This is a genomic window from Rhizobium sp. CF080, from assembly GCF_000282095.2.
Lineage (GTDB): Bacteria > Pseudomonadota > Alphaproteobacteria > Rhizobiales > Rhizobiaceae > Neorhizobium.
The window spans coordinates 1-224,203 of the sequence record NZ_AKKC02000010.1 but is presented as its reverse complement, the minus strand read 5'-3'; the positions used below and the strand labels follow the sequence as shown (position 1 = coordinate 224,203).

The following is a 224,203-nucleotide window of genomic DNA, read 5'->3' as shown; positions in this document are numbered from 1 at the left end:
CCGCTCCCCGTTCTTTCCATAGGACCCAAACATGCCCGTTTGGTTATGATTAGCGAGGGAAAGGCAATGTGTGAATAGCGGGAGGAGCGGAGGCCACAACTTCTCCCGGACAAAGAAAAGGGCGGCGCGATTTCTCGCACCGCCCTTCCCCCAGGCGCCCCCGCCGATGTGGACGATTAGAACCGCTGGGTGAGCGAGACTTTGAAGGTTCGGCCGGGTTCGGAGTAGAATTCGCGCGATTGCGTGGCCGAATTCTGACGAACTGTAGAGTAGTCATAGTAGGTGCGGTCGAAAACGTTGTAAATTCCGGCATTGATCTTTAGGCCCTTGACCTGTTCTGGCTCCCACCATGCCGTAAGATCGAAAATACCATAGCCTGGTGTTTTGAAGTACGTTCCGCCCAGACCATCATTATTCAAAGAAGACCGCACACCCATCCAGTCAACGCCGACACCCCAGGTTTCTGTATCATAACCGGCGCTGGCGACGACTTTCAAAGGCGGCACGGAGCGCAGGAAGGTGTGCGTACTAAGATCATTTCCGCGTGCGTAGGCAAGGCCGCCGCTAACCCGGAAGCCGTTGTCGAACAGCTTATGAACGCTTGCTTCGACGCCAAAGATTTCGACATCGGCTATGTTCTGGTAGCGGCTGATACCACCCTGAGGATAGTCAGCAATGTTGTAGCCGAGGGCCGCGGCCTCGGCAGCGGTAAGGCTGCGCGGATCGATGAAGTTCTTATAGCGATTGTAAAAGAGGTTAATCCGCCCGCCAAACTTTTCGTCGCCGAGATTGGTCCCAAGTTCAAAACCATTACTTGTCTCGGTTTCCAGATCAGGATTACCGAGGCGGAGGTAGGTTCCAGTGGCGCCGAAGGAGCTGAACATTTCACCCGCTGTCGGAGCGCGGAAGCCGGCCGCGTACTGGGCAAAAATCTCTACGTCGTCGTTCACGTCGTAGCCGAGCCGCAGTTTCGGGGAAATACCGAAATCTTCGAAACCGCTCGGAAGAGATGGGTTGCTGGCGTTGCGATCGTATTCCGGCGTCATTTTGGGGTCATGCTTTACCCAATCCAATCGGATTCCGGGCGTCACCGTGAACGCCGAATTTTCGAAGCTAATCTGGTCGTCGAGATAGAGCCCAATCCGGCTTGTTGCGACCTTTGGGGTGTCTGCTTGGTTTGTATGCAAGTTGTTGCAGGCATTGAACGGAGGGAATGGTCCTGGTCCGCAATTATCGAAGCCGGACGAATACTGTTCGATGCCGATACGCGCCAAGTCGAATCCAAACGTGAATTTATGAGCCGTTGTCCCGAATTCGACGGTCTTGTCCATCGCACCGATCAATCCGAAGCTTTTCTGTTCATAGTCGTTGTCGCGACCAATAGGACCTAACACGGAGACTGAGCGGATACCTCTGTAACCATCCAGGGTATACTGTTTCATGTAGTAAAACGACGCCCATGCATTGTCGATCGGGCTGTCAGCGCTCTGAGACTGGAATTTGTAGTCGAGCGAGACACGGTCACGATCAGTATCTTTGATGGCATCATAATCGCCAGGACGGTACTGAACAGGCGCGGCAGTGAACTGTAACGTACGCGAGTCGGTATCGCGGTCTCTCCTAAAACGCTCCGCGGTGATGCCGAAGGTATGCCCCCCATCGAACTCATGACGCAGTTTGAAAAGAAGATTGTACTGGTCGTACAGGGATGGGTTGGCTTCGGTCCGCGTGGTATAAAGGCCATCGTTACTGCCGTTGGTCTGTCGCGCCTGTCCTTTTTTGTAGCCGCCCTGAAAAAGTATCGAGGTATTTTCGATCTTTTTCGCAACTCCAACGGAGCCGAATCCGCTAAGATCGGCACCGTCGAACCCGGTCCTTGCAATCCCTCCCCAATCTCGCCCCTGGCCGATCAGGTCCTCAGCTTCGAGCGTTCGGAGACCTAGAACACCACCGAGAGCGCCAGGCCCCGCGCGACTGGAGTCCGCACCGCGAATAACGTCGGCTCCAGACAACGAGCCAAAATCGAAAGCATCTACCCCGCCGCTAGCGTTACGGGTGACGTCATCGATAAACGGTGCCGGGATACCGTCAATCGTCGTCAACACGCGATTACCCTCCAGACCGCGTATGCTCACTGCACCGGTCGTACGATTGAAGTTGACACCGGGTTCGGCCACGCGACCGAGATCCTCCAGATTGGTGATTTGCTTGTTCTCGAAATCCTGTTGGGTGGTCGTAGTCGCCAAAGGCGTATCCGCGACGCCACCTGGCTGCGCTGTCCTCTTCCCCTTCAGCACGATCGGCCTCAGCGTCGTGTCCGCCTGCGGCTGCGTCGTCTGCTGGGCCGAGGCGCCGTAAGCCAGGGAAAACACCGCGAGTGCGGTGCAGGTGGTGAGGGTGGATCGCAGACGTCGCGTGACCATGACTATCCTTTCAAACAGGGCACACGAAACCGTCGGCACGCGCGAACGCACCGGAAAGGCGGCGGCCCTTTCAATTCTGGCAAGAATGTGGCGGGAGGCAGAAAATGCCTTATTCACGCCATTAGAAAACATGAGTATTATTGTCAATTATTAAAACATGACTCTAATGATCATATTTATGCGAGCATGGTTCGATGGCAAAAATGCAACAGGACCCAATTGCAAAAAGGCCCGGATCGCTCCGAGCCTTTTGATTACACTGCTACGTTTTGACGGCAAAGCCGTCGCGCCCCCGACGCCTCGCTTGCGCTCAGCGCGTTCGTCACTGCAATCGATCCATTGGATCGATTGCTCCGGCTACGCCGGACCGTTCCTCACCCCTCCCCGATCGCGATCAGGCTGGCATTGCCGCCGGCAGCCGCCGTGTTGACGGAAATCACCTGTTCTTCGGCAAACCGCATCAGGTAGGCCGGGCCGCCCGCCTTGAAGCCGGTGCCGGAAAGGCCGGAGCCACCGAAAGGCTGGGTGCCGACCACCGCGCCGATCATGTTGCGGTTGACATAGACATTGCCGGTGTCGAGCGCTTCCGTCACCTTGCGGATCGTCGCCTCGATACGGCTGTGGATGCCGAGCGTCAGGCCGTAGCCGGTGGCGTCGATCGCCGAAATCACCTTGTCGAATTCCTTGGCCTTCCAGCGCACCACGTGCAGAACCGGGCCGAACACTTCCTTGGTCAGTGCCGCGGCACTGTCGAGCTCGATGATGTGGGGGGCGAAGAAATTGCCGGTCGCGGGAGTGGCTCCGGCATAACGCACCTTCTGTTTTTTCGCCCGCATGTCAGAGACGTGGTCCGCCAGCATCTTGGTCTGGTTCTCGTCGATGATCGGCCCGACATCGGTGTTCTGCCTGGCAGGGTCGGCGAGATTGAGCTCGGCCGCCGCCCCTTCGATCATCTTCAGCATGCCGTCGGCGACATCCTCCTGCAGGAAGAGCAGGCGCAGCGCCGAGCAGCGCTGGCCGGCGGAGCGGAAGGCCGAGACGACCACGTCGTCCGCCACCTGTTCGGACAGCGCCGTCGCATCGACGATCATCGCGTTGATGCCGCCGGTCTCGGCGATCAGAGGCACGATCGGCCCGTCCTTGGCGGCCAGCGCCCGGTTGATCGCATGCGCTGTCTTCGTGGAGCCCGTAAAGGCGATGCCGGCGAGCCTGGGATGCGCGGTGATCGCCGAGCCGACATCGGGGCCACCCGGCACCAGCGCCAGCACTTCGGCGGGAACGCCGGCCTGGTGGAACAGCCGGATTGCCTCAAACGCGATCAGCGGCGTCTGCGGCGCCGGTTTTGCGACCACCGTATTGCCTGCCACCAGCGCGGCGGAAATCTGGCCGAGGAAGATTGCCAACGGGAAATTCCACGGCGAAATGCACCCAAACACCCCACGTCCGCGCCAAAGATGGCGGTTGTCCTCGCCGGTCGGTCCCGGCATCGGTGTCGGCATGGCGAAGAGCTCGCGGCCCTTGTCGGCGTAATAGCGGCAGAAATCCACCGCCTCGCGGATTTCGGCGATCCCGTCATCCAGCGTCTTGCCGGCCTCGGCGGCCAAAAGCGCCAGCAGCCGGTCGCGGTTTTCCTCCATCAGCCCCGCGGCCCGTTCCAGGCAGGCGGCACGGATTTCCACCGGCTGGCGCGACCAGGCCCGGAACGCCTTGGCCGCAGCGGCAAAGGCGGCATCGACATCGGCTGGCGTCGCGTCACGCACGGTGCCGACAACCTTCGACCGGTCGGAGGGAGACCGCACCGGCTTTTCCTCTCCCTTGGAAGTGACGCCCGCCACCAGCGGCCCCGCCTTTACCTCGCCCCACGATTTGGAAACGCTCGCCATCAGCCGCTCGAGTTCGACCCGGTGGCCGAACTCGAAACCGGCGCTGTTCTTGCGGCGGCCGTAGATGTCGGAGGGCAGCGGGATCTGCTTGTGCCGCGCGCTGATGCCGTCATCGAGGCCGAGCCGCGCCGACGGCCGCTCCAGCAGCTTTTCGACCGGAACCTGTTTGTCGCCGGCAACCGCCACGAAGGAGGAGTTGGCACCGTTTTCCAGAAGCCGGCGCACGAGATAGGCGAGCAGGTCGCGATAGCCGCCGACCGGCGCATAGATGCGGCAGGCAATCCGGTCGTTGCTGTCGAGCAGATCGTCGTAAAGCGCCTCGCCCATGCCGTGCAGGCGCTGGAACTCGAAGCCGGTGCGATCAGGCGCGGCAAGCTCCAAGATGGTCGAAACGGTCAGCGCGTTGTGGGTCGCAAATTGCGGGAAGATGCGCGCCCGCTTGGCGAGAAGCTGCTGGGCGCAGGCGAGATAGGCAAGGTCCGTCGCCGGCTTGCGGGTCCAGACCGGATAGTCCTCGATGCCCCGCTCCTGCGCCCGCTTCACCTCAGTGTCCCAATAGGCGCCCTTGACGAGCCGCACCATCATCCGGCGGCCATGGGTGGTGCAAAGCTGGTCGATATAGTCGATCACCGCAGGCGCCCGTTTCTGATAGGCCTGGATCGCCAAGCCAAAGCCGTCCCAACTGGCAAGCGACGGGTCGGAGAACACGGCGGCGATCACGTCGAGCGACAGTTCCAGCCGGTCGGCCTCCTCCGCATCGACGGTGAAGTTGAGCTGGTGTTCCTTCGCCATCTGCGCGAGGTCGAGAAGGTCGGGAACCAGTTCGGCCATCACCCGGTCGTGGTGGGTGGCGAGATAGCGCGGATGCAGCGCCGAGAGCTTGACCGAAATGCCCATCCGGTCGGGAAGCTGGCGGCCCTTGCCGTGTTTTTTCATATGCGTACCGATCGACTGGATCGCGTCGGCATAGGAGCGGAAATAGCGCTTGGCGTCTTCGGCGGTGCGGGCGCCCTCGCCCAGCATGTCGAAGGAATGGCGGTACCCCTTCTCCTCGCTCTTGGCGGCGCGCACCAGCGCGTCCTTCATCGTCTCGCCGAGCACAAAATGGTGGCCGAGGAAACGCATCGCCTGCTTGGTGGCGCTGCGCACCGTCGGCAGGCCGACGCGCTTGACGAGACCGCGCAGGATGCCCTCCGGCGTCTCGCCGGGGCCGATGACGCGCGCCGAAACCGCCAGCGCCCAGGCCGATGCCGACACGAACCAGCTGTCGCCGGAAGCCTCATGGGTGCTCCAGCCGCCCTCGCGCAGCTTGTCCTCGATCAGCCGGTCCTGGGTCAGCGCATCGGGCACGCGCAAAAGCGCTTCGGCGAGCACCATCAGTGCCAACCCTTCGCGCGTCGAAAGCCCGTATTCGCGCAAAAAGTCCTCGACGCCGCCGACCTTGCCGGAGCCGTCGCGGATGGCGTTGATCATGCGGCGTGCCCGCTGATCGATGGCCGCGTCCTGCGCCGGCGTCAGGCTGGTGCGGGCTGCGAACTGCCGGATCAGCCGGTCGTCGTCGCCGGCGTAAGGCGCATTGAAGGGAATGAAGGGCTCGGTCAGAATCTGGCTCATAGGCGTCTCCGTTTCATTCTCCCCATAGCGGGAATTCCGTGGTGATTTCGGCGGATTATTGTGGCATTAACGGGATAGATCACTGCAACTTGAGCAAAATGTAGCGAAACATGAAGGATCTCGACCGTCTCGACCGAAAAATCCTCCGCGCGCTCCAGAAAGAGGGGCGCCTGAGCAATCTCGAACTCGCCGATCGCGTCTCGCTTTCACCGACCGCGACCGCCGAACGCGTCAAGCGTCTGACCCGCGAAGGTTACATCACCGGTTATAGCGCTTTGCTCTCGCCGGAAAAGCTCGGGCGCAATCTCCTCGTCTTCGTGCAGGTCAAGCTCGACCGGACCACGCCCGATGTTTTCGACGCATTCGCCGCCGCGGTGAAGCGCAGCGACGACGTCATGGAATGTCATATGGTGGCCGGCGGCTTCGATTATCTGGTGAAGGCCCGGGTCGCCGGAATGGAGGCTTACCGGCAGTTCCTGTCGGAGGTGATTCTCCCGCTTCCGGGGGTCAGGGAAACCCACACCTATGCCGTCATGGAGGAAATCAAGGCGACGGGATATATCCCCGTATAAATCTTGATCCGTTAACTCCATGAATTCATGGAAATAAAGTGAGTGAGTATCGGAAATTCGCCGGCTTTCTGCTGCAGTGCACGAAATTTCGCTGGCTATTCAAATGGATTTGTATATTTGTTAACGATAACATAAACGATCCGTCAGCTTCGCCCGCATGATCACTTTGGAACGGCAATCGATTCTGAACAGCGAGATTTCCGCCGCGGATTCGCGGGTTGAAATCTTTGCCGCGATGAAGCGTATTGCCCACGAGTTCGGGTTTCGCCATATCACGCTTTTCGCCGCCACCAGGGCGGACGAGGTGCTTTTGTCGCGGATGATCGTCGAGACGACGCTGCCCGCGACCTATGTCCAGGAATTCGACCGCCGCCGCCTTTTGAAGCTGTGTCCGGTGGCGCCGATCATCTCGAAATCCGCCCTTCCCTTCTGTTGGTCGATCGATGACCCGGAAAGCGTGCGCGGTTTCGCCATTCCGGCCGAAATGGACGAGCTGCAGCGCCGCTACGATATCATCACCAGCGTCGCGATGGCCGTGCATTCGATCGATGGCGGCCGCTTCATGCTGCGCTTCGACGGCACCCGGCATCGGCTGAGCCAGGTGGAGCTCAACGAGATCGGCATGATCGTGCTGCATGCCTTCGATGTCTTCGACAAGATCCGCCGCAGCGCCAAGACCGGCACCGCCGGCCCCTTGACCACCCGTGAGCTGGAGGTCGTCCGCTGGACCGCCCAGGGCAAGACATCCTCCGAGATCGGGCGGATTCTCTCCCTCTCGGATCACACCGTTAACGCATATATGACTAATGCCATAAAGAAACTGGATTGCGTCAACCGCACCCAGTTGGTAGCTAAGGCATTGAGATTGAGACTCATAGTGTAAGGTTGGGGCGTTTTCTCCCGGCCTATGGGGAGAAAAAGATTGACGTTTTGGGTCGAACACACCGAAAAACGCGTCAATACTCAATACCTGGAAGTGGGACTCTCGACAGACGAGGTGGTTGAACTTGCCTCGGCCTTCCGTTTCTACGGTTATTGGCGAATCGATCTGGACAGCGGCCACTTCTTCGTGACCGAAGATGTCTGCCGCATCTTCGGACTGGAGCCGAAGAATGGCCCGATGAACATGGTCGCCCTCACCGCGCGCATCCATCCCGACGACATGCCGCAACTGATGGAAACCTTCGAGCGCGCCAGCGGCGAGCGGCTGACCTATCACAATATCTATCGCATCAAGGCCGATGCGCAGGACTACAAATACGTCCGCAGCGTCGGCAAGTTCCGCGACAAACCGGGCACGAGCGGCGAGGTCGTCGGCATTACCTACGAGTTCTTTGCCGAACGCCCCGGCGTGACGTTCTTTCTCGACGACCAAAATCTCCCGAAGACCTGATCGGCGCCCACCGGCCTATCGATCGAGAACCGAGCGCACTTCCACGAGGTTTGAGCGGACCCTGAGGATATAGAAGCCCATCACCGCCAGATGGCTTGGCATGATCCAGCCGTCCTCGCGGCCGTTGGAGATGATCGCCGGCTGGATGCGCAGCGCCGACTTGAACTGCGACAGCGTGTCGGCCCAGAGCGGCCCGATATTGCGCTCGCGGATCACCTGGGAGAAATCAGCCCCGGCCCCCGTCAGCACGGCGTAATAACCATAGAGCTGGCCATAGGCGAACCAGAAGCGGTCGTCGGCGCGGGTGTCGAACCAGCCGGCATTGTAGTTTTCCGAGCGCTCGCGCAGGATCGCCGAAGTGCCGCCGATATCGTTGGCGATCCGGTCGATGAACTGGATCAGGTTGTCGGCGCGGCCGTCGAAGGTCGCGTTGCAGGAGGTCAGATCGGTATTGAAGGCCCTCAGCTTGCTGATCGCGGCGCGATAATAGCTGGGCGTCGGGGTCTTCGGTCCGAACGGGCTCAGACCGAAATACCAGGAATATTCGTCGAACTGCAGGTTCCCGCGCGCATCCTGGAGATTGTTGTTGATGCTCGACGTGCCGCGCACCCGTCCGAGCGTATCGACGAGCTCGGTCGAGGTGCGCCGAACCGCCTGGTTGACGCCGCGCTGGAACGAGGCCTTGTTGTCGAGGAAAGGCGTGTGGTCCCAGTCGATGCCGAAGAACCCGAGCCGGTAGAGCAGCATCGAGGAGATCCAGGCATTCTGGTTGACGTTCATGTCGGTGAGGTCGGCCGCCGCATCGACGATCGCCGACGATTGGCACTGTCTTGCCGCAGTCGCAGGAGCCCCAGTCGCCGGCGCCGCATTGGCGGTCGCCGGCAGTTCCTGGCCGGCCGGCACGGTACGCTCGGACCAGCGGTAGCTGTCGACGAAATTCGGGTTGAACCCGCTCCAGGCCTGCGTCTGCCAGAAGAAATAGCCGTAGAGCCCGATCATCAGAACCAGGAAGGCGAGGATCGGTCCCTTCACCAGCCAGTGGCGATTGCCGTACCAGCCATGCGCGGCCATGAACGGCCAGACGATCCAGGCAACCAGGAGGCCTATGCCTCGCCCCACGGCCTGGCCGATCCCTTGAAAGAAGGCGGTAATCCGGTCGAGCATCGCTGTCTCCTCGTGAGGCGGTGTGCATCCGATTGGGCTTGCCCACACATATGTGCTCGGCATCACAAGCACAACGGGGCGCAGCGTTTCGCCGCAACCGCCAGGAAACGATCGCGCCGCCGCTCTCGATCGCACCCTATTGGGGGCGGATCAGCTTGAAGCCGGAAATCGTCGGCAGCCGGAAGCCGCCTTGTTTTCCATCCGCGTCTGCCGCCTCCCCCGCGGCCTCGGCGGGAAACCTCTCGGCAAAGGACTGGTCGGCGCGATCCCGCCGCCGGTCGAGGCCGTGCAATGTCAGCATGCCGTTTGCGAAACGCTCGACCTCGGGCACCAGATGGGGAAAGAATTCCGGCTTCAGCCCCGCATCGCCTCGGCCCCCGGCATCAGCAACCACCCGGTAGAGGATGAGCAGGTTTTCCGTATCGGTCATCAGCTTGTGCAGGAGGATGTTGCAGGTGCCGACCCGCGCGTTGAGCCCGGCGACGAAATCCTGGAACACCTTGATCGCCGGTTCCGTGCGGCCGACCACGTCCATGCCGGTCATCGCACTACCGTCCTCGCCGCGCAGCGTTTCCGTGATCTCCGGCCGATGGTCGATGAACGTCACCAGATCGCCCTCGCTCTCCTTGCGCTGCCCGATCAGGAAGTCCCTCTCCTGCCGCACCAGGCCGACCAGCAGATCGGCACGCCGCAGGAGCTCGGCCAGCCGGTAAAGCGGCGCCGGGCTGCGCCAGCGGGCCTGCTGGCGGCGATGTTTGGCGGCTCCGGAAACGTAGCCGACAAGCGTTTCGAACCGTGTCGGCACCTCGCGATCGTCGAATTCCCGCGCGCAGATGCCGATCTCGGCTGCGAGACTGGCGACCAGCCGGGCGATCGCCGCCTCGACCGCCTGCCGCTCCGGCATCTCGGCCGTCAGCCGCGCGGCCCCCGCGGTCAACCTCTCCTCATCCGGCAGGGCGAGATCCCTTGCGGTTTCGGCAAGCAGGGCCGAGATCGGGCCGAGCGCATCGCGCATCGCGGTCAGGGCGCCGCCGATCCGTTCGATCTCGCTGTCGAAATTCTGAAGTGCCGCCACACGCATTCTCCCGCCGTCGGAGGAGAAGATAACGCCATCACGAAATTATGCCACGCCGCCCCGGCTCAATTGCCGGGAAAAATCCAGGAAAGCCCTGGAAAGATCAAAGGCCGAGCTTGGCGATTTCCGCGTCGAGGCGGTCCTTCGCCTTTTTCGGCATCCTTGCGCTCTTGACCGCGTCGAGATTGGCCGGCGCGTCGCCGACGAGGATTACCGCAACCATGCCCATGCCGAAATGCGGCGTGCATTTGAAGACATAGGCGCCCGGCTTGTCGGCGGTGAAGGAGAGCTCCTGGCTGATCCTGCCCTTGATTTCCGCAACCCCTTCCGGCACCAGGCCCGGCATCGAAACCGCGTCATGCCCCTTGTCAACCGGCACGAACCTGATCGTGTCGCCCGGTTGCGCCTTCACCACCGCCGGCTCGAATACCATGGCCTCGCCGTCGCTGCCCTTGTTGAGCATCTTCACCTCGATCTCGACGCTGAAGGCCGGCAGCGCGAACAGGGCGAGGCTGGTAGCAAGCGTAAAGGTTTTCGTGGCGGCCTTGCGCATGCGAGGGAACTCCTGCTGGGAACCACCGCCCCATCGGACCGGGACGTGTCGGATGTGACACTTAGATAGGTTTCCGGCCGCAAACTTTGACCAGCATCAAGTTTCGCCCCCTCGCCGCGGCTTTCCCTCCCATACGGTGAACAGAGGCTTAAATTCGGCGCATCACTCGCAGCGCATCTGGTCTTCCCAGTGCCGTCGGCAGAGCGAGACATATTTCTCGTTGCCGCCGACATCGACCTGGGCGCCTTCACGCACCAGTTTGCCACCCTCGTCCAGCCTCACCACCATGGTCGCCTTGCGCCCGCAATGGCAGATGGTGCGCACCTCGCGCAGCTCGTCGGCGATCGCCAGCAGTTCCAGCGAGCCGGGAAACAGCTTGCCCTGGAAGTCGGTCCTGAGGCCGTAGGCCATTACCGGGATGCCGACCCGATCGGAAACCCGCGCGAGCTGCCAGACCTGTTCGGGCGACAGGAACTGCGCCTCGTCGACGAACACGCACGCGATCGGCTCCTCGCTGTGCATCGCCTCGATATCCCTGAAGAGATCGTCGGACGGCCCGAAGGGAATGGCCTCGGAGGAGAGCCCGATCCGCGAGGCGACGCGGCCCTGGCCGGCGCGGTCGTCCAGCGATGCGGTGAAGATCGCCGTGCGCATACCGCGCTCGCGATAGTTATAGGAAGCCTGCAGAAGCATGGTCGACTTGCCGGCGTTCATCGTCGCGTAGTGGAAATAGAGCTTGGCCATATCTGCCTTCTGATCGCGATCGGGATTCGAGAAAAGCGGGCTTTGCCGAAAACCACAGGAAACTGTAGACTGGGTAACGCTGGGCGAGAAAGTCACAAATGTCGCAAATGCACCCCATTCTCCGCCGCGAATGCGCGCGCTTGCCTCGTCTCAGCATATATTGATAATGGCGGGAACCAAAAAAACGGGAGCAGCCCATGCGCATGACTACCTCACTCAAGACCACGCTCGTCGCTGCCGCGTCGATCCTCGCCATCGTCGGCACCGCCTCCGCCGCCGAACCGGAAGCCTGCAAAACCGTTCGGATTTCGGATGTGGGCTGGACCGACCTGGCCTCCACCAACGCCTCCTTCATCCTGGTCCTCGAGGCGCTCGGCTACAAGGCCGACGTCAAGACCCTCGGCGTGCCCGTCACCTATTCTTCCATGAAGAACAAGGACATCGACCTCTTCCTCGGCAACTGGATGCCGGCGCAGAAAGATGCGTTGCAGCCCTATATCGACGACAAGTCGATCGAGAGCATCGCCGTCAACCTCGAAGGCGCCAAGTACACGCTCGGCACCAATGCCGCCGGCGCCAAGCTCGGCATCAAGGACTTCAAGGACATCGCCACCCATAAGAAGGAACTCGACGGCAAGATCTACGGCATCGAGCCGGGCAACGAAGGCAACGGCATGATCGTTTCGCTGATCGACGCCAACACCTTCGGCCTCAAGGGCTTCCAGGTCGTCGAATCCTCCGAGCAGGGCATGCTGACCCAGGTCACCCGCGCCGACAAGGACAGCAAGCCGATCGTCTTCCTCGCCTGGGCGCCGCACCCGATGAACGTCGCCCATGAGATCACCTATCTCGCCGGCGGCGACGATACCGTCTTCGGTCCGAACTACGGCGGCGCGACGGTCTACACCGTGGCACGCGGCGGTTATGTCGCCCAGTGCCCGAATGTCGGCAAGCTCCTCAAGAACGTGAAGTTCACGCTCGACATGGAAAACACCATCATGGGCAAGATCCTCAACGACAGCGAGGATGCCGACGACGCGGCCAAGGCCTGGCTGAAAGCCAATCCGAAGGTCATCGAGCCCTGGGTTGCCGGCGTCACCACCTATGACGGCAAGGACGGCCTTGCTGCCGTCAAGAAGGCGCTCGGCCTCTAACAGTCCCGAAAATGTTTCCGGGGCGGCGGACGCCTGCCCCGGAGCCCGCCCTTTCTCTCCCTATGGACGGCAGTTTTCTCGTGGATTGGATCGCAGATCATCGAATACCTATCGGTTCCTGGGCGAAGGCGGTCGTTGACTGGTTGACGGCGAATGCCGACTGGTTCTTCGACTGGCTGTCCTCCGTTCTCCTGGCCGTCATCGATGGCCTTTTGTGGTGTCTGGCCACGCCGCATCCGCTGATCGTCATGGCCGCCATGACCGGGCTTTCCTGGTGGCTGCGCCGTTCCGTCGTGCTCGCGGCCTTCACGTTCTTCGGCCTGCTCCTGATCTTCAACCAGGGCTACTGGAAGGAGACGACGGAAACGCTGGCGCTGGTGCTCGCCTCGACCGCCGTCAGCATGGTGGTCGGCGTGCCGCTCGGCATTGCCGCCGCCCGCCGCCAATGGTTCTACGAAGCCATGCGGCCGGTCCTCGACCTGATGCAGACGCTGCCGAGCTTCGTCTACCTCATCCCGGCGCTGATCCTCTTCGGCCTCGGCATGGTTCCGGGCCTGATCGCCACCGTCATCTTCGCGATCCCTGCGCCGATCCGCCTGACCCGCCTCGGCATCGTCTCGACCCCGAGCTCGCTTCGGGAAGCCGCCGTCGCCTTCGGCGCCACCCCGTCGCAGATCCTGCGCAAGGTGGAACTGCCCTATGCCATGCCGCAGATCATGGCCGGCCTCACCCAGACGATCATGCTGTCGCTCTCCATGGTCGTCATCGCCGCGCTGGTCGGCGCCAACGGTCTCGGCGTGCCGGTGCTGCGCGCGCTGAACACCGTCAACGTCGCCCGCGGCTTCGATTCGGGTCTCTGCATCGTCATCCTGGCGATCATCCTCGACCGCATGTTCCGCACATCGACGGGAGACGGCCAATGACGGCCCAGACAACCGATTGCGTAGTTTTCGACAATGTCGACATCGTCTTCGGCGACAAGCCGGAACGGGCGCTGGCCATGGTCGACCAGGGCAAGACCCGCGACGAGATCAGTGCCGCAACCGGCATCGTCATGGGCGTCGCCAATGCGTCGCTCACCATCCACGAGGGCGAGATCCTGGTACTGATGGGCCTGTCCGGTTCGGGCAAGTCGACGCTGCTGCGCGCCGTCAATGGCCTCGCCCCGGTCGTGCGCGGCAATGTCAGCGTCGCCACCGCCTCGGGTCCGGTCGATCCCTACAAGTCGAACCCCAAAGTGCTGCGCGACCTGCGCATGCACACGGTCTCGATGGTCTTCCAGCAGTTCGGCCTTCTCCCCTGGCGCACGGTCTCGGAAAATGTCGGCTTCGGCCTGGAACTCGCCGGCGTTGCGGATGCCGAGCGGGTCAAGCGGGTCAACGAACAGCTCGAACTGGTCAACCTGACGAAATGGGCCGGCCGCAAGGTCGGCGAGCTTTCTGGCGGCATGCAGCAGCGCGTCGGCCTTGCCCGCGCCTTTGCCACCGGCGCGCCGATCCTTCTGATGGACGAACCCTTCTCTGCGCTCGATCCGCTGATCCGCACCCGCCTGCAGGACGAGCTTCTCGAATTCCAGCGGCGCCTGAAGAAGACCATCCTCTTCGTCAGCCACGATCTCGACGAAGCCTTCCGGATCGGCAACCGCATCGCCATCATGGAGGGCGGGCACATCATCCAGTGCGGCACGCCGCAGGAAATCGTCCGAGACCCGGCCGACCAGTATGTCGCCGATTTCGTGCAGCACCTCAACCCGATCAGCATGCTGACCGCCGGCGACGTGATGCGGGCTGGTGTCAGCACCACGGCAGGCGCCACGCCCGTCTCCGCGACCGCGCTGTCGACGACTCCGCTCGTCGATATCCTCGATGCGCTGTCGCGTCAGCCGGGCGCCATCGGGGTGGTCGACAACGGCGCGATCATCGGCACCATTTCGTCCGACGACGTGATTGCCGGCCTCACCCGCCACCGCCGGCGCGACGGCTGATAAGCTGAACCGTCGGATCACCTTTCGCTTCACCGCGCCGGATGATATGCCGACGCAGAGCCTGCATTGCCGGCGGAGGAATGGGAGATAGACGCGGTGGTCGACGAACAGCAGACCGGGAAGAGCGACAAGCCGCAGGTTCTGCGCGATACGGATGACGAGGCCCGCCGGCTTGCCCGCACGCTGCTGCGCGGGGCGCGTTACATGGCGCTTGCGGTCCTCGATCCGGAGACCGGGTTCCCCTCCGCCAGCCGGGCGCTCACCGGCACCGATGTCGACGGCGTACCGGTCATCCTCGTCTCAAGCCTGTCCGGCCATACGAAAGCGCTGGTCGCCGATCCGCGCTGCTCGCTCCTGGCCGGCGAGCCCGGCAAGGGCGATCCGCTCGCCCATCCGCGGATTACCGTCCAGTGCCTCGCCGAGAGCGTTGCCCGCGATACGCCCGAACATGCGCGCATACGCCAGCGTTTCCTCGAGCGCCACCCGAAGGCCGCACTGTATGCAGATTTCGGAGACTTTCGCTTCTTCCGAATCACTCCCGTGGCTGCGTCTCTGAACGGAGGATTCGGCCGCGCCTACATGCTGACCGGATCGGACCTGGTGATTCCCGAGCCTGGAATCACCGAGGGCTGGCTCGACCTCCAAAAAAAATTAAAAGATATGGCGAAAGAAGCACAGGTTTTTGCCGCCCACCTCGGCACGGAAAACGGGAAAAACTGGCGCTTCGGAGGCGTCGACCGGGCAGGAATCGACCTTATCGCGGGAGATCTTCAACTCAGGCACGAATTCGAGACTCTGGCAAAGAACCCGCAAACCGTTCTTGATTATGTTTTTGGGATCGCTAAAATACGATAGTTGGTTACCTGAAATTTAGGGATATACAATCCCTTTTGCTCCTTGTTAATTTTCCCCCATAATACGATGGGCGAATTTTGAAGCGGGGGCCGCTTTGGAATACGAGGGGAATTTAAAACGTATGGATACGATGGCACTATCTGAGCATTCCAACGCAGCCGCAGGCCTGCTTTCTGCCATGGCCAACCCGAAACGGTTGCTGATCCTGTGCTGCCTGGTGAAAGGCGAAGTCGCCGTGGGCGCGCTCGCGTCCCAAGTGGGCCTCAGCCAGTCTGCGCTGTCCCAGCACCTTTCCAAGCTGCGGGCCCAGAAGCTGGTGAAGACCCGCCGCGATGCGCAGACCATCTATTACTCCAGCTCGTCCGAGTCGGTCCTGAAGGTCCTCGAGACACTGGAAGAAATCTACTGTGCTCCGGTGCAGAAGAAATCAGCAGCTGCGTGAGAATGACAGCGCTGACATGACGTCACGCTGCCCCGCCCCAGCGCCTGCCATGATGGCAGGGAGCTGGGGTATTTCCATGCCCAGCCCGCCAACGGATATCAAGCCTGCAAGCCCGTTCTAATGCGCGGCCATGCGGTGCAGCACTGCGGTCACTTTCTGCCAGTCATACGGTTTGGAAAAGAACACGCTGCGGTCGGGCAGATCGATATCGCTGAGGCGGACATGTCCCGAAACGATGATGATCTCGATTGGCGGCCAGCGGTCGCGCACGGCAGCCGCCAGCTTCATCCCGTTCATGCTGCCGGGCATGTCGATATCGGTAAACACGATCCGGATATCGGTGCGCGCTTCGAGGATTCTGACCGCTTCGTCGGCGTCTGATGCTTCGATCGCCTCGAAGCCCGCGTCCTCGACGAGATCAATGGCCATCATCCGCAGAAGTGGCTCGTCTTCGACAACAAGCACGATCTGCTTTTTCGGCGCTGTGGATTGTCCCATACGGTCAATCTGCCTGTTCTAGCTGAAGGAGTATGGCTGTCATCTCAGCGCTGAACCCCGGATGATCATAACTAACCAGAACACCGCCGGTTCCGATCAATCCCATCCGAATGAGCTTAGAGCCGAAACCCTTGCGTTCCGGCTCGCGCGGAGCAGGCCCGCCGGTCTCCCGCCAGGAGAGGCGGAAGATCGCCTCCTCGCCCGTCCCTTCGATGCGCCAGTCGATCGCGACCCGCCCCGCATTGTTGGAAAGCGCCCCGTATTTCATCGCGTTCGTCGCCAACTCATGGATCAGCAACGACAGTGAGAGCGCGCCCTTCGGCCCGAACCGCACATTCGGACCTTGCGCATCGATACGGTCGCGCACTCCGATCCCGTTCATCGTCCGGTCGACGACCGCGTAGACCGAGGCGCTCGTCCAGTTCTGTTCGAACAGGATGTCGTGGGCGGTGCTCAGCGCATGCAAGCGCTTCTCGAAGGCCTCCACATGCTCCCGCTCGGCCACCGGCCGCAGCGTCTGTGTGGCGATTGCCTGCACCATGGACAGCGTGTTCTTCAACCGGTGGCTCATCTCCCTGTTGAGCATCTGCTGTTCCTGTTCGGCCTCGACCCGCGACATCGCGATCTGGATGCGGTTGCCGAAGCTGCGGACGAAGGAGATCTCCTCCTCGACCCAGGGGTAAGGCTGATCATGATGGATGAAGGCGATCAGCCCGAAACGCCCAAGCTCGAAGATCGGCACGTTGACGAGCACGCGGATGCCAAGCGCAAGAAGCGCCTGGGCATGGTCGCGGGTGCGCGGATCGGTGGCAACGTCGGCGACGACCACGGTTTCCCCGCGCTTCAGGTCATCGATGAACGATCCGTAGTCCCGGAAATGGTGCAATCCGGCAAGGCTCTTCACCCCGGGCGCGCACCACTCGGGCGGGACCACCACCGTCTCGTCCGCCGCATTGACGATGCCGAAACCGGCCCGCGTCGCGTCGAGCGCCTTGGCCATCAGATCGCCGGCGGCGATCGCCATCGATTCCATGTCGCCGAGGTCGCGCAGCCGATCGCCGAGATCGAGCAGGGCCTGGACGCGGGCGGCTTCCCGCTTGGCGGCAGTCACGTCCCGCACGGTGCCGATCATCTTGACAGGGCGGCCCGCCTCGTCATGGCGGAAGCTGGCATTGCGGGCGATCCAGCGCACCCCGTATCCCGGCACGCGAATGCGATATTCGACGTCGAGCGCCGCGTTCCCCTGCTGTCGGGACTCGTCGTTGGACTGCAGGCCCCTGTCCTGCGGCAGCACCATGTCCTCGAAGGCACGGGCCGGATAGGTTTCCGCAACGGGTACGTGGAAGATGCGGCAGAACTCGCGCGACACCCGCACCATCGAGGCCTCGACGTCGATTTCGAACGTGCCGACCCGCCCGGCCTCCTGGGCCGCGAGATTCGCGTTGACGCTGGAGCGGATATTGGCGCTGATCGACTTCTGGCGCCGGAACAGGTCGTCCTTGCGCTGCGAGATGCGCCGCATTTCGAGAAGCGCGATCACCTGCCGGGCAAGCGCCTGCAGCGCCGCCTTCTGCCCCTCCTCCAGCCCCCGCGGCCGCGGCTCGACGTCGATGACGCAGAGCGTGCCGAGGATCACCTCGTCAGGCGTGACGAGCGGCGCGCCGGCATAAAAACGGATATGCGGTTCGCCGGCGACGAGCGGGTTCGCACGGGTTCGCGGGTCGAGCCGCAGGTCGGGGATGACGAGCACATCGGAACTGCCGAGCGCGTGGGCGCAGACCGACTGCTCGATCGGCGTATCGCACGCCTCGAAACCGACGCGTGCCTTGAACCATTGCCGCTCCCTCTCGACAAGGCTGACGAGCGCCACCGGCGTGCCGCAGAGCGTGGAAGCGACGAGCACGATGTCGTCGAACTCCGGCTCCGGCTCGGTGTCCATGATATTGTAGGCATCGAGCGCTTCCAGTCGCTCGATATGCATGTCTTCGTTGGGATCGGGATCGGCCAATGATGGTCTCGGAATTGACGTTTAAGGCGATATTGGTCGCTTTCGCCAAAAGACCAGAGACACGCAATCAAATTTCATGGCCGAGGGAAAACCCATTGAAATCTTGAGCCTTTGTTGGAAATCCGGACAGTGGACCGCCCGTCCCGCCGCAATCGCCCCGACCGGCAGGACCAGTCCGGACCGATTGCGCCGGGACACAGGGATCCGAGCCGGCCCTCGATCCGAAGGCGGTTGACGCCCCTGATCCCGCTGATAATTTGACCATGCAGTCAAAACTTGGTGCAATGACGCCGACCGGGAAATGGCCACCCGACGAAACAGAATGGCCATGGAGAATGTCATGTCCAATCGCCTGAATACCACGCCCAACGACCTGCGGGCGTTCTGGATGCCGTTTACGGCAAACCGCCAGTTCAAGCAGGAACCCCGCCTTTTCGTCGCCGCCAAGGATATGCATTACACGACCCATGACGGCCGCCAGGTGCTCGATGCCACCGCAGGCCTCTGGTGCGTCAATGCCGGCCACTGCCGCCCGAAGATCACCGAGGCGATCCGGGAACAGGCCGGCGAACTGGACTATGCGCCCGCCTTCCAGCTGGGTCATCCCAAGGCGTTCGAACTCGCCAACCGCCTGGTCGACATCGCGCCCGAAGGCATGAACCACGTCCTCTACACCAATTCCGGCTCGGAATCGGTAGAGACCGCATTGAAGGTCGCGCTTGCCTATCACCGGGTGAAGGGCAACGGCTCGCGCTTCCGCCTGATCGGCCGCGAGCGCGGTTACCACGGCGTCAATTTCGGCGGCATCTCGGTCGGCGGCATCGTCTCCAACCGGAAAATGTTCGGCACACTGCTGACCGGCGTCGACCACATGCCGCATACCCACCTGCCGGGCAAGAACGCCTTCACCAAGGGTGAGCCGGAACATGGCGGCGACCTTGCGACCGAGCTCGAGCGCATCGTCACCCTGCACGACGCCTCGACCATCGCCGCCGTCATCGTCGAGCCGGTCGCCGGCTCCACCGGCGTGCTGATTCCGCCGAAGGGCTACCTGCAGAAGCTGCGCGAGATCTGCACCAAGCACGGCATCCTCTTGATCTTCGACGAAGTCATCACCGGCTTCGGCCGCCTGGGCGCGCCGTTCGCGGCCCAGTATTTCGACGTCAAGCCGGACATCATCACCACCGCCAAGGGCCTCACCAACGGCGTGATCCCGATGGGTGCGGTCTTCGTCACCTCCGAGATCCACGACGCGTTCATGACCGGCCCGGAGCACATGATCGAGTTCATGCACGGCTATACCTATTCCGGCAACCCGATCGCCTCGGCCGCCGGCCTGGCGACGCTCGAAACCTACAAGGAAGAAGGCCTGTTCGACCGCGCCCGCGACATCGCCCCCTATTGGGAAGCGGGCCTGCATTCGCTCAAAGACCTGCCGAATGTCATCGACATCAGAAACCTCGGCCTGATCGGCGCGATCGAACTCGACCCGATCGCCGGCGAACCCACCAAGCGCGCCTTCACCGCTTTCCTGAAGGCCTACGAAAACGGCCTGCTGATCCGCACCACCGGCGACACCATCGCCATGTCCCCGCCGCTCATCGTCGAAAAGCACCATATCGACGAGATCTTTGGGAAATTGCGCGAGATCCTGACGAGCAATATCTGAGGCGACACGCTTCGACCCTGCACGACGCGAAGGCGGAGATCTCCATTTCCGCCTTTTGCACGTGTTCTGTCCGTCAGAACGCAGGTTCCGGGTCATAGACCTTGACAGGCTGATGATAGGTCGTGTTCTGCCGACGTGGCATGATGACCCGACGGTGAAAATTGTTGATCGCGGCCTGCTTGGCGCGCTCGTCCACTGCCCTGTCGCCCGTCGATTTAGTCACAACGGCGCGGCTCAATCGCCCATTGTTGTCGGTGTGCAGATCAACCATTACATCTCGCGGCGTGCAGCCGGATAGAATGGCGACCGCTGAAAAAATCCCTATCAAAAATCTCATTGCAAATATTCCCCCAGGCTCAAACAACCACCGCGGCTATAGTACATTGATAAGCGGCGCAAAAGGCACGGAGATACAACTTTCGCGTCTTATCCACGCTGGCGAAAATTGCCCGCGCGTGCCTCTTCCTTCACATCAAATAGCCTTGTGCCCTGCGCTTGGCTCGACGATCTCTAGAAGCCCCACAACGCGTGCTGGTCGGCAATCGTCACCTACATCATTGTCGGTGTCGTGAAGGGCGTGATAGATACGGGCCTGCCGACAGTCACGATGAAGGTGCTCTGCGTGCTGACCTCGCTCTCGCCCAGCCGCCCTTCTAAAATCGGCCGAGGCTCGCCACACTGCGGCGAGCCCCGTTTCCATCGCGTCCAAACCTCAGCCCTTGAAGAACGCCAGCAGATCCGCATTGATCACATCTGCATGCGTGGTCGCCATGCCATGCGGCAAACCTTCATAAATCTTCAGCGTGCCCTTCTTCAGCAGCTTGGCCGAGAGCGGCGCCGAGTCGGCGATCGGCACGATCTGGTCGTCGTCGCCGTGCATGACCAGCACCGGCACGTCGATCGCCTTCAGGTCTTCGGTGAAGTCGGTTTCCGAAAACGCCTTGATGCAATCGTAATGGGCCTTGGTGCCGCCCATCATGCCCTGCCGCCACCAATTGGCGATGACGCCTTCCGAAACGGTCGCACCTTCCCGGTTGAAGCCGTAGAACGGGCCGGCCGGCACGTCGCGGAAGAACTGCGCGCGGTTGGCGGCAAGCGCTGCGCGAAAACCGTCGAAGACTTGGATCGGCAGGCCGCCGGGGTTCTTGTCCGACTTGACCATGATCGGCGGCACGGCGCCCATCAGCACGGCCTTGGCCACCCGGCCGCCGCCATATTGGGCAACGTAGCGGGCGACTTCGCCGCCACCGGTCGAATGGCCGACATGGATGGCGTTTTTCAGGTCGAGATGGGCTGCGAGTTCCGCAACGTCGGCAGCATAGGTGTTCATTTCGTTGCCGGTTTCGGTCTGGCTCGAACGGCCGTGGCCGCGGCGGTCATGGGCAATCACGCGAAAACCCTGGTGCAGGAAGAACAGCATCTGGGCGTCCCAGTCGTCGGCCGAAAGCGGCCAGCCGTGATGGAAGACGATTGGCTGGGCATCCTTCGAGCCCCAGTCCTTGTAGAAGATCTGCGTACCGTCCTTGGTGGTGATGAAATTGCTGGTCATGGTGCTCTTGTCCTTTTGAAACTGATTTTCGAATGACTGAGACATGAATGTTCTGGCGCGGCCGCAAATGGGCGGAGGGCCGGGCCAGGCATTTATAATACCGTAGCGTGTCGTTCTGTTGAACCACACCCTTCGAATTATGGCGATTTTCATACCTCGATATTTGTTATCGCGATAAACATCTGGTTAGCGACACTTTCCGGCCCTGTCTATAAAAATATTTATCGCGATAACAAATTTATGCTATCTACATCGCCGCAAACCTGGAACAGCCCCGGAGCCAGCATGTCCGCCTCCCCCCTGCCGCCGCTTGACGATCAGCTCTGCTTTTCGCTCTACACGGCCAATATCGCCATCAACCGCGCCTATAAGCCGATGCTCGACGACATGGGCATCACCTATCCGCAATACCTGGTCTTGAGCGTGCTTGGCGAACAGGACGGCTCGACGATCGGCACGATCGCCGACCGGCTGGCGCTGGAGTCGAGCACGATCACTCCGCCGGTAAAGCGGCTCGAACAGGCGGGCCTCTTGGAGCGGCGCCGCAGCAAGACCGACGAGCGCCAGGTCCATGTCTGGCTGACCGATGCCGGCCGCGCCCTGATCGCCAGGAGCAAGTGCCTCGGCGACACGCTGATCGAACGCTCCGGCATGACGCCCAAGGAATTCCAGGCCTTCAACCACCAGGTCCGGGTCTTCCTCGGCGCTCTGGAACGTAAGGACTGAAGTTTCGCAGAAAATCTGCGAAATCCGGCCAGCCCTTGAATTTCAGGGCAATTTTTCGTGAAAATCACAAAAATCGAACCCGTTTTGTTATCTTCTTGCGGATTCCTGGCGGAATTCATACAGAATTGGGTGCCGGTCGCCGAAAGCCAAACATGGCTCGGCACGGTATCGACCGCATCGCCTTCCCGTCCTTGGCACGACCGCGCCCGGCGCGACATCGAAGACGGAAGGCAGGGGATGCGGCGTTCACCGCGGGGCTGACCCCCCCACCCAAGGAGACCAAGATGAACCTCAAGACGCTTCTGGGGGCAACTGCCCTCGCTTCGCTCGTTTTCGCGCCGCTTGCCCATGCCGATATCGTCATCGGCCTGATCGCGCCGCTCACCGGCCCGGTCGCGGCCTATGGCGACCAGGTGAAGAACGGCGCCGAGACCGCCATCGCCGAAATCAACAAGAAGGGCGGCATTCTCGGCGAAAAGGTGGTGCTCAAGACCGCCGACGACGCCGCGGAACCCAAGCAGGGCGTTTCCGCCGCCAACCAGCTGGTCGGCGAAGGCATCCGTTTCGTGGTCGGCCCCGTGACGTCAGGCGTCGCCATGCCGGCTTCCGATGCGCTTGCCGAAAACGGCGTGCTGATGGTCACCCCGACCGCCACCACCCCGGCTCTCACCACACGCGGCCTCACCAACGTGTTCCGCACCTGCGGCCGCGACGACCAGCAGGCCGTGGTCGCCGCCAACTACGTCCTGAAGGCCTTCAAGGACAAGAAGGTCGCGATCATCAACGACAAGGGCGCCTATGGCAAAGGCCTCGCCGATGCCTTCAAGGCGGCGTTGAATGCCGGCGGCGTCAAGGAAGTGTTCGACGATGCCGTCACCCCCGGCGACAAGGATTTCAGCGCTCTGACGACCCGCCTGAAGTCGCAGAATGTCGACGTGATTTATTTCGGCGGTTACCACCCGGAGGGCGGCCTGCTCGCCCGCCAGCTCGCCGATCTCGGCGTCAAGGCGACGATCGTCGGAGGCGATGGCCTGTCGAACAGCGAGTTCTGGAACATCGGCACCAAGGCGGCGGCCGGCACGGTCTTCACCAATGCCTCCGACGCGACCAAGAGCCCGGATTCCAAGGCCGCCGCCGAAGCGCTCGCCGCCCGCAAAATCCCCGCCGAAGCCTTCACGCTGAACGCCTATGCCGCCGTCGAAGTCATCAAGGCCGGCATCGAAAAGGCAAAGAGCGCCGAGGATACGGAAGCGGTGGCCGCGGCGATCAAGTCCGGCGAACCGATCGCCACCGCCATCGGCAAGCTCACCTATGGCGAGACGGGCGACCTCACCTCGCAGAGCTTCTCGCTCTTCAAGTGGCAGGACGGCAAGATCGTCCCCGCCGAGTGACATCCTTCAAATCGCATGACCGGCGGGCGCCTTCGGGCGCCCGCTTGTTTTGGGCCGCCAGGCGCGAGAGCAGCCGGCTCACTCCACATGCACCGCCAGCGTCCGCTTCAACGTCTTCAGCACGACGCTCGTCGTGAATTTGCGGATATTCGGGTTCATCTCCATCATCCGGTCCGCCAGCACATCGAAATGCTCGACGGACTGGACGAGGATCACCAGCGTGAAATCGCCCCGGCCGGACGTGCCCCAGGCCTCCTGCACCTCCGGCGTATCCGCCAGCCAGCGCAGGAAAGGCGGCATGAGCTCCGGCCGGTCGCGCTCCAGCTCCACTTCGACCAGCATGGAAACGGCCGTGCCGACCTTTTTCGGATCGACGATCGAAACGTCCCGCAGGATCACCTTGTCGTCGCGAAGCTTCTGCAGCCGCCGCTGTGCCGAGGACGGCGACAGGCCCACACGTTCGGCAAGCTCGTTCAGGGTGATGGTCGCATCCTGCTGCATGAGCTTGAGGATTTCACGATCGGCTTTCGTCAATGCCATTGAGAGGATTTCCCGGCTATCAAACAAATTCCGGGAAGTATTCCTGATAAGAAGCATAACTTCAGGAATCCTGCCGGCTTTTCGTTGGCATCTTAACGCCATGACACAGAACCAGCCACACCCTTCCGCCGACGGTATTCTCGCTGCTTCGAAAAGCATCGATCCCGTCTTCACCAACAGCCCGCTGATCGAGCAGCAGACAGCCAATACGGCCCTCGGCCTTCGCCTCCTGGCGAAAGTGGAAACGCTCAATCCGATCCGCTCCTTCAAGGGACGCGGCACCGACTGGTGGATGCAGAACGAACCGGCCGGCGACCCCCCCGTCGTCTCCGCCTCCGCCGGCAATTTCGGCCAGGGGCTCGCCTATGCCGGCCGGGCGCGCGGACGCAAGGTGGTGATCTTTTCCGCCAGCACGGCCAATCCTGGCAAGATCGAAGCCATGCGCTGGCTCGGCGCCGAAGTGCGGCTGGAAGGTACCGATTTCGATGCCGCCAAGGCCGCCGCGCGTGCCTATGCGCAAGCGAATGGCTGCCGCTTTGTTGAAGACGGCGCATTGCGGACCATCGCCGAAGGTGCAGGCACGATCGCGCTGGAAATCACCGAACGCCTCTCCCGCCAGGCCGTCGAACTCGACGCCATCCTCGTGCCGCTCGGCAATGGCGCGCTTCTGACCGGGGTCGGCGCCTGGATCCGCGCCAGGGCACCGAACTGCAAGGTTATCGGCGTGGTTGCCGCCAATGCGCCTGCCATGAAGCAATCCTGGGAGACCGGCCGGCTCATCTCCACGCAAACCGCAGCAACAGCAGCCGATGGCATTGCGGTTCGCGAGTGCGTTCCTTACGCGCTGGAGGGCATGACGACGACGGTCGACGAGGTCTGGGAAGCCAGCGAGGCGGCAATCCGCCAGGCGCGGGATTTCTGCCGCATCCATTACGGCCTCGTCGTCGAGGAAGCCGGTGCCGCCGGCATTGCAGGCCTTCTGGAAAACGGCGCGAACCTCAAAGGCCGAACTGTCGCCACCATCCTCTGCGGCGGCAATGTCCGCTCGGATATCGCATGACATCTCGCCTCCATCGATCGCCTCTCCCCGTTTCCTCATGGAACGGTTAGGTTAGGCGACCGATTCAGCGCGAGGAGCCGCCATGACCACCCGCCTCGAAACCCTCATCGACCAGGGCACCGGCCGCGAGCCCGCCGATATCGTGCTGAAGGGCGGGCGCTTCTTCGATCTCGTCACCGGCGAACTCGTCGCCTCCGACATCGCCATCTGCGGAGACCGCATCGTCGGCACCTGCGGCGCTTACGTCGGCAAGACCGAGATCGACATTTCCGGCAGGATCGTCGTCCCCGGCTTCATCGACACGCATCTCCACATCGAATCGTCGCTCGTCACCCCGCACGAATTCGACCGCTGCGTCCTGCCCTACGGCGTCACCACGGCGATCTGCGACCCGCACGAGATCGCCAACGTGCTCGGCGCGCAAGGCATCCAGTTCTTCCTGGATTCCTCGCTGGAAACGATCATGGACATCCGCGTCCAGCTCTCCTCCTGCGTGCCCGCCACCCACCTGGAGACGTCCGGCGCCGATCTGCCGATCGAAAAGCTGCTGCCCTTCCGCGACCATCCGAAGGTCATCGGCCTTGCGGAATTCATGAACTTCCCAGGCGTCATCTACAAGGACCCGATCTGCCTCGCCAAACTCGACGCCTTCTACGGCGACCATATCGACGGCCACGCACCGCTGCTGCGGGGCAACGATCTCAACGGCTACCTGTCCGCCGGCATCCGTACCGAGCACGAATGCACCACCGCCGAGGAGGCGCTCGAAAAGATCCGCAAGGGCATGCATATCCTGGTGCGCGAAGGCTCGGTCTCGAAGGACCTGCACGCCCTGATGCCGCTCCTCACCGAACGGCTGTCGCCCTATCTGGCGCTCTGCACCGACGACCGCAACCCGCTCGACATCGCCGAACAGGGCCATCTCGACTATATGATCCGTACCGCGATCGCCCATGGCGTCGAGCCGATCGCGGTCTACCGCGCCGCCTCGATCTCCGCCGCCCGCGCCTTCGCCCTGCGCGACCGCGGCCTCGTCGCCCCCGGCTGGCGGGCCGATCTCGTCGTCGTCGACAGCCTCGAAAACTGCAAGGCCGAGATGGTCTTCTCCGCCGGCCGCAAGGTGACCGACGAGCTCTTCGCCACCCGCAAACCCGTCGCCCCGGTCGGCCTCGACAGCGTCAAGGCGCGCCCCGTCCAGGCCATGCATTTCGGCGTGCCTATGAGCGAGGGCGAGACGCCTGTCATCGGCGTGATGCCTGGAAAGATCATCACCGAACACCGCCGCTACCGCCTGCCCGCGATCGGCAACCAGACCGCCCTTGATCTGTCCCGCGACATCATCAAGGTCGCCGTCATCGAGCGCCACGGCAAGAACGGCAACCATGCCAATGGTTTCGTTCAGGGTTTCGGATTGAAGAAGGGCGCGATCGCCTCGACCGTCGGCCATGACAGCCACAATATCTGCGTCGTCGGCGTCAGCGAGGACGACATGGCGCTCGCCGCCAACCGGCTCGGCGAAATCCACGGCGGCTTCGTCGTCGTGGAAGACGGAAAAGTCACCGGCGAAATCGCCCTCCCCGTCGCCGGCCTGATGAGCCTCGAACCGTATGAAACGGTTCGCGATACCCTCCACCACCTCCGCCAGGCCGCCTACGCGCTCGGCACGACGCTCCAGGAACCTTTCCTCCAAGTCGCCTTCCTGCCATTGCCCGTCATCCCCCACCTGAAGATCTCGGACAAGGGCATGGTGGATGTCGACAAGTTCGCGCTGATCGGGTGAGCAAACTTACTTCTGATAGCCTTTGGCTTTCATCCAGCCCTCGGGAAGCTCATCGCCCTCCATGGGCGGATTGTCGGGAACGTTTTCAAGCGACTTGAGAAAATCCTCCCGCGTCGAATTGCCAGCGCGTTTCTTTAGAAACTCCGCAGCCGTCTCAACCGCTCCGATTTTCTGAGCGACTGCTGACGCGATCCACTGGTTCAGGGATACGCCATCCTCTTTGGCCAGCCGTGCAGCAGCCGCCTTGATCGAAGCAGGGAGTTTCAACGGATATGTGTTGGTGCTCATGTCCTTAGTTCCTTCAACAATTCGCCAGGCTTTAATATTCGAAGCCCAAATGGCTTCTTCGCTTGGACGAAATCTCGAACGTTGTGCGTGATCAATGCGTCAGCATGGCCATTGAGTGCCGCTTCGAGCACCATCTCATCTTTTGCGTCCGAAAGCTGCGGTCGCCACTGATAGTGGACGTCGACGGGCTCTGCGAGGGTCAGGAAACCCGCAAGGGCTCTATCGATGTCTGTCAACTCCATCCCATGGGCGTCCATGTGTTCCGTTCTTTTGAGAACCGCTTCGTATTCGAGAAACAACGCCACAGTGACAAGCGGCCTGATCTGGAGAAAACCTATTGCCTGTAAAATGGCGAAAGATGCACCGTTATGGCTTCGGTAGCCTGCAGCCAAGACATTGGCATCGAGCACGACACGCTTCATATCACGACACTAATACATCCCATGGGATGTTTCAAGATCAGACCGCCGCCCGCCCTCACCTCCGCTTCAACACCATCCCCGCATGATAAAGCACGCCATCGCGAAAATCCCCATCCGCTGTAAAGCCGGTGTCGTCCTTGTAGTCGATATGGTCGCCGGTCACCCAGTAGCGGCCCTCATAGGCCTTTTCGCGGGTGCCGCGCGCTTCCACGTAGCGGCCGTTGGGCAGAAGCTCGTGGCGGATGTGGTTGTCCTCGGTCACCCACATTCCCGTATAGGAATGCTCGCCGGTATAGGAATGCTCGGTCATGGTTTTCTCCTGTTCCTTGATGTCGTGTGCAAGCGCCGTAAACGTCGCGACGAAGGTGAAGGCCGCGGCGAATGCGGCAAACGCCAAGGGCACTCGAAAACCCGAGGGGGCGCGAAGATATCGTTCAGCCATTGAGGTAGTTCCTCCTCGCCATCCGCTCGCGGCGGCTGCGTTGCGTGCCGCGGGACCGCTTGAGGAAGCCGCCGGCGAAATCGGCGGCCCAATGGAAGGGGCTTTCAAGTAAGCGCTGGAAGTTGCTCATCACCGTCTCCGTTTCCGTCCGGGCTTGTTCGATCGGACCAGCCGAATATGGTGGAAAGTGGGAAATGTGCGGTAGACCAGTCCTCCGGCATGATTGCACAATCCTCCGAAGCTTCATTGAATCGGCACGGCAGGCCACCATATCTGGCGGACCGGATTGACGAAAAGGCAGCCTCGCAAGGCCGCAGTCTCCGGCAGATGCCAAGTTTCAGGAGTGCAGGACATGGACAGATTGAGCGAACTCGCCCGGCTGATTGCACAAAACACCGATGACGATGGCGCATTCGAAACCGCGATCCCGCGCCTGTCGGTGATCCGCATGTCGAAGCCGACCGAGCCGCTGCATGCCATCCACCAGCCGGCGGTGTGCATCATCGCGCAAGGGGCGAAACAGGTCATGCTGGCCGACGAGATCTTTCGCTACAGCCCCGGCCAGTATCTGGTCGTCTCGGTCGACATGCCGGTGACCGGCCAGGTCATCGAGGCGACGGCGGAAGAGCCTTATCTCTGCCTGCGGCTCGATCTCGACCTGAAGCTGCTCAGCGAAATGATGGTGGAGATGCCGGCGGCGCTCGCCACGCCGACCATGCGCAAGAAATGCATCGGCCTCAGCCATACCACGCCGGAATTCCTGGATGCCGCGCTCCGCCTCACCCAGCTTCTCGACCGACCGGACGAGATCGCCTATCTCGCGCCGCTGATCGAGCGCGAACTGATGTTCCGGCTGCTGCGTGGAGATCAGGCCGAGATGATCCGCCAGATTCTGGCGCCTGAAAACCGGCTGCAGCAGGTCAACCGGGCGATCTCCTGGATCCGCCAGAATTTTTCCTCGCCCTTCTCGATCGAGCAGGTCGCCGTCGAGGCGCGCATGAGCACGTCCTCGCTGCACCAGCATTTTCGCGAGGTGACGGCGATGAGCCCGCTGCAATACCAGAAGCAGCTGCGCCTGCAGGAAGCCCGGCGGCTGATCCTCGGCAAGGCCATGGATGCCGCGACGGCCGCCCACCAGGTCGGCTACGACAGCCCTTCACAGTTCAGCCGCGAATACCGGCGCCTGTTCGGCGCCCCGCCGATCCAGGATATCACCCGGCTCAGAAGCGAACCGTCCCGTTACGCCGAGGCGTGATCCTTGACCGCGCCTATCCTCACACCCTGGCGCAGAACACGTCGAGCGCGTCGAGTTTCACGACGCCCTTTTCGAGCCGCGACTCGAAGCTCGGCAGGTTGACCGGCAGGCTTTCGCCGAACCGTTTCGGCAGTGTGAAGTTCTGCGGCTCTCGGGTCAGGTTGAAGACGAACAGCAGTTTTTCGCCGCCCTTCTCGCGCACGAAGGCGAGCAAGTCCTGGTTGGTGTCGAGGAAGGTCATGTCGCCGTCGATGAGCGGCGGATGCGCCTTGCGGAAGGCGAGCGCCGCCCGGTAGTGGTGCAGCACTGAATCCGGGAGTGCCTCCTGCGCATCGACGGCACGGCTTGCATGTTCGCCCGGAACCGGCAGCCAGGTCTTCGAGCCGGTGGTGAAGCCCGCATGCGGCTCACTTGTCTCCCAGGCCATCGGCGTGCGGCATCCATCGCGGCCCTTGAAGGCCGGCCAGAAGCGGATGCCGTAGGGGTCGCGCAGATCCTCGAAGGTGAGTTCCGCCTCGGTCAGCCCCAGTTCCTCGCCCTGATAGAGGCAGATCGAGCCGCGCAGCACCGAAAGCAGCGTGATCGACAGTTTTGCGACCCGGTCCTGCTCGGCAGGAGACTCAGCGAAGCGGGTCACATGCCGCACCACGTCATGGTTGGAAAAGGCCCAGCACACCCAGCCATTGCTGACGGTATCGGCAACCGTCGTCATCACCTTGCGGATATAGGCCGCATCGAAGGCGGGGCCCAGGAAATCGAAAGTGTAGCACATGTGCAGCTTGTCGTTGCCGGTCGTGTAGAGCGCCAGCGTCGAAAGCGAACGCGGCCCGTCGCCGACTTCGCCGACGGTCGCACGGCCCTCGTAGCTGTCGAGCAGCGCTCTCAGCCGCTTCAGGAAGTCGATATTTTCCGGCTGGGTCTTGTCGTAGAGGTGGTTCTGCATGGAATAGGGATTGGTGTCCGTCTCCATGCCTGCGCCGTCGGTATCGTAGACCATCGGCGGGTTGTTGCGCAGCTGCTTGTCGTGGAAATAGTAGTTGACGGTATCGAGCCGGAACCCGTGCACGCCGCGGTCCAGCCAGAAGCGCACCGTGTCCAGCATGGCGGCCTGGACCTCGGGATTGTGGAAATTGAGGTCCGGCTGGGCGATCAGGAAGTTGTGCATGTAATATTGCTTGCGCACCCCGTCCCATTCCCAGCCCGGCCCGCCGAAAATCGACAGCCAGTTGGTCGGCGCCGTGCCGTCCGGTTTTGGATCGGCCCAGACATACCAGTCGGCCTTGGGATTGGTGCGGCTGGAGCGGCTTTCGACGAACCACGGATGCCGGTCGGACGTGTGGGAAATCACCTGGTCGATGATCACCTTCAGCCCCAGGCGCTCGGCCTCGGCCATCATCTCGTCGAAGTCGGTGAGCGTCCCGAACATCGGGTCGACATTGCAGTAGTCGGAGACGTCGTAGCCCATGTCGGCCATCGGCGAAGTGAAGAAGGGCGAGAGCCAGATCGCATCGACGCCAAGCGAGGCGACATGCGGCAGGCGGGCGGTAATGCCCTTGATGTCGCCGATCCCGTCACCGGTCGAGTCCTGAAAGGAGCGCGGATAGATCTGGTAGATCACCGCGCCGCGCCACCAGTTTGCATCGACTGCCTTCACTGCCTGTGTCGCCATCGTCCGACTCTCCTTCCTCAAATGTTCCAGCCCAACCTAGTGCCCCCCGTTCAAAAGACAACGCATAAGCGGGGCTCTGCGAAGTTCCGAAACCACTCTCTTGCCACGGCTGAAACTTCGGCCTATGCGAGTTTAAAAATACGGGAGGGATGCAATTGGGCGGACGGCTTCTTTCGATCGGCGAGTGCATGGTGGAGCTGTCGCAGGCGGGCGAAGGCCTGCTGCGCAAGGGCTTTGCCGGGGATACGTTCAACACCGCCTGGTATGCGCGCGCCTGCTTGCCCGCCGAATGGTCGGTGGACTATTTCACCGCGGTCGGCGACGATCCCCTGTCGACCGAAATGCTGTCGATGATGAGGGATGCCGGCATCGGCACGGGCTTCATCCGCCGCATCGAGGGCAAGACGCCTGGCCTCTACCTGATCACGCTGAAGAACGGCGAACGCACCTTCAGCTACTGGCGCGATACCGCCGCCGCCAGGAAACTCGCCGACGATGCCGACCATCTGCGCGCGGCAATCGAGGCCGCCGACATCCTCTATTTCTCCGGCATCACACTGGGCATCCTTAGCCCCGAAGCGGTCGAGACGCTGCTGTCGGAACTGCGCCGCGCCAAGGCTTCCGGCAAGACGGTCGCTTTCGACCCGAACATCCGCCCCCGCCTCTGGCCGAACAGGGATTATATGCTGAAGACGATCGAGGCCGGCGCCCGGGCGGCCTCCCTCGTCCTGCCGAGCTTCGACGACGAGACCACCCATTTCGGCGATGCGACCGTCGCAGACACCATCGCCCGCTACCACGCGCTCGGCGTCGAAAACGTCGTGGTCAAGAACGGCGCGGATGGCGCGACACTGAGCTTCGCCGGCGCCGCCCCCGTCCACGTCCCCTCCGTCAGGGCAGACCTGCTCGTCGACACGACAAGCGCCGGCGACAGCTTCAACGGCGCCTTCCTGTCACGCCTCGTCCGCGGCACCCCACCGGCACAGGCCGCCGCCTACGGCGCCTCGGTCGCCTCGGTCGTCATCGGCCACCACGGCGCCCTGATCAGCCCGGCGCTGCTGCCGGGGTAACACGCCTCCGGACGTATCTGGACGCAACGGACAAGGGATCCGAGATCGACGCCCTCGTCCGCCTGTTTTTCTGCGCGCGTCATACATCAATTTTAGTCATTATCTGAAAGAGCTAGGGCGGCTTACGATTGCTCCCAACGAGGAAATGAAATGCGTATCGCTCTTGCCGTCCTGACCGTCCTGGCGCTGTCCCAGGCTGCACACTCCGCCCCGATCGATGTCCTGACCAAGGCCGAAGAGAAGACCTACGAGGCATGGGGAAAGCTCGGCCTGACGGAGCGCCTGGTGACCTTCGTCACCGCGCCCTCCACCGGGTACGGCATCTATCAGGAAAAGCAGTCCAGCATTTTCAAGCAGGGTGAAAAGGTCATCACCTATGTCGAACCGATCGGCTATGGCTGGAAAGAGCTTCCCCACGACATGTACGAACTCAACTTCGTGTCGGACCTGAAGATCAAGGCGGCGAACGGCGACGTCATGCTCGACAAGAAGGCCTTTTCTACCAATGTTCTGCAGAGCCACAACGCCAACATGGAATTCTCCATGGACTTCACCCTGACGCTGACAGGCGCACCGGCCGGCAAATATACCCTGACCTATACGATCCACGACATGAGCGGCGACCAGACCTCGACATTCGATCAGGAATTCACCATCGCCGCGGAATAACGCTCCCGGCGCCGGCTGCCCTCGCTCGAGCGTCAGCCGGCGACCCGGAACGACACCGGAAATCCCTGCATCACCGAATTGGCTACCGTGCAGACGCTTCTGGCCCGTTCGATCAGGGCCCTGGTGTCGGAGCCATCGCCCGAGGTGCAGATGACGTCGAGCTCCGCACCCACGGCAACCAGCGGCGTGCCGTCGAGCTCCAGCGTGACGCTGACCGCGATATCCTCGATGTCGACATTCATTTCGTGAGCGACATATCGGAGATCGTTGCAGAAGCATCCGCCGATCGCCAGCGCCAGCAGCTGCCCGCCATTGAACCCGAGATTGCGCCCGCCAGCCTTCCCCTCCGGCCGGTCGACGACGATCGTATGGCTGCCGGCCCACCCCAGCGCCGCCTCGGTTCCGGCCACGTTGCGAAGCTCGACGGTCGACGAAATCATGGGCAATCCTCCTGATCGGATCGATAATCCCATTGAACGCGCGGCAGTTCAATCGATAAGCGGAAGCCTTGAGAGATCATCAGAAAGGAGACGTAGCCAGAAAAATCAATTCATGATTGCATGAATGCGAAGGTTGTAACTAGGTCCCACCGGAAAGTAGCAACTATGTGTGAAAAGCCGATCATACCGCCTGCTGTTGCTACGGAGCAGACTGACTCGTATCGAATATATGACGCGATCTGGCGAAATATGGACCGCGAAAATAACCTTATTAACCAACGTCTTGGATGGGCAATATTTTTTAGTGCGGGTATCTTCTCGGCCTCGGCCGTGGTCGTCAACATCATGATGAAGCTCGTCGATACGAAACTCGCCTATCTAACGACTTGGATGATCGCCGGTTGCTTTCTGTTGGGATGTTTGGCTGCCCTTGGCGTGTATTTCTCTCTCCGCGTCCTGAGAGGGGTCGATGCTGCGCTTGAGCAAATCGAATATCTACGTGAGAGATATCAACGAGACGAGGTCAAGTTCAAAGCGATCGGCCTGCCGCGCCCTTTTGGCGAAAAGAAGGATATAGACCGAGGCCGTAGCGCCTCCACAATTTTTCCGCAAACACTGGTGCTGATCTGGTCAGCGGCTTGGGGCTTCAGTGTATTGGCGGCGGGAATATTCGGAACTTTGGCGGTACTTGGCATTCCTATTGTTGAACCGCCCAGTTCCTCGGCGTCGCCTCTCCGTGTCTTGGTTGCCCCCTTCATCAGCCTGTAACAAACTTTTCCGATAGAGGGCCGACAACGCTTCGTCACGCGCGAGTCGTGGACGGATCGGCAACCGGGTTCGGCCTTCCATGACAAGAATAACCATCGTGACGGATGCCTGGTACCCTCAGGTGAACGGCGTCGTCCGTTCGATCGAGAATACCAATCGGGAACTTGCCCAGATGGGCGTCGACGTGACGATGGTGACGCCGCAGGATTTCACCAGCGTTCCCTGCCCCACCTATCCGGAAATCCGCCTCTCGGTCGCCACCTACTGGCAGATTGCCAGCGCCATCCAGGCGTCGATGCCGACCGCCGTGCATATCGCCACCGAAGGCCCGCTCGGCCTGCTGGCGCGCCGCTGGTGCCTCAAGAACAACATCCCGTTCTCGACCAGCTACCACACCCGCTTTCCGGAATATGTGTCGGCGCGCTTCCCCATTCCGGTCCGCTGGCTGCATGGCTTCGTGCGCTGGTTCCACAATGCCGGCAACGGCTGCATGGTGGCGACCGCCAGCCTCGAGCGCGAACTGTCGAAACTCGGCCTGAAAAACCTGCTGCGCTGGAGCCGCGGTATCGACCAGACCATGTTCCATCCGATGGATCTCGACGAGCGGCCCTTCGACCTGCCGCGCCCGATCTTCATGACCGTCGGCCGCGTCGCGGTGGAAAAGAACCTGCCGGCCTTCCTCGATCTCGACCTGCCCGGCTCCAAGGTCGTGGTCGGCGATGGTCCTGCCCGCGCCGACCTGCAAAAACGTTATCCGAACGTGCTGTTCACCGGCATGAAGACCGGCGAGGATCTCGCCCGCGCCTATGCGCAGGCCGACGTCTTCGTCTTCCCGTCGAAGACCGACACGTTCGGCAACACCATCCTCGAGGCGCTCGCCAGCGGCGTGCCGGTCGCCGCCTACCCGGTCACCGGCCCGATCGACATCATCGAGGAAGGGTCTGGCGCCGGCGCGCTCAGCGAAGACCTGCACGAAGCCTGCCTTGCGGCACTCGGCTGCTCGCGCGAAAACGCCCAGACGCTTGCCCGCAAATTCACCTGGGAAGCGGCATCGAAACAGTTCCTGAACAATGTGCTGATCGCCCAGGGGCGGCCGAAACTGCCGGCACCGCGGGGTGGAATTCGGCCTTCGACGGTGTAGTAGCGCCCTTGACAGGGTGATCGATAGCTCGTGGCACCCTCTTCTCCCCAGCGGGGAGAAGTGCCGAGCGAATGCGAGGCGATGAGGGGGCTCACGAGTTCGGCCCTTGCGATATGGCTTCGCCCCCCTCATCCGGCCCTACGGGCCACCTTCTCCCCGCTGGGGAGAAGAAGGGGTACGCCCTACCGCTTCTTCTTGCGCCCCTCGAACGGGTTTTCACCCGCCTTGAAATGCATGCGGATCGGCACGCCCGGAATGTCGAAGTCGGCGCGCAACCCGTTGATCAGGTAGCGGATATAGCTTTCCGGCAGCGCGTCAGGCCTGGTGCAGGACACCATGAAGGCCGGCGGGCGGGCTTTCACCTGGGTCATGTACTTGAGCTTCAGGCGGCGTCCGGAGACGGCCGGTGGCGGATGCTGGGTCTGCACGCCGTCGAGCCAGCGGTTGAGCCTGGCGGTCGAGATGCGCTTGTTCCATACCTTGTCCGTGTCGATGATGCTCTGCATCAGCTTGTCGAGCCCATAGCCCGTCTGGCCGGAAATCGGCACCGCGCGCAAGCCCCGCGCCTGCGGCAGAAGCCTCTCGGTCTTTTCGCGCAGATCCGCAAGCACCGCCTGCGTATCCTCGACCAGGTCCCACTTGTTGAAGGCGAGCACGGCGGCCCTGCCTTCGCGCAGCACCAGGTCGACGAGCTGCAGGTCCTGCTTTTCGAACGGAATGGTCGCGTCGAAAACGATGACCACAGTTTCGGCAAACCGGATCGAGCGTAGCGCATCCGCAACCGAGAGCTTTTCGAGCTTCTCCTGGACGCGTGCCTTCTTGCGCATGCCGGCAGTGTCGAACATCTTGATGGTGCGGCCGCGCCACTCCCACTCGACCGAAATCGAGTCGCGGGTAATGCCCGCTTCCGGGCCGGTCAGCAGCCGGTCCTCGCCGAGAAACCGGTTGATCAGCGTCGACTTGCCGGCATTCGGGCGGCCGATGATGGCGACGCGCAGCGGCTTGGTCTCGTCGTATTCCGGCTCGACCTCTTCGTCGCCCTCGTCCGCAAAATCGGAATCCCGGACGTCGATATTGGTCTCCGCCTCGTCGTCGGCCTCCGGAAACGCCCGTTCCTCGCCGAGCGCCTCGACGATCGCGTCGCGCAGGTCGATCATGCCCTGTCCGTGCTCGGCCGAAATCGGCACAGGTTCGCCCAGGCCCAGCGTATAGGCGTCGTAGAAACCGGCATCCGAGCCGCGCGCTTCCGACTTGTTGGCGACCAGCACGACCGGCTTGCCGCTGCGGCGCAAGAGCTCGCCGAACGTCTTGTCGAGCGGCGTCAGGCCAAATTTTGCATCGACCACGAACAGCGTCAGATCGGCGTCGTCGACCGCAGCCTCGGTCTGGGCGCGCATGCGGCCTTCGAGCGTCTCGGGTCCTGCCTCTTCGAGACCGGCGGTATCGATGATCGTGAATTTCAGGTCGATGAGCTTCGCGTCGCCCGGACGGCGGTCGCGGGTGACGCCCGGCGTGTCGTCGACAAGCGCCAGCTTCTTTCCAACCAGGCGATTGAAAAGCGTGGACTTGCCGACGTTCGGGCGTCCGACGATGGCGACGGTGAAGCTCATTCTGTATCCTTAAAGCCCTGAGCGAAACCCGTCAGGGCGCCTTGCCGGAAGAGGTGATGTTGTCGAGCATGATCTGCGCGCGGTTGGCGACGTTGCGCGGCGCAGAGGCGTCATTGGCGATCTGCTGGAACCATTCCTTGGCCTGCGCGATCTTGCCGGCCTTGTAGGCGGCAAGACCAAGCGCCTCGCGGGCGGAATTGGCAAGCGGATTGGCGGGCACCGCCATCGGCTGCACTTCGGCGGCCACCTGTTCATAGGTGCCGTTGTCGATCAGCAGCCAGGCGGCGCGCATCCGGGCGAGGTCGCGCATCGACTGCGGCGCCTTGGCATCCTTGCCGACCGCCGAGAAGGTGGCGATCGCACCCGCGGCATCGCCCTTGGACTGCTGCACCGAACCGGCGCGCAGCTTGGCGAGCACGGGATAAGCGCCGGTGCCGTCCTTTTCGAGCGCTGCGAAGGCGGAGAGCGCCTCGTCGCTCTTGTTTTCAGAGGCAAGCTTCAGGGCCGCCAGGAAACGGTCGCCCGATTGCGAGGAATTATGCGTGTCCCAGTATTCGTAGCCGCGATAGCCGGCCGTACCGACGACGATCAGCACGGCCACACCGATCACGACCTTGCCGTAACGCTGCCATGCACCCCTGAACTGATCGGAGCGAAGTTCCTCGTTCACTTCGCGAATAAAACTGTCGTCGTCCTGCGCCATCAAAGTCTCCGGCCCAACCGGCCCATCATGCGGAAAAGCGCCTTCTAGCCTATTTTCCCGGAGATGTAAGGCCCCCCTTAACGCCTGTCGCGCAAAAGTGGCCGCCGGCTTTGGCAAGATCACGGGCAGAAAGCAAAAATGTAGCCCGGAAAGCTTGTTAGAGGCCGCAGGGTAGGAATCGGCACTTCGATCCATCCGTTCAAAGCTTCGCCTCATTCAGCCGTCACAAAGCCGCTGTCCTTCCGCATGTTTCAGGTACCCGATGCGTCCTCTTGCCCTTCCCCTCGTCCTCTGTCTTCTTGCCGCGCCCTTCGCAGCCAATACCGCCGACAATACCGCTGGCAAGCCGAAACAGCTGGTGATGGTCTCCTTCGACGGCGCCGGCGCCAACAATCTCTGGCAGCGCAGCCGCGATCTCGCCAAGCGCACCAATGCTCATTTCACCTATTTCGTGTCCTGTACGCTGGTGATCGAACGGGCCAACGCGAAAAGCTACCAGGGACCGCACGAGAAGCCGGGCAAGTCGAATATCGGCTTTGCCCAGACCGCTGCTGAGGCCCGCGAAAGGCTCGGCCATGTCTGGCAGGCGCATCTCGAAGGCCATGACATTTCCAGCCATACCTGCGGCCATTTCGACGGCAAGGACTGGACGGCAGCCGATTGGACCGCCGAGTTCAATACCTTCCACGATGTGCTGAGCAATGCCTGGAAGACATCAGGCGCCGGATCGGAAGAGCCGGCCGGCTGGAAGGATTTCGTCGCGACCGGCATCACCGGTTTCCGCGCCCCCTATTTCTCAACCAGCCCCGGCATGGTCGAGGCCGAGAAAATGGCCGGCATCCGTTATGACGCCAGCCTCGTCACCAAGGGACCGGTCATGCCAGAGCAGAAGGGCGGCCTCGTCCGCTTCGGCCTGCCGCTCATCCCGGAAGGCCCGGCGGGTCGGCCGATCATCGCCATGGACTACAACCTCTTCATCCGCCACTCCGGCGGCATCGACAATCCGAGCAGCTCGGCCGAGTTCGAGGACCGCGCCTATTCCGCCTTCAAGGCCGCCTTCGACAAGGAATATGACGGCGACCGCATCCCCTTGCAGATCGGCCTGCACTTCGTCGAAATGAACGGCGGCGCCTATTGGCGGGCGATGGAACGGCTGGTGACCGAGGTCTGCGGGAGAGAAGACGTTGCCTGCGTGAGTTATTCGGAGGCGATCAGGCTGATCCGCGAGCGGGAAAAGCCACGGGTGGCGTCGGGGCTTTGAGACCGATAGCTGCAGGTTTACGCTATGCGGGGTGAAAGAGACCGGAGGTTCATCCTCTCCACCCTCATTCCTGTGCTTGTCACAGGAATCCAGCCGCGCCGCGTCGGCGGCGCGAAAGACTCTTGCAAGCGGTAATGACCACTGCCAATCTTCAACCATGAAGGGTTACGTCTACATTCTCGCCTCAAAGCGTAACGGCACGCTCTACATCGGCGTGACGCGCGATCTTCCTGGCCGCCTTTACGAACATCAGAACGAACTGACACCCGGCTTCACATCGAGATACGGCGTCAAGACCCTCGTCTGGTTCGAGGAATACGACCTTCTCGTTGATGCGATCACCCGCGAAAAGACGATGAAGAAATGGCCGCGAAAATGGAAACTCAACCTTATCGAGGAACGTAATCCGGATTGGGAGGACATCGCCTCACATCTGCATTCCTTGTGAGGATAGAGTCCCTGCCGCGCAGACGCGCGGCTGCTGGATTCCTGTGACAAGCACAGGAATGAGGGTGGTTTAGGCTCGGACCATTTTTCCAGCACACCGTACCGGCGGAGGCTAGTTCCAGATTGTCTTTGCAAGGAGGACCCCAAGTCTGAGGCGTTGCAGGTAGTCGCGGGCAGCTCCCCAACCTCCCTCATTCCTGTGCTTGTCACAGGAATCCAGCAACCGCGCGTCGGCGCGGTGAAAGGCTCTTCCCGCACATCTCCCCTGTCAGAAACCGGGGACGTTTTCCCCACCCCACAAAAAACACACCTAACCCCATCAACCCCTTACGGACATTCGCTTCCCCGTCCATCCCCGCCTCCCGAACCCGCCCCATAATCACTCCGTCATCGGATGGGAAACCGGGTTCGCGAACCGGCATCCTCCTCAAGGGTTTTCGGACCCCGGTTTCGGTGATGGTTGCCAAGGCGGGTGACGAGGGCTCGGAAATCCTCTTCAAGTCGCTAAGAAGCAGCCGGGGCAGGCACAAACCACCTACCTCCCACATACCCGATACCGCCTGCCCCATTCCCAAACCAAAACCGCGCCGGACAAGACGTCCGGCGCGGCCAAAAGTGCTTGCGTTCAAGCGGCAATCAGTAAGGCCGGTCGGCCGCGATCTCGCCGGCTTCGGCTTCCCGCTCCAGGTAATGCTGGTCGATGGTCGGCAGCGGCTGGTCGTCGATCGCCGCTTCGAAGGCCTTCAGGCGTTTGTGGATGGACAGCAGCTCGATGATCGTCGTCCAGGACGTGACGAGATACTGGAACGAGTTGCTAACCTGCCCGAAGGCCGTGGCGATCTGCTGGTAGATACCGTAGGTGATCTTGCCCGCAACGATCGTCGGCACCAGCATCAGTAGCAGGAACACGGCATCGGCCTGGATGTAGAAATAGCGGGCGACGTTGAAATAGAGGTAGTGGAAATACATGCGGAAATAATTCCTCCGCACGTTGGTATAGAGTTCCTTGATGGTCGCCGGCTGGGCGCGGTCGGCATGATCCTCGCCGTAGACCAGTTCCTTGCGGTAGGCTGCTTCCACACGCTGGTTGCGGAAGTTCAACCCTGGCAGCTTGATGCCGACCGTCGCCAGAAGAATGGTGCCGAACGCCGACCAGAAGATGGCGAGCCAGAACAGCGCATGCGGCACTTCGCCGATGAACGGCAGTTCGGAGACGTAACCCGATAGCGCGAACAGGATCGGCAGGAAGACGACCAGCGTCATCACCGCATTGATCAGGTTGATGCCCAGCCCCTCGAGCGTTGCGGAAAACCGCATCGTATCTTCCTGGACACGCTGGGAGGCGCCTTCGATATGGCGCAGCTTTTCCCATTTCGACATGTAGAAGTCGTTCATCGCCGTGCGCCAGCGAAAGATGTAGTGGCTGGTGAAGAAGTCCGTCAGGATCGAGACGGCCATGCTGAGGAACACGATCTGGGCAAAGACGATCTGAAGATCGTAGAAATTCCAGGCGGTAATGCCCGGCTGTTTCGAAAGGGCGTTCTGCAGCAGATCGCCGAACGGCCGGCGCCAGTTGTTGATGACGACCGAGACCTGCACCCCGAAATAGGTCACCGCGATGATCAGCAGCGAGCCCCAGATCGACCAGAGCGTCCAGGGATGATCCTTGGCGATGACGTTCCAGACGCCCCCGAACAGCACCAGGCAGACCGCGAAATAGGCGTAAAACCACAGGTTCGCAGGGACCAGGAAATATGTGAGATCGTAAGGCTCCCGCTCCGGCATCACATATCCGAAGGACGCGCCAAGACCGTCGAAGACGAAATACCAGGCAAGGATGGTAACGATGGCCCAAACGACGCCCGAAAGTGCGAACAGTTTCGGCCGGGGAAAGAAGGAGTGGAACACGGAGCTTTTGCTTTCCTGAGTTCGAGTCGGCGGGATGTCGGAACGACTGTTGAGCCGGAAACTAAGGCAGTTCCAAGGGAGCGGCAATGGCCGCGCCACTTTGTTACACAACTGTAACCGCGGGATTATTAGGAAGCGCTGCGCGCAACCGGGAGTGCGAGGAGAACACACACAATGAGAGCGGCGGCGGCCAGAAGCGTCGGGGCGACGAAACTGCCGCTCCCTTGAGCGATCCAGCCGGCCACCAGCGGCCCGATGATCTGGCCGGTGCCGAAGGCGGCGGTGGCGGATGCCAGCGCCCGGCGCGGGCTTTCCGGCGACAGTTTCCGGCCGATCTGGAGGCCATAGGCGGTGATCACCATGAAGGTGACGCCGAGCAGCAGCCCGCCGACAAGCGCGCCGGCAGTGGGCGGCAGCATCACCGAACCGAGCACGCCCACCATCTGCAGGCCGAGTGCGGCGGCATAGGTCTTGGCCAGCCCGAAGCGGTTGACCACCGGCCGCCAGAGCAGGAGCGAGACGGCAGCCGCCGAGCCGGTCAGGAACCAGGCGAGAAATTCCACGACCGGGCCTGCATTCCCCATCCGCGCGATGGTGACGAGGAAGGTCGCGGTGATCACGTAACCGAAGCCGAACAGACCGTAGGAGGCGGTGAGCAGCGTGAGCGGCCTGCGCCAGACAAGCGGCGGCTCGACCGCCGAGCCGGTGCCGATCGCCTGTCTCGGCAGGATCCAGGCCACAGTGGCAAGCACGACGAGCACGATCGCCGCGCTGGCGAGCCAGTTCATCCGCCAGCCATGCGCGCCGTCGCCGGCCACCGCGTTGACGGCGAAGACCAGCGCCGAAGACAGCGCGATGCCGAGCCCGACACCGCCGAAATGCAGGACGTTCACATTGTCGCGGCCGACCGCATAGGGCAGCACGATCGACGACGTAAAGATCATCGCAAGCGCGCTCGCAACGCCTGCCAGAAACCGGATGACGATGAAGGCGATGATCGAATCCGTCGCCGCCATGGCCGCCAGCAGGATCGCGGTCGCCAGAAGCCCGCCGAGCGCCACCTGCCGCTCGCGCCCCGCCGCCCAGCCGTAAGCCGAAAGGATGGCGCCGGCGAGATAGCCGGCGAAATTGCCTGCCGCGATATACCCGGCATCGGCCGCCGAAAGCGGAATGCCGGTGATCATGCCCGGCAGGATCGGCGTATAGACGAAGCGCCCGAAACCCATTGCGGCGGCCATGGCGATGGCGCCGGCAAAACCGATCAGCAGGGGCCGGCTGGAATAGCTCGTATTGATCTGCAGCATGAGACGGTTATGGCAGCCCCGGCGGGCCGCGGCAAATGAGGAATTATCATTGCAGCGATGAAACCGAATGATGATTCGTATACACGCAATCGTGCATATGCCGCGACGAATTGGTGCAGCGCATGAACGAAATTGTCTTGCTGCTGACATGAATGCGAGACAATCTCTCGATCATCGCCATCGGGGCGCGGAGGCATGCGCATGGAACATGACCTGACCCTTTCGGAAGTGCTCGTCGATCCGTTGATCGCGCAGCTTCGCCAGGCCGACGCTGTCGGTTACGCCGCTTTTGCGCAATTGCTGCAGAGCGCGGCCCGCGTCCATACGCGCCAGATGCTGGGAAACCTTCATGCCGAGCGCACCGACGCCTTCTATCGTCGCGTCGATGCCGTGACGGACGGCAACAAACACAATTGACCGATCTGCCGTAACGACAAAAGGTTTTCGTGACGGCAGGTCTCACTCAATCCGCTAGCGTCAGGATCAGCGGCCCGTTGCGGGTCGCGACGATCGTATGCTCGTATTGCACTGTCGGTGCCTTGGGATCGCTATAGAGCGTCCAGGGATCGCCGTTGCCGCCGTCCTCGGCCCAGTTGGCGCCGAGCGACAAAAATGGCTCGACGGTGAAGACCAGTCCGTCTTCCATCGAGCGCGTCTCATGGCGGTCCGGCCAGGTGGGGATTTCCTTCGGCTCGTCATGCAGCGTCAGCCCGATGCCGTGGCTCGAAAGATTGGTGATCAGCGTATAGCGGTTCTTCTTGGCGAAGGTTCCGATCGCATTGCCGATGCCGGACAGCGGCTTGCCGGCCTTGACCTGCTGCAGCCCGGTCCAGAGTGCCCGGCGCCCGTCGCGGCAGAGTTTTTCGATCTCGCGCTTGACCGGCGGCACGGCGTAGGAAGAGCCCGTATCGCCGAAGAAGCCGTCTTTGACGGCCGACACGTCGATATTGACGAGATCCCCCGCCTGGATCACTCGGTCGCCCGGAATGCCGTGCGCCACTTCCTCGTTGACGCTGATGCACGTGGCGCCCGGAAACTGGTAGCAGGTCTCCGGCGCCGATTGCGCGCCATTCTCCTCCAGGAACTTGCGGCCGATCGCGTCGAGTTCGCGGGTGGTGATGCCCGGCTCCAGCGCCTTCCCCATCATCTCCATCGCCTGCGCGCAAAGCCTGCCGATATCCTTCAGCTTGGCCAGTTCGTCTTCGGTGGAGATAACCATGGTCTGCTTTACGTCCTAACGCGTCCTAACTCGATCAGGCGGCCGGTTTCGCGCCATCGGCCGAGCCCGTCAATTCTTTTCTGGCGACCCCCAGTTCTTTTCTGACGATCGGGGCAACTTTCGCGCCGTAAAGCTCGATGCCGCGCATGACCTGGTCATGCGGCATCGGCCCGATCGCCATCTGCAGCAGGAACCGGTCCATGCCGAATACCTGATGGGCGGCGATGATCTTCTCGGCCACCAGTTCCGGCTCGCCGAGGAAGAGATTGCCAAGCTTCGAACGCGCCTCGTCGAAATGCGCCCGGTTGGTCGGCCCCCAGCCGCGCTCGCGGCCGATGCGGTTCATCACCTCGGCCTGCGGGCCGTAGAACTGGTCGGCGGCGGCTTCAGTCGTATCGGCGATGAAGCCGTGCACGTTGATGCTGGTCTTCAGCCTGGCCGGATCCTGGCCGGCGCGGCGGGCAGCCTCGCGGTAGAGATTGAAGAACGGCGCGAAACGCGGATATTCGCCGCCGATGATCGCAACCGCGAGCGGCAGGCCCATGGCCCCTGCCCGCGCCACCGATTGTGGCGTACCGCCGACGGCGATCCAGATCGGCAGCTCCTTCTGCAGCGGACGCGGATAGACGCCGCGACCGTTGATCGGCGCGCGCTTTTCACCCTGCCATGTGACGATCTCCTCGTCACGGATGGCGAGCAGCAGGACGAGCTTTTCGGTGAACAGCTCGTCGTAGTCGCCGAGATCGTAGCCGAACAGCGGGTAGGATTCGATGAACGAACCGCGGCCCGCCATGATCTCCGCGCGGCCGTTGGAGATCAGGTCGACGGTGGAAAACTGCTGGAAGACCCGCACCGGATCGTCCGACGAGAGTACCGAAACGGCGCTGGTCAACCGGATGTTTTTGGTGATCGCCGCCGCCGCGGCAAGCACGGTAGAGGGCGACGAGATCACATAATCCGGGCGGTGGTGTTCGCCGAGCCCGAACACGTCGAGCCCCACCTGATCGGCAAGCGCGATCTCCTCCAGGAGATCCTTGATCCGCCTTGCACCTTCCGCGCCCTTGTCCAGTGCTGCGGCATCGACATCGCCAAAAGTATGAAGCCCGAGTTCCATCTTGAAAAAATCCGTTCGTTGATGCCTGTCAGATAGTTATCGGGCACGTTTGCCGCAAATGCTATTCTTTCGAAGGCATCGTTCGATGGAATGGATAGGTGCGGGCCGATCTGCATCGCCTGCGCCATTACCTGACAACCCGCACGGGACTACGAGATTTAGGCCACAAATGTAGGTTTAGGATCTAAGAAAATGGTAATCCATCCGGCATAATCTGCTCGGCCAACAGGAACAATAGTTTAGGCAAATCGAATGAATGATGGCACCGGAAATCGGCCGGACTTGGACGCTCCGAACCTGCAATCATCGAATGACATCTTGATTGTGGAGGATTCCGTCGCCCTTTCGGCCCTGCTGCGGCAGCGGCTCGAGCGGGAGACGGCTGGCAGGACCTTCTGCTGTGCGAGCCTGGAACAGGCGCGCATGCTGCTGGCGGGACAGAAGTTCACCCTGGCGCTGACGGGCCTCAACCTGCCTGATGCGCCCAACGGCGAGATCCTTGCCCTGCTTGCCGAATACGCGGTTCCCACGATCGTCTTCACGGCAACCTCCGAGACGGAGACCCGCATCCGCTACACCGAGCGGAAGATCATCGACTATATCGTCAAGAGCGACAACAGGACGGTCGATACGGTCGTCAGGACCGTGAACCGCATCCTGACCAACAGCGCCTTTTCCGTTCTCGTCGTCGACGATGCGAGATGGGCCCGTTCCGGTCTGGTCGAGATCATGCAGAGGCAGAACTTCCGTGTCCTCGAAGCGCTTTCCGGCAAGGAGGCACTGGACATGCTTGACCAGAATCCGTCGATCGAACTGGTCATCACCGACTATAACATGCCCGACATGGATGGACACGAACTGACGAGACGCATTCGCGCAACCCGGCCTTCGGACGAACTGCGCATCATCGGGGTTTCGTCTTCGTCCGACCGAGGCCTTTCCGCGAGCTTCCTGAAGGCCGGCGCGTCGGATTTCATCTACCGTCCCTTCGTTCCGGAAGAGCTGCAATGCCGCATCGACAACAATGTCGAAACGCTGACCCAGCTGAAGCGGCTGCGCTACCTGGCGGAACGAGACCATTTGACGGGGCTGGCAAACCGCCGCTTCTTCTTCGAGAAGAACCCGCCGCTGAGACCCGCGCCGGCAAACGACGCGGTCGCGATCCTCGACATAGACCATTTCAAGTCGGTCAACGACACCTACGGCCACGAGGCCGGCGACCAGGTGCTCAAGCGTCTTGCCGGCACCCTTAGCGAGATGACCATCGACAGGCGATATCTCGCCGCCCGCCTCGGCGGCGAAGAGTTCGCGATCTACATGAAGGATACCAACGCCTTCCAGGCCCATTCCTTCTGCGAAGAGATACGGACCCGCGTCCAGGCCACCAGTATTCCGGTGCAGGACAAGACCATATCGGTGACGATCTCGATCGGCGTCATGGAAATGGAGGAGCGCGAGACCTTCGGCAACCAGCTCAACGCCGCCGACCAGCTTCTCTACATGGCGAAAAAGAACGGCCGCAACCGCGTCTATTCGAGCCTGACGATACCTGAAGCGCTGATTTCTCAACCGCAGGAACCCCATACCCGAGTGACCCGGCGCCCCGGCACCCGGTGACTTGCCAAACCGAATTCGAATCCGCTTTCAAAGACTTCCGCCAGGCTTTTGAATCGATCTCGAAAGCGCCTTGCGGCCAAGGCAAGGCCGTCCGAGCCTGGCTCGGACGGCGGCTCATGCTTCAGAAAGTCTTGGCGACCTGTTGGAGCTGGTCGGCGACGATGCCCCAGCCGACCGTGAACCCCATCTGTTCGTGGGCCTGCTTGTCTTCCTCGGTCCAGTGATAGGCGGTCGCGGTGTATTTCGTGCGGCCGTTGCCGAGGTCTTCGAATTCGACGACCGCCGTCATGAACGGCTTTTCCGACGGCACCCAGGCGCTGGTATAGGCGTCGGTGAACACGAGCTTCCTGTTGGGCACGACTTCCAGATAGATCCCGTAGTTGGGGATCTTCTCGCCGTTCGGCCCTTCCATCAGGATGAAGCTCGATCCGCCGGCCCGCAGGTCCATCCTGGCCTCCGTCACCTTCCAGGGCTGCGGGCAGAACCATTCCCCCATGCGTTCCGGCGTGGTCCAGGCCTTGAAGAGCTTGTCGGCCGGAACGTTCATTTCGCGAACGATCTGCAAGGCGTGCTTTGCGGTATTGGCGGTCATCGTCTATCTCCCTCAGGTTTTACAAAACATCTCATCCGATGTTGAACTTAGGACGTGTGACGAGAACGATATCCGACAAGTGTCATGGAATTTTTTCGGCTCATGGGCCAAATATCCTCGGGAACGGGATGGCAGGCATCGGGAGGGGAACCGTGACCCAGTTAAGATTCGAGGCCGAAGTCATCCACTGGCGAGGACCCTCGCCCTTCTTCTTCGCCCCGCTCCCCCTGCACCATGCCGCGGAGATCAGGCGGCTCTCAAAGCTTCTGACATATGGATGGGGCGTGATCCCGGTCGACGCGAGGATCGGCGGCGTCTCATTCTACACCTCGCTCTTCCCGAAGGACGAGACCTATCTCCTGCCGCTGAAGGACGCCGTGCGGAAAAAGACCGGCATCACGGCGGGCGACGTGATTTTCGTCGAGATGGCACTACGGCCGCCGCGGCGGTAGCGGAGGGCATTGCATATGGAACGTGAGGCGGTGCGTGGAGCCCCTCCCCCTTGTGGGGAGGGGTTGGGGAGGGGTTTTCACTCCGCATCAAAACCCCTCCCGCCTGCCGGCCACCCTCCCCACAAGGGGGAGGGTTAAGAATGCCGCACCGCCTCAAGGTTCATATGCAATGCCCACCTACACCACCGGCGGCGTCACCGCGCCCAGCTTGTCGATCTGCTGGCGGATATGGGCGCATTCGGCCGGCGAGTTGGCAAGCGCGATCGCCCGGTCGAAGGCTTCGCGGGCTTCGGGCCTGCGACCGGCCTGCATCATCAACCCGCCCTTGACCCCGTGGAAATAGAAATAGCCGTCGAGCTTGTCGGCAAGCGGCGTGATCATCTCGAGCGCCGCCTCCGGGCCTTCCAGTTTCGAGACCGCGACGGCCTTGTTGAGCGTCACCACCGGCGACGGCTGGATGCGCTCCAGCAGGCCATAGAGCATGGTGATCTCCTTCCAGTCCGTGTCCTTCGGCGTCGGCGCGCGGGCATGCAGCGCCGAGATCGCCGCCTGCACCTGATAGGGGCCGGGCTTGCGGTGGCGGATCGCCTTGTCGAGCAGCGCTAGAGCCTCGTTGATCAGCTTGCTGTCCCAGCGGTTGCGGTCCTGGTCCTCGAGAAGCACGATCTGGCCATCCGCGTCGATGCGCGTTTTGGCGCGGGAATGCTGCAGCAGCATCAGCGCCAAAAGGCCCATGATCTCCGGCTCGGCCGGGAAGATGCGCAGCAGCAGCCGGGCAAGCCGGATCGCCTCGTCGCAGAAGGCGGCGCTGTCGGGATTGGTGATGCCGGCGGAATAGCCTTCGTTGAAGACGAGATAGATCATCGCCGAGACGATGCCGAGACGCTCCGCCCGTTCCGCCGGCCCCGGCGTCTCGAACGGCACACCGGCTTTCGCGACGCGCGCCTTGGCACGGGTGATGCGCTGCTCCATGGCGCTGTCGCCGACCAGGAAGGCACGGGCGATCTGGGCGACGCTGAGGCCCGAGACGATCCTGAGCGCCAGCGCGATCTGCTGGGTCGCCGGCAGGTCCGGATGGCAGCAGATGAACATCAGCCGCAGGATGTCGTCGCGATAGTGGGAATTGTCGAGCCGGTCGGCCATGTCGCCTTCTGCATCGGACAGATCGGAGAAGGCTTCCTCCTCCGGCAATGGATCGTTCTTGGAGCGCTTGCGGACCACGTCGATGCCGCTGTTGCGGCCGACGAAGATCAGCCAGGCGGCCGGATCGCGCGGCGGCCCCTTGTCCGGCCAGGTCCGGATGGCGCGCAGGCACGCCTCCTGAAAGGCCTCTTCCGCGGTATCGAGATCGCGGAAATAACGAAGGAGCGCACCAAGCGCCTGCGGCCGGGCGGCCGTCAGGGCGAGCTCGATCCAGGCAATATCTGTCATGTCTTGGTCTCGCTATGTTTGATCTCGCCGGGACGGAAGACGAGGAAGGGCCGGATTTCATAGGAACTGGAGCCGGGATTGACCGCCGACAGCGCCTTCGAGAAGGCGACCGCTTCTTCCAGCGTCTCGACATCGAGCGTGTAGAAACCGAGCAGCACTTCCTTGGTTTCCGCAAACGGCCCGTCGAGCACCAGCGGTTCTTGGCTGCCTTTTCGCACCGTGGTGGCCGCCGTCGTCGGCATCAGCCGTCCAACGGGGCCGAGCTTGCCGGCCTCAGCATAAGGCGTCTGCACCTCGATGAGCTTTGCCATGACGGCTTCCTCTTCCTCCCTGGACCAGGCGAAGACGGTTTCCTCATGGGCGTAGCAAAGGATGGCGTAAAGCATGCGTAGCTCCTTCTCCTAATGAAGACGAAGGATTAGCTCGGGTGCCGACAGGGCGCAGCAATTTTTTGATGGATCAGCGCCGTCCGGTCGGGCTGGTGCCGAACGTCTCGCGGAAACGGCGGGAAAAATGCGACCGTGAGGCATAACCGGCGGCCTCCGCCGCAGCGATGCTGGAAGCGCCCGAGGATATCGCGTTCTGCCCCGCCTTCAGCCTTTCCCGGCGCAGGATGGCCCGGAACGAGGCGCCCTCCGAGGATAGCCGACGCCGCAGCGTCGAGGCGCCGATCCCGAGCTGCTCCGCCACATCGGCAACGCTCCAGGGCTCGGACGGGGCGGTGGCGATCAGCCAGGCGATCTCCTCCGAAAGGCTCTGGCGGAACAGCATCCGCGCTTCCGGCAGCGGGCGCAGCAGGGCCAGGACCTCGGTCATGCGCAGCCGCTTGATCGTCTCGCCGATCGTGCCGTCGGCAATCGTGGTTGCCGCATGGCAGAGAGCCTCAACGAGATCCTCGCTGAGCGGCAGGCCGAAACTGCCCGCCTCGCCGCCTTTCAACCGCTCGGCCGTCGAAAGCGGCGGTATCCCTTCCGGCAGGGAAGGCACGTCGAGCCGCAGCGCGACATACAGGCCATTCGCCTCGTCCGGGATGTTGACGGCATCCAACGGCACTCCGCCGGGCAGGACGAACACCGAACCGGCCGGAAAGACCTGCGTCCGGTCGCCGAGCCAGACTTCCTTCTGGCCGTGGAGAACGATGCAGACCATCGGGCAGTCCAGTTCCAGCGCCTTCACCTTTTCCCGGTCGAAACAGCAATAGATGAACAGTTGCTCGGCATAAGCGTTCATGCCGGGTTTGAGCTTGCCTGCCACCATCGGGCGCAGGCGGTCGAGCAGGCGGCGGGAAAAATCGGGAAAGCGCTGGGTGACGATCAGGTTCATGGCCGCAGTATAGCGCAGGATGCGAAACGAAAAACATGCCTGGTGAGCGTTTCGGGCTCAAGCCGGCAAAAATCCGGCACGGACGGATGACGGAAAGCGGGCAGAAGGCGGTGGCTTCAACCGAGGAGACTTTTGATGAAGACCTTCGCCACCCTTTCCACCCTTTCCGCCCTGGGCACGTCCCTAGTCGCCGCCGGCGCCGCCCTGTTCGCACTTTCCGCCCCAGCCCATGCCGCAGCCGATCTCGAACTCTGGCGGCTCGATTGCGGCTCGGTCGTGGTCAAGGACCTGTCGAGCTTTTCCGATACATTCGCCTATAAAGGCGAAAGCCGCACCCTGACCGACAGCTGCTACGTGATCCGCCACGGTGCAGATTACCTGCTCTGGGATACCGGCCTGCCGGCAGCCTTGATCGGCAAGGCGCCGGACCTGACCCAGCCGCTGGCACCGTCGCTCACCGTCGACATCCCGACGCAGCTCGGAAAGATCGGCATCAAGCCGGACCAGATCGACCTCGTCGGCATCAGCCACAACCACTTCGACCATCTCGGCCAGGCGACGACCTTCCCGAAGGCAACGCTGATGATCGGCGCCGGCGACTGGGAAAGCCTGCACGAAAATCCCCTGCCCTTCGGGGTCATGCCGGCGCTCGTCCAGCCCTGGATCGACGGCAAGGCAAAAATCGACCCGGTCTCGGGCGACCGCGACGTGTTCGGCGACGGTTCGGTGATGATGCTGGCCATGCCCGGCCACACCAAGGGCGAGACGGCACTGCTCGTCAAACTGCCGCAGAGCGGACCGGTTCTTCTCTCCGGTGACGTGGTGCATTTCGAGGAGCAGATCGCCAATAACGGCGTGCCGCCCTTCAACATCGACCGGGCCGAAAGCCTCGCCTCGATGGAGCGTTTGAACCGGATCGCCAAACAGCTCAAGGCAAAGCTGATCATCCAGCACGACGCCGGCGACATCAAAAAGTTGCCGACCTTCCCGGCCAGCGCCCGCTGACTCGAAGGCCTGCCGAGCAACCTCTCGTCGATGCCGTTTCGATGAGATCGCCACTGGCGCATCGCGCGCCGGTGGCTATATTCCGCGGGAACAAAATCTCCACCTCCCAAGGAATCCCCCATGGCCGATCTGTCCGCCTTTCCGATCACTTCCAAATGGCCCGCCGAAAACCCGGACGTGCTGCAGCTCTATTCGACGCCGACGCCGAACGGCGTGAAAGTGTCGATCATGCTGGAAGAGATCGGCCTGCCCTACGAGCCGCATTTCATCAATATCGGCGCCAACGAGACCTGGGGTCCGGAATATCTGGCGCTCAATCCGAACGGCAAGATCCCGGCAATCCTCGATCCGCATGGCCCCGGCGACAAGCCGCTGGCGCTGTTCGAGAGCGGCGCCATCCTGATCTATCTCGCCGAAAAGACCGGCGAGCTGATCTCGTCCGATCCGGCCAAGCGCTACGAGACCATCCAGTGGGTGATGTTCCAGATGGGCGGCCTGGGGCCGATGTTCGGCCAGCTCGGCTTCTTCCACAAGTTCGCCGGCAAGGAGATCGAGGACAAGCGCCCGCGCGACCGCTACGCCAAGGAATCGCACCGCATCATCCGGGTGCTCGAAACCCGGCTTGAGGGCCGCGACTGGGTGATGGGCGACGACTATTCGATCGCCGACATCGCCATGCTCGGCTGGGTCCGCAACCTGATCGGCTTCTACGGCGCCGGCGAGCTGGTCGAATATGACCAGCTGAAGCGCGTGCCGGAATGGCTGGAACGCGGCCTCGCAAGGCCCGCCGTGCAGCGGGGCCTCGACATTCCGAAGCGTCCGGCCTGATCAAACGCCGCGAGCGGCCCTAATTCATGGGGAGATGGAGGTAAAGATGCCCAAACTCACTCTCCCCATGCAAGGCGGCTGCCGTTGCGGACAGGTACGTCTGAAGATCAGCGCACCGCCGATCCTGACCATGGCCTGCCATTGCACCGGCTGCCAGAAGATGAGCGCCAGCGCCTTCTCGCTCTCTGCCGCGATCCCGTCTCAAGGGTTCGAGGTGACTGAGGGCGAGCCGGTGATCGGCGGTCTGCATGGCGACGACGCCCACCACTACCACTGCCCGCATTGCAAGAGCTGGATGTTCACCAAGCCGGAAGGCATGGACTGGTTCGTGAACCTCAGGCCCACCATGCTCGACGACCCGCAATGGTTCGTGCCCTTCGTCGAAACCTACACATCCGAAAAGCTGCCTTGGGCGACCACGCCGGCCGTATATTCCTACGAGACGTTCCCACCTATGGAGGCCTATGAGGACCTGGTGAAGGAATTTGCGGGGCGGGACTGAAGTCCGGAAATCTCTTGTCAAAATCCCGGGCCACTCCCATCATGGGTGGGAAGGAGTTGTCGATGGACATCCATGTTTCGCTGACGGACGATCTGGCCGAGTTCGTGAAGTCCAAAATGGCATCGGGGCGCTACCGCTCCTCAAGCGAGGTCGTACAGGAGGCCTTGCGCCTGCTGGAGGAACAGGACCATGCAGCCGACGATCTGACGCGTCTGAAGAAAGCGTGGGACGAAGGTATAGAGAGTGGCGACTACCGCCCGCTGGATTTGAACGCGCTCAAGGCGGCAGGCCGCAGCAGACGCGCGGGTAAGCCCTGATCCATGGCCAAGGCGGTCGTCTATTCCAGCCGGGCGCGTGACGACATGCTGAATATCTGGACCTGGATTGCCGACAAGAGCGGCGTAGCCATGGCCGATGCGGTTGCCGGGCGTATCGAGGCCCGCATATCGCGGTTGGCGGACCACCCAGAGATGGAGCCGGCGCGCTCCGACATCGCTCAATCCGCCCGAATGCTGGTGATCGAGAGATGGCTTGCCCTCTACGCGATCGTCGATGATACGGTTCGCATCGTTCGCGTCGTTCGCGTCGTTGACGGAAGCGCTGATCTTCGGCGGGTCAAATGGGACACATGAACCCACTCGACAAAACTGCGTAAGAAAATCGCCGGTGAATGTCGGTATCCCCGTCTCTCCTTCGTCCTTGTGTCGTCCGGCATTGGACGAACGACCCGAACAGGAGGGAAAATCATGGATACGAATGCCCAGACGAACGACAACCAGGCAGCTTCACCCGTCCGCGGCGGTGTGGTCGCCTATCTTCAGGTCGACGGTGCGATGAAGGCTGCCGAGTATTACAAAAAGGCCCTCGGCGCCGAGATCGAGTCCTTTCATCCGGTGGATGACCAGGGACGCACGATGCACATTCATCTCTATGTCAACGGCAGTTCGGTGATGCTCTGCGACGCCTATCCGGATTACGGCCATCCGCTCGAGAAGCCGCAGGCCTTCACCATGATGCTGCCGGTCGACGACATCGATTTCTGGTGGAAACGCGCCGTCGATGCCGGCATGACGGTGGAGACGGAGCTGCAGGTGATGTTCTGGGGCGACCGCTACGGCCAGGTCCGCGATCCCTTCGGCGTCGCCTGGGCAATGAACGCGCCGGTCAAGGGCTGAACTCGGCTGCGAAAGCACGCCGCCGGCGATCCGGCGGCGGATTTTATCGGCTTATCGCACCACGAAGCAGGTGATCGCCTTGGCCTGCAGGGCCGAGCAGGCGCGCATTGCGGCCTCGCCATCGGCAAAACCGACGAAACGGGCGCGGAAGATTTCCTTGCCGCCTTCGGCATAACTTTCGACGCTCGGCGCCACACGGCCATATCCTTGAGCAAGCAGCGGCATTGCCTTTTCGAGCAGCGCGGATGCCTGATCGCGGCTGGTGGCTGCGGCGATCTGGATGCGCCAGAGCGAACCCACCGGCTGCTGGGGCGTCATCGTCTGAGCTGAAGCAATCCGGGACGGGGCGGTCGGGACGGGCGCAGTCTGGGGAACGGCGTTCGGAGGCGCCGCATAGAGATTGGCGAGCGCCGCCTTGGGGGTGGTGCCGAGCGTGATTTCCTTGCGCGGCGAAGGCGTCGCAAAGGCGAGCGGCATCGTGCCTTCGGCCGGCCGCTTCTGCGTCTCGAATGCGACGAGACCACCGGACGCCGCATTGTTGCCCGGCACGTACCGGTCGAGAAGCGCCGCCATCTGGTCGTCGCGCTGGCGGGCCGTCTTGCCGCCCATCACCACGCCGATCACCCGGCGGCCGTCGATCGTGACGGCGCTGGCGATATTGAAGCCCGAAGCCTTGATATAGCCGGTCTTGACGCCGTCCATGCCGGGATAGCGGTACATGAGGTTGTTGTGGCCGCGCAGGCGCTTGCCGCGGAACTCCATGTTCTTGGCCGAAAACAGCTGGTATTCCCTGGGAAAGTCGCGGATGAGCGCCAGCGCCAGCTGGGCCATGTCCCGCGCCGTCGTTACCTGGGCGTCGTCCGGCAGGCCAGAGGCATTGCGGAACACGGTGCGGCTCATGCCGAGCGCCCGCGCCTTCCTGGTCATCATCTCCCCGAAACGGTCTTCCGAACCGCCGAGATAGTCGCCCATCGTCGCCGCTGCATCATTGGCCGAGCGCACGACCATGCCCATCACGGCCTCGCGCACGGTGATCGTCCGACCCGCGGGCACGCCGAGCTTGGAGGGGATTTTCGACGCCGCATTCGGCGTCATGGGGATGTCCTGGTCCCATTTGAGGCGGCCTTCGCGCAATGCCTCGAAGGTGATGTAGAGCGTCATCATCTTGGTAAGCGATGCCGGGTGATTGATGTCATCGGCATTTTCCGAGGCCAGAACCTTGCCGCTCTTCACATCGTAGATGAAATGGGCGTAGCCGGCCTCGGCCGAACGGCTGATCGCCAAAGAAGCGCCAAGCACCAACAGGAATGCCAAAATCTGCGGAATTCGAAACATGCTTACCCTCTTAAGTCCTCGGCGAGGATAGGGCAACGAACATGGTGCGAAAATGACGCGTTTTGCATTTGATTCTAATTTTCGATAAATGGTTAATCAAAAATAAGTACTTACGCATTTGTTAATGTTCTCCTGACCGCATCCTTCCAGCCACGAATCTTCGCAGAACGGGTCTTTTCATCCATCTGCGGCTCGAATCGCCGCTGCCGCGCCCAGCTTTTCGCGAAGGCCTTCTGGTCCGGCCAGACGCCTGCCTTGGAGCCGGCAAGCCAGGCCGCCCCGAGCGCCGTCGTCTCGAGGATGGTCGGCCGGTCGACGGGCGCATCGAGGAGATCGGAGAGCCGCTGCATCGTCCAGTCGGAGGCGACCATGCCGCCATCGACGCGTAGCACGGTGTTACCGTTGGCGTTGCGCCAGTCCTTCTGCATCGCGTCGTAGAGGTCGCGGGTCTGGTAGCAGACCGCCTCCAGCGCCGCGCGCGCGAATTCCGCAGGACCGGTGGCGCGCGTCAGGCCGAACATGGCGCCGCGCGCTTCCGCATCCCAATAGGGCGCGCCGAGCCCGGTAAAGGCAGGCACCAGGTAAACTTCCTGTTGAGGATCGGCTTCTTCCGCCAACTCCCCGGTCTGACTCGCCTTTTCGATGATGCCGAGCCCGTCGCGCAGCCATTGCACGGCGGCACCGGCGATGAAGATCGAACCTTCCAGCGCATAGGTCGTCTCGCCGTTGAGGCGATAGGCGATGGTGGTGAGCAGCCGGTTCTTCGAGCGGACCATGTCGGCGCCGGTGTTGAGCACCGCGAAACAGCCGGTGCCGTAGGTGGATTTCATCATGCCGGGTTCGAAACAGGCCTGCCCGATCGTCGCCGCCTGCTGGTCGCCGGCAACGCCCAGGATCGGGATCGCCGCGCCGAACAGGCTTGCGTCGGTTATGCCGAACTCGTCGGCGCAATCCTTGACCTCCGGCAGCATGGCGGCGGGGATGCGCAGGATCTCGAGCAGGTCCGCGTCCCAGCGGTTTTCGGCGATATTGTAGATCAGCGTGCGCGAGGCATTGGTGGCATCGGTGACGAAGCTTTTCCCCCCGGTCAGGCGCCAGATCAGGAAGGTGTCGATCGTGCCGAAGCAGAGTTCGCCCTTGGCCGCCCTCGCCCGCGCGCCCTTCACGTTGGCGAGCATCCAGGAGAGTTTGGTGCCGGAAAAATAGGGATCGAGCAAAAGGCCGGTGCGGCGGGTGAACAGCTTTTCGAGGTCCTGGCGCTTCAGCTTCTCGCAATAGCTGGCGGTGCGGCGGTCCTGCCAGACGATGGCATTGTGGATCGGTTTGCCGCTTTCGCGCTCCCAGACCACCACCGTCTCGCGCTGGTTGGTGATGCCGATCGCGGCAATCTCGGAAGCCTTGAGCTTGGCTTCTTTGAGCGCCTGCTCCACCGCCCAGAGCACCGTGGCCCAGATCTCCTCGGGATCATGCTCGACCCAGCCGGATTTCGGAAAGATCTGGGTGAATTCCTTCTGGCCGATCCCGGCAATCCGCATGTCGCCATCAAAGACGATCGCCCGCGTCGAGGTCGTCCCCTGATCGATCGCCAGAATATAACCCGCCATGCCGCTCCTCCCAGTCCATGCAATGCGCCCGGACGGTTTGAGCAGAAGGAGCGGAAAGGGTCAACGAAAATGGCAAACCCTGAAAGGGACACGCAGTCTGCGTGCCCCTGCGGCAGGAATCACCGCGATTTTTTGTAAAGCTTCTGGGCTATCTCGAACATTTCCTCCGGCGCGTAGTCCGGCGTGAAGGCGGAGGGCACTCCGACGAGCTGATGGATCTTGCCGCCCTCCGGCATGCCGTCGACGACTTCAAGTTCACCGGGTGGGTCGAGAGGCAAGGCGACTTCGCCATTACCCCAGATGCCCGCCATTTCCTTGTAGTCGCCCGGGCTGAACGTGTAGAGGCGACGATGCGATCCCTCGTCCAGATACTTCTGGCATTCCGGGATATTGCCGAGCGGGATGTTGGGGGTCGGCAGGAACTTCTTGATGTCGACGCCGGTGATCTTTTCAAGTGCCAGCGCATAGGCGTGCGCGTGGACCGAGCCCCGCACGAGAAGGTAGCCGCAGACTTCACGGCCGGTCGGGTCGGAAAGCGTTTCATAGACACGCAGCTTGTGAAGACGCGCACCGCATTCCAGGTGGAAATTGTGGAGCAAATCGACCACGACATTGCCCGTCGTGGTGATGAAGTCGTTGTTCCAGGAGACACCGTTGCTGTTGACCGGCATCGCGCCGCCGGCCCCGGAGAGGAAGGCGGCCGCAAGGCGAATGTCCTTCATATCCTCGAAAGGCGCTCCGGAAATGTCGCCACCGTCGCCGGCATCGCCGTCGGGAATGTCAGGGCCGTTGTTGAGCATCGCCACGCCGTTGCTGACGAGCTCGACATGGCCGAGTTCCTCGGCCGTGATGCTGGCCACGAGACTGTAGAAAGGACGCAGTTTCTCCTTGGAGCGAAAATTGAAGCTCTGGAACATATAGTTCCCGAGCGTGGACATTTCCCCGTATTTGCCGCCCAGGAGCTCCTGGAGGGCAGCCGCCGCATTGGGATCGGCCCGCTTGGGTGCAGGAAGTTCCGCTTGCAGCTTGTCGACGCGCATGAACATTGGGTGGTCCTTTCATTGGAGATATCGCCCAACCGGCCACTCGCTCGAATGTTCCTCGCCATTTCGACCAGAGGCTGTTTTGCCCGGCAAGGGCTTCGCTGACGATGCCGATTGCAAGAACGCGGAATTTGCGCATAACCTGTTGTGATCATTGCGGCGCACAAGAACGCCGCCCAGGAAGGTTGGATCGCAGGGAGATTGGGCATGAGCAGAACCGTCGTCGTCACCGGCTCCACGAGCGGCATCGGGCTCGGCGTTGCAAAGGCATTCGCGGCCGAAGGCGCCAATGTGATCATCAACGGTTTCGGACCGGCCGACGCGATCGAGGCGGCCCGCCGCGAACTCGACGCGCTTGGGGACGGCACGGTGCTTTATCACGGCGCCGACATGACCAGGCCGGCCGAGATCGAGGACCTGATCGCGACGGCGGTCAAGAATTTCGGCACGGTCGATGTTCTGGTCAACAATGCCGGCATCCAGCATGTGGCGAAGATCGAGGACTTTCCGCCGGAAAAATGGGATCAGCTGATCGCCATCCTGCTGACATCGGCCTTCCACACCATGCGCCATTCCATTCCCCTGATGAAAGCGGCTGGCAAGGGCCGCATCATCAATGTGGCGTCCGCCCATGCGCTGGTCGCCTCACCGTTCAAATCCGCCTATGTGGCTGCCAAACATGGTATTTTGGGACTAACCAAAACGGCGGCCTTGGAACTTGCGGAATTCGGGATTACCGTGAATGCGATATGTCCGGGCTACGTGCTGACGCCGCTGGTCGAAAAGCAGATCCCCGACACCGCCCGCGAGCGCGGCATCACCGAGGATCAGGTAAAGACCGAGGTGATGCTGAAGCTGCAGGCAACCAAGGAATTCGTCTCGATCGACGAGGTCGCGCAGGCCGCGATCTATCTCGCGAGCGATGCGGCGAGAAGCATTACCGGCACGCATATCTCGATAGACGGCGGCTGGACCGCCCAGTAGCCGGCCAGCAACTGCATGGACCGGTAACCGAAGACAAGAGCCGGCAACGGCGGACGAAGGAGAGACATGAGCGAAGCCATCCGCTTCATCGTGAATGGAGATGAGGTTACCCTTGGAGATTTCGGTCCGACGGAAACCCTTCTCGATTATCTTCGCCTGAGGCGGCGGCTGACAGGGACCAAGGAAGGCTGTGCGGAAGGCGACTGCGGCGCCTGCACAGTGCTGATCGGGCGGTTGACGGAACACGGCCTGCGCTACGAAAGCGTCAACGCCTGCATCCGGTTCCTGGGGTCCCTGCATGGCACCCATGTGGTGACCGTCGAGCACCTGGCCGGCCGCGATGGCGCGCTGCATCCGGTGCAGCAGGCGATGGTCGACTTCCACGGCTCGCAATGTGGCTTCTGCACCCCCGGCTTCGTCATGTCCCTCTATGGCCTATGGCTTTCGAACGGCACGCCGACGCGCGCCGACATCGAAAGCGCGCTGCAGGGCAATCTCTGTCGCTGCACCGGCTACGAGCCGATCGTCAAGGCGGCCGAGCATGTGTCGGTCAACCGGCCGAGCTCGCTGTTCGACCCGCTGGAAAGCGAGCGAATCCAGATCATGGCCAAGCTCTGGGGCATCCATTCCGGCAATGACACGATCGTCGTCGAGAAGGACGGCGCCCGCTCGATCGTCCCGGCATCCGTCGCAGTCTTTGCCGATATCCTCGCCGACGAACCCGAGGCGACGATCGTCGCCGGTGCGACCGATGTCGGCCTGTGGGTCACCAAGCAGATGCGGCTCCTGAACCCGGTGATCTTCATCAACCACCTGACCGAACTGCAGTCGATTACTGCGGACGAGACCGGCATCTCCATCGGCGCCGGTGTCAGCTATACCCAGGCTTTCGACGTCCTCTCGGACGAAATCCCGTCGCTCGGCCGGCTGATCGACCGGATCGGCGGCCAACAGGTGCGCAACATGGGCACGATCGGCGGCAATATCGCCAACGGTTCGCCGATCGGCGACACGCCGCCACCGCTGATCGCGCTCGGGGCCGAACTGACGCTGCGCTCCCATTCCGGCCGCCGGACTATCCCACTCGAGGATTATTTCCTGAGCTACGGCAAGCAGGACCGTCTGCCGACCGAGTTCGTCGAAAAGGTCTTCGTGCCGCGCCCGGCGGAAGGCAGCCATTTCGCCGTCTACAAGATCTCCAAACGCCGCGACGAGGACATCTCGGCGCTTTGCGGCGCCTTCCACCTGAGGCTCGACGCCGACGGCAAGGTCGAGACCATCCGCATCGCCTTCGGCGGCATGGCCGCCACCCCGAAACGGGCCAAACACGTCGAGGACGCGCTGCTCGGTCAGGTCTGGAGCTGGGCCACCGTCTCCGGCGTGCGCGACGTGTTCGCGGAGGATTACCAGCCGCTGACCGACTGGCGGGCGACCGCGGAATACCGCAGCCTGACGGCCAAGAACCTGCTCACCCGCTTCTTCCTGGAAACCGCCGGCGCGCCTGCGGAACTCCGCCGTTTCGAGCTGGAGGAGGCGTGATGGTAATTGCGATCAAGAAGACGACCCCGGCCGGCCGGCCGGCCATCTCCCCCACAAGGGGCATGACAGGAACGGAACGCTTCCCCCACAAGCGGCATGCCACACCCGCGCACGTCATCCTCGGGCTTGACCCGAGGATCCACTCTTTGTGGCAAAGCGCCGTCTTGCGTTCGATCTTGCTGGGCCTGGCCTGGATCCTCGGGTCAAGCCCGAGGATGACGGCGGAGAGGAGGCGCCATCGCGCCACCCAAAAACAAAGACCTTGGGTAGAGGGCTCCTATCGCACAGCCGGAGGCCTCCTCTGATGGACAAGACCACCTTCGACAACAAGCCGATCATCAACGGCCGCATGCATGTGTCGCTGAAACATGATTCAGCACATAAGCACGTCACCGGAACCGCCGAATATATCGACGATATTCCCGAACCCGCAGGTACGCTGCACGGCGGCCTCGGGCTTGCCGACCGGGCGCATGCGGAAATCGTCTCGGTCGACCTTTCGGCCGTGAGGACGGCACCCGGCGTCGCCTGGGTAATCACCGCGGACGACATTCCGGGCTTCAACGATGTCGCCTCGACCGGCCAGCACGACGAGCCGCTGCTCGCCACCACCAACGTGCAGTTCCACGGCCAGATCATCTTCGCCGTCATCGCCGAGACCCGCGACCAGGCCCGCCGCGCCGCAAAACTCGCAAAAATCGAATACCGCGATCTGCCGCACTGGACCGATATCGACAGCGCCCGCGAAAACGACGCGCCTTACGTCATAGAGCCGATGACGCTGAAACGCGGCGAGCCGGAAACGGAGCTCGAAAAGGCGCCGTTACGCGTCCAGAACCACATGTATATCGGCGGCCAGGAGCATTTTTACCTGGAAAGCCACATCGCGCTCGCCGTCCCCGGCGAGGACGACGAGGTCATCGTCTGGTCCTCCACCCAGCATCCGAGCGAAGTGCAACACATGGTGGCGCATGTGCTGGGCGTCGCCAACAATGCGGTGACCGTCCAGACCCGCCGCATGGGCGGCGGTTTCGGCGGCAAGGAGACACAGGGCAACCAGTTCGCGGCGCTCGCGGCAATCGCCGCCAAGAAACTGAAGCGGGCGGTGAAATTCAGGCCCGATCGCGACGAGGACATGTCGATCACTGGCAAGCGGCACGATTTCCGCGTCGACTACGACGTCGCCTTCGACGAGGAAGGCCGCATCCATGCGGTCGACGCGATCTATGCGGCGCGCTGCGGCTTTTCTGCTGACCTCTCCGGCCCGGTCACCGACCGCGCCCTCTTTCATGCGGATTCCAGCTATTTCTATCCGCATGTGCGCCTCACCTCGCAGCCGCTGAAAACTCATACCGTCTCGAACACCGCCTTCCGCGGTTTCGGCGGGCCACAGGGCATGCTCGGCGGCGAACGGATCATCGAGGAGATCGCCTATGCAGTCGGCAAGGATCCGCTCGAGATCCGCAAGCTGAATTTCTACGGCCAGCGCGGCTCCAACCGGACGATGACGCCCTATCACCAGGACGTCGAGGACAACATTATCGCCCGCGTCGTCGACGAGCTGGAAACATCCTCGGACTACCAGGCGCGCCGGCAGGCGATCCTGGAGTTCAATTCGCACAGCCCGGTGATCCGCAAGGGCATCGCGCTGACGCCGGTGAAGTTCGGCATCTCGTTTACCATGACCGCCTACAACCAGGCGGGCGCGCTGGTGCATATCTACAATGACGGCTCGATCCATCTGAACCACGGCGGCACCGAAATGGGCCAGGGCCTCTATACCAAGGTGGCGCAGGTGGTGGCCGATACGTTCCAGGTCGATATCGACCGGGTGAAGATCACCGCGACGACGACGGGCAAGGTCCCGAACACGTCCGCCACCGCCGCCTCGTCCGGCACCGACCTCAATGGCATGGCCGCCTATGACGCCGCCCGCCAGATCAAGGAACGGCTGATCGATTTTGCCATGCGCCAATGGAAGGTCGGCCGCGACAAGGTCGAGTTCCTGCCCAACCGGCTGCGGATCGGCGGCGAGATCGTGCCCTTCGACACCTTCATCCGGGCCGCCTATTACGACCGCGTGCAACTCTCCGCCGCTGGTTTCTACAAGACGCCGCGCATCCACTGGGACCGCAAGGCGGGCCGCGGCCGGCCCTTCTATTACTTCGCCTATGGTGCGGCAGTGTCGGAAGTGTCGATCGACACGCTGACCGGCGAATACCTGGTCGACCGCACCGACATCCTCCACGACGTCGGCAAGTCGCTCAACCCGGCGATCGACATCGGCCAGGTGGAAGGCGCCTTCGTGCAGGGCATGGGCTGGCTGACCACCGAGGAACTGTGGTGGGACGACAAGGGGCGCCTGCGCACCCACGCACCCTCCACCTACAAGATCCCGCTCGCCTCCGACCGGCCGAAGATCTTCAACGTGCAACTCGCCGAATGGGCCGAAAACGCCGAACCAACCATCGGCCGCTCCAAGGCCGTCGGCGAACCACCGTTCATGCTGGCGATCTCGGTGCTGGAAGCATTGTCGATGGCGGTGGCAAGTGTGGCGGATTATGCCGTCTGCCCAAGGCTCGACGCGCCGGCGACGCCGGAACGGGTGCTGATGGCGGTCGAGCGGCTGAAGGCGATGTGATGGAGCGCGCATGCCGCATTTCCATGTCCGCGACGCCAATCGGAAAAACGCCCGGAGCATGCGCCGGGCGCTGACCGAAGCGGAACTAAAATTCTGGAACGCGGTCCGCGCTCATCGCCTGATGGGGATTGGTTTCCGAAGGCAGATGCCGATCATCGGTTACATCGTGGACTTTGCTTGCCCGGAGCATAAGCTGATCATCGAAATTGACGGTGCGAGCCATTCATTCGATCAGAACATCCGCCGGGATTCGGCAAGGGATGAGAAACTGGCAGCGCTTGGCTGGCAGGTGATAAGATTTACCAACGATGAGGTGCATAGCCATATCGACGATGTGTGCATGCATCTTCTGCGGATTATCGGGATCGACCGCTTTGAGTAGATGTTGCTACCCCCCTCTGTCCTGCCGGACATCTCCCCCTCAAGGGGGGAGATCGGATGTGGCCCGGCCCCACTCCCTCTCAACGGCTTGGGTTTACGTCGCCGATAACGCTGATGGCTGGGCGAAACAGCGCGTCTTGCCGATCTCCCCCCTTGAGGGGGAGATGTCCGGCAGGACAGAGGGGGGTATCTAGTGCGCGACCTCACTCTTCCTGCGTTCATCACCGCTCATCCAAAATCCATCCTCGTCGAACTCCGCGAGGCGAAAGGCTCCACCCCTCGCGAGGCCGGCACCTTCATGCTGGTCGCAACCACGGCGATCTGGGGGACGATCGGCGGGGGGCAGTTCGAATATATGGCGATCGACAATGCCCGGGCGATGTTGTCGGGCGGTGGCGAGGCGGTGATGGACATTCCGCTCGGGCCGGAGATCGGCCAGTGCTGCGGCGGCCATACCCGGCTTGCGTTCCGGCCGCTGACGCCGGAGCTTGCCGAGATGCTGGAACGGCGCCTGCGCGACGAAGAGGACGACCGGCCGGCGGTGACGCTATTCGGATCGGGCCATGTCGGCCAGGCGCTCGCAAGGGCGCTGGCCCCCCTGCCCTTTGCGGTGACCGTCATCGAGACCCGCGCCGAGGCATTGGAAGACCTGCCGGCCGAAACGGAAAAACATCTCACCCCCATGCCGGAAGCCTTCGTGGATAAAATCCCGGCCGGCGGGGCGGCGATCATCCTCACCCATGACCATGCGCTGGACTTCCTGATCGCCCAGCGTGCCCTGGCACGTACCGATCTGGCCTATGTCGGCATGATCGGCTCGCTGACCAAGCGGGCGACATTCTCGCACTGGCTGAAGCGCCAGGGGGATAACGAGGGCGGTGGCGACGAAAAAATGCTCTCCCGCCTCGTGCTGCCGATCGGCGGCACGGCGGTTAGGGACAAGCGCCCGGCGGTGATCGCGGCGCTCGTCGCCGCCGAACTGCTGGAAACCTACGCGGCCCGGCAGGAGCAGGCCTCAAAGCGGCAGATCCCGACCGCCTGAGCGCCGTTTCCCGTCCCAGAATGCCGCCTCGCGGCTTTGCGGCCCGGCTTCCGGGAGCGCGAGATCACCGCGCAGATCGTCCGGCAGCGCCGGGATGCGTGGGCTCCCGGGTCGCAGAAGCCGGTGGAAGAACCGGCGCAACTGCCGCCACGCCAGGACCGGGCGAGAGGGTTTCAAAGGCAAGGCATCGGCGCTTGCGGACAGCATGGTTGCTCCACATCGATAGGGAAGATGGTTTGGTTGCGATCATGAATGGAACCGATTGCCGGAAAATTCCAATTCAAATACAGTGGGTCGCGATCAAGAGAACTTATCGATGAAATTGTCGCGCCGGTTTCCGCTGAATGCACTTCGGGTCTTCGAGGCGGTCGCACGCCTGGAAAACTTCACTCGCGCGGCCGAAGAACTCGGCATGACCCAGACCGCTGTGACCTACCAGATCAAGCTGCTGGAGGATTTTCTCGGCGATACAGTCTTTTTGCGTCGACCGCGGGCACTGCAACTCACCGAAACCGGCCGCAACCTTTTGCCGAAAGTTGCCGAGGCGTTTTCCCTGCTTTCCGACGCCGTTCAGCAGGCGCGCGGCACGACGGACGAGACCCTGGAAATCCATTCCCCGCCGACATTTGCCTCGCAATGGCTGGCGCGGCGCCTCGGAGAGTTCCAACTCGAAAACCCCGGGATCGCCGTGCGGCTGCTGCGCGGCGGCGCCCCCGAGCTTGAGCCGCCGCCGCCGAACGACGTCGCCATCCGCATCGGCGCCAAGGCCTGGGACGGGCTTGTCTGCCATCCGGTGCTGCGCCTGACCTATGCGCCGATGCTCAACCCGCAGCTGGCCGAGAGCTTCGGCATCAGGGAGCCCGCCGACCTGATGAAGGTCCCGTGGATCTCGAACAGCAAGGATCTATGGCAGGACTGGTTCCGTGCCGCGGGCCTTGAGCCGTCGGGCGTCAGGCAGATGCAGCTGGACACTTCCGGTGCGCTCGATCTGGAGGCAAATGCCGCAATCGCCGGCCACGGCGTTGCGATGCTCAGCCCCTTCCTTTTCCACGCCGACCTGACCGCCGGGCGTCTCGTGCAACCATTCGACCTGGCGCTCGACGATACCAAGACCTATTGGCTCTGCTATTCGCCGGCGCGCAAGACCGCGTCCAAGGTCAAGGCCTTCGCGGCCTGGATCCAATCGGCGCTCGCCCGCGACCTCGCCGCCATGGGCACAGCCGCACCGGACGATCACTGACGTGAGGACTACCTGATCTCGGTTGCTTGCCCTTCACACCAGAGCCAGCGGTCCGCCTGTTTTCGGAAGATGTAGAGCGCCCGGTGGACGCCGTTCGATTGCTCGCCCGCAAACTCGATTTCATCCCGGCAGTCGAGCAGGACGGCGACGGCGTGATCGCGCGCGATAATCCGCACGATGTCCATCTCCTGCTTCAGGAAACGCGGGCCGTTTCCGGAGCAATACCGATCCAGATACTGGCGACGGTCGCAGACCTCGCCTTGCGCGTTGATATAGGTAAACTCTTTGCCGAGGAGAGCTTCCATGTCCGCCCGGGACTGCCGCATGAGGGCGGAGGTCCTCGCCTGCAGGAGCTCGGCTATATGATCGTCGAGGTCCAAAGGCTGAGCTGTCATTCCACATCCCTTAAAGTCGAAGCAGGCCCAATCGGCCTGCACCGGATAGAAGCCGGCGGATGGCGTCCCGTCAAGCAGGCAGGTCAAGCAGACAGGCCTCATCGGCTGCGCGCTCAAAGATTGCGCTGTGACTGAATGAGCCTGGTCGCGTGGAAGGCGCCCTCGTCCCGCGGACCGCGCCTGTCGCGGCCGTCGAGCAGGCCGAGGTCGCGCTGCCATGACTGCGGCATCTCCTCGAGATCGAGACGGTTGCGGCGGACCGCCAGCCGGCGGCGGATGGCATCAATGATGCCGAACCTCGGCATGAACTGCTCGAACGGCCGGGTGAGGATGGAAAACATCTCTTGCCTCCAACGGGGATACCCCGTTTTCATTTGATCGACATGGAGGTAACTTGCGCTGGAAAATCGCGGTAATCCAATCGAATTACCGTCTGTATGGATCAAGAGAATTCATCCATGAAGATGTCGAAACAGTTCCCGCTGAATGCGCTTCGGGTGTTCGAATGCGCCGCCCGGCTGATGAGCTTTACCCGGGCCGGCGAGGAACTCGGGCTCACCCAGACGGCGGTGAGCTACCAGATCAAGCTGCTGGAGGACACGCTCGGTGAGCCGCTCTTCCTGCGCCGGCCGAGGCAGGTTTCGCTGACGGAGGCGGGAGAACGGCTGGCGCCGAGGATTACGGAAGCATTCGCGATCATGAGCGACGCGCTCTCGACGCTGCACGACGCGTCGGAGGGCACGCTGATTATCCATTCGACGGCGACCTTCGCCTCGCTCTGGTTGGCGCGCCATCTCGGCACCTTCCAGCTCGAAAATCCGGGCATCGCCGTCAGGCTTGAGACATCGCAGGAGATGATCGATTTTACACGCGCTCCGGCGGACATCGCGATCCGCAGCGGCAAGGCCGAATGGCCGGGCCTGCGCCGGCATTTTCTGATGCGCAATCACTTCACGCCGATGCTGAGCCCGGACCTGGCCGCCACGATCGGCGGCGTCGAGACACCGGAGGATATCCTGAAGCTGAGGATCATCGATCCCGGCGACCCGTGGTGGCCGTTTTGGTTTGCCGCAGCCGGCGTGCCGGACGTCGATCTTAGGGGCCGACCGGTGAGCAAAATGGGGGCGCAGGTCTTCGAGGCCGCCGCCGCGGTTGCCGGCCAGGGGGTCGCAATCCTGCAGCCGGAATTTTATGCCGACGATATCGCCCTCGGACGACTGGTCCAGCCGTTCGACATTCTCGGTTATGACGAGAGCGACTATTGGCTCGTCTATCCGGAGGCCCGCAGGAATTCCAAGAAAATCCGTGCCTTCCGCGACTTCATGCGGAAAACCATGCCGACGTTCCGGGACTAGCAGTCAGTTTTCTATCCGCCGCTTTGCTGGACGGAAAACTGCCTGGATATTTCGCACCTGGCCGCTCGTTGTCGCGAACGCGCCTAGTAGCTCATGTCCGGCGCATAAAAGCAGCGCAGAGTATCTTCAGTCGGATAAAGGCAGAGATGATATTCCTCGTCCTGGCTCCGCCTTGCCTGGCTCTGCGGCAGTTTGAAATCGTGCGGGCGGGTGATCAATCGATGGTCACCGGGCCCTAGGATGATCTCGTAGCCGCCGTTGATGATCTTGACGTTCTTGGTCGAGATCATCTGGCAGTCGCCTGTGTGGTTGTCACCGTTGCAGCAAAAGCCATCGTATTTCCAATTCACGCCGCTCGGACTGTGGGCCTCGTGAGCCGCAGCGGAACCGGCGTAAACGCAGGACGCATACGCAATCAGCACACCTTTCAGAATACCACGCATGAGCTTAGTCTCCGTTGATGAATGCCCCCACCACCGGCTCAAACCGCACGCATTACCAAGCTTTCGCCGGCTGACTTGCAATTGTCACAATACGTTGAGTCGTCGTCGCGGGCTAACCCCAACTTATTGCGATGCACAATTCAGAACATTCTACTATTTGCAATCCTGGAGAAGATCGCGCGAAGGGAACTCGAAGTCGCGGGTCACGGTTCCGTGTCGGAACAAAAAGTGTTCCGGGCGGCCCCCTCTTCCCTTGACCGGCTTTTTTCCCCAGAGTGACGAGTCGGGGGGCAAAAAGGGGAAGACTGAATGTACGAATACGCCATCGCCTGGGAGTGGCTGAGTTTCGCCGCCCGCTGGTTCCATGCCATCACGGCAATCGCCTGGATCGGCTCGTCGTTCTATTTCATCGCGCTCGATCTCGGGCTGACCAAGCGGCCGCATCTGCCGGCCGGCGCCTATGGCGAGGAATGGCAGGTGCATGGGGGTGGCTTCTACCACATCCAGAAATACCTGGTGGCGCCGGCCCAGATGCCGGAACACCTGACCTGGTTCAAATACGAGAGCTATTTCACCTGGATCTCCGGCTTTCTGATGCTCTGCATCGTCTATTACGGCGGCGCCGACCTGTTCCTGATCGACCGCACGGTGATGGACCTTGCCCCCTGGCAGGCGATCCTGCTGTCGCTGGCATCCCTGTCGATCGGCTGGATCATCTACGACCTGCTCTGCAAGTCGCCGCTGGGCAACAATACCTGGGGCCTGATGGCGCTGCTCTTCCTGGTGCTGATCGCCATGGCCTGGGGTTATACGCAGGTGTTTTCCGGCCGCGCCACCTTCCTGCATCTCGGCGCGTTCACCGCGACGATCATGTCCGCCAACGTCTTCTTCATCATCATCCCCAACCAGAAGATCGTCGTCGCCGACCTAATCGCGGGACGCACGCCCGACCCGAAATACGGCGCGATCGCCAAGCAGCGCTCGCTCCACAACAACTACCTGACGCTGCCCGTCATCTTCTTCATGCTCTCGAACCACTATCCGCTGGCATTCGCGACGGCGTTCAACTGGGTGATCGCCGCACTCGTCTTCCTGATGGGCGTGACGATCCGGCACTGGTTCAACACCACCCATGCCCGCAAGGGCAGGCCGACCTGGACCTGGCTGGTGACGGTGCTGCTGTTCATCGTCATCATGTGGCTCTCGACGGTGCCGAAGGTGCTGACCGGCGAAACCGAGACCTCGATGACCCCGGTTGCCCAGAAATTCGCGGCCAACGCCCATTTCGGCCCAGCCAGGGATGTCGTGCAGGCACGCTGTTCCATGTGCCATGCGGCCGAACCCGTTTACGAGGGCGTCAATTTTACCCCCAAATCCGTCAAACTGGAGACGGATGCCGAAATTGCCGCCCATGCGCGGGAAATCTACATCCAGGCCGGCCGTAGCCACGCCATGCCGCCGGGCAATGTCACGGCCATCTCGCCGCAAGAGCGCAAGCTTCTGGTGGCCTGGTACGAAAGCGCGATATCCCAATGACGAAGACACTGATCCGCGGGCGGCTGCTCTCCTTCAAACGCGCGCCCCTGTCGCTGACCGATACCGACAGCTACCTCTATGAAAGCGACGGTGCGCTGCTGGTGGAAGACGGCAAGATTTCGGTTACCGGCAGCTACGGCACGGTGAAGGCGATCGCGCCCGAGGGCATCGAGGAGATCGACCACCGGCCCTACCTGATCCTGCCGGGCTTCATCGACATGCACCTGCATTTCCCGCAGATGCAGGTGATCGCCTCCTATGCCGCCAATCTGCTGGAATGGCTGAACACCTATACGTTTCCGGAGGAATGCCGGTTTGTCGAAAGCGCACACGCGGCCCGCATCGCCACCCATTTCTACGACGAACTGCTGCGCCACGGCACGACGACCGCGGTCGCCTATTGCTCCGTGCACAAGACCTCGGCCGACGCCTTCTTTGCGGAAGCCCTGAAGCGCGGCATGTGCATGGTCGGCGGCAAGGTGATGATGGACCGCAACGCGCCGCAGGGCCTGCTCGACACGCCGCAGATGGGCTATGACGAGACGCGGGCAGTGATCGCCGACTGGCACGACAAGGGCCGAAACCACGTGGCCATCACGCCGCGCTTCGCGATCACCTCGACGCCCGGCCAGATGCAGGCGACCCAGGCGCTGGCTGAGGAGTTTCCGGAGCTGCACATCCAGACGCATCTGTCCGAAAACCACGAGGAAATCCGCTATACGGCAGCACTTTATCCCGACGCCCGGGACTACACGGATATCTACGCCCATTACGGCCTTCTCGGCCCCAAGACCCTGCTCGGCCACGCGATCCATCTCTCCGACCGCGAAGCCGACGTGTTGTCCGAGGCTGGCGCCGTCGCCGTCCACTGCCCGACCTCCAACCTCTTCCTCGGCTCCGGCCTGTTCCCGATGAAATCGCTGATGCGGCGGGAAAAGCCCGTCAGGGTGGCCGTTGCAACCGATATAGGCGGCGGCTCCAGCTATTCGATGCTGAGGACCATGGACGAGGCCTACAAGATCCAGCAGCTTCTCGGCGAGCGCCTCAACCCGCTCGAAAGTTTTTACCTGATGACGAGGGGCAATGCGGAAGCGCTGTCGATGGCGGACAATATCGGCACGCTGGAGCCCGGCACCGATGCCGACTTCGTGGTGCTGAACGCCGCCCCGACGCCGGCGATGCGGCTGCGGATGGAAACCGTGAAGACGCTCGCCGAGGAACTCTTTCTGCTGCAGACCATGGGTGACGACCGCGCCGTGGTCGAGACCTATGTGGCGGGCAAGGCGATGAAAAGTGCGCTCGAAAGCGTGTAGGTACCTGACGCCGCACGCGAAACGATATGCAGTCGCGACCCGGACTTGCGTTTTGTCAAATATCAGAATTGCAACATTTAAGCGTATGTAAACTATAGAATATTAAGAATAGACGCGACGAACGATCCGGTGGCCATGACGGCGCAGCACTTTCGCCATGCCATTTCCATTCCTCGTTGAACCTTCCGCAACACTCAATTGTCAGCGCACGGCCAAGGCCTGTCTGCGCTGCCGATCCGTCGGTTCGCGACCGCATTTCAAATCGTGAGGGACGATGTCATTTCTGAAGAATGCAAGCATTCGCACTAAAATCCTGTCGGTGATCATCCCGCTCTGCGTGGTCGGTCTGGGCGCCACCGGGTTCGTGGCAAGCCGGTACAAGGCCGCCGACACCAGCTATACCAACTTCATCTCGACCGATAACGCCACCGCCGTCGAGATTGCCCGCGCCAACCGAAGCCTGACGGCCTCGGCCTATGCCGCCTATCAGACGCTGTCCTACAATGTCGCCGATCCGGAGCTTAAGACAGCCGTCGATTCCTACAAGCAGAGCACCGCCAGCCTCCTGAAGCGGCTCGACAGCATCAAAACGAACGTCCCGCGCAAGGCCGCGGAGATCGACGCGTTGATCGGCAAGGTCAAGCAGGTCCTTGCACTCACCGATCAGGCTGTCCAATACGGCTCACAGGACCGCAACGACGAGGCGAGATCGACTCTGATCAAAGCCGACAAGTTGGTCGCTCCCCTGACCACGGACATTGCCGGCTTCCTCGATGCCTTCAACAAGGAGATCGTCAAGACCAGCAGCGCACTGACGGACGAGACCGACTCGACGATCATGACGGCTCTCTCGACCCTCGTCGTCGTCTTCGCGCTCGGCATCATCGCCGCGCTGCTGATTGCCGCCAAAGGCATCACCACACCGGTCGCCCGGCTTCGCGAACGGATGACGTCGCTTGCCGCCGGCAATACCGAGGCGCCGGTCGAAGGCCAGGACCGCCGCGACGAACTCGGCCAGATGGCCGCAGCCGTATCCGTGTTCCGTGACAACGCGATCGAGCGTATCCGCCTGGAACGGGACGCCGACAGCAACCGCAGCCTGTCCGAGCGGGAGCGCATCGAGCGTGAAGCCCAGAAGGCAAAGGAAGCCACCGACACCCAGTTCGCCGTCGACCAGCTTGCGGCGGCCCTCGGCCATCTTGCCGATGGCAATGTCGTCTATCGGATCGACACGCCTTTCGTCGCGCATCTCGATGCGCTTCGCACCAATTTCAACGGCTCGGTCGCCAATCTGCAGGAGGCCCTGCAGGCCGTCGGCCAGAATGCCCGCGGCATCGATGCCGGCGCCAACGAGATTCGCTCCGCGGCCGACGACCTCTCCAAGCGCACCGAGCAGCAGGCAGCTTCGGTGGAAGAAACAGCCGCGGCCCTTGAAGAGATCACCACCACGGTGAAGGATTCCAGCAAGCGCGCCGAGGAAGTCGGAAGCCTTGTCGCCAAGGCGCGCGAGGGGGCCGAAAAGTCAGGCGCCGTGGTGCGCAATGCCGTTACCGCCATGAACGAGATCGAGCGCTCGTCGTCCGAGATCAGCAACATCATCGGCGTCATCGACGAGATCGCCTTCCAGACCAACCTGCTCGCGCTGAATGCCGGCGTCGAGGCAGCCCGTGCCGGCGAGGCCGGCAAGGGTTTTGCCGTCGTCGCCCAGGAAGTGCGCGAACTGGCGCAACGCTCCGCCAAGGCCGCCAAGGAAATCAAGGAACTGATCACCAAGTCCGGCGAACACGTCCGCTCCGGCGTCAATCTCGTCGGCGAGACCGGCAAGGCGCTGGAAGTGATCGTCGTCGAGGTCCAGGAGATCAACCGGCATATCGGCGCGATCGTCGAATCCTCGCGCGAACAGTCGCTCGGCCTGCAGGAGATCAACACCGCGATCAACACGATGGACCAGGGTACCCAGCAGAATGCCGCCATGGTCGAACAGTCGACGGCGGCAAGCCATAGCCTGGCCAAGGAAGCCACCGCCCTCAACCAGCTGCTGACACGCTTCAACGTCGGCCACGGCGCCGGCCGGGCGGCACCGGTCACCGGTCGTGCGCCGGCTCCGGCGGCATCGCCGGTTCGCGCCGCAGCCGGCAGATCGACGCCCGTCGCCTCTCCGGCCAGAGCGCTCGGCCGCAAGGTCGCAAGCGCATTCGGCGGCGGTGCGGCGAGCGCGGCTGCCCAAGATAGCTGGGAAGAGTTCTGAGCCAGCCTGAATGATGTCGAGACAAGCAAGCGGGCGGCAATTGCCGCCCGCTTTTTTTAGTCGGATAGGCCGCTCCCCCGAGACGGGCCTGTCGAGCCGGATGGGGGCATCAGGTTGGGATTGAGCTCAGCCTGCCCGACTGGGGACATTCGCTCTGCCCGGCAGCCCTGCCTGACGAAAGCCTGGACGCGCGACAGAAAACCTGATGATTTTCGGTGACCCGTGCCGAAAATTTGTGCTAATTCCTGGCCCGCCTTGTCTCCCGCCTTCGAAAGCAGCTCGACTGATGTCCAAACCATTGACCATCGCAGACCTGAAAATCCTGGCCCGACGTCGGGTGCCAAAAATGTTCTTCGACTATGCCGATAGCGGCGCCTGGACCGAGGGAACCTACCGGGCGAACGAGGAAGACTATTCCAGGATCAAGCTCCGCCAGCGCGTCCTGGTCGACATGACCAACCGCACGCTCGAAACCACCATGATCGGCGAAAAGGCGGCGATGCCCGTGGCGCTGGCGCCGACCGGCATGACCGGCATGCAGCATGCCGACGGCGAGATGCTGGCCGCCAAGGCGGCGGAAGAATTCGGCGTGCCCTTCACGCTGTCGACCATGAGCATCTGCTCGATCGAGGACGTCGCCTCGGTGACCACGAAACCCTTCTGGTTCCAGCTCTACGTGATGAAGGACCGCGGCTTCGTGGAACGGCTGATCGGCCGCGCCAAGGCCGCGAAATGCTCGGCGCTGGTCGTCACCGCCGACCTGCAGATTCTCGGCCAGCGCCACAAGGACCTGCGCAACGGCCTCGCCGCTCCGCCGAAGCCGACGCTCAACGCGGCGCTGCAACTCGTGACGCGCCCGCGATGGTGCCTGGAAATGCTTGGGACCAAGCGCCACGGTTTCGGCAATATCGTCGGCCATGCGAGCAACGTGTCCGACCTCTCCTCGCTCGGCGCCTGGACGGCGGAACAGTTCGACCCACGGCTTTCCTGGGACGACATCCGCTGGATCAAGGACCTCTGGGGCGGCAAGATGATCATCAAGGGCATACTCGACGAAGAGGATGCGCGCGCCGCCGCCGACACCGGCGCGGACGCGATCATCGTGTCCAACCACGGCGGCCGCCAGCTCGACGGCGCCCCCTCCTCGATCAGCATGCTGCCGAAGATCGTCGAAGCGGTCGGCGACCGGATCGAGGTGCATGTGGACGGCGGCATCCGCTCCGGCCAGGACGTGCTGAAGGCCGTGGCGCTCGGCGCCCGCGGCACCCATATCGGCCGGCCCTTCCTCTATGGCCTCGGCGCCATGGGCAAGGAAGGCGTCACGACGACGCTCGAGATCATCCGCAAGGAACTCGACATCACCATGGCGCTCTGCGGCAAACGGGATATCCAGCATATCGACCGCAGCATCCTCGCCAGCATGCCGTTCTGATGACGGTTGAGAGGGCCGTTCAGAAAAGTCACGAATCCCAGAACGCGTGTCACTATTGACCGCTCTGAAACGTCATGGTTCTAAAAACCTCGCGATTCCGCGCCGCAGACACCGAGAGCTCGTTCACATCGTCTCTGCGACGTCCGGCTTCAAAAATTCGATTGGCGTCACGGTAAAGCGGCTTCCCGGCGCCGGTCTCCACAGACGCTATGCGGCATGGTTGTGTGTATCGCCTCGGCGCCAACAGCACGAAGTGAGCTTGATCTTCTCCGTTGTGAAGCGATGGGCCATCGAATAAGCCAGATCACCGTTTCAGGCATTCTGCCAAAACTAGAGCATAGAACAACATCGCAAGGTACTCTCGCTTGATGAAACCCCATTCGGAGACTTCCGCGAGGATCCAGTGTCGTGCAACCCATGATGGAGCTGGTCCCGCGCCCATGCGGCAGCGGAAATGCCCCTTCACGGGCATTAAGGGCTGCGGCTCTATCAGAACGTTAGTTGGACCTTCATCGACCTTGTCCTGTCGCCCGCCACCTCGAACGCATTTACCGCCTCCTCGATCGGGAAAGAGCCGGTGAGCAGGGGCTTGAGATCGACGCGCCGCTTGCCGATGAGGTCGACGGCGAGGCCGAACTCCTCATGGAAGCGGAACGTGCCTTTCATCTCGATCTCCTTCGAGACGACCAGGTTCTGCGGAATGGAAACGTCTCCGCCGAGCCCGAGCTGGACGAGAACCCCGCGTGGCTTCAAGACCTCAAGGCCCGTGCGCAGGGCGCTCTGATTGCCAGACGCCTCGAACTGGACGTCGAAGTATCCCTTATTGGCAGCGTAGGCGGATAGGAGCTCCGGATCGCGGGCGACGTTGATGACCCGGTCGGCACCAACCTGGAGCGCCGTCTCGAGTACGGGGTTCATCACGTCGGTCGCGATGATCTCGCGGGCACCATGGGCACGGGCCGCGATGATCGCCAGCGCCCCGATCGGACCGCAGCCGGTGACCAGGACGCGCTTGTCGGCGAGGCCGCCTGCGCGGACGATGGCGTGCAGCGTGACGGCGAAGGGTTCCGCCATCGCTGCTTCATGGATCGACACGCCATCCGCGATCCTGTGGCACTGCCATTGTTCGGCGACCAGCCGCTGACGGAATGCGCCCTGGATGTGCGGCATGGGCATGGCGCTGCCGTAGAAGCGCATGTTGAGGCAATGGTTCTGCTGGCCCTTCAAGCAGTAGTCGCAGGCATTGCAGGGACGGCTCGGCGACACGGCCACGCGGTTGCCCACTGCCAGCCCGGAAACACCAGATCCCAGTGCCTTGATCGTTCCTGCAACCTCGTGGCCGAGGATCATTGGCTCGCGAATGCGCACCGTGCCGAAGCCGCCGTGATTGTAATAATGCAGGTCGGAACCGCAGATGCCGCCCGCCTCGATGGCGACCTCGACCTGTCCGGCTTCGAGCTTCTCGACCTCCCGTTCCTCGATGCGCAGATCCTTGGCGGCATGGATGACGACGGCTTTCATGGGCGTATCCTCAGATGACGGGTGTCGGCAGGGCAGCGCCGGCAAAATGGGCGGCGAGATTGTCGCGCACCAGCTTGCCCATGGCCTTGCGGGTTTCGATCGTGCCGGACGCGTGATGCGGCTGGACAAGCACGTTGTCCAGGGCCAGGAAGCGCGGGTTGAGCTGGGGTTCGCCCTCGAACACGTCGAGCGCGGCCGATCCGATCGTCCTTGCTTCGAGCGCGGCCAGCAGCGCATCCTCGTCGATGTTGGAGGCCCGCGAGATGTTGATGAGCATGCCTTCAGGCCCTAGCGCTTCGATCACGTCTTTCGAGACGATATGACGAGTTGCCGCGGACGCGGCCAGCGTCACGAACAGGAAGTCGGAACGCCGGGCCAGTTCCACTGGATCAGAGATGAAGGTCATGTCTTCCGCATACGGCTTGGCCGATACGTCGCTATAGGCGATATCCATATCGAAGCCCTTGAGGCGCTTGGCGACCTCGAATCCGATGCGGCCGAGGCCGAGAACGCCGGCCTTCCGGCCCCAGACGCGGCGCTTCAGCGGATAGAGACCCTTGTCCACCCAGCTGCCGTCCTTCACCCAGGTTTCCGCACCGATCATGCCGCGCGACTGGAGAAGCATCATCGCGACACCGAGATCGGCGACGTCATTGGTCAGCACGTCGGGCGTGTTGGTGACGCGGATGCCGCGAGCGCGGGCAGCATCCAGATTGACCGCGTCGTAACCGACGCCGTAGACAGAAATGACTTCGAGCTTCGGCAATGCGGCGATAAGATCGGCGGAAGCGCCCAGCTCCCCGCGCGTAGCGATGGCGCGGATTTCGGCGGCATGTTCGCTCACGAAGGCATCGCGATCGGACGCCTCGTATAGCTTCAGGACATTGTACTGCGCCTCCAGCTCGACGAGATCCCACTCGGGATAAGGGCCGATCAGAAGAATGTCGGGCTTGCTCATGTTTCCTCCAAGTTTCAGTTCGAGCGCCTCTGGCGGGCCGCCAGCAGCGTCATTGCCATCGAGACGATGGATTCAAACGACTGGTTGATGTCGACAGTCACGAGGTCGGGCTCTGCTGTCGGTAGCTCGAGCGTCGCAAGTTGGCTGTCGAGAAGCGACAGCGGCATGTATTCGTGCTTGCGGGCGGCCATGCGTGCAGCCAGCAGCATCCGGTCTCCCTGCAGGAAGACGAAGGTCATCGGCCGCCCAGACAACGACCGCAATCGATCCCGATACGTGCGCTTCAGTGCCGAGCAGGAGACGACGATATCGCCCGTCCCCGCGAGACGATTGCCGAGCGCATCGAGCCAGGGCCAGCGGTCCTCGTCCTCCAGCGGCGTTCCCATCCGCATCTTGCGGACATTGAAGGGCGGATGCAGGCCGTCACCCTCGATGAAGCCGCGGCCAAGATAGTCCGCCAACCTCTCTCCAACCGACGACTTGCCGCAGCCCGAGACGCCCATCACGACGATCGGCCCGAAGGCTCCTGCCTCAGAGGCTGGTGGTGATGCCGCCATCGACATAGAGCGTGTGTCCGTTGACGAAGGAGGAGGCCTTGCTTGACAGGAAGACGGCCGCACCGACCAGTTCCTCGACATCGCCCCAGCGTCCGGCGGGCGTGCGTTTCTCAAGCCAGGACGAGAATTCCTGGCTGTCGACCAGTGCCTGGTTCAACGGGGTCTTAAAGTAGCCGGGCGCGAGCGCATTGATCTGCAGGCCGTGCTTTGCCCAGTCGGTGCACATGCCGCGGGTCAGGTTCTTCACCGCGCCCTTGGAGGCCGTGTAGGGCGCGATGCCGGGACGGGCGAGTTCGCTCTGCACCGATGCGATGTTGATGATCTTGCCACGTCCGCGGCTGATCATGTGCTTGGCCACCGCCTGGCCAACGTAGAAGACACTGGAGACGTTAGTCTTCAGCAACTGCTCCCAGCGGTCGATGGGGAAATCCTCGAGCGGGCTGCGGAACTGCATCCCGGCATTGTTGACCAGGATGTCGATCGCACCGACTTCGGCCTCGATCGCGTCGACCCCGCGCTTCACCGCTTCGGCTTCCGTAACGTCGAAGTCGGATACCGAAACCGTCGCACCAGTTTCCTTGAGCTGTCCTGCAGCGATCTCGAGCCTGGCCCTGTCACGGCCGTTCAGAACGATGGAGGCTCCGTGTTCCGCGAGGCCTCTGGCAAGCGCAAAGCCGATACCCTGCGACGATCCCGTTACCAGGGCTCTGGATCCTGTCAGATCGAAAAGTGGATAAGCCATTCGAGTCCCCTACCGCGCCAGCGTCTGTCTGATGCCCGCGATTCCGCGGCGCAGGAAAGGATCCGTGTGGATGTAGAAGAACTGGACACCCTTCTCCAGCCAGTGTGGCAGCTCTTCGGCAGTGGCGAGAGTTCCCGGGATCCTACCTGCCGCACGGATCTTGTCGACGGCCACGGCGACCTTCTCCATGACGGCGGCGGGGCGCGGCTCGCCGAACGGCGGCGCAGGCGGGTAGCCCATGTTTTGCGACAGGTCGCCAGGACCGATGAAGAACACGTCGATGCCTTCGACTGTCAGCATCTCGTCGAGATTGTCGATCGCATCCACCGTCTCGATCATGGCAACGACGAGGCGTTTATCGTAGTCGGAGGGGAGCGCGTATCGGACCGCATCCACGACAGCGCGGGCCTGTTCGGCCGTGTCGATCATGGGAACCATGATGCCGTCGGCTCCAGCATTGAGATAGCGGATGATCAGCGGCCGCTCGTGGGAGTGGGGTCGGACGATCTCCGCGCCGCCGACCGAGCGGACGATCTGTCCGGTGCTGCGCACGTCCTCGAAGCTCCAGGTGCCGTGCTCGCAGTCGACGAAGACCGAGTCCGCGCCAAGTTCGATCAGGCGTCCCGCCAGTCCCGAGGACGCATGATGGGTGTTGTACATGGTGATCGCCTCGCCGGCTAAAAGCCGCGAGCGCAACTTCGCTCCGTTCATGGTGTCCTCCCGATTTTATTTCTTTGGCATGTCCGGCGTGTCGGCAGGCGCACCGACCCAGCGCGCAACTTCGATATCCGCCGAGGTATCCCGCATGAACGTCGGGCAGATGTGGAGTTCGGGAATGACCGCGCTCCTGTTCAGGCTGGCGCAAAGGTGGATCGCCCGAGCGACGTCGTGAGGATCCATCATGACGGCCCGCTCGGCGTCCAGAGGCGGTCGCGCGCGATTGTCCATGATCGGCGTGTTCGTCTCGCCCGGTAGGATCGTCGTCGCCCGGATGCCCTGGTTGCGGTAGGTGTTGTGAACGAAGGTCATGAAGTTCTTCACGCCCGCCTTGGCCGCGCCATAGGCCGCGCCACCCAGAAGGTTCGGATTGACGACGGCGAGCGACGACACGGTAATGATCGTGCCCTCGCCCCTGGCGATCATCTCCGGCAGCACGGCCTGGATGAGATTGAACACCGCTGTCAGGTTGACGTTGATCGTGGAGTTCCACTCCTCCTCGCTGAGGAAGCGCGCGTTGAGCACCTTGCTGGCGCTACCTGCATTGTTCACCAGAATATCGACCGCACCGATGCCATCCTTGACCCATTTCACGGTCTCGAAGATCGAGTCGCGGGATCCGATGTCGAGAACCCGGGCGAACGCTTTGCCCTTTGCTTTCTCGATCAGTGATGCGACCTCGCGCAGCGGTTCGAGGCGGCGGCCGGTGAGGACGACGGTTGCGCCGTCCTTCGCCAGCAGGAGAGCGGTCTCACGACCGATCCCCGATCCTGCGCCGGTCACCAGCGCGATCTTTCCATCCAGAAGTCCCATGTCGTCCCCCTATTCCGCGGCCACTGCGACCGGGCCAGAATAGCCGTAAACGTCCTTGGCCGCCTTCGGCGAAATCAGGCTCTCCTGAAGATCCTGCTCGATGAGTTCGCGGGAGCGTTCTGTTGCCCGGCCCCAGCCGCCGCCACCGGGGGTCTCGACCTCGAGGCGCTCGCCAGTCTTCAGCGTGACCTTGCCCTTCGGGAAATGCGGTTTGCCCTCCTTCATGACCTTGCCAGCCGTGCCGTTCTGGCCCTCTACGACGCCGAAGCACGGGTGGCGGACGCGTTCCGATGCAAGGTAGATGCTCATCGGGTTCTTGCCGAGATTGCGCAGGGTGACCCGCTGCCCGAGACCGCCGCGATGTTTTCCAGCACCGCCCGAGTCGGCGATCAGTTCCTTGCGCTCGGTCAGGACAGGAACGGCGACTTCGAACATCTCGATGGCCGTCACCTTGCAGTTCGACGGGAAGCTGAGCGTATCGAGACCGTCGAATTCGGCGCGCGCACCCTGACCGCCATGGAAGTTCTGGACGGAGCCGTACTGCGAGCCGTCATTGCGCTGACCGACGCAGTTGGCAGCCCAGATCGGAGCACCGCCGCTGTCGCCCATGACCTTGTCCGGAACGACTCTTTCCAGCGCCTTGAAGATCAACGACGGAATGACGTGCCCTATGAGATTGCGCGAGTTGCCCGCCGTCCACTGCTGCGGATTGAGGATGGAGCCCAGCGGAGCCTCGTCCGTGATCGGCATGATGCAGCCTTCGTTGTTCGGGGTTTCCGGATCGAGCAGGCACTTCAGCGCGTAGACGGAATGGGCGTAGCGATAGTTCGTCCGGCAGTTGATCGAATGCAGGACCTGATCTGAGGTGCCGGTATAGTCGACATGGATGGAGTCATCCCTGACGACGACCGATGCCTTCAGCGTGACGTCGACATCGTAGCCGTCCAGCAGCACTTCCGCGCTGTAAGTGCCGTTCGGCCATTCCCTGATCGCCTTGCGCGTCTGCGCCTCGGAACGGGAATGGATGGCCGTGGCCAGACCTTCGACATCGTCGAGGCCGTATTCGTCGAGGAACTTCACCAGCTCCCGGCCCATGACGTTGTTGGCTGCAATCATCGACTCGAGGTCGCCCCGTACTTCGGTGGGAAGGCGCACGGAGGCTGCGATGATGTCGAACACATCCTCGTTCGGGACGCCAGCCTTCAGCAGCTTCACGATCGGGAAGCGAATGCCTTCGGCGAAGATGTCGCTTGCTTCAGAGTGAAGCGGCGCGCCGCCGATGTCCGGCAGATGGGCGATGGAGCCCGCATAGGCGACGACCTTGCCGTTCTTGAAGATCGGCGTGATCATCGTCACGTCCGGAAGGTGGCCCGTGCCGATTTCGGGATCGTTGGTGGCGAGGACATCACCCTCCACAAGCTTATCGGCCGGAAACTTCGGCAGGAAGTAGCCCTGTGCCGCAGCCGGAAGGGAAGTGATGAAGACGGGGATTGACCAGGTGCACTGGGCAAGTGCTCTGCCCTTCGCGTCGAGGAGAACAGTGACATAGTCGTGGTTCTCGCGGACGATCGGCGAAAAGGCCGTCTTTCCGAGTACGTTGTCGGCCTGGTCCGCGATGAAGATAAGGCGGTTCCACATGACCTGCAGGTTGATCGGGTCATTGAAATCGGTGGCGGGTTTCGACATCTGGGTACCCCTTAGTGAAGGTTGATCACGAGGTTGCCATGGGCATCCACGTGGAAAACGCCGCTCGGACCGACGACCGCGGTCGACTCGCGCTGCTCGACGATCGCCGGTCCCTTGACCTCATGGCCGACGGGAAGCTTGTAGTGATCGTAGACGGCGGTGTCGGTGAAGGTGCCGAGCTCCTGGAAGTAGACCTGGCGGCTTCCCTTCCTGGCATCTGCGGTGACGGTCTCGTGCGGCCGGGTGACCTGGTCCTTCTCGCCGCTGGCCCGCAGCCGCCACGTGATGACTTCGAGGGGAGCGGCGACCGTCCGGCCAAACAGCTCGCGGTATAGCTTGAAGAATGCGTTCCGCAATTCCGTCAGGAACGCCTCTTCGGGAAGGCTCCGGTCCGGAAGAACGATCGTGATCTCATGACCCTGACCCACATGGCGCATGTCGACGGTGTAGCGGTTGGTGATCGTTTCCTTCGGCACACCGGCGGCCGACACGACCTCCGCGCCCTGTGCTGCCAGGTCGTCGAGCAGGCGGTTCATGGCATCGATATCCCAGGCTTCCAGCGGCATCGGATGGCTTGCCGATAGGTCGACGGCCACCGGAGCGATGAGCAGGCCGATCGCCGAACTCACCCCGGCACCCGTCGGGCATATGATTCGCGAGATCCCGAGCTTCCGGGCAATACCGTAGGCGTGAACAGGACCGGCGCCGCCGAAGGCCACCATGGGCAGAGACCGGGGATCGACGCCAAGGTCGGTCGCATGCATCGCGGCCGCCTTGCTCATGGATTCGTTGACGAGATCGTGGATCCCCCAGGCGCAGCGTTCGACCGAGACATCGAGCGAGTCCGCAAGCTTGGTCATCGCCTCGCGGGCCGCGTCCTTCGACACCTTGAACGAACCGCCGACGAAGGATTCCGTGCCCATGTAGCCGAGCAGGATGTCGGCGTCCGTCACGGTCGGCTGCGTCCCACCGCGCTGGTACGCGGCCGGACCCGGCATCGCTCCTGCCGAATGCGGGCCGACGTCGAGAAGGCCCAGCGGGTTCTTGGCAGCGATCGACCCACCGCCGGCACCGATCTCGATCATCTGGATCGATTGTATCTTGAGCGGAAAGCCGGAACCCTTGCGGAAGCGCTGGTAGTGCGCGACCTCGAGATCGGTGCCGACGTTCGGCTCGCCGTTCGGGATCAGGCAGAGCTTGGCGGTCGTGCCGCCCATGTCGAACGACAGGACGCTGTCTTCGCCCGCTGTGCGTCCGAACTCGGCCGCGGCGACGGCGCCAGCGGCCGGGCCGGATTCGATGAGACGGACAGGAAGCTCCGCGGCGCGGCGGCTCGGCACGAGACCGCCGGACGATGTCATCCAGAGAACCTGGCGGTCGATACCCTTGGCCGCGAATTCGCGCTGAAGATGAGCAACGTGCCCGGCCATTTGCGGGCGGGTATAGGCGTTGACCACAGTCGTCGAAGCACGGTCGAACTCACGCATCTCTGGGCAGACTTCGGAGGAGAGCGAGACGAAGATGTCTGGATCTTCCTCACGGAGGAGTGCGGCGACACGCTGCTCGTGCTGCGGATATTTGTAGGCATGCAGAAGGCAGACGGCGACGGAACGGATGCCCTTTTCCTTCAGGCGCCCGGCAATCTCACGGACGGTCTCCTCCTTGAGTTCCGTCATGACGGAGCCATCGGCGGCGATACGCTCCCGGGCACCGTAGCTGTTCGAACGCGTGACGAGCGGATCCGGATACTTGATGTTCAGATCATAGAGGTCGTAGCGTCCCTCGTTCCGGATCCGGAGCATGTCCTGAAAACCGTCCGTGGTGACGAAGCCGGTCTCGACGCCCTTGCGCTCCAACACGGCGTTGGTGACTACCGTTGTCGCACCGAGTACCTGGAGGTTTTCGATTGAGATCACATCGGCAAACTTCTCGAGAAGTTCGGACACGCCCTGGACAACAGCTTCGGCCGGATTCCTGGGAGTGCTGAGAACCTTGTGGAGATGCAGATCACCTTTGTCGTCGAGAAGCGCGAAGTCGGTGAACGTACCGCCAGTGTCGAAAGCCAGTTTTGTCATATTTCCCTCGATGCGACTTGCACGGCGGCTAAGCGCCATGGCCGAGGCCGACTGGTTCGACCCCTTTATCTGTCATGAGGTTAGGCGACGGTGGTTCGTGTTGGCCAACACAACTACGGTCTGCCGCCATAGAGTTTGCTTATGGCAAAATCAGGTAGGGCGGATGCCCGGCTGGCTGCTGCTGATCAGCTTCCCCACGATGTCCAGCAACACGGAACGTGCCGCGAGTGCAGGCTCGGAGAGAGGCAGATGATCCGAAACACACAGCGAAACGGTGGCGTCGATCACGGGTGTCGTCAGACGGCGGATCTGGGCTCCCGCAAAGGTCGGCGCGTCGGTCACGACCGATCCTGGCAGGATCGTGGATCCTAGTCCGTCGAGCACGGCGGCGCCGAGTGCAGGCACCGACTCGATCTCTGCAACCACGTCAGGTTCGGATCTCGCCCGGCTCATGCCCTCATCGATAAGGCGTCTGAGGAAATGGGTTTTGCTCGGAAGGAGAAGAGGAGCACCATCCAGAGCCGATAGCGGCAGTGGTTCACCGGGTTCGCCCGGCAACACCAGATCTGCCGGTGAAACCAAAAACATCTCCTCACGAAACAACGGCTGGAGCGACACGCCCTTGATGGGATTCGACGTGTAGATCAGCGCCATGTCCATCCTCCCGGTCATGATCAGCTCGCTCAGGATATGGCCGAAGCTGTCGTTGATATGAACGATGATCTGCGGATATCTGGCTCTCATCTCCTTGAGCAGTGGCAGCGAGAGCGAGCTGGAGGAGGAGTAGGTTGCGAGCCCGATAGACACGCGTCCGGCAACGGATTTCGCGGACTGGTCGATCTCGACCGACGCCTGGTCGATCTGCTTCAGCATGATCTGCGCGTGGCGATAGAGGATAAGCCCGGCTTCCGTCGGGGTTATGCCGACGTTGCTGCGAATGAGGAGCTGGTGCTTGAAGTGTTGCTCGAGAGAAGCGATCTGCTGCGAGAGTGCTGGCTGGGCGACGCGAAGAATGCTCGCCGCACGGGAGACGCTTCCCGTGTCGATGATCTTGACGAAACTCTTGAGTTTCTTGAAATCGACGCTCATGCCCGTGGTTCCAGTGCCTTTTGGCCGAAACCTAAGACCAGCGGGAACGGCTTAGCAACCCCTCCCGCCGGAAGCTTCTTTTTAGATCAGCGCCTTCACCGCCTTTTCGATCCTGTCGCAGGCATCCGTGATGGCCTCCATGGACGTTGCGAATGAAAGGCGGAAGTAGGGAGACAATCCATATGCTGCTCCCTGGAGTGCAGCCACGCCGACGCCATCCAGAAGATAGAGGACGAAGTCGAGGTCGTTCTCGATGACCTTCCCGTCCGGCGTCTTCTTGCCGATCACGCCGCCGCAGTTCGGATAGAGGTAGAACGCGCCGTCGGGGACGAGGCACGAGAGGCCCGGTATAGCGTTCAGCCTGGCGCAGGCGTAGTCCCGGCGGTCCTTGTAGACCTTGACGCTGTCGGTGATGAAGGTCTGGTCATTGGCAAGCGCGAAGGCGGCTGCCGCCTGGCTGACCGAGGACGGGCAGGACGACATCTGCGACTGAAGCTTGTTGATCGCGGCGATCAGAGGTGCAGGACCGGCAGCGTAGCCGATGCGCCATCCGGTCATCGCGTAGGACTTCGACACGCCATTGGTCAGAAGTACGCGATCCTTCAGCTCCGGGACGACAGCGGCCAGAGTGGTCATCGGTTCGTCCTTGAACCAGACCTGGTCGTAGATGTCGTCGGAAAGAACGAAGACCTGCGGATGACGCAGCAGCACCTTGCCAAGCGCATCGAGCTCGCTCCTGCTGTATGCCGCTCCCGTTGGATTGGAAGGCGAATTGAGAATAAGCCACAGCGTCTTGGGCGTGATCGCCTTCTCTAGGGCTTCCGGCGTGAGCTTGAAGCCGGTCTCCTGAGGGCACTGCACGATGACAGGCTTGCCTTCATTGGCGATGACCATATCTGGATAAGAGACCCAGTAGGGTGCCGGGATGATGACTTCTGCGTCGTTCTCGACGCTTGCCATCAGTGCAAGGAACAGGATCTGCTTCGCGCCGCCGCCGACGCAGATCTCGTTGTCGGAATAGGTGAGGCCGAGGCGGCGCTGGAAGTCGCCGATAATCGCCTTTCGGAGCGCAGGCGTGCCGTTGACTGCCGTGTACTTCGTTTCGCCCCGGTCGATCGCGGCGTGTGCCGCCGCCTTGACGTTCTCGGGCGTGTCGAAGTCCGGCTCGCCGACCGTAAGATCGACGATGTCGCGGCCTGCCGCTTTCAGTTCCCGTGCACGGGCGGAAGCCGCGGTGCTCGGAGAAACCTTGATTCTGGACACGCGCGATGCGGGCACGAAAGTGCTCATTGGACTTCCTCGTTTATATGGAGTGATATTCGACCGTCAGTGGACCGCTTCGGTCTCGCCGCGCATCTTCCCGGTCAGGAAGAGCTCGCCGAGTTCGTCATGGGTGATGTCCTTCGGCAACCCGTCCCAGATGACCTTGCCTAGCCTCAGGATGACCGCGCGCTGTGCGACCTCCATAGCTTTCTTGGTATTCTGCTCGACCAGCAGGATCGTCATCCCGTCGGCATGGAGCCGGAGCAGTTCGTCGAACACGATGCCGATCGCTGCGGGCGAGAGTCCGACCGACGGCTCGTCAACCAGCAGGACCTTCGGTCGCTGCAGGACGGCCATGGCGACCTCGAGCAGTTGCTGCTCGCCGCCGGACATGTTGCCAGCCAGCGTGGCGCGTCGTTTCTTCAGGATCGGGAAAAGGTCGTAGACGTAGTCGCGGTCGGCTTTGACGTTCGCATCGCGGAGCGTATAGGCCGCCATCTGAAGATTCTCGTCGACGCTCATGACGGGGAAGTTACAGCGGCCCTGCGGTACGAACGAGATCCCCTCGCCCAGGATCGCCCTCGACTTTTGTCCGGCGATGTTCTTGCCGCGCCAATCGATGTTGCCGCCCTTGATGGTGGTCATGCCGTAGAGCGTCTTCAGGAGCGTCGATTTCCCCGCGCCGTTCGGACCCATGAGAGCCACGAATTGGCCCCCGGGCACGTCGAGATCGACGCCGTTGAGGATGTCCAGATTGCCATAGCCTGCCCGCAGATCGCGGATCAAAAGGTTTGTGTTAGCCTCCAAGATAGGCCTCCCTCACGCGCTGGTCCTGAATGATGTCATGCGCCAGGCCCTCGACGAGCTTGCTTCCCTGGTCGAGAACGACGACGCGCTGGCAGATGCTGGTCACCACATCGATATTGTGCTCGATCACCAGGAAGCTGACGCCCAGCGACTTGTTCGCATAAAGGATCGTGTCCACCACCCGCTCAATGATCTTCGGATTGATGCCCGCCATCGGCTCGTCCAGCAGGATGAGCTTCGGCTCGGGCATCAGCATGGAGGCGAACTGGATCAGCTTTTGCTGTCCGCCGGAAAGGTTGCCTGCTGGCTGATGCCGGACATCCCAGAGGCCTGCCATCTTGATCAGTTCGCGCGCCCTCTCGCGCAACCCCTCGATGCGGCTCCTGGAAAGCTTTCCGAGACCGAACGTCGCGGCGATGGAGGGAAATGTGAACATCTGGCCTGCGATGACCAGGTTCTCTTCGGCGTCGAGGGATTTGAACGTCACGGTCTTCTGAAACGACCGCAACATGCGGCCTTCCCGGGCGATCCGGTTCAGGGACCACCCGGTGATGTCCTGTCCGTCGAGAATGACAGTGCCGGTGTCCGGACGTGCAAGCCCCGTGCTGCAGTCGAAGAACGTCGACTTGCCGGACCCGTTCGGCCCGATCAGTCCGGCGATCTCACCTCTGTCGATATGGATACTGACATCGTTCACGGCTTTGACCGCGCCGTAGGACTTGCTGAGGTTCCGGATCTCCAGGAGCGGAAGATGAGCATTCATTTCACACCTCCGATCGCGTTCCAGAAGCGGTTGATGAGTGGGGCGAAGCCTTGTTTGAACCAGAAGACCAGAACGAGAAGGCAGGCGCCGTAGGCGATCATCCGGACCTCTGGAGCGACACGCAACGCCTCTGTTAAGCCGACGAACAACAGGCTGCCGAAGACAGTGCCTGAGATCATTCCAGCGCCGCCACCCAGCACGATGATCAGCATCGTTGTGGAGTAGTACATCTGGAAGGTCAGGGGGCTGACGACCGTGAGATAGTGGGCGTAGAGGCAGCCGCCGACGCCTGCGAACATCGCGCTGATCATGAACACGATCAGCTTATAATGCCAGGTGGGAACACCGAGGGATTCGGCAAGGGTCTCGTTTTCGCGGATCGCCACCATGTTCCGCCCCGCAGGAGATCTGACGATCGCCCACACCGCCAGGGTGGCCAGCACGCCGACCGCCAGGGCGAGATAGTAGAAATTGGTCGTACCGGAAACGGTGAAGGAAAGCGGTCCGAGTTCGAAATACGGTTTAGGAATGCTCGAAAGCCCCATGTCTCCCCGGGTGACCGAGACCCAGTTCTTCGCAATCGCCTGGCCGATGATGACAAACCCCAGCGTGCACATGACGAATGATGTCGAGCGGAGACGCAGGGCCGGAATTCCGAGTGGAAGTGCGGCGGCACCGGATACCAGGGCGGCGGCGATGAGATTGACGTAGAACGGGGTGCCGTAGGTGACGGCGAGCAGGCCCGCCGTATAGGCGCCGATCCCGAAGAATGCGGCCTGTGCGAGCGACAGGAGGCCCGTGTAGCCGACGAGAAGATTGAGTCCATGTGCCGGAAGCATGAATATGAGGGCGATGATCAGGGAGTGGGTTACATAGCGGCTTCCCATGTAGGGAGCACCAAGTGCTACGACGATCAGGACGACGGCGAGCGGGATTCGGAGATCTCGTCTCCGGGCCTGCGGGACGGTTTCAGTGAGAGACATGTCGAGTCCTCAGACGTTCGAGAAGGTTCGGCTGGAGCTGCTTTAGAAGCGCGCCTGCGTCGAAAAGAGGCCATGCGGACGCCACATCAGCACGAGGATGAGGGTCGCGAAGCCGACGGTGTCGCGGAACTGCAGGCCCACATAGGTGGCGACGAGGCTCTCGGCGATCCCCAGGATCATCGCGGCGAAGAACGTCCCGCGCACGTTGCCAAGTCCGCCCATGATGATGATCGGCAGGGTCTTGAACGTGATCAGCTCGCCCATTCCGCCATAGACGCTGACGTTGACGGGCGCGGTCAGGACACCCGAGAGAGCGGCCAGGGCGGCACCGAGAATGAATGTCCGGAGCACGACCTGCGGCACGTCGATGCCAACCACCTCGCAGCATTCCACGTTCTGGGAAACCGCGCGCATGGCCATGCCGAGACGGCTGTAGGTGACCATCAGTTCGAGGCCGACGAAGACGACCAGGCAGACCACGAGGATGAGAATGCGCTGCTGTGCCAGGCTGAAGCCGAAGATCGAGATAGGCTCGATATAGCCTCCGGAGAAGAACTTGTAGCCTCCCCCGAAGACGAAGATCACGGTGTTCTGCAGGATGAGGGCGATGCCAAGGGTGGCGAGCACCCCCGACTCCGCCGGAGCGCCGACCATCCGACGCATGACGAGCTGCCCGACGACGTAGGCGACCACGATCGTCGCCAGAACGCCCACGACGATCGAAGCCTCATAGGAAAGGCCGAGATAGTCGATGGCGAACCAGGCGCCGAACGTCCCGAGCATGTAATATTCGCCGTGAGCGAAGTTGATGGCTCGCAGCACGCCGAAGATCATCGTCATTCCGACGGCGACGATCGCGTAGACGGAACCCGTCACGATCCCATTGACGACTTGTTCGAGAACGGTCGAGAGCATGGACGTACTCCTCCCAGCGAATTACTTGGCAGGGTACTGGATGTCTGCCGAGTATGCACCCTTGATGCTCGGAACACCCTTCTCGATCTGCAGAAGGATCATCGGCAGGCGAGCCTGATTGTGATCGTCGAAGGTGACGTCGCCGACGGGGCTCTTGTACTTGATCTTCGAAAGGGCGTCGCGGACCTTACTCTTGTCGGCGCTGCCAGCCTGCTTGATTGCGGCGGCGAGCAGGTTGACTGTGTCCCAGTGGACATAGGCGTGGTTGTTCGGAGCTTCCTTGTAGGTCGTCGTGAACTTCTCGACGAAGGCCTTGCTGGCCGGGGAGTCGAACTGCGGCAACCATGCAGCGGCCTCAACGGCGCCTTCCAAGGCGGTCGGAGCCGATTTGATGGTCTTCTCGGTATTGAACTCGCCGTTGCCGATGAGGGTGACTTTTCCCGCGATCCCGAGCTCGACCATCTGACGGGCGAGGATCGGCGTTGTGTCGGCAAGACCATAGTAGATGATCGCCTGCGCGCCGTTGTCGCGGATCTTGGCGAGAACGCTGCGGAAATCGACTTCGCCTTCCTTGTAGTAATCCTCGCTGAGGATCTGCCCCTTGAATTCCGGAAGGTACTTCTTCGTGAAAGTAATGGCCGAGCGGCCGTAGTCGCTGTCTACCGAAAGCACTGCGAACTTGGTGAAGCCTCGCTGCTCGGCGGCATATTTGGCGACGACGAGCGCACGGTTTTCGTCCGTCGGGTAGTTGCGGTAGGTCCATTTGAAGCCGCCGACACCTGCCTGGTAGGTGATCTTCGGGTTCGAAGATGCGGCGTTCAGGAGGAGCACCTCAGCGTCTTCCGCGACAGGCTGCATGGCGAGGGTCACCGAGCTCGAAACGTCGCCGATGATGAAGTCGACACCTTCCTGGTCGATCAGGCGGCGGGTCGCCGAGACCCCTTCGACCGGCGTGCCCTGGCTGTCCGCGTTGAAGAGCTGGATCTTCGTGCCGTTGACGCCGCCGGCATCGTTGATGTCTTTCACCGCAAGCTCAGCGCCTCGCAGCGAGAAACCGCCGTAGCGGGCATTCGGTCCGCTCATCGGCGCGACGATCCCGAGCTTGATCGTGTCGGCCGCCTGCGCCGTGGCAGTGAAAGGAACTGATCCGGTGATCGCAAGGATCGCCGTGGAGATGCAAAGCATTCTGCGATTGAATTGATGTGTCATGTTCCCGCTCCGTGTTTCGGATGATCTCGTCGGCTTTATGCCGGCATTTGCCGCTTTGGCGGTTCTTATTGGGCAGCTTCATGCTGAGCCAGATGTCACAGTAGGTTCATGCGGCCGGGTTTGGCCAACACAACTCCTTTCTGCCGCTATAGGGTTTCCTTATGGCGAGTGCACGCTCAAGAGACCTTGGCCCAGATAGCTATGACTGGGCGACATGCCTGCATTGATGGCAAATGCATACATTGTGAGCGGCGACGAGCCTATAGTATAGGCATCAGCAACCATGGAGAGATAGAATGAAGCTCGGCGAAAGACTGAGAAGGTATGTAGAGTTACGACGCGCAGTCCGAGAACTCGAGGGTCTCGATGATCGAACCCTTCACGACATCGGAGTAGCCCGATCTCATATCCGCGGCGCCGTCGAGGGCCGCTGAATGCGTGCTGTGGTTTGGGGTACGAGAGTCATGCCTGACAGCCGCAGACACTCCAGGATACGACGCATCACGTTCTGTATCGTCAACGCTGGACGGCTGGGTTTACGGATTTCCTCACACAGCAGCTCGTATGACGTGCGGATGGGATTGCGGGCGAAGCCCTCGACCTGACTTCCCTCGTTCGTCTTTCGAACGATCCAGAATGTGTCGTGGGCACGCTTGTCGGCTTTCCGGTCAGGGTCGAACGTCACTTCCTTGTGGAAATAGATGTTGTGGGTCAGCACGAAGACCTGCTTGATGGCGACCTTGCCTGAACACGCCTCGGAGAGCACCCGCTTTATGAGCGCGCTCACGATCAACAGGACGTCGCTGTCGAGACTGGACACCGGATCGTCGAAGACCACCACCCTGTTCCCGCTGACCTCTGCGGACGTCGTACTGCCACGGATGAGATGCTAGAAATACGGGAACGAGATGAAGCTCCGCTCTCCTTCACTCAGCGTAATGCGCGCACTACTCCCATCACCTCTGACGATCGCGTAGGACTCATCCCTGTCTCCTGCCGTTTCAAGCCTGAAGCCAGTAAAGCCTGATGCTCAATACGCAGGTCCCTCGCACGCCACCCGAACAGCCTATCCATCCTGATCCTAGGTATAGGTGCGGGCGCTGCCACGCTGCCGTAGTCTCTTCACGTCAGCAGCCGAGAACGAGCGACGGAGCCCAGTGAGGGTTTCGCGTCCTTCATTAGGGCCACCGACGGCACTGAATGACCAACCTCGGATGACGGAGAGATAGGCCACCATGCAGACCGCGAATTCCGATCTGAAGCTCTCACGACGCGACGCGCTACGCACGGGCGCCGCGCTGGCAGCAGCAATCTCGCTGCAAACGTCATCGGCCTTCGCCGCGACGCAACCCTCACAGCAACCAGGAACTGGAAACAGGCAAATGACCGAATCTTTCATCAAGACAAAGGACGGCGTCGATATCTTCTACAAGGATTGGGGTCCGAAGGATGCCCAGCCGATTGTGTTCCATCACGGCTGGCCGCTGTCGTCGGACGACTGGGACAACCAGATGCTGTTTTTCCTTGCCAGCGGCTACCGCGTCGTCGCCCATGACCGCCGTGGCCACGGCCGCTCGCAGCAGGTGAGCGAAGGCCATGACATGGACCACTACGCAGCCGACGCCTCGGCCGTCTACGAGCACCTGAACCTCAAGAATGCCGTCCATATCGGTCATTCGACCGGTGGCGGCGAAGTTGCCCGCTACGTCGCCAAGTTCGGCCAGCCGCAGGGCCGCGTCGCCAAGGCCGTTCTGGTTTCCGCCGTTCCGCCGATCATGGTGAAGACCGCGAGCAATCCCGGCGGCCTGCCGATCGAGGTGTTCGACGGCTTGCGCAAGGCACTCGCCGACAACCGCGCCCAGTTCTACCTCGACCTGCCGACCGGTCCGTTTTACGGCTTCAACCGTCCAGGTGCGAAGGTTTCCCAGGGTGTCATCCAGAATTGGTGGCGTCAGGGCATGATCGGTGGCGCCAAGGCCCATTATGAAGGCATCAAGGCGTTTTCCGAAACAGACCAGACCGAAGACCTGAAGAACATCACCGTTCCGGTTCTCGTCATGCATGGCGACGACGATCAGATCGTGCCGATCGACGATGCCGGCCGGCTGTCGGTCAAGCTCGTCAAGAACGGCACGCTGAAGGTCTATCCGGGCTATCCTCACGGCATGCTCACCACGCATGCGGATGTCATCAATCCGGACCTGCTCGCATTCGTCAAGGAATGAGCGGCAGCCTCGCTCACCCTGACTGGATTTTGTTCTCCGTTACAGGACGGCTGGCTCTTGCCAGCCGTCCTTCGCCGTCGTTGCGTGCCTGAGGTCATCCCGGTGAGGATTTTCGGTATGGGGAGGATGTCTGACCCCTCACCCAGGTTCGCCTGTCTTCACAGGTAAGATCAGGATGTTGCTGGACGAGCCACATTCCGTCGCCGAAGTCGAGGCTCCGGATGCTCACCGCGCGAGTGCTTGCCCCCAGGGGCGCCGTCCGCTCACCGCGGTTTCTCCTGTCCCGGTCCAGTTCCACACCCCGTGCGGCGGGACAAGACTGGAAGTATGGCCTACCGTGCCCGAAGATCGAAGTCAGAGCGTGACAATTGCAGATCTAACCACCTCTGCAGTGATCGGCATATCGGTGAACCGGACGCCGGTCGCGTCGGCAAGAGCATTGGCGAGCGCAGCCGAGGCTGGTCCCTGGCCGCATTCGGCTACCCCCAAGAACGGCTTCCCCGGCTGGGCTTCCACTATAACATCGATATGTTCAGGGACATCGCGGAAGCGGAGAATTGGATAAGTGCTCCAGTCGAAGTTTTTTCTCAGAGTTCCATCGGTTGCCGCGGCTTCGCGAGTACACCAGCTCAAGGATTGTATGATGGCCCCTTCGACCTGGTTTTCGATACCATTGGGCGAAACGACCTCGCCGCAATCCACGGCCGCCTGGACCTTTCGGACGGTGACCCGCCCGGTGTCCCGCTCGACGCGGACCTCCATGAAGATCGCGCAGTAAGCGCCGAGGTTCTTGTAACGCGCGAACCCCATCCCGAATCCCTGCAAGGGTGCCGCCTTCTTGCGCTTCCTCCAGCCGAAGGCGTCGGCCGCGGTCAGCATAACCTGTCGCGCGCGGTCATCCGCCATGTGGTTCAGTCGAAGGTCGAGCGGGTCGATTCCCGCCGTCAGAGCAAGTTCGTCAAACATGCTCTCTATGGAGAAGACATTGAGGTGGGCGCCTAGTGATCGCAGCGCGGAAACCCGGATCGGCATGTCCTTGATGAAATGATAGACGACGTTCATGTTTGGCAGGTCGTACAGAGGATTGGAATTGCGGCTGCCATCGCCTTCAGGCATCGGAATGGGTTTGCCTTCCGGTACCGGAAACGAAGGGACGACCTCGTTCCCTACCAGGACGCCACCCGCCCCCACGGGACGATTGTTGTGTGGATTGCTCCACACATCGTAGTTCCATCTGACGATCCGGTTGTCGCCATCGAGGGCAGCATCCACCTCGGTCGCCATTCCGGGACCCAGCGGTTCCCAGCCGAACTCCTGCTCCCGCATCCATTGCAGTCGCACGGGTCGACCCGGCAGCGATGCGGCGATCAAGGCAGCCTCGGCGGCGACATCGTCGGCACCGTTCTGGCCATAGCAGCCCGCTCCCTCGACATGGATCGCGCGGATGGTCTCGATAGGGCGCTTCAGGAGATCCGCGGCGACGCGCCGGACATCGAATGTGCCCTGGCTGTGGGTCCAGATCGTCAGAATGTCATCCTGCAGCCAGGCCAGAGCGCACGACGGACCAATCGAACCATGACTTATCCAATGCCTGATGAAGCTTTTCCTGACCGAGCGCTTGGGATCCGCAGTCGGCTTGCTGGCATCCAGTATGACGATGTCCCTCGCAGGCAGCGCCTTCAGCGTCTCGGCGACTCCACCCGTCGGGAACGGCGATCTCGCAAGCTCGTAGGGCGAGGCCTGGAGCCTCCGCATGAGCTTTACGGCGTTCCATTCACGTTCGGCCACCACCGCCGCAAAGTTTCCGTTCCGCACGAACTTCACGACACCGTCCATGGACTCGATCTCGCTGTCCGGCGGCAATGCCAGCCTCGTACCTTCGCTCGGTCCCCTGACGACCCTTGCATGCAGCATCCCAGGCAGGCGCATGTCGTGAATGAAAGCGGCTCCGCCCGTGGTTTTCGCCGGGATGTCCAGCCTTGGAAGATTGGTGCCCATTGTCCGGAATTGGTTCTTCTGGCGAAGCGGCGCGTCGGGTACCGCCTCGACATGCATCGACAGGGCGGATGCGGTCTCGCCGTATCCGATGCGGCGGCCATCGCTGGCTCTGATGGTCCCGTCGCCCATTGAAGTCACGTCGCCTTCCCCGACCCTGAGGATCGCTGCCGCCTGTCTGAGCAGGAGCATCCGGACGTTCGCCGCAGCATTCCGGATCGCAGTGCCACTGTCCTGCATCGAGTGGCTACCCGCCGTCAGCCCTTCGTCAGGCGTGCGCAGGGTGTCGACGGTGACGAGATCGACGTCCGCTGGGGGTAGGTCCAGTTCCTCGGCCGCCACCTGCGTCAGGGCCGTCCTGATGCCCTGGCCCAGTTCAGCCTTCCCTGAAAAGACGGTGGCCCTTCCGCTCTGATCGAGCAGGATCCAGGAATCGAGGTAGGGGGATGATTTCAGGCTTCCCGGAAGAGCGGGAGCGAGAGCGATGGGCCCAGCCCCTCCCTCGCCGCCGCCGGCGAGCTGGGCGCGAGCCGGTCTCTTCATGGCGAATGCTACAGCGATGCCGCTGGCAGCGAGGAAGGAACGTCTCGTGATCGGGTTCATCGGACCACTCCGGCCATTACATCGCTGGCACGCCGGACCGCATGAAGGATCCGCGCATGGGTTCCGCAGCGGCAGAGATTGGGCTGCATGTGCTCCCGGATCTGTTCGTCGGTCGGATCCGGGATTTTTTCGAGGAGAGCCTGCGCGCGCATGATCATGCCGGCTATGCAGTATCCGCACTGTGCCGCCTGCTCATCCTGAAAGGCCTTCTGCACGATTCCAGGCGCATCGACCGAGCCGAGACCTTCTAGGGTCCTGATCGATCTGTCACCGATAGCCCCGACCGGGGTGATACAGGAAAAGACCGCCTTCCCGTCTATGTGCACCGTGCAGGCACCGCATTGTCCGAGCCCGCACCCGAATTTTGCACCGTTCAGTTCCAGGTCATCCCGCAGCACGTAGAGCAGCGGCGTATCAGGATCACTTCCGATCTCGTGCTTCGCGCCATTGACTGTGATGGATATGGTCATCTTGCGTTCTCTTTCCGGATATCGCGAACCGTGTTCGCAAGGTGCGGCCAAGGCGATTGGGACGTGAACCGCGACCTTGCGTAGGCCAGGAGGTCCGCGACCTGTTCGTCGGTGAGGTTGTCAGTAAACGGCGGCATGAATGGAGCGTCGCTGGTCGAATCCTTGATGCCCTGCAGCACTGCCTGAATGGCGTTCCGCGGGTCCGGCGCGTTCACGTCCGAGGTATCCGAAAGCAGGGGCCGCCCTCTCGATGCCATAGGTGCGGCTGGCTCGTGACAGCCACCGCATGCGCCCTCGAACAAGGTGGAGGTTGCGGGATGTGACTGAACGGCGTCGCCAGCGACCCGCCGGCCGGCGGGACGAGTTACGGCGCCGGCATGCATAGTGGAATCGATGTAGGTAGCGATCGAACGCACGTCGTCGTCGTTCAGTCTGGAAAGACCTTCCGTAACCGGCCCCATGGGGCCTGCTGCCGAGCTGTGCCCGCGTGCTGTGCCCGTCTTCAGATATTCGTAGAGCGTTTCGACGTTCCACCGCTCGGACGAAACATTGCTTGCGTCCAACGGAGGCGCGTTCCACCCTTCGGCCACGCCTCCAGCGAAGCGCTTGCCCCATTCCTCGCCGCCAAGGATGTTTCGCGGCGTATGGCAGCCGCCGCAATGGGCCAGCCCGTCGACGAGGTATCTGCCCCGGTTCCATTCCGGACTCTCGGATGGATCGGAAGCCGTCGCGGCGGTTCTCAAGAACAGTAGCTTCCATCCTGCAAGCAGCGGTCGGAAGCCCAGTCCCGGCATGAGTTCGTTCGGCGGGGCGGTCTTCTTCACAGGGTCCCGGCTCATCAGGAATGCGTAGACGGCATCGAGATCATCGTCGGTGACGCGCGAGAAATGTTCGTACGGAAACGCCGGATAGAGATGGCTTCCGTCGCGAGCGACCCCCTGCTTCATCGCCCTTCTGAAAGCATCAGCCGACCAACTGCCAATCCCGCTGTCGGGATCCGGAGTAATGTTGTTGGAATAGAGGGTTCCAAATGGCGTGGCCAGGGCCCTCGAACCCGCAAGAGCGGGTTCATTGTCCGCGGTGTGACAGACGATGCAGTCCCCGATGGTGGCCAACTGCTCGCCTCTCCGGATCAGTGCAGGTGAGAGCAAGGCCCGATCCGGCGGCTTGATCCTCGGGATTTCGGCTTCGTAGACGATCCACCCGGCGATGCCGACGCCAACGAGTGTCGCAAGCCCGAGAAGGGTGGCGCCTGCCATCAGTTTTCGATTGGTTGAGCCCATTCGTGAACATGCCCCTGTTTTGCGAATGCCGACGACTCCCTTGTCAGGTTCCGCGAGACATCATCCGGCGGTCGTGACCTGGAGCGTTTCAGACGCATCCATTCCTCAGCTTGAAATCGATTGCCGATTTTTAGCCGATCGGGATCCGTCCGGAATCCGACTATGAGTTTGGTCTTCCTAGACCTTGGTGTAGGATGGGTCTGTCGATGCCGTCATGCGACGGCCGGGCGACGATCCCCGCGAAGGATCAGTTCCCCGAATTGCCCCCGAGGGCATCGGTCTTGCGAAGAAATACCCCTGCCCTTGCGTCCATCCCAGGCGGAGCAGCGCGTCGGTCTGGGCCTAGCTCTCCATACACTCTGCCATGACTTTCAGCTTCCGTTTCCTGGCCAGCGTGGATTGGCGCGGCGGCTTGCAATCGCGAAAGGAAACTCTGCGAAAGACCTAATCAGCCGATATCTTCCAATCGCCAGTCTACCGCCGAAGGCATTCATGAATCTGCGAAACGACAGCGGCGCCTTCGCCGACCGCGGCAGCCACACGCTTGGTCGATCCCGACCTCGCGTCGCCGATGGCGAACACGTTGGGGATGTTGGTCTCGAGCGGCAGCACGGAGCGGCCTCCCGGAACGGGCTCGCCCGTCAATACGAATCCCTTGTCGTCGACATCCACCTGGAAGCGGACCCATGCCGTGTTCGGATCCGCGCCGATGAACAAGAAAAGATGTCGGACTGCAAACCGACGCTCGCTTCCGGACGAGCGACTGCGCACGACGGCCCCGGTAAGACCGGTTGCGCAGTCACCTTCCAACTCGACGATCTCGCTGTCGACGTGGATCTCGACGTTGGGAAGTGCGGCGATACGCTCGATCAGATAGCTCGACATCGTTTCCTCGAGTGCCCTGCGGACGACGACATGGAGCTGCCGGACCCTTGGAGCGAGGAAGACGATCGCTTGCCCGGCCGAATTCCCACCTCCGACGAGGACAACCTCTTCGCCCTCGCAGAGCTTCGCTTCGATCGGGGACGCCCAATATGAAACGCCGGCACCTTCGAAGATGGAGATATTCGCGATGGGCGGGCGGCGATATCGCGCGCCGGAAGCGATCACCACAGTGCGTGCCTCAACGCTTCGTTCTCCATCCAGCCAGAGCTTCAGGACTGCGTTTCCTTGTCCTGACTGTGGAGCGCTCGAGAGATCGAGCACTTGGATCGGGAAAGCGATTTCCGCCCCGAATTTCAAGGCCTGATTGAAAGCGCGCCCTGCAAGGGCCTGCCCCGATATTCCGGCCGGGAAGCCCAGGTAGTTTTCGATCCGGGCCGACGCTCCAGCCTGGCCGCCAGCGGACCGCTCGTCGATCGTCAGGACGCTCAGCCCCTCGGACGCGGCATAGACGGCGGTGGCAAGACCTGCGGGACCCGCGCCGACGATTGCCACGTCATAGATCGTACCGGGCACGAGATCAGGCGTGACCCCCAGGCAGACGGCGGCCTCGCTGTCAGTCGGATCCTTCAAAACTGTTCCGCCGGGGCACACCATCAGGGGTAGCTCGTCGGACAGGATGCCCAGGCGATCGATTAGCTCACGGCCCTCGCCATCCGCAGTGGCATCAAGGACGACATACGGATATCCGCTTCGCGCCAGGAAACCTTGAAGCCGGACTAGGTTCGGGCTGCCCGGCCTCCCAATCAGCACCGAACCAGCGCCGCCCTCGTCGATCAGCGCGACACGGCGAAGGATGAAGGCGCGCATCACGATCTCGCCGATATCCGCCGAACCGATGATCAGAGCTCTGAGATGGGGGGCGTCGAATGAGACGGCCACGCACCCGTTCGTCCCGGCACGCCCGCCCGCAAGGGACGGGCGGCCGGAAAGCTGGCTGACTTCCCCTGAGAACTGCCCGATAGTGTGGCCCGTCACCGGGACCTCGCCCGTCAGGCCGTCATGGCGGAACACGTCGATCGATCCGTCAAGCACCAGCCATGCGGGAGCGTGCTTGTCGCCGATATCGAAGATGGTCTCCCCCGGCTCGAAGTGGCGCGAGGCTCCATCGGCGAAACGCCTCACGGCCGCCACCTGGTGCGGATCGAGGGCCGGGAACATCTGGTAGTCACGCGAGCCAGCGGTGCCCATCGGTTTTCCAATCTTCAATAGTAGCGCGGGATAGGGCCGCGCTGCGGCGTCTGATCCGGTAATTCAACGAAAACCTCGTCTACGTAGCACCACCCCCATCCTTCCGGAGGATCGTAGCCTTCGATGATGGGATGCCCGGTCTGGTGGAAATGCGCCGTCGCGTGTTTGCCGATCGATTGATCGCAGCAGCCGACATGTCCGCATTCACGGCAGATCCTCAGATGGAACCACGCCTGGCCCTCTTCGAGACATTCCTCGCAACCGATCGTCCTGGGAGTGACTGACCGGATTGTGGCTCCGTGGCTGCAACCGCTCATACTGGTTCTCCATCATCAAAAGTATCTTGGATCGACTTTCCGTTTCGACGGGAAGTAGTTCTCAACCCTTGCCGAGCGCCTTCTCGAGAGCGGCAATAAGGCAGTCGAACTCGACGGGCTTGCCTAGAAACGCCAATGCTCCTCCCTCCATCGCGGCGGAGCGGGTCCGCTCGTCGTGATAGGAGGTCATGAAGATGATGGGCGGCTTGGGCGGCTCCGTGTTAAGCTGGGCCTGGAGTTCCAGCCCGGACAGACCGGGCATCTTCACGTCCAGAAGCATGCAATCGATCGAGTCGCGTTGCTCCAGGGACAGAAATTCTTCGGCGGAGGAGAACAGGCGGCTCTCGTAACCGCATGACTTGACCATGTCGTCCAGCGCCTCACGCATGGCTTGGTCATCATCAACGATTGCGATGGTGGGGACTGGGGACACTGGGACAGCCTAATCTGTTTATTTTTGTAGTTCTTGTTATGCGCTCGTCGGTTCGCCCTCGATATCAGACTATGGTGTAGGTTGGGTCCCCGCTTCGTCCAGCAGCTCGGTCTTGCGCACGAGATCCGCTACCGAACGCGCGTCCATCTTGCGCATGACGTTGCCCCGGTGAAGTTTGACGGTGATCTCGCTGATGCCAAGGTTGAACGCGATCTGCTTGTTCATCAGGCCTTGGACGACTGCGGCCATGACCTCTCGCTCCCTCGGCGTAAGCGTGGCTGCAAGCGCGGCAACTGCGTCGGATGCCGCACTCTCGCGGCGACGCTGTGCGTCCTTGTCGAGGGCGACCGTTACAGCATCAAGGATATCCTGATCGCGGAAGGGCTTGGTCAGGAAATCCACCGCCCCCGCCTTCATGGCGCGCACCGACATCGGGATATCACCAAATCCGGTCATGAAGATGATAGGCATATGGTTCCCTAGGCGCTCAAGGTGACCCTGGAAATCCAGACCGCTCACACCGGGCAGGCGTACGTCGAGTAGGATGCAGCCGGGTTGGTCGCGGCGGTATGATTCCAGGAAAGCCTGCGTCGTCGCGAACGCGCGGCTCGAAATCTGCATCGACTGAAGCAGGTCCGTCAGTGCCTCACGCATGGATTCGTCGTCGTCGAGGATGTGGACGACTGGCCCTGCCGGAATCTGTTTCATTCTATTCCTGGTATTCGTCTCAGTCATCGTTCTCGCTCATCGGTATTGTGATTTCAAAGACTGCGCCGCCGTCGGTATGGTTGCGCGCCGACAGGTCACCTCCGCGCGCTTCCATCATGCTCTTGCAGATCGAGAGCCCCATCCCCATCCCGGTAGCCTTGGTCGTGAAGAACGGCTCGAACAGACGGGCCATCGCCTCATCGCTTATTCCGGGCCCAAAATCCCGCACCGATATCACTGTCGACCTGTTATCCCGGCGCTCCGTTTCGATGACGATCCTCCGCCTCGGGACATCCTTCTCTGCCATGACCTGGATCGCGTTCGAGATCAGGTTGATCAGGACCTGTTGCAGCTCGATCCGGACGGCTGCGACCGTTCTTGCCCCGGGTCCGTAAGTGACGTCAACGGTCACGTCCTCCCTGCCAAGATCGTGATCCATCAGAGCCCTCGTCTCCGCGATCAGCTCGGGAAGGCCGACCCGTTCCAGAATCTGAACCTCATGAGAAAGCAGCGAACGGGTATTTCGAATGATTTCACTCGCCCTCTTGCTGTCGCGGATCATCCGCTCGGCGGACCTTCGGATCGCGGCAAGATCGGGTGGGTCTCGATCCATCCACCGCAGCATCGTCTGTGCGTTTACGACGAGGGCGCCCAGCGGCTGGTTGAGTTCGTGCGCAAGCGACGCCGACAGCGCGCCGACAGTAGCGGCGCGGGACGCGCGCGTGAGTTCGGCTTGAGCTTCGAGCAGCGCCTTTTGCGTCATCTCCCCTTCAGTGATGTCGACCATGCCAACGATGATGCGATCAAACTTGGACGAATCGTCAGGCAGGGTCATGCTCATGAGCACCAGCTTCGTCTGGCCATCCGCTGCCATCAGGTTGCCCTTCCCTTCGAACGAATTCTCCTCATTGAAGATCGCGACCATCAGCTCGAGGAATGTCACGTCGTTCGGCGCCAGATACCTCCGCATCGAACCGTCGGGAGCTATCTCTCCGATCGTCCCCAGCAAGTCCCGGGCTGCAGCATTCGCGGCAACCGTCCGGATAAGTGCAACACAGTGGGATATGATCTCGGGCCGGGCCGCCGCGTACTCTCGCAGATCGATTACGCCTGTCGCTTTCAGCCCCATCAGGAAAGATCTCACTTGCGAGTAGTCCCGTTCCCAGAGTGCCACGCGGCTCTGCTCGAAGATCGAGCGGTAACGACGCTCGCTATCCTTCAGGGCGGCATGGGAAGCGATCAGATCGCTTCGCGACCGGTCGTTGCGAAGGATCAGGGAGCAGGTGATCAGGAGCGCGGCAAGCGACACGGCTAGGCGCAGTAATGAGGGAAAATCGGGGCTGAAGCTGTGCGTGCCGAAATAGGAGACTATGGCGAGCGAGCCGCAAACAAAGGACACTGCCCAGATACCCTTTCGACTTAGGGACTCCGCCGCAAGAAGCAGCACAATCACGTACAGAACGGCGATGGCGCTTTCGATCGAGGTGAACGTGTCGACGTAGAAGACCGTCACCGCAAGGATGAACGCAGCAAAGCGAGCAGCGAAATGGTGGCTTGGCGTGGCCGGAACCGCCGCGGGTGTGATCAAGTGATTGATTCTCATTGGTTCCCCTGCGTTTTGTCCGAACGCATTTTGTCAGCGGATTGAGAATAGTCCATCGAAAGGGTCGAAGGACCTATACAATGGTCTGGGCCCTCAGGCAGCGTAGCAGCAACCGCCGATACTGCTCTGAAGCCCACCTGACCATGGCTACGGAGCCGCGGCATGCCACGGGACTTCGGCACCCGGGGTTGTGGCGCCGGTCTCCATAGACGGGATTGTCGATGCTGCCTGCCTCCGTGCGGAAATCATTTCCGAGAGACTTGTTGAGGCTACGCGGTGATCGCCGTTCTCGAGCCATACGAAGGTACCGATCGGGCTGTTCCTGCTGCGAGATGTCGGCCCCCTGGCCCTAAGTATAGGACCCCTTAGACCAGCATTGGATGTCATGCGGTTCCGGGCTGTTTTAGCTTTCGTCAGCCGCCAGAGAGATCCCTGACCGGGTCGTCCGCGAGGATCCGCGGCTGAAGTCAACGTTTTAGCTCAGGAGAGAGACCATGGACCGCATCGCCGTCGAAACACGCCGTAAGGCACCCCTGACAACCCCCTCGGACTTCGAGTCCAACGCAGTCACCGAAATATCGGGTGCCTTGACGACGCTGTTGGCCGACGCGTTCGCGCTCTACCTTAAGACCAAGAACTTTCACTGGCACATTAGCGGTCCACACTTCCGTGACTACCACCTCATGCTTGACGACCAGGGCGACCAGATCTTCGCGATGACCGACGCGATAGCCGAACGCGCCCGGAAGATTGGTGGCACCACGCTCCGCTCGATCTGGCATATCGGCAAGCTGCAGCGCATTCTCGACAACGACGCAGACTTCGTAACCTCTCGCGACATGCTCGCCGAGCTGAAGGACGACAACCAGCGCTTCGTATCCTTCATGCGGCAGACCCACGAGCTCTGCGCCGAATACAACGATGTCGCCACGACCAGCCTGCTGGAAGTCTGGATCGATGAAGCCGAGCGCCGCGCATGGTTCCTGTTCGAGACAACGCGCAACGCGGCATAATTCGCCACCAGAATTCCGGAAGGTACGACCATGACTACCATCAGTGAAGAAATTCCGAGCACGAAGCCGATGAGCCAGATAGGTCTCCTGGCGATGGCTGTCGCTGCCGGCATCGCCGTCGCGAACATCTACTACAACCAGCCGATGCTCGGCATCATCGAGGCCGAGTTTCCCGGCCAGCACGTCGTCGGCATGGTTCCGACGGCAACCCAGCTCGGTTACGCGGTTGGACTGTTCCTGTTGCTCCCCCTCGGGGACCTCGTCAACCGGCGCTGGCTAATCATCGGCCAGTTCTTCATCCTGGCGGGTGCGCTCGCTCTTGTCGCAGTGGCACCGACACCTACGCTGCTCATCGCCGCCTCGCTGATCGTGGGGGCCAGTTCCACGGTCGCGCAGCAGATCGTACCGTTCGCGGCATCCCTCGCTCCACCCGAGAAGCGCGGTGCGACCATCGGCACAGTGATGGCGGGCGTTCTGTCCGGCATCCTATTCAGTCGGACGCTATCGGGCTTCGTCGGCGAGCATGCCGGATGGAGGGAGATGTTCTGGATCGGGGTCCCGCTGGCGCTCTTCGCCATGGCGCTGATGTTCTGGACGCTGCCTCATCACAACCCTACGACACGCCTGCCCTACCATCACGCCATCGCCTCCCTCGCCGGACTCTGGAAGCGTGAGCGGACGCTGAGGGCGGCCACCTTCATCCAGGCGTTCCTGTTCGCGTCCTTCACGGCCTTCTGGACAATCCTGGCGCTTTACCTCCAAGGCCCGCAGTTCAACCTCGGTGCGGACATCGCAGGACTGTTCGGTGTGGTCGGCGCGGTCGGCATCTTCGCCGCACCGCTAGCAGGTCGGATCGCCGACAGCCGGGGACCTCATTTCGTAGTCTGGCTCGGCGGGCTGTTGACCGTGGCCGCCTGGATCCTCTTCGGATTCTGGCCGTCGCTGGTAGCCTTGGTCTTAGGTGTCATCGTGCTCGACTTCGGGATCCAGGGCGCGCTGGTCTCCAACCAGCACATCATCTACGCGCTCGATCCGAATGCGCGCAGCCGCATCAACACGATCTTTATGACCGGGATGTTCTTAGGCGGTGCGGCCGGTTCGGCCCTCGCAACCGCGGCCTGGAGTCAAGCTGGCTGGTTGGGCGTCAGCGTACTTGGGGCCACCCTCGGCATCATCGCAGTTGCGATAAAGGCCGCGCATCATCGGGCAGTCCCCTCCACCACCGTCAGCGGGAGGCCATCATGAAACTCCGCATCAAAGTTGTCGGCGGTTCCCTGGCAGGGGTCTTCGCAGGGATATTGCTTCAGAGGAGCGGCCACGAGGTGAAGATCTATGAGCGTTCCGCGCACGGACTGGGAGGGCGAGGCGCAGGCCTCGTTCCCCAGGAGGACCTCTTCAACCTCCTCCGGATGATCGGTGCCGAGGACGCCGAAGAGGTCGGTGTGGTAGCGAGGGAACGGATCTACTTCGGCCGCGACGGACGCGTCCTTCAGAGGACGCGGGCTCCGCAGAAGCAGATTTCGTGGGATTACCTCTACAATACGGTACTGTCGCACTTCGCTTCGGAAGCATTCATGCTCGACCGAGAGGTGGTCCGGGTCGAGGATGGCGAACAAGGCGCGGAGATCATCTTCGGGGACGGCACCAAGGAAACCGCCGATCTCGTTATCGGAGCCGACGGCGTCGGCTCCGTGATACGCGCCGCCGTCAATCAGACGGATCACGGCAACCAGTTCGCGGGCTATGTAGCCTGGCGTGGACTGATCCCGGAAACGCAGCTACCCGACGGAGCATCCATACTGCTAGACCGCTTCGCCTTCTACGTGACCAGTGGCGTGCACATCCTCGGCTATCTCGTTCCCGGACCCAACGGCGAAATCGATGTGGGCCGCCGCAGATACAACTGGGTCTGGTACAGACCTGCCAAGCAGGACGAGCTCCAGCGAATCTTCACGGACGAGCGCGGACATAGCTCGCAATACTCGCTTCCCCGCGGTGGGCTTTCTGTGGAACGCCGCAACGGCCTGCGCCGGGACGCACATGACATACTGCCGCCGCAGTTCGCACTTGCTGTCGGAGCGGAGCCGACTCCCTCCATCCAGGGCATCTTTGACTACGAGGCACCCCGGATGATCGGAAGATCTGTCGCGTTGGTAGGGGACGCCGCGTTCGTGGCGCGACCGCATACGGCGATGGGAGTATCAAAGGCCGCAGCAGATGTCATGGCGCTGGTGGCTTGCCTTGCCGGAGAACGGCAGGTTCAGGCTGCGTTGGAACGGTACGAGGCCGCCAGGATCGGTGTTGGTAGAGAGATCGTAGACTATGGACGCCGTCTCGGAGCAACGGCTTTATAGATCCGGAATAGACAGGCGGTGCTTATTCGACCGCCTGTCAGAATGGTCGGGCTAAGCGGCCTGCTTGCCTGTCGTGCCGCTGATCACATTGCGCCGTATTACGATCTCGCCGTCACTGGTCGACACTCCCATCGCATGCAGCCCATGCGCGCCGCCATTGAACCGCAGGCCCAGGGAAATCGCCGGGATGCCGAGGTAATCGCTCATCTCCTCTTCGGAGCCGCCGAGTTCCAGCCAACTGATTCCCGTGGCAGTCCGGGTGCCGAACTGCGGAGTGACGCGCGAGGGATGCTTGGTGATGTCGCTCACGAGGAAGAAATTCGGGAGGCCCGCACGCCAGCTTGGGATAGTCTCGGGAGCGCGGATCGCGACGCCCATCATCCCGTCGGGACGGGTACGCAGCGTGCTTTCGATCACATCGGTGCCGAGACGCTTGGCAAGCTGCTCCAGTTCATCCCGGCTGTCGACCCGGGCACACCAGCCGATGAACACGTCGCCGGCCTCGCATTTCTCCTTGAAGAAACGGGCAGAGGCATTGCCCTTCTCGTATTCGAAGACGTCGACGACACTTTCGACCTCGATGTAGGTGTCGTTCCCTGTCGGGAAGATCTTGTTGGCGAGGCCGAGCTTGGGAAACCAGCCTCCCTCATAGCAGCCAAGGCCTGTCTCTTCCCGCAGGCGCTGTGCGCCATCGAAGAAATTGCGGACGCCTAGGCAGACGTGATCGATGTGAATCATTTTCCAGTTCCTGTTTCATTGAACATTGGAGACGGCCTGCGTCGGCCGCCCTTTGAGGATCGTTCTGGGAGGTCCCGCTTAGAAGCCCGAGCATGCCTTGGCCTGCGCGATGACGGCAGCATGATCGAAGTTGTTGATCCTCTGGAAGAAGGCCTGGTCATCCGGCACGAGCTTCTTAGGGGCGATCGTCTGGGGAATGAGCTTGTTCTCAAGCAGGAACGCCTGAAGCTTGTCGAGGCCCTCGACCGAGACGTTGGCACGCAGCTCACCGCCGGCCTTGTCGAACGCCAGGTTCGCCTCCTCGACGTTCGACTTTTCGATTTCGGTATCCTGCTCGAGCGTCGTCGTGCGGTTGGCTCCGTAGTTCTTGCGATAGATCTTCGCGACGCATTCGGGATTTGCCTCCGCGAAAATCTGGGCCTTGGCAATCCCTCTCGCCAGAGCCTCGACCAGTTCAGGCTTCGCCTTGAGGGTGTCGTTAGTTGCGACGAGACCGTAGTCGGGGAACTGCATCCACTGGTCGTCGTAGAAGTATGATGCGTTGTTCCCGAGAGCCTTGAAATTGGCGATCTCGGACATGAATGTCAGGCTGGCGTCAACCGCACCCGACTTCAGTGCTTCGTATGACTGCGCGCCGAGACCGATCACGGCCTGGCGGACCTCACGCTGCGGGTTGATGCCGTGCGAGGCCAGCATGCTGTTGAGATACATCGCTCCGCCGGAGCCGGCGACCGCAAGGCCGACAGTCTTGCCCCTGAGATCTGCGGCCTTCGTGATGCCCTTGTCGGCCATCGTCAGGATGCGCCAGGACGTGTTGCGCATCGTCGCCAGCATCCGGATGTCTGTCAGACCCCTAGCGTCGGCGGCAAGCCACGGGGTCGTGTTCATCATCCCGATCGTGCCGCTGCCGCCGATGATGCTCTGGACCGCTGCGGCCGAGCCTTGGGAATAGACGACCTGCACGTCATAGCCATCGTCTTTCCACCAGCCGAGCGCCAGGGGCACATAGAGTTCGAAGACGGCGGTGATCATGACCGGGTTGCCGTGGATGATCTTCACGGACTCCAGAGCGTTTGCTGTGCCGGACGCGATGGGCATGGCTGTAGCGATCGCGGCAACGACTGTTGCCGCCTTCAAGGCATTCTTCATGACATGTTCCCTTTGGTTTAGATTAGCCCTTCGGATTTTCCATCCAGAAGACGAGTTTGCGGCCAATGGCCTGGATCGCAGCGCTGGCGGTCGCGGCGATGAACGTCAGGACCGCGATGGCCGCGAAGACCCCTGCGGTGTCCAGCGCGAAGCCAGCGCGGATGATCGCCGAACCGATACCTTCCTGCGCGCCGACGAATTCGGCGACGATCGCCCCGATCACGCTCAGCGTCACACCGACATTGAGGCCGCCGAAAATGTAGGGCGCCGAATTGGGAAGCCTGAGATAACGGAAGCGACGCCATGCGGACGCGTTGTAGACGTCGAACAGCTCATCCTGCTCGGCGGGTGTCGCTCGTAGCCCGATGACCGCGTTCACGAAGACCGGGAAGAAGGTGATCAAGGCTACGATCACCACCTTTGAAGTCATGCCGAAGCCAAACCAGATGACGAAGAGCGGAGCGATCGCCACCTTGGGAATGGCTTGAAGGGCGACGATATAGGGATAGAGGATTCGTTCCGCGACTCGGGACCCGGCGACCGGGATAGCCAAGGCGAATCCGATCGCCGATCCCAGTACGTATCCGAGGAAGACCTCTTGCAGCGTGATTAGTATGTCGGCTCCAAGGTCCCCGACAAACAACCCGGACCAAAGTGCGATGGCGATGGCGCTAGGCTTCGGCAGGAGCGCCGGACTTATGTTCAGAAGAGGTATTAACACCCACTCCCACGCGGACAGGAACGCCACCAGGACGACCACCGATGCCAGGGTGACGATGTCCGGAGCCGGGAAACGGAACCGCGATGGGGATTTGACCTTGCGGTGAACGGAAGCGGATATGACCTCACTCATTGGACAAGCCCCTCTGCTTCGAAATGCTTTCGCACGGCGCTGGTATAGTCACCGAATTCCCTGGAATTGATCATCTCGAGCGTCCGGGGCCGAGGGAGTTCGATCGTAATGTCATCCACCACGCGGCCGGGTCTGGGCGCGAGGACAATGACTCGGTCGGCAAGGAAGACCGCTTCCTGGATGCTGTGCGTGACGAAGATCACCGTCTTCCGGCTTGTCATCCAGAGTGACTGCAGTTCGACCTGGAGCTTGTCCTTCGTCATCGCGTCGAGTGCGGCGAAGGGCTCATCCATCAGCAGCACTTCAGGATCGTGAACCAGTGCACGGGTGATGCCGACCCGCTGCTGCATGCCGCCGGAAAGTTCGCTTGGATACTTGTCCTCGAAACCGTTCAGGCCAACCATGTCGAGAAACTTCGTCGCCCGCTCGTCGACTTCCCTGCGGTTCGCCCCTCCGATGTCCGCTGCCACGGTTACGTTCTGGCGGACTGTTCGCCAGGGCAGTAGAACTGGCGACTGGAACACCATACCGATCCCCGAGGTCGGAGCTTCGATCTCCGCGCCACCGATCGAGACGCTTCCACTGGACCGTCGGATCAGCCCCCCGACCATCCTTAGAAGAGTGCTCTTTCCGCAGCCGCTGGGCCCGACAAGAGTAATGAACTTACCCTTATCTATTGATAAATTAACGTCGGCTAGCGCGGTGACGTGATCTCCTGACCTCGTCACGAATTTCTTCGACGCCTTCTTGATTTCGATGAATGACTCTAGTTGTTCCACCTTCAAAGCCTTCTATATTTGTCGTTCATGGGCTTTTCGACAGTTGCCACGGGTCGCCCCTGGTTGACGAAAATTTAGTTATCACTTGATAAATAGAATGACAATACTCGTTTTTGGCGATAATTTAGGCATGACGAAAACCGCAATGCATTCATGCACCTCTGTGCGGTGGACGCTGTGGAAATCGAAGTTTTCCCGATACCGAAAAGATCTTCGGACAACCTGAGATGGAGAAGCCATGAACCGCACCAAACTCTTTACGCCTACTTCGGTGGGTCGACTGACATTACCCAATCGTATTGTGATCGCTCCGATGTGCCAGTACTCCGCGCACGAAGGCATGATGACCGACTGGCATCTGATCCATCTTGGAAACCTGGCCAATTCCGGCGCCGGTTTCCTCACAATCGAAGCCACCGCGGTCTCTCCGGAAGGACGGATTTCCTACGGCGACGTCGGCCTCTATTCGGACGGATGCGAAACCGCGATGGGGCGAACCCTCGAGTCGATCCGGCGCTGGTCCGACATCGCGATCGGTATTCAGCTAGGGCATGCCGGACGGAAGGCCTCGACGGATGTTCCGTGGAATGGAGGCAGCCAGATCGCGCTCGGGAAGGATAACGGATGGCAAACCGTCGCCCCAAGCGCCGTGCCCTTTCAAGCTTCGTACACCCCTCCGCGCGCCCTCGACAGAGAGGATCTGAAGCGGATACGGCAGGCATTCGGCGATGCCGCGAAGCGGGCGGCGCGACTCGGATTGGCCGCGATCCAGATCCACGGCGCGCATGGCTATCTGCTGCATCAGTTCCTTTCGCCTCTGTCGAACCATCGCAGCGACGAGTACGGAGGATCGCTGGAGAACAGGATGCGTTTCCCACTCGAGGTCTTCGAAGTCGTCCAGGAAGAGTTCTCGGCAAGCGGCCCCGTAACCATGCGGGTGTCAGCGTCGGACTGGGTGGACGGCGGCTGGTCGTTGGACGAGACGATCGCCTTCGCGCAGGCCCTCGAGACGAAGGGCTGCGACGGCATCCACGTCTCCTCCGGTGGTCTCGCCGCCGAGCAGAGGATCGCGATTGGGCCGAACTATCAGGTGCCATTCGCCCGGGCCGTGAAGGCCGCGACTTCCATGCCTGTCGTGGCGGTCGGTCTCATCACGGAGTTCGAACAGGCGGAAGCGATCGTCAGCACGGGGGATGCCGACATGATCGCAATCGCCCGCGCCATACTGTACGATCCACGCTGGCCATGGCATGCCGCCGCCCATTTCGGGGAAAGTGTGAAGGCAGCCCCGCAGTACCTGCGTTGCCAGCCGCGCCAGTTCCGCACGCTCTTCGAAAGCGCCTGACGAGGACTGAATGGCCTCGGGTGCTACGCCCGAGGCCATCCGGGAGGATTACGATCTTATCCCGGTATGGGCCGTGACATACTGAGCGTCGAAACCCTCGCGCGCGGCGGCACCGCTTCTGCTCCGGTCGGAGACCGAGGCGAGGAAGGTCACGACGAAGGCCAGCGGCACGGAGAAGAGAGCCGGATTGTCGTACGGAAAGATGGCCGCACCGAAGCCCAGCGTTCCCGACCATACGGCAGGACTGAGCAAAACGAGAAAGAGCGCGCTCAGAAGCCCTGCAAGCGATCCCAGTACCGCGCCGCGTGTGGTGAGGCCCCGCCAGGTCACAGAGAGGAAAATCACCGGGAAGTTCGCGCTTGCCGCGATCGCGAACACGAGCCCCACCATGAAGGCGATGTTCTGGTTCTCGAACAAGATCCCGAGGACGATCGCAAGGCCGCTGATGAGGACGGCGGACAGCTTCGACATCCGGATTTCTTCGGCTTCCGTGGCATTGCCCTTCCGGAAGGCCCGCGCATATAGGTCATGTCCCGCTGCGGAAGCGCCTGCCATCGTCAACCCGGACACGACGGCGAGGATCGTGGCGAAGGCCACCGCCGAGATGAAGCCCATCAGGACAGATCCTCCAAGCTTGTCGGCGAGGTGGATCGCAACCATGTTCGTCCCGCCGATGATCTTGCCTGCGGCATCCAGATAATTGGCATCGCCGGATACCAGCGCGATCGCACCGAAGCCGAGGACGAAGAGCAGCGAATAGAAGACCGTGATGAAACACGTGGCGACGAGAACGGACACCCGAGCCTGCACCGCGTCCGACACGGTGAAGAACCGCATCAGGATGTGAGGCAGCCCGGCGGTCCCGAATATCAGCGCCACGCCCAGTGACAGCGCGGAAATCGGATCCTTGACCAATCCGCCAGGAGCCATGATCGCTATTCCCTTGGGATGGATCGCCACGGCAGATGCGAAAAGGCCATTCAGGCTGAAGCCGAAATGCGCGAGGATGAGCGTCGACATAAGAACCGTCCCGAAGAGCAGGAGCACGGCCTTCGTGATCTGCACCCACGTCGTCGCCAGCATTCCGCCGAACGTGACGTAGAGCATCATCAGCACACCGACGAGCACGACCGCAATCCAGTACGGCAGGCCGAACAGAAGCTCGATGAGCTTTCCCGCACCGACCATCTGGGCGATGAGGTAGAAGAGAACGATAACTAAGGTGTTCACACCCGCGACTGTCCTGATCGGCCGCTCGGACAAGCGATAGGCGGCGAGATCCGCAAAGGTGTATCGCCCAAGATTCCGAAGAGGCTCGGCGATCAGGAACAGGATCATTGGGAACCCGACAAGGAAGCCTATCGCGTAGATCATCCCGTCATAGCCGGATCCGTAGACCAGTGCGGTCACGCCGAGGAACGTCGCAGCCGATGTATAGTCCCCGGCTATCGCAAGACCGTTCTGCACGCCGGAAAGTCCGCCGCCGGCGGCGTAGTAGTCGCGGGCGGTTCGGGTTCCGCGCCGTGCGGCCCAGACCGTCACGCCGAGGCTTGCAATGACGAACACCAGGAACATGGCGATCGCCAGCGGATTGAGTGCTTGTCGAGCCACCTCGCCCGTCAATGCATCCGCTCGTGCACCGGAAGCAAATATTATGAGCGCGAGTCCACTTGATACTGCTGTTTTCCGGGTCATGGGATTTCCTTGCGCAGCGCAGACGCGAGCTTGTCGAGGCGCATGCTTGCGTAGAGAGCGTAGATTGCTGTCAGGACAAGTCCGAAGACCATGAGGGAAACGCCAGCGACCACGCCAGTGCTTATGGAAGAGCCTGGAGATATGGGAGCGGCGAGGATTCCCGGGGAAAAGGCGACGATACTGATGAAGGTGAAATACAAGGCCGCCATCACTATCGCCAGTACCGCCCCGAGGCAGTTCCTTTCGAGGCTGATCCGAGAGAACAATGGCCGCTTTCGGATCTGCTCCAGATCCATCGGTTTGACTTGTGCATCCATGCTGCCTGTCCTCCAATCCAGGGTTGCCGGGATGGCCGTACGAACCGCGACCATCCCCGCATTCCGAGAACTTTAAATAACCAGTGGCGCGTTCGCGCTGTCTTTAAATTCCACGGTAGTGAACGTCAGATCCGTGTCACCAATATTCTCGAGATCATGCGTCATGAACTCTCCAAGTCCATAGTGATGATGCTGCGTGTCACCGGGCTTGTACGAGACTTCCGCGACGCGGCCGTCGCCGTAGTTCGAACGTGCCCTTCCCCCGGTGACAGCGGTCCAGAAATAGTCGAGCACGTGGGTGTGAAAGCCGATGCGCTCCGATGGCTTCAAGGTCAGTGACCAGACGCGAACCCTGTCAGTCTCCGAGACGAGCGCACTCCCTACCCTGCCGTTCCCGGCGTTGCGGGCAAACTCCTCGGCCAGTTCCTCGCTCAATCCTTCCGGGGCCTTCGGCCAGGTGTCGATTACGTGGATTCCCATGATTTCGTCCTTTCTCTTGGTCAGGCCGCGATGCCGGTCGACACGGCGGTCTCGCTCATGATCGCGTCGGGGTGGCGATGTCGCTCCGCCATTGCCCGCTCTTCATCGGTCAGGATCTGTGCCTGCATGTATGCTCCGAGGTGCCGCGCCTTGCGGATGACCGCCTGTCCGTAGGCCAGGCGCTGGCGCTCGAATTCCTCAAGTGCCGATGCGACGTCGGGCTCGGCCTCGACCGCCTCGGCAAGCGCGAACGCGTCCGCAGCCGCCTTCGTGACGCCCATCCCGACATGTGGCCTCGCGACGAAGGCGGCATCCCCGAGCAGGGCGATCCGCCCGCCGATTGACATTCGTGGCGTCTCGAGATCCTGGATTGCCTGGATGAACGGCTGTGCGGTCTTCGCGACGACCTCCGCGAACTGGGGCGACAGGAGGTCCTGGGCGGCACTGCGCATGTCGTCGATCACGGCCGGTCGGATCCTGTTCGGGGGGATGGATAGCGCATGGGTCACGCCGTCGACGTCGGTGAGCAGCTCCTTCAGCCCGCCCTCCTGAGCCGCAGGGCGGTACCAGACGAAATTGAAACGGCGGTGGCCGGGTTCGATGGACTCGTCCGCGCCGGCTACTGGGTATCCGAGCATCTGTTCTCCCGTCGGAAGCGAGAACGCAAAATGGTCGCACAGCGCGCTCCTGGTGTCGACCGACAGATCGGCCTCATCGACCAGACCGCGCCAGGCTACATAGCCGACATAGTTTGGCATCACGTCCGGCATGTACTGTGCACGCACAGCGGAGAAGATGCCGTCCGCCGCCACCAGGAGATCACCCCTAGCCTCGCTGCCATTGTCGAAACGAGCCACGACGCCGTCGGCTTCGACCTCGACGCTTTGCAGGTTGTAGCCGTGATGATAACAGCCCTCGGGCAGGCCTTCTTTCAGGATGGCATAGAGCCGTCCCCAGGAGGTCAGGATCTGCGGATGCGACTTCTCGCCAATGATTTCGCCGTTGCGGTCGAAGACACGGCGGCCCTCAACGCTCACTCCGACCTTGGCGTTCTCGCTGTCGATGCCGCATGCGTCGAGAATGTCGAACAGCTCGGGATGAGTGACGATGCCTGCGCCACGGCCAGCCAGTTCTGAGGATATCCTCTCGTAAACGTCGACCGTCCATCCCTTGCTGAGCAGCAGGCGGGCGGCGAAGAGTCCGCCCATCGAACCGCCGATGATCAATGCGTGGCCAGTCTCTTTCATTTCAGGTCCTCCATTCAGGATGAGGTCGGTGGCCGACGTGTCTCTGCGGCGGCCACGTTCGGTCGGCGAGTCAATGAACGCCAAGATGATTGTTCAGAAGCGAGCTGTCCTGGATGAGGTCCGCCGCCGTGCCGCGGGCGACGATCTCGCCCGTGCTGATGATGACCACGTCGTCGGCAAGCCGGAGGGCGAAATTAGTATGCTGCTCCACGAGTACGATCGACAGACCAAGCTCCCTGAGCTGACCGATGATACGCCCGACCTCGGCGACGATCTGAGGGGCAAGACCTTCGGTTGGTTCGTCCATCAGGAGGATCAGCGGATTGGTCATCAGCGCCCGCCCGATCGCAAGCATCTGCTGCTCGCCTCCGGACAGGCGTCCGGCGGGATGAGATCGGCGCTCCTCCAGCCTTGGAAAGACCTTGAAGATGTCCTCGACGTCCCACACCACGCGCCCGGACGGTGCCGGCCGCCTCGTCGCGACAACCAAGTTCTCCGTCACGCTCAGGCTTTTGAAGATGCGGCGCCCCTGGGGCACCAATGCGATGCCCGAGTGACAGATCGCTTCTGGAGTGGCGCCTTCGATGCTGCGGCCGAATACAGAGACGTGGCCGCTGCGAGGCTTCATCAGTCCCGCGATCGTGTTCATGCAGGTCGTCTTCCCCGCCCCGTTCCGGCCAAGCAGAGCAAGGACTCGTCCTTCCGTAACATTGAAGGAAACGTCCTGCAGGATGTGGCTGTCGCCGTAGAAGCTGTTGACGGCATTGAGGGTCAGCGCGTTGTTATTCGGCAAGATAGGCCTCCTTTGTCCGCGGGTCGGCGATCACCTCGTCCCGACTTCCGTCAACGAGGAGTTTGCCGTTCTGGAGAAGGGCGATGCGGTCGGCAAAGCCGAGCGCGACGTCCATGTCATGTTCGATCATGATGACGGTCAGCGATCGAGGGAGCGCGTTGAGCAGACCTTCGATGCCCTTTCGCTCCTCCTTGGAAAGACCTGCAAGCGGTTCGTCGAGCAGCAGCAGCCGTGGCTGCTGGGCCAGCGCCATCGCGATCTCGAGCCGCCGTCTTTCGCCATAGGAAGTCTCGCTGACGCACTTGTCGGCGATATGGTCGAGCATGACCGTCCGCAGGATCTCCATCGCCGAAGCGCGGAACTCCTCATCTGCATCGAGTGAACCGAAAGGCTTCCAGCGGCGGGAAGTGCGCCCAAGACTGGCAAGCACGACGTTGCGGATGACCGTCTCGCCCGAAAAGAGCGTCAGGATCTGGAAGGTCCTGCCGATCCCGCGCGCCGCGCGCCTGTTGGTCGGCAGGGCCGAAACATCCTCCCCTGCCAACGATATCGTTCCGAAACTCGGAGCCAGATCCCCCGCAATCAGGTTGAACAGCGTCGTCTTTCCTGCGCCGTTCGGCCCGAGGATGAGGCGCCTCTCGCCTTCCATGACCTTGAAGGAGACGTCGTTGATGACATGCAGGCCGCCGAAGCTCTTGCTGAGGTTGTTGAGTTCCAATGCCGACATCAGCGTGCCCTCGAAGTTGGCTGGAGGGAGGCGCTGGGCGCGGCCCCTTTTCGGAAGCTGCCGATCATCCCAGCCAGGATCCGCTTGCTTCCCGGAAGAAGCCCTTCGGGCATGGCGATGATGATGAAGAGGAATATGCATCCGAGCAGGGTCGGCCAGCGGTCAGTGTAGGCACTGGCGACGTTCTTCAGCAGGACGACGACGCCGGCTCCGAGCAGCGGTCCGAACAAGGTACCTATGCCTCCGGCGATGACCATGAGAACCGCTTCCGAGGACACGGTCAGTGACAGCGCGTGCGGGCTTATGAACTGGAAGATCTGGACGTAGAGAATGCCGGAGACCGTCGCCACGAAGCCGGAAACGAGGTACGCCACGTAACGAATGGCCCAGGTGTTGTAGCCGAGCGTGCTCATCCGCCGCGGCTGGTCGCGCACGCCCTTAATCGCAGCGCCGAGCGGTGAGCGGATGAACGCTGCGAGGAGAACCATGACGAGGGCCAGCACCGCCAGACAAACGTAGTACAGCGTGAGGGGATCGGCTGAGATCACGCTGGCGCGTCCCAGGCTGATGCCATTGTCGCCGTTCGTGAGGTCGGTGTAGCGAAAAGCCACGCCCCATACGATCTGCCCGAGTGCCAGCGTGATCATCAGGAAGCTGAGGCCACTGGTTCTGAGCGCGATCAGACCAAACACGGCGGCAGCCGCCGTGCCAATCACAAGGGCCGCGCCAACCGCGATCCATGGCGAGAAGCCGTAGGTGCCGGATGTCACCGCATAGGCGTAGGCGGCGATGCCGAGGAACCCGGCATGGCCGAGAGACACCATGCCGCCGTACCCGGCGAGAGTGTTCACGCTCACGGCGAACAGGCCGTAGACCAGGATCTGGGTCGCGATTCCGAGGTAGAAATTTCCCGGAAGAAGGAACGGCAGAATGCAGGCGATTGCCGTGACGAGGATGATTCCGACGGTCTTCATGCTGCTTGCCTCCCGAGCAGGCCTTCAGGACGGACCGCAAGCACGATGACCATCGGAAGGAAGAGGATGACGTAGGAGAGATCGGGCAGCAGAATTTGTCCGAACGTGTATATGATGCCGATCAGGACGCTGCCGATCAGGGCGCCCGCAAGGCTGCCGATCCCCCCGAGGATGACGACGAGAAGCGCCAGCGGCAGCATTTCCGTGTCAAGGCCGGGGTATACCGAAAGGACCGGAGCCGCGAGCGCTCCTCCGATGCCTGCAAGAGCCGAACCGAGGCAGAAAACGACCGTGAACAGGCGCGACACGGGGATGCCCGTCGCCCGGGCCATCTCCCTGTCGTCGACTGCCGCACGGATCTTGGCCCCAAGGGTCGTGCGCTCGACGACGAGCCATAGAGCAATGGCGACGAGAGCTGCTACCACGATCAGGAAGAGGCGGTAGAGCGGAAAGGCGAACATCCCCAGTCGTGCCGCTCCCTGCAGGAATGCCGGGGCCGCCAGCGGTATAGGATCTCCCGACCAGATCAGAAGGCATTGATCGGCGACGATGAACGAGAGGCCAAGAGTTCCGAGAACCTGCGCCAGCTCGCGGCCAGCAAGCCTCTGCACCAGAAGGTGCTGGACGAGCCCACCGAGGAGCGCGCAACCTGCTCCTGCGGCCACGATGGCGATCCAGAAGCCGGCGCCGATCGCGGAGGTGGCGAGATAGCCGCCCAGCATGAAGAACGCGCCATGCGTCAGGTTGGCGACCCTCATCAGGCCGAATATCAGCGAAAAGCCCGCCGCCAGCAGGAACAGCACCGCGGCGAAGGCGAGGCTGTTGAAAAGCCCGGTGATCCAAAACATTGAAATGCCTCCTCCATCTCGAATGAGTTCGTGGGGGTGGTCCGGCTCAGTTGAGCCGGACGTCTGCGGCGACCATGTCGTACCAGTCGAACGGACGGTCGCCGACGTTGAGCATGACGGCCTTCACATCGAAATACGCTTCGAAAGCCTCTTTGCCGAACTCCCGTCCGATCCCGGAAAGCTTGAACCCACCCCACGGCGAGGCGGCGTCGACGCGGTGGTGATCGTTGATCCAGATGATGCCCGCCTCGATGCTGTCAGCGACGCGATGGGCACGGGCTACGTCACGCGTGCGCACCGCCGCAGCCAAGCCATATGGGCTGTCGTTCGCGATCCTGACCGCGTCCTCTTCGGCGTCGAAAGGAATGACGACCGTGAAGGGACCGAATACCTCCTCCTGGGCGATCCGCATGCCCGCATCGACGTCCGCAAAGACGGTCGGCTCGACGAAGTACCCGCCGTTCGAGAGCTTCTCCGGGATGCGTCCGCCTGCGACCAGTCGTGCGCCTTCGCTCTTGCCGATCGCTACGTAGTCGAGCACGCGCTGGCGCTGCCGCTCGGAAATGACCGGCCCCATCTGGGTCTCGACGTCGAACGGGTCGCCGATCCGGATGGCGGCTGTCTTCTTCGCCAGCTTCTCGACGAATTCGTCGTAGACCGTACGCTGGACAATGTGACGCGCGGCGCAGACGCAGGTCTGCCCGGCACCGACGAAGGCACCGAAGGCAGCATAATTGACCGCCTGATCCACGTCGAAGTCGTCGAAGACAACGACCGGGGTCTTGCCCCCGAGTTCGAGCGTCTGACGAGCGAAGTTGGAGGCTGCGGCCGCGCCTGCCAGCCGTCCTGCTTCGGTGCCACCTGTCAGAACCAGTTTGCGGATGCCCGGATGACTTGAAAGCGCCCTCCCTGTAACGGCGCCGTTTCCGGTCACCACGTTGAAGACTCCGGGTGGCAGTCCAGCTTCGGAGAAGAGCTCCGCCAGCCGCAGTGTCGTCAAGGGCGTGTATTCCGACGGCTTGACCACGGTCGTGCAACCCGAGGCGAACGTCGGTGCGAGATTACGGCAGGCAATAAGAAGAGGGTGATTGAAAGGAGTCACGTTGGCGACGACGCCGACGGGCAGCCGCTTCGTGTAGGTGAGATACTCACCCTCCACCGGAATGACATCGTCACGCTTGGCGAGCGCGAGACCAGCATTGTAGCGGAAGAGGTCGGGAACGCGTGCAAGCTGGGCTCGGGTCTCGCGGATCGGCCGCCCGTTGTTCAAGGTCTCGAGTTCATACAGTTCCTCGAGATGGGCCTCCATGACATCCGCCAGCTTGTTCACAAACCGGGCGCGGGTCCGCACGGAAAGCCCGGCCCAGTCCGGAGAGCGGAAAGCCTGTGCCGCGCTCTGCACGGCGGCGTCCACATCCTCTGCCGAGCAGAGCAGGACAGATTCGACGACATCGCCCGTGCCGGGAGAGCGGATCTCCATGAGGTCACGAGGACCGGCGGCAACGGTTTTGCCGTCGATGAAGAGGCCACGAGGCGTAGCGGAGACGGTCCGACTGCTTGTGGTACGGATGGTGTTGTCAGACATTGAGAAGTCCTTTCACTGCGGCGGTGCCGACCAGGTCGATCGCGTTCCTGCCCGATATGAGTTCGAACTCTGCGGCCCCGATCCCGGCGGCCCTGAGGGTCTCGACGGGAGAGAGGTCCGCCATGTCGAAGGGGATGTCTGTTCCCAAAAGCACGTGATCGGCACCGACGAGCGATATGAGGAAGCGTAGCGCTTCAGGGTCGTGCGTGATGGTGTCGAAGTAGAAGCGCTTGAGGAGATCCTTCGGCGAGATCTTCGTGGTCTGCGCCTCTTTCCGGACATTCTGGCCATGGACCAGCCGACCGATCTGATAGGGGGCGAATCCGCCACCATGGGACAGGCAGATCCTGAGGTGCGGGATCTCCTCCATCACGCCCCCGAAGATGAGATGCGCGGCCATGACGGTCGTATCGAGCGGATTGCCGATTAGGTTCGTGAGGTAGTAGGGCTCAAGCCCTGGCTTCGCCCCGAAATAATAGGGATGCGTCAGGATGAACACGCCGAGATCGGCGGCCTTCTGCAGAACCGGGCGATATTCCGGAGCTGCTAGCTGGACCCCGTCGATGTGCGTCCCGATCATCACCGCCCGGATTCCGAGCGTGGACACGAGATATTCCAGCTCGGCGATCGACGCCTCGGGCGACTGCATCGGCAGCGTGCCCATTCCGATCAGACGGCTTGGGGCAGTGGCGACGAACGCCGCCACTTCGTTGTTCAAGTAGCGGACGAACTCGGCGTTCTTCTCGCCCGGCTCGCGATAGAAGAAGAGGGTCGGCGATGGCGAAATGATCGCTGCATCGAATCCTCGTTCGTCGAGCTTGCTGACCTTGACCTGAGGATCGGCGAATTCCGGAAACAGCGGATAGGCAAATCCCTCCCGGTGGACAAGGCGCGTGATGCCGTCGAATCTTTCTACGCGAACTCCGAATGCCTCGGGATCTGCTTCGAAGATGGACACGATGCCTTCCGGAATGATGTGATTATGCGCGTCGACAATCATGCGACGTTGTTCCTTCTCGATGATGTGGTCGGTAGTCAGATCTTTGTAGGATTGTTCCGCGAGTAAACCGGTTCCGCGAGAAACCGCTCGGGCTGGTAGGTCCAGAACTGGGAGACCTGGTCGTAGGTCTTGATCACCGTATTGACGAGGCGATTGTCCTTGCGCTCTACCTTCCGAATATAGATGTTCTCGATCGGGTTGCCGTACCGGTCGAACTTCCAGGGACCGCGGGGATCGTTGGCGACCTCGGCCTTCTTCAGCGCCGCGATAAGGCCCTGCTTGTTTTCCACCTTGCCGTCGATCGACTTGAGGGCGGCCTCGAGGGCGAGCCCCGCCGAGTAGGCTCCCACGGAATAGAATCCCGGATCGACACCCGTCACCTTTCGAAGCTGCTCGACGAAACTCTTGTTGTGTGGTGTGTCAATGCCAGCGGAGTACCAGCCGGCGGAGATGATCCCGAGCGCTTCGTCGCCCATCGTGTGGAGCACGCCTTCATCGACCGTGGTCATGGCTGAGATGACCGGGATCTGGCCCTTCAGTCCGTACTCGTTGTACTGACGGAGGAAGCGGAGACCATTTGCACCGGAGAACGCCGCGAAGACCGCGTCGACCCCGGAAATCTGCGAGATGTAGGACCCGTAGTCCGCGGCATTGAGAGGCGCCCAGAGCTTGTTCGTGATCGAGCCGCCGCTTGCCTCGAACACGCGCTGGAATCCGGCCGTCTGCTCCTGACCGAAGGCAAAATCGTCGGCGATCGTGATGATCTTCTTGTAGCCGAGTTCCTTGGCTGCATAGTCTGCGAGCGGATGGCAGGGTTGCGCGGATGTCGAAGACGTCCGCACAAACCATGGATTGAGCTTGCGCTGAGTAAGGTCTTCGGCTGCAGCCGACGAGCAGATGAATGGTATTTGCGCTTCGGCGAGGTAGTCGTTTATGGCGAGCGCCTCGAAGGCCGCGACCGGGCCAACGACCATGTGCACGTTCGAGCGCTGCACCAGTTCCTGGGCTCGGGTTTTGGCAAGCGCAGGCTGGCCACCGGTGTCGGCGACGATGAATTCCACGGCGCGGCCGGCAATCGTATTGTTGCGCTGCTTGAGAAAGAGCTGGAAGCCGTCCTCCATTTGCCGCCCACCTGTCGCAAGCGCTCCCGACTTCACGCTGAGCATGCCGATACGGATGGGCGTACTCTGTGCGAGGGCGGGGAATGCGAGCTGAGACCCAGCAAGAGCCGCTGTACCTGCCAAAACCTGACGTCGATTAAGCATTTGATCCTCCCAGATCCTCTATTTATCGATTGATAAACTGATCGATATTTTTCGTGTGGTCAAGTGTGCATCATTTGATTTTTTGCAGTAGATGCCGCAGGTTGAGTTTGCGCTTGGCGTATGCAGTTGATAAATTAATGGAAATGAGTAAGCGGGAGAGCACATGAAACCGCCAGAAGCCAGAAGGCGATTGTCACCGGATCTCCGCGAACAGGAGATCGTCCGAGAAGCCGTCAAGTTCTTTGCAGAGTTCGGTTTTGAAGGGCAGACCCGCGAACTCGCCAAGCGTCTTGGGATCACACAACCGCTGCTCTATCGCTACTTCCCCACAAAAGATGCTCTGGTCGAGCGCGTCTACCAGGAGGTTTTCTTGAGACGATGGAACCCGTTTTGGGAAGAGCTCCTCCAGGACCGCAGCAAGCCGCTTGGGGAGCGGCTTACTGCATTCTATCGGGATTACTCGCAGGTCATCCTCACATACGAATGGGTCCGGCTGTTCATGTTCTCGGGCTTGAAGGGTCTGGACTTCAACACCCGTTATTTGGACCTGCTGCGTCAACGAGTCTTCGATTTGATCATCAATGAGTTGAGGCTCGCGCATTCCCGGAAGCCCCCGGACGAGGCCCCGATCACTACGATGGAGATCGAGGCCGTCTGGGGCCTACACGCAGCGATTTTCTACCTGGGCGTGCGAAAATTCATTTACAACATGCCAGTCGAGAACATAAACTCCATTGTCGACCTGGAGCTGCGGATTTTCCTCGACGGTGTGCCAGGAACCCTTGCTGGGAGATAAGTTTACTTGAACCTGATCGTCGTAGCAGGGCAGCACTCGCCCTTCCCAGGATCGATCCCCGAACGGTTCCCTTTCGCAGAGCGTAGGCGGTCATGATGACACGTGGCACATCATTGGAGTTTGACCTACCTTTTGCTCGGAGCATTTCTGAACAACGGCCAACACGACGGGATAAGTTGATGGGACGATCGGCATGTGAGAACTGGGCTTGGACGCCGAAGGCTAGTCCCGTGCGGCGCAGGCATTCAAGGAAAAAAGGGACACCCTGAGGGGCGCTCCCTCGTACATCACGGTAAGTCTTCTACACCTACACGTCGCTTTCCTCATGACCGCCTCCTCGCCCCGTAAACGCAAAACCTAGGATTTCGATGCCGTCGATGCGAAAGGCCGTGTCCACAGCAATGTCGGATCATTCGCCGGTTCAGTTCATCAGTCCCGGCAGTATCTCCTCGATCATCTCCGAGGTCACGAGCTCACGCTCCCGCACCACAGATGCAAGTTTCTCCACCTTTTCCCGGTGACAGCGCACGATTTCCTTACGACCCGCCTGTGGAGTACCGGATCCGAACCGCGGAGCTTCTCGAGTTGCTTTTGGTCCGAGGCATTGCTGTACGAAAGCCCTTCGCCCATCCCAAGCGCCGCCAACATATATGTCGCCAGATCCGTTGCTCGCTGCAGATCAGAACCGATCACACCTCCCGACCCGTCATGGATGGTTCCCAGGATCACCTCCTCGGCCGCGCGTCCGCCCAAAAGCATCGAGATCTCATTGAGATATGATTCCCGGCTCCTCTGCAGGTGAACATTGCGAATCCATGAGACGAATGCCGTGTTTTCGCTCCTGTGACTGTGGAACCGCTGCACGGTCACGAGATCAGGCCTCCCAATCCCGAGCGACATTCCAACGACAGCATGTCCCGCTTCATGTACACAAGCCATCCACCGGATCTCACCCTCGATAAGCACCGGCCTCGGCAGGATCGCCTTTATGTCGTCAAGCGTGACAGTGCTACGTCGTTTTCTGGCATTCCGTCGGGCATCGCGCGCGAGCTCCCCTCCGCATTGCTGCCCTCGCCGAGGGTATGTGGACCGCCACCCGAAGCGGAGTGGGACGATCAGATATAATAAAACCTTTGCCTCTCATCATCGGATCCTCACCGCTCCCCACGCCGAACCATCATTTCGGGACCAATGAAATCCACATCCAGGTCAACCGAAAGGAAGCGATGGAGGATAAGCGAGGCCAGCCCGGCCATTGGAGGAGCTTCCCGGAACACCGTGAGTGCATCCGCGAGTCTTATCGCTCCGAATTCATCGAGCAGCGCGAGGATGCGGACCCGGTCTCCCAGGGGTGTCCGGTACGCGCCGTATCGTAGGAGATCTGACGCATTTCGCAGACGCGGTCCGGCTTCGATCGATCTCCGGGAGACAAATGAATGCTCCAGCCCGATGTCGGCAGCGGCCAACGAAAAGGATGGCCCCCTCTCTTCTCCATTGACGACATCAAGAAGCGTCATCCGGCCCGTGTCGTAGGTGACGAGAAAATCCGGCGTGTGCTTGGAACCGTTGATATCCAAGGTAAGCGGCATACACTGCCACGAGGCAACGCGAGGATCGACATCAAGAAGGCAGCCGAGATCCCGGGCCGACCGAGAACGGAAGCGAGGCGCGCCTTCGCAGTAGATTGTGGCTTTCGGCGGGAAGAAGGTTTCACTGGATGAGTGGTGAAGACCAGAGGTCGGAGAAAGGCTCTCAGAACGCATGACAAATACCCTGACGCAAGTGATCTCTGCCGCTCTTGCGGCCGTTCAATTCAGCGTCGTTGGTATTGTCGATGATCTAGCTTCACGGCGGAACAGATAGCGAACACACCATGAGACGTCAACCGGTATTATGATACCGGCCTCAAGAGAAATCACATCAGCGATCTGATGATCTTCCCTTCGATAAGAAGTCAGAAGGATTGTCGCCAGCGGGGGGCATGCGGGAGAACGATACCGTGAAGACACCGTCGTCATCGTCGATTAGTTGCGGACCTGCCGCCTTCACCGCCTGAAGCAATTCGCGAGTCCTGCCTTCCGCGTCTTCTCGGGTCCATCTGTTCGAACGCATCATCAGTCCTTCACCGCACCTCGCAGCCACAAAGGCTACTCGATTCCGAGTCCACCAAGCAATCCTTAATCCTTTGCTAACCATCTTCCGGAACGATCGCGTCGAATTGGTTGGGGACACCATCGTGCCGTGCGACTTCATGCTGTTAGACACGAGTGTTTTGAGCGAAGCCCGCCGCGCGGTGCCGGTACAGAAGGTCGTCAGTTTCCTGCGCTCCCTTCCTGACGAAGCGATCGCTGTCCCCCCTTCCGGCGATCTTCGAACTCGAGCGCGGCGCGAGGGAGTTGATGAGGCGTGATCGTACCGAGGGTTCGATCTACCTCTCCTGGCTCGAGAACCTTATCTGGACCCGAGTGTACATTCCTCCTGCCACCGTGGAGATCTGTCGCCTGACGGCACTGATGGCCACCCTTCCAGAGTTCCGCTCCTTTTGGCGGGACGAAGACGAAGAGCGGCTCCAATTCGGGATCGACCCGGCCATCGCCGCGACAAGCATCTACTACGGCATCCCCATCGCGACCCGCGACGTCAGGGACTAAATGCACATCGACGAGCACTTCCCGCTTCCTGGAGTTTATGAACCCTATCATGATCGATGGTTCGTATTACCGTCTCGCGATTGGAAACTGCTGCCCGGCGATCCTCAGGGGACGAACTGCCTCTTCGACCTTTCAATCTAGCATTCGGCCACAACATCGCGCTGCCTTACAAAAAAAATGCTTCTCCGGCATGGTCCACGAAGCTGCCCCGGAGGGGCACCGTGAGCGGTCCCTGAATGGGAAAACGCCGACAGCCAAACCCAAGGCTCCCGTCATTTTCAGGAAGCTCCGACGTGGCATCGCCGGGGCAATTGTTGAGCGCCCCCGTTCCAGCATGTGCTGCAGCGCGCGTGGTAATTCGCTATAATCTATGTTCGGCAACATGTGGCGTCTCCTTTAGACGAGAGTGCTGGCGGCGTCGGCTATGGCGGCGCGGATACGGACATAGGTTCCGCAGCGACAGATGTTGCCTTCCATTGCCGTGTCGATCTCTTCGGCAGTCGGCTGCTTGCCTTTCGGCAGCGATGTAAGGAACGCCGTGGTGCTCATGATCTGACCGCTCTGACAGTAACCGCACTGCGCTACGTCGTGCTTGACCCACGCCGCATGCACAGCGGCGCCAATGCGGTCGCTGCCATCGGTCGTCTTCTCGATCGTGGTGATTTTAGCACCCTCCGCGACCGACACCGGCGTGCTGCAGGAACGGACGGCCTCGCCGTCGAGATGCACCGTACATGCGCCACAGAGCGCCGCGCCGCAACCGAACTTGGTGCCGGTCATACCGAGTGTGTCACGCAGAACCCATAGGATCGGGGTTTCTGGATCGGCATCGATTTCGTGGTCTTTGCCGTTGATATTCAGTGTGATCATCGCTGGTCGGTTCTCCTATAATTCCTACGGATAAGCTTAGGGCGTGACGCACATCGGTTGCCATTGAACTTGTGGTCAGGAAGGACCGGCGGGCGACGTGGTCGCCACGCCGACGTTCGAGACGAGCACGACTCCGCTGACCAGAAGCCTGCTCTTCCCGGCGACCATAGCCGGTCCGGCGGCGCCAGATTGCATTGGGCGACTGCGTTCGGATGCGGGACGAAAACATGGCCAACACATCCCCCAGATCCGGGCCACTCCAAATCACCGGTTGGCTCAGATGCGTCTCAACCAACGCCATGCCTGGATCGGTGGCGCCTCCTATTGGGAGAGAGACTTCAGGTAAGCGATGATATTTTGCCGATCCTCGGGCTTGGGCACGCTCACGGTCATTGTGGTCTTCGGCACAACATCGCGGGGCGCGGCCAGAAACCGGTCCAACGTCGCCTCGTCCCATACCAGTCCAGACTCCTTCATGGCCGCCGAATAGCGGACGCCATCTACAGAACCGGCAGCGCGACCTATAATGCCCCTGAGCCCCGGTCCGGCCTTTTGCTGTTCCGTCGTCGAATGACAGGCGGAACAGCGCTGAAACGCTTTCTGCCCCAGGGCCGCATCTCCCTCGGCAAGGGCAGGAACCGTCATTGGAAGAAGAACTAGGAAAAAGGCCGCAACAGAAACCGTGATTTTTGTCATGGACGTTCTTTCCGAAATAAGCAGGCTTCCAAAGCCCTGAAAGACGATTGGGTTGCGCATCGGCACCGCTTCCGTCCCGGTAATTCATCGAAAATGCCTGCAGTCCCGCGACCAGCCTGATGTCGCTAACATTGACATTCATGCAAGGACGATACCTCGCCTGCTCACCTTGGATTAGGCGGCATTATTTGCATGGGCCTAGAAACAGGATTTCTGAATGCGCCGGCAAACGGCATCCGGGCTTCGAAAGAATGCTCCAAGGATGGAGTGAGGGCAGCAGTGCATGCCCGAGCAGCAGTCTCCAGCGATGCCGCGGCCGTGATGGTCTCCGCCTGCTTTGAGTGTTCGCCGACGGCCGAGGCCACGGTCCGCGGGCAAACGCCCGTGAACAGGAATGTCCACATTCAAGAAGGCTATTGACCTTCCCATGTGGGAAGCCTCACTCATTCCTTCGCCGAAACCCGCCACACAAAGGACTCGAACTTCGGCAATTGATTTCTCGTGGTTAAAGTGCGGCTAGACCGCATGTAGCCTTAGGTTCATGGAAGCGATGTATCGAATCATATGCAGCAAGCTGCTGGTTTTGATCAGGCTGGCGATCATCGCGTCGCTGGTCGGCTACACCATGCCGAACGTCTATGCGGCCATGCATGGAACAGCCTTCGCCGATATTGTCACGGCAACTTCGAACGGCCACGATTCCGACGGTCATGACCACGGAGCGACCGTGGAAAGGGCCGATGCTGGGCATCACACTTCCGATGCTGATGGCGGAACGGATCCGGGCAAGCAGATGAAGAAGAACTGCTGCCAGGACTTCTGTTTCAGCGTTGCGCTTCCGTCATCCTGCCAGGCCATCGGTCCCGTCGCGGTATCTTCGGCTTTGCGCGTCTTTGATGACGGCCGGGTTCACGGCACGCGTCCCAGCCTCCACAGGCCACCCAACATCTGAGTTGAGCACCCGCTCGGGCGGGTTTTGACGCGCATTCACGTCCGCAAGGGCGTGAGCGCGAATGCGATCTCATACTCGGAATTTCATCATGAGAAGAATGCTCCTGGTGGCCGCACTGCCGCTCCTCGCGAGCGGCTGCGCCTCAGCCCTGCCGGAAGTCGTAGACTCCGCCGACAATCCAGATTCCGCCTACGCAGCTCCGGTGCGCTACCAGAGCCCCATCGGAAGCTACACCCATCGCATCCCCGTGGACCCCAAACCGTGGCGCGGTCTCAACGACGCCCAAACTCCGAAGAGGGGGTGAGCGCGATGATCTTACGTTCTCTCAAGCTGCTCTCCTCCCTCATCCTTCCTCTTGTTGCGGCAGGATGCGTCACGACTGACTATTCCGCCACCGACGCAGGGTTCGCGAACGCTTCCCTGAAAGGCAACGAGGCTACCGGGAAACAGACGGTCTGGGTTCAGAACCAGAAGCAGGCCCAGACAACCAGGGAGCGGGTCAAGGCGCTGATGGCCAGGAAGACCATCGACGTGGAGACCGCCGTCCAGGTTGCGCTCCTGAACAACAAGGGCCTCCAGGCATCGTATGCGGATCTGGGCGACAGCGCCGCCGATGCATGGCAGACGCAGCTCTCGGTCTTCCCGACATTCTCGGTCGGCCTGACCGGCATCGGAACCCCCGGACTTGAAGCCTATCGCGTCCTTGAAGGCGCTATCGCCTCCAACATCCTGGCGCTGGCGACCTACGACAGGAATATCAAGCTCGCGGACAACCGTTTCCGGCAGGCCCAGCTCAAAGCGGCGATCGCCACCGTCTCTCTTGCGGCTGAAACCCGCCGGGCTTGGATCAGCGCCGTCGCGGCATGGGAGAACGTGGCCTATCTCAACCAGGCCAAGGTAGCTGCCGACGCGGCTTCCGAGCTCGCGAAGAAAATCGGCGAAGCTGGTTCAATGCCCAAGGCGGAACAGGCTCGGGAGCATGTCTTTTATGCCGAGCTGACGGGCGAGGCGGCGAAGGCCCGCCTGGAAGCAAAGCTTGCCAAGGAAGAGCTCATCCGACTGATGGGGCTTTCCGGCTCGGACATCGAGTTCCAGATACCGAACCGTCTCCCGAACCTGCCGAAGGCGTTGATCAAGCGTGACGACATCGAGGCGGAGGCCATCCACAAGAGGATGGACCTGCAAGTCTCACGGCTCGAGCTGCAGGCGACAGCCCAGTCCTACAAGCTTGAAGATGTCACGCGCATCGTCACCGACATCGAACTTGTCGGCACGTGGGAGAAGGAGCGGGAGCGCGAGGACGGCAAGATCCTGTCCGACATCTCGAAGACTGCCTCCCTGGAGTTCACGATCCCGATCTTCGATTCCGGTCAGGCCCGACTGCGCAAGGGGGAACTGGCCTACATGCGGGCCGCCAACCAGTTGGCCGAGCTTGCCGTCAATGTCCGGTCCGAAGCCCGCTCCGCATACCTGGCATACAAGTCGAACTACGACATCGCGAGGCATTACCGGAACAACGTCCTTCCGTTGCGCAACGCGATCGAGCAGCAGTCGATGCTCAACTACAACGGCATGATCACCAGCACCTTCGAACTGATCGCCGATACCCGCGAGAAGATCGATTCCACCATCCTCGCCGTCAAAGCCAAGCGCGACTTCTGGCTCGCCGAGGCAAACCTCGCTCCTGTCATCTACGGCGGAGCCACGGGTTCGGCTGCGGCAGAGACAGAAGTCGCATCGGCCGAAGAGGCCGAGGCTGGCGGACACTGAGAAAGGAAAACGAGAATGTTCAGTAGAAGACAATTGCTGGGAGCAGGTGCCGCCGGTGCCGCCCTCGTCTCCTCCCAGTCGTGGAGCCAGACCTCCAACATGGGCCTGCCGGAGGCTGCCGTCATGGACTCGGCAGCAACCCAGGCACCCGTGAAGCCCTCGGTCGGCCCGGACTACAATCCCGTCGTGACGCTCAACGGCTGGACCCTGCCGTTCCGGATGAACAACGGCGTCAAGGAGTTCCACCTCGTCGCCGAACCTGTCGAGCGCGAGATGGCGGAAGGCATGACCGCCTATCTCTGGGGCTACAACGGCCAGTCGCCGGGCCCGACGATCGAGGCCGTGGAGGGTGACCGCGTCCGCATCTTCGTGACAAACCAGCTGCCCGAGCACACCACCGTCCACTGGCACGGCATGATCCTGCCATCCGGCATGGATGGCGTGGGCGGCCTGTCGCAGCCACACATCCCTGTCGGCAAGACCTTCGTCTACGAGTTCGATCTCGTGAAGTCCGGGACCTTCATGTACCATCCGCATTCGGACGAGATGGTCCAGATGGCGATGGGCATGATGGGTTTCTTCGTCGTCCATCCCAAGGATCCGACATTCATGCCGGTGGACCGCGATTTCGTCTTCCTGCTCAGCGGCTATGACATCGATCCCGGCACCTACGTGCCGCGGGTGATGGAGATGACCGACTTCAATCTCTGGACCTGGAACAGCCGCGTCTTTCCGGGCATCGATCCGCTGGTGGTCTCCAAGAACGACAGGGTCCGCGTCCGCGTCGGCAACCTGACGATGACCAACCACCCGATCCACATGCATGGCTACGACTTCGAGGTGACCTGCACCGACGGTGGCTGGGTGCGACCTGAAGCCCGCTGGCCGGAGGTCAGCATCGACATCCCGGTCGGGGCGATGAGGGCGTACGAGTTCGATGCCAAGCACGTCGGCGACTGGGCGATCCATTGCCACAAGTCGCACCACACGATGAACGCGATGGGCCACGAAATCCCGACCTTCATCGGTGTCGACAAGAAGGAGGTCGCCAAGAAGATCAGGCAGTTCCGTCCAGAATACATGCCGATGGGCACCGCAGGCATGGCGGATATGGGCGAGATGTCGATGGAAATCCCGGAAAACACCGTTCCCATGATGACTGGCTGGGGTCCGCACGGCCCCATCGAGATGGGCGGCATGTTCTCCGTGGTGAAAGTCCGCGAGGGCATCTCGGCGGGCGATTACACCTATCCGGGCTGGTACGAGAACCCGCCCGGCACCCAGGCCTGGGAGTGGACGGGAAGTCTTCCCGACGCGACCAAGGCCAAAGACGCAAAGACCCAGTCACCTCCGAAACATTCGGATCACGGCTGACCAAATGCTCCCAAAACAACTGAAGGACTTGAACGTGAAAAGAGCAATCATTGGCCTCCTCCTGGCCTCCCTCGCCACCCCGGTTCTCGCTTCGGGTAACCACGCTGGCGATCACGGCGAAGCCATGGCTGTTGGTGAACCTGGTGACAAGTCGAAGGTCACTCAGACGATCCGTGTCAGCATGAAGGAAACGCCGGATGGCAAGATGGTCTTCACGCCGAACAACTTCAAAGTCCGGAAAGGCCAGACCATTCGCTTCACCGTCAAGAACGAGGGCGAACTCGACCATGAATTTGTTCTCGACCAGGAAGACAAGGTGATGGAGCACAAGGCCGTCATGGAGAAGTTCCCGGAGATGGAACACGACGACCCGAACGCCATCCGCCTCAAGCCGGGCAAGTCCGGCGAGATCGTCTGGAAATTTACGAATGACGGAACCTTCAAGATCGCCTGCCTCGTTCCCGGCCACTACGACGCCGGTATGCACGGCGACGTCGCCGTAGCCAAGTAAGAGAGAGAGAGAGAGAGAGAAGGAGCTTCAAATGAGCACTATGACCAGGATCGCCCTCGCCACAGCACTCATACTCACATCCGCCACTGGTGCGTTCGCCCAGGAATTCACCAAGGGCACCGTCAAGAAGCTGGATACGAAGACCAAGAAGGTCACGCTCATCCACGAAGAGCTGAAGGGCCTCGAAATGCCCGCAATGACCATGGTCTTTGAGGTCAAGGACGATGCACTGCTGGCGAAGCTGAAAGAAGGTACCAAGGTCCAGTTCGTGGCTGAGCGCGTCAATGGCAAGCTGACCGTTACCCAGCTAAAGTAAGCTTGAGCGGCCGCGCTTTCCAAGAAGGGCGCGGCCTCCCACGACTACAGCCGAACGGCACAAACCCTCATCGACGTCTGGATTGGCCTGTGCTGCGATGTCAGCACCAGCCGCCCTTGCCCGCGCCCGGGCGCTTGGCCAGGCCCTCGTTGACAAGGACGTCGGCAAGCGAACGGCCGTTGCGCGTCACTTCGCGTAGCTTGTGGCCTTCGACCTCGTCCTCGTTGCCCTGCCAGGTGACCAGTTCGAACGGCCCCGAATCGAGGAAGGCGCGCACCCGCAGCTCGGCATCGCTCGCCTTGATCCGCTCCGCCTCGCAGCGCGGCTTCTTGATGTCGGGCACCTCGATGCCGACCAGCCGGATCTTCTGGCCATGGAATACGAAACGGTCGGCGGCCACGACGCAGTCGTCCTGCTTGGCCGAGCCGCACAGATAGAATTTCGCCTCATAGGCGCCGGCAAGGTTCTCGTTGCTCTTCGGCGGTTCGGCGGGTTTCTGGATCTCCTCGAGTATCGGTTTGCCGATCGGCGCCGGCGGGATGATCGCGGCGGTGTGGCTCTGGTCCGGAGCGACCGCGGGTTTCGGCGGCACTGGCCGATGAGACGGGCCTGAACTTGCCTGGACGGATTTTGCCGGCACCGGCTTTGCCGCGACCTGGACCGTTTTGCCCGAAGTCAGGCCGGCGACGAAACGCCTCGCCTCCGCGGAATTTTCATGAAGCGCGATGCCGCCAGCCACCACGGCCAGCGCTCCGAGCCAGGGCCAGAGCGTCGAGCCGGAGCCCGACGACCGCTTGGGCGCGCTTCTGCGCCGAGAACCGGATTTGCCGCGCGTTTGAGCCATGACGATCTCTCCTGTCGAATCGGAAAGAAGTATCGGAGGGAAGGATTGCCGAAAGGTTTCGCGAAGAGCGGTTCAGTAGTGGAAACGGCATTGGAGGATGATCAACCTCGGCTGATCATCGCTGTTCTCCACGCGGTAGACGAGCCGGTGTTCCTGGGTTATCCGGCGGGACCAATGCCCTTTGAGCTGATTGCGCAAGGGCTCGGGCTTGCCTATACCCTCGAACGGATGACGTAAGGCGTCCTTGATCAACTCGTTGATCCGGACGACGATTTTGGGATCGGTCTCCTGCCAGAAAATATACTCGCGCCAGCCATCCGGCTCCCAGACGAGCAGGTAGGCTTTCCCTGGAGGCATCAATCCGCCTTCTTATTCGGGACGTAGTCCTCAGGCTCGATAAGGTCATGCACGATTAGGTTGGAGCCGTCGTTGACATTGGCGATCGCCTCCATCAGCCGCGTCGCATTGGCGGGCGTCGACATCAGGTGCAACGTCTCCAGCATGCCTTCATACTCGTCCTTGTCGATCAGGATGGCCGAAGGCTTGTCCCGGCGCATGATCTCGATTGGCGCGCGGTCGTTCGAGACCTCGTCAAGAAGGCTGGCAAGCTCCTGCCGGGCTTGGGAAAACATGACGGTGCGCATGGTTGCCTCCAAAATTACTTGTACGATAAATAGTACATGTCGCAGCCGAAATCAATCTACTCTACCCAGCCCTGCCCGTGGCGAGCGCCACCGCCCAGTCGGCGCGGCCGTTTTCGGCGGCGAGGCGCGACATCGCCAGATGGTCGTAAGCCACGTTGCGGAACTGCGGTGTCCAGCCCGCGGACGTCTTTTCCAGGATCGCGTAGGACGCCATTGCGTGGCCGGTCTCCACTTTGTGGAAGTAAGGCGTGTCGTCGTCATAGGCCGGGCAGCCGACGCTGCCGGGATTGATGATCAGCCGGCCGTCGGACAATTGCACCGCCCGTGGAATATGGCTGTGGCCGCACAGGATCAGCGGCTGCTCGATGCCTTGCGCCAGCGCCTCGATCTCTTCCAGAGCTTTTAGAAAGACATGGCCTTCGCTGGACACCTGCTCTAGCCAATAGACGTTGTCCGATTGCGGCGTCGCATGGCAGAGATAGACCTCGTCCCGATAGACGGCGCTGAACGGCAGTTTGCGCAGCCACTGCAGGTGACGCGGCGCGAGCTCGGAAAAGGCATGCACTTCCCAGGACGGCATGGCGTCCGCCGGGTTCTCGATCAGATAGCGGTCGTGATTGCCGCGCACCGTCAGCGTCGCCATCGTATCGAGAAGGAGCAGCAGGTCGGCGGTTCGCCCGGCTTCAAGCGGGCCGCTGAGGCAATCGCCGAGATTGACGATGTCGGTGATGCCCTGCGCATGGATATCGGCGAGCACGGCTTCGAGCGCCGCGCAGTTGCCATGGATGTCGGCGATCGCGGCAAAGCGCATCAGCTCCCCCGATAGGTGGAATAACCGTAGGGCGAGAGCAGCAGCGGCACGTGGTAATGCGCCGTCGTGTCGGAAATGCCGAAGCGGATCGGGATCACGTCGAGAAAGGCCGGTTCGTCGAGCGCGACGCCGCGGGCGCGAAGATAGGCGCCGGCGTGAAAGACCAGTTCGTATTCGCCGGCAAGAAAGGTCTCACCGATCAGGATCGGCCCGCCATCGACGCGGCCGTCGCTGTTGGTGACGACAGTCTTGAGTTTTTCGCGTGTCTCGCCGTTCAGCCGGTAGAGATCGATCGACAGCCCCTCGGCCGGTTTGCCGCTCGCAGTGTCGAGAACATGGGTGGTGAGGCCGGTCATAGGCTCGGCTCCGCGACGAGATACGGGGTTTCGAAGAAGGCCTCCTCGTAGTTCGCAGAGGTATTGTCTCTGTCCACCACCAGGAAATCGCTGACGACACCGATCGCCATCAGCGGATGGTGCCAGGCCTTGGGGAAATAATTGACGCCCTGGTGCGGCTGCACGAGGAAAACCTGCGGCTTGCCCGGTTGGCCCTCTTCGTCATGGGAAACCGCGATCAGGAACGGCTGGCCCGAGATCGGCGAAAAGCTCTGGCTGGCGAAGGGATGCCGCTCCATCATGGTGATCGCGTAAGGGAACTGCCGCGGCTTGCTGCGGAAGATGCTGAAGATCAGCCGCTCGGGCTCGCCGATCACCACGGGCTCAGCGAGCGCATGATAGCGCTCGGTCGTTCCGCCGTTGATCAGCCGCATGGTCGCCGGATCGGCCTCGATGACATCGCCGAAGGGAGCGAAGGCTTGTTTGGTGAGGGGCAGGATTTCAAGATATTCGGTCAAATTTATACGCCTTCAATCATTCGCCCTGGGCACGCCAGTTGCGCAGGGAGTCGAGCTGAGAAACCAGCAGCGGCAGGGGGGGTTTCACCGTATCCAGAACGATGGGAAGCTCCAGCTCGTAATAGTCATGGACGACGAAATTGCGCATGCCCTTCATTTTCGACCAGGGAATTTCCGGGTGATCGACGGGAAAGTCTGGATGATGGGTCATGATCCTGGCGGCACTCTCGCCGATCAGGATCAACGCCATGCCGACCGCCATCTGCGTGCGAATGTCGCCGAGAAACGTTTCCTGCTCCATCCCAGCGACGAACTCGCAGGCCTGAAGTGCTGCGGAGTGCATATGGTCGAGATATTCCCTCAGCCGATCCGCACTCATATGGGAGAAGCTTCCGACAGGATCCGGTCGCGCATCGAATGGCGGATACCCCCGGACGTGACGAGATCGACCTTGATCTTCAGCAGCGTTTCGAGCGTGTCCTGCAGCCCGCCTAGATCGAACAGGGTGGTGCCGGGAAGCGCATCGACAAGGATGTCGATATCGCTGTCCGGTCCGTCCTCGCCGCGGGCCACGGAGCCGAAGACGCGCGGGTTCGTCGCGTTGAAGCGTTTTGTCGCTTCGCGGATCGCTTCCCGGTTCTTTTCCAGCACTTCCGACGGTCTCATGACGGCGTCACTCCTGATATCGCCAATATAAGCGACGGAGAGGATTGAGGAAAGCAGCGTCCAAGACCTCAATGTCCCGGCAGCAGCGATTGCAGGCGCAGGAGGGCGATCTTTTCCACCTGGGCGGTGGCGGTGTCGAACTCCTCGTCTGCAGAATTGTCGATCCGCTTCTCGAAGGCCGCGAGAATGTCGTCCTTGGTCAGGCCCTTGACCGCGATGATGAACGGGAAACCGAATTTTTCCGTATAGGCGGTGTTGAGTTCGGTGAAGCGGGCATGCTCGGCGGCGCTCAGCCGATCGAGCCCGGCGCCGGCCTGTTCCTTTTTGCTGTCCTCGGTGAGTCCGCCGGCAATGGCGAGCTTTCCGGCAAGATCCGGATGGGCGCGCAGCACGCCGAGGCGTTCCTCGCGGCTTGCCCGACGGAAGATCGAGGTGAGCGCATCATGCACGCTCTTGGACGTCAGCGGCACCAGCATCAGCCCGGAATCATAGGCCCGCTCGGCGATGAAGGGCGAGTGCTCGAACACGCCGCCGAACATCGCGATGAAATCCCCGCGGGCGGTCATAACGAGCCCGCCGGCTTATGGTGCTCGTGCCAGTGTCTGGCGATCTCGATGCGCTGCGGGATCCAGACCTTGTCGTGGCTGAGCACGTATTCGATGAAGCGCTTGAGGGCGGCGGCACGGCCGGGGCGGCCGACGAGGCGGCAGTGGAGCCCGACCGACATCATCTTTGGGGCGCCTTCCTTGCCTTCCTGGTAAAGCACGTCGAAGGCATCCTTCAGATAGGTGAAGAACTGGTCGCCGGCATTAAAACCCTGCGGCGTCGCAAACCGCATGTCGTTGGTCTCCAGCGTATAGGGGATGATCAGGAAGGGTTTCTGATCGAGGCCCTTGACCCAATAGGGCAGATCGTCCGCGTAACTGTCGGAGGAATAGAGGAAACCGCCCTCCTCCATGACCAGTTTCAGCGTGTTGTCGGAAGGTTTTCCCTGGTACATGCCATAAGGCCGCTCGCCGACGAGTTCGGTGTGCAGGCGAACGGCTTCGAGAATGTGTTCGCGCTCCTTCGCCTCCGGGAAATCCTTGTACTCCAGCCAGCGATAACCGTGGCTGGCGATTTCCCAGCCGGCTTCCTTCATGGCCGCGACGGCTTCCGGGTTGCGGGCCATGGCAAGCGTCACGCCATAGACGGTGGTCTGCACCTTGAGATCGGTGAACATCCGAAACAGCCGCCAGAAGCCGGCGCGCGAACCGTATTCGTAGATCGACTCCATGTTGAGGTTGCGCTGGCCAGGCCAGGGCGCGGCACCGACGATTTCCGACAACAGGTTTTCCGAGGCCGGATCACCGTCCATGATCGAGCTCTCGCCGCCCTCCTCGTAATTGATCACGAACTGGACGGCGACATGCGCGCCGCCCGGCCATTTCGGATCGGGAGTGGAGCGGCCGTAGCCGACGAGTTCGCGCGGATAGTCTTTTGCCTGCATGGGTCACCTTCGACGAATTCTGCGCGGACGGTAGCGCACCCGTTCCGGCCATGTCGAGATGGAAACGTCGTCTCAGAGCCCAAGCGCCCGAAGGATGGCGACGCAGGCGACGCCAAGTGCCACGGAAACAAGCATCGGTAGGCGAAGTGCCGCAAAAGCAGTCACGGCACAGGCCAAGGTTTCGGCAATCCCGGTGGCAAAGGCGGTCGGCGCGACGACGGCCATCAGCACGGCGGGCGGGATCGATTCGATCGCCTTGCGGCGGCTGCCTTCGAGCGAGACATGGCGGATGAGGACGAGGCCGCTCAGGCGGGTGAGCACGGTGGCGGCCGCCATCGCGAGGATCGCGACGAGCGTGGCGAGATCGACGGTCACGGCGTCACCTCGGCATCTTGAGATTTGCCGGTCAGCATCGCGGCGGCAAGGCCGGCGCCGGCGCCGGCGGCGATATACCAGACACCTGGCACGAAATGCTGGGTGGCGACGGCGGCGGCACCACTCGCCAGCAGCACGGCCCCGGTTTCCGGCCCCTTCCAGAAACCCATGACCAGCACGATGAAGACGGCCGGGAAGGTGAAGTCGAGCCCGAGCACCACCGGGTCGCCGAGAAAGGCGCCAAGGGCCGCTCCGGCAAGTCCCGAAAACACCCAGGCGAGGTAGAAGGGCGCGACCAGGCCGGCGAACCAGGCGGGGGTGAGCCGCGCCACCTTGGCCCGGAACTCCGCCATCGCCCAGATCTCGTCGGCGAGGAACAGCATCGACAGGTAACGCGTCGGCGGCGTGAAACCGCTCATCTTCGTGCCGAGCGAGGCGCTCATCAGCACGTGGCGGATGTTGACCAGCAGGGCTGCGAAACCGACGCCGGTCCAGGAAGCCGGATGGCTCCAGATATCCATCGCCACGAATTGCGAACCTCCGGCAAAGACCAGCGCGCTCATCAGGCCCGTTTCCACCGGCGACAGTCCCTTGGTGGCCGCAACCGCGCCAAAAACGAGGCCGATCGGGATGACGGCGGCGATCAGCGGCGAGATCGCCCGCATGCCGCCGAGGAAGTCCTGCAGTTTTGTAGTGTTGCTCATCCAATAACCTTGATCTGATGTCGGCGTACGTCGCCCCCTCACCCGGCCTCCGCTTCGCTCGGCCATCCTCTCCCCAAGGGGAGAGGATTCGAGACGCTGCGGCATATATCTTCTCCCCTCGGGGAGAAGGTGCCGGCAGGCGGATGAGGGGGAGGCTTAGAACGGACAACATCAGCCGTCTTGAACGAAAGTGATCAGCGGGCCCGATACTGTCCCGGCGTCAGCCCGGTGCGGGCCTTGAAGTGTCGGGTGAAATGCGCCTGGTCGGCAAAACCGCATTCGAGGGCAATCTCGGCCGGCTGGCCGCCTTCCCTTAAGCGTTTGCGCGCTGCGCGGATTCGGATGTCGGTGAGGAAGGAATGCGGGGTGATGTGGAATTCCTTGCGGAAGGCGCGGATGAGATGGGCGCGGCTGAGCCCGGCGACCGTGGCAAGTTCCTCCAGCCCCACATCGGAGGCGAAATTCTCGACCAGGTAGTCGCGGGCCTGGCGCACGGCGGTGCGCTCCGTGGTATCGGCCGGCACGATGATCGAGCTGCCGTGGCGGCGGAACATCGCATCCAGCACCAGGAACATCGCCTGGCTGGCTTCGAGCGCGCCGGAACCCTCCTCCAGCGTCCGGTGCGCCTCGTGGAAAGCGTCGGCGAGCGCCTGATCGTGGAGGAGCTGGATGCCGAAGGCGGGCGTGCCCTCAAAAGATTTGCCGGTGACGGCTTCGAGGATCTCGCGCAAAAGCGCGACATCCGGATAGATCATCCGGTAGCGATAACCACCGGCGACCGGCGCACCGTCGTGGATCTCGCCGGGATTGATGAGATAGAGATCGCCCGGCCCCGAGCTTTCGCGCAGGCCGCGAATGGTCGCCACCTGGGCGCCGCGTTCGATGGCGCCGATGCTGAACGTGTCATGCGCATGCGGCGCGAATTCATGGGTGAGGAACGTGGCGGTAAGGCATTCCATGCCGCCGAAACGGGTGTCGCGCCAGAAGCGGGTTGTTTCCGCCTGTGCGAGCGGCATATGGTCAGCGGCCTGTTCCTGGGAGACGTTCTGCATCGCGCGGATATAGCAGATTTCCGCGACGGCCTCTTGAACAAAAGTGATCGTTTGGGCCCTTCAGGCGATCTTGCGCGCCGCCACGCGGCCCATCGGATGCAGCGAATGCACCTGGAAGGGCGCGCCCGGCTCTTCCTCGATGAACAGCGCCAGATTGGCGATCTCGACCGGCTTTTTGAGATAGGGCTCGAAATAGTCGCGCAGCGCCAGATCGAAACGCGGCATCTCGATCGGCAACAGCGGGCCGGTCAGCGTCATGTGGAAACGGAACTCGTCCATCACGTAAGGATGGCCCCAGCGGTGCAGGTTGGCGAATTGCGGCGCCGAAAGATCGCCCGAATCGCTGCGCTCCAGCTCGGCTTCGGTCAGCGGGGTGCGGAAATTGTCGAATTCCTGGACGACGGAGGCGGCGAGGAACCGGACGGTGTCGCAGGGGACGACCGGCGCCAGACCAAAGAAATTGCCGAGCCGCACGACTTCGAGCTTCGGCAGTTCGAACGGGCTGTGGGTGCCGGCAAAGCGCATCAGGTGGCGCAGCAGCATCGGTTCGGTGACGTCGGGCGCCAGCCGGAACGGCGCCTTCAGCGTCGCATGGAAACCGTAGCGACGCGGCAGCGCGGTATTGAAGGCGATGTCGTGGATGCCGATGCCGCGGATGGCCGGCGGCTCCGTCGCATCACCCGAAAAGGCGTTGCGGCCGAGCCACTGGGCCGCGGCAAGCGTCAGCGGATCATGCGCCGGAGGCGTGAAATGTATGGCATAGCGCATGCGTCACCTTCTGAACGTCCTTTCCAGCAACCCCGTATTTTACGCATTGCTCAACAATCCCTGCCGTGGGGGTTAAGTGATTTGCGTGACAGAATAACGACGCGGGGAGCTGAAAGTTCGCGTTTAACGCGAGGCAACGGCAAGATGACTGGCGAGCGTGAAAGACGCCGGAAGCCGCATTTCCCGGCCATTCACGGCGCTGAGCGCCGCCTCCGCCAATTTGTGGGCGATGCCGAAACTCACCTTGAAACCACCTGTGAGCGCAATCACTCGGGCGTGATCGGGATGCGCGCCGACCATCGGATCGCGGTCGATCGCTTTCGGCCGCAATCCCGCCCAGCGCTCGACGACGGGGGCCTGCGCCAAGGCCGGCACCAGCGCCCGGGCGCGAAAAATGAGATCGTCGAGTTGCGAATCGGTCGAGGACGGATCGCCGAACACATCCTCGCTGGTGCTGCCGATCGCCACATAGCCGCCCTCATGGGCGACGACATAGAGGCCGTTCAGGAAGATCACCGGCAAGGACGGATCGACATCCGCCTTGAGCAGCGCCGCCTGCCCCTTGACTGGCTGGCCGAGCGGGTGCTTCAGCGGCGGCGAGACGCCTTGAAGCAGTGGAAAGGACCGGTGGCCGGCCGAGACGATGCAGTGTCCGAAGGTGACGTTTTCGCCGTCGCGGAATATAATCCTATTCGATGCCGGATCGATCGTCTGGGCCTCGAGGCCCTCCACGACCTGCACATTGCCGGCCGAGCGAAGGAAGGCGATGAGCGACGAAACCAGGCCGCGCGGCGACACGCGGGCCGCAAACGTGTCGTGCACCAGGCCGGCCGCAGCGAAGGACGCATCCGGCCAGCCATTTTGCAGCGGACGGTCGAGCACATGCCAATGGAAACGGCGTTCGCCGCGCCGCCAACAGGCTTCCGCATCGGCCGAGTGACCGAGCGCGATCTTCCGCAAATGCGGCTTAGGCAGAGGGATCAGCCGTCCCGACCGGCGATAGCCGCAGGCCATGCCGGTCTCGGCTTCGATTCCAGCAATCTCGTCTTCCAGCGACAGCAGCGCATCGAACTGGAATTGTTTCTTGTCGTTCCACTTGTCGGGCATATGCGGCATCAGGGCACCGAGAAGCCCGCCGCTCGCCCCCTGCCCCAGCGGGCCGGCATCGACGAGCAGGGTGCGGATACCGAGCCGCTCGGCCCTGACCGCCGCCCAGAGGCCCATGATGCCACCACCGAGGATGACGAGGTCGGCGGACGATGGGAGGACATGAGATTGACCACCGAAGCCGGCAGGATTATCCGCATGTCCCATGAGTGATCGTCATCCCGAAATTCGCGCGACCGACAGCCAGCCTCTGGATGCCCAGACACTGGATTGGCATGAGGGCGATATGCCCTATTCCCAGAAATTTGGCGATCACTTTTATTGCCGAACCGACGGGCGGCTGGAATGCGGCCACACGTTTCTGGCCGGCAACGGCCTGCCGGAGCGCTGGGCCGGCCAGGAAACCTTCCGCATCGGCGAGCTCGGTTTCGGCACCGGCCTGAACTTCTGCGAGACCTGGCGGCAGTGGAAGCTTCATCGCCCCGAAGGCGCCAAGCTGCATTTCACCTCGTTCGAACTCTACCCGATGCAGCGGGACGAAATCGACCGGGCGCTCGCCCGCTGGCCGGAGATCGATCAGGAACGGCGGGCGCTGGTCGAGGCCTGGCCGGACGAGCCCGGCGGCCATGTCGTCATCGAGGCGGATGCCCAGACCCGGCTGACGGTCGTCTGCGGCCCGGCGCTTGAAGGTGTTTTGGCGGCCAGCGCCAATTTCGACGCCTGGTTCCTCGACGGTTTTGCGCCGTCCCGCAATCCGGACATGTGGTCGCTGGAAATCATGCAGGCGATCTATGACAAGACCTTATCCGGCGGCACGTTCGGCACCTATGCCGCCGCCGGCTTCGTGCGCCGCAATCTGCAATCGGCCGGATTCATCGTCGAACGGCGGCCGGGATTTGCCGGCAAACGCGAGATGTTGTGCGGGACGAAGGCCTCAGAGACCGTTTGAAAACGTGGCGTCGGTTTGAAGCGGTCCATGATTCAGGCTTCTGATGCGGCTGCAGCGAATTTGGCCTGGATGAATGTCGGCGTTGACGGACCTCGAGCGTCCTTTGTTTGACGAGACGACACCTCGTCGATGGAAACGACACCTGGGAGATTGGAAACATGGCGCTCAAGCGGATGGACAATGTTGGAATCGTCGTCGAAGACCTCGGAGGGGCGATCGATTTCTTTGGCGAACTCGGCCTCGACCTCGAGGGGCGGGCGATGATCGAAGGAGAATGGGCCGGACGGGTCACCGGACTGGGCGATCAGCATGTCGAGATTGCCATGATGCGCACGCCGGACGGCCACAGCCGGCTCGAGCTCTCCCGCTTCATCAATCCGGCCGTGGTCGCAGATCACCGCAACGCCCCGGTCAACGCGCTCGGTTACCTCCGCGTCATGTTCACCGTGGATGATATCAACGAGACGCTTGAAAGGCTCCGCCCGCACGGCGCGCAACTCGTAGGCGAAGTTGTAGACTATAAAGACGTGTATCGGCTCTGCTACATCCGCGGGCCTGAAGAGCTTCTCATCGGGCTCGCCCAGGAACTCGGCTGAGCGCCGCCTGTCCGCATGGCGGCCGTTGAACCATTTGGATCCGCACTGGCCACGACAACGCAAAACAGCCGGCCTGACGACCGGCTGCCATCCATCACATCACGCGACCACCTACTGGCAGACGCGCAGGCTTTCCATGTGCCATCCGCCGTCATAGGCGTTGCGCACGCGGCGGTCCTCATACCAGCAGCGCGGCCGGGGCGGTGGTGGCGGATCGATGTAGCGCGGCCCGCCGTCATTGGCGAGGGCACCGCCGATCAGGCCGCCGATGACGCCCGCGGCCAGGCCGCCGGCGATTATGGCGCCGTCGTTGTTACGATGTCTGCGCGGCGGAGGAGGACCACGGCGATCGTATCGGTCATAGTGCCGGTCCCACTGCTGGGCCGCTGCTTCACCGGCCGGCAACACGACACTGGTGCAGGTAGCAGCCAGGATCAGCGCCGAGACAATCATCTTCTTCATCACAAACGTCTCCGTTTCACCGGGCCGCGCCTGAAAGGGCAGGAAAAGGCTCGGGTATTCCCGGAGAATGCACATGCCGTGCTTAATGGTTCCTGAACGGAAAAACCGATCGCGCTGATGCCAGCCGGCCGGGTGCATCCGGGACGGCCTGCCGGAAGGCTCCGCCGGCGCGTGAAGCGGCTCACCCCGGTTCAAATCACGCGCAGAACGGTCAAAACCCTGCCCCGAGTTATAAAACCCGTGCTGATCCGAAGTTCTCGCCACTCATTGTTGGTCCTTCCCGTGCGCGTGGCACCTTCATACTTTTGCGCGAAAATAATCTCATAATACACGGGAATGGCGCATTAGATGAACTTCATGAACTCCCACCCTATCCATGTGCTTGGCGGCCAATACGCGGTGTCTGCCGATCCCGATACGGTCCTGATGACCGTTCTCGGCTCCTGCGTCTCGGCCTGCATCTATGATCCCATCACCAAGATCGGGGGAATGAACCATTTCATCCTGCCGACGAGCGGCGGGCTGGAGATCACCGAGCGTCCGGAACGTTATGGCGATCTGGCGATGTGCACGCTGGTCGACGAACTTTATAGTCGCGGCGCCGAACGCCAAAACCTTCGGGCCAAGCTTTTTGGCGGCCGCACGCGGAAATCGGGCGGCTACGATCCCGGATCGCTCAATTCCGCGTTTGCCAGGCGATTCCTTCTGGAAGAGGGCATCAAGCTTGTCGATTCCAGCCTCGGCGACGATCTGGCGCGCTGGATCGCTTTTCAGCCGACGACCGGCAGGGTGCAGATGAAGGTCACCGCCGATGCAATGCTCGGCTCCTCGGCTCCCGGCATGGCGAGGGCGGCCCGATAGGGGCTTTTTAGGGCAGCCCAGCGCCAAGTTGTCCAGCGCGCGCTTCGCCAGGGTTAAATCCCGCATTGCCGCAGATGAAACGCTGCGAGCCGGAAAACTCCGGCTCAGTTCGAAACCGAACTTACGATCGCGCCGCCGAGCCAGTTGCGCACCTTGGCTTCCAGCGCCTCCGGGCTGATGGGCTTGGAAAGGTAGTCGTCCATGCCGACCTGGAAGCAGAGTTCGCGGTCGCTTTCGAGCGCATGCGCCGTGACGCCGATGATCGGCGTATGGGTGCCCGTCTCCTGTTCCAGCTCGCGGATCTTCTGGGTCGCCTGATGGCCGTTCATGACCGGCATCGAGACGTCCATGATGATCACGGCCGGATCGTGCTGCTTCCATGCCTCGACCGCTTCCGCGCCGTTCTTAACGATCTGGAAGAGCCAACCGGTGGTCTGCAGGATCTGGGTGAAGACGATCTGGTTGACCTCGTTGTCCTCGGCCACCAGCACGTCGAGCGTCGGCGCCGCCTGCATGGGCGGTGTCGAGACCGGGGCTGCCGGCTCCTCGGTTATCACCGGCGTCGAACGCGGCTGTGCGGCCAATGCGACCGGCGCCACGGCCTGCACGACCGGCCGCGGCTGGGGCCGGGTTGCCGCCTGCTCCGCTTCGACCGCGCGGCGCTTGGTACGGATCGAGCGGACGACGTCGATGATCGTGCTGCGCAGGAGGTTGGCCCGCGCCGGCTTCATCAGATGCGCCTGGATGTTGAGGGAGGCAAACATGCTGTCGTCGCCGGCCATGTCCATCGAGGTCAGGAAGACCACGCCGGTACCGTCGAAGCGCGCGTCGCGCCTGAGGTGTTTGGCGAAATCGAGCCCGTTCATCTCCGGCATGTGGTAGTCGAGCACGATCGCGTCGACGAAAACGCCGATGCGAGCGGCCTCGCTGAGGATCGCCAGACCCTCGGCGCCGCTGTCGGCCGCGACCGTGTCGAAGCCCCACATGGTGAGCTGTTCGGTGAGGATGCGGCGGTTGACGGGATTGTCGTCGACCACGAGGATGCGGGCGCCGCTGGTGTTGATCGGCAGGGCCGTCAGCACATTGCGTTCGCTGACCACCTGGAACGGCAGGTGGACGGTGAAGACGGAGCCGCGTCCGACTTCGCTCGTCACGTCGATATAACCGCCGAACAGCTCGGTGAGGCCGGCGGTGATCGCCAGCCCGAGGCCGGTGCCTTCGTGGCGGCGCGTCGAGGACGTATCGACCTGCGAGAACTTGTCGAAGACGGATTTCAGCTTCTCATCCGGAATGCCGAGCCCGGTATCCTCGATGCGAATCGACAGTATCATCTCGCCGGGGCCTTTCGCCTCCGATCTCAGATCGATGAACACGTGCCCCTTCTCGGTGAATTTCACCGCATTGCCAACGAGATTGGTGACGATCTGGCGGAAACGTCCGGCGTCCCCCATGACCGTCTCGCGGATCGAGGCGTCGCCGCGCACGATGAGCTCGATATCCTTCTCGGCTGCCGACGACGACAAAAGCGTCGCCACGTCCTCGATCGCCTCGACCGGATCGAACGGCGCCTTGCGCAGCTTCATCTGGCCGGCATCGATCTTGGAGAAGTCGAGGATGTCGTTGATGATCGTCAAAAGCGCATTGCCCGACTTGACGATGATGTCGATGAAGGTCTTCTGGCGGGTGTCCAGATTGGACTTGGCGAGCAATTCGGCCATGCCGAGCACGCCGTTCATCGGCGTGCGGATCTCGTGGCTCATATTGGCGAGGAATTCCGACTTGGCCCGGTCGGCGGCCTCGGCGCGCTGCAGGAGGCGGGTCAGGTCCTCCTCGCGTTGTTTCATTTCGGTGACGTCTGTGAACACCGCCAGCCAGTGGTCGCTGCCGGTAAGCTTGGCCTCGACATGGATCCACTTGCGGCCCTCAATGCGGAAGGCGGCAAACACCGGCTTGCCGGCTTCGACATTGTCTTCCCAGACCTTGAGCACCGCCGCCGCTTCCTCGGGCGTGCCGAGATCGCCGCGTTCGATGCAATAGCGGAAGAGATCGCGCCACAGGCCTCCGGCGCCCACCATCTCGACCGGCATGTCGAGCATGGCCGGCAGCGCGTCGTTGGAGAAGATGATCTCGCCGTCATGCAGGATGAGCAACCCTTGAGACATGGCGCTCGTCGCGTCGCGCATCAGCGCGCCGTGGGTTTCCAATGCCGCGCGGGCCTCCTGGATCTCCTGCTCGCGCTTGCGCACGGCCGTGATGTCCATGTAGCTCAACAGGAGCTTTCCGCCGGAAAGCCGGGTGCCGGAGATGACGATTACCAGACCGTTGCGGCTTTTCACCTCGATCGGCGGCCGTTCCTGGCCGTCGGTCAGCGCGGCGATGCGATCCTGGTAGATTTCCTCGAAGCTGCGCGTCGAGCCGCTATAGACGCCGTTGTCGAAATTGACCTTGAGGAAGTCCCGGTAGGAACGGCCGGGCAGGTCGAACCGCTCCCCGGCATCCCAGAAGGCATAGAAGGCCGGGTTGGCGTATTCGAACAGGAACTGCTCGTCGAGGATCGCCACGCCGACCGGCATGGTGTGCAGGATCGTCTGCAGATCCTTGCCGATCTTCTCCGCCTTGTTCTGCGCCTCCTTGATGCGGGAGACGTCCATGCGGGAGCCGACAAGGTTTTGTGCGCCGTCACCGGTGGTCACCCGCCGCAGATGCGTGATGACCGGGACGACCGACCCGTCGGGGAAGGTGATGTCCTCCGACTTCTCGATGTCCTCGCCTTTCATCACCCGGTCGTTCTCGATACGAAAACGATCGGCCGCGTCCGGGAACATTTCCGTTTCGGTCTTGCCGAGAAAATGGGTTCTGGGCTTGCCGAGCATCGCCTCGTAGGCGGCATTGGCATAGGTGAGCTGGCGGTCGCTGTTGCGCACGAACACGGGCACCGGCAAGTCTTCAAGCACAGCGCGAAACAGGTCCGTCTCCGAGACATGGGCGCGCAGGAGCATTTCCTGCTCCTTGAATTCCGTCACATCGTGGCGGATGGCGATCAGCAGGCCGTTTTCGAGGCGTTTGTTGATGCTGCGCAGCCAGCGCCCGTCGGAAAGCTGGTCGATGCTTTCGGAATAGGGAAGCTCGAAGGGCTTCATCCGCTCGGCGATCCACGCATCCTTCTTGGGCGCCTCGGGACCGAAACTGGCCGGCGACACGCGCTGGCGGCGATCATAGGCAAATCCGAGGATATCGTTGAGCGTGATGCCCGGCTGGACATCGATCGAGATCGACGCAAAGTGGTTGATGAGCTGGGAATTGCAGTAGAGCAGAACGTTGTGCTTGTCGTAGATGCCGATGCCCATTTCCAGCATGTCGAGGGCATCGTCGAGAAGCGCGTTGTTGAAAGGCGAGAACGGCGCGACCGGTTTTGCACTATTGGACTGGGCACCGGCGGGTGGGGGAACGACGCGCGGGACACCGGCAATCGGCGCGGCGTCCTTCGGTTCGGAAACGGCGCCTATGCCCGGAACCGCTGCAAACGTGCCGAAAAGATAGGTATGGTCGTCTTCCGTCAGGAAACGCTCGATATGGATCTCGTGGCGGACGACGCCGGAGCGGTCGAAGCAGAGCGCCGTTTCATCGGTACCGAAAACGATCGCCCGGCATTCCTTTTCATTGCGGTCGGCATCGTCCAACGCGCCTGCAAGGCCGCGGCTGGTATTGCCGGCAAAGTCGGTCGGATGCATGCCGAACAGGCGTGCATAGGCGGCGTTCACCGCCACGTAGATGAGGGCGCTGTCCTTGATGAAGGCGGGCTCGGCGAGATCGTTGATCCGCTCGCACGCCGTTTTCAAGAGTTCGCTTTCCGTGTCCAACGTCCCCGCTCCTCGTGCCGGCCGATATCCGGCTCGATTCGTTTGTCACCCAATCGATTGATAACACCATAGCGAGTGTTAATATCGTGTTGTAGAAACAGTACGACTTATCATTTCTGGCATTTGTCAATCAGAAGCACCTGCTTGGGGGACGGAGATACAGCCTCAGGTCGAGTTCCGATATTCTCAACATCCGCGCACCGCAGCCGATCGGGCGTGATCGCGGAGCAAAAACCGAGGCTTAGACAGCAATTGCCTCGCCAAGACTTCTCCATGATTTCGCCACGATCTCGCCACGGTTTCCATTAGCGATTGCTCAGGCTTGATAAAAATCAACCGAAGGCGGCGCCAAGCTGAACGTCCGTTCAGACTAATGGGAAATCATCTTCATCAATCTGCCGCCTTTGGGCGCGACGATTTCTTCACCCCTTGAGGACAAAAAGGGAAAGGAAAAAACATGTCGGCATTGAAAAAGACGATATCACTTGGCCTCGTCGCACTATCGGTCGCGGGCGCCCTGACGGTGACGGCTCCGGCGGCTGAAGCCCGCGACCGCCACCATCGCAACGTCTGGCCGGGCGTGGCCGCAGGACTTGCCGGCGGCATCATCGGCGGCGCGATCATCGCCGGGTCGCAGCGGCCAGCCTATGCTGAGCCCGAATATGTGGAGCCGGAATACGATTACGCTCCCCCGCCCCCGCCGCCGGTTTATTACCGCCGCGCCTATTACCGTGACTACCCGCCGGTCTGCGAGCTCGAATGGCGCCGCAACCGCTACGGCGAACCCTATCGCGTCGAAGTCTGCTCGCGCTGATCGGCCGAGCAATCGCATAGCCCAAAGAGCCTGTTTCCGTCGCCGGCGGAAACAGGCTCTTTGCTTTGGCGCAGACGTTCTACGGGCGCAGCCGGCAGGCCGTTCCATTTCGCGATTGCGAAACATCTGCTTGACTTTTGCCCGAAAAACCACCAAATGCGCTTCAGCTTTCACCTTCCGGCCGCCGCGTGAGTTGGCCCCGCGTCATAAGACACCGCGAAGAAGGAACAAGGCGCACAGATAGATCGCCCTCGATCCCGGAGGGTTTAAGCGCTGGAGAGCAATTTCCAACTTGCAAGTTCCCACTTCACGCGGGGTTCTTGACGCCAAAGGCAGATCGGACGGCATGGTGTCAGTCCGGCGATACGCTTTTGGCGCCCCGAAAAGGTATTCGACTTGACGAATTTCCATGAGCTTGGTCTGACCAAGCAGCTCGTAGCCACCCTGTTTGCGCTTGGTTACGAGACGCCGACCCCTATTCAGGCCCAGGCGATCCCGCAGCTTCTCGAAGGCCGCGACATGATCGGCCTTGCCCAGACCGGCACCGGCAAGACCGCCGCCTTCGGTCTCCCGCTGATCGAAATGCTCCTCAAGGAGCAGAAGCGTCCCGACAACCGCACCACCCGTACGCTTATCCTTGCGCCGACCCGCGAACTGGTCAACCAGATCGCCGCCAGCCTGAAGGGCTATGTCCGCAACACGCCGCTGAAGATCAATGCGGTGGTCGGCGGTGCGTCGATCAACAAGCAGCAGATGCAGCTCGAGAAGGGCACCGACATTCTTGTCGCCACGCCCGGCCGCCTGCTCGACCTTATCTCGCGCCGCGCCATCGGCCTGACCACCGTGCGTTACCTGGTGCTCGACGAAGCCGACCAGATGCTCGACCTCGGCTTCATCCACGACCTGCGCAAGATTTCCAAGATGGTCCCGGCCAAGCGCCAGACCCTGCTCTTCTCCGCCACCATGCCGAAGGCGATCGCCGATCTTGCCTCCGACTTCCTGAAGGATCCGGTCCAGGTCTCCGTTACGCCTCCGGGCAAGGCTGCCGACAAGGTCGAACAGTTCGTCCATTTCGTCGCCGGCAAGAACGACAAGACCGATCTTCTCAAGAAGTCGCTGGAAGAGAACCCGGATGGCCGCGCCATGGTTTTCCTGCGCACCAAGCACGGCGCCGAGAAGCTTTCCAAGCATCTCGAGCATATCGGCTTCAAGGTCGCATCCATCCACGGCAACAAGAGCCAGGGCCAGCGCGAGCGCGCTCTGAAGTCGTTCCGTGACAACGAGATCCGCGTTCTCGTGGCAACCGACGTCGCAGCCCGCGGCATCGACATCCCCGGCGTGACGCACGTCTTCAACTACGACCTGCCGGAAGTGCCGGACGCCTACGTGCACCGTATCGGCCGCACGGCCCGTGCCGGCCGCGACGGTATCGCCATCGCCTTCTGCGCGACGGATGAAACCGGCCTGCTGCGCGACATCGAAAAGCTGATGGGCATCGAGATCACCACCGCATCCGGGCAGCGTCCTGAAGGCATGGGCCGTCCGTCGCGTGGCGGCGGCAACAATCGCGGCGGTGCAAATCGCGGTGGCGCCGGCAATGGCCAGGGTCGCGGTCGCGGCGGCGAAGGCCGTCCTGAGCGTCGCGAACGTCCGGCCCGCAAGCCGTTCTTCGCAGCGGACGGCGCCGAGGGTGGCGATCGTCCTGCACGCCCGGCCCGTCCCCATGGTGACCGTCCCCATGGTGACCGCCCCCAGGGTGATCGTCCGCAGCGCGACAATCGCCGTAACGACGATTTCCGCGGCCAGCGTCGCGGCGAGGGAGCCCCGCGCGTGGAAGCCGACAACGACCTGGCGACCACGTCGGATTTCCGCCCCGTCAAGAAGCAGTTCGGTCCGCAGAATGGCGAAGGCCGTCCGGCGCGCACCGAGCCCCGCAAGGAACACCGCAAGGGCGGCAATGGGGCTCAGAACCCCCATGCCGCACACGGCGCCCATGAACCCGCTGCCCAGCGCAGCAACCGCGGCCCGCGCGTCGAAGCCGCCCGGCCGGCCAATGGCGCCAACGCGGGTCCGGTAAAGTTCGGCAACGACAACCGCTCCGGCGGCCAGCAGGGCCGCACACGCCGCCCTGCGTAAGGAAACAAAGCAAAGAGGCCGCTCACGCGGCCTCTTTTTTTGTCATTTGACCGCCGCGTTCCCTCCGTCCGCGTAGAGCGCAGAACCTGCCACGAAGCTCGCCATCGGGCTCGCCAAGAACAGTGCTACCTGGGCGATTTCCTCGGGCTGGGAGATGCGCTTGAGGGCATGCAGACCCGCCGCCCATTCCTTTTGTGCCGCGTCGCCGGCCATGGGAGTGTCCGTGCCGCCGGGTAACAGCGCATTGGCGCGTATGCCGCGCGCGCCATAATCGGCGGTAATCCCTTTCACCAGACCCATGATCCCGGCCTTGGATGCGCCATAGGCGCCCATGCCGGGGATGCCGACGCTGGTGCCGACGAAGGTGGAGGTGAAGATGATCGATCCCCCGCCGCGTTCGAGCATGGCCGGGATCTGCGAGCGGGCGCCAAGAAAGGCGCTCGTGAGGTTCATGGTCATGGTATGCTGCCACTCCTCAGCCGTCACCTCCCCGAGCGGCTTATAGGGCCCGACGGTACCGGCGTTGTTCAAGGCGATGTCGAGACCGCCAAACCGGCCGAGCGCGGCTTCGAGCAATGTCCGGTGGGTCTCTTCGTCCGCGACATCGCCTGCCACGGCAACCGCACGGCCGCCAGCCTCTTCGATCTCGGAAACAAGTTTCTGCAGTGCCGCCTCGCCGCGTGCATTGGCAACGACGGCAGCGCCCTCCTGGGCGAAGAGAAGAGCGGCGGCCCGGCCGATGCCGCTTGATGCGCCGGTGACGATGGCAACCTTGTTGGTCAGCATGATGTAGCTCCTGTTGGCTTTACATCCGCTGTCTAAGGCCGCCCGGCGCCCACCGACACCCGTTTCCTGACCGAATGAGAAACGCCCTCAAGCCTTCCGGTTCACCATGTAGACACCTGCGACCACGATCACCGTGCCGACGATCATCGGCCAGGTCAGCGGTTCGCCGAACAGGATGGCCGCCTCGATCGCCACGACCGGCGGCATCAGGTAGATGAGCGAGGCGGCACGGGATACCTGGCCGCGGCGGATGAGGTAGAGCAGCAGGCCGACGGCGCCCATGGACAGGCCAAGCACAGACCAGGCCATGGCGAAGATCGCCTCATGGGTCCAGTCGAAGCGCAGGTTTTCAAGGCTGAGCGCCAGCGGGATCGTGACGATCAGCGCCCCGACGAATTGCAGCGTCGCGATCGAGAACAGGTCGCCCTCCTGCAGGTGGCGCTTCTGGTAGAGCGTGCCGTAGGTGACCGAGGTCATGGCGACGAGGTTGATCAGGACCGGAACCGCAAGGCCTGCCAGCCCGCGCTCCAAGACGTCGAGAAGCTGCGGCGAGATCGCGATCAGGATACCGGCGAAACCGAGCGCCAGGCCGACCTTCTGCAGCGGCTTGAGGCGCTCGCCGAGAAAAATAGGCGCGACCATGGCGGTCAGCAGCGGCTGCAGCCCGGCGATGATGCCGGAAAGGCCGGCCGGCACGCCCTGCCCGATCGCGTACCAGACGCCCGCAAGATAAAGCCCGTGCAGGAAAACGCCGGAGAAGATCGCATGACCGAACTGGACACGGCTCTTCGGCCATTTTGCCCGGGTGACCAGGCAGACGACGAAAAATGCCGCCGCGGCGAGCGCGTGGCGTCCGGCCAGAAACGTCAGGGGATCGGCGTGCACGGCCGCATATTTCGCGACGATCCAGCCCGTGGACCAGAGGAAGACGAAGAGGGCCGGAGCCAGACGATCGAGCATGGTGGGAGATTTCCGGCAAAGCCATTTTAGAACGGATTTGCTTATTCCCTGGCCGCCCAGGCGTCAAAGCAGAAAAACTGATCGCAAGGATCAGCGCCCGTCAACCGGATCACTCCGGCAGCGGATCCTGCCCCATCAGCCTCTGTCCGAGCGCCGTCGATTCCCGCACCGCGTCGAAGCCGTATTTCGCCATTCCCCGCTCATAGGCGTTGAGAGCCAGGGACAGGTCGACCTCGTCGAGATCGGCGGCGATCAGCGAATGACCAAGCAGCGCCGCGTCACGCATCGCAATGTTCGCGCCGCGGCCGAGCGTCGGCGTCATGGCATGGATCGAATCGCCGAGCAGGGTAACCCGCGATGCGGTATCAAGCGTGCAGGGAATACTCGAATGCATCTCGATCGCGAAGAACGACGCGGGGTCGGCCTGAGCCGGCATGATCGCCGCCGCCTCCGGCCAGTCCCGCAGCATGCGCACGGCAACCTGCTGCAGCTCCGCGCCGCTCGCGCGACGCAGCGCGGCATCCTCGATGCCGAAATGCTCGCGGCGGCCGCCGACGATGCAGACCATGTAGTCCCGCTCCGGCGATAGACAGGCTTGCGAGGCAAGACGCGCCGAGGCGAGCCCCGGCGCGGACGGAAAGACGACCGGCCCGAGGCCGAGGAAGACCTTGCGTGGATCCGAGGCGGCGGTGAAGACATCCGCAAGCACGCGCTTCGGCAGGATTTCGCGCGCCGTCTCCATCGGAATGCGGGCATAGATGGCCCGCACGCCCGTATCCATCGTCCGCGCCTCCGGCAGGCGTTGCGCGCGGACGGCAGACCGGATGCCGTCGGCCCCGATCAGCACATCGCTCCGCACCGCAGAACCGTCGTCGAAGATGGCAGTCACGCCCTCCTCGTCCTGTTCGTAACGAACGAACCGGGCGCCGAAACGGATGACGTCGTCCAACCCCGTGAGCAGGATTTCACGCAGCGTCGCGCGGTTGACGTTGACATGCACCGGCGCGCATTCTGCCAGCCAGTGGCCCCGGCTCTGCGCTAGACTGCTGGCATGGCCGCCGCTCGGGACGCGGCGCAGTTCCTTGAGCGAGGTATCGACGATCGTCGTGAAGGGGGCCGGCCGCATCGCGGTCGCCTCGAAAAGCGAAAGCAGGTCTTCCGGCAGGGCGTCGCGCAGCGCGCCGACGCCATCCTTGTCGAGATGCAGGCGATAGCCCTGCGGACGATCCGAAGGGCTGGCGTCGCGTTCGAATATCGCAACCTCGATATTCGAACGGCGCAGCATCTGGGCAAGGCAAAGCCCGCCGAGCCCGCCACCAATGACGGTAATTTTCAAACGAGACATAGGACGCTCCTCTTCCACACGGGGAAAAGGACGCACAGGAGGGAGCTGACCCACCATGGGCCGATCCTTGTACGAACGCAAAGCGCCACCTGGACTACCGACCGGGCTGTGACTTTTGCACGTCCGGCGGCGTTATGGCGAAGAGGCACCGATCTGTCAATTCCGCGCCGCCATTGAGCAGCACTTGGGCAGCTGATGTTTTTCAAGGCAGGAGACTTATTCACCTCCTCCTAAAGTAGGGAGCTTGCCGAGCGCCAGAATCAGCGCATTTACTGGTGGGGGGAGCGTCGAAGCTGTATTTTTTTGACGCGCGGAATTCTTTTCCGCCAATTGCGCACAGTTCTTGCATTGCCTTCACCGTTGTACTCTTATGGCCAAAAAAGGGGAATGCGCCTTTGGCATTTGATGAAATGTTGACTGCGGAAAACCTTCCGCGACCGCCATACAAGACCTACCACGAATGGTATGCCAGTCAGGACGCTGCGCACCTGATCCGCAAGACCCAGGACGCGGAAAACATATTCAGAAAGACAGGCATCACATTCGCGGTCTATGGACACGCAGACAGTTCCGAAAAACTCATCCCCTTCGACATCATTCCCCGCATCATCTCGGCTCGTGAATGGCGCAAGCTCGCGCAGGGCATCGAGCAGCGGGTTCTGGCGCTCAACGCCTTTCTCGACGACATCTACCACAAGCAGGAGATCATCAAGGCCGGCCGCATTCCCCGCGCGCTGATCGAGAGGAACGTCACCTTCCTGCCCGAGATGATCGGCTTCAAGCCGCCGGGCGGCGTCTACACCCATATCGTCGGCACCGATATCGTGCGCACCGGCGAAGACCAGTTCTACGTGCTGGAGGACAATGCCCGCACGCCGTCCGGTGTTTCCTACATGCTGGAAAACCGCGAAACCATGATGCAGATGTTCCCGGAACTCTTCACCATGAACAAGGTGCAGCGCGTCGAGGACTACCCGCGGCTGCTGCGCCAGTCGCTCGCCTCGCTTGCCCCTCCCGGCTGCAAGGGGCGGCCGCGCGTCGCGGTGCTGACCCCCGGCATCTTCAACTCGGCCTATTACGAACACTCGTTCCTGGCCGACCAGATGGGCGTCGAACTCGTCGAAGGCGGCGATCTGCGCGTCATCGACGGCCGCGTCAAGATGCGCACCACCCGCGGCTACGAGGCGATCGACGTGCTCTACCGCCGCGTCGACGACGACTACCTCGATCCGATGACGTTTCGCGCGGATTCGGCGCTCGGCATTCCCGGCATCATGGATGTCTACCGGGCCGGCAACATCACCATCGCCAATGCACCCGGCACCGGCATCTGCGACGACAAGGCGATCTATTCCTACATGCCGGAGATCGTCGAATTTTATACCGGCCGCAAGGCGCTGCTCGAAAACGTGCCGACCTGGCGCTGTTCTGAGCCCGACAGCCTCAGATACGTGCTGGAGCACATCGAGGAACTGGTCATCAAGGAAGTGCACGGTTCGGGCGGCTACGGCATGCTGGTCGGCCCGACGGCGAGCAAGAAGGAACGCATCGAATTTGCCGAGAAGCTGGCCGCCAAGCCCGCCAACTACATCGCCCAGCCGACGCTGGCGCTATCCACCGTGCCGATCTTCGTCAACAAGGGGATCGCGCCCCGCCACGTCGACCTGCGCCCCTATGTGCTCGTCTCCGACAAGGTGAAGATCATCCCCGGCGGCCTGACCCGCGTGGCCCTGAAGCAGGGGTCGCTGGTGGTCAATTCCAGCCAGGGCGGCGGCACCAAGGACACCTGGGTACTGGAAGATTGAGGTCGTAGAGACATGCTCGGAAGAACTGCAAACGGCCTCTACTGGATGTTCCGCTACATCGAGCGGGCCGAGAATATCGCCCGCCTCGTCGATGCCGGTCTGCGCGTATCGCTGACCCGTGCCGGCTCCTCCGACGAGGACTGGCACGGCGTGCTCGAAAGTGCCGGCGTGCGCGAAGCCTATTCGCAAGTGCATGCCGAACTGACGGCGGCGGACGCGATCGACTATCTGCTGCGCGACCAGGCCAATCCGTCGAGCGTCATGTCCTGCATCGAATTCGGGCGCAACAACGCCCGCATGGTGCGCACGGCGCTGACCCGCGAGACCTGGGAGGCGACCAACGAATGCTGGATCGACCTGAAGGCCCGGCTCTCCCGCAAGCTGAAGCAGACCGACCTGCCGGAGCTGATCGACGTCATCAAGCATCGCTGCGGCCTCATCCGCGGCGCCTTCCATGGCTCGATGCTGAGGAACGACCTCTACAATTTCTCGCGCATCGGCACCTTCATCGAACGCGCCGACAATACCAGCCGCATTCTCGACGTGAAATATTACGTGCTGCTGCCGGCGATCAGCCAGGTCGGGTCGAAGCTCGACAATTACCAATGGGAATCGATCCTGCGCTCGGTCTCGGCCCACCGTTCCTACGGCTGGGTTTATGACGGTGAATATCAGTCCGCCAACATCGCCGATTTCCTCATCCTGAAAGTCCAGATGCCGCGTTCGCTCGCCTATTGTTACGAGAAGATCGTCAGCAATCTCGGCTATCTTGGGGAAACCTATGGGGAGCAGGTGAAGGCCCACGAGACAGCTGCAGCGATCCACTCGACGCTGAAGCGCGGCTCGATCTCCGACATCATGGATCACGGCCTGCACGAATTCCTGGAGGATTTCGTCAGCCGCAACAACCAGCTCAGCGCCGAAATCACCGAAGGCTACCGTTTTTACCAGTAGGCCCAACAGGCACAGGATTTACCGCACATGCGGCTCAAGATCGCCCACACGACCGAATATCTCTATGACGAGCCGGTGCCCTATTCGCTGCAGCGGCTCAGGCTGACGCCGACCGACGGCCCCGGCCAGAAGGTCATCAACTGGTCGATCACCGTCGATGGCGCCAAGATCGAGGCGGGTTATGCCGACCAGTTCGGCAACCGCGTCGAGCTGGTCTCCACCGAGGGCACCGAGCACATGATCCGCATCGTCGCTTCCGGGGAAGTGGAGACCCACGACCGCGCCGGCGTCTTCGGTCCGCACCAGGGTTTCTGCCCGCTCTGGCTGTTCCTGCGCGAGACCGCGCTGACAAAGCCCGGCAAGCTCATCCGCGAACTCGCCAGGAGCCTCAAGGGCGACAGCGAGCTTGCCAAGATGCATGCGCTGATGGAGGCGCTCCACGAGACCGTTGCCTATACACCAGGTACGACCGGCACCGAGACCACCGCCGAACAGGCGCTGGAGGCAAAGACCGGCGTCTGCCAGGACCATACCCATATCTTCATCGCCACCGCCCGCCTGCTCGACATCCCGGCCCGCTATATTTCCGGCTACCTGCTGATGGAAGGCGCGACCGAACAGGCGGCAACCCATGCCTGGGCGGAAGTGCACCTGCCGGGCCTCGGCTGGGTCGGCTTCGACGCCTCCAACAAGATCTGCCCCAACGACAGTTATGTCCGGGTCGCCTCCGGCCTCTGCTACCGCGACTGCGCCCCCGTCTCCGGCATGCGCCTCGGCCCGGCCGGCGAAAACCTCAAGGTTTCCCTGACGGTGGCGGCAAGCCAGGGACAGAGCCAGACACAATCCCAGGGGTGAAAGACCCGCCAAAATCGGGAGCGCTGCCCGGCATGGCTGGCGTTCTCGTCCGGAGCGTACCTCCCGGCTAGGACCGTCACACGGCGCATGGTTCCTTAACCATAAACGGCGTTCCTGATTTCCCAAGCAATTCAAGGGTTGAAAGATCGCACGGAGACGGCGATCTCTATGCTGCATTGCGGCATGGATTATTGTTGCCTACAATGCGCGGGGCTGCGGGTTACCGAAACGCATGGCAATGCCATGCCTGAATGAGGATACCAGATGCTTGATACGTCCAAAACCAAGTCGCAGGATCTCGAGTCGATCGCGCGCCATGGCGGAACTTTCCGGCGGATGGCCGCACGCGTGCCGACCTATCTTACCGACCTGCGGGAGAACCCGGCTTGGCTTCCCATGTTCCTTCTGGCCCGAACAATCCCGTTCAGGCGGGCGCATTGGCTGACCGCCAGGCGCGTCCCGAAGTCCGCGCCGGTGGGAACATCGATGTTCGGCGATATCGAGGCCGATAAGGTCGCGGAGGAACTCAGGCGCAGCGGGATCTTCACCGGCCTCATCCTGCCTGACGCGATTCGGCAGGAGATCGCGCATTTTGCATCCGAAACCCCGTGCTTCGGCAATTTCGAGCGGAAACTCGAATTCCGTGCCGGTGAACATGCGGAAGCGGAACGCCGTTTCGGTCGAACGATCTTGAGCGGCCACCATTTCGAGCGGATCGCCCGGTGCGAGGCGGCGGTCGCCGTGCAGCAGGATCCTCTTCTTCTGGATATCGCAAGGCACTATCTGGGCGGTGAAGCCAAGCTGATCACCACCCGGACGTGGTGGAGCTTTCCCACTCAGTCCGCTTCGGAGGCCGATCTCAGCCGTGCGTCTTTCAAATTTCATTTCGATCTCGACGACTGGAGGATGCTGAAATTCTTTTTCTACCTGTCGAATGTCGATGAGGACGCGGGACCGCACGTCTACATGCGCGGCAGCCACAATAAGCGTCGTCTCAAGCACCAGTTGACCCTCCTTGTCGGGCATCCGGCAGAAGAAGTGCTCGAGTTTTATGGAGAGGAAAGCGCCGTCACCCTGACCGGCAAGGCGGGCTACGGGTTCGTCGAAGACCCCTTCGGCTTCCATATGGGGACGGTGGCAAAACATCATCCGCGTCTCATGATGGAAGTCGGGTTCGGCGTATCGAAACCCTCAAAGCGCAGATATCACGGCGAGCCCGTCGTGCGCTGAACGAGCCCTACGGCTCGATGAGCCCCGACCAGGGGCTCATCCCATCCATCGCCAAGATACCCGCAAGCTCGACGCCATCTCCGCATGCTCTAGTCCCGCCCCATAAAAGAGGTGGCGCATGCTGTTTGGGCAATCGGTCTTCCAGTCGGTGCTGACGCGACTGAAGCAGGAGCACGGCGAAGACGAGGCCGAAGAGGCCGGCGCGGGCTTCCGCATCAAGGGGCTCGGCATGGGTTTCGTCGCGCCGACGGATGACGGCCCGGCGGTGACCGCCACCGGGACCGAAGCCTATTTCGCCTTCCTTCCGGACGTGGCCGAGATCGAACTGGAGCGCGAGCCGCCGGAACCGGAACCGGAAGAGCCGCCGCCGGCGCCGGTCATTCCCGCCCACCTGCTGCGGCTGACGATCGAGGAGATTGCTGCGGAGCTTGCCATCACGGCTGCCGATACGGAGGCGACGCTTGCCGAAAAGCGACGGCATTTCGCCAAGGCCAACCATCCGGACGGCGTCGCGCCGGAATTTCGGGAAAACGCCAATACCCGCATGAAGACCGCCAACTTCCTGATCGACACCGCGATCAAGGGGCTCTTCTGGCGCTAGAGCATGTCGCGCAAAAACTGTGCAGCGGTTTTGCGACAACGACATGCGTAAAACAAAAATCTAAATCCTAGTCCTGCGGGTCGTCGGCGGGCTTCTCGACCGGCGGTTTTTTCTTCTCGATGAACAGCTTGTAGGTGGCGTAGGCACCCAAGCCGCCGATGATGACTGCCCAGAACGGCTCTCCGGCGACCAGTTCGAAAATCGCCCAGGCGGCGCAGACCGCCGGGATCAGCACCCGCCGCCAGAGCGGCGCGTAGAAGGGATGGTTCGGATCGATCATGGTCTCACTCCCGGCCAGTCGTTTTGCCACCGGTCATTCCCCGGCAGCCTGCATGTGCTGGCGCGAACCGATGATATCCTGGTCGACGATCGAAAATGCAAGATTGAGATGCCCCTCGAACACCAGCGAGGGCTCGTCCGGCACGACGGTCAGGGCCGGCATGCCGCCGAGCCGCACCACATGCGTCTGCGCCAGCCCCTCCTCGATGCCCGCCTCCAGCAGATCCTGATAGCGCGTACCGGGACCGGTGATGAAGACCGGCATGTGGCCATGCAGGCTCAGCAGCCGCGACAGACCATAACCCAATGCCGCGCCCGCATGGCGGAAGGCGAGCTGCGCCATGCGATTGCCCTGCCGGGCGCGGGCGGCGATCTTGTCGATTTCCGCCACCGGCACGAATTTCGCCGGGATCGTATCCACCGGCACCTCGAAGGCGGCCCGCAGGATGGCGTAGAAGCCGGCATAGGCCTCGACGCAGCCGCGCGCGCCGCAGCGACAGAGCCCGCCATTCGGCATGTGGAGCATGTGCCCGAAATTCGGCGCCGAGATTTCCGGAACCCCGTTGGCGATCCGGCGCGCGATCCCGAGCCCGATGCTGTGACCGAGCGAAAGCGCGGCGAGAACCGGCTCGCCGCCACCCTGCGTCTTGACTTCCCGCTCGAGCAGCGCGCCTGCCACCAGCAGCGTCTCGTTGTTGAGGATGACCTTGGCCTGCCAGCCGTCTTTCAGCGCCGCGGCGAAATCGACGGGCTGCGAACCGAAGACCGGCGACCAGACGAGCACCGGCTCGCCCGGATGCGCGATCCCCTTGCTGCTGACCGAGACGAGCAGCACGCTGCCGCGATCGATTCGGGAACGTTCCACAGCCCGTTCGAGCGCCGCCGAAATGGCAGCGAGGAAGGCCACAGTGCCCCCCTCGCCGCGCGGCTCGCTGAACCGGTCGAGCAGCGTGCCGGCATAGTCGACCAGCGAATACTGGATCAGGTCGGACGAGATGATGACAGTGATCAGATAGCCGCAATTGCGCCTCTGGCTGAACAGAACGCGCGGCCGGCCGCGGCCGACGGTCGCCTGCTGCTCGCTCTTTTCGATGATGCGGGCGCGTTCAAGATCGGCGGTGATCGAGGAGATCGTGGCCGACGCCAACCCGGTCGCATCGGAGATTTCCGTATGCGCGAGCCGGCCATGGCGACGCAGCGCAGACAGCACGAGCGCGCTGTTCTGCTGCCGGACCAGTTCCGTGCTCGATTTCGCCAGCATTCCGCCTGCCGCCTCCCTCACTCCATCTGTCGATACGGCAGTGTCTTGTCCTCCACAAGTGCCGATTGACAGCCCTTGGAATCTCTGACATCTAATTTCTCGACTGTCGAGAAAAAAGCTTGAACGCTTTCTCCGGCAGGTTATCTGGCGGGGGGAGAGCACGGAGGCTAAGGCCCATCCGCCGTCACTCGGGAGGACATTATGAAATCATTCGCAAAGCTGATGGCCGGCGCGGCCATCCTCGTTTCCATGCATACCGCCGCCATGGCGGCCGATCTCGTCGTCGGCGTTTCGTGGTCCAACTTCCAGGAAGAACGTTGGAAGACCGATGAAGCCGCCATCAAGAAGGCACTCGCAGCTGCCGGCGCCAAGTATATTTCCGCTGATGCCCAGTCGTCCGCCGCAAAGCAGCTCACCGACGTCGAGTCGCTGATCTCGCAGGGCGCCAACGCGCTGATCGTTCTGGCACAGGATTCGAGCGCCATCGGCCCGGCCGTCGAAAAGGCCGCAGCCGAAGGCATCCCGGTCGTCGGTTACGACCGCCTGATCGAAAACCCGGCTGCGTTCTACATCACCTTCGACAATAAGGAAGTCGGCCGCCTGCAGGCGCAGGGCGTCTTCAAGGCAAAGCCTGAAGGCAACTACGTCTTCATCAAGGGCTCGTCCGCCGATCCGAACGCGGACTTCCTGTTCGCCGGCCAGATGGAAGTGCTGAAGGCTGCAGTCGACGCCGGCAAGATCAAGAATGTCGGCGAAGCCTATACCGACGGCTGGAAGCCCGAGAATGCCCAGAAGAACATGGAACAGTTCCTGACCAAGAACAACAACAAGGTCGACGCGGTCGTGGCATCCAACGACGGCACTGCCGGCGGTGCGATCGCGGCCCTCGACGCTCAGGGCTTGGCAGGTTCGGTTCCGGTCTCCGGCCAGGACGCCGACAAGGCGGCCCTGAACCGCGTGGCGCTCGGCACCCAGACGGTCTCCGTCTGGAAGGACAGCCGCGAACTCGGCAGGAACGCCGCTGAAATCGCTCTGGCACTTGCCGGCGGCAAGAAGCTGACCGAAATCAAGGGCGTCCAGACCTTCGAAGGCGGCCCGAAGAAGGTGAAGATGCAGTCCGTCTTCCTGAAGCCGCAGGCGATCACCAAGGACAACCTGAACGTCGTCATCGAGGCGGGCTGGATCAGCAAGGCTGAAGCCTGCCAGGGCGTCAAGGCCGGTGCCGTGGCTGCCTGCAAGTAACGCATGGCTGTTCGCAGACAATAAGCTCACCGACGCCGCAGCACTTCTGCCGCGGCGTCGGTTTTCGGCGTAAGATGGCGCGGCCGCACAAAGGGTTACCCAGCGGCTGAACGTCACTGAGGCGCGATCCGGCTCGACACTTATGGAGCCGAGGCGTCTCGCTAAAGGTGGGGAACGGCGAAACATGGCCGAGACAATACGGTCCACAACGAATTCCAAGACATCGGCAGCGGCAGGACAGGCGGAAGGCAATATCGTTGCCCGCTTCTTCCGCGCCACCGAGATCGACACGCGCATGCTGGGCATGATCGGCGCGCTGCTGATCATCTGGGTCGGGTTCCACATTCTGACAGGCGGCCTCTTCCTGACGCCGCGCAACCTGTGGAACCTCTCGGTGCAGACAGCCTCGGTCGCCGTCATGGCGACCGGCATGGTGCTCGTCATCGTCACCCGCAACATCGACCTTTCGGTCGGCTCGATCCTCGGTTTCACCGGCATGATCATGGGCGTGCTGCAGGCACGGTTTCTGCCCGAGATGCTCGGCTTCGATCACCCGGCCATCTGGATCATCGCGCTGGCCGGCGGGCTCGTCGTCGGCGCGCTGATCGGCACGCTGCACGGCGTCATCATCGCCTTTCTCGGCGTTCCCTCTTTCATCGTCACGCTGGGCGGCCTGCTCATCTGGCGCGGCGCCACCTGGTTCGTGACGAGCGGCCAGACGGTTGCGCCGATGGACGTCAACTTCCGCCTGATGGGCGGCGGCACGGAAGGCTCGATCGGCGCCACCTGGAGCTGGATCGTCGGCATCATCGCCTGTCTGGCCATCATCGCGGCGATCATCAACGCCCGCCGCCAGCGCAAGCGCTTCTCCTTCCCGCGCCGGCCGGTCTGGGCGGAATACGTGCTGGTCGCGCTCGGCTGCGTCATCGTGCTCGGCGCGGTGTGGATCGCCAACAAATATTACTGGCCGATCAACATCGCCCGCCGTTACGCCGAGGCAAACAACATCGCATGGCCGGAAGGCGGGCTGCTGATCTCGCAAGGCATCGCCATCCCGGTGCTGATGGCGATCGCCGTCGGCATCGTCATGACCTTCATCGCCACCCGCCTGCGCTTCGGGCGCTATGTCTTCGCGATCGGCGGCAATCCGGAAGCCGCAGAACTTGCCGGCATCAAGACCCGCTGGGTGACGGTCAAGATCTTCGCGCTGATGGGCATGCTCTGCGCCATCGCCGCGGCGATCTCCACCGCCCGCCTCAACGCCGCCACCAATGCGCAAGGGGAGCTCGACGAGCTCTACACGATCGCCGCTGCGGTCATCGGCGGCACCTCGCTTGCCGGCGGCATGGGGTCGATCGCCGGCGCGATGCTCGGCGCGCTCGTCATGCAGTCGCTGCAGTCCGGCATGGTGCTGCTCGGCATCGATTCGCCGTTCCAGCGCATCGTCGTCGGCATGGTGCTCGTCACGGCCGTCTGGCTCGACACCGTCTATCGTTCTCGCGCCAAATAACAGGAGTTTTCATCGTGACGGAACAAAACACTCCGCTCGTGGAAATGAAGAACATTTCCATCTCCTTCGGCGGGATCCACGCAGTCGAGAATGCCTCGGTCGATCTCTTCCCCGGCGAGGTCGTGGCGCTGCTCGGCCATAACGGCGCCGGCAAGTCGACGCTGATCAAGGTCCTGTCGGGCGCCTACAAGCGCGACAACGGCGATATCATGATCAACGGCGAGACCGTCGATATCCGCAACCCGCGCGACGCCAAGAAATACGGCATCGAGACGATCTACCAGACGCTCGCCGTTGCCGACAATGTCGATGCCGCCGCCAATCTCTATCTTGGCCGCGAGCTGCAGACCAAGTGGGGTACGCTCGACGACGTCGCCATGGAGGCCAGCACCCGCGAGGTGATGGGCCGCCTCAACCCCAACTTCAAGCGCTTCAAGGAGCCGGTGAAGGCACTTTCCGGCGGCCAGCGGCAATCGGTGGCGATCGCTCGCGCCATCCTGTTCGATGCCCGCATCCTGATCATGGACGAGCCGACCGCAGCGCTCGGGCCCCAGGAAACGGCGCAGGTGGGCGACCTCATCAAGCAGCTGAAGCGCGAAGGCATCGGCATCTTCCTGATCAGCCACGACATCCACGACGTCTTCGACCTCGCCGACCGCGTCTTCGTGATGAAGAACGGCAAGGTGGTCGGCCATGCCCGCACCGGGGACGTCACCAAGGACGAAGTGCTCGGCATGATCATCCTCGGCAAGGTGCCGCCGGGCGCCACGCCCGGCCCCGGCGCCATGAAGGTGGTGTGAACCCAAAACGATTGCGCCCGCCCTTTGAAGCCCGCCGCTGATCAAGGGTAGCGCAGAGGCGGAACCGGGCTCTCCCGGTTCCGCCTTATCTCTTTCACAGCAGGCCGCGTCCCGTTGCGAAATCGGCAGGCTGTTGCCAGTCCTGCATCTTGGAACTCCTCTCCTCCCCCAACGTTGGCTTTTCTGAAACCCCAACACGGAGGAGCAAATGACTGAAGAACGGACTGCACAGGAAGTCATTGAGCACAGAGGAAAACCGGTGAAGACGGCAAGACATTCGCCGGCCGGTCCGCATGCCAAGGAGCAGCTGATCGACAGGGAGAAGACGCCGGGTGCCGGTTCCATGGCCGAGCCCGATGCGAAAGAGGTGGATGCGGGGTCGGAGTAGCAAACGACCTGTTCGGCTCCGCGTGGCCGCACAAGAAGGCTATCTGCGACGCCGTGGCGCTTGCCCGCTCGGGCACGGATCGGTAACACCGTTCGCAACGATCAGAACGAGCGGGCCGGACGGGCATGGCGGACGACACCATCACACTTTACGAGGCAATCGGCGGCGACGCGACGGTGCGGGCGCTGGTGAAGCGCTTCTACGAGCTGATGGACACGATGCCGGAGGCGGCCCATTGTCGCGCCATCCATCCGCCGAGCCTCGAAGGCAGCGAAGCAAAACTCTACGACTATCTGACCGGCTATCTCGGTGGCCCGCCGGTCTATGTGGAAAAACACGGCCACCCGCGGCTGCGGTCGCGCCATTTCGGCGCGGCGATCGGGCCTCTCGAGCGCGACGAATGGATGCTCTGCTTCCGCCGCGCCATGGACGAGACGATCGACAATCCGAAACTTCGCGAGATCATCTGGCCGCCAGTCGAGCGACTGGCATTCCATATGCAGAACAAGGAATAGGCCCTTGGAAAGACTCCATAAACTGCGGCCGTTGATTCTGTTTGTGAGCGGCCTGATGGGCGCCGCGGGCGTCGCTCTGGCGGCGGTGGCAAGCCATGGCGGCGGCACGGCTTTCCTCGGCTACGCCTCGACCATGTGCCTGGCGCATGCGCCGGTCCTGCTGGGGCTCTATCTCGGTTACCGGCATTTTCGCACGGCGACGCTGGCCGCGCTGGTGCTCAGCCTCGGCACGATCATCTTCGCCGGCGATCTCGTCTCGCGCCACTATCTCGGCGACCGGCTGTTTCCGATGGCCGCGCCGGTCGGCGGGACGGGGATGATGCTGGGCTGGCTGATCGTGGCGGCGGGAGCGTTTTTGCGGGTGCGGGAGGTTTAAGGACCCTTCTGGCTTCTGGCCTGCCGGCCATCTCTCCCACAAGGTGAGAAAAGAAGAGGCGCGCTACCGGCGTACTCCCTCTTCTCCCCAGCGGGGAGAAGTGCCGAGCATAGCGAGGCGATGAGGGGGCCACACGTTCGTCGCTTACGATATGGCTGCGCCCCCTCATCCGACCCTTCGGGCCACCTTCTCCCCGCTGGGGAGAAGAGGGAGCTCCAATTGTCTCTACCGCTTAAACGCCAGCACCCGAGCGCTCTCGGCCGGAGCGGCTTCCACCGCCGTCCCCCGGACGGCCCTCGGCATCGTCACCACATTGGTCATATCCGCAGCCGCCTCGGCGCGGGCCGTCAGCAGCGCGTAAAGTTCCGGCACCAGCCCGTCGCCATTCTGTGCGGCGAGCTTGTGCAGGCCGATGAAAAGGCTGGTGTCACGACGTTCTTCGTTCATCATTGCGTTCCTTCATGGTCTGGAGCGCCCGCTCCAGACTGGATTTTGAGCCGTTGCGGAGCGGCACGAAGGTGACACCGAACTTCTTGCAGCCCGTCTTCACCCTCAAACACGCATCGTGGCTGATACAGTCGATGGGGCAGAAGACGCAGTCGACCGACGGCAGCACCGTGTCGATACGGGAGACCGCCTCGCGAAGTCCGCCGTCGTGGTGGATCAGTTCGGCGCCGAAATTGCTGGCGATCTCCCTCAGGTGCGCCACCTGACAGTCACGGCCGCCGACATAGAGAAAGCTGCGGACGTCGGTCACTGCCGGTCCCCGCGTTTCGGCGCTCTTCGCCTCCGCGCCGGAATTGCCGTTCTTCTGCTTCTGCTTCTTGGCCATATGCCCCTCGCCGCCGATTCTGCTTACGCTTCGGTTCCTCGATGGCCGGCACCATATTAAAGTTGATTTTCAGAGTAAAGATTAAAGTGGACTCTTTTTATCATGATATGTCGGGCGACCTGAGAAAGCCGCGCCCTTTTCAAAAATTTACCGTTTGATAAATTTTTATGCTGTGGTACCTTTTGCCCAATAGTTGTCCATGAATCCATAAAAGAGGGAACTTAGGATGGAACGACTGGGAAACGGTCCGAAGGCCGGGATCGAGGCTGGCCGCCTCACCGCTGCCGACTATGAGGCGAATTTCGCCGATCTCCACCCGCGTCTCGACAGGCACGAGGCGCTGGTCGAATCCGATCGCTGTTATTTCTGTTACGACGCGCCGTGCATGACGGCCTGTCCCACCTCCATCGATATCCCGCTGTTCATAAGACAGATACAGACGGGCAATCCGATCGGGTCGGCGAAGACCATCTTCGACCAGAATATTCTGGGCGGCATGTGCGCCCGCGTCTGTCCCACCGAAACGCTCTGCGAACAGGCCTGCGTGCGCAATACGGCCGAAGACAAGCCGGTCGAGATCGGCAGGCTGCAGCGTTATTCCACCGACATTGCCATGGAACAGGGCCGGCAGTTCTACAGCCGCAAGGCTCCGACGGGCAAGACGATCGCCGTCGTCGGCGCAGGCCCCGCCGGCCTTGCCGCAGCACACCGGCTCGCCATGCACGGCCATTCGGTCGTCGTTCTCGAAGCGCGCGAAAAGGCCGGCGGCCTCAACGAATACGGCATCGCCACCTACAAGGCGGTCGATGATTTCGCCGCCCGCGAAGTGGATTACGTGACCGCGATCGGCGGCATCGAGATCAGGAACGGCCAGGCGCTCGGCCGGGATTTCTCGCTCTCCGACCTGACGGCGCAATATGACGCCGTTTTCCTCGGCATGGGTCTTGCCGGCGTCAACGGCCTCGGCATCGAAGGCGAGAGCCTCACCGGCGTCGAGGATGCGGTGGATTTCATCGCCGCCCTTCGCCAGGCAAAGGACAAGAGCGTTCTGCCGGTCGGCCGGCGCGTCGTCGTGCTCGGCGGCGGCATGACCGCCATCGACGCCGCGATCCAGTCCAAGCTGCTCGGCGCCGAAGAGGTGACGATCTGCTATCGCCGCGGCAAGGAAAACATGAACGCCTCGCCTTACGAACAGGATCTGGCGACCGCCAACGGCGTCATCATCCGCCACTGGCTGGCGCCGAAATCGATCATCGGCAAGGACGGCCCCAATGGCGCTCATGTCGCCGGCATCGAGGTCGAATATACCGCGATGCGCGACGGCCGGCTGATCGGCACCGGCGAGACCGGCGTCATCGCCGCCGACCAGATCTTCAAGGCAATCGGCCAGACCTTCTCCGCCTCGGGGCTCGGCGCTCTGCAGTTCGAGAAGGGCAAGATCGTCGTCGATCCCGAAGGCCGCACCTCGATCGAGGGCGTCTGGGCCGGTGGTGACTGTATCGGCACCGGTGAGGACCTGACCGTCTCGGCCGTCGCGCAAGGGCGCGACGCCGCAGAAAGCATCGCAAAAGCCCTGGCCGCCGCCGCGCAGCCGGCAACCGCAGTGGCTTGAGGGGAGATCGAGACAATGGCTGATATCCGCAACAATTTCGTCGGCATCAAATCCCCCAACCCGTTCTGGCTGGCGTCGGCGCCACCGACCGACAAGGCCTACAATGTCGAGCGCGCCTTCAAGGCGGGCTGGGGCGGCGTGGTCTGGAAGACGCTCGGCGAGGAAGGCCCGCCGGTCGTCAACGTCAACGGCCCGCGCTACGGCGCGATCTGGGGCGCCGACCGCCGCCTGCTCGGCTTGAACAATATCGAGTTGATCACCGACCGCGACCTCTACACCAACCTTCGCGAAATGAAGGAAGTGAAGAAGAACTGGCCGGACCGGGCGATCGTCGCCTCGATCATGGTTCCCTGCGAGGAACAGGCCTGGAAGGCGATCCTGCCGCTGGTGGAAGAGACCGAAGTCGACGGCATCGAGCTCAACTTCGGCTGTCCGCACGGCATGTCAGAGCGCGGCATGGGTTCCGCGGTCGGCCAGGTGCCGGAATATATCGAAATGGTGGTGCGCTGGTGCAAGCAGTATACCCGCATGCCGGTCATCACCAAGCTGACGCCTAACATCAGCGACATCCGCCACCCTGCTCGCGCGGCCAAGCGCGGCGGCACGGATGCCGTCTCTCTGATCAACACGATCTCGTCGATCGTGTCGGTCGATCTCGACACCTTCTCGCCCAACCCGTCGGTCGGCGGCAAGGGCAGCCATGGCGGCTATTGCGGCCCGGCGGTGAAGCCGATCGCGCTCAACATGGTGGCCGAGATCGCCCGCGATCCGGAAACCTACGGCCTGCCGATCTCCGGCATCGGCGGCATCACCACCTGGCGCGATGCGGCCGAATTCCTGGCGCTCGGGGCGGGCAACGTGCAGGTCTGCACCGCGGCGATGACCTACGGCTTCAAGATCGTCCAGGAAATGATCACCGGTCTTTCCGACTGGATGGACGAGAAGGGCCACCGCTCGCTCGACGACATCATCTGTCGCGCGGTCCCCAACGTCACCGACTGGCAGTATCTCAACCTCAACTACATCGCCAAGGCGCATATCGACCAGGACGCCTGCATCAAATGCGGCCGCTGCCACATCGCCTGCGAGGACACGTCCCACCAGGCTATCACCAGCATGGTCGACGGCGTGCGCCATTTCGAGGTGATGGAAGAGGAATGCGTCGGCTGCAATCTCTGCGTCAACGTCTGTCCGGTGGAGAACTGCATCACCATGGAAGCGCTGCCCGCCGGCGAACTCGACCGGCGCACCGGCAAGGTGGTCGACCCGACCTACGCCAACTGGACCCAGCATCCGAACAACCCGATGGCAAGGCAGGCCGCGGAATAGCTCCTCCCGCGCTCAACTCCTCCTGAGCACAGACCGTTTCCCGTAAAGCCACGCTTTACGGGAAACGGTTTTATGCTTATATGTCTTGATGAGAATTCGGAACATCATCCATAAAGGACTTCGCCGCTTCGTCGTCGACGACGATGCGGCGGGACTGCAGCCGGCGGTCGTGCCGAAATTGCGCCGGATGATCTCCTTCCTGCAGGACATGGAAACCGAAAGCGAACTGCGGACGGTGCCAAGCTGGAAAGCCCACCAGCTGACCGGTGATCGTAAGGGCACCTGGAGCCTCTTCGTCACCAAGAACTGGCGGCTGACATTCCGGATCGATGCCAACGAGATCGAAATCATCGATCTCGACTACGAAGACTATCATTAGGAGCCGACCATGATGGAAGCACCTGGCATTCGGATGAAAAATCCGGTCCATCCCGGCGATTTCCTCAAGCATGAAATCCTCGAGGCGCTGGAACTCTCCGTGACCGAAACGGCGAGCATCCTGGGCGTGACCAGACCGGCGCTGTCGGCGCTGCTGAACGAGCGGTCTTCCCTTTCTCCGGAAATGGCGCTGCGCGTCGAAAAGGCCTTCGGCGTTTCCATGGACACGCTCATGCGGATGCAGAACAGTTTCGATATCGCTCAGGCGCGCAAGCGCGAACAGGATATCCACGTCCTTCCCTATAGGGGTAAGGCGACGACAAACCCCGCGGAATAGCCGTCCCCTATCAACGCGGCTCGTTTTCGCCAAAGGCCTGCTGCGGTCAGCTTGGCCGCGGCATTTTCGTTCTGGCGCTCCGGATCAGGAAGGCCATGCGGTCGCGCGCGACGGCGGCCTTGTCCAGCTTGAGGTGCTCGCTGAATTCCACGGAGCCGTGTTCCGGCGTCTTCAAAAGGCAGCGGTAGTGCATGCCGCCCTCGCCGTCGCTTTCCGCGTCGATGGTCGGAGGCGGCAGGCGGTCTGGATCGATGCGCTCCTCGTCATGGGTCCAGAGCCAGCGGCGGGTGACGATCCATCTGCCATCGCTCCCCTGCCGGACCGAGACGATCGGCCGGGCAAGCGCTCCGGAGGCCAGCCAGCCACCGAGGCCCCAGAAAAAAGCGATGATGAGAGCCCTGAACGGCTCTTGGGCGATGCCGTCGTTACGGAAGAAAACCCAGGTCATCAGCATGAGTATGGCGAACCAGGCGGCAATGAAAAGCCAGCCGTAAAGTGGGCGCGTATTCCTAAAAAGCAGTCTCTCCATGGGTTCTATCTCCCAAGACTTCTTTCGGTCCGGCGATTATAGCACATCCTAAAATACGCAGCGATATTTTCGGAACGGCGCCTCGATTGGCTAGGAGGCGGCGTTGCCATTTGCAACGCTCCAAACATGAGGAGGCTACCATGTCACGCAAGCTCTTCGACGACGTGAGCTTTTGAGGTCACGTCCAAGCGACGCAAGTCCTATCCATCCGAAACACGGGTCAAGACGGGCACCCAATTCGTGCGCGGTGATGTCGAGCTGATCGAAAAGCTCGGCCGCAACGACCCCTGCCCCTGCGGTTCGCGGAGGCGGTTTCAAGAACTGCTGCCTGGAATCCGGCCAGTATGACGGCATCCATCGGGATCACTACTTTTAGGGATCGCGATTGACCGCCGAAGGACGGCATCTCGCCTGGTCATTCAAGCAGCGCTGGACCGACGGCCCATCCCACGGAACCAGACCCTTAAAATCAAAGAGGCCCGGCGGTTAGCCGGGCCTTCTTCGTCTGGGATGTGATGCAGGTTAGTTCGGGCGATTTGCACCGTCGAAATAATCGCCGCTGTTGACGTCGGCCTCGATGTTGGCCGTCCGGGCGTCAACCTTTTGGCCGATGCTGCCGGTCTGGACCTGGTCGATGGTAGTGGAAGCCTTGGAGACGCCTTCAAAATAGTCGCCTTCGGCAGCGAGAGCTGCACCGGCGAAGGAAGCCGAAGCGATGAAGGCTGCGGCGATGGCGGAGGTGATCCTGGTCATTGTGGTAGTTCCTTTCAGAGTGTTCCGCGGCTTTGAGTTTGCGACCTGGCCTGCGGAGATTGTTTCGGTGTCTTGAATGAGCTGCGATTAGTTCGGGCGGTTTACGCCGTCGAAATAGTCGCCGCTGTTGATGCGAGCCTGAACATCGGTGCTCTTGCCGCTCTGGGCAATGCTGCCGGTCTGCATGCGGTCAACCGTGGCGGAAGCCTTGGCTGTATCCTGGTAATATTCGCCTTCAGCAGCGAGAGCTGCACCCGCGAACGAAACCGAAGCGATGAAAGCTGCGGCGATAGCGGAAGTGATCTTGGTCATTGTCGTCATCCTTTTGAGTTGTGTTGAACTTGGTCTGTTCTGCGTGAGAGACGGGCCCAGCTGAACTTTAGTTTCACGGCCTCGAACGTTTTTTTAGTTCGGGCGGTTTGCACCGTCGAAATAGTCGCCGCTGCTGACGTCGGCCTTGACCTTGTCGTTATGGGCTATGCTGCCGGTGCTGATGTGGTCAACGGTAGCGGAGGCGGCCGAAACGTTCTTCTGGACGCCCTGGTAATAGTCACCTTCGGCAAGAGCGGCAGAACCGAGCGAAGCCGAAGCGATGAGGGCGGCGGCAATGGCGGAGGAAATTCTGGTCATGGTCTTGTTCCTTGCATGTGGCGGAGCCGAGTGTTCTCGAAGCCCCTCTCTGTGTTTGATCTTGTCTTTCGAAGCGCGTTGCCGTGCTTCCGAGGCTGAAGATGGTGCATCTCCGCCTTCGGGAATAGACAGCAAGTTGCGGACGTAATGTTCACTAAAACTGAACGACTTAAATTTTATCGTTCACACACGTGCCACCATGTGCTCCCGACCGCGAGGCATGCAGAGACCAAAACCAATGGTGAAGCGGATCAGCGCGAGCCTTCGTCCGCCGGCTCGTTCAACAGCTCGAGCATGGCGCGCAACGCCCGGGTGACGTGGCGCTCGGCATGAAAGAGCGCCGAAAACTGCCGGAGCGGCATCGGGAAATCGGCGACGTGGAGCCTGCCGGAGAAGGAATGGGAGGACGCGGCGCGGCTGGAAATCACCGTGGCGCTGAGGCCAGCCTCGACCGCCGCCATCGCCGCCTCGTTCGACGGCATTTCCAGGACGACGGACAATGATTGCGGCTCGATGCCCAGATTGGTGAGCTGCGCCTCGAAGGCGGAACGCGTGCCGGATCCCAGTTCGCGCATGATCCAGTTGGTTTCGAGAAGGTCGCTCGAGCGGATTTTCCGCCCGTCCGCCCAGGGGTGGCGGCTGCCGACCACCAGGACCAGCCGGTCCTCGGCCACCTTGCGGCGCTTGAGGCCAGCGAGAAACACCTCGCCCTCGACCACCGCGAGTTCCGCTGCCCCGGTCAGCACCGCATCCGCGGCGCTCTGGGTGTTGCCGACGGTGAGCCGCACGTCGACGCGCGGAAACCGCTCGTGATAGCTGACGAGGCGGGCCGGCAGCCAGTAGCTCGCCACCGTCTGGCTGGCATGGACGCGCAGGATGCCCGAGGCCGAACCGCCGAGATCGGCGAGTACATGTTCGGCCGTATGTGCCCGCTCCAGCACGGCGCGCGCCTCCGGCACGAAGAGTTTTCCCGCTTCGGTGAGTTCGATCCGCCGCCCGACCCGGTTGAAGAGAATCACGGCATGCCGCGCCTCCAGCGCCGAGATCGCCGCACTCACCGCCGACTGCGTCAGGTTCAACGTCTCGGCCGCGCGAGTCACATGTTCGCGGGTGGCAACTTCCAGAAAGATTCGGAGCTGATCGAGGGTCATCGTTTCAAAACCATTCGCTTTTAACGAATGATATCAGAAAACTTATCGATTGGATTTGTGTTTCTTCAAAAGAGAGAATGGTTTTCGATAAATCCTGAGACTCGCGGAAAAAACATGAAGCCGATCCTGCCGACTGCAGAACAGCGCACCCTCCCCTCCTCGGCTCAGTGGCCGGCTTTCGTCCAGCTTCTTCCCGGACTTCTGCTGACCGCCGCGATCGCCACGGCCTCCCTCACCATCCGCAACCTGACCGGATGGATGACGCTGAGCCCGCTCATCCTGTCGATCGTTTTCGGCATGCTGATCCGCAATCTGGCGCCGGTTCCGGCAGCCGTCGAACCCGGCATCGGCTTTTCGCTGAAGCGCATCCTGCGCTTCGGCATCGTCCTGCTCGGCCTGCAGGTGACGGCAGGCCAGATCCTCTCCCTCGGCGGCGCAGGCCTCGCGATGGTGGCGCTGACGCTCGTGACCACCTTCGTGGCGATCCGCGTGGTCGGCCGGGCGATGGGGGTGGACAGGTCACTGACCGACCTGATCGCCGCTGGCACCTCGGTCTGCGGCGCCTCGGCCGTCATCGCCGCCAATACGGTGGTGCGCGGCAAGCAGGAGCATGTCGCTTATGCGGTCGCCTGCGTGACATTGTTCGGTTCGCTTTCGATGCTCGCCTATCCGCTGCTCGCCGCCCCGCTCGGGCTCGACGTCCGCGGTTATGGCCTATGGACCGGCTCGACCATCCACGAAGTCGCGCAGGTGGTCGCGGCCTCCTTCCAGGGCGGCGATGTCGCGGGCCAGTTCGGCACCATTTCCAAGCTCGCCCGGGTCGTCATGCTGGCGCCGCTGATCATGACGCTGGCGCTTGCCATGCGCTCCGGCGCGGAAGGTGCATCGAAGGCCTCGGCGCCCATGCCGTGGTTCGTGCTCGGCTTCATCGGGATGATGCTGGTCAACAGCGCGGTCGCCATTCCGGCCGGCGTGAGCCAGACGCTCGTGACCCTGACAAGCTTCCTGCTGTCGATGGCGCTTGCCGCCATGGGCCTGCAGACGGATATCCGCAAATTGAAGGCGGAAGGCTGGCGGCCGCTCGCGCTCGGCGCGTTCGGCTGGCTGTTCATCGCGGTTTTCGGCTACGCGATGCTGAAGCTGTTCGCATTCTGAGGAAAAACGGATCGAAGAGACAGGGGCCGCGTCATCAATGGCGCGGCCTTTTTGTCATCTATGGGTCAGCAGGGCTTCGGCTGGTCGTTCTTCGGCTCGGAATCCCGCACTGCCTCGTCATGATACCAGCAATTGGTATCGACGACGCTGAAAGTTACATCATGGATTCCGGTCGGCACGGTCCGGCCGTCATCCAGCCGCCGTCTCGGACGAACCGGAAACTGGTAGATGGTTGCTGACTCACGATGGATGTGAATTGTCATCCTATCGTCTCCTAACTTCAAAAGTGCATTCAAACACGCACAGAGCACAAATCTGCACATTTTTTGTGCTTATTGCATGATTTTATATCATTTTAGCAACTTGCGCTAGGCGCTAATTGAGCGACAGCCCTGTCCCGGCAATCTATTTTGCTCGCAGGAACCTGCGAAGGGGAAACGTGTGCCAACCGACCCCGGTTCCGGGCAATCGTTATAGAACCGTCAAAACCCGCAGATTTCATGAGAGTGTCCTCATCTACGCGGACATTCGCTCTCTTTCGGTGCCCGGCAACGAGTGGCCCTTCACACTTTTTTAACCCGAATTCGTCGCCCGGACCCAAACTGGCACGGGAAATGCGTTCTTCTGGTTACCCCGGAGGCGCGGTATCCTGTCGATGCCGCTCCTCAGGATGACTCAACCATGAACGTCACGGCCTGAGAGACAAAATATGACCAAGTATAAGCTCGAGTACATCTGGCTCGACGGGTACACCCCGGTACCGAACCTGCGTGGCAAGACGCAGATCAAGGAATTCGACACCTTCCCGACGCTCGAACAGCTGCCGCTGTGGGGCTTCGACGGCTCGTCGACCATGCAGGCCGAAGGCCGCTCGTCCGATTGCGTGCTGAAGCCGGTTGCGCTTTATCCGGATCCGGCCCGCACCAACGGCGCGCTCGTCATGTGCGAAGTCATGATGCCGGACGGCGTCACGCCGCATGCCTCGAACGCCCGCGCGACCATTCTCGACGACGAGGATGCCTGGTTCGGCTTCGAGCAGGAATATTTCTTCTACCAGAACGGCCGCCCGCTCGGCTTCCCGGAAAGCGGTTACCCGGCTCCGCAGGGTCCGTACTACACCGGCGTCGGCTACTCGAACGTTGGTGACGTTGCCCGCGAAATCGTCGAAGAACATCTCGACCTGTGCCTCGCAGCCGGCATCAACCACGAAGGCATCAATGCCGAAGTGGCCAAGGGCCAGTGGGAATTCCAGATTTTCGGCAAGGGCTCCAAGAAGGCCGCCGACCAGATCTGGATGGCACGCTATCTGCTGCAGCGCCTGACTGAAAAGTACGGCATCGATATCGAATATCACTGCAAGCCGCTCGGCGACACCGACTGGAACGGCTCGGGCATGCACTGCAACTTCTCGACCAAGTACATGCGCGAAGTTGGCGGCAAGGACTATTTCGAAGCGCTCATGGCTGCCTTCGACAAGAACCTGATGGACCACATCAACGTCTACGGCCCGGACAACGACAAGCGCCTGACCGGCAAGCACGAAACCGCTCCGTGGAACAAGTTCTCCTACGGCGTTGCCGACCGCGGCGCCTCGATCCGCGTGCCGCATTCGTTCATCAAGAACGACTACAAGGGCTACCTGGAAGACCGCCGTCCGAACTCCCAGGGCGACCCCTACCAGATCGCTTCCCAGGTTCTGAAGACGATCGCCGAAGTCCCCACCAACAAGGCTTCCGCTGCCGCCTGATAAAGGCCGGCACTCGACAATACGGAAACGCCGGCTTTGTGCCGGCGTTTTTCGTTTCCGCCTTGAGGTGAGGATCAGGCCTTGCGCGCCCGCAGCCCGTCGATGAAGAGCTGCTCCAGAAACCGCGCCGCGTCTTCGAAGCGCCCCTCGCCCGCATAGTCCTGGCCGAGCACGGCGCGCACCTGCACGTCGAAGTCGGCATAGTGCTGGGTGGTCGACCAGATCGAGAAGATCAGGTGGTAGGGATCGCATTTGGTGATCTTGCCCGATCGTGCCCAGGCGCGGATCACCTCCGCCTTTTCGTCGACCAGCGCCTTCAACGGGCCTTTCAGCTCGTCCTCGATATGCGGCGCGCCCTGCAGCACTTCATTGGCGAACAGACGGCTTTCGCGCGGGAAATCGCGGGCCATTTCGAGCTTGCGGCGGATATAGGAGCGGATTTCCGATTCCGGATTGCCCTCCGCGTCAAAGGCGCGCAGCGGCTCCAGCCAGGTAGACAGGACCCGGTCGATCAGCTGGCGGTGGATCGCCTCCTTGGTGCGGAAATAATAGAGGAGGTTCGGTTTCGACATGCCGGCCGCCTCGGCGATCTGGTCGATCGTGGCGCCACGGAAACCGTTCTGGGAAAACACGTCGAGCGCCGCTTCGAGGATGCGCTCCTCCTTCTCCTCCTGGATGCGCGTGCGTCTCTGCGTCTTCGCCGCCCTCGGGATGGCCATGCCTGTCCTTGCCCTCTTCCGCGTCCACCCGGCGCTTTCGAAATTCCTCTGGATTTTTCGTGATTTTCGTCTTGAGTGGCGCGGCGGAAATAGTAATGTTTTACCAAGCGGTCAAATTATCGGCGACAAGCGGAATAAACGCAATGCCGATCTTCGCATGCCCTCTTATCAGATCGGGGCGCCATGCGAAGGACCGACGGGAACGACAAGCATGCCGCCCGCAACGGGTGGACGTAAAACAGGCGAGGACGAAAAAATGGTGGCAGCACCCGGCGAGAACTTGCGCATCAACGGCGATCGTCTGTGGGACATGCTCATGGACATGGCGAAGATCGGCCCCGGCATTGCCGGCGGCAACAATCGCCAGACGCTGACTGATGCCGACGGCGAAGGCCGCCACCTCTTCCAGAAGTGGTGCGAGGCCGAGGGCATGAGCGTCGGCGTCGACAAGATGGGCACGATGTTTGCGACCCGCGCCGGCACCGACCCGGACGCACTGCCAGTCTATGTCGGCAGCCATCTCGACACCCAGCCGACCGGCGGCAAATATGACGGCGTTCTCGGCGTGCTCGGCGCGCTGGAAGTGGTGCGCACCATGAACGACCTCGGCATCAGGACCAAGCACCCGATCGTCGTCACCAACTGGGCGAACGAGGAAGGCGCGCGCTTCGCCCCGGCCATGTTGGCATCGGGCGTCTTCGCCGGCGTGCATTCGATCGACTATGCCTATGGCCGTAAGGATCCCGAAGGCAAGACCTATGGCGACGAGCTGAAGCGGATCGGATGGCTCGGCGACGAGGAGGTCGGCGCCCGAAAAATGCATGCCTATTTCGAATACCATATCGAACAAGGGCCGATTCTGGAGGCCGAGAACAAGCAGATCGGCGTCGTCACCCACTGTCAGGGCCTCTGGTGGCTGGAATTCACCCTGACCGGTCGCGAGGCGCATACCGGCTCGACGCCGATGAACCTGCGCGTCAATGCCGGCCTCGCCTTCGGCCGCATCCTCGAAATGGTGCAGGCGGTGGCGATGTCCGAACAGCCGGGCGCCGTCGGCGGCGTCGGCCAGGTGTTCTTTTCGCCGAACTCCCGCAACGTGCTGCCGGGCAAGGTGGTGTTCACCGTCGACATCCGCACGCCATCCCAGGAAAAGCTCGACCGCATGCGGGCGGTGATCGAGAAACAGGCGGCCGAAATCTGCGAACCGCTCGGTGTCGGCTGCTCCGTCGAGGCGGTCGGCCATTTCGACCCGGTGACCTTCGATCCCGTCCTGGTCGGTCGTGTTCGCGAAGCAGCCGAAAAGCTCGGCTACAGCCATATGAACATCATCTCCGGCGCCGGCCACGACGCCTGCTGGGCCGCCAAGGTGGCCCCCTCGACGATGATCATGTGCCCCTGCGTCGGCGGGCTTTCCCACAACGAGGCGGAGGAGATTTCCAAGGAATGGGCGGCGGCCGGAGCGGACGTGCTGTTCCATGCCGTGCTGGAGACGGCGGAGATTGTGGAGTGAGCTGATGCGTTTGTCGGTGAACACGTCCGCATCTTTGATGGACGGTGGCTCATCTTCGATGAGCACCCCCTCATCCGACCCTTCGGGCCACCTTCTCCCCGCTGGGGAGAAGAGGGAGTGCGCCGCGCTGGCGCCTTTAAATCCACATCGCCGCATGCGAGGTTCAGGCCGGGTCGGAAACGGTTCGGCAAGAAATATCTTCTCCCCAGCGGGGAGAAGGTGGCCCGAAGGGTCGGATGAGGGGGTGCTCAGCATGCCAGCAGATGACATCACAAAACGACGCCCCGGAAAAACAACGCAAGCCCGCCGGCTCCGCCGGAACGAAACAGAAGAAGAGTACCGTCTCTGGAGTGAGCTGCGAAACCGCCTCCTGAACGGCTACAAGTTCTCGCGCCAGGTCCCTCTTGGACCTTATGTCGTCGATTTTATCTGTCGCGAGGAACGCTTGGTCGTCGAAATCGATGGCTTCCATCACGCGGAAAGCCAATCCGATATAGCAAGGACACAATGGCTTAACGCCAAAGGCTATTCCGTCCTGCGCTTCTGGAACCACGAGATCACCCGTGAACGACGCGCCGTGCTGGACACGATATTGGGCGCATTGGACGGTCAAATAACCGAACGCTGCGACGTAGCGCGCTACTATCCGTCAAATCTCACCAAAATTGAAAAGACAGGGGAACAACAATGACCACAGTCATCAAGGGTGGAACCATCGTCACGGCCGACCTGACCTACAAGGCGGACGTGAAGATCGACGGCGGCAAAATCATCGAGATCGGGCCGAACCTTTCCGGCGACACGACGCTGGATGCGGCCGGCTGCTACGTCATGCCGGGCGGCATCGATCCGCATGTGCATCTCGAAATGCCGTTCATGGGCACCTATTCCTCCGACGACTTCGAGAGCGGCACGCGGGCAGCACTTGCCGGCGGCACGACCATGGTCGTCGATTTCTGCCTGCCCGAGCCCGGCCAGTCGCTGCTCGATGCGCTGAAGCGCTGGGACAACAAGGCGACCCGCGCCAATTGCGACTATTCCTTCCACATGTCGGTCACCTGGTGGGGCGAGCAGGTCTTCAACGAGATGAAGGCGGTCGTCGCCCATCACGGCATCAACACCTTCAAGCATTTCATGGCCTACAAGGGCGCGCTGATGGTGAACGACGACGAGATGTTCGCCTCCTTCCAGCGCTGCGCCGAACTCGGCGCCCTGCCGCTGGTGCATGCCGAAAACGGCGACGTCGTCGCCGCCATGCAGACCAAGCTGATGGATGAGGGCAATAACGGACCGGAGGCGCACGCCTATTCCCGTCCCGCCTCCGTCGAGGGCGAGGCGACCAACCGCGCCATCATCATCGCCGACATGGCCGGCGTGCCCCTCTATGTCGTGCATACCTCCTGCGAACAGGCCCATGAAGCGATCCGCCGCGCCCGCCAGAACGGCATGCGCGTTTATGGCGAGCCGCTGATCCAGCACCTGACGCTCGACGAGAGCGAATACTTCAACAAGGACTGGGACCATTCGGCCCGCCGGGTCATGAGCCCGCCCTTCCGCAGCAAGCAGCATCAGGACAGTCTCTGGGCTGGCCTTGCCTCCGGCTCGCTGCAGGTGGTGGCGACCGACCACTGCGCGTTCACGACCGAACAGAAGCGAACCGGTCTCGGCGACTTCCGCAAGATCCCCAACGGCACCGGCGGCCTCGAAGACCGCCTGCCGATGCTGTGGACCTATGGCGTCGCAACCGGCCGCATCACCATGAACGAGTTCGTCGCGGTGACCTCCACCAACATTGCCAAGATCCTCAATGTCTATCCGAGGAAGGGCGCGATCCTGGTGGGCGCCGATGCGGATATCGTCGTCTGGGACCCCAAGCGTTCGAAGACCATCACCGCCAAGAGCCAGCAGTCGGCGATCGATTACAACGTCTTCGAAGGCAAGGAAGTGACCGGCCTGCCGCGTTACACCCTGACCCGCGGCGTGGTCGCAATCGAGGATGGGGCGATCAAGACGCAGGAGGGCCATGGCCAGTTCGTCAAGCGCGAACCATTCCAGGCGGTCAACAAGGCGCTGTCGACCTGGAAGGAGCTGACCTCGCCGCGCAAGGTGGAACGGTCAGGCATTCCGGCCAGCGGGGTTTGAACGGGAAACGATGTTCTTTCCGCGGAATACCCCCCTCTGCCCTGCCGGGCATCTCCCCCTCAAGGGGGGAGATCGGATAGCAGCGAGGCCTCGCTCTCAACAAAATCTGGAGCCTGCCGGAACCAATTGGAATTCGTTCGATAATTGGCGAAACCGGCGCGGCATGTCGATCTCCCCCCTTGAGGGGGAGATGCCCGGCAGGGCAGAGGGGGGTGCAACGGCACGGCCGCTACCCCTCCACCAGCCCGTCAAGCTCCGGCAGCAGCACGACGCTTTCCTGTTCGTTCGGGTCAGTGCGGGCGATCACCGCCGAGCAGGGCGCGTCAGAAATGTTGGCCGGCAGGTGCGGCACGCCGGCGGGGATGTACATCATCTCGCCGGCCGAGAGTTCAGCGCATTCCTCCAGCCGGTCGCCATACCACGTGATGGCGGAGCCGGAGAGCACGTAGATGGCCGTCTCGTGGGTTTCATGCAGATGGGCCTTCGCCCGTGCGCCCGGCGGAATCGTCAGCAGATGCATGCAGATGCCCTTGGAGCCGACCGTTTCCGCCGCGATCCCCTCGAAATAGCTCAAGCCCTGCTTGCCGTCATAGGCAGCACCGGGCTTCACGACACGGCAGGTAGGTTTTGATGCACTGTCCATTGCAAAATTCCTCTGTCGAACGGGATCTGCCGCCAGCATATCATGGCGGATCGAGGACGGGAGCCGGAACGACCGAAAAGCGAGGGCTCCCGCACGCGGCAATGATCGATATCCTGCGCAACGGCGATGTCTATGCTGTACGCTTCGCAGACGCACTTGAATGGGGGGCTTTCGAGACATGTCATTGAATACGATCGCATCGGCGGTCCTCGCGGCGATAGCGATCACCGTACCCGCTAAGGCCGCAACCTTCCTCGACGGCGCCTATGGCAGCAAGGAAGGCTGCACCTACGCCAAGACCGGCGAATCGTCCGGCGCCGACGATTTCCTGCTGCTGAACGACGAGGGCGTGACGACCTCCGTTTCCGCCTGCGAATTCAAGGGCGCGGCGAAAAAGACGGCCAACGGTTTTACCATCAAGGCACAATGCGATGCCGAAGGGGAAAAGGGACCGGAAGACACGGCGACGCTCACCAAATCCGCCAAAGGCTACACCGTCAGCTTCACGGACGGCACCAGACTGGGACCCATGCCGAAATGCCGATGAACAACCCTCCATCCTCCGTCGTCTCGGCCAGCAAGCTCGGCCTCACCTTCGAGACCAGTGACGGGCCCGTCCATGCGCTGTCGAATGTCGACCTCACGGTGAACAAGGGCGATTTCGTTTCCTTCATCGGCCCGTCCGGCTGCGGCAAGACCACCTTCCTGCGCGTCATCGCCGATCTCGAAAAGGCGACGGCCGGCGAGATCACCGTCAACGGCATGACGCCGGAAGAGGCGCGCAAGTCACGCTCCTACGGTTACGTCTTCCAGGCGCCGGCGCTTTATCCCTGGCGCACGATCGAGAAGAACATCGCCCTGCCGCTGGAAATCATGGGCTATTCGGCAGCCGACCGCAAAGCCCGCATCGAGCGCACCCTCGATCTCGTCAATCTCTCCGGCTTCGGCAAGAAATACCCCTGGCAGCTCTCCGGCGGCATGCAGCAGCGCGCCTCGATCGCCCGCGCGCTCGCCTTCGACGCCGATCTGCTGTTGATGGACGAACCCTTCGGCGCGCTGGACGAGATCGTCCGCGACCACCTGAACGAGCAGCTGCTGAAGCTTTGGGCACGGACCGAAAAGACCATCTGTTTCGTCACCCACTCCATCCCGGAGGCGGTCTACCTCTCGACCCGCATCGTCGTCATGTCGCCGCGGCCCGGCCGGGTAACGGACGTCATCGAATCGACCTTGCCCAAGGAACGCCCGCTCGAAATCCGCGAGACGCCGGAGTTCCTGGAGATTGCCCATCGAGTGCGCGAGGGACTGAGGGCGGGGCATAGTTATGAGGAGTAGAGCTTCCCATTCCGCGGTTACCCCCCTCTGTCCTGCCGGACATCTCCCCCTCAAGGGGGGAGATCGGCAAGACGCACGGCTTAGACCTCAAGTCAGATCCGAGATTGCCGCGCCTATCGCGAAGGCGCTGAATATTTCGCGAAGATGGCCCGCCTGGCCGATCTCCCCCCTTGAGGGGGAGATGTCCGGCAGGACAGAGGGGGGTGGCCACACCCCGAAACCTTGGAGGACAGCGGCATGAAACCCGACTCCCTCAAGAACCGCATCATCCCCGTCCTCACCATCCTCATCTCCATCGTCGCCGTCTGGTACGTCGCCGCCTATTTCATGAACGCGCCGTTCCAGCGCGATCTCGACCGTCGGGCTGAGGTCACCTCCACCACCATGGAATTCATCGGCAAGACCATGGCGCAGCCGAAGCCGATTTTGCCGGCGCCGCATCAGGTGGTCAGCAACGTCTTCGAGAACACGTTTCTGCGCAGCGTCACGTCTAACCGCAGCCTCGTCTACCATGCCTGGGTGACGCTCTCCTCGACCGTCCTCGGCTTCACCATGGGCACGCTGACCGGCATCCTGATCGCGGTCGGCATCGTGCATCTGAAGGCGCTCGACCGCAGCCTGATGCCGTGGATCATCGCCTCGCAGACCGTTCCGATCCTGGCGGTGGCGCCGATGGTGATCGTCGTGCTCGGCGCGATCAACATTACCGGCCTCCTCCCCAAGGCGCTGATTTCCACCTATCTCTCCTTCTTCCCGGTCGCGGTCGGCATGGTGAAGGGGCTGCGCTCGCCGGAAATCATCCAACTCGACCTGATGCGCACCTATTATGCGAGCGGCGCCCAGACTTTCTGGAAACTCCGGGTCCCGGCCTCGATCCCCTTCCTGTTCACCTCGATGAAGGTGGCGATCGCCGCGAGCCTGGTCGGCGCGATCGTCGGCGAGTTGCCGACCGGGGCGGTCGCCGGCATCGGCTCGAAACTGCTGGCCGCGGCCTATTACAGCCAGACGATCGATATCTGGGCGGCGCTGATCGCCGGCTCGGTGCTTGCGGCGCTGCTGGTCACCATCGTCGGTATCATCGCGAAAATCGTTGATCGTTCCATGGGCGGGAGGCCGGCATGAAGCGCGTTCTTCATTCCTGGCAGGGCACCGCTGCCCTGGTCCTTTGCCTTGCCGCCCTCGCCTCCCTGCCGCTGATGGCGGTGGATGCCCCCTCACCCTTCGGCACCGGCACCGTTGTCCTGGTCTTGCTGATGGTTGCCGGTGCGGCGCTGGTCTCGTTCACCAAGCTCTCTCAGCCACTCCTTGCCACGATCCTCTTCGTCGCGGCCCATCTGGCCGTCTGGCTGCTGCTCGCGGGCATCGCCGGCAACGAAGGCCAGGCGACGCTTGCCTTCTTCCTGCTGGTCGCGGCCTCATGGCTGCTCGCCTGGCGCTGCGTCTCGGTACTCTCCGGCATCCGCCCAAAATCCCAGGCGGGCGATACGTTCCTCCGGCTGCTGATCCCGGCGATCTTCGGCGCCTGGATCCTGATCCTCTGGGAAGCGGCGACGCGCGGTGCCGGCATTCCCTTCATCATCCTGCCGCCGCCGTCTTCGATCGGTGCAAGGCTCGCCTCCTCAGTGCCGATCCTCTGGGCCGACGTGCAGCAGACGATCTTCAAGGCGGTGCTGTTCGGTTATGTGGTCGGCTGCGCCTCCGGCTTCGTCGTCGCGATCATTGCCGACCGCATCGCCTTCCTGCGCCGCGGGCTGCTGCCGATCGGCAATATGGTCTCGGCGCTACCGATCATCGGCGTCGCGCCGATCATGGTCATGTGGTTCGGTTTCGACTGGCAGTCCAAGGCCGCGGTCGTCATCATCATGACATTCTTCCCGATGCTGGTGAACACGGTGGCGGGGCTCGCAGCCTCGGGCGCCATGGAACGCGACCTGATGCGCTCCTACGCGTCCGACTACTGGCAGACGCTGATCAAGCTGCGCCTGCCGGCCGCCATGCCCTTCATCTTCAACGCGCTGAAGATCAACTCGACGCTGGCGCTGATCGGCGCGATCGTCGCGGAATTCTTCGGCACGCCGATCGTCGGCATGGGGTTCCGGATCTCGACCGAGATCGGCCGCATGAATGTCGACATGGTCTGGGCCGAAATCGCTGTTGCAGCGCTCATCGGATCGGTTTTTTATGGTGTCGTGGCGCTTGGCGAAAGAGCGACGACGTTCTGGCATCCGTCTAACCGCGGTGGTTAAACGCGAAAAATCCGGCCCGCTTCGGCGGAGCCGGCAAACCTCAGAGGGAAGGATAAAAAACATGAGAAAAATTCTCGTTGCGCTGATGGCAGGCGCCATGTCGCTTGCAGCAGCCCAGGCGGCGATGGCCGCCGACAAGGTGACCCTGCAGCTGAAATGGGTGGCACAGGGCCAGTTCGGCGGTTACTTCGTCGCCAAGGACAAGGGCTTTTACAAGGAAGAAGGCCTCGACGTCACCATCAAGCCGGGCGGCCCGGACATTGCCCCCGAACAGGTGATTGCCGGCGGCGGCGCCGACGTGATCGTCGACTGGATGGGCGGCGCCTTGGTCGCCCGCGAAAAGGGCGTGCCGCTGATCAACATCGCCCAGCCCTACCAGAAATCCGGCCTGCAGATGATCTGCCCCAAGGACGGCCCGGTAAAGACCGAAGCCGACTTTAAGGGCCGCACGCTCGGCGTCTGGTTCTTCGGCAACGAATACCCGTTCTTCGCCTGGATGAACAAGCTCGGCCTCAAGACCGACGGCGGCAAGGACGGCGTGACCGTGCTGAAGCAGAGTTTCGACGTGCAGCCGCTTATCCAGAAGCAGGCGGATTGCATCTCGGTCATGACCTATAACGAATACTGGCAGGCGATCGATGCCGGCTTCAAGCCGGAACAGCTCACCGTCTTCAACTTCTCCGCCATGGGCAACGACCTGCTCGAGGACGGCCTCTACGTGATGGACACCAAGCTCAAGGACCCGAAGTTCAAGGAGACCATGGTGAAGTTCGTCCGCGCCTCGATGAAGGGCTGGAAATACGCCATCGCCAATCCGGCTGAAGCCGCCGAAATCGTCATGGACAATGGCGGCCAGGACGAGAACCACCAGAAGCGGATGATGGGCGAAGTGGCCAAGCTGATCGGCACCGGTACCGGCAAGCTGGACACCGCGACCTACGATCGCACGGTCAAGGCGCTGCTCGACCAGAAGATCATCACCAAGAAGCCGGAAGGCGCCTATACGAGCGAGATCACCGACGCGGCACTGAAATAATAATCGCCTGTCGTTCATTTAAAGAGAACGCGCGGCCGCCGGCTGCGCGTTTTTGAAAATATTTTGACACAAAACATAACGAAAACTCAATCATCCCATAAGAGCGACGGATTGATTTGTGCAACGCAAACACGTAAAAGTGCGGCGTTGATGAATCTTTCGCTGCCGGTCTTGTAACCGTTTTGTGCGGTTACCACCTTGATCCGGGTTATCGTGCGCTGAGGGGGCGCGCCGTGGCCGGAGCGGTTCCCAGCGGAATATTTGCCCCTTACCTTCAATTTGAAAGTAACCGCATGTTTCGCAAGTTCACCAAGTCTGCCGGTATCCCGGCCCTCAAGCTTGCCCTCGGCGCAAGCATCGCGCTCGCTGCAAGCACCGCATTGAATTCCGGTTCCGCGTTTGCGCAGCAACCGGCGGCGCCCGCCCCGGTACAGACGGAAATCAAGCTGCCCTCGATCATTGTGACGGAAGCGGTCGAAAAGCCGCTCGTCGATCGCGTTGTCGCGACCGGCACGGTCCGGCCCGTCGAGGAAGTCTATGTCCAGCCGCTCGTCGAGGCCCTGTCGATCAAGACGCTGAATGCCGATGTCGGCGACGAGGTAAAGGCAGGCAGCGTGCTCGCCACGTTGAACGACGACGCGTTGCTTCTGGAGAAGAGCCAGCTCCAGGCCAACAAGGCGAAAGCACAGGCTGCCGTCGCGCAATATCAGGCGCAAGTGATCGAGGCGCAGGCCAATGTCGCCGATACGATCCGCCAGCGCGACCGCCTCCAGAAGCTCAGCCAGAGCGGTACCGGCACGGTGTCGCAGCTCGAACAGGCATCCGCCGCCGTCGAGGTCGCCCAGGCGCGGCTCAACGCCGCCAAACAGGCCGTGACGGTCGGTGAATCCGACATCAAGGTCGTCGAGGCGCAGCTCGACGATGTCGATCTGAAGCTCGCCCGCACCGGCGTGAAGACGCCCGTCGCCGGCGTGATCTCGGTACGCAATGCCAAGGTCGGCGCGATCGCCAGCGGCACCGGCAATCCGCTCTTCACGATCATCAAGGACGGCGCGATCGAGCTCGTCGCCGATCTTTCCGAAACCGACATCCAGAAGATCAAGGCCGGCCAGAAGGCGATCGTCACGGTTGCCGGTGGCAAGGTGAAGATCGAGGGCAAGGTTCGGCTGGTCTCCCCGACGGTCGATGCGGTCACCCGCCTCGGCGCCGTGCATATCGTCATCGACGACGAGAGCGGCGCCCGCGCGGGCATGTATGGCAGCGCCGAGATCATCATCGCCGAGACCAATGCACTGGCGCTTCCCCTGTCCGCCGTCACCACCGGCCGGACCGGCTCCACCGCCCGCAAGGTCGAGGACAATGTCGTCAAGCAGGTGAAGATCGAGACCGGCATCCAGGATGGCGGTTTCGTGCAGGTCGTCAGCGGTCTTGACGCCGGTGACATGGTCGTTGCGAAGGCCGGCGCCTTCGTCCGGGACGGCGACAAGATCGCTCCGGTCCCGGCCGAACCCGCCGCCATCGCGAACTGAGGTTAAGCCGCATGAACTTCTCCGCCTGGTCGATCCGCAATCCGATTGCGCCGCTGCTCGGCTTTGCCCTGCTGCTTATTGTCGGCATCCAGTCGTTTTACGCGCTGCCGATCACCCGTTTCCCGAATATCGACGTCCCCGTCGTCTCGATCACCGTCACCCAGAGCGGCGCCGCCCCTGCCGAGCTGGAAATGCAGGTAACGAAAGAGATCGAGGACGCGGTCGCCTCGATCAGCGGCATCGATGAAATCCAGTCGACGGTGACGGACGGCCAGTCGCAGACGGTCGTCGTGTTCCGCATCGAAAAGCCGACCGCAGAGGCCGTGCAGGACACCAAGGACGCGATCGACAAGATCCGCAGCGACCTGCCCGCCGGCATCGAGGAACCCGTCGTCACCAAGGTCGACGTCGAAGGCCAGGCGATCCAGACATTCGCCGTCTCCTCGCCGAACATGACGCTCGAAGAGCTCTCCTGGTTCGTCGACGACACGGTCAAGCGCGCCCTGCAGGGACAGGCCGGCATCGGCCGTATCGACCGTTACGGCGGTTCCGACCGCGAAGTCCGGGTGTCCTTGAACCCCGCCAAGCTGGACGCCTATGGCATTACCGCTTCGGATGTCAGCACCCAGCTGCGCGGCACCAACGTCGACCTCGGTTCGGGCCGCGGCCAGGTGGCCGGCAACGAACAGACGATCCGCACGCTCGGCGATGCCCGCAGCGTCTCCCAGCTCGCCGACACCACGATCACACTGCCCAACGGCCAGTTCGTCAGGCTGACCGAGCTCGGCACCATCACCGACACCTACGAGGAGCCGAAATCCTTCTCGCGCTTCAACGGCACGCCGTCGGTCACCTTCGCCGTGTTCCGCGCCAAGGGCGCCAGCGAAGTCTCGGTCGCCGAAACCGTCGCCACCAGTCTCGACGAAGTGCGCAAGGCCAATCCGAACGTCGCGATCGAAATGGTCGACGACTCGGTCTACTTCACCTACGGCAATTACGAAGCGGCCCTCCACACGCTGGTGGAAGGCTCGGTCCTCGCCGTCATCGTGGTCTTCCTGTTCCTGAGGAACTGGCGCGCCACCCTGATTGCGGCAGTCGCCCTGCCCTTGTCCGCGATCCCGACCTTCTGGATCATGGACCTCATGGGGTTCTCGCTGAACCTCGTGAGCTTCCTGGCGCTGACGCTCGCGACCGGTATTCTCGTCGACGACGCGATCGTCGAGATCGAGAACATCGCGCGGCATATCAAGATGGGCAAATCGCCCTACAAGGCTGCGCTCGAGGCGGCCGATGAAATCGGCCTCGCCGTCATCGCCACCAGTTTCACGATCATCGCCGTGTTCGTGCCGGTCTCTTTCATGCCGGGCGTTCCGGGCCAGTACTTCATCCAGTTCGGCCTGACGGTCGCCTTCTCGGTGTTCTTCTCGCTCGCGGTGGCGCGACTGATCACGCCGCTGATGGCCGCCTATCTGATGAGCCCCGAAGACGGGATGGAAGACCATCACGACAACGACGGCTGGATCATGAAGGCCTATACGCGCCTCGTCACCGGTACGACCCGCCGCTGGTACTGGCGTTATACGACCCTTCTTGCCGCGATCGGCTTCCTGATCGGCTCGATCATGCTGCTCTCCCAGGTCCCCGGCAGCTTCCTGCCGCCGGACGACAATTCGCGCGTCGTGCTGTCGGTCGAACTGCCGCCGAATGCGACGCTCGACGAGACGGCTGCGAGCACCGACGTCATCTATGATGCGGTGCGCCATATCGACGGTGTCGAGAGCGTCTTCATTCTCGGCGGCGCTTCGCCGAAGGGCGACCTCGAACTGCGCCGCGCAACTGTGCGCGTCATCCTGCAGAACATCGATCATTCGCTGGTCAAGACCCTGGTCAACAAGGGTCTGGGAGCGATCCCGGTAGTCCGCGACTTCGTGCCGAAGATGAAGGAAAATGGCCGCACGCGTCCGCAATGGGATGTCGAAAAGGATATCTTTGCAGCGGTCCACTCCATTCCGGACGTGCGGATCTCCAAGGTCAACGACCGCGCGGAGCGTGATCTTTCGTTCAACTTCCTTTCCACCAATGAGGAAGACCTGAACGAAGCCGTCAGCGTTCTGGAATCGAAGCTGCGGGCCTCGCCGGTCCTTTTCAACGTCTCCTCGGAAGGCGCCCTGCCCCGACCGGAACTGCAGATCCGGCCGCGCATGGCGGAGGCCTCGCGCCTCGGCATCACCCCGCAGCAGATCGCCCAGACCGTCCGCGTCGCGACGATCGGCGATGTCGATGCCAACCTTGCCAAGATTTCGCTCGACGACCGGCAGATCCCGATCCGTGTCCAGGCCTCGCTTGACGTCCGCCGCGATCTGGCTTCCATCCGCGCCTTGAAGATTAAGACCGCGGCCGGTGCCAGCGTGCCGCTCTACAGCGTCGCCGACATCGACTATTCGGAAGGCCCGAGCTCGATCAAGCGCAACGACCGCAACCGGGTCGTGGCGATCGGTTCCGACGTGCCTTTCGGCACGGCGCTCGATACCGCCTCGGCCGAGTTCAAACGCATCGTCGGCGAGACCGAGTTGCCAAAGACGGTTCGTCTGGCCGAAAGCGGCGACGCCAAGGTGCAGGCCGAAATGCAGCAGAGCTTCGGCAATGCGATGCTGATGGGCCTGATGCTGGTGCTCGTGGTGCTGATCCTGCTCTTCAAGGACGTCATCCAGCCCTTCACCATCCTGTTCTCGCTGCCGCTGGCAATCGGCGGCGTGGCGGTGGCGCTGATCATCACCCAGAACGCGCTGTCGATGCCGGTCCTGATCGGTATCCTGATGCTGATGGGCATCGTCACGAAGAACGCCATCCTTCTGGTGGATTTCGCGATCGAGATGAAGCGTCAAGGCCTGGAACGGGTCCATGCCATGGTGGAAGCCGGCCGCAAGCGCGCCCGTCCGATCATCATGACCTCGATCGCCATGTCGGCGGGCATGCTGCCCTCGGCCCTCGGCGTCGGCGAAGGCGGTTCCTTCCGTGCGCCGATGGCGATCGCCGTGATGGGCGGCATCATCGTCTCGACGGTGCTATCGCTTCTGGTCGTGCCGTCCTTCTTCCTGATCATGGACGACCTGTCGCGCCTGCTCGGCAAGATCTTCGGCCGCATGGTCGGCAAGAAGGAACAGGAGGACTTCGGTCTTTCCAACGAGGAGCTCAGCCAGGAGGCGCGCAAGAACGCCCAGACGATCGCATCCCTGGAAGAACGCCTCAACCAGATGGAACGGCAGACGAGCGCCAACGACGATCGGTCTCCCGGTGCTCAAGCCAGCAGCAATGTGCTGCGGCTGCCGCCTTTGGCCGCCGAATAAGCGCCATCTCCAAATCCGCTTTTCGACAACGCCGGGCCTCTTGGCCCGGCGTTTTTTCGTTGAAAAAGACCAACTCGCGCAGATTGCAGAAAAAATATGCAGATTTGATCGATGTCAAAACCAGATTTCATGAACCTGTTATTTTAGCAGCATCGGGAATGCGTAGCGGTTCAGGTTATGGAAGAGACGGCGGACATGATGAACAGCAATTTCAAGCTCAGCAACAGGGACCGGGCCGTCCTGATGAAGACGCCTTTCCTGACCAGCCTGAGCGGTAATTCCCTCGTCCGAATGATGTCGAACATGAGTGTCGTCAGTCTGACGAACCGCAAGTCGATCTTTCGCGAAGGCGAGAATGCAGACGCTTTCTACTGTGTTCTCAGTGGTTACGTGCGGCTTTACCAGCTCAACCGTGATGGCCGCGAGGCGGATATCCGGATCTGTAGCCCGGGGGATACGTTCGCCGAATGCCTTCTCTATGGCGGCACAAAGTATCGCTACCATGCCCAGACGGCCGAGGCCACGACGCTTGCCCGCTTCGACATGCAGGCGGTGCGGGATCTGGCCGAACAGGAACGGGATATCGCCAAAGCGGTGATCACCTCGCTCTCGAAACACCTGATGACCACGATGGACTGCGTCGCCAACGACAGGTTGCATACGGCGCCGCAACGGGTGGCGAATTATATCCTGACGCGGTGCCCGGTGGATGGCGGCCCGGCCTCCATTCGCCTGCCTTTCCAGAAGAACCTGCTGGCAGGCATGCTGGGATTGGCTCCCGAGGCGCTCTCCCGCGCATTCTCCACTCTCCGGCGGACCGGAGTGACGGTGCGCGGGCGCGTGATCCAGGTCGGCGACGTGCAGGCCTTGCGCGAAATCTGAAACTCGAGGGAAAGCGAGACCGGGCGGGCGGGTCCGGGCTCTCTTTGGATGCATGCTGCGACGCGGGCGGCGGGACCGCAGCATGCAGATAAGGCCGGTGGCTTCCCAGGGAGCCATCGGCCTCGATCTTTTTAAAGCATGTCGCGCGGATCCGAAGGATCGCGGCACGCTTTAAAGACCGCCCTGCTCCTTCAGGAACCGGACCACACGGTCCACGCCGTCGCCGCGCTTCAGGTCGGTGAACAGATGCGGCTTGGCCTCGCGCATGCGATACGCGTCCCGGTCCATCACATCGAGATCGACATCGACGTAAGGCGCCAGATCCTTCTTGTTGATGATCAGCAGATCGGAGCGGGTAATGCCCGGCCCGCCCTTGCGCGGGATTTCCTCGCCCTGGCAGGTGGAGATCACATAGATGGTGATGTCGGCAAGATCCGGCGAAAAGGTCGCCGCGAGATTGTCGCCGCCCGATTCGATGAACACCACGTCCAGATCCGGGAAACGCTCGTTCAGGCCAGCGATCGCCTGCAGATTGATGGTCGCATCCTCGCGGATGGCCGTATGCGGGCAACCGCCGGTCTCCACGCCGACGATGCGGTCAGAGGAGAGCGCCTGGCAGCGCACCAGCGCCTCGGCATCTTCCTTGGTGTAGATGTCATTGGTGACGACCGCGACGGAATAGTCCGCGCGCATCGCCTTGCAGAGCTTCTCGGTCAATGCCGTCTTGCCCGAGCCGACGGGGCCACCGATGCCGACGCGCAAGGGTCCATTCGCCGATTTCATATGTCGTCCTTCCATTTTTCCAGACATCAGCTTAGGCCCGCTTTCAGGAGCGGAAAAGCCGCGAATGTTGTGTTTCGTGCCGGAGAGAAGCGATTTCCGCCTGCACCGCCGCACCGCCAAGATCGTCGAGCGTAGTCTTGCTGGCCCGCTCTGCAATCTCGATGATCAGAGCCTCGATACCTGCGAGCATAGCCACCCCTTCCGCCTGCCCCGAGACACCGAGCCTGATGCCCGCCGAGACCGATTGCGAAACGGCGGCATGCAGATAGGCAGCCAACGCCGGCGCCGCGGTCACCCCATGTGCCGCCGCAATCGCGCCGACTACCACCGGAAACGGCACGGCCGGCGGAAGGCGGTCCAGAACCGGATGAGGCCAGGCGGAGGCGGCAGTGGCGAAAGCCTTGCCGAGCGACAGCGTCTCCATATGACGCTCTGCGGAGCCGGCAAGCGCCAACCCCAGTTCCGCAGTCGCCTTCAACCCGCCCTCGTCCTCGAACCGCCGCCAGGCTTCGGCGAACAGCACGGCGTCGTTCCACAAGGAACCGTGCCGCAGCAGGCTCGACAGCCAGCCGCTCAGGCCGGCCGCGTCTTTGACGAGACCATCGTGCACGGCCCGCTCCAGGCCGCCCGAATAGGCGAAACCGCCGACCGGGAAGGCCGGCGAGAGCCAGGCCATCAGCCTCAGAAGTGCCTTGGTATCAAGGTTTTCGCTCACCGAGGCTCAATGTCCGTGATGGTCATGGCCGTGAGAACCATGCGCATGATAGGCGCCGCGGGCCGGCTGGAACCCTTCCTCGACCTCGGTAACCGTGGCGCCCAGTCCTTCCAGCATTGCCCGAATCACATGGTCGCGCAGGATGAGGATACGCCCCTCTTCAATCTGCGCCGAGAGATGCCGGTTGCCGAGATGCCAGGCGAGTTCGATCAGATGCAGCGTATCGTGCGCCTTGATCTCGAAGAGCTTTTCGGGGGCTGCCTGCACCTCTATCGTGTCGCCGTTGTCGAGCACCAGCCGGTCGCCATGATGGAAGAGCACCGCCTCCTTGAGGTCGAGCATCACCATCTCGCCATTGGAGAGATGCAGGAGCTTGCGGCGCAGGTGCCGCAGATCATGGGGCAGCGTGACGATATCAACTGGCGGATCGGTGACCTCGCCGGCCGGATGATAGGAATGGACGTGCTGCATGGAAAACTCCGGGATCAATTGAAAAGCTTGAGGGATAGCGTAAGCGTCTGCGGCAGCGGATTCCAGAGGCCGGTGCGCAATCCGGCGGTACGAAGTGCCGCGGCGGTCCAGGTGTTGCAGCCGGCAAACGCGTTGAAATAGCCGTTCGCCTCGAAGAACCGGTCGTAGTCGCCATACCCCGCATCCGGCACCACAGCCACCTCGCCTGCCTGGCGGATGAAACTCGCCTGGACGAAATCCGACAGCCGCTGGAATTCCGCCGCCTCCAAGTCGAACGGCATCACCGCCGGGTGGCCTTCATCGATGCCGCCGGCGACATCCACATGCATGACCGAACTGTCGATTGTCAGCGCGCGGAACACCGGCAGCGGTTTCAGGTCCGCCCAGGTCGGCGTTTCCAGATAGAAGGCGCGCCCGCCCCAGCCGATCACCAGCCATTCCGCCCCCGGATCCGCTACCGGAACGCCCGAGCGTCCCAGGAATGCGAAAGCGGCGCGAGTATCTTCGGAAAGCGGAATGGCGATATCCGTGTGGATGGGGTTGGACAGGAGCAGGATGCGCCTCTGCGCGGCCGGTTCCGCCGCGCGGCTCGGGCTGAACAGCGGCCGCGGAACCAACGTACCGACGGCCACGGCGAGGACCACAAGCAGCACCGCGGCGAGGAGCCGGTGAAAAACCTTCTTCATTCAGGGGCTCCGAGGCGCCAGTACCTCAGAACAGGAAATAACGCTGCGCCATCGGCAGCACGGTCGCAGGTTCGCAGGTGAGTAGCTCGCCGTCGGCGCGCACCTCGTAGGTCTCCGGATCGACCTCCACATGCGGCGTCAGCGAATTGTGGATCATCGAGGCCTTGGAAATGCCGCCGCGGGTGTTTTTGACCGCCACCAGCTTCTTGGCGACGCCGAGGCGTTGCGTCAGGCCGGCATCCAGCGAGGCCTGGCTGACGAAGGTGACCGAGGAATTGGTCCTGAGCTTGCCGTAGGCGGCGAACATCGGGCGGTAATGCATCGGCTGCGGGGTCGGGATCGAGGCGTTCGGATCGCCCATCGGGGCGGCGGCGATCGATCCGCCGAGCAGCACCATTTCCGGCTTCACGCCGAAAAAGGCCGGGTTCCAGAGCACGAGATCCGCCCGCTTGCCGACTTCGACCGAGCCGATCTCGTGGGAAACGCCATGGGCGATTGCCGGGTTGATCGTGTATTTGGCGATGTAGCGCTTGACGCGGAAATTGTCGTTGTTGCCCGTCTCTTCCTTCAGGCTGCCGCGCTGGCGCTTCATCTTGTCGGCCGTCTGCCAGGTGCGGATCGCCACTTCCCCGACGCGGCCCATGGCCTGGCTGTCGGAAGAGATGATCGAGAAAGCACCGAGATCGTGGAGGATGTCTTCGGCGGCAATCGTCTCCTTGCGGATGCGGCTTTCGGCAAAGGCGATGTCTTCCGGGATCGACGGCGACAGGTGATGGCAGACCATCAGCATGTCGAGATGTTCGGCGAGCGTGTTGATCGTGTAGGGCCGGGTCGGGTTGGTCGACGACGGGATGACGTTCGGGTTGCCGCAGACCTTGATGATGTCAGGCGCGTGACCGCCGCCCGCCCCTTCCGTGTGGAAGGCGTGAATGGTGCGGCCCTTGATGGCAGCGACCGTATCCTCGACGAAGCCGCTTTCGTTCAGCGTATCGGTGTGGATCATCACCTGCACGTCGAAGGCGTCGGCGACCGTCAGGCAATTGTCGATAGCGGCCGGCGTCGTGCCCCAGTCCTCGTGCAATTTCAGCGACGAGGCACCGGCGAGGATCATCTCCTCCAGCGGCTTCGGCAGCGAGGCATTGCCCTTGCCGGCGAGCGCCAGGTTCATCGGAAAGGCGTCGAAGCTTTCGATCATCCGCTCGATATGCCAGGCGCCGGTGCAGGTGGTGGCAAGCGTTCCATGCGCCGGGCCGGAGCCACCGCCGAGCATGCAGGTGACGCCCGACATCAGCGCTTCCTCGATCTGCTGCGGGCAGATGAAGTGGATATGCGCATCCATGCTGCCGGCCGTCAGGATCTTTCCTTCGCCGGCGATCGCCTCGGTGGACGGGCCGACGATGATCGTCACGCCCGGCTGCGTGTCCGGGTTGCCGGCCTTGCCGATCGCGTGGATACGGCCGTCCTTCAGGCCCACATCCGCTTTGTAGATGCCCGAATGATCGACGATCAGCGCGTTGGTGATGACCGTGTCGACCGCACCTTCCGCCCGCGTTGCCTGGCTCTGCCCCATGCCGTCGCGAATGACCTTGCCGCCGCCGAACTTCACCTCCTCGCCATAGATGGTGAAATCCTTCTCCACCTCGATGAAGAGCTCGGTATCGGCAAGCCGCACCCTATCGCCCGTGGTCGGACCGAACATGCTGGCATAGGAGGCGCGGGACATCTTGTGGGGCATGGGCGGTCTACCTCGTAAGCTCGGTAAAATGGGAGGATTTCGATGCGGCTTTGTCGAATGTCATCGTGGTGCGGCAACCATTGCGGCTGTTGATTTCTCCAATCAAATGATCGGAGAAGTCGCCGGGAAACTCGGAATAGGCTTGAAGCGCAGCGCTCAGTATGTCTCGGTCCTTCACGACCGCATTCTCCAGATTCAGCAGACCCCAGATGATCTCGGCGATCCGGGCCTTTGGCAGGCGGGCGCGCTGTTTCAGGACCCAGGCAATCTCGACGACGACAATCTCGTTGATGAAGAATGCTTCCTCGCTCTTGTCGAAGAGCGCAGAAAGCGCCTCACTCTGCGCCAATGCCGGCTCCCCGATCAGTTGATCACGCACAAGCCAACGAAGGAGGACGTTGGTGTCGATTCCGATCATAGATCGTTGCCGCCTTCCGGAATCCGGCCGCGCGCTTCGGCAACCCATTCATCCAGTTCGCCGGCGGTAATCGGCCTATCCAGCTTTACGATCCCCTTCAGGTCCGCGAATGTCCAACGTTTGGGCCGGATCTCCAGATGGCCGTCCTGACTCGGTACGATATCCACCTGATCTCCGGCCTTGACGCCAAGCAAAGCGAGCGCTTCGGCAGATAGGGTTATCTGGTTTTCAGGGCTGATCTTGACTGTTTCGGTCATATCGCTCTCCTTCCCGCCCCCATAACTACCACAAACACGCGCAACGTTCAGTTCCCCATCGCCTCGGTCAGTTCCTTCAATTCCGCGCTGCGCTTGCGGGTGAGGTCCGCCTGGCATCCCGAAATCAGCATCGGCTCCATCGATCCGCCATGCGCCTGGAAACCGGTGGAGATGCATTGCGCATCGCGATAGGCGACCCAGGCGCGCTGGGCTTTCACGAGCGCATCCTCGGCCCCCTTGAGATCCGCAGAACTATCGGCATCCCAGTTTTTCATCGCCTTGCGGGTTGTCTGGTACTGGGCGTTCAGCGCCTTGTCGGCTGCATCAAAATCCCGCTGCGAGCAGATGTTCATCTCCATCTGCGTCTGCGGGTTCTTGCAATTGGCCTTAGGCTCCTGCGCCCCTGCCGGCAAGGCGTAAAACCCCAGGCAGACGGCAGCAGCCACGAAAACGGATTTCACAGCGCACCCATGATCTTCTGCTGGAACCCGTAGACCTCGCGTTTGCCCGACAGCGGGATCAGCGTCACCGAGCGGGTCTGGCCGGGTTCGAAACGCACCGCGGTTCCGGCCGGGATATCGAGCCGCATGCCGCGCGCCTTGTCGCGGTCGAAGGCAAGCCCGTTATTGGTCTCGAAGAAATGGTAATGGCTGCCCACCTGCACCGGCCGGTCGCCGGTATTGGAGACCTCGATGGTCACAGTCGGAGCACCGGAATTGAGCTCGATTTCGCCTTCTGCGGCAATCACTTCACCGGGAATCATGAATCTCTCCTTCAAGCCGCCTTGGGCGCGCAGCCCTCGGCCTTCAGAACACGTTTGGTGGATGCCGGATGACGCGCGAGTGCGGCTGCCGGACGCACCGGCCGGCGCACCAGTTCGCCGGCGCAATTCGGGCAGATGCCCTTCAGCACCTCGGTGGCGCAATCGGCGCAGAACGTACACTCGAAGGTGCAGATCATCGCCGCGCGGCTGTCCGGGGCAAGGTCCTTGTCGCAGCATTCGCAGTTGGGGCGCAGTTCCAGCATGGGCCGCCTCCTCAGCGGATCGGTTCGTGCACGGTGACGAGCTTGGTGCCGTCCGGAAAAGTCGCCTCCACCTGCACGTCGTGGATCATCTCGGCAATGCCTTCCATCACCTGGTCGCGGGTGACGACATGGGCACCCGCTTCCATCAGGTCGGCGACCGAGCGGCCGTCGCGCGCGCCTTCCACCACGTAGTCGGTGATGAGCGCGATGGCTTCCGGGTAATTGAGCTTGACCCCGCGTTCCAGCCGGCGGCGGGCGACGATCGCCGCCATGGAAATCAGCAGTTTGTCTTTTTCTCTGGGCGTCAGGTTCATGGCAATCCCGCAGTATGATCAGATGTTCCAGACTTTCGGCACTGGCGCGCCGTTACGCAATACGGAAATTGCCGGTGTCAGGATTTTTCTCAAGTCAAATCCGGTCGGCGCCACCAGCCGGGCGATCAGCTTGCCGTTCCAGTGGCTGGCTCCGCCCATCAACAGGCCGGCTCCGCCGGACGTGCCGTCAAGACATTGGCGGAGTTTGGGGAAAAGCGCCTCCGCCAACGGGCCGGTGTAAAACAGCGTCGCAAAGGCGACCTGGCCGGAGAGCACCGCGGCAGCCTGGGAAAGCTGCTCGATCTCGCCCTCGAACCTCATCTCTTCCGCATGGATCAGCTGACCGGCGCGCCGCACCCGCCAGCGGTCACGGAAAAAACCGTGCGCCACCGCCTCGCCCATCGCCTTGCGGCCGAGCAGGACCGCTTCGACGGCCAGAAATTCGGAGGTTTCGGAAAGGTCGACGTCGAGCCGTCGGGTCAGCGAGGACTGGTCGAAAAGGATGGTTTCCTGGGGAAGCCAGTGGACCGAAGCGTCGTCACCGACGGTGATATGGGTGGAGACGGAAGCGGTGCCCGCGGCGGCCTTGTAGATCTTCTCGTTCGCCTGGGTGGTGACCGACAGCCTTGTGGAATCGGCAGCGGCGACGGACCATTCGATCACGTCGCCGCCCGTCAGCCCCCCCGACGTATTGATAAGGATCGCCTCCATTTCAGGCGAAAAGGTTTCCGGAAGGCGAATTTTTGCGCAGCCTTCCTGGTAGAATTCGGCGAGCCGTGTCCGCCCGCCGAAAGCCTTGGTTACAAGGCGTCCTGCACCCCTTGCCCGCTGCGGCGCATGTCGATCGGCTGGTTGCTGCTGCACGTCGTCCCCTGAAGATCAGCTTCGGTTCCGCAGTCCGAAGCAACGCCCGTGCCAGACTTGACCCCGGAACCGATTTTGGTCGGGGCGGCGGTAGCGATCACGTCGGTGCTGTCGGCCTTGCCGAAGAAGTCCCACATCCGCGAGGCCGGATCAATATTGGCGTCGAATGCCGGCTTGGCGACGGTTACCGCGGCCACCTTGGTAACGCTCGCGGCACCGTCCTTGGCGGCGGCGATCACCGCTTCCGTGGCAGCGGCCGGCTTCGGCCAGTCATGCGTGCCATTGGCGAAGACGTAGGATGCGACGCGCGCACCGTTCTTGCAGGTGCCGTAAAGGCTGAAGGTCACATCGCCGATCGTCTTCGACTCTCCGTTGCCGTTGCAGCCGTCGAGTTCGGTCCAGCGCTGGATCGCGGTCTTGAAACCGTATTGCCAATAGGTATTGCCGCCACCCGCATAAGGGTTGGCCGCATCCTTGACGCCGGCAAAGGCCATGATCGAGATGGGCCTGGCGGGATTGCAGCCTTGCGTATCCGGACCCCATTTGCCGCCGGTCTCGACCGGACGGCCGGCGCGCAGCGAATGCACGAAGCCGGCGGCTGCGAAATCGTCATGGCCGGAGCAGATATAGGCCGACAGCATGCGGCCGCCGCCGGAATAACCCGAGGCATAGATGCGGGCGGCATCGACGCAGAATTCCTGCTTGGCGGTGGCAATTGCCTGCCGGATATAGGCGATCTCGTCAAGGCCGCCCTGTTGCACGGTGACGAAGGGCACGTTCCAGGCATAGGTGCCGGCCGAGCTTCCGGGCAGGCTGCCCTGCAGCGCCAGAACGATGAAGCCGTTTTTCTCCGCGACCTTGTCCCAGGAGCTTCTGTTCAGCTGCCCTTCAGGATTGCTGTGGCTACCATGGAGATCGAAAACCAGCGGAACCTTGTCCTTGCCGGTATAGGACGAGGGAATGAAATAGACTGCCGAACGGGCAACACCGTCGGTTTCGATGGTGATCGGGTGGCGACCCGCTTTCATCGGCTGGCCGCAGCCTGCGGCAAGAGCGCTGCCGGTCATTGACCCCAGGAGGGTCGTGGCGCCCAAAAAAACCGCTCCTACGGCAACCATGCGCGTAAGAGCGGAACGAGAGAAGAAACCAGCAACGCGTGCAAAGACCATCAGCGCCTCATCATGGGGTGCGGGGGTTGTCAACAATATTGCGGAATGCCCTGAAAACGTGGGGGTTAGTTAACATATATTAGATGGCATTGAAACGCACGAAGTGCTGCAACGCGATACAAACATTCACCAGTAAAAATACTAGTCTCACACGGTCAGATGCCGCCTTGCTTCTGCCGTATCCAGAGTCTCGGCCGCCCCTTCGTGCACAATCTCGCCACGATCCATGATGTAGACCTGGTCGGCCAGCTCCCGGCAGAAGTCCAGATACTGTTCCACCAGCAGAATGGCCATGCCGGTTGAATCCCGCAGGTAGCGGATTGCCCGGCCGATATCCTTGATGATGGACGGCTGGATGCCCTCGGTCGGCTCGTCGAGCACGAGGATCTTGGGCCTCGTGACCATGGCACGGCCGATCGCCAATTGCTGCTGCTGTCCACCGGACAGGTCGCCGCCGCGCCGGCCGAGCATCGATTTCAGCACCGGAAACAGCGAGAAGATCTCGTCGGGAATGAACTTGTCCTTGCGGGCGAGCGGCGCATAACCGCTTTCGAGGTTCTCCTGGACGGTGAGCAGCGGGAAGATCTCGCGGCCCTGCGGCACGTAGCCGATGCCGTGCTTGGCGCGGTTATAGGGAGCGAGACCATTCAGCACCTCCCCCTGGAAGCTGATCGTGCCGGCGCTGACCGGGTGCTGGCCGGTGACGGCGCGGAGAAGAGAACTCTTCCCCACGCCGTTCCGCCCCAGCACGCAAGTGATCTTGCCCATATCCGCATGAATGGAAACGCCACGCAGCGCCTGCGCTGCGCCGTAATGAAGATTGACGTTGTTGACTGTCAGCATGTTGCGACCCTCTTGGCGCGATGGCGGGAGGCGTTACCCCCCTCTGCCCTGCCGGGCATCTCCCCCTCAAGGGGGGAGATCGAACTGACGCAAGCCTTTCCCGCAAACGATGACCGGCCACGGAAAAGGAAATGTCGAGCGGTGCGAGAGAAATGCAGATCCCGCAACTTGCCGATCTCCCTCCTTGAGGGGGAGATGCCCGGCAGGGCAGAGGGGGATACCAAGGGCGCAAGGTTCATGATCGTCCCCTCACCGCCCCAGATAGTTCTCGATCACCTTCGGATCGTTCGAAACAAAGTCGATCGAGCCTTCGGCGAGCACCGAGCCTTCCGCCAGACACGTCACCTTGACGCCGAGCTCGCGGATGAAGCCCATGTCGTGTTCGACGACCACGACCGAGCGGGTCTTGGCGATTTCCTTCAGGAGCACCGCCGTCTCCGCCGTTTCCGCATCGGTCATGCCGGCGACGGGTTCGTCGACCAGAAGGAGCTTCGGCTCCTGGGCGAGCAGCATGCCGATCTCCAGCCACTGTTTCTGGCCGTGGCTGAGGTTGGCGGCGTATTCGTCCTTACGATGCGTCATGCGGATCGTCTCGAGGATCTCCTCGATACGCGCCTTGTCCTCCGGCGAGAGCGTGTAGAACAGCGTTGCGAACACGCCGCGCGACCGGTTGAGCGCCAGTTCCAGATTGTCCCAGACGGTGTGGCTTTCGAACACGGTCGGCTTCTGGAATTTGCGGCCGATGCCGAGCTGGGCGATATCCGCCTCGTCTTTTTTGGTAAGGTCGATCGTATCCTCGAACAGGACGGTGCCGGTATCGGGCCGCGTCTTGCCGGTGATGATGTCCATCATCGTTGTCTTGCCGGCGCCGTTCGGGCCGATGACTGCCCTAAGCTCGCCGGGTTCGACCACGAAGGACAACGAGTTGATCGCCTTGAAGCCGTCGAAGGCAACACAGACGTTGTCGAGATAGAGAAGGCTTTTCTTCCGTGTTTCAGAAATCGTATTCATCATCTCTCTCCCTATTCCGCGGCCTGGGCGACGGACGGCTGAGCATCCCTGCCCTTTTCCGCTTCGGCGGCAGCCTTGTAGGCCTTGCGGGATCGGAAACCATGCTGGATCGTTCCGACAATGCCCCTCGGCAGGAAGAGCGTGACGCAGATGAAAAGGGCCCCCAACGCAAACAGCCAGATTTCCGGGAAGGCGCCGGTGAAGAAGCTCTTGCCGCCATTGACGAGGATCGCGCCGATGATCGGGCCGATCAGCGTGCCGCGGCCGCCGACAGCCGTCCAGACGACCACTTCGATCGAGTTGGCCGGCGCGAATTCGCCCGGATTGATGATGCCGACCTGCGGCACGAACAGCGCGCCGGCAATCCCTGCCATCATGGCGGACACGACGAAGGTGAAGAGCTTGATGTTCTCGACCCGGAAGCCGAGGAAACGCACCCGGCTTTCCGCATCGCGCACGCCCACCAGCACCTTGCCGAATTTTGAGCGGACGATGGCCGAGGCGAGGATCAGGCAGAGCGACAGCATCAGCGCCGACATGAAGAACAGAACCGCACGCGTCCCGTCCGCCTGGACGGAGAAGCCGAGGATGTCCTTGAAGTCTGTAAGGCCGTTATTGCCGCCGAAACCCATGTCGTTGCGGAAGAAGGCGAGCAGCAATGCGTAGGTCATCGCCTGGGTGATGATCGACAGATAGACGCCGTTGACGCGGGAGCGGAAGGCGAACCAGCCGAACACGAAGGCGAGCAGGCCGGGCACGACGAGCACCATGACCATGGCGAAGACGAACCAGTCGAAACCGTGCCAGAACCAGGGCAGTTCCTTCCAGTTGAGGAAGACCATGAAGTCCGGCAGGATCGGGTTGCCGTAGACGCCGCGGCTGCCGATCTGGCGCATCAGGTACATGCCCATCGCATAACCGCCGAGCGCGAAGAAGGCGCCGTGGCCGAGTGAGAGGATGCCGCAATAACCCCAGACGAGGTCGAGCGCCAGCGCCAGAAGCGCGTAGCAGAGATACTTGCCGAACAGCGACATGGCATAGGTCGGGATATGGATGGCGCTATCGGCCGGAGTCAGCAGGTTGAGCGCCGGCACCAGGATGCCGATGGCCAGAAGGATGCCGACGGCGGCGACGATACGGCCTTCGAGAGCGCGGAAAACAAAGCCGGAAATCATGCTTCCACCGCCCTTCCCTTGAGCGCGAAGAGACCGCGCGGACGTTTCTGGATGAAGAGGATGATCAGCACCAGGACCAGGATCTTGCCGAGCACGGCGCCGACCGAGGGTTCGAGGAACTTGTTGAGCACTCCGAGCGACAGAGCGCCGACGAGCGTGCCCCAGAGATTGCCGACGCCGCCGAACACCACGACCATGAAACTGTCGATGATGTAGCTCTGACCGAGGTTCGGCGAGACGTTGTCGATCTGGGAAAGCGCGACGCCGGCAATGCCGGCAATGCCGGAGCCGAGCGCGAAGGTGAAGGCATCGACCCAGGGCGTCTTGATGCCCATCGAGGATGCCATGCGGCGGTTCTGGGTGACGGCGCGCATGTTGAGGCCGAAGGAAGACTTCTTCATCACCACCAGCAGCGCCACGAAGATCGATAGCGAGAAGGCGATGATCCACATGCGGTTCCAGGTGATCGTCATGCCGCCGACCGGGAACGAGCCGGACATCCAGGACGGATTGCCGACTTCCTGGTTGGTGGGGCCGAAGATCGAGCGGATCGTCTGCTGCAGGATGAGCGAGACGCCCCAGGTGGCGAGCAGCGTTTCGAGCGGCCGGCCGTAGAGGAAGCGGATGACGCCGCGTTCGATGACGAAGCCGACCGCGCCGGTGACCAGGAAGGCGACCGGAAGCGCGATTGCCAGCGACCAGTCGAACAGGCCGGGGGCATTGTCGCGGATGAGCTGCTGCACCACGAAGGTGGAATAGGCGCCAAGCATGACCATTTCGCCATGCGCCATGTTGATGATGCCCATGACGCCGAAGGTGATAGCAAGACCGATCGCCGCCAGCAGCAGGACCGAGCCGAGCGAGACGCCGTACCAGACGTTCTGGCCGATATCCCAGAGCCGCTGCCCGCTTTCGATACTGGCGATCGCCGCATCGACATCGGCCTTGAGGCTCGGATCGAGCGACGCGGATGCGCCCATCAGGATGCCGATCGCGTTGCGGCCGCCATAGTTCTTGATGGTCGCGATCGCGGCCCGCTTTTCGTCGATGGAACGGTCGGAGGAGAGCAGCGACACGGCGCGCGCCTCTTCCATGCGAGCCTTGACCTCGCGGTCCGCTTCCTTGGAAATTGCGGTCTCGAGGAGTTCGAGGTTTTCGGCGCTCGGCGAGCGGAGCACGGCGTCGGCCGCCTGCAGCCGGACGCCGCGATCCGGGCTCAATAGCGTCAGGCCGCCCATGGCCGAGCGGATGACGCGGCGCAGGCTGTTGTTGATCTTGATCTTGGTGACCGCATTCTTGGCGGCCTGTCCGGCGGAGGCGCCCGTTACCGGATCGATCAGCTCGTAATTGGAGCCGGCCGCCTTGCCGATGAACACCAGATTGTCGGACTTGCGGAAATAGAGGTCGCCCTCGGAAAAGGCATTGAGCGCCGGCACGAGCCGGGCATCGCCGGTGGCGGCGAGCTGGCCGATCAGCTTTTCAGCTTCGCCGAAGTCCGCCTTGGAGAGCGCGTCGATCATCGGCCTGGGATCGGTCTGCTGCGCGAAGGATGGCGCGGCGAAGGAAAACATCAGGCAGAGCAGAAGACCAAGGCTCTGCAGAACGCGGAAAGGAACTTTGCTCGTCATTGGAACCCCCTTGCGAGATCGCGGGCGACTGAACGCCGCCCGCGATGATGTCGATGAACATCAGAAGGCAATCGGATCAGCTGCCCTTGCCGCCGCACTTGCCGGAAGCAACGTTGAAGTTGCCGCAGGACATCGGCTTGCGCCAATCGGAGATCAGGTTCTTGGAGTCCGGCAGGTAATCGGACCACTCGTCGCCGACGACAGGCGCGGTTTCCTGAACGATGTCAAACTGGCCGTCAGCCTGGATTTCACCGATCAGCACCGGCTTGGTGATGTGGTGGTTCGGCATGACGGTGGACGTGCCACCCGACAGGTTCGGAACGGAGACGCCGATAATGCTGTCCAGCACGGCATCGGTGTTAGTGGTGCCGGCCGCTTCGACGGCCTTTACCCAGGCGTTGAAGCCGATATAGGCGGCTTCCATCGGGTCGTTGGTGACGCGCTTGTCGTTCTTGGTGAACGCGTGCCATTCCTTGATGAATTCGGCGTTCACATCGGCATCGACGGACTGGAAGTAGTTCCAGGCAGCCAGATGGCCGACCAGCGGCTTGGTGTCGAGACCGGCAAGCTCTTCTTCGCCGACCGAGAAGGCGACGACCGGGATGTCTTCAGCCTTGATGCCCTGGTTGCCGAGTTCCTTGTAGAACGGCACGTTGGCGTCGCCGTTGATGGTCGAGACGACGGCGGTCTTCTTGCCGGCCGAACCGAACTTCTTGATGTCGGAGACGATCGTCTGCCAGTCGGAGTGACCGAACGGCGTGTAGTTGACCATGATGTCGGATTCGGCAACGCCCTTCGACATCAGGTAGGCCTTGAGGATCTTGTTGGTCGTCTGCGGATAGACGTAGTCGGTACCGGCGAGGACCCAGCGCTTGACGCCCTCTTCCTTCGCCAGATAGTCGACGGCCGGGATGGCCTGCTGGTTGGGAGCGGCACCCGTGTAGAAGATGTTGCGCGAGGATTCTTCACCCTCGTACTGGACCGGGTAGAACAGGATCGAGTTCAGCTCTTCGAAGACCGGCAGGACCGACTTGCGCGAAGACGAAGTCCAGCAACCGAAAACGGCGGCGACCTTGTCCTTGGAAATCAGCTGGCGGGCCTTTTCGGCAAACAGCGGCCAGTCGGAGGCCGGGTCGACGACGACGGCTTCGAGCTTCTTGCCGAGGACGCCGCCCTTCTTGTTCTGCTCGGCGACGAGCATCAGCATGACATCCTTGAGGGTGGTCTCAGAGATGGCCATGGTGCCGGAAAGCGAGTGCAGAACACCGATCTTGATGGTGTCGTCGGCGGCAAAAGCGCCCTGCAGCGCCGTCGTCGACATGACGGCGGCGAGCAGCGCGCCACCCAGTTTGGATTTAAATGTCATTGGTTCGAACCCCTCTTCTCGTTCGTCCGCAACGAAGACTTGACCGTTGCTGAAGCGACTATCGGTTGCTGCATCGCAAAACCGTATACGTCGAATGACGTACCGGTGGGGGAGAAGGGGGAAGACCGACGACGTGGTGGAGATCCGACGACCAGCTGGAACTCTTCAGATCGGATAGAGCCGGCAAGGCCGGTATCGATCCCGATAATGATATATTAACCATATTTGGATTGTATGACCAAACGCTTACATAGGGCGTGAGGAGTTGTTTCCGGTGTAGAGTACGATGAGTAGCATCCTCACAAATGCTGGAGCTACCTCTGCGCTCCAAATACTGCGCTCCCTCGACAGCCAGATGTTCGGGGTGGAGCGGCAGGCGGCGACCGGCTTGCGTATCGAACAGGCCTCCGACAATGCCGCCTACTGGTCGATCGCCACCACCATGCGATCAGACAATGGTGCGCTCTCGGCCGTGCAGGACGCCCTTGGTCTAGGTGCCGCAAAGGTCGACACAGCCTATGAAGGCGTCGCTGCGACCACCGATATCCTGGCGGCATTCATGGCCAGGCTCGTTTCCGCCCAGCAGGACGGAATAGACAAGAAGAAGATCCAGGAAGAACTGGAGCAGTTGAAGCAGCAGATCGTCTCGATATCCAGCTCCGCGACCTTCGCCGGTCAGAACTGGTTGCAGTCGGACATGCGGGGCCAGGCCAGCGAAACAGGCGCGAAGACGTCTGTCCTGTCATCGTTCAATCGCAGCGAGGATGGAAACGTCTCCCTCAAGACAATCGACATCGATCTGTCGAAAATCGCACTGTTCAAGAATGGCGGCGGCGGAATTCTGCAGAAGGAACCCGATCCGGATCTCGGTTATGGCCTCGGCACGCTCGGTGGATTGCTCGGATTTTCGACATCGGGTTATGGCGACGTGCCGGGCCCGGCATTCGACCAACCCTTCACGATCACCAAATTCGACGTCATCACGGTCGACTTTTCGGTCGGTACGTCTAACGATACGTTCGTCATCACCAAGAATGTCGTCGATCAGGCGCTCGGAGGCCAAGCGGGATACGGCTTCGACGGAGATATTGAAAGCGCGGCCGATTGGACGAAAGTCCTCCTTCAGGCAACGTTTCTCAACAAGGCGCCCTCCGACGCCTTGTTGACGGCTCAGGGCGGGGCGCCGAGTATCTTCTTTCGGGCCACCATTCCTCTTGCCGCGGAGCTGATCACCATTCAGCCGCCTGTCCACACCCGGACGCTGCCGCCGGAGGGTATCGATATTCTCGATATCGACGTCACCGATCCCGATATCGATTTTCCGACAATTACCCTCGTTCTCGACGAGATGCAGCAGAAGGTCATATCGGCCGGCGCCTACCTTGGCTCGCTCAAGTCGAGGATCGCGATGCAGGACACATTTGCAAACAGGCTCACGGACAGTCTCGACAAAGGCATTGGACGCCTCGTCGACGCGAACATGACCGAGGCATCGAGCAGACTCAAAGCATTGCAAGTCCAGCAGCAACTCGCGATTCAGTCGCTTTCCATCGCCAATTCGGACTCGCGAAACATCCTGTCTCTCTTCCAGCCGTAGCGCCCCTGACGGCAAGGGCGCATTCCGCGCGCCACATATGACCTCCAAGGTAATCGACCCGACGACCGATGGCATCTATCCGGAGATCCAGCTTTGCAGCGCGAAAGGATCAGCCCATGCCCGTCACCTATGTCATTCGTTTCGATATCCTCCCAGGCCAGCGCGACCACTTCATGGCTCTTCTGAACGGCGTGCTCGATGCCATGCGGCACGAGCCGATGTTCCACAATGCCGTGCTGCATGCCGATCCCGAGAATGAAAACCATGTGATGCTCTACGAGACATGGGAGGATCATCAGGACGTCCTGGACGTGCAGTTGCAGCGCCCCTATCGCCAGGCATGGCACGCGGCCCTTGCCGGTCTCCTGGCCGGGCCTCGGGACATTTCGATCTGGCATCCGATCCGCAGCGACCGCTCGGCACAACCGCACTCCTGACCGTGAACTGTTCGTACGCTCGTCTGCCGGATTGATGTCCCTGCCCCTTTGGTTCATTCTTCGGGATCATCCTTGGCTTCGAGGACCTCACAATGAAGCGCGGTCTATTTTTCGGCATGATCGCCGCTGCAGGCCTGCTTGCCGGAGCGGCATTCATCGTGGTCGGCCAGACAAAAGTCCCGCCGGAAGCGATCCAGTCGTCCGTCATCCGCTCTCCCGAACTGATGGACCGGGCCTGGACACTGCCCGTGGCGGCGGCCTTTGGCCGGAACGTGACCTTTCAATCGAATGGCTCGCGGTGCGGTCCCGCAAGCATTGCCAACGCGCTCCGCTCCGTCGGCGAGGAGGAAACGACCGAGTCCGAGGTTCTGGACGGAACCGGCATGTGCTGGACCGGGTTCTGCATCATCGGCCTGACGCTGGATGAACTTGCCGACCTCGCCCGAATGAAAACCAAGCGGAAGGTTTCGGTTCTCCGCGACCTGACCGCCGACGAGTTCCGCGAGCATATGAAGCACGCCAACGACCCGGGTCGCCGCTACATCGTCAATTTCACGCGTGAAAAGATCTTTGGAGCAGGCGCCGGTCACCATTCTCCGATCGGGGGATATCTGGAGGCCGAGGACCTGGTGCTCGTCCTCGATGTCAACGAGAACTACAAGCCCTGGCTTGTCGAGCGACAACGGTTGTTCTCGGCAATGGACACGCTCGATGGAGACAGGAAGCGCGGCCTGCTTCTGATCGAATGACCGCGTCAACCTGGGCGCCTTGCGACGAGGTGACGGTCGCGTCTGTCCGCTTTGGGTCGTGACCGTTCCTGTGTCCTGAATTCGTTCCCCGGAGGGAACATTTCCCCGCCTCGCGCGCTTGGCCACCCGGATCCGCCAACCGCCCGAGGAGCTCAAGCCCGTGATCAACGACCTCTGGTACAAGAACGCCGTCGTCTATTGCCTCTCCGTCGAGACCTTCATGGATGCCAATGGCGATGGGATCGGAGATTTCCAGGGGCTGCAGCGCAGGCTCGATTATCTCTCCGGCCTCGGCGTCAGCGCCATCTGGCTGATGCCGTTCCAGACCTCGCCCGGCCGCGACGACGGGTACGACGTCTCCGACTATTACAATGTCGATCCCCGCTACGGCACGCTCGGCGATTTCGTCGAATTCACCCATGGCGCCAAGCAGCGCGGCATAAGGGTGCTGATCGACCTTGTGGTCAATCACACGTCCAACGAACATCCCTGGTTCCAGGACGCCCGCAGCGATCCGAAATCCCCCTATCGCGACTGGTATGTCTGGTCCGACAAGAAGCCGGCCAATGCCAACGAGGGCATGGTGTTTCCGGGCGTGCAAAAAACCACCTGGACCCATGACGAGAAGGCCAAGCAATACTACTTTCACCGCTTCTACGAGTTCCAGCCGGACCTCAACACTTCCAACCCGCATGTGCAGGCGGAGATCCTGAAGATCATGGGGTTCTGGATCCAGCTCGGCGTGTCCGGCTTCCGTATGGATGCGGTGCCCTTCGTGATCGCCGAAAAGGGTGCCGAGGTAACGAAACCGAAGGAGCAGTTCGAGATGCTCCGGACGTTTCGCGAATTCCTGCAATGGCGGCTCGGCGACAGCATCATCCTTGCCGAAGCCAATGTCGTGCCGAAGGAGAACCTCGCCTATTTCGGCGAGGACGGCGACCGCATGCAGATGATGTTCAACTTCCACGTCAACCAGGCGCTGTTCTATGCGCTGGCCTCGGCCGACAGCCGGCCGCTCGTCAAAGCGATCCACGACACCTACGAGCGTCCCGCCACCGCCCAATGGGGCCTGTTCCTGCGCAACCACGACGAACTCGATCTCGGCCGGCTGACCGAAAAGCAGCGCCAGAAGGTGTTTTCGGAATTCGGCCCGGACAAGCACATGCAGCTCTACGACCGCGGCATCCGTAGGCGGCTGGCGCCGATGCTGCAGGGCGACCGCCGCCGGCTGGAGCTTGCCTACAGCCTGATGTTCTCGCTGCCCGGCACGCCGGTCATTCGCTACGGCGACGAGATCGGCATGGGCGACGACCTGTCGTTGCCGGAGCGCAACTGCGCCCGCACGCCGATGCAATGGTCGACCGAGCCGCATGGCGGCTTCACCAAGAACGACAAGCCGATCCTGCCGGTGATCAGTGGCGGCCCCTTCGGTTTCGAGCACCTGAACGTCGCCCACCAGCGGCGCGACCCCAACTCGATGCTGAACTGGATGGAACGCCTGATCCGCATGCGCAAGGAAGCGCCGGAAATCGGCTGGGGCGAATGCGTGCCGCTGCAGACCAGCGACCCAGGCGTACTGGCGCTGCGCTACGACTGGCGCAACAATTCGGTCCTGGTCGTCCACAACCTGCATTCGACGCCGGTCGAGGTGGAGTTCTCCGTGGGTCTCGGCGACCACGGCGAGAAGCTGATCGATATAGCCGATGGCGGCAACAGCAAAGCCGAGGCGAATGGCAAGCATACGCTCCTGCTCGATGCCTATGCCTATCGCTGGTTCCGGGTCGGCGGTCTGGATTATCTCCTGAAGCGCAAGGAAATCTGACCTATCCTCCCGCCCTCACCTCGCGCACGCCCCGCCCGGTCTTCTGCCGCAGCAAGGCCCGCAGCGTGACACCGTCGGCATAACCGACGAGCGCGGCGATCTCGTCCGGGCTCTTGTCGCTGGTCTTCAGGAGATGCACAGCGCGCTCGACCCTCAGATCCTGGAAATAGGAGAGCGGCGTCTTGCCGAGCACCTGCTGCATGCGCCGCGCCAGCGTCCGCTTGCTGGCGCCGACCACATCGGCAGCGTCGTCGAGCGAAAACCCTTCCGAAAGCCTGCCGCGTGCCCAGCGCTCGAAACGCTGCACCAGCGGGTCGGCATGCGAAAGATGATCGGTGATCACGTAAGCCGACTGCGACGGCCGGTTGTCGACGATCAGATAGCGCGCCACTAGGCCGGCCAGCTCCGGGCTCACCTGCCGCACCAGCCAGAGCGCCATGTCCATATGGCCGAGCGCCGCGCCCGCCGTCACCAGCGAGCCGGATTTCACCAGCATGCGCCCGTCCTCGAGCTGCACGGAGGGATACCGCTGGCGGAAGAGCGGTGCGAGCCACCAGCTCGTCGTCGATTTTTCCCCGTCGAGAAGACCGGATTCGGCGAGAACGAACGTGCCGACGCAGGCAGCCGCGATGTTCATTCCGGCCACCTTCGCCTCGCGCAGCACCGCTCCGGCATCACGGATCTCGGGACGGTCAAGCGCCGGCACCAGCACGTCCGGCATCTGGCAGGCGATCGCGGGCACCACCAGCCAGCCGCCGGCCTTCGGATCGAAGCTTCCCGAGATCGGTACCGCAAGCCCGTGCGCCGTCTTCACCTTTTTGCGCACGCCAATGACCGAAACGTCAAAGGTCGGCACCTCGAGCGACAGCATGGCCGACAGCGCGTTTGCCATCGAGAACACGTCGAGCATCGTGGAGAGACCGGTATCGAAGACGGGGTCGAGGGCGAGGACTTGCAGCTTCATGGCAAGAACACTATCAACAATGTCAATATTGACAATAGGCAGGCGGGCCTGCGTGGGGGAATATCACCTCTGAAAACGTCGCCCGAGCGACACCGTTGCGGTAAGAAGAGACGCATGAACATGGAGGTCACCACGATTGGCTTCACCAAGACGACCGCCGAGGACTTCTTCGGCCGCATCAGGGCGGCCGGCGTCAAACGGGTCCTGGACGTGCGCCTCCACAACACCTCCCAGCTTGCCGGTTTTGCCAAATCCGACGACCTCGCCTTCTTCCTGAAGACGATCTGCGGTGCCGGTTATGTGCACGAACCGCTGCTGGCGCCGACCGAGGAAATCATGACCGCCTTCAAGAAGCAGAAGGGCGACTGGACCATTTTCCAGAATGATTTCATGGGCCTGATGGCGGAACGTCAGGTGGAAAGTCACCTGAAGCCGGAAGCCTTAGACGGTTCCTGCCTGCTTTGCTCCGAAGACACGCCGCATCATTGCCACCGCCGGCTCGTCTGCGATTACCTGAACGGCAAATGGGGCGGCAGGCTCAGCATCCGCCACCTCTAGAAGCCCGCACCACCACCCCGACCGAACAACCAGACGCCCTAGTAACGCCGGGAGCATCCTCCCCGCGCGGGAGACCCTTTGCCATGGCCTTTGAAACCATTCTCGCCATCGCCCTCTTCTCGCTTGTCGGCTCCGTATCGCCGGGGCCGAGCAATTTCATGCTGCTCGCCTCGGGCACCAATTTCGGCTTCCGGCGCACCGTGCCGCAGATCCTCGGCATCACCATCGGGTTTTCATCGGTGCTGCTCGCGGTCGGCTTCGGTCTCGGCGCGCTTCTGACGGCCTATCCGCCGCTTGGTTTGGCGCTGAAGATCGCCGGCAGCGCCTACCTGCTCTACCTCGCCTGGCGGATTGCCATGTCCCGCTCCGTCTCCAGCGATAGCGCGAGCGCCGCCCGTCCCCTCACCTTCCTCGAATCCGCCGCGTTCCAATGGGTGAACCCGAAGGCCTGGGTCGGCGCGCTGACCGCCATGGCAGCCTATGCCAGCGCCGAGAACCCATTCGTCTCGGTGGTGCTGATCACGCTCGTCGTCGCCGTCGTCAACCTGCCGAGCGTCGCCGTCTGGGCCGGCTTCGGCGTGGCACTGCGGCAGTTCCTGTCCGATCCGGTGCGGCTCAAATGGTTCAACATCGTCATGGCGCTGCTGCTGGTGGCGACGCTCTGGCCGCTTTTGAAATAGCCGCAGATGCAGGCTCGGACAATCGTGCAAGAACTGCGGAGAAGCTTGATACCGGTCGGCCGCGCATCCGGCGCATAGATCCCGTGCCTGCAGCGGCATGCCGCCGCTGCCTCGTACAGAGGATCAGCAACATGACTCAAATCACTGAAAAAGTGGTTCTTATCACCGGCGCCAGCAGCGGTATCGGCGAAGGTACCGCGCGGACCCTCGCCGCTGCCGGCGCCAAGGTGGTGCTCGGCGCCCGCCGCACCGACCGGCTGGAAGCGCTGGCCGAAGAGATCGCCGCCCAGGGCGGCACCGTCCGCATCCGCCAGCTCGACGTCACCGACCGCCAGGACTTTCAGGCCTTCGCGGAATTCGCGCTCGCCGAGTTCGGCCGCATCGACGTCATCATCAACAATGCCGGCCTGATGCCGCTGTCGCTGATGTCGTCGCTGAAGGTCGAGGAATGGGACCGGATGATCGACGTGAACATCCGCGGCGTGCTCTACGGCATCGCCGCCGTCCTGCCGGTCATGAACGGCCAGGGTTTTGGCCAGATCATCAACATCTCGTCCGTCGGCGGCCTCGGCGTGGTGCCGACCGCGGCGGTCTATTGCGCCACCAAATACGCGGTGCGGGCGATCTCCGACGGGCTGCGCCAGGAGAACGACAAGATCCGCGTCACCTGCGTCTATCCGGGCGTGGTGGAATCGGAACTCGCCGGCACGATCACCGATCCGGTCGCGGTGGACGCGATGAAGACCTATCGCAGCATCGCGATCACCCCGGATGCGATCGGCCGCGCCATCCTGCATGTCATCGACCAGCCGGAAGACGTGGATACAAACGAGATCGTCATCCGCCCAACCCGCACGATGTAATCAGGCGCATAGATGCGGTGGGGATTTACCGCACCGCATCATACTTTGCTTGCAAAACGCCGCGCCACAGCCGAAAGTGCACAATTGACGGTCTTTCCTCAAAAGGTGCTAGAAATTAGGCATGGCAGCGCGGCAACGCATCATTCCAGTCCGGCGTGAATACAATCGTTGGGTCGCCAACCAGACGCTGGAAGACTACGCGCTCCGTTTCACCGCCAAGAGCGCCCGCCGGTTTTCGTCCAGCCGCATTTCCCAGACCGCGATCGGCGCCATCTCCTTCCTCGCGCTGGAGGCGATCGGCGGCACGATCACGCTCTCCTATGGCACCACCAACGCCTTTTTCGCGATTGTCGCCGCCGCCATCGCCATGCTGGTGATCGGCTGGCCGATCAGCCGCTACGCGATCCGCCACGGCGTCGATATCGATCTGCTGACCCGCGGCGCGAGCTTCGGTTACATCGGTTCGACCATCACTTCGCTGATCTATGCGAGCTTCACCTTCATGCTGTTTGCGATCGAGGCCTCGATCATGACCGGCGCGCTGGACCTCGCCTTCGGCATCCCGCCCTGGATCGGCTATATCATCAGCGCCGTGGTGGTGATCCCGCTGGTCATCTACGGCGTGCAGCTGATCTCCCGCTTCCAGCTCCTCACCCAGCCGTTCTGGATCGTCCTGAACATCCTGCCCTTCGTGTTCATCGCCTTCATGGATTGGGAGAAGTTCGATCTCTGGCGTGCCTTTGCCGGCATCGGTCACTCCAACGCCCAGGTCGGCGGTCCGGCGCCCTTCAACCTCGTAGAGTTCGGCGCGGCGTCGGCCGTCATCCTGGCGCTGATGCCGCAGATCGGCGAACAGGTCGACTTCCTGCGCTTCCTGCCGCCGGAGGGCCTGCGCAAATGGCGGCACCGCTTCGCCGTCTTCCTAGCCGGTCCCGGCTGGGTGGTGGTCGGCGTGCCGAAGCTTCTGGCGGGTTCTTTCCTGGCGGTGCTGACGCTCTCGACCGCCGTGCCGATCCGCGAGGCGGCCGATCCGGCGCATATGTATTTCGCCGCCTTCGGCTACATGATCCCGAACGATACGGCGGCACTGCTGCTGATGGCGGCCTTCGTGGTCGTCTCGCAGCTGAAGATCAACGTGATGAACGCCTATGCGGGCTCGCTCGCCTGGTCGAACTTCTTCTCGCGGCTGACCCACAGCCATCCCGGCCGCGTCGTCTGGCTGGTGTTCAACGTGGTGATCGCGCTGCTCCTGATGGAACTCGGCATCTACCGGCTGCTCGAGGCGACGCTCGGCATCTTCTCGATCATCGCCATGGCCTGGCTCTGCACCATCTCGGCCGATCTCATCATCAACAAACCGCTCGGCTTGTCGCCCGAAGGCATCGAGTTCAAGCGCGCCCATCTCTACGACATCAATCCGGTGGGCTTGGGCTCGATGTTCGGCTCGGCAGCGATCGCGCTCGCTGCCCATTTCGGCCTGTTCGGCCCGCTGATGGCCTCCCTCGCCACCTATGTGACGCTGATCGCCTTCCTGCTGTCGCCGGCGCTCGCCTTTGCCACCAAGGGCAAGTTCTACCTCGCCCGCAAACCGCGCCAGAGCTGGAAAAGCGTCGGCTCGATCACCTGCTCGATCTGCGAACATCCGTTCGAGCACGAGGACATGGCCTGGTGCCCGGCCTATGCCGCGCCGATCTGCTCGCTCTGCTGTTCGCTCGACAGCCGCTGCCACGACATGTGCAAGCCGCATGCGCGGCTGAACACCCAGGTCGGCGCGGTCGCCCGCTCCTTCCTGCCGGAGAGCGTCATCAACCGGCTGACGACGCGCCTCGGGCGTTACGCGACGACGGCGGTGCTGTCGATCTCGGCGATCGGCGCGATCCTCGGCATGATCGCCTATCAGGTGAGCCAGGCGACGCCGGTCAATGCGGAGGTCATCTTCGGCACGGTGCTGATCGTCTTCTTCGTGTTCGCCATCATCGCCGGCATCGTCTCGTGGTTCTACGTGCTCGCCCATGACAGCCGGGTGGTGGCAGAGGAGGAATCCTCCCGCCAGAACACCCTGCTACTCAAGGAAATCGCCGCCCACAAGAAGACCGACGCCGCCCTTCAGGACGCCAAGGAGACAGCCGAGGCAGCCAACCGCGCCAAGAGCCGTTATGTCGTCGGCCTCTCCCACGAACTGCGCACGCCGCTCAACGCCGTGCTCGGTTACGCCCAGATCCTCGAACGAGACGAGACGATCCCCGCCCCGCGCCAGTCGGCGATCAAGGTCATCAAGCGCTCCGCCGATCATCTGTCGGGCCTGATCGACGGTCTTCTGGATATATCCAAGATCGAGGCCGGCCGGCTGCAGGTCTATTCCAACGAGATCAACATCCAGGATTTCCTCGACCAGATCGTCGAGATGTTCGGCCTGCAGGCGCAGGCCAAGGGCCTGACCTTCGAGCACGAACGCGCCCGCTCCCTGCCGCAATACGTTCGTACCGACGAAAAGCGGCTGCGTCAGATCCTCGTCAACCTGCTCTCCAATGCGATCAAGTTCACTGACGAGGGCACGGTGAAATTCGATGTCGCCTATCGCAGCCAGGTCGCGACCTTCACCATTTCCGATACCGGCCGAGGCATTGCGGAAAAGGATCTCGGCCGCATCTACGAACCCTTCCAGCGCGGCGAGGCGGAGAGCATCAGGCCGATGCCCGGCCTCGGTCTCGGCCTCACCATCACCCAGCTTTTGACCAACACGCTCGGCGGCGAGATCGCGGTCGCCAGCACGAAGGGCGAAGGTTCGATCTTCAAGGTGCGGCTGATGCTGTCCGCCATCGAGCGGCCGAACACGGCGCCGGCAGCCGAAAAGAAGATCGTCTCCTATACCGGTCCGCGCCGCACCATCGTCGTCGTCGACGACAACGAGGACCACCGCGACCTGATGCGCGAAGTGCTCTCGCCGATGGATTTCGTCGTGCTGACGGCAAACAGCGGCCCGGACTGCCTGACGCTGATCGAGGGCGTCAAGCCGGACCTCTTCCTAGTCGACATTTCCATGCCCGGCATGAGCGGCTGGCAGCTCGTGGCCAAGCTGCGCGAAAACGGCCAGGTAGCGCCGATCGTCATGCTGTCAGCCAATATCGGCGACGGGATTGCGGTGCATTCCGGCGACGAAGGCCATAGTGACGCGATCGCCAAGCCGGTGGACATCCGCAGCCTCGCGGACAAGCTCGCCGCCCATCTGGGCCTCGTCTGGGTCTATGAGAACGAAACCTTGCTTCCCGCCGTGGTCGGCCCGAAGAAACCGATCAAAAGTCCGGGGACGAACCATGTCCAGGACCTTTTGCGGCTCGGCGAAATCGGCTACGTGCGCGGTATCGAAGCAAAACTTGCCGATCTCGCCCGGGAGGAGGAACACCGCCCCTTCGCGGAAGAGCTCGGCACTTACGTGCAGGCCTTCGATCTTGCCGGTTATATGAAATTCCTGAGCCGCCTTGAGGCAGAAAGGACGAGTGATGGCTGAAACTGCTCTGCCGCGCGACATCGTCCTTCTCGTGGACGACAGCCCCGAAACGCTGGGCTTCCTCACCGAGGCGCTCGAAAAATCCGGCTTCTCCGTGCTGATCGCCACGACCGGCCAGTCGGCGCTCAACATCGTCGAACGGATCACGCCCGACCTCATCCTGCTCGACGCGGTGATGCCCGGCATGGACGGGTTCGAGACCTGCCGGAAGCTCAAGACCAATGGCGGCGTCGCCCAAGTGCCGGTCATCTTCATGACCGGCCTCACCGAGACCGAGCATGTGGTCAACGCGCTCGATTCGGGCGGCGTCGATTATCTGACCAAGCCGATCAATATCGACGAGCTGCGCGCCCGCATCCGCGTGCACCTCTCCAATGCCCGTTCGGCCCAGAGCGCCCGCGTGGCGCTCGATGCCGCCGGCCGCCACCTGCTGGCCGTCAAGGCAAACGGTGCGCTCCACTGGTCAACGCCACAGGCAACACGGCTGATCAACGCGGCGACCAACAGCGACGATGGGCTCGACATCGTCTCCCGCCGGATTTCCGCCTGGATGGCCGAGCGCGACAAGCCCGGCTTTGCCCGCGACGCCGCCTTCGCCCTCGTCCAGAACGGTCAGGCGAGCCTGCAATTCTCGTTCCTTGGCGCGATCGGCGCCGACGAACATCTCTTCCGCCTGACGGCCGCCAACAAACGCCCGGACGACGAGGTGCTGCGCCAGCATTTCCCGCTGACCCAGCGCGAATCCGAAGTGCTGCTGTGGATCGCCAAGGGCAAGTCGAACCGCGACATCGGCGATATCCTCGGACTGTCCGCCCGCACGGTGAACAAGCATCTCGAGCAGATCTATGTGAAGCTCGGCGTCGAGAACCGGGCGTCGGCCGCGGTCAAGGCCGCGCATGTGCTGCACGAGATGTGAGTAGCCGGCGAACGCCCGAAGCCCATGGGCGGCCGGCTGGAACGGTCCGCGTGGCAGGATTCCGCCAACACGTTCGGCCACGCCGGCGGTGCCGGCATGGTTGGGAATGGGGCAGGCAGTGGGTGATGTGGGTATAGGTAGATTTGGTCTGCCTGCCCCGGCCACTTCCGTGATTTGAAGAGGATTTCCGAGCCCTCGTCCGATCACGTCGTCGGCCATCACCGGAACCGAGCCGAAAACCCGAGGAGGAGGCCGGTTCGCGAACCCGGTTCCCATCCGATGACGGAGACGATTATCGTCCGCCCCGCGGCTGCGGGGACGTTGAAAGGGCGCCATATGCCCTAGCGCATTGGAATACCGGCGGGAAATTTCTCTGACAGGCACAAATCATCCCCGGAGCGATCGCGCCATGAGGCAGAGGAAAACCGCCGGGCGGCTATCCCGAGGATCGGCCGAACGCAAAGAAGCCCGGCTTTTGGCCGGGCTCCCTCTGAAATTCGGCTTGGCCGAATGCGGCTCAGCCCTGCGGGAAGTAGCTGTACTTGCCGTCCGGACCCTTCTTCCATTCGTACATGATATAGCCCGGGATCTTCGGGTCGCCCTTGGCGTCGAAGGCGATGTCGCCGAGAACGGTCTTGAACGGACCCTTTTCATGCAGCGTCTTGGCAACGGCTTCGGCGTCGTCGGCCTTGCCGGTTGCCTTGATGCCGGCAGCGATGACCTGCACGGCTGCATAGGAATACAGCGTGTAGGCTTCCGGGTTGAAGCCGGCAGCCTTGAACTTGGCAACCAGGTCCTTGTTGGCCGGGTTCAGCGTCGGGTCGGGGCCGAAGGTGTTGAGCGTGCCTGCGACGGCGTCGCCGGCGATCGAGGCAAGCTCGTTGGAGACGATGCCGTCACCCGAAACGAGGGTCGCCTTGAGGCCCTGGTCCTTGGCCTGGCGGATGATCAGACCGGCTTCGGTGTGGAGACCGCCCCAGTAGATGATCGTGACGCCGGCTTCCTTCATCTTGGAGATGAGCGCCGAGAAGTCCTTGTCGCCGACGTTGACGCCTTCGCGGATGACTTCCTTGAGGCCCTTGGCGTTCATGGCCTTCTTGGTTTCTTCGGCAAGGCCCTGGCCATAAGGCGTCTTGTCGTCGATGATGGCGATCTTGGCAGTCTTGAACTTGTCGGCGAGGTAAGCGCCGGCAACGCCGCCCTGCTGGTCGTCACGACCGCAGGTACGGAACACGTTCCACAGGCCACGCTCGGTGAAGACCGGGTTGGTCGCAGCCGGGGTGATTTCCAGCATGCCGTTTTCGGCATAGACTTCCTTGGAAGCCGGGATGGAAACGCCCGAGTTGAAGTGGCCGACCACGTACTTGACGCCGTCGGACGCAAACTTGTTGGCAACCGAGATGCCCTGCTTGGGATCCGATACGTCGTCGCCGAGGACGATCTTGATCTTTTCGCCGTTGATGCCGCCAGCGGCATTGATATCGGCTGCGGCCTGTTCGGCACCCTTCTGGAGCTGTGCACCGAAGGCGGCGTTCGGACCCGTAAGCGGACCGCCGACGCCAATAACGATGTCGGCCCATGCGCTACCGCTGAAGGCGACCATGGCCGTCAGCGCAACCGCGGAAAGAAGAGACTTCTTCATCGAGTTACTCCCAATTTTTTAGGTGAGCTGATTTTCGAAACCGGGCGCAATACCCACCATCACTGCGCCGGAAATGTTCCACTCTAGGTTACTTATGATTTCAACCCGGACCAATCTGAGGACAGAAAAGTGCGGCTGTCAATCTTTCTTCTTGAAGGAGAAAGCGGAAGTCGGCTCGTAGAGCCAATAGTAATTCTGCACCATCTGGCGCGTCCGGCGAATGCGGAATCCGGCGCTCGAAAAGGCGAGCAGGATGACCACGTCGAGGATGTAGTAGAACGGGCTGATGAACGGCCCCTGGAACAGCGCATAGTGCAGAAAACGCATCGCGACGCCGAGCAACAGCGTATAGACCACCACCGTCACATAGCTGTTCCAGCCTTCGGCGGCAGCCTTGCCGGCCCGCCACGCGGTCCAGAAGCCGATGATCAGCACCAGGAAACGCAGGAGGTACCGCACGCCGCTGTCGCTTTCGAAAAACAGTCCCTGCATCCTAAATTCCTCCGGTCGTCAAAAACACAACCTTTGCGATCAATGCCGTCCACCTTCAAGATAGGCGGCGCGCACTTCCGGATTGGCGAGAAGTTCCTTACCGGAACCGCTCATCGTCACCTTGCCGTTGACCATCACATAGCCGCGGTCGGAGAGCTTCAGTGCCGCGAACGCGTTCTGCTCGACGAGGAAGACGGTGAGCCCCTCTTCCTGGTTGAGCTTCTTGATCGCCTCGAAAATGCCCTTGACGATCAGCGGCGCCAGGCCCAGCGAAGGCTCGTCGAGCAGGAGCAGCTTCGGCCGCGCCATCAGCGCACGCCCGATCGAGAGCATCTGCTGTTCGCCGCCCGAAAGCGTGCCGCCGCGCTGGCTCTGGCGTTCCTTCAGGCGCGGGAAGAGCGTGAAGATCTTCTCGACGTCCTCGTTGAAATATTTGAGGTTGTCGAGGCCGGCGCCCATCTGCAGGTTCTCGTAGACGGTCATGCGCGGAAAGATGCGCCGGCCTTCGGGAGACTGAGCGATGCGGCGCCGCGCGATCAGATGCGTCGGCAGCTTGGTAATGTCCTCGCCGTCGAAGACGATCGTACCGGCGCGGGCCTGAGGGGCACCGCAGATGGTCATCATCAGCGTCGACTTGCCGGCACCGTTGGCACCGATCAGGCTGACGATCTCGCCCTTGTTGACTTCGACATCGACGCCTGCAAGTGCCCGGATATTGCCGTAATAGGTCTCGACAGCCTGGACTTTCAGAAGGTTCTCGGCCGCCATCAGTGATTGCCCCCCTCGAGTTCTATCGCAATCACCTCTTCCACCTCGTCATCCTCGACGCCGAGATAAGCGGCGATCACTCGTGGGTCGTTCTTCACATGGTCCGGCGAGCCGTCGGAGATCTTCTGCCCGTATTCGAGCACCACGACATGGTCGGAAATCTGCATGACCACCGACATGTCGTGCTCGATCAGCAGGATCGACACGCCCTCGTCGCGGATCTGATGCAGGAGCGTGTTCAGCGCCGCCGATTCGCGTGGGTTGAGGCCGGCTGCCGGTTCGTCGAGGCATAGCAGTTCCGGATTGGTGCACATGGCGCGGGCGATTTCGAGCCGCCGCTGGGCACCATAGGGAAGGTCGCCGGCGGGATCGTCGGCGCGATCGGTCAGATCGGCCTTGTCGAGCCAGTATTTCGCCTTCTCGATCGAGGCATCGACGGCCCGGCGATAGGTCGGGAAACCGAGGAGCCCGAGGAGCGTATAGCCCGACGCCTTCATCAGCGCGTTGTGTTGCGCGACCAGCAGGTTTTCGAGAACCGTCAGGCCGGAGAACAGCCGGATGTTCTGGAAGGTACGGGCGACACCGGCGAGCTTGGGGATCTCGAAGTCGCGCAGGCGTTCCAGCAGGAATTCCTTGCCGTCCCTGCGCTGCAGCGTGAGCATGCCCATGGTCGGCTTGTAGAAGCCGGTGATGCAGTTGAACACCGTGGTCTTGCCGGCGCCGTTCGGGCCGATCAGCGCGGTGATCTCGCCGCGCCGTGCCTCCAGCGACAGGTCGTTGATGGCCATCAGGCCGCCGAACTTCATCGACAGGTGCTCGACCTTCAGGATCGTATCGTTCGTCATTGTCGTCGTTCCGAGAGCCATCAGCCGTGGCCCTCCTTGGTAAAGCTTCCCGAGACGGCCCTGCGTTCCTTGAGGAAGGCGGTCGGTTCTCGCGATCCGACGAAGCCGCGCGGCTTGAACAGCATGACGATGATCATCGCCAGGCCGAACAGCAACATGCGGTAGAGTTCAGGCGTGAAGTCCGGCCCGAACACGACCTTGAGGAAGGACATTTCGCGCAGCACTTCGGTACCGCCGACCATCACCATCGCGGCGATCGCGATGCCGGTGAGCGACCCCATGCCGCCGAGAACGACGATCGCCAGGATCACCGCCGATTCCAGGAAGACAAAGCTTTCCGGCGAGACGAAGCCCTGGCGGGTGGCGAAGAACGCGCCGGCGAAACCGCCGAACATCGCGCCGGTCGCAAAGGCGGTGAGCTTGGTGGTGACGGTATTGATGCCGAGCGAACGGCAGGCAATCTCGTCCTCACGCAGAGCTTCCCATGCCCGGCCGATCGGCATGCGCCTGAGCTGGATGGTGACATAGGCGGTCAGCATGCAGAGCGCCAGGATGATGTAGAACAGGAAGACCTTGTAGTAGACCGAGGATGCCGACAGACCCCAGGCCCTGACGAAGTTGTTGGCGGTGCCGGTATCGAAGGACCAGATGCCAAAGAACGACGCCTTGGCGATGCCCGAGATACCGAAGGTTCCCTTGGTCACATCCGTCCAGTTGATCAGAACCAGGCGGATGATTTCCCCGAAGGCGAGCGTGACGATGGCGAGATAGTCGCCCCTCAGACGCAGCACCGGGAAGCCGAGGATGACACCCCAGAGTGCGGCGAGAATGCCCGACATCGGCAAGAGCAGCCAGAAGGAAAAGCCGAAGTAGGAGGACAGCAGCGCATAGGAATAGGCGCCGACCGCATAGAAGGCGACATAACCGAGGTCGAGCAGGCCGGCGAGGCCGACGACGATGTTCAGACCCCAGGCGAGCATCACGTAGATGAGGATCTGGATGCCGAAATTGTCGACATATTTCAGCGATCCCTGCTTGCCGACGATCATCAGCGACAGGAAGGGATAGAGGACCAGGAAGATCAGCGCGATCTTGAGGAAGTGCCGGTGGAAGAAGCTCTTGCTCTCGGAAATTTCGAGAACGCCGCTCTTCGCCTTGGCGAGCTTGCGCTGGTCGAGATGCGGCTTGATGAAGCCGACGGTGAGGAAGCGGCCAACCGCCGCAACGGCCACGAAGATCGCCAGCAGGCCCCAGCGGGTGCGCCAGACGAGCGCGTTGTTGATGTCCTGATAGGTCTCGATGCCGACGAACAGCAGGAACATGAAGAAGGAGATGACGCCGGCAAACAGTCCTTCCCGTACCGCCTTGGCAAGCACGTTCGGATGTCCCGTTTCGGTGGAAGCTGTCATGTTACACCTTCTCCACTTCCGGCCGGCCGAGGATGCCGGTCGGCTTGAAGATCAGCACGAAAGCGAGGATCGCAAACGTGGCGACGTCCTTGTAGGCGATGGAGAAATAGGCCGACCACAGCGACTCGATGAGGCCGATCAGCAGCCCGCCGAGAACCGCGCCCGGCAGCGAGCCGATGCCGCCGAGAACCGCCGCCGTGAACGCCTTGACGCCCGGAATGAAGCCGTCGTTGAACGAGGCGACGCCGTAATACATCAGGTACATGCCGCCGGCGACGGCCGCGAGCGCTGCCCCCATGATGAAGGTAATCGAGATCGTCCGGTCGACGTCGACGCCGAGCAGCGCCGCCATCTTGCGATCCTGTTCGGTCGCTCGCTGGGCGCGGCCGAGCGGCGTCTTGTTGACGATGTACCAGAAGGCGAACAGCAGCACCGCCGTGATGACGACGATGAGCACCTGCTTCAGCGAGACGGTGATCGCGCCGAGATGGAAGACGTCGGTCACCATCGGCGGGATCGGCTTGTTGCGCGGCCCCTGCGTCACCTGGATAAAGTTCGACAGCACGATCGACATGCCGATCGCGGTGATCAGCGGCGCAAGCCGGAAGGATCCCCGCAGCGGCCGGTAGGCGACCCGCTCGATCGTCCAGTTCCACAACCCCGTCATCAGCATGCCGACGAGCAGCATCAGCAGCAGAAGCAGCGCCACGGGAATGCCGGCGAAGAAGGAGGTTGCGATCAGGAAGACGATCAGAGCGGCAAAGCCGCCAAGCATGAAAATATCGCCATGAGCAAAATTGATCATGCCGATAATGCCGTAAACCATCGTATAGCCGATTGCCACAAGGCCATAGATGGATCCAAGAGTCAGCCCGTTGATGAGCTGCTGGATAAAATACTCCATATATTTTCCCCCGGATGCGATCCTAGGACGGTCGCATCTCTTGTATATTTGTCCCTTGCGGGTTCTTACGTTCTTTTGCGCATTCCATAACGTTTTCGTAAGGAATGTGAAGACAAAAAGCCGAGAGGGCGACAAAATCGAGGCAGTTCTCAACAATCTGGCCACACAAAGATCGGAAATTCCAAAAAATCGGCAGCGGCTGTCGAAAAATTAGCCAAACGACCCCGCTCGCGAAATTTAAGATCGCCCCGAAATTGACCTCAAATCCATATCCGGCTTCCCCCGGTGAGCCCTGACGGATCAATCGGCAAACCCGCGCGTCAACGCGTGCTCACGGCCCATTTCCATCAGCTCCTCGAAGACCGAGCCGGCAAGCGAGCGAGGTACGATAATCTCGAACGTGTCGGCGCCCGTGCGGGCGACATTCGCCGTCGCATGGCAGCACAACATCATGGCGGACTGCCCCTCCTCGAAGACCTCCGGATGCAGGTCGACCGCCACGCAGCGGCCCAGAATTTTGCGCACGCTCGGGCCGGAGATTTCCATCAGCACCCGGCCGTCGCTCTGATCGGCGACGGAAGCGCCGGCGATGGCGGACAACATGCCGGCGATCGTCTCG

230 protein-coding genes and 2 pseudogenes are annotated in these 224,203 nt (G+C 62.0%); 98 read left to right on the top strand and 134 right to left on the bottom strand.

Annotation, left to right across the window (positions count from 1 at the left end; genetic code table 11):
* Positions 1–176 precede the first annotated feature (176 nt).
* A complete protein-coding gene (locus tag PMI07_RS23565; protein ID WP_245277226.1) occupies positions 177–2,555 on the bottom strand; it encodes a TonB-dependent hemoglobin/transferrin/lactoferrin family receptor in 2,379 nt (792 codons plus the stop codon).
* 242 nt (positions 2,556–2,797) lie between these two features.
* Positions 2,798–5,920, bottom strand: coding sequence for a bifunctional proline dehydrogenase/L-glutamate gamma-semialdehyde dehydrogenase PutA (gene putA, locus PMI07_RS23560; RefSeq protein ID WP_024164076.1), 3,123 nt, complete (start codon positions 5,918–5,920; stop codon positions 2,798–2,800).
* Between the two features lie 110 nt (positions 5,921–6,030).
* On the opposite strand from putA, the gene PMI07_RS23555 reads away from it, so the two are divergent.
* The 3 genes from PMI07_RS23555 to PMI07_RS23545 all read left to right on the top strand — a co-directional run bounded on the left by PMI07_RS23555 (position 6,031) and on the right by PMI07_RS23545 (position 7,885).
* On the top strand, positions 6,031–6,492 hold the full coding sequence (locus PMI07_RS23555) for an Lrp/AsnC ligand binding domain-containing protein (protein ID WP_007760174.1): 462 nt from the start codon (positions 6,031–6,033) through the stop codon (positions 6,490–6,492).
* Between the two features lie 157 nt (positions 6,493–6,649).
* Positions 6,650–7,375 (top strand): LuxR family transcriptional regulator, encoded by a 726-nt coding sequence (locus PMI07_RS23550; protein ID WP_007760172.1) that lies wholly within the window; start codon positions 6,650–6,652, stop codon positions 7,373–7,375.
* A gap of 39 nt (positions 7,376–7,414) precedes the next feature.
* The gene (locus PMI07_RS23545) at positions 7,415–7,885 is read left to right on the top strand and encodes a PAS domain-containing protein (RefSeq protein WP_007760164.1); all 471 of its coding nucleotides are present in this window, start codon (positions 7,415–7,417) and stop codon (positions 7,883–7,885) included.
* Between the two features lie 15 nt (positions 7,886–7,900).
* Here PMI07_RS23545 and PMI07_RS23540 read toward each other — a convergent pair whose 3' ends face one another.
* The 4 genes from PMI07_RS23540 to PMI07_RS23525 form a co-directional block, all read right to left on the bottom strand.
* Entirely contained in the window at positions 7,901–9,049 is a 1,149-nt protein-coding gene (locus tag PMI07_RS23540) for a DUF2333 family protein (protein ID WP_007760161.1), read from the bottom strand.
* Between the two features lie 136 nt (positions 9,050–9,185).
* Positions 9,186–10,124, bottom strand: a complete 939-nt coding sequence (locus tag PMI07_RS23535; RefSeq protein ID WP_007760157.1) for a hypothetical protein — start codon at positions 10,122–10,124, stop codon at positions 9,186–9,188.
* A gap of 103 nt (positions 10,125–10,227) precedes the next feature.
* On the bottom strand, positions 10,228–10,677 hold the full coding sequence (locus tag PMI07_RS23530; protein WP_007760146.1) for a pseudoazurin: 450 nt from the start codon (positions 10,675–10,677) through the stop codon (positions 10,228–10,230).
* A gap of 162 nt (positions 10,678–10,839) precedes the next feature.
* Complete coding sequence (locus tag PMI07_RS23525; protein WP_007760145.1) at positions 10,840–11,421, bottom strand: thymidine kinase; 582 nt, start codon at positions 11,419–11,421, stop codon at positions 10,840–10,842.
* Between the two features lie 203 nt (positions 11,422–11,624).
* On the opposite strand from PMI07_RS23525, the gene PMI07_RS23520 reads away from it, so the two are divergent.
* The 5 genes from PMI07_RS23520 to PMI07_RS23500 all read left to right on the top strand — a co-directional run bounded on the left by PMI07_RS23520 (position 11,625) and on the right by PMI07_RS23500 (position 15,856).
* Positions 11,625–12,575: a choline ABC transporter substrate-binding protein gene (locus tag PMI07_RS23520; RefSeq protein ID WP_081760926.1), complete on the top strand. Its 951-nt coding sequence runs from the start codon at positions 11,625–11,627 to the stop codon at positions 12,573–12,575.
* 80 nt (positions 12,576–12,655) lie between these two features.
* Positions 12,656–13,498 (top strand): choline ABC transporter permease subunit, encoded by an 843-nt coding sequence (gene choW, locus PMI07_RS23515; RefSeq protein WP_037088109.1) that lies wholly within the window; start codon positions 12,656–12,658, stop codon positions 13,496–13,498.
* Complete coding sequence (gene choV / locus PMI07_RS23510; protein ID WP_007760136.1) at positions 13,495–14,559, top strand: choline ABC transporter ATP-binding protein; 1,065 nt, start codon at positions 13,495–13,497, stop codon at positions 14,557–14,559. The genes choW and choV overlap by 4 nt, the downstream gene beginning before the upstream one ends.
* Before the next feature lie 96 nt (positions 14,560–14,655).
* Positions 14,656–15,414, top strand: a complete 759-nt coding sequence (locus PMI07_RS23505) for a pyridoxamine 5'-phosphate oxidase family protein (protein ID WP_007760134.1) — start codon at positions 14,656–14,658, stop codon at positions 15,412–15,414.
* 121 nt (positions 15,415–15,535) lie between these two features.
* The gene (locus PMI07_RS23500) at positions 15,536–15,856 is read left to right on the top strand and encodes a metalloregulator ArsR/SmtB family transcription factor (protein WP_037088025.1); all 321 of its coding nucleotides are present in this window, start codon (positions 15,536–15,538) and stop codon (positions 15,854–15,856) included.
* 117 nt (positions 15,857–15,973) lie between these two features.
* Here the strand turns inward: PMI07_RS23500 and PMI07_RS23495 are convergent, their stop codons facing one another.
* Both PMI07_RS23495 and PMI07_RS23490 read right to left on the bottom strand, forming a co-directional pair.
* A complete protein-coding gene (locus tag PMI07_RS23495) occupies positions 15,974–16,354 on the bottom strand; it encodes a response regulator (protein WP_007760130.1) in 381 nt (126 codons plus the stop codon).
* A gap of 4 nt (positions 16,355–16,358) precedes the next feature.
* A complete protein-coding gene (locus PMI07_RS23490) occupies positions 16,359–18,362 on the bottom strand; it encodes a GAF domain-containing protein (protein ID WP_007760127.1) in 2,004 nt (667 codons plus the stop codon).
* Positions 18,363–18,702: 340 nt separating this feature from the next.
* On the opposite strand from PMI07_RS23490, the gene PMI07_RS23485 reads away from it, so the two are divergent.
* Positions 18,703–20,031, top strand: coding sequence for an aspartate aminotransferase family protein (locus tag PMI07_RS23485; protein ID WP_007760124.1), 1,329 nt, complete (start codon positions 18,703–18,705; stop codon positions 20,029–20,031).
* 73 nt (positions 20,032–20,104) lie between these two features.
* On the opposite strand, the gene PMI07_RS23480 is transcribed toward PMI07_RS23485, so the two are convergent.
* Positions 20,105–20,368 carry an energy transducer TonB gene (locus PMI07_RS23480; RefSeq protein WP_155956621.1) on the bottom strand — a complete coding sequence of 88 codons (264 nt, stop codon included), beginning with the start codon at positions 20,366–20,368 and terminating at the stop codon, positions 20,105–20,107.
* A gap of 375 nt (positions 20,369–20,743) precedes the next feature.
* Positions 20,744–21,580 (bottom strand): alpha/beta hydrolase, encoded by an 837-nt coding sequence (locus PMI07_RS23475; protein WP_007760118.1) that lies wholly within the window; start codon positions 21,578–21,580, stop codon positions 20,744–20,746.
* Between the two features lie 285 nt (positions 21,581–21,865).
* Between PMI07_RS23475 and PMI07_RS23470 the strand changes: the two genes are divergently transcribed.
* Positions 21,866–22,306: a MarR family transcriptional regulator gene (locus PMI07_RS23470; RefSeq protein ID WP_007760110.1), complete on the top strand. Its 441-nt coding sequence runs from the start codon at positions 21,866–21,868 to the stop codon at positions 22,304–22,306.
* A 284-nt stretch (positions 22,307–22,590) separates the two neighbouring features.
* A complete protein-coding gene (locus PMI07_RS23465) occupies positions 22,591–23,697 on the top strand; it encodes a branched-chain amino acid ABC transporter substrate-binding protein (RefSeq protein ID WP_007760107.1) in 1,107 nt (368 codons plus the stop codon).
* 78 nt (positions 23,698–23,775) lie between these two features.
* Here the strand turns inward: PMI07_RS23465 and PMI07_RS23460 are convergent, their stop codons facing one another.
* Positions 23,776–24,237, bottom strand: a complete 462-nt coding sequence (locus PMI07_RS23460) for an Lrp/AsnC family transcriptional regulator (RefSeq protein WP_007760103.1) — start codon at positions 24,235–24,237, stop codon at positions 23,776–23,778.
* A 100-nt stretch (positions 24,238–24,337) separates the two neighbouring features.
* Here PMI07_RS23460 and PMI07_RS23455 point away from each other — a divergent pair, with 100 nt between their 5' ends.
* Positions 24,338–25,297, top strand: a complete 960-nt coding sequence (locus PMI07_RS23455; RefSeq protein ID WP_024164075.1) for a pyridoxal-phosphate dependent enzyme — start codon at positions 24,338–24,340, stop codon at positions 25,295–25,297.
* Positions 25,298–25,379: 82 nt separating this feature from the next.
* Positions 25,380–27,077 carry an adenine deaminase gene (gene ade / locus PMI07_RS23450; RefSeq protein ID WP_007772963.1) on the top strand — a complete coding sequence of 566 codons (1,698 nt, stop codon included), beginning with the start codon at positions 25,380–25,382 and terminating at the stop codon, positions 27,075–27,077.
* A gap of 6 nt (positions 27,078–27,083) precedes the next feature.
* Here the strand turns inward: ade and PMI07_RS23445 are convergent, their stop codons facing one another.
* Genes PMI07_RS23445 through PMI07_RS35075 form a run of 4 tightly spaced genes read right to left on the bottom strand, consistent with a single transcriptional unit; the run spans position 27,084 to position 28,359 of the window.
* Positions 27,084–27,365: a toxin-antitoxin system HicB family antitoxin gene (locus tag PMI07_RS23445; RefSeq protein WP_007772965.1), complete on the bottom strand. Its 282-nt coding sequence runs from the start codon at positions 27,363–27,365 to the stop codon at positions 27,084–27,086.
* Positions 27,362–27,787, bottom strand: a complete 426-nt coding sequence (locus PMI07_RS23440; protein WP_007772967.1) for a putative toxin-antitoxin system toxin component, PIN family — start codon at positions 27,785–27,787, stop codon at positions 27,362–27,364. The genes PMI07_RS23445 and PMI07_RS23440 overlap by 4 nt, the downstream gene beginning before the upstream one ends.
* A 55-nt stretch (positions 27,788–27,842) precedes the next feature.
* The gene (locus PMI07_RS23435; RefSeq protein ID WP_007772969.1) at positions 27,843–28,229 is read right to left on the bottom strand and encodes an Atu4866 domain-containing protein; all 387 of its coding nucleotides are present in this window, start codon (positions 28,227–28,229) and stop codon (positions 27,843–27,845) included.
* Positions 28,222–28,359, bottom strand: a complete 138-nt coding sequence (locus PMI07_RS35075; RefSeq protein ID WP_007772971.1) for a hypothetical protein — start codon at positions 28,357–28,359, stop codon at positions 28,222–28,224. The genes PMI07_RS23435 and PMI07_RS35075 overlap by 8 nt, the downstream gene beginning before the upstream one ends.
* Before the next feature lie 222 nt (positions 28,360–28,581).
* On the opposite strand from PMI07_RS35075, the gene PMI07_RS23430 reads away from it, so the two are divergent.
* A complete protein-coding gene (locus PMI07_RS23430) occupies positions 28,582–29,484 on the top strand; it encodes an AraC family transcriptional regulator (protein ID WP_007772973.1) in 903 nt (300 codons plus the stop codon).
* Positions 29,485–29,503: 19 nt separating this feature from the next.
* Here PMI07_RS23430 and PMI07_RS23425 read toward each other — a convergent pair whose 3' ends face one another.
* Positions 29,504–31,153, bottom strand: a complete 1,650-nt coding sequence (locus tag PMI07_RS23425; protein WP_024164074.1) for an alpha-glucosidase family protein — start codon at positions 31,151–31,153, stop codon at positions 29,504–29,506.
* A gap of 155 nt (positions 31,154–31,308) precedes the next feature.
* On the opposite strand from PMI07_RS23425, the gene PMI07_RS23420 reads away from it, so the two are divergent.
* Positions 31,309–32,223: a sugar kinase gene (locus PMI07_RS23420; protein ID WP_007756501.1), complete on the top strand. Its 915-nt coding sequence runs from the start codon at positions 31,309–31,311 to the stop codon at positions 32,221–32,223.
* A gap of 150 nt (positions 32,224–32,373) precedes the next feature.
* A complete protein-coding gene (locus PMI07_RS23415) occupies positions 32,374–32,892 on the top strand; it encodes a hypothetical protein (RefSeq protein ID WP_007756502.1) in 519 nt (172 codons plus the stop codon).
* A 32-nt stretch (positions 32,893–32,924) separates the two neighbouring features.
* On the opposite strand, the gene PMI07_RS23410 is transcribed toward PMI07_RS23415, so the two are convergent.
* Complete coding sequence (locus PMI07_RS23410; protein WP_007756509.1) at positions 32,925–33,332, bottom strand: OsmC family protein; 408 nt, start codon at positions 33,330–33,332, stop codon at positions 32,925–32,927.
* Between the two features lie 249 nt (positions 33,333–33,581).
* Here PMI07_RS23410 and PMI07_RS23405 point away from each other — a divergent pair, with 249 nt between their 5' ends.
* Complete coding sequence (locus PMI07_RS23405; RefSeq protein ID WP_155956619.1) at positions 33,582–34,100, top strand: hypothetical protein; 519 nt, start codon at positions 33,582–33,584, stop codon at positions 34,098–34,100.
* A 79-nt stretch (positions 34,101–34,179) separates the two neighbouring features.
* Entirely contained in the window at positions 34,180–35,241 is a 1,062-nt protein-coding gene (locus PMI07_RS23400; protein ID WP_007756515.1) for a glycosyltransferase family 1 protein, read from the top strand.
* Positions 35,242–35,423: 182 nt separating this feature from the next.
* Here the strand turns inward: PMI07_RS23400 and der are convergent, their stop codons facing one another.
* Both der and PMI07_RS23390 read right to left on the bottom strand, forming a co-directional pair.
* A complete protein-coding gene (gene der / locus PMI07_RS23395) occupies positions 35,424–36,851 on the bottom strand; it encodes a ribosome biogenesis GTPase Der (RefSeq protein ID WP_007756522.1) in 1,428 nt (475 codons plus the stop codon).
* A gap of 31 nt (positions 36,852–36,882) precedes the next feature.
* Complete coding sequence (locus PMI07_RS23390) at positions 36,883–37,554, bottom strand: tetratricopeptide repeat protein (RefSeq protein ID WP_007756523.1); 672 nt, start codon at positions 37,552–37,554, stop codon at positions 36,883–36,885.
* Positions 37,555–37,816: 262 nt separating this feature from the next.
* Between PMI07_RS23390 and PMI07_RS23385 the strand changes: the two genes are divergently transcribed.
* Both PMI07_RS23385 and PMI07_RS23380 read left to right on the top strand, forming a co-directional pair.
* Positions 37,817–38,815 (top strand): hypothetical protein, encoded by a 999-nt coding sequence (locus tag PMI07_RS23385; protein ID WP_007756524.1) that lies wholly within the window; start codon positions 37,817–37,819, stop codon positions 38,813–38,815.
* A gap of 157 nt (positions 38,816–38,972) precedes the next feature.
* Entirely contained in the window at positions 38,973–39,263 is a 291-nt protein-coding gene (locus PMI07_RS23380; RefSeq protein WP_007756525.1) for a GIY-YIG nuclease family protein, read from the top strand.
* A gap of 635 nt (positions 39,264–39,898) precedes the next feature.
* Here the strand turns inward: PMI07_RS23380 and sbmA are convergent.
* On the bottom strand, positions 39,899–41,170 hold the full coding sequence (gene sbmA / locus PMI07_RS23370) for a peptide antibiotic transporter SbmA (RefSeq protein WP_007765606.1): 1,272 nt from the start codon (positions 41,168–41,170) through the stop codon (positions 39,899–39,901).
* A 128-nt stretch (positions 41,171–41,298) separates the two neighbouring features.
* Positions 41,299–42,474 carry a YbfB/YjiJ family MFS transporter gene (locus PMI07_RS23365; protein WP_024164073.1) on the bottom strand — a complete coding sequence of 392 codons (1,176 nt, stop codon included), beginning with the start codon at positions 42,472–42,474 and terminating at the stop codon, positions 41,299–41,301.
* A 201-nt stretch (positions 42,475–42,675) separates the two neighbouring features.
* Between PMI07_RS23365 and PMI07_RS23360 the strand changes: the two genes are divergently transcribed.
* Positions 42,676–42,891: a hypothetical protein gene (locus PMI07_RS23360; RefSeq protein ID WP_007774102.1), complete on the top strand. Its 216-nt coding sequence runs from the start codon at positions 42,676–42,678 to the stop codon at positions 42,889–42,891.
* Between the two features lie 46 nt (positions 42,892–42,937).
* Here PMI07_RS23360 and map read toward each other — a convergent pair whose 3' ends face one another.
* Both map and PMI07_RS23350 read right to left on the bottom strand, forming a co-directional pair.
* Positions 42,938–43,693, bottom strand: a complete 756-nt coding sequence (gene map / locus PMI07_RS23355) for a type I methionyl aminopeptidase (protein WP_007774100.1) — start codon at positions 43,691–43,693, stop codon at positions 42,938–42,940.
* A gap of 34 nt (positions 43,694–43,727) precedes the next feature.
* Entirely contained in the window at positions 43,728–44,807 is a 1,080-nt protein-coding gene (locus PMI07_RS23350; RefSeq protein ID WP_007774099.1) for an LLM class flavin-dependent oxidoreductase, read from the bottom strand.
* 252 nt (positions 44,808–45,059) lie between these two features.
* Here PMI07_RS23350 and PMI07_RS23345 point away from each other — a divergent pair, with 252 nt between their 5' ends.
* A complete protein-coding gene (locus tag PMI07_RS23345) occupies positions 45,060–46,424 on the top strand; it encodes a response regulator (protein ID WP_007774098.1) in 1,365 nt (454 codons plus the stop codon).
* A gap of 121 nt (positions 46,425–46,545) precedes the next feature.
* Here the strand turns inward: PMI07_RS23345 and PMI07_RS23340 are convergent, their stop codons facing one another.
* Positions 46,546–47,016: an SRPBCC family protein gene (locus PMI07_RS23340; RefSeq protein WP_007774097.1), complete on the bottom strand. Its 471-nt coding sequence runs from the start codon at positions 47,014–47,016 to the stop codon at positions 46,546–46,548.
* A gap of 152 nt (positions 47,017–47,168) precedes the next feature.
* Between PMI07_RS23340 and PMI07_RS23335 the strand changes: the two genes are divergently transcribed.
* The gene (locus PMI07_RS23335; protein WP_245277224.1) at positions 47,169–47,468 is read left to right on the top strand and encodes a DUF1905 domain-containing protein; all 300 of its coding nucleotides are present in this window, start codon (positions 47,169–47,171) and stop codon (positions 47,466–47,468) included.
* A gap of 177 nt (positions 47,469–47,645) precedes the next feature.
* On the opposite strand, the gene PMI07_RS23330 is transcribed toward PMI07_RS23335, so the two are convergent.
* The 3 genes from PMI07_RS23330 to PMI07_RS23320 all read right to left on the bottom strand — a co-directional run bounded on the left by PMI07_RS23330 (position 47,646) and on the right by PMI07_RS23320 (position 50,222).
* The gene (locus PMI07_RS23330) at positions 47,646–48,899 is read right to left on the bottom strand and encodes an RNA polymerase sigma factor (RefSeq protein ID WP_007758756.1); all 1,254 of its coding nucleotides are present in this window, start codon (positions 48,897–48,899) and stop codon (positions 47,646–47,648) included.
* Positions 48,896–49,285: a YciI family protein gene (locus tag PMI07_RS23325; protein WP_007758755.1), complete on the bottom strand. Its 390-nt coding sequence runs from the start codon at positions 49,283–49,285 to the stop codon at positions 48,896–48,898. Before PMI07_RS23325 ends, PMI07_RS23330 begins: the two co-directional genes overlap by 4 nt.
* A gap of 73 nt (positions 49,286–49,358) precedes the next feature.
* On the bottom strand, positions 49,359–50,222 hold the full coding sequence (locus PMI07_RS23320) for a helix-turn-helix domain-containing protein (protein ID WP_007758754.1): 864 nt from the start codon (positions 50,220–50,222) through the stop codon (positions 49,359–49,361).
* 135 nt (positions 50,223–50,357) lie between these two features.
* Between PMI07_RS23320 and PMI07_RS23315 the strand changes: the two genes are divergently transcribed.
* The 6 genes from PMI07_RS23315 to PMI07_RS23290 all read left to right on the top strand — a co-directional run bounded on the left by PMI07_RS23315 (position 50,358) and on the right by PMI07_RS23290 (position 53,732).
* Positions 50,358–51,227, top strand: coding sequence for an N-acyl homoserine lactonase family protein (locus PMI07_RS23315; RefSeq protein ID WP_024164072.1), 870 nt, complete (start codon positions 50,358–50,360; stop codon positions 51,225–51,227).
* A gap of 120 nt (positions 51,228–51,347) precedes the next feature.
* A complete protein-coding gene (locus PMI07_RS23310) occupies positions 51,348–52,055 on the top strand; it encodes a glutathione S-transferase N-terminal domain-containing protein (protein WP_007754380.1) in 708 nt (235 codons plus the stop codon).
* Positions 52,056–52,101: 46 nt separating this feature from the next.
* Positions 52,102–52,557, top strand: coding sequence for a GFA family protein (locus PMI07_RS23305; protein WP_007754378.1), 456 nt, complete (start codon positions 52,102–52,104; stop codon positions 52,555–52,557).
* A 62-nt stretch (positions 52,558–52,619) separates the two neighbouring features.
* A complete protein-coding gene (locus PMI07_RS23300) occupies positions 52,620–52,874 on the top strand; it encodes a type II toxin-antitoxin system ParD family antitoxin (RefSeq protein ID WP_007754376.1) in 255 nt (84 codons plus the stop codon).
* Between the two features lie 3 nt (positions 52,875–52,877).
* Entirely contained in the window at positions 52,878–53,189 is a 312-nt protein-coding gene (locus PMI07_RS23295) for a type II toxin-antitoxin system RelE/ParE family toxin (protein ID WP_007754373.1), read from the top strand.
* 114 nt (positions 53,190–53,303) lie between these two features.
* Positions 53,304–53,732: a glyoxalase/bleomycin resistance/extradiol dioxygenase family protein gene (locus tag PMI07_RS23290; RefSeq protein WP_007754368.1), complete on the top strand. Its 429-nt coding sequence runs from the start codon at positions 53,304–53,306 to the stop codon at positions 53,730–53,732.
* Between the two features lie 51 nt (positions 53,733–53,783).
* Here the strand turns inward: PMI07_RS23290 and PMI07_RS23285 are convergent, their stop codons facing one another.
* The 3 genes from PMI07_RS23285 to PMI07_RS23275 form a co-directional block, all read right to left on the bottom strand.
* Positions 53,784–55,067 carry a D-alanyl-D-alanine carboxypeptidase gene (locus PMI07_RS23285; protein ID WP_007754366.1) on the bottom strand — a complete coding sequence of 428 codons (1,284 nt, stop codon included), beginning with the start codon at positions 55,065–55,067 and terminating at the stop codon, positions 53,784–53,786.
* A gap of 110 nt (positions 55,068–55,177) precedes the next feature.
* Positions 55,178–56,671: a glycerol kinase GlpK gene (gene glpK, locus PMI07_RS23280; RefSeq protein ID WP_007754357.1), complete on the bottom strand. Its 1,494-nt coding sequence runs from the start codon at positions 56,669–56,671 to the stop codon at positions 55,178–55,180.
* Positions 56,672–56,790: 119 nt separating this feature from the next.
* Positions 56,791–57,717 carry a manganese catalase family protein gene (locus PMI07_RS23275; RefSeq protein WP_007754352.1) on the bottom strand — a complete coding sequence of 309 codons (927 nt, stop codon included), beginning with the start codon at positions 57,715–57,717 and terminating at the stop codon, positions 56,791–56,793.
* Between the two features lie 204 nt (positions 57,718–57,921).
* Between PMI07_RS23275 and PMI07_RS23270 the strand changes: the two genes are divergently transcribed.
* The 6 genes from PMI07_RS23270 (at position 57,922) to PMI07_RS23240 (ending at position 65,541) form a co-directional block, all read left to right on the top strand.
* Positions 57,922–58,698 carry a 3-hydroxybutyrate dehydrogenase gene (locus PMI07_RS23270; protein ID WP_007754351.1) on the top strand — a complete coding sequence of 259 codons (777 nt, stop codon included), beginning with the start codon at positions 57,922–57,924 and terminating at the stop codon, positions 58,696–58,698.
* A gap of 66 nt (positions 58,699–58,764) precedes the next feature.
* Positions 58,765–60,237, top strand: a complete 1,473-nt coding sequence (xdhA, locus tag PMI07_RS23265) for a xanthine dehydrogenase small subunit (RefSeq protein ID WP_024164071.1) — start codon at positions 58,765–58,767, stop codon at positions 60,235–60,237.
* A 304-nt stretch (positions 60,238–60,541) separates the two neighbouring features.
* Positions 60,542–62,878, top strand: coding sequence for a xanthine dehydrogenase molybdopterin binding subunit (gene xdhB / locus PMI07_RS23255; RefSeq protein WP_007775749.1), 2,337 nt, complete (start codon positions 60,542–60,544; stop codon positions 62,876–62,878).
* A 10-nt stretch (positions 62,879–62,888) separates the two neighbouring features.
* Positions 62,889–63,260, top strand: a complete 372-nt coding sequence (locus PMI07_RS23250; protein ID WP_007775743.1) for an endonuclease domain-containing protein — start codon at positions 62,889–62,891, stop codon at positions 63,258–63,260.
* Between the two features lie 192 nt (positions 63,261–63,452).
* Complete coding sequence (gene xdhC / locus PMI07_RS23245) at positions 63,453–64,301, top strand: xanthine dehydrogenase accessory protein XdhC (protein ID WP_024164070.1); 849 nt, start codon at positions 63,453–63,455, stop codon at positions 64,299–64,301.
* Between the two features lie 316 nt (positions 64,302–64,617).
* A complete protein-coding gene (locus PMI07_RS23240) occupies positions 64,618–65,541 on the top strand; it encodes a LysR substrate-binding domain-containing protein (RefSeq protein ID WP_007752516.1) in 924 nt (307 codons plus the stop codon).
* Positions 65,542–65,549: 8 nt separating this feature from the next.
* Here PMI07_RS23240 and PMI07_RS35420 read toward each other — a convergent pair whose 3' ends face one another.
* Positions 65,550–65,936: a nuclear transport factor 2 family protein gene (locus tag PMI07_RS35420; RefSeq protein ID WP_197032554.1), complete on the bottom strand. Its 387-nt coding sequence runs from the start codon at positions 65,934–65,936 to the stop codon at positions 65,550–65,552.
* A 113-nt stretch (positions 65,937–66,049) separates the two neighbouring features.
* A complete protein-coding gene (locus tag PMI07_RS35070; RefSeq protein ID WP_024164069.1) occupies positions 66,050–66,277 on the bottom strand; it encodes a hypothetical protein in 228 nt (75 codons plus the stop codon).
* Between the two features lie 96 nt (positions 66,278–66,373).
* Here PMI07_RS35070 and PMI07_RS23225 point away from each other — a divergent pair, with 96 nt between their 5' ends.
* Positions 66,374–67,291, top strand: coding sequence for a LysR substrate-binding domain-containing protein (locus PMI07_RS23225; protein ID WP_037088016.1), 918 nt, complete (start codon positions 66,374–66,376; stop codon positions 67,289–67,291).
* Positions 67,292–67,374: 83 nt separating this feature from the next.
* Here the strand turns inward: PMI07_RS23225 and PMI07_RS23220 are convergent, their stop codons facing one another.
* A complete protein-coding gene (locus PMI07_RS23220; protein WP_007775100.1) occupies positions 67,375–67,734 on the bottom strand; it encodes a hypothetical protein in 360 nt (119 codons plus the stop codon).
* Between the two features lie 309 nt (positions 67,735–68,043).
* Between PMI07_RS23220 and puuD the strand changes: the two genes are divergently transcribed.
* The 4 genes from puuD (at position 68,044) to PMI07_RS23200 (ending at position 74,263) form a co-directional block, all read left to right on the top strand.
* The gene (puuD, locus tag PMI07_RS23215) at positions 68,044–69,270 is read left to right on the top strand and encodes a urate hydroxylase PuuD (protein ID WP_007775098.1); all 1,227 of its coding nucleotides are present in this window, start codon (positions 68,044–68,046) and stop codon (positions 69,268–69,270) included.
* Complete coding sequence (gene guaD, locus PMI07_RS23210; RefSeq protein WP_007775095.1) at positions 69,267–70,583, top strand: guanine deaminase; 1,317 nt, start codon at positions 69,267–69,269, stop codon at positions 70,581–70,583. The genes puuD and guaD overlap by 4 nt, the downstream gene beginning before the upstream one ends.
* Before the next feature lie 274 nt (positions 70,584–70,857).
* Complete coding sequence (locus PMI07_RS23205) at positions 70,858–72,831, top strand: methyl-accepting chemotaxis protein (protein WP_007775092.1); 1,974 nt, start codon at positions 70,858–70,860, stop codon at positions 72,829–72,831.
* 286 nt (positions 72,832–73,117) lie between these two features.
* Positions 73,118–74,263, top strand: a complete 1,146-nt coding sequence (locus PMI07_RS23200) for an alpha-hydroxy acid oxidase (RefSeq protein WP_007775089.1) — start codon at positions 73,118–73,120, stop codon at positions 74,261–74,263.
* Positions 74,264–74,752: 489 nt separating this feature from the next.
* On the opposite strand, the gene PMI07_RS23195 is transcribed toward PMI07_RS23200, so the two are convergent.
* The 15 genes from PMI07_RS23195 to PMI07_RS23125 all read right to left on the bottom strand — a co-directional run bounded on the left by PMI07_RS23195 (position 74,753) and on the right by PMI07_RS23125 (position 90,361).
* The gene (locus PMI07_RS23195; RefSeq protein ID WP_007775087.1) at positions 74,753–75,784 is read right to left on the bottom strand and encodes an L-idonate 5-dehydrogenase; all 1,032 of its coding nucleotides are present in this window, start codon (positions 75,782–75,784) and stop codon (positions 74,753–74,755) included.
* A 10-nt stretch (positions 75,785–75,794) separates the two neighbouring features.
* Positions 75,795–76,742 carry a 2-hydroxyacid dehydrogenase gene (locus tag PMI07_RS23190; protein WP_024164068.1) on the bottom strand — a complete coding sequence of 316 codons (948 nt, stop codon included), beginning with the start codon at positions 76,740–76,742 and terminating at the stop codon, positions 75,795–75,797.
* Between the two features lie 14 nt (positions 76,743–76,756).
* A complete protein-coding gene (locus PMI07_RS23185; protein ID WP_024164067.1) occupies positions 76,757–77,305 on the bottom strand; it encodes a gluconokinase in 549 nt (182 codons plus the stop codon).
* Positions 77,274–78,041, bottom strand: a complete 768-nt coding sequence (locus PMI07_RS23180; RefSeq protein WP_007753228.1) for an SDR family oxidoreductase — start codon at positions 78,039–78,041, stop codon at positions 77,274–77,276. The genes PMI07_RS23185 and PMI07_RS23180 overlap by 32 nt, the downstream gene beginning before the upstream one ends.
* A gap of 9 nt (positions 78,042–78,050) precedes the next feature.
* The gene (locus PMI07_RS23175) at positions 78,051–78,752 is read right to left on the bottom strand and encodes an aldolase/citrate lyase family protein (RefSeq protein WP_007753229.1); all 702 of its coding nucleotides are present in this window, start codon (positions 78,750–78,752) and stop codon (positions 78,051–78,053) included.
* Between the two features lie 15 nt (positions 78,753–78,767).
* Positions 78,768–79,571: an SDR family oxidoreductase gene (locus PMI07_RS23170; RefSeq protein WP_007753230.1), complete on the bottom strand. Its 804-nt coding sequence runs from the start codon at positions 79,569–79,571 to the stop codon at positions 78,768–78,770.
* Positions 79,572–79,580: 9 nt separating this feature from the next.
* Entirely contained in the window at positions 79,581–81,257 is a 1,677-nt protein-coding gene (locus tag PMI07_RS23165; protein WP_007753231.1) for a hydantoinase B/oxoprolinase family protein, read from the bottom strand.
* Positions 81,258–81,268: 11 nt separating this feature from the next.
* Entirely contained in the window at positions 81,269–83,332 is a 2,064-nt protein-coding gene (locus tag PMI07_RS23160; protein WP_007753232.1) for a hydantoinase/oxoprolinase family protein, read from the bottom strand.
* Between the two features lie 150 nt (positions 83,333–83,482).
* Positions 83,483–84,421: a nitrogen assimilation transcriptional regulator NAC gene (gene nac / locus PMI07_RS23155; protein ID WP_007753235.1), complete on the bottom strand. Its 939-nt coding sequence runs from the start codon at positions 84,419–84,421 to the stop codon at positions 83,483–83,485.
* A gap of 81 nt (positions 84,422–84,502) precedes the next feature.
* A complete protein-coding gene (locus PMI07_RS23150) occupies positions 84,503–85,711 on the bottom strand; it encodes an aspartate transaminase (RefSeq protein WP_007753238.1) in 1,209 nt (402 codons plus the stop codon).
* Between the two features lie 36 nt (positions 85,712–85,747).
* Positions 85,748–86,491, bottom strand: coding sequence for an ABC transporter ATP-binding protein (locus PMI07_RS23145; protein WP_007753241.1), 744 nt, complete (start codon positions 86,489–86,491; stop codon positions 85,748–85,750).
* Positions 86,481–87,254, bottom strand: a complete 774-nt coding sequence (locus PMI07_RS23140) for an ABC transporter ATP-binding protein (protein ID WP_007753243.1) — start codon at positions 87,252–87,254, stop codon at positions 86,481–86,483. Before PMI07_RS23140 ends, PMI07_RS23145 begins: the two co-directional genes overlap by 11 nt.
* Positions 87,251–88,237: a branched-chain amino acid ABC transporter permease gene (locus PMI07_RS23135; RefSeq protein WP_007753246.1), complete on the bottom strand. Its 987-nt coding sequence runs from the start codon at positions 88,235–88,237 to the stop codon at positions 87,251–87,253. The genes PMI07_RS23140 and PMI07_RS23135 overlap by 4 nt, the downstream gene beginning before the upstream one ends.
* A gap of 42 nt (positions 88,238–88,279) precedes the next feature.
* The gene (locus PMI07_RS23130) at positions 88,280–89,152 is read right to left on the bottom strand and encodes a branched-chain amino acid ABC transporter permease (RefSeq protein WP_007753248.1); all 873 of its coding nucleotides are present in this window, start codon (positions 89,150–89,152) and stop codon (positions 88,280–88,282) included.
* Between the two features lie 21 nt (positions 89,153–89,173).
* Positions 89,174–90,361 carry an ABC transporter substrate-binding protein gene (locus tag PMI07_RS23125; protein ID WP_007753251.1) on the bottom strand — a complete coding sequence of 396 codons (1,188 nt, stop codon included), beginning with the start codon at positions 90,359–90,361 and terminating at the stop codon, positions 89,174–89,176.
* A 296-nt stretch (positions 90,362–90,657) separates the two neighbouring features.
* Between PMI07_RS23125 and PMI07_RS34470 the strand changes: the two genes are divergently transcribed.
* Positions 90,658–90,795 carry a DUF1127 domain-containing protein gene (locus PMI07_RS34470; protein WP_080724934.1) on the top strand — a complete coding sequence of 46 codons (138 nt, stop codon included), beginning with the start codon at positions 90,658–90,660 and terminating at the stop codon, positions 90,793–90,795.
* Here the strand turns inward: PMI07_RS34470 and PMI07_RS23120 are convergent.
* Positions 90,765–91,376 (bottom strand): annotated as a pseudogene (locus PMI07_RS23120) (AAA family ATPase); the annotation flags it as partial. The gene PMI07_RS34470 and the pseudogene PMI07_RS23120 sit on opposite strands and share 31 nt — an antisense overlap.
* A gap of 220 nt (positions 91,377–91,596) precedes the next feature.
* Here PMI07_RS23120 and PMI07_RS23115 point away from each other — a divergent pair.
* A complete protein-coding gene (locus PMI07_RS23115) occupies positions 91,597–92,586 on the top strand; it encodes an alpha/beta hydrolase (protein WP_037088007.1) in 990 nt (329 codons plus the stop codon).
* Positions 92,587–92,940: 354 nt separating this feature from the next.
* Here the strand turns inward: PMI07_RS23115 and PMI07_RS23110 are convergent, their stop codons facing one another.
* The 8 genes from PMI07_RS23110 to PMI07_RS23080 form a co-directional block, all read right to left on the bottom strand.
* Positions 92,941–95,184: a molybdopterin cofactor-binding domain-containing protein gene (locus PMI07_RS23110; protein WP_024164065.1), complete on the bottom strand. Its 2,244-nt coding sequence runs from the start codon at positions 95,182–95,184 to the stop codon at positions 92,941–92,943.
* Positions 95,181–95,654 (bottom strand): (2Fe-2S)-binding protein, encoded by a 474-nt coding sequence (locus PMI07_RS23105; RefSeq protein ID WP_007756242.1) that lies wholly within the window; start codon positions 95,652–95,654, stop codon positions 95,181–95,183. The genes PMI07_RS23110 and PMI07_RS23105 overlap by 4 nt, the downstream gene beginning before the upstream one ends.
* Positions 95,651–96,913: a cytochrome c gene (locus PMI07_RS23100; protein WP_245277223.1), complete on the bottom strand. Its 1,263-nt coding sequence runs from the start codon at positions 96,911–96,913 to the stop codon at positions 95,651–95,653. The genes PMI07_RS23105 and PMI07_RS23100 overlap by 4 nt, the downstream gene beginning before the upstream one ends.
* 498 nt (positions 96,914–97,411) lie before the next feature.
* A complete protein-coding gene (locus PMI07_RS23095) occupies positions 97,412–99,070 on the bottom strand; it encodes an FAD-dependent oxidoreductase (RefSeq protein ID WP_007753584.1) in 1,659 nt (552 codons plus the stop codon).
* Positions 99,071–99,084: 14 nt separating this feature from the next.
* Positions 99,085–99,387 (bottom strand): UBP-type zinc finger domain-containing protein, encoded by a 303-nt coding sequence (locus tag PMI07_RS34465; protein WP_007753586.1) that lies wholly within the window; start codon positions 99,385–99,387, stop codon positions 99,085–99,087.
* A gap of 61 nt (positions 99,388–99,448) precedes the next feature.
* Positions 99,449–99,820, bottom strand: coding sequence for a response regulator (locus PMI07_RS23090; RefSeq protein WP_007753588.1), 372 nt, complete (start codon positions 99,818–99,820; stop codon positions 99,449–99,451).
* A 69-nt stretch (positions 99,821–99,889) separates the two neighbouring features.
* Positions 99,890–100,528, bottom strand: coding sequence for a response regulator transcription factor (locus tag PMI07_RS23085; RefSeq protein ID WP_007753590.1), 639 nt, complete (start codon positions 100,526–100,528; stop codon positions 99,890–99,892).
* 19 nt (positions 100,529–100,547) lie between these two features.
* Positions 100,548–102,131, bottom strand: a complete 1,584-nt coding sequence (locus tag PMI07_RS23080) for an ATP-binding protein (RefSeq protein WP_007753591.1) — start codon at positions 102,129–102,131, stop codon at positions 100,548–100,550.
* A 494-nt stretch (positions 102,132–102,625) separates the two neighbouring features.
* Between PMI07_RS23080 and PMI07_RS23075 the strand changes: the two genes are divergently transcribed.
* Genes PMI07_RS23075 through PMI07_RS23065 form a run of 3 tightly spaced genes read left to right on the top strand, consistent with a single transcriptional unit; the run spans position 102,626 to position 105,498 of the window.
* A complete protein-coding gene (locus PMI07_RS23075; RefSeq protein WP_007753593.1) occupies positions 102,626–103,144 on the top strand; it encodes a DNA starvation/stationary phase protection protein in 519 nt (172 codons plus the stop codon).
* A 30-nt stretch (positions 103,145–103,174) separates the two neighbouring features.
* Positions 103,175–104,389 (top strand): MFS transporter, encoded by a 1,215-nt coding sequence (locus tag PMI07_RS23070; protein WP_007753596.1) that lies wholly within the window; start codon positions 103,175–103,177, stop codon positions 104,387–104,389.
* Positions 104,383–105,498 (top strand): FAD-dependent monooxygenase, encoded by a 1,116-nt coding sequence (locus tag PMI07_RS23065; protein WP_037088001.1) that lies wholly within the window; start codon positions 104,383–104,385, stop codon positions 105,496–105,498. The genes PMI07_RS23070 and PMI07_RS23065 overlap by 7 nt, the downstream gene beginning before the upstream one ends.
* Before the next feature lie 51 nt (positions 105,499–105,549).
* Here the strand turns inward: PMI07_RS23065 and PMI07_RS23060 are convergent, their stop codons facing one another.
* The 4 genes from PMI07_RS23060 to PMI07_RS23045 all read right to left on the bottom strand — a co-directional run bounded on the left by PMI07_RS23060 (position 105,550) and on the right by PMI07_RS23045 (position 109,017).
* A complete protein-coding gene (locus tag PMI07_RS23060) occupies positions 105,550–106,236 on the bottom strand; it encodes a VOC family protein (protein ID WP_007753598.1) in 687 nt (228 codons plus the stop codon).
* A 78-nt stretch (positions 106,237–106,314) separates the two neighbouring features.
* Positions 106,315–107,385, bottom strand: coding sequence for an ABC transporter substrate-binding protein (locus PMI07_RS23055; RefSeq protein ID WP_007753599.1), 1,071 nt, complete (start codon positions 107,383–107,385; stop codon positions 106,315–106,317).
* A 22-nt stretch (positions 107,386–107,407) separates the two neighbouring features.
* A complete protein-coding gene (locus PMI07_RS23050; protein ID WP_007753600.1) occupies positions 107,408–108,238 on the bottom strand; it encodes an ABC transporter permease in 831 nt (276 codons plus the stop codon).
* The gene (locus tag PMI07_RS23045) at positions 108,235–109,017 is read right to left on the bottom strand and encodes an ABC transporter ATP-binding protein (protein WP_007753601.1); all 783 of its coding nucleotides are present in this window, start codon (positions 109,015–109,017) and stop codon (positions 108,235–108,237) included. The genes PMI07_RS23050 and PMI07_RS23045 overlap by 4 nt, the downstream gene beginning before the upstream one ends.
* A 238-nt stretch (positions 109,018–109,255) precedes the next feature.
* Between PMI07_RS23045 and PMI07_RS23040 the strand changes: the two genes are divergently transcribed.
* A complete protein-coding gene (locus PMI07_RS23040; protein WP_007753602.1) occupies positions 109,256–110,362 on the top strand; it encodes an NADH:flavin oxidoreductase/NADH oxidase in 1,107 nt (368 codons plus the stop codon).
* Between the two features lie 48 nt (positions 110,363–110,410).
* Here PMI07_RS23040 and actP read toward each other — a convergent pair whose 3' ends face one another.
* The 11 genes from actP to PMI07_RS22985 form a co-directional block, all read right to left on the bottom strand.
* Entirely contained in the window at positions 110,411–112,057 is a 1,647-nt protein-coding gene (gene actP, locus PMI07_RS23035) for a cation/acetate symporter ActP (protein WP_007753617.1), read from the bottom strand.
* Positions 112,054–112,374, bottom strand: coding sequence for a DUF485 domain-containing protein (locus tag PMI07_RS23030; protein ID WP_007753624.1), 321 nt, complete (start codon positions 112,372–112,374; stop codon positions 112,054–112,056). Before PMI07_RS23030 ends, actP begins: the two co-directional genes overlap by 4 nt.
* A gap of 72 nt (positions 112,375–112,446) precedes the next feature.
* Positions 112,447–112,854, bottom strand: a complete 408-nt coding sequence (locus tag PMI07_RS23025; RefSeq protein WP_007753627.1) for a hypothetical protein — start codon at positions 112,852–112,854, stop codon at positions 112,447–112,449.
* Positions 112,855–112,874: 20 nt separating this feature from the next.
* Positions 112,875–114,101 carry an FAD binding domain-containing protein gene (locus PMI07_RS23020; protein WP_007753630.1) on the bottom strand — a complete coding sequence of 409 codons (1,227 nt, stop codon included), beginning with the start codon at positions 114,099–114,101 and terminating at the stop codon, positions 112,875–112,877.
* A 70-nt stretch (positions 114,102–114,171) separates the two neighbouring features.
* Positions 114,172–114,894, bottom strand: coding sequence for an ABC transporter ATP-binding protein (locus PMI07_RS23015; RefSeq protein WP_007753633.1), 723 nt, complete (start codon positions 114,892–114,894; stop codon positions 114,172–114,174).
* The gene (locus tag PMI07_RS23010) at positions 114,884–115,621 is read right to left on the bottom strand and encodes an ABC transporter ATP-binding protein (protein ID WP_024164063.1); all 738 of its coding nucleotides are present in this window, start codon (positions 115,619–115,621) and stop codon (positions 114,884–114,886) included. The genes PMI07_RS23015 and PMI07_RS23010 overlap by 11 nt, the downstream gene beginning before the upstream one ends.
* Entirely contained in the window at positions 115,621–116,595 is a 975-nt protein-coding gene (locus tag PMI07_RS23005; protein WP_007755905.1) for a branched-chain amino acid ABC transporter permease, read from the bottom strand. Before PMI07_RS23005 ends, PMI07_RS23010 begins: the two co-directional genes overlap by 1 nt.
* On the bottom strand, positions 116,592–117,443 hold the full coding sequence (locus tag PMI07_RS23000) for a branched-chain amino acid ABC transporter permease (RefSeq protein ID WP_007755907.1): 852 nt from the start codon (positions 117,441–117,443) through the stop codon (positions 116,592–116,594). The genes PMI07_RS23005 and PMI07_RS23000 overlap by 4 nt, the downstream gene beginning before the upstream one ends.
* Before the next feature lie 46 nt (positions 117,444–117,489).
* On the bottom strand, positions 117,490–119,028 hold the full coding sequence (locus PMI07_RS22995) for an aldehyde dehydrogenase (protein WP_007755909.1): 1,539 nt from the start codon (positions 119,026–119,028) through the stop codon (positions 117,490–117,492).
* Positions 119,021–120,028 (bottom strand): amidohydrolase family protein, encoded by a 1,008-nt coding sequence (locus PMI07_RS22990; protein ID WP_007755911.1) that lies wholly within the window; start codon positions 120,026–120,028, stop codon positions 119,021–119,023. Before PMI07_RS22990 ends, PMI07_RS22995 begins: the two co-directional genes overlap by 8 nt.
* A 35-nt stretch (positions 120,029–120,063) precedes the next feature.
* Positions 120,064–121,293 (bottom strand): ABC transporter substrate-binding protein, encoded by a 1,230-nt coding sequence (locus PMI07_RS22985; protein ID WP_007755913.1) that lies wholly within the window; start codon positions 121,291–121,293, stop codon positions 120,064–120,066.
* Between the two features lie 163 nt (positions 121,294–121,456).
* On the opposite strand from PMI07_RS22985, the gene PMI07_RS22980 reads away from it, so the two are divergent.
* Entirely contained in the window at positions 121,457–122,089 is a 633-nt protein-coding gene (locus tag PMI07_RS22980; protein WP_007755916.1) for a TetR/AcrR family transcriptional regulator, read from the top strand.
* 1,154 nt (positions 122,090–123,243) lie between these two features.
* On the opposite strand, the gene PMI07_RS22970 is transcribed toward PMI07_RS22980, so the two are convergent.
* Positions 123,244–123,852 carry a hypothetical protein gene (locus PMI07_RS22970; protein WP_007755927.1) on the bottom strand — a complete coding sequence of 203 codons (609 nt, stop codon included), beginning with the start codon at positions 123,850–123,852 and terminating at the stop codon, positions 123,244–123,246.
* Between the two features lie 636 nt (positions 123,853–124,488).
* Here PMI07_RS22970 and PMI07_RS22965 point away from each other — a divergent pair.
* Entirely contained in the window at positions 124,489–124,740 is a 252-nt protein-coding gene (locus tag PMI07_RS22965; protein ID WP_007755930.1) for a hypothetical protein, read from the top strand.
* Positions 124,741–124,872: 132 nt separating this feature from the next.
* On the opposite strand, the gene PMI07_RS35805 is transcribed toward PMI07_RS22965, so the two are convergent.
* The 3 genes from PMI07_RS35805 to PMI07_RS22955 all read right to left on the bottom strand — a co-directional run bounded on the left by PMI07_RS35805 (position 124,873) and on the right by PMI07_RS22955 (position 126,306).
* Positions 124,873–125,040, bottom strand: a complete 168-nt coding sequence (locus PMI07_RS35805) for a twin-arginine translocation signal domain-containing protein (protein WP_280949780.1) — start codon at positions 125,038–125,040, stop codon at positions 124,873–124,875.
* A gap of 96 nt (positions 125,041–125,136) precedes the next feature.
* Positions 125,137–125,610 carry a (2Fe-2S)-binding protein gene (locus tag PMI07_RS22960; protein ID WP_007755938.1) on the bottom strand — a complete coding sequence of 158 codons (474 nt, stop codon included), beginning with the start codon at positions 125,608–125,610 and terminating at the stop codon, positions 125,137–125,139.
* 321 nt (positions 125,611–125,931) lie between these two features.
* Entirely contained in the window at positions 125,932–126,306 is a 375-nt protein-coding gene (locus PMI07_RS22955) for a cytochrome c family protein (RefSeq protein WP_037088072.1), read from the bottom strand.
* 541 nt (positions 126,307–126,847) lie between these two features.
* Here PMI07_RS22955 and PMI07_RS22950 point away from each other — a divergent pair.
* From PMI07_RS22950 to PMI07_RS22925, 6 genes are all read left to right on the top strand, one after another.
* Complete coding sequence (locus PMI07_RS22950; RefSeq protein ID WP_037087990.1) at positions 126,848–127,258, top strand: hypothetical protein; 411 nt, start codon at positions 126,848–126,850, stop codon at positions 127,256–127,258.
* 88 nt (positions 127,259–127,346) lie between these two features.
* Positions 127,347–127,562 carry a hypothetical protein gene (locus PMI07_RS22945; RefSeq protein ID WP_007755953.1) on the top strand — a complete coding sequence of 72 codons (216 nt, stop codon included), beginning with the start codon at positions 127,347–127,349 and terminating at the stop codon, positions 127,560–127,562.
* Between the two features lie 5 nt (positions 127,563–127,567).
* Positions 127,568–129,028 carry a TolC family protein gene (locus PMI07_RS22940; protein WP_007755955.1) on the top strand — a complete coding sequence of 487 codons (1,461 nt, stop codon included), beginning with the start codon at positions 127,568–127,570 and terminating at the stop codon, positions 129,026–129,028.
* A 15-nt stretch (positions 129,029–129,043) separates the two neighbouring features.
* On the top strand, positions 129,044–130,402 hold the full coding sequence (locus tag PMI07_RS22935) for a copper oxidase (protein ID WP_007755960.1): 1,359 nt from the start codon (positions 129,044–129,046) through the stop codon (positions 130,400–130,402).
* Between the two features lie 34 nt (positions 130,403–130,436).
* Positions 130,437–130,913: a plastocyanin/azurin family copper-binding protein gene (locus PMI07_RS22930; protein ID WP_037088069.1), complete on the top strand. Its 477-nt coding sequence runs from the start codon at positions 130,437–130,439 to the stop codon at positions 130,911–130,913.
* 31 nt (positions 130,914–130,944) lie between these two features.
* Positions 130,945–131,229, top strand: a complete 285-nt coding sequence (locus tag PMI07_RS22925) for a copper-binding protein (protein WP_007755963.1) — start codon at positions 130,945–130,947, stop codon at positions 131,227–131,229.
* Between the two features lie 100 nt (positions 131,230–131,329).
* Here PMI07_RS22925 and PMI07_RS33760 read toward each other — a convergent pair whose 3' ends face one another.
* The 15 genes from PMI07_RS33760 to PMI07_RS22850 form a co-directional block, all read right to left on the bottom strand.
* Entirely contained in the window at positions 131,330–132,073 is a 744-nt protein-coding gene (locus tag PMI07_RS33760; protein WP_007755965.1) for a hypothetical protein, read from the bottom strand.
* 72 nt (positions 132,074–132,145) lie between these two features.
* Positions 132,146–132,430, bottom strand: coding sequence for a Txe/YoeB family addiction module toxin (locus PMI07_RS22915; RefSeq protein WP_007755967.1), 285 nt, complete (start codon positions 132,428–132,430; stop codon positions 132,146–132,148).
* On the bottom strand, positions 132,430–132,717 hold the full coding sequence (locus tag PMI07_RS22910) for a type II toxin-antitoxin system prevent-host-death family antitoxin (RefSeq protein ID WP_007755970.1): 288 nt from the start codon (positions 132,715–132,717) through the stop codon (positions 132,430–132,432). The genes PMI07_RS22915 and PMI07_RS22910 overlap by 1 nt, the downstream gene beginning before the upstream one ends.
* A gap of 61 nt (positions 132,718–132,778) precedes the next feature.
* Entirely contained in the window at positions 132,779–133,528 is a 750-nt protein-coding gene (locus tag PMI07_RS22905; protein WP_007755972.1) for a metallophosphoesterase family protein, read from the bottom strand.
* Entirely contained in the window at positions 133,528–133,884 is a 357-nt protein-coding gene (gene uraH, locus PMI07_RS22900) for a hydroxyisourate hydrolase (protein ID WP_007755981.1), read from the bottom strand. The genes PMI07_RS22905 and uraH overlap by 1 nt, the downstream gene beginning before the upstream one ends.
* Positions 133,881–134,381 (bottom strand): ureidoglycolate lyase, encoded by a 501-nt coding sequence (locus tag PMI07_RS22895; protein WP_007755984.1) that lies wholly within the window; start codon positions 134,379–134,381, stop codon positions 133,881–133,883. Before PMI07_RS22895 ends, uraH begins: the two co-directional genes overlap by 4 nt.
* A 16-nt stretch (positions 134,382–134,397) precedes the next feature.
* A complete protein-coding gene (locus tag PMI07_RS22890; protein ID WP_024164062.1) occupies positions 134,398–134,760 on the bottom strand; it encodes a DUF86 domain-containing protein in 363 nt (120 codons plus the stop codon).
* Positions 134,757–135,047 carry a nucleotidyltransferase family protein gene (locus PMI07_RS22885; protein WP_007755989.1) on the bottom strand — a complete coding sequence of 97 codons (291 nt, stop codon included), beginning with the start codon at positions 135,045–135,047 and terminating at the stop codon, positions 134,757–134,759. The genes PMI07_RS22890 and PMI07_RS22885 overlap by 4 nt, the downstream gene beginning before the upstream one ends.
* A 68-nt stretch (positions 135,048–135,115) precedes the next feature.
* The gene (gene uraD, locus PMI07_RS22880; RefSeq protein ID WP_007756005.1) at positions 135,116–135,613 is read right to left on the bottom strand and encodes a 2-oxo-4-hydroxy-4-carboxy-5-ureidoimidazoline decarboxylase; all 498 of its coding nucleotides are present in this window, start codon (positions 135,611–135,613) and stop codon (positions 135,116–135,118) included.
* Positions 135,610–136,536, bottom strand: a complete 927-nt coding sequence (gene puuE, locus PMI07_RS22875) for an allantoinase PuuE (RefSeq protein WP_007756008.1) — start codon at positions 136,534–136,536, stop codon at positions 135,610–135,612. Before puuE ends, uraD begins: the two co-directional genes overlap by 4 nt.
* A 72-nt stretch (positions 136,537–136,608) precedes the next feature.
* On the bottom strand, positions 136,609–136,911 hold the full coding sequence (locus tag PMI07_RS22870; protein ID WP_007756011.1) for an AzlD domain-containing protein: 303 nt from the start codon (positions 136,909–136,911) through the stop codon (positions 136,609–136,611).
* Positions 136,908–137,615, bottom strand: a complete 708-nt coding sequence (locus tag PMI07_RS22865) for an AzlC family ABC transporter permease (RefSeq protein WP_007756014.1) — start codon at positions 137,613–137,615, stop codon at positions 136,908–136,910. Before PMI07_RS22865 ends, PMI07_RS22870 begins: the two co-directional genes overlap by 4 nt.
* Before the next feature lie 194 nt (positions 137,616–137,809).
* Positions 137,810–138,667 (bottom strand): AraC family transcriptional regulator, encoded by an 858-nt coding sequence (locus PMI07_RS22860; RefSeq protein ID WP_007756018.1) that lies wholly within the window; start codon positions 138,665–138,667, stop codon positions 137,810–137,812.
* 60 nt (positions 138,668–138,727) lie between these two features.
* Positions 138,728–139,435: a DUF1045 domain-containing protein gene (locus PMI07_RS22855; RefSeq protein WP_007756022.1), complete on the bottom strand. Its 708-nt coding sequence runs from the start codon at positions 139,433–139,435 to the stop codon at positions 138,728–138,730.
* Between the two features lie 123 nt (positions 139,436–139,558).
* The gene (locus PMI07_RS22850; protein WP_024164061.1) at positions 139,559–140,749 is read right to left on the bottom strand and encodes an FAD-dependent oxidoreductase; all 1,191 of its coding nucleotides are present in this window, start codon (positions 140,747–140,749) and stop codon (positions 139,559–139,561) included.
* Here PMI07_RS22850 and mnmD point away from each other — a divergent pair.
* Both mnmD and PMI07_RS22840 read left to right on the top strand, forming a co-directional pair.
* The gene (gene mnmD, locus PMI07_RS22845; RefSeq protein WP_037087984.1) at positions 140,748–141,491 is read left to right on the top strand and encodes a tRNA (5-methylaminomethyl-2-thiouridine)(34)-methyltransferase MnmD; all 744 of its coding nucleotides are present in this window, start codon (positions 140,748–140,750) and stop codon (positions 141,489–141,491) included. The genes PMI07_RS22850 and mnmD overlap by 2 nt on opposite strands.
* Before the next feature lie 158 nt (positions 141,492–141,649).
* Positions 141,650–142,087: a VOC family protein gene (locus PMI07_RS22840; RefSeq protein ID WP_024164060.1), complete on the top strand. Its 438-nt coding sequence runs from the start codon at positions 141,650–141,652 to the stop codon at positions 142,085–142,087.
* 111 nt (positions 142,088–142,198) lie between these two features.
* Here the strand turns inward: PMI07_RS22840 and PMI07_RS22835 are convergent, their stop codons facing one another.
* Positions 142,199–142,549 (bottom strand): hypothetical protein, encoded by a 351-nt coding sequence (locus PMI07_RS22835; RefSeq protein WP_037088063.1) that lies wholly within the window; start codon positions 142,547–142,549, stop codon positions 142,199–142,201.
* A gap of 357 nt (positions 142,550–142,906) precedes the next feature.
* Between PMI07_RS22835 and PMI07_RS22830 the strand changes: the two genes are divergently transcribed.
* Complete coding sequence (locus PMI07_RS22830; protein ID WP_197032553.1) at positions 142,907–143,410, top strand: chemotaxis protein CheD; 504 nt, start codon at positions 142,907–142,909, stop codon at positions 143,408–143,410.
* A 104-nt stretch (positions 143,411–143,514) separates the two neighbouring features.
* On the opposite strand, the gene PMI07_RS22825 is transcribed toward PMI07_RS22830, so the two are convergent.
* A complete protein-coding gene (locus tag PMI07_RS22825) occupies positions 143,515–147,270 on the bottom strand; it encodes a response regulator (RefSeq protein WP_007763907.1) in 3,756 nt (1,251 codons plus the stop codon).
* 457 nt (positions 147,271–147,727) lie between these two features.
* Between PMI07_RS22825 and PMI07_RS22820 the strand changes: the two genes are divergently transcribed.
* The gene (locus PMI07_RS22820; protein WP_024164059.1) at positions 147,728–148,084 is read left to right on the top strand and encodes a hypothetical protein; all 357 of its coding nucleotides are present in this window, start codon (positions 147,728–147,730) and stop codon (positions 148,082–148,084) included.
* 396 nt (positions 148,085–148,480) lie between these two features.
* The gene (locus PMI07_RS22815; RefSeq protein ID WP_007761671.1) at positions 148,481–150,220 is read left to right on the top strand and encodes a DEAD/DEAH box helicase; all 1,740 of its coding nucleotides are present in this window, start codon (positions 148,481–148,483) and stop codon (positions 150,218–150,220) included.
* Between the two features lie 42 nt (positions 150,221–150,262).
* On the opposite strand, the gene PMI07_RS22810 is transcribed toward PMI07_RS22815, so the two are convergent.
* The 3 genes from PMI07_RS22810 to PMI07_RS22800 form a co-directional block, all read right to left on the bottom strand.
* On the bottom strand, positions 150,263–151,006 hold the full coding sequence (locus PMI07_RS22810; protein ID WP_007761674.1) for an SDR family oxidoreductase: 744 nt from the start codon (positions 151,004–151,006) through the stop codon (positions 150,263–150,265).
* 87 nt (positions 151,007–151,093) lie between these two features.
* Positions 151,094–151,966: a DMT family transporter gene (locus PMI07_RS22805; RefSeq protein ID WP_007761684.1), complete on the bottom strand. Its 873-nt coding sequence runs from the start codon at positions 151,964–151,966 to the stop codon at positions 151,094–151,096.
* A 109-nt stretch (positions 151,967–152,075) separates the two neighbouring features.
* Positions 152,076–153,311, bottom strand: coding sequence for an NAD(P)/FAD-dependent oxidoreductase (locus PMI07_RS22800; protein ID WP_007761686.1), 1,236 nt, complete (start codon positions 153,309–153,311; stop codon positions 152,076–152,078).
* Between the two features lie 395 nt (positions 153,312–153,706).
* Here PMI07_RS22800 and PMI07_RS22795 point away from each other — a divergent pair, with 395 nt between their 5' ends.
* The 5 genes from PMI07_RS22795 to PMI07_RS22775 all read left to right on the top strand — a co-directional run bounded on the left by PMI07_RS22795 (position 153,707) and on the right by PMI07_RS22775 (position 158,756).
* Positions 153,707–155,116 carry a circularly permuted type 2 ATP-grasp protein gene (locus PMI07_RS22795; protein WP_037087981.1) on the top strand — a complete coding sequence of 470 codons (1,410 nt, stop codon included), beginning with the start codon at positions 153,707–153,709 and terminating at the stop codon, positions 155,114–155,116.
* Positions 155,117–155,128: 12 nt separating this feature from the next.
* Entirely contained in the window at positions 155,129–156,070 is a 942-nt protein-coding gene (locus tag PMI07_RS22790; protein ID WP_007761690.1) for an alpha-E domain-containing protein, read from the top strand.
* A 27-nt stretch (positions 156,071–156,097) separates the two neighbouring features.
* Positions 156,098–156,925 (top strand): transglutaminase family protein, encoded by an 828-nt coding sequence (locus PMI07_RS22785; RefSeq protein ID WP_007761692.1) that lies wholly within the window; start codon positions 156,098–156,100, stop codon positions 156,923–156,925.
* 264 nt (positions 156,926–157,189) lie between these two features.
* Complete coding sequence (locus PMI07_RS22780) at positions 157,190–158,155, top strand: hypothetical protein (protein ID WP_007761694.1); 966 nt, start codon at positions 157,190–157,192, stop codon at positions 158,153–158,155.
* A gap of 118 nt (positions 158,156–158,273) precedes the next feature.
* Complete coding sequence (locus tag PMI07_RS22775; protein ID WP_007761701.1) at positions 158,274–158,756, top strand: hypothetical protein; 483 nt, start codon at positions 158,274–158,276, stop codon at positions 158,754–158,756.
* Between the two features lie 121 nt (positions 158,757–158,877).
* On the opposite strand, the pseudogene PMI07_RS22770 reads toward PMI07_RS22775, so the two are convergent.
* Together PMI07_RS22770 and PMI07_RS22765 are read right to left on the bottom strand one after the other, a co-directional pair.
* Positions 158,878–159,036 (bottom strand): annotated as a pseudogene (locus tag PMI07_RS22770) (DUF3329 domain-containing protein); the annotation flags it as partial.
* A 33-nt stretch (positions 159,037–159,069) separates the two neighbouring features.
* Positions 159,070–160,296 carry an ROK family transcriptional regulator gene (locus PMI07_RS22765; RefSeq protein ID WP_024164058.1) on the bottom strand — a complete coding sequence of 409 codons (1,227 nt, stop codon included), beginning with the start codon at positions 160,294–160,296 and terminating at the stop codon, positions 159,070–159,072.
* 201 nt (positions 160,297–160,497) lie between these two features.
* On the opposite strand from PMI07_RS22765, the gene xylF reads away from it, so the two are divergent.
* The 6 genes from xylF (at position 160,498) to PMI07_RS22735 (ending at position 165,127) form a co-directional block, all read left to right on the top strand.
* A complete protein-coding gene (gene xylF / locus PMI07_RS22760) occupies positions 160,498–161,538 on the top strand; it encodes a D-xylose ABC transporter substrate-binding protein (RefSeq protein WP_007769767.1) in 1,041 nt (346 codons plus the stop codon).
* Positions 161,539–161,722: 184 nt separating this feature from the next.
* Positions 161,723–163,048 (top strand): sugar ABC transporter permease, encoded by a 1,326-nt coding sequence (locus PMI07_RS22755; RefSeq protein WP_007769765.1) that lies wholly within the window; start codon positions 161,723–161,725, stop codon positions 163,046–163,048.
* 14 nt (positions 163,049–163,062) lie between these two features.
* Complete coding sequence (locus tag PMI07_RS22750) at positions 163,063–163,848, top strand: ATP-binding cassette domain-containing protein (RefSeq protein ID WP_007769764.1); 786 nt, start codon at positions 163,063–163,065, stop codon at positions 163,846–163,848.
* 208 nt (positions 163,849–164,056) lie between these two features.
* Positions 164,057–164,236, top strand: a complete 180-nt coding sequence (locus tag PMI07_RS22745) for a hypothetical protein (RefSeq protein WP_007769762.1) — start codon at positions 164,057–164,059, stop codon at positions 164,234–164,236.
* Between the two features lie 125 nt (positions 164,237–164,361).
* Positions 164,362–164,751, top strand: a complete 390-nt coding sequence (locus PMI07_RS22740) for a group II truncated hemoglobin (RefSeq protein ID WP_007769758.1) — start codon at positions 164,362–164,364, stop codon at positions 164,749–164,751.
* A 55-nt stretch (positions 164,752–164,806) separates the two neighbouring features.
* Positions 164,807–165,127, top strand: coding sequence for a DUF423 domain-containing protein (locus PMI07_RS22735; RefSeq protein WP_051484251.1), 321 nt, complete (start codon positions 164,807–164,809; stop codon positions 165,125–165,127).
* Between the two features lie 225 nt (positions 165,128–165,352).
* Here PMI07_RS22735 and PMI07_RS22730 read toward each other — a convergent pair whose 3' ends face one another.
* Together PMI07_RS22730 and PMI07_RS22725 are read right to left on the bottom strand one after the other, a co-directional pair.
* Entirely contained in the window at positions 165,353–165,574 is a 222-nt protein-coding gene (locus PMI07_RS22730) for a hypothetical protein (RefSeq protein ID WP_051484250.1), read from the bottom strand.
* Positions 165,555–165,959, bottom strand: coding sequence for a DUF2325 domain-containing protein (locus tag PMI07_RS22725; protein ID WP_007769752.1), 405 nt, complete (start codon positions 165,957–165,959; stop codon positions 165,555–165,557). The genes PMI07_RS22730 and PMI07_RS22725 overlap by 20 nt, the downstream gene beginning before the upstream one ends.
* A gap of 226 nt (positions 165,960–166,185) precedes the next feature.
* Between PMI07_RS22725 and PMI07_RS22720 the strand changes: the two genes are divergently transcribed.
* From PMI07_RS22720 to PMI07_RS22705, 4 genes are all read left to right on the top strand, one after another.
* Positions 166,186–167,571: an NAD(P)-dependent oxidoreductase gene (locus PMI07_RS22720; protein WP_024164057.1), complete on the top strand. Its 1,386-nt coding sequence runs from the start codon at positions 166,186–166,188 to the stop codon at positions 167,569–167,571.
* A gap of 15 nt (positions 167,572–167,586) precedes the next feature.
* Positions 167,587–168,900: an NAD-dependent dihydropyrimidine dehydrogenase subunit PreA gene (preA, locus tag PMI07_RS22715; RefSeq protein WP_007765895.1), complete on the top strand. Its 1,314-nt coding sequence runs from the start codon at positions 167,587–167,589 to the stop codon at positions 168,898–168,900.
* Between the two features lie 88 nt (positions 168,901–168,988).
* Positions 168,989–169,279, top strand: coding sequence for a type II toxin-antitoxin system RelE/ParE family toxin (locus PMI07_RS22710; protein WP_007765893.1), 291 nt, complete (start codon positions 168,989–168,991; stop codon positions 169,277–169,279).
* A 12-nt stretch (positions 169,280–169,291) separates the two neighbouring features.
* Entirely contained in the window at positions 169,292–169,615 is a 324-nt protein-coding gene (locus PMI07_RS22705; RefSeq protein WP_197032556.1) for a HigA family addiction module antitoxin, read from the top strand.
* Between the two features lie 46 nt (positions 169,616–169,661).
* Here the strand turns inward: PMI07_RS22705 and PMI07_RS22700 are convergent, their stop codons facing one another.
* The gene (locus tag PMI07_RS22700; RefSeq protein WP_007765889.1) at positions 169,662–170,144 is read right to left on the bottom strand and encodes a hypothetical protein; all 483 of its coding nucleotides are present in this window, start codon (positions 170,142–170,144) and stop codon (positions 169,662–169,664) included.
* A gap of 240 nt (positions 170,145–170,384) precedes the next feature.
* On the opposite strand from PMI07_RS22700, the gene PMI07_RS35800 reads away from it, so the two are divergent.
* Positions 170,385–170,492, top strand: a complete 108-nt coding sequence (locus PMI07_RS35800; RefSeq protein ID WP_245277221.1) for an SEC-C metal-binding domain-containing protein — start codon at positions 170,385–170,387, stop codon at positions 170,490–170,492.
* 174 nt (positions 170,493–170,666) lie between these two features.
* Here PMI07_RS35800 and PMI07_RS22695 read toward each other — a convergent pair whose 3' ends face one another.
* The 4 genes from PMI07_RS22695 to PMI07_RS22680 form a co-directional block, all read right to left on the bottom strand.
* Entirely contained in the window at positions 170,667–170,897 is a 231-nt protein-coding gene (locus tag PMI07_RS22695) for a hypothetical protein (RefSeq protein WP_007765887.1), read from the bottom strand.
* A gap of 87 nt (positions 170,898–170,984) precedes the next feature.
* Positions 170,985–171,209 carry a hypothetical protein gene (locus tag PMI07_RS22690; protein ID WP_007765885.1) on the bottom strand — a complete coding sequence of 75 codons (225 nt, stop codon included), beginning with the start codon at positions 171,207–171,209 and terminating at the stop codon, positions 170,985–170,987.
* Positions 171,210–171,302: 93 nt separating this feature from the next.
* On the bottom strand, positions 171,303–171,527 hold the full coding sequence (locus PMI07_RS22685; protein WP_007765883.1) for a hypothetical protein: 225 nt from the start codon (positions 171,525–171,527) through the stop codon (positions 171,303–171,305).
* A 251-nt stretch (positions 171,528–171,778) separates the two neighbouring features.
* Positions 171,779–172,678, bottom strand: a complete 900-nt coding sequence (locus tag PMI07_RS22680) for a LysR substrate-binding domain-containing protein (RefSeq protein WP_024164056.1) — start codon at positions 172,676–172,678, stop codon at positions 171,779–171,781.
* 114 nt (positions 172,679–172,792) lie between these two features.
* On the opposite strand from PMI07_RS22680, the gene PMI07_RS22675 reads away from it, so the two are divergent.
* Positions 172,793–173,833, top strand: coding sequence for a YeiH family protein (locus PMI07_RS22675; protein WP_007773847.1), 1,041 nt, complete (start codon positions 172,793–172,795; stop codon positions 173,831–173,833).
* 65 nt (positions 173,834–173,898) lie between these two features.
* On the opposite strand, the gene PMI07_RS22670 is transcribed toward PMI07_RS22675, so the two are convergent.
* Positions 173,899–174,096 (bottom strand): DUF2735 domain-containing protein, encoded by a 198-nt coding sequence (locus PMI07_RS22670; RefSeq protein ID WP_007773846.1) that lies wholly within the window; start codon positions 174,094–174,096, stop codon positions 173,899–173,901.
* Between the two features lie 446 nt (positions 174,097–174,542).
* Here PMI07_RS22670 and PMI07_RS22665 point away from each other — a divergent pair, with 446 nt between their 5' ends.
* Positions 174,543–175,580 (top strand): glutamine synthetase beta-grasp domain-containing protein, encoded by a 1,038-nt coding sequence (locus PMI07_RS22665; protein WP_007773845.1) that lies wholly within the window; start codon positions 174,543–174,545, stop codon positions 175,578–175,580.
* Positions 175,581–175,654: 74 nt separating this feature from the next.
* Here PMI07_RS22665 and rutR read toward each other — a convergent pair whose 3' ends face one another.
* The gene (rutR, locus tag PMI07_RS22660; RefSeq protein WP_007773843.1) at positions 175,655–176,299 is read right to left on the bottom strand and encodes an HTH-type transcriptional regulator RutR; all 645 of its coding nucleotides are present in this window, start codon (positions 176,297–176,299) and stop codon (positions 175,655–175,657) included.
* 256 nt (positions 176,300–176,555) lie between these two features.
* Here rutR and PMI07_RS22655 point away from each other — a divergent pair, with 256 nt between their 5' ends.
* From PMI07_RS22655 to hydA, 3 genes are read left to right on the top strand one after another with little or no spacing between them, the layout of a single operon-like run.
* Positions 176,556–177,809: a Zn-dependent hydrolase gene (locus PMI07_RS22655; protein ID WP_007773841.1), complete on the top strand. Its 1,254-nt coding sequence runs from the start codon at positions 176,556–176,558 to the stop codon at positions 177,807–177,809.
* A 58-nt stretch (positions 177,810–177,867) separates the two neighbouring features.
* Positions 177,868–178,500: an endonuclease domain-containing protein gene (locus tag PMI07_RS22650; protein ID WP_037088057.1), complete on the top strand. Its 633-nt coding sequence runs from the start codon at positions 177,868–177,870 to the stop codon at positions 178,498–178,500.
* A complete protein-coding gene (gene hydA / locus PMI07_RS22645) occupies positions 178,497–179,951 on the top strand; it encodes a dihydropyrimidinase (protein WP_007773839.1) in 1,455 nt (484 codons plus the stop codon). Before PMI07_RS22650 ends, hydA begins: the two co-directional genes overlap by 4 nt.
* Before the next feature lie 229 nt (positions 179,952–180,180).
* On the opposite strand, the gene PMI07_RS22640 is transcribed toward hydA, so the two are convergent.
* Positions 180,181–180,594 (bottom strand): cupin domain-containing protein, encoded by a 414-nt coding sequence (locus tag PMI07_RS22640; protein WP_007773838.1) that lies wholly within the window; start codon positions 180,592–180,594, stop codon positions 180,181–180,183.
* Between the two features lie 178 nt (positions 180,595–180,772).
* Here PMI07_RS22640 and PMI07_RS22635 point away from each other — a divergent pair, with 178 nt between their 5' ends.
* From PMI07_RS22635 to PMI07_RS22600, 9 genes are all read left to right on the top strand, one after another.
* Positions 180,773–181,141, top strand: a complete 369-nt coding sequence (locus PMI07_RS22635; protein ID WP_007773837.1) for a hypothetical protein — start codon at positions 180,773–180,775, stop codon at positions 181,139–181,141.
* Positions 181,138–181,929 carry an ABC transporter ATP-binding protein gene (locus PMI07_RS22630; protein WP_007773836.1) on the top strand — a complete coding sequence of 264 codons (792 nt, stop codon included), beginning with the start codon at positions 181,138–181,140 and terminating at the stop codon, positions 181,927–181,929. The genes PMI07_RS22635 and PMI07_RS22630 overlap by 4 nt, the downstream gene beginning before the upstream one ends.
* A gap of 237 nt (positions 181,930–182,166) precedes the next feature.
* The gene (locus PMI07_RS22625; RefSeq protein ID WP_007773835.1) at positions 182,167–183,051 is read left to right on the top strand and encodes an ABC transporter permease; all 885 of its coding nucleotides are present in this window, start codon (positions 182,167–182,169) and stop codon (positions 183,049–183,051) included.
* The gene (locus tag PMI07_RS22620; RefSeq protein WP_007773834.1) at positions 183,048–184,175 is read left to right on the top strand and encodes an ABC transporter permease; all 1,128 of its coding nucleotides are present in this window, start codon (positions 183,048–183,050) and stop codon (positions 184,173–184,175) included. Before PMI07_RS22625 ends, PMI07_RS22620 begins: the two co-directional genes overlap by 4 nt.
* A gap of 61 nt (positions 184,176–184,236) precedes the next feature.
* On the top strand, positions 184,237–185,211 hold the full coding sequence (locus PMI07_RS22615) for an ABC transporter substrate-binding protein (protein ID WP_007773832.1): 975 nt from the start codon (positions 184,237–184,239) through the stop codon (positions 185,209–185,211).
* Positions 185,212–185,504: 293 nt separating this feature from the next.
* On the top strand, positions 185,505–186,740 hold the full coding sequence (locus PMI07_RS22610) for an efflux RND transporter periplasmic adaptor subunit (protein ID WP_051484244.1): 1,236 nt from the start codon (positions 185,505–185,507) through the stop codon (positions 186,738–186,740).
* Between the two features lie 11 nt (positions 186,741–186,751).
* On the top strand, positions 186,752–190,087 hold the full coding sequence (locus tag PMI07_RS22605) for an efflux RND transporter permease subunit (RefSeq protein ID WP_007773829.1): 3,336 nt from the start codon (positions 186,752–186,754) through the stop codon (positions 190,085–190,087).
* Positions 190,088–190,146: 59 nt separating this feature from the next.
* On the top strand, positions 190,147–190,365 hold the full coding sequence (locus PMI07_RS35415; protein WP_197032557.1) for a hypothetical protein: 219 nt from the start codon (positions 190,147–190,149) through the stop codon (positions 190,363–190,365).
* Positions 190,286–190,969, top strand: coding sequence for a Crp/Fnr family transcriptional regulator (locus PMI07_RS22600; RefSeq protein ID WP_037088052.1), 684 nt, complete (start codon positions 190,286–190,288; stop codon positions 190,967–190,969). Before PMI07_RS35415 ends, PMI07_RS22600 begins: the two co-directional genes overlap by 80 nt.
* Positions 190,970–191,140: 171 nt before the next feature.
* Here PMI07_RS22600 and ureG read toward each other — a convergent pair whose 3' ends face one another.
* From ureG to urtA, 18 genes are all read right to left on the bottom strand, one after another.
* Complete coding sequence (gene ureG, locus PMI07_RS22595; RefSeq protein ID WP_007773827.1) at positions 191,141–191,752, bottom strand: urease accessory protein UreG; 612 nt, start codon at positions 191,750–191,752, stop codon at positions 191,141–191,143.
* A 43-nt stretch (positions 191,753–191,795) separates the two neighbouring features.
* The gene (locus PMI07_RS22590) at positions 191,796–192,467 is read right to left on the bottom strand and encodes an urease accessory protein UreF (RefSeq protein WP_007773826.1); all 672 of its coding nucleotides are present in this window, start codon (positions 192,465–192,467) and stop codon (positions 191,796–191,798) included.
* Positions 192,468–192,473: 6 nt separating this feature from the next.
* A complete protein-coding gene (ureE, locus tag PMI07_RS22585) occupies positions 192,474–192,938 on the bottom strand; it encodes an urease accessory protein UreE (RefSeq protein WP_007773824.1) in 465 nt (154 codons plus the stop codon).
* Between the two features lie 14 nt (positions 192,939–192,952).
* Positions 192,953–193,624 carry a TIGR02117 family protein gene (locus tag PMI07_RS22580; RefSeq protein WP_007773822.1) on the bottom strand — a complete coding sequence of 224 codons (672 nt, stop codon included), beginning with the start codon at positions 193,622–193,624 and terminating at the stop codon, positions 192,953–192,955.
* 25 nt (positions 193,625–193,649) lie between these two features.
* Positions 193,650–195,359 carry an urease subunit alpha gene (gene ureC, locus PMI07_RS22575; protein WP_007773820.1) on the bottom strand — a complete coding sequence of 570 codons (1,710 nt, stop codon included), beginning with the start codon at positions 195,357–195,359 and terminating at the stop codon, positions 193,650–193,652.
* Positions 195,360–195,366: 7 nt separating this feature from the next.
* The gene (locus PMI07_RS22570; protein WP_007773818.1) at positions 195,367–195,777 is read right to left on the bottom strand and encodes a type II toxin-antitoxin system VapC family toxin; all 411 of its coding nucleotides are present in this window, start codon (positions 195,775–195,777) and stop codon (positions 195,367–195,369) included.
* On the bottom strand, positions 195,774–196,034 hold the full coding sequence (locus tag PMI07_RS22565) for an AbrB/MazE/SpoVT family DNA-binding domain-containing protein (protein WP_007773816.1): 261 nt from the start codon (positions 196,032–196,034) through the stop codon (positions 195,774–195,776). The genes PMI07_RS22570 and PMI07_RS22565 overlap by 4 nt, the downstream gene beginning before the upstream one ends.
* Before the next feature lie 47 nt (positions 196,035–196,081).
* Positions 196,082–196,495, bottom strand: a complete 414-nt coding sequence (locus PMI07_RS22560) for a lysozyme inhibitor LprI family protein (RefSeq protein ID WP_007773813.1) — start codon at positions 196,493–196,495, stop codon at positions 196,082–196,084.
* Positions 196,492–196,797 (bottom strand): urease subunit beta, encoded by a 306-nt coding sequence (locus tag PMI07_RS22555; RefSeq protein WP_007773812.1) that lies wholly within the window; start codon positions 196,795–196,797, stop codon positions 196,492–196,494. Before PMI07_RS22555 ends, PMI07_RS22560 begins: the two co-directional genes overlap by 4 nt.
* Positions 196,798–196,808: 11 nt before the next feature.
* Positions 196,809–197,060 carry a DUF1272 domain-containing protein gene (locus PMI07_RS22550; RefSeq protein ID WP_007773809.1) on the bottom strand — a complete coding sequence of 84 codons (252 nt, stop codon included), beginning with the start codon at positions 197,058–197,060 and terminating at the stop codon, positions 196,809–196,811.
* Positions 197,061–197,071: 11 nt separating this feature from the next.
* Entirely contained in the window at positions 197,072–197,374 is a 303-nt protein-coding gene (locus tag PMI07_RS22545; protein ID WP_007773806.1) for an urease subunit gamma, read from the bottom strand.
* 18 nt (positions 197,375–197,392) lie between these two features.
* Positions 197,393–198,238, bottom strand: coding sequence for an urease accessory protein UreD (locus PMI07_RS22540; protein WP_037087976.1), 846 nt, complete (start codon positions 198,236–198,238; stop codon positions 197,393–197,395).
* On the bottom strand, positions 198,175–199,332 hold the full coding sequence (locus PMI07_RS22535) for a PHB depolymerase family esterase (RefSeq protein WP_197032552.1): 1,158 nt from the start codon (positions 199,330–199,332) through the stop codon (positions 198,175–198,177). The genes PMI07_RS22540 and PMI07_RS22535 overlap by 64 nt, the downstream gene beginning before the upstream one ends.
* Before the next feature lie 222 nt (positions 199,333–199,554).
* The gene (gene urtE, locus PMI07_RS22530) at positions 199,555–200,250 is read right to left on the bottom strand and encodes an urea ABC transporter ATP-binding subunit UrtE (protein WP_007762131.1); all 696 of its coding nucleotides are present in this window, start codon (positions 200,248–200,250) and stop codon (positions 199,555–199,557) included.
* Between the two features lie 249 nt (positions 200,251–200,499).
* The gene (gene urtD / locus PMI07_RS22525) at positions 200,500–201,261 is read right to left on the bottom strand and encodes an urea ABC transporter ATP-binding protein UrtD (protein WP_007762133.1); all 762 of its coding nucleotides are present in this window, start codon (positions 201,259–201,261) and stop codon (positions 200,500–200,502) included.
* Positions 201,262–201,272: 11 nt separating this feature from the next.
* A complete protein-coding gene (gene urtC / locus PMI07_RS22520; protein ID WP_007762134.1) occupies positions 201,273–202,436 on the bottom strand; it encodes an urea ABC transporter permease subunit UrtC in 1,164 nt (387 codons plus the stop codon).
* Positions 202,433–204,007 (bottom strand): urea ABC transporter permease subunit UrtB, encoded by a 1,575-nt coding sequence (urtB, locus tag PMI07_RS22515; protein ID WP_037088046.1) that lies wholly within the window; start codon positions 204,005–204,007, stop codon positions 202,433–202,435. The genes urtC and urtB overlap by 4 nt, the downstream gene beginning before the upstream one ends.
* 133 nt (positions 204,008–204,140) lie before the next feature.
* Positions 204,141–205,430 carry an urea ABC transporter substrate-binding protein gene (urtA, locus tag PMI07_RS22510; RefSeq protein ID WP_007762140.1) on the bottom strand — a complete coding sequence of 430 codons (1,290 nt, stop codon included), beginning with the start codon at positions 205,428–205,430 and terminating at the stop codon, positions 204,141–204,143.
* Between the two features lie 286 nt (positions 205,431–205,716).
* Here urtA and PMI07_RS22505 point away from each other — a divergent pair, with 286 nt between their 5' ends.
* The 4 genes from PMI07_RS22505 (at position 205,717) to PMI07_RS22490 (ending at position 210,035) form a co-directional block, all read left to right on the top strand.
* Positions 205,717–207,027, top strand: a complete 1,311-nt coding sequence (locus tag PMI07_RS22505; protein WP_007762143.1) for a flagellin — start codon at positions 205,717–205,719, stop codon at positions 207,025–207,027.
* A gap of 116 nt (positions 207,028–207,143) precedes the next feature.
* The gene (locus tag PMI07_RS22500; RefSeq protein ID WP_007762145.1) at positions 207,144–207,464 is read left to right on the top strand and encodes a putative quinol monooxygenase; all 321 of its coding nucleotides are present in this window, start codon (positions 207,144–207,146) and stop codon (positions 207,462–207,464) included.
* Positions 207,465–207,556: 92 nt separating this feature from the next.
* A complete protein-coding gene (locus PMI07_RS22495) occupies positions 207,557–208,213 on the top strand; it encodes a phytochelatin synthase family protein (RefSeq protein WP_007762149.1) in 657 nt (218 codons plus the stop codon).
* 160 nt (positions 208,214–208,373) lie between these two features.
* Positions 208,374–210,035, top strand: coding sequence for an alpha-amylase family protein (locus tag PMI07_RS22490; protein WP_024164052.1), 1,662 nt, complete (start codon positions 208,374–208,376; stop codon positions 210,033–210,035).
* 1 nt (position 210,036) lies between these two features.
* Here PMI07_RS22490 and PMI07_RS22485 read toward each other — a convergent pair whose 3' ends face one another.
* Positions 210,037–210,999, bottom strand: coding sequence for a helix-turn-helix domain-containing protein (locus PMI07_RS22485; protein ID WP_007754012.1), 963 nt, complete (start codon positions 210,997–210,999; stop codon positions 210,037–210,039).
* 114 nt (positions 211,000–211,113) lie between these two features.
* On the opposite strand from PMI07_RS22485, the gene PMI07_RS22480 reads away from it, so the two are divergent.
* The 5 genes from PMI07_RS22480 (at position 211,114) to PMI07_RS22460 (ending at position 217,524) form a co-directional block, all read left to right on the top strand.
* Positions 211,114–211,557, top strand: a complete 444-nt coding sequence (locus PMI07_RS22480; RefSeq protein ID WP_155956615.1) for a DUF488 domain-containing protein — start codon at positions 211,114–211,116, stop codon at positions 211,555–211,557.
* Between the two features lie 83 nt (positions 211,558–211,640).
* The gene (locus PMI07_RS22475; protein WP_007753998.1) at positions 211,641–212,237 is read left to right on the top strand and encodes a LysE family translocator; all 597 of its coding nucleotides are present in this window, start codon (positions 211,641–211,643) and stop codon (positions 212,235–212,237) included.
* A gap of 131 nt (positions 212,238–212,368) precedes the next feature.
* Positions 212,369–213,100 carry an SDR family oxidoreductase gene (locus PMI07_RS22470; RefSeq protein ID WP_024164051.1) on the top strand — a complete coding sequence of 244 codons (732 nt, stop codon included), beginning with the start codon at positions 212,369–212,371 and terminating at the stop codon, positions 213,098–213,100.
* 121 nt (positions 213,101–213,221) lie between these two features.
* Entirely contained in the window at positions 213,222–216,608 is a 3,387-nt protein-coding gene (locus tag PMI07_RS22465; RefSeq protein ID WP_024164050.1) for an ATP-binding protein, read from the top strand.
* Entirely contained in the window at positions 216,601–217,524 is a 924-nt protein-coding gene (locus tag PMI07_RS22460) for a response regulator transcription factor (RefSeq protein WP_007753086.1), read from the top strand. The genes PMI07_RS22465 and PMI07_RS22460 overlap by 8 nt, the downstream gene beginning before the upstream one ends.
* Before the next feature lie 517 nt (positions 217,525–218,041).
* On the opposite strand, the gene PMI07_RS22455 is transcribed toward PMI07_RS22460, so the two are convergent.
* From PMI07_RS22455 to PMI07_RS22425, 7 genes are all read right to left on the bottom strand, one after another.
* The gene (locus tag PMI07_RS22455; RefSeq protein WP_007753085.1) at positions 218,042–219,166 is read right to left on the bottom strand and encodes a branched-chain amino acid ABC transporter substrate-binding protein; all 1,125 of its coding nucleotides are present in this window, start codon (positions 219,164–219,166) and stop codon (positions 218,042–218,044) included.
* Positions 219,167–219,304: 138 nt separating this feature from the next.
* Entirely contained in the window at positions 219,305–219,658 is a 354-nt protein-coding gene (locus PMI07_RS22450; RefSeq protein WP_007753084.1) for a DUF6867 family protein, read from the bottom strand.
* Positions 219,659–219,697: 39 nt separating this feature from the next.
* Positions 219,698–220,426, bottom strand: a complete 729-nt coding sequence (locus tag PMI07_RS22445; RefSeq protein WP_007753083.1) for an ABC transporter ATP-binding protein — start codon at positions 220,424–220,426, stop codon at positions 219,698–219,700.
* Positions 220,426–221,292, bottom strand: coding sequence for an ABC transporter ATP-binding protein (locus PMI07_RS22440; protein ID WP_007753081.1), 867 nt, complete (start codon positions 221,290–221,292; stop codon positions 220,426–220,428). Before PMI07_RS22440 ends, PMI07_RS22445 begins: the two co-directional genes overlap by 1 nt.
* Positions 221,292–222,680 (bottom strand): high-affinity branched-chain amino acid ABC transporter permease LivM, encoded by a 1,389-nt coding sequence (gene livM, locus PMI07_RS22435; protein WP_007753063.1) that lies wholly within the window; start codon positions 222,678–222,680, stop codon positions 221,292–221,294. The genes PMI07_RS22440 and livM overlap by 1 nt, the downstream gene beginning before the upstream one ends.
* 1 nt (position 222,681) lies before the next feature.
* Entirely contained in the window at positions 222,682–223,584 is a 903-nt protein-coding gene (locus tag PMI07_RS22430) for a branched-chain amino acid ABC transporter permease (RefSeq protein WP_007753059.1), read from the bottom strand.
* 300 nt (positions 223,585–223,884) lie between these two features.
* On the bottom strand, positions 223,885–224,203 hold a 319-nt coding region (locus tag PMI07_RS22425; protein WP_024164049.1), incomplete at its 5' end, for a sarcosine oxidase subunit gamma family protein.

Coding starts and splice junctions, on each gene's coding strand:
- PMI07_RS22965 (WP_007755930.1), top strand. CDS start 124,489: ATGAGGCGTGATCGTACCGAGGGTTCGATCTACCTCTCCTGGCTCGAG.
- PMI07_RS23360 (WP_007774102.1), top strand. CDS start 42,676: ATGGAACATGACCTGACCCTTTCGGAAGTGCTCGTCGATCCGTTGATC.
- PMI07_RS22450 (WP_007753084.1), bottom strand. CDS start 219,658: ATGCAGGGACTGTTTTTCGAAAGCGACAGCGGCGTGCGGTACCTCCTG.
- PMI07_RS22910 (WP_007755970.1), bottom strand. CDS start 132,717: ATGCGCACCGTCATGTTTTCCCAAGCCCGGCAGGAGCTTGCCAGCCTT.
- nac (WP_007753235.1), bottom strand. CDS start 84,421: ATGAGCGTCGATTTCAAGAAACTCAAGAGTTTCGTCAAGATCATCGAC.
- PMI07_RS22430 (WP_007753059.1), bottom strand. CDS start 223,584: ATGGAGTATTTTATCCAGCAGCTCATCAACGGGCTGACTCTTGGATCC.
- PMI07_RS23540 (WP_007760161.1), bottom strand. CDS start 9,049: ATGCTCGACCGGATTACCGCCTTCTTTCAAGGGATCGGCCAGGCCGTG.
- ade (WP_007772963.1), top strand. CDS start 25,380: ATGACCACCCGCCTCGAAACCCTCATCGACCAGGGCACCGGCCGCGAG.
- PMI07_RS22580 (WP_007773822.1), bottom strand. CDS start 193,624: ATGAAGAAGGTTTTTCACCGGCTCCTCGCCGCGGTGCTGCTTGTGGTC.
- choV (WP_007760136.1), top strand. CDS start 13,495: ATGACGGCCCAGACAACCGATTGCGTAGTTTTCGACAATGTCGACATC.
- PMI07_RS23185 (WP_024164067.1), bottom strand. CDS start 77,305: ATGTCGATGGCGGCATCACCACCAGCCTCTGAGGCAGGAGCCTTCGGG.
- PMI07_RS23475 (WP_007760118.1), bottom strand. CDS start 21,580: ATGACCAGCAATTTCATCACCACCAAGGACGGTACGCAGATCTTCTAC.
- PMI07_RS23365 (WP_024164073.1), bottom strand. CDS start 42,474: ATGCTGCAGATCAATACGAGCTATTCCAGCCGGCCCCTGCTGATCGGT.
- PMI07_RS23565 (WP_245277226.1), bottom strand. CDS start 2,555: ATGTTTTCTAATGGCGTGAATAAGGCATTTTCTGCCTCCCGCCACATT.
- PMI07_RS23020 (WP_007753630.1), bottom strand. CDS start 114,101: ATGAAAGAGACTGGCCACGCATTGATCATCGGCGGTTCGATGGGCGGA.
- PMI07_RS34465 (WP_007753586.1), bottom strand. CDS start 99,387: ATGAGCGGTTGCAGCCACGGAGCCACAATCCGGTCAGTCACTCCCAGG.
- PMI07_RS23310 (WP_007754380.1), top strand. CDS start 51,348: ATGGCCGATCTGTCCGCCTTTCCGATCACTTCCAAATGGCCCGCCGAA.
- PMI07_RS23050 (WP_007753600.1), bottom strand. CDS start 108,238: ATGAGTGAGGTCATATCCGCTTCCGTTCACCGCAAGGTCAAATCCCCA.
- PMI07_RS35805 (WP_280949780.1), bottom strand. CDS start 125,040: ATGCCACGTCGGAGCTTCCTGAAAATGACGGGAGCCTTGGGTTTGGCT.
- PMI07_RS22680 (WP_024164056.1), bottom strand. CDS start 172,678: ATGACCCTCGATCAGCTCCGAATCTTTCTGGAAGTTGCCACCCGCGAA.
- PMI07_RS23025 (WP_007753627.1), bottom strand. CDS start 112,854: ATGGGAATCCACGTAATCGACACCTGGCCGAAGGCCCCGGAAGGATTG.
- xdhA (WP_024164071.1), top strand. CDS start 58,765: ATGAGCGAAGCCATCCGCTTCATCGTGAATGGAGATGAGGTTACCCTT.
- PMI07_RS22610 (WP_051484244.1), top strand. CDS start 185,505: ATGTTTCGCAAGTTCACCAAGTCTGCCGGTATCCCGGCCCTCAAGCTT.
- PMI07_RS23170 (WP_007753230.1), bottom strand. CDS start 79,571: ATGGGACTTCTGGATGGAAAGATCGCGCTGGTGACCGGCGCAGGATCG.
- urtD (WP_007762133.1), bottom strand. CDS start 201,261: ATGAATACGATTTCTGAAACACGGAAGAAAAGCCTTCTCTATCTCGAC.
- PMI07_RS22615 (WP_007773832.1), top strand. CDS start 184,237: ATGAGAAAAATTCTCGTTGCGCTGATGGCAGGCGCCATGTCGCTTGCA.
- PMI07_RS23390 (WP_007756523.1), bottom strand. CDS start 37,554: ATGGCGCAGGACGACGACAGTTTTATTCGCGAAGTGAACGAGGAACTT.
- PMI07_RS23270 (WP_007754351.1), top strand. CDS start 57,922: ATGAGCAGAACCGTCGTCGTCACCGGCTCCACGAGCGGCATCGGGCTC.
- PMI07_RS23130 (WP_007753248.1), bottom strand. CDS start 89,152: ATGCTCTCGACCGTTCTCGAACAAGTCGTCAATGGGATCGTGACGGGT.
- PMI07_RS22835 (WP_037088063.1), bottom strand. CDS start 142,549: ATGAAGAAGATGATTGTCTCGGCGCTGATCCTGGCTGCTACCTGCACC.
- PMI07_RS22630 (WP_007773836.1), top strand. CDS start 181,138: ATGAACAACCCTCCATCCTCCGTCGTCTCGGCCAGCAAGCTCGGCCTC.
- uraH (WP_007755981.1), bottom strand. CDS start 133,884: ATGACCGGCCTCACCACCCATGTTCTCGACACTGCGAGCGGCAAACCG.
- PMI07_RS22695 (WP_007765887.1), bottom strand. CDS start 170,897: ATGACCAGGATCACCTCCGCCATCGCCGCAGCCTTCATCGCTTCGGCT.
- PMI07_RS22655 (WP_007773841.1), top strand. CDS start 176,556: ATGGTGGCAGCACCCGGCGAGAACTTGCGCATCAACGGCGATCGTCTG.
- PMI07_RS23135 (WP_007753246.1), bottom strand. CDS start 88,237: ATGTCTCTCACTGAAACCGTCCCGCAGGCCCGGAGACGAGATCTCCGA.
- PMI07_RS22925 (WP_007755963.1), top strand. CDS start 130,945: ATGAGCACTATGACCAGGATCGCCCTCGCCACAGCACTCATACTCACA.
- PMI07_RS23075 (WP_007753593.1), top strand. CDS start 102,626: ATGGACCGCATCGCCGTCGAAACACGCCGTAAGGCACCCCTGACAACC.
- PMI07_RS22620 (WP_007773834.1), top strand. CDS start 183,048: ATGAAGCGCGTTCTTCATTCCTGGCAGGGCACCGCTGCCCTGGTCCTT.
- PMI07_RS23275 (WP_007754352.1), bottom strand. CDS start 57,717: ATGTTCATGCGCGTCGACAAGCTGCAAGCGGAACTTCCTGCACCCAAG.
- PMI07_RS23040 (WP_007753602.1), top strand. CDS start 109,256: ATGAACCGCACCAAACTCTTTACGCCTACTTCGGTGGGTCGACTGACA.
- PMI07_RS23555 (WP_007760174.1), top strand. CDS start 6,031: ATGAAGGATCTCGACCGTCTCGACCGAAAAATCCTCCGCGCGCTCCAG.
- PMI07_RS22685 (WP_007765883.1), bottom strand. CDS start 171,527: ATGACCAGAATTTCCTCCGCCATTGCCGCCGCCCTCATCGCTTCGGCT.
- PMI07_RS23060 (WP_007753598.1), bottom strand. CDS start 106,236: ATGATTCACATCGATCACGTCTGCCTAGGCGTCCGCAATTTCTTCGAT.
- PMI07_RS22840 (WP_024164060.1), top strand. CDS start 141,650: ATGGCGCTCAAGCGGATGGACAATGTTGGAATCGTCGTCGAAGACCTC.
- PMI07_RS23200 (WP_007775089.1), top strand. CDS start 73,118: ATGTCCAAACCATTGACCATCGCAGACCTGAAAATCCTGGCCCGACGT.
- PMI07_RS23010 (WP_024164063.1), bottom strand. CDS start 115,621: ATGTCGGCATTGGAACTCAACAACCTCAGCAAGAGCTTCGGCGGCCTG.
- PMI07_RS22790 (WP_007761690.1), top strand. CDS start 155,129: ATGCTCGGAAGAACTGCAAACGGCCTCTACTGGATGTTCCGCTACATC.
- PMI07_RS23315 (WP_024164072.1), top strand. CDS start 50,358: ATGAAGACCTTCGCCACCCTTTCCACCCTTTCCGCCCTGGGCACGTCC.
- PMI07_RS22470 (WP_024164051.1), top strand. CDS start 212,369: ATGACTCAAATCACTGAAAAAGTGGTTCTTATCACCGGCGCCAGCAGC.
- PMI07_RS22500 (WP_007762145.1), top strand. CDS start 207,144: ATGCCCGTCACCTATGTCATTCGTTTCGATATCCTCCCAGGCCAGCGC.
- PMI07_RS23405 (WP_155956619.1), top strand. CDS start 33,582: ATGGACCGCGAAAATAACCTTATTAACCAACGTCTTGGATGGGCAATA.
- PMI07_RS35070 (WP_024164069.1), bottom strand. CDS start 66,277: ATGTTTTCCATCCTCACCCGGCCGTTCGAGCAGTTCATGCCGAGGTTC.
- PMI07_RS23470 (WP_007760110.1), top strand. CDS start 21,866: ATGTCCGCCTCCCCCCTGCCGCCGCTTGACGATCAGCTCTGCTTTTCG.
- PMI07_RS23180 (WP_007753228.1), bottom strand. CDS start 78,041: ATGGCTTATCCACTTTTCGATCTGACAGGATCCAGAGCCCTGGTAACG.
- PMI07_RS22455 (WP_007753085.1), bottom strand. CDS start 219,166: ATGAAGAAGTCTCTTCTTTCCGCGGTTGCGCTGACGGCCATGGTCGCC.
- PMI07_RS23445 (WP_007772965.1), bottom strand. CDS start 27,365: ATGAGCACCAACACATATCCGTTGAAACTCCCTGCTTCGATCAAGGCG.
- PMI07_RS23165 (WP_007753231.1), bottom strand. CDS start 81,257: ATGTCGAAACCCGCCACCGATTTCAATGACCCGATCAACCTGCAGGTC.
- PMI07_RS22990 (WP_007755911.1), bottom strand. CDS start 120,028: ATGATTGTCGACGCGCATAATCACATCATTCCGGAAGGCATCGTGTCC.
- PMI07_RS22670 (WP_007773846.1), bottom strand. CDS start 174,096: ATGACAATTCACATCCATCGTGAGTCAGCAACCATCTACCAGTTTCCG.
- PMI07_RS23250 (WP_007775743.1), top strand. CDS start 62,889: ATGCCGCATTTCCATGTCCGCGACGCCAATCGGAAAAACGCCCGGAGC.
- PMI07_RS23160 (WP_007753232.1), bottom strand. CDS start 83,332: ATGACAAAACTGGCTTTCGACACTGGCGGTACGTTCACCGACTTCGCG.
- PMI07_RS23055 (WP_007753599.1), bottom strand. CDS start 107,385: ATGAAGAATGCCTTGAAGGCGGCAACAGTCGTTGCCGCGATCGCTACA.
- PMI07_RS23205 (WP_007775092.1), top strand. CDS start 70,858: ATGTCATTTCTGAAGAATGCAAGCATTCGCACTAAAATCCTGTCGGTG.
- PMI07_RS23240 (WP_007752516.1), top strand. CDS start 64,618: ATGAAATTGTCGCGCCGGTTTCCGCTGAATGCACTTCGGGTCTTCGAG.
- PMI07_RS22755 (WP_007769765.1), top strand. CDS start 161,723: ATGGCCGAGACAATACGGTCCACAACGAATTCCAAGACATCGGCAGCG.
- PMI07_RS23290 (WP_007754368.1), top strand. CDS start 53,304: ATGGATACGAATGCCCAGACGAACGACAACCAGGCAGCTTCACCCGTC.
- PMI07_RS23430 (WP_007772973.1), top strand. CDS start 28,582: ATGGACAGATTGAGCGAACTCGCCCGGCTGATTGCACAAAACACCGAT.
- PMI07_RS23115 (WP_037088007.1), top strand. CDS start 91,597: ATGCAGACCGCGAATTCCGATCTGAAGCTCTCACGACGCGACGCGCTA.
- PMI07_RS22905 (WP_007755972.1), bottom strand. CDS start 133,528: ATGCGCTTTGCCGCGATCGCCGACATCCATGGCAACTGCGCGGCGCTC.
- PMI07_RS22985 (WP_007755913.1), bottom strand. CDS start 121,293: ATGCTTAATCGACGTCAGGTTTTGGCAGGTACAGCGGCTCTTGCTGGG.
- PMI07_RS22780 (WP_007761694.1), top strand. CDS start 157,190: ATGCTTGATACGTCCAAAACCAAGTCGCAGGATCTCGAGTCGATCGCG.
- PMI07_RS22945 (WP_007755953.1), top strand. CDS start 127,347: ATGAGAAGAATGCTCCTGGTGGCCGCACTGCCGCTCCTCGCGAGCGGC.
- PMI07_RS22935 (WP_007755960.1), top strand. CDS start 129,044: ATGTTCAGTAGAAGACAATTGCTGGGAGCAGGTGCCGCCGGTGCCGCC.
- puuD (WP_007775098.1), top strand. CDS start 68,044: ATGTACGAATACGCCATCGCCTGGGAGTGGCTGAGTTTCGCCGCCCGC.
- PMI07_RS23080 (WP_007753591.1), bottom strand. CDS start 102,131: ATGAGAATCAATCACTTGATCACACCCGCGGCGGTTCCGGCCACGCCA.
- PMI07_RS22550 (WP_007773809.1), bottom strand. CDS start 197,060: ATGCTGGAACTGCGCCCCAACTGCGAATGCTGCGACAAGGACCTTGCC.
- map (WP_007774100.1), bottom strand. CDS start 43,693: ATGGTTATCTCCACCGAAGACGAACTGGCCAAGCTGAAGGATATCGGC.
- PMI07_RS23330 (WP_007758756.1), bottom strand. CDS start 48,899: ATGACAGATATTGCCTGGATCGAGCTCGCCCTGACGGCCGCCCGGCCG.
- PMI07_RS23525 (WP_007760145.1), bottom strand. CDS start 11,421: ATGGCCAAGCTCTATTTCCACTACGCGACGATGAACGCCGGCAAGTCG.
- PMI07_RS22855 (WP_007756022.1), bottom strand. CDS start 139,435: ATGCGCTATGCCATACATTTCACGCCTCCGGCGCATGATCCGCTGACG.
- PMI07_RS22485 (WP_007754012.1), bottom strand. CDS start 210,999: ATGAAGCTGCAAGTCCTCGCCCTCGACCCCGTCTTCGATACCGGTCTC.
- urtB (WP_037088046.1), bottom strand. CDS start 204,007: ATGTTTTCCTTCGCCGCGCCATCCTTCGCGCAGCAGACCGATCCCAGG.
- ureC (WP_007773820.1), bottom strand. CDS start 195,359: ATGCCCCACAAGATGTCCCGCGCCTCCTATGCCAGCATGTTCGGTCCG.
- PMI07_RS22475 (WP_007753998.1), top strand. CDS start 211,641: ATGGCCTTTGAAACCATTCTCGCCATCGCCCTCTTCTCGCTTGTCGGC.
- PMI07_RS22865 (WP_007756014.1), bottom strand. CDS start 137,615: ATGAGCAACACTACAAAACTGCAGGACTTCCTCGGCGGCATGCGGGCG.
- PMI07_RS22830 (WP_197032553.1), top strand. CDS start 142,907: ATGAACTCCCACCCTATCCATGTGCTTGGCGGCCAATACGCGGTGTCT.
- PMI07_RS22495 (WP_007762149.1), top strand. CDS start 207,557: ATGAAGCGCGGTCTATTTTTCGGCATGATCGCCGCTGCAGGCCTGCTT.
- actP (WP_007753617.1), bottom strand. CDS start 112,057: ATGACCCGGAAAACAGCAGTATCAAGTGGACTCGCGCTCATAATATTT.
- ureE (WP_007773824.1), bottom strand. CDS start 192,938: ATGCAGCACGTCCATTCCTATCATCCGGCCGGCGAGGTCACCGATCCG.
- PMI07_RS23105 (WP_007756242.1), bottom strand. CDS start 95,654: ATGACCATATCCATCACAGTCAATGGCGCGAAGCACGAGATCGGAAGT.
- PMI07_RS22885 (WP_007755989.1), bottom strand. CDS start 135,047: ATGAGACCGTCGGAAGTGCTGGAAAAGAACCGGGAAGCGATCCGCGAA.
- PMI07_RS22940 (WP_007755955.1), top strand. CDS start 127,568: ATGATCTTACGTTCTCTCAAGCTGCTCTCCTCCCTCATCCTTCCTCTT.
- PMI07_RS22690 (WP_007765885.1), bottom strand. CDS start 171,209: ATGACCAAGATCACTTCCGCTATCGCCGCAGCTTTCATCGCTTCGGTT.
- PMI07_RS23300 (WP_007754376.1), top strand. CDS start 52,620: ATGGACATCCATGTTTCGCTGACGGACGATCTGGCCGAGTTCGTGAAG.
- PMI07_RS23400 (WP_007756515.1), top strand. CDS start 34,180: ATGACAAGAATAACCATCGTGACGGATGCCTGGTACCCTCAGGTGAAC.
- PMI07_RS23125 (WP_007753251.1), bottom strand. CDS start 90,361: ATGACACATCAATTCAATCGCAGAATGCTTTGCATCTCCACGGCGATC.
- PMI07_RS35420 (WP_197032554.1), bottom strand. CDS start 65,936: ATGACAGCTCAGCCTTTGGACCTCGACGATCATATAGCCGAGCTCCTG.
- preA (WP_007765895.1), top strand. CDS start 167,587: ATGGCTGATATCCGCAACAATTTCGTCGGCATCAAATCCCCCAACCCG.
- PMI07_RS22745 (WP_007769762.1), top strand. CDS start 164,057: ATGACTGAAGAACGGACTGCACAGGAAGTCATTGAGCACAGAGGAAAA.
- PMI07_RS23325 (WP_007758755.1), bottom strand. CDS start 49,285: ATGCTTTACGCCATCCTTTGCTACGCCCATGAGGAAACCGTCTTCGCC.
- PMI07_RS22850 (WP_024164061.1), bottom strand. CDS start 140,749: ATGGGACATGCGGATAATCCTGCCGGCTTCGGTGGTCAATCTCATGTC.
- PMI07_RS22635 (WP_007773837.1), top strand. CDS start 180,773: ATGTCATTGAATACGATCGCATCGGCGGTCCTCGCGGCGATAGCGATC.
- PMI07_RS22570 (WP_007773818.1), bottom strand. CDS start 195,777: ATGATCGGAATCGACACCAACGTCCTCCTTCGTTGGCTTGTGCGTGAT.
- PMI07_RS23085 (WP_007753590.1), bottom strand. CDS start 100,528: ATGAAACAGATTCCGGCAGGGCCAGTCGTCCACATCCTCGACGACGAC.
- PMI07_RS23030 (WP_007753624.1), bottom strand. CDS start 112,374: ATGGATGCACAAGTCAAACCGATGGATCTGGAGCAGATCCGAAAGCGG.
- PMI07_RS22785 (WP_007761692.1), top strand. CDS start 156,098: ATGCGGCTCAAGATCGCCCACACGACCGAATATCTCTATGACGAGCCG.
- urtC (WP_007762134.1), bottom strand. CDS start 202,436: ATGATTTCCGGCTTTGTTTTCCGCGCTCTCGAAGGCCGTATCGTCGCC.
- PMI07_RS34470 (WP_080724934.1), top strand. CDS start 90,658: ATGAAGCTCGGCGAAAGACTGAGAAGGTATGTAGAGTTACGACGCGCA.
- ureG (WP_007773827.1), bottom strand. CDS start 191,752: ATGAAATCGGCGAATGGACCCTTGCGCGTCGGCATCGGTGGCCCCGTC.
- PMI07_RS23495 (WP_007760130.1), bottom strand. CDS start 16,354: ATGGGACAATCCACAGCGCCGAAAAAGCAGATCGTGCTTGTTGTCGAA.
- urtE (WP_007762131.1), bottom strand. CDS start 200,250: ATGCTGACAGTCAACAACGTCAATCTTCATTACGGCGCAGCGCAGGCG.
- PMI07_RS22775 (WP_007761701.1), top strand. CDS start 158,274: ATGCTGTTTGGGCAATCGGTCTTCCAGTCGGTGCTGACGCGACTGAAG.
- PMI07_RS22805 (WP_007761684.1), bottom strand. CDS start 151,966: ATGCTCGATCGTCTGGCTCCGGCCCTCTTCGTCTTCCTCTGGTCCACG.
- PMI07_RS23220 (WP_007775100.1), bottom strand. CDS start 67,734: ATGCGTGGTATTCTGAAAGGTGTGCTGATTGCGTATGCGTCCTGCGTT.
- PMI07_RS22960 (WP_007755938.1), bottom strand. CDS start 125,610: ATGATCACACTGAATATCAACGGCAAAGACCACGAAATCGATGCCGAT.
- PMI07_RS23530 (WP_007760146.1), bottom strand. CDS start 10,677: ATGCGCAAGGCCGCCACGAAAACCTTTACGCTTGCTACCAGCCTCGCC.
- PMI07_RS23305 (WP_007754378.1), top strand. CDS start 52,102: ATGCCCAAACTCACTCTCCCCATGCAAGGCGGCTGCCGTTGCGGACAG.
- PMI07_RS22955 (WP_037088072.1), bottom strand. CDS start 126,306: ATGACAAAAATCACGGTTTCTGTTGCGGCCTTTTTCCTAGTTCTTCTT.
- PMI07_RS22915 (WP_007755967.1), bottom strand. CDS start 132,430: ATGCCTCCAGGGAAAGCCTACCTGCTCGTCTGGGAGCCGGATGGCTGG.
- PMI07_RS23225 (WP_037088016.1), top strand. CDS start 66,374: ATGGATCAAGAGAATTCATCCATGAAGATGTCGAAACAGTTCCCGCTG.
- PMI07_RS23500 (WP_037088025.1), top strand. CDS start 15,536: ATGGATACGATGGCACTATCTGAGCATTCCAACGCAGCCGCAGGCCTG.
- PMI07_RS23295 (WP_007754373.1), top strand. CDS start 52,878: ATGGCCAAGGCGGTCGTCTATTCCAGCCGGGCGCGTGACGACATGCTG.
- PMI07_RS23465 (WP_007760107.1), top strand. CDS start 22,591: ATGAACCTCAAGACGCTTCTGGGGGCAACTGCCCTCGCTTCGCTCGTT.
- PMI07_RS22460 (WP_007753086.1), top strand. CDS start 216,601: ATGGCTGAAACTGCTCTGCCGCGCGACATCGTCCTTCTCGTGGACGAC.
- guaD (WP_007775095.1), top strand. CDS start 69,267: ATGACGAAGACACTGATCCGCGGGCGGCTGCTCTCCTTCAAACGCGCG.
- PMI07_RS22950 (WP_037087990.1), top strand. CDS start 126,848: ATGGAAGCGATGTATCGAATCATATGCAGCAAGCTGCTGGTTTTGATC.
- PMI07_RS22765 (WP_024164058.1), bottom strand. CDS start 160,296: ATGCTGGCGAAATCGAGCACGGAACTGGTCCGGCAGCAGAACAGCGCG.
- PMI07_RS22465 (WP_024164050.1), top strand. CDS start 213,222: ATGGCAGCGCGGCAACGCATCATTCCAGTCCGGCGTGAATACAATCGT.
- PMI07_RS22860 (WP_007756018.1), bottom strand. CDS start 138,667: ATGCAGAACGTCTCCCAGGAACAGGCCGCTGACCATATGCCGCTCGCA.
- puuE (WP_007756008.1), bottom strand. CDS start 136,536: ATGCAGGCAAAAGACTATCCGCGCGAACTCGTCGGCTACGGCCGCTCC.
- PMI07_RS22665 (WP_007773845.1), top strand. CDS start 174,543: ATGACCAAGTATAAGCTCGAGTACATCTGGCTCGACGGGTACACCCCG.
- PMI07_RS22970 (WP_007755927.1), bottom strand. CDS start 123,852: ATGCGTTCTGAGAGCCTTTCTCCGACCTCTGGTCTTCACCACTCATCC.
- PMI07_RS23460 (WP_007760103.1), bottom strand. CDS start 24,237: ATGGCATTGACGAAAGCCGATCGTGAAATCCTCAAGCTCATGCAGCAG.
- PMI07_RS22440 (WP_007753081.1), bottom strand. CDS start 221,292: ATGGCTCTCGGAACGACGACAATGACGAACGATACGATCCTGAAGGTC.
- PMI07_RS23285 (WP_007754366.1), bottom strand. CDS start 55,067: ATGTTTCGAATTCCGCAGATTTTGGCATTCCTGTTGGTGCTTGGCGCT.
- PMI07_RS22730 (WP_051484250.1), bottom strand. CDS start 165,574: ATGAACGAAGAACGTCGTGACACCAGCCTTTTCATCGGCCTGCACAAG.
- PMI07_RS23110 (WP_024164065.1), bottom strand. CDS start 95,184: ATGAACCCGATCACGAGACGTTCCTTCCTCGCTGCCAGCGGCATCGCT.
- hydA (WP_007773839.1), top strand. CDS start 178,497: ATGACCACAGTCATCAAGGGTGGAACCATCGTCACGGCCGACCTGACC.
- PMI07_RS22995 (WP_007755909.1), bottom strand. CDS start 119,028: ATGTCTGACAACACCATCCGTACCACAAGCAGTCGGACCGTCTCCGCT.
- PMI07_RS23550 (WP_007760172.1), top strand. CDS start 6,650: ATGATCACTTTGGAACGGCAATCGATTCTGAACAGCGAGATTTCCGCC.
- PMI07_RS22810 (WP_007761674.1), bottom strand. CDS start 151,006: ATGCTGACCAACAAGGTTGCCATCGTCACCGGCGCATCAAGCGGCATC.
- PMI07_RS23415 (WP_007756502.1), top strand. CDS start 32,374: ATGCGTATCGCTCTTGCCGTCCTGACCGTCCTGGCGCTGTCCCAGGCT.
- PMI07_RS22890 (WP_024164062.1), bottom strand. CDS start 134,760: ATGAGTGCGGATCGGCTGAGGGAATATCTCGACCATATGCACTCCGCA.
- PMI07_RS23190 (WP_024164068.1), bottom strand. CDS start 76,742: ATGAGCAAGCCCGACATTCTTCTGATCGGCCCTTATCCCGAGTGGGAT.
- PMI07_RS23340 (WP_007774097.1), bottom strand. CDS start 47,016: ATGACCGCCAATACCGCAAAGCACGCCTTGCAGATCGTTCGCGAAATG.
- PMI07_RS22625 (WP_007773835.1), top strand. CDS start 182,167: ATGAAACCCGACTCCCTCAAGAACCGCATCATCCCCGTCCTCACCATC.
- PMI07_RS23435 (WP_007772969.1), bottom strand. CDS start 28,229: ATGGCTGAACGATATCTTCGCGCCCCCTCGGGTTTTCGAGTGCCCTTG.
- PMI07_RS22445 (WP_007753083.1), bottom strand. CDS start 220,426: ATGGCGGCCGAGAACCTTCTGAAAGTCCAGGCTGTCGAGACCTATTAC.
- PMI07_RS22720 (WP_024164057.1), top strand. CDS start 166,186: ATGGAACGACTGGGAAACGGTCCGAAGGCCGGGATCGAGGCTGGCCGC.
- PMI07_RS23150 (WP_007753238.1), bottom strand. CDS start 85,711: ATGAGCACTTTCGTGCCCGCATCGCGCGTGTCCAGAATCAAGGTTTCT.
- glpK (WP_007754357.1), bottom strand. CDS start 56,671: ATGGCGGGTTATATTCTGGCGATCGATCAGGGGACGACCTCGACGCGG.
- PMI07_RS22600 (WP_037088052.1), top strand. CDS start 190,286: ATGAACAGCAATTTCAAGCTCAGCAACAGGGACCGGGCCGTCCTGATG.
- xylF (WP_007769767.1), top strand. CDS start 160,498: ATGAAATCATTCGCAAAGCTGATGGCCGGCGCGGCCATCCTCGTTTCC.
- PMI07_RS22725 (WP_007769752.1), bottom strand. CDS start 165,959: ATGGCCAAGAAGCAGAAGCAGAAGAACGGCAATTCCGGCGCGGAGGCG.
- PMI07_RS22605 (WP_007773829.1), top strand. CDS start 186,752: ATGAACTTCTCCGCCTGGTCGATCCGCAATCCGATTGCGCCGCTGCTC.
- PMI07_RS23520 (WP_081760926.1), top strand. CDS start 11,625: ATGACTACCTCACTCAAGACCACGCTCGTCGCTGCCGCGTCGATCCTC.
- urtA (WP_007762140.1), bottom strand. CDS start 205,430: ATGACATTTAAATCCAAACTGGGTGGCGCGCTGCTCGCCGCCGTCATG.
- PMI07_RS22700 (WP_007765889.1), bottom strand. CDS start 170,144: ATGGAGAGACTGCTTTTTAGGAATACGCGCCCACTTTACGGCTGGCTT.
- PMI07_RS22650 (WP_037088057.1), top strand. CDS start 177,868: ATGAGCACCCCCTCATCCGACCCTTCGGGCCACCTTCTCCCCGCTGGG.
- PMI07_RS22480 (WP_155956615.1), top strand. CDS start 211,114: ATGAACATGGAGGTCACCACGATTGGCTTCACCAAGACGACCGCCGAG.
- PMI07_RS23000 (WP_007755907.1), bottom strand. CDS start 117,443: ATGTTTTGGATCACCGGGCTTTTCAACAGCCTCGCCTTCGCCGCGGTG.
- PMI07_RS22545 (WP_007773806.1), bottom strand. CDS start 197,374: ATGAACCTGACGCCCAGAGAAAAAGACAAACTGCTGATTTCCATGGCG.
- PMI07_RS23455 (WP_024164075.1), top strand. CDS start 24,338: ATGACACAGAACCAGCCACACCCTTCCGCCGACGGTATTCTCGCTGCT.
- PMI07_RS23485 (WP_007760124.1), top strand. CDS start 18,703: ATGTCCAATCGCCTGAATACCACGCCCAACGACCTGCGGGCGTTCTGG.
- rutR (WP_007773843.1), bottom strand. CDS start 176,299: ATGGCCATCCCGAGGGCGGCGAAGACGCAGAGACGCACGCGCATCCAG.
- PMI07_RS22565 (WP_007773816.1), bottom strand. CDS start 196,034: ATGACCGAAACAGTCAAGATCAGCCCTGAAAACCAGATAACCCTATCT.
- PMI07_RS23195 (WP_007775087.1), bottom strand. CDS start 75,784: ATGAAAGCCGTCGTCATCCATGCCGCCAAGGATCTGCGCATCGAGGAA.
- xdhB (WP_007775749.1), top strand. CDS start 60,542: ATGGACAAGACCACCTTCGACAACAAGCCGATCATCAACGGCCGCATG.
- livM (WP_007753063.1), bottom strand. CDS start 222,680: ATGACAGCTTCCACCGAAACGGGACATCCGAACGTGCTTGCCAAGGCG.
- PMI07_RS23385 (WP_007756524.1), top strand. CDS start 37,817: ATGCGTCCTCTTGCCCTTCCCCTCGTCCTCTGTCTTCTTGCCGCGCCC.
- PMI07_RS23005 (WP_007755905.1), bottom strand. CDS start 116,595: ATGAAGACCGTCGGAATCATCCTCGTCACGGCAATCGCCTGCATTCTG.
- PMI07_RS23425 (WP_024164074.1), bottom strand. CDS start 31,153: ATGGCGACACAGGCAGTGAAGGCAGTCGATGCAAACTGGTGGCGCGGC.
- PMI07_RS23480 (WP_155956621.1), bottom strand. CDS start 20,368: ATGAGATTTTTGATAGGGATTTTTTCAGCGGTCGCCATTCTATCCGGC.
- PMI07_RS22505 (WP_007762143.1), top strand. CDS start 205,717: ATGAGTAGCATCCTCACAAATGCTGGAGCTACCTCTGCGCTCCAAATA.
- PMI07_RS22735 (WP_051484251.1), top strand. CDS start 164,807: ATGGGCGCCGCGGGCGTCGCTCTGGCGGCGGTGGCAAGCCATGGCGGC.
- PMI07_RS33760 (WP_007755965.1), bottom strand. CDS start 132,073: ATGGCTCAAACGCGCGGCAAATCCGGTTCTCGGCGCAGAAGCGCGCCC.
- PMI07_RS22640 (WP_007773838.1), bottom strand. CDS start 180,594: ATGGACAGTGCATCAAAACCTACCTGCCGTGTCGTGAAGCCCGGTGCT.
- PMI07_RS22705 (WP_197032556.1), top strand. CDS start 169,292: ATGGAAGCACCTGGCATTCGGATGAAAAATCCGGTCCATCCCGGCGAT.
- PMI07_RS22800 (WP_007761686.1), bottom strand. CDS start 153,311: ATGTCTCGTTTGAAAATTACCGTCATTGGTGGCGGGCTCGGCGGGCTT.
- PMI07_RS22555 (WP_007773812.1), bottom strand. CDS start 196,797: ATGATTCCCGGTGAAGTGATTGCCGCAGAAGGCGAAATCGAGCTCAAT.
- PMI07_RS22980 (WP_007755916.1), top strand. CDS start 121,457: ATGAAACCGCCAGAAGCCAGAAGGCGATTGTCACCGGATCTCCGCGAA.
- PMI07_RS23095 (WP_007753584.1), bottom strand. CDS start 99,070: ATGGGCACCGCTGGCTCGCGTGACTACCAGATGTTCCCGGCCCTCGAT.
- PMI07_RS23440 (WP_007772967.1), bottom strand. CDS start 27,787: ATGAAGCGTGTCGTGCTCGATGCCAATGTCTTGGCTGCAGGCTACCGA.
- der (WP_007756522.1), bottom strand. CDS start 36,851: ATGAGCTTCACCGTCGCCATCGTCGGACGCCCGAACGTCGGCAAGTCC.
- uraD (WP_007756005.1), bottom strand. CDS start 135,613: ATGACCGCCCGCGGGGATTTCATCGCGATGTTCGGCGGCGTGTTCGAG.
- PMI07_RS23345 (WP_007774098.1), top strand. CDS start 45,060: ATGAATGATGGCACCGGAAATCGGCCGGACTTGGACGCTCCGAACCTG.
- mnmD (WP_037087984.1), top strand. CDS start 140,748: ATGAGTGATCGTCATCCCGAAATTCGCGCGACCGACAGCCAGCCTCTG.
- PMI07_RS35075 (WP_007772971.1), bottom strand. CDS start 28,359: ATGAGCAACTTCCAGCGCTTACTTGAAAGCCCCTTCCATTGGGCCGCC.
- PMI07_RS23070 (WP_007753596.1), top strand. CDS start 103,175: ATGACTACCATCAGTGAAGAAATTCCGAGCACGAAGCCGATGAGCCAG.
- PMI07_RS23140 (WP_007753243.1), bottom strand. CDS start 87,254: ATGAATGCTCATCTTCCGCTCCTGGAGATCCGGAACCTCAGCAAGTCC.
- PMI07_RS22820 (WP_024164059.1), top strand. CDS start 147,728: ATGTCGGCATTGAAAAAGACGATATCACTTGGCCTCGTCGCACTATCG.
- putA (WP_024164076.1), bottom strand. CDS start 5,920: ATGAGCCAGATTCTGACCGAGCCCTTCATTCCCTTCAATGCGCCTTAC.
- PMI07_RS23320 (WP_007758754.1), bottom strand. CDS start 50,222: ATGAACCTGATCGTCACCCAGCGCTTTCCCGATTTTTCCCGCCGCCTG.
- PMI07_RS23410 (WP_007756509.1), bottom strand. CDS start 33,332: ATGATTTCGTCGACCGTCGAGCTTCGCAACGTGGCCGGAACCGAGGCG.
- PMI07_RS22740 (WP_007769758.1), top strand. CDS start 164,362: ATGGCGGACGACACCATCACACTTTACGAGGCAATCGGCGGCGACGCG.
- PMI07_RS23380 (WP_007756525.1), top strand. CDS start 38,973: ATGAAGGGTTACGTCTACATTCTCGCCTCAAAGCGTAACGGCACGCTC.
- PMI07_RS23100 (WP_245277223.1), bottom strand. CDS start 96,913: ATGGCAGGCGCCACCCTTCTCGGGCTTGCGACACTCGTTGGCGTCGGC.
- PMI07_RS22710 (WP_007765893.1), top strand. CDS start 168,989: ATGAGAATTCGGAACATCATCCATAAAGGACTTCGCCGCTTCGTCGTC.
- PMI07_RS22675 (WP_007773847.1), top strand. CDS start 172,793: ATGAAGCCGATCCTGCCGACTGCAGAACAGCGCACCCTCCCCTCCTCG.
- PMI07_RS23175 (WP_007753229.1), bottom strand. CDS start 78,752: ATGAACGGAGCGAAGTTGCGCTCGCGGCTTTTAGCCGGCGAGGCGATC.
- PMI07_RS23350 (WP_007774099.1), bottom strand. CDS start 44,807: ATGGAACTCGGGCTTCATACTTTTGGCGATGTCGATGCCGCAGCACTG.